General features: G+C 72.4%; 203 protein-coding genes and 2 tRNA genes (2 of these 205 only partly in view). 78 read left to right on the top strand and 127 right to left on the bottom strand.

From position 1 onward, the window contains the following. From atpA to prmC, 12 genes are all read right to left on the bottom strand, one after another. Positions 1-17 carry the 5' portion of a F0F1 ATP synthase subunit alpha gene (gene atpA, locus ACSMXO_RS36965; protein ID WP_346260857.1) on the bottom strand. 1,636 nt of this gene lie to the left of the window's left edge, so only the first 17 of its 1,653 coding nucleotides appear in the window; its start codon is at positions 15-17; the stop codon falls past the left edge of the window. An 82-nt stretch (positions 18-99) separates the two neighbouring features. Continuing rightward, positions 100-921, bottom strand: coding sequence for a F0F1 ATP synthase subunit delta (locus ACSMXO_RS36970; RefSeq protein ID WP_455415564.1), 822 nt, complete (start codon positions 919-921; stop codon positions 100-102). Further along, positions 921-1,496: a F0F1 ATP synthase subunit B gene (locus ACSMXO_RS36975; protein WP_346260859.1), complete on the bottom strand. Its 576-nt coding sequence runs from the start codon at positions 1,494-1,496 to the stop codon at positions 921-923. The genes ACSMXO_RS36970 and ACSMXO_RS36975 overlap by 1 nt, the downstream gene beginning before the upstream one ends. 26 nt (positions 1,497-1,522) lie before the next feature. After that, positions 1,523-1,762 (bottom strand): ATP synthase subunit c family protein, encoded by a 240-nt coding sequence (locus tag ACSMXO_RS36980; protein WP_346260860.1) that lies wholly within the window; start codon positions 1,760-1,762, stop codon positions 1,523-1,525. Positions 1,763-1,852: 90 nt separating this feature from the next. Next, positions 1,853-2,656, bottom strand: a complete 804-nt coding sequence (gene atpB, locus ACSMXO_RS36985) for a F0F1 ATP synthase subunit A (protein ID WP_455415565.1) — start codon at positions 2,654-2,656, stop codon at positions 1,853-1,855. 12 nt (positions 2,657-2,668) lie between these two features. Continuing rightward, on the bottom strand, positions 2,669-2,899 hold the full coding sequence (locus ACSMXO_RS36990; RefSeq protein WP_346260862.1) for an AtpZ/AtpI family protein: 231 nt from the start codon (positions 2,897-2,899) through the stop codon (positions 2,669-2,671). 205 nt (positions 2,900-3,104) lie between these two features. Beyond that, positions 3,105-3,566, bottom strand: a complete 462-nt coding sequence (locus ACSMXO_RS36995) for a hypothetical protein (RefSeq protein WP_455419401.1) — start codon at positions 3,564-3,566, stop codon at positions 3,105-3,107. Between the two features lie 46 nt (positions 3,567-3,612). After that, positions 3,613-4,932 carry a serine hydroxymethyltransferase gene (locus tag ACSMXO_RS37000; RefSeq protein WP_455415566.1) on the bottom strand — a complete coding sequence of 440 codons (1,320 nt, stop codon included), beginning with the start codon at positions 4,930-4,932 and terminating at the stop codon, positions 3,613-3,615. A 142-nt stretch (positions 4,933-5,074) separates the two neighbouring features. Then, positions 5,075-7,375, bottom strand: coding sequence for a transglycosylase domain-containing protein (locus tag ACSMXO_RS37005; protein WP_455415567.1), 2,301 nt, complete (start codon positions 7,373-7,375; stop codon positions 5,075-5,077). A 210-nt stretch (positions 7,376-7,585) separates the two neighbouring features. Continuing rightward, positions 7,586-8,200, bottom strand: a complete 615-nt coding sequence (locus ACSMXO_RS37010; RefSeq protein ID WP_432877694.1) for an arsenate reductase/protein-tyrosine-phosphatase family protein — start codon at positions 8,198-8,200, stop codon at positions 7,586-7,588. Continuing rightward, positions 8,201-8,845, bottom strand: a complete 645-nt coding sequence (locus ACSMXO_RS37015) for an L-threonylcarbamoyladenylate synthase (protein ID WP_346260911.1) — start codon at positions 8,843-8,845, stop codon at positions 8,201-8,203. It abuts the gene before it with no gap. A 59-nt stretch (positions 8,846-8,904) separates the two neighbouring features. Next, a complete protein-coding gene (gene prmC / locus ACSMXO_RS37020) occupies positions 8,905-9,846 on the bottom strand; it encodes a peptide chain release factor N(5)-glutamine methyltransferase (protein ID WP_455415568.1) in 942 nt (313 codons plus the stop codon). A 170-nt stretch (positions 9,847-10,016) separates the two neighbouring features. Here prmC and ACSMXO_RS37025 point away from each other — a divergent pair, with 170 nt between their 5' ends. Then, positions 10,017-11,570: a GGDEF domain-containing protein gene (locus ACSMXO_RS37025; RefSeq protein WP_346260867.1), complete on the top strand. Its 1,554-nt coding sequence runs from the start codon at positions 10,017-10,019 to the stop codon at positions 11,568-11,570. 31 nt (positions 11,571-11,601) lie between these two features. Here ACSMXO_RS37025 and prfA read toward each other — a convergent pair whose 3' ends face one another. Both prfA and rpmE read right to left on the bottom strand, forming a co-directional pair. Next, complete coding sequence (gene prfA / locus ACSMXO_RS37030; protein ID WP_346260868.1) at positions 11,602-12,690, bottom strand: peptide chain release factor 1; 1,089 nt, start codon at positions 12,688-12,690, stop codon at positions 11,602-11,604. A gap of 115 nt (positions 12,691-12,805) precedes the next feature. Next, positions 12,806-13,030, bottom strand: coding sequence for a 50S ribosomal protein L31 (gene rpmE, locus ACSMXO_RS37035; RefSeq protein WP_203867866.1), 225 nt, complete (start codon positions 13,028-13,030; stop codon positions 12,806-12,808). Positions 13,031-13,261: 231 nt separating this feature from the next. Between rpmE and ACSMXO_RS37040 the strand changes: the two genes are divergently transcribed. Beyond that, positions 13,262-14,368 (top strand): RNA ligase, encoded by a 1,107-nt coding sequence (locus tag ACSMXO_RS37040; protein ID WP_455415569.1) that lies wholly within the window; start codon positions 13,262-13,264, stop codon positions 14,366-14,368. 73 nt (positions 14,369-14,441) lie between these two features. After that, complete coding sequence (locus ACSMXO_RS37045; protein ID WP_346260870.1) at positions 14,442-15,341, top strand: phosphatase domain-containing protein; 900 nt, start codon at positions 14,442-14,444, stop codon at positions 15,339-15,341. A 162-nt stretch (positions 15,342-15,503) separates the two neighbouring features. Here ACSMXO_RS37045 and ACSMXO_RS37050 read toward each other — a convergent pair whose 3' ends face one another. Both ACSMXO_RS37050 and ACSMXO_RS37055 read right to left on the bottom strand, forming a co-directional pair. Continuing rightward, positions 15,504-18,968, bottom strand: a complete 3,465-nt coding sequence (locus ACSMXO_RS37050; protein ID WP_455415570.1) for a phosphodiester glycosidase family protein — start codon at positions 18,966-18,968, stop codon at positions 15,504-15,506. A gap of 68 nt (positions 18,969-19,036) precedes the next feature. Further along, entirely contained in the window at positions 19,037-19,453 is a 417-nt protein-coding gene (locus tag ACSMXO_RS37055; protein ID WP_455415571.1) for a winged helix-turn-helix transcriptional regulator, read from the bottom strand. Positions 19,454-19,525: 72 nt separating this feature from the next. Between ACSMXO_RS37055 and ACSMXO_RS37060 the strand changes: the two genes are divergently transcribed. Beyond that, positions 19,526-20,407 (top strand): NAD(P)-dependent oxidoreductase, encoded by an 882-nt coding sequence (locus tag ACSMXO_RS37060; RefSeq protein ID WP_455415572.1) that lies wholly within the window; start codon positions 19,526-19,528, stop codon positions 20,405-20,407. A 79-nt stretch (positions 20,408-20,486) separates the two neighbouring features. On the opposite strand, the gene rho is transcribed toward ACSMXO_RS37060, so the two are convergent. From rho to ACSMXO_RS37095, 7 genes are all read right to left on the bottom strand, one after another. Further along, the gene (gene rho, locus ACSMXO_RS37065; RefSeq protein ID WP_455415573.1) at positions 20,487-22,466 is read right to left on the bottom strand and encodes a transcription termination factor Rho; all 1,980 of its coding nucleotides are present in this window, start codon (positions 22,464-22,466) and stop codon (positions 20,487-20,489) included. 298 nt (positions 22,467-22,764) lie between these two features. Beyond that, positions 22,765-23,712 (bottom strand): homoserine kinase, encoded by a 948-nt coding sequence (thrB, locus tag ACSMXO_RS37070; protein ID WP_346260874.1) that lies wholly within the window; start codon positions 23,710-23,712, stop codon positions 22,765-22,767. A gap of 91 nt (positions 23,713-23,803) precedes the next feature. Further along, positions 23,804-24,124, bottom strand: a complete 321-nt coding sequence (locus ACSMXO_RS37075; RefSeq protein ID WP_455415574.1) for a hypothetical protein — start codon at positions 24,122-24,124, stop codon at positions 23,804-23,806. Between the two features lie 12 nt (positions 24,125-24,136). Beyond that, positions 24,137-25,003: an SPFH domain-containing protein gene (locus ACSMXO_RS37080; RefSeq protein ID WP_346260876.1), complete on the bottom strand. Its 867-nt coding sequence runs from the start codon at positions 25,001-25,003 to the stop codon at positions 24,137-24,139. 112 nt (positions 25,004-25,115) lie between these two features. Then, a complete protein-coding gene (locus ACSMXO_RS37085) occupies positions 25,116-25,784 on the bottom strand; it encodes a phosphodiesterase (RefSeq protein WP_455415575.1) in 669 nt (222 codons plus the stop codon). A 189-nt stretch (positions 25,785-25,973) separates the two neighbouring features. Beyond that, complete coding sequence (locus ACSMXO_RS37090; RefSeq protein WP_455415576.1) at positions 25,974-27,245, bottom strand: MFS transporter; 1,272 nt, start codon at positions 27,243-27,245, stop codon at positions 25,974-25,976. A 173-nt stretch (positions 27,246-27,418) separates the two neighbouring features. After that, positions 27,419-30,688 (bottom strand): efflux RND transporter permease subunit, encoded by a 3,270-nt coding sequence (locus tag ACSMXO_RS37095; protein ID WP_455415577.1) that lies wholly within the window; start codon positions 30,686-30,688, stop codon positions 27,419-27,421. 336 nt (positions 30,689-31,024) lie between these two features. On the opposite strand from ACSMXO_RS37095, the gene ACSMXO_RS37100 reads away from it, so the two are divergent. After that, entirely contained in the window at positions 31,025-31,615 is a 591-nt protein-coding gene (locus tag ACSMXO_RS37100; RefSeq protein ID WP_455415578.1) for a hypothetical protein, read from the top strand. 95 nt (positions 31,616-31,710) lie between these two features. Here the strand turns inward: ACSMXO_RS37100 and thrC are convergent, their stop codons facing one another. The 4 genes from thrC to argS all read right to left on the bottom strand — a co-directional run bounded on the left by thrC (position 31,711) and on the right by argS (position 37,369). Further along, on the bottom strand, positions 31,711-32,760 hold the full coding sequence (thrC, locus tag ACSMXO_RS37105; protein WP_346260881.1) for a threonine synthase: 1,050 nt from the start codon (positions 32,758-32,760) through the stop codon (positions 31,711-31,713). 143 nt (positions 32,761-32,903) lie between these two features. Continuing rightward, a complete protein-coding gene (locus ACSMXO_RS37110; RefSeq protein ID WP_346260882.1) occupies positions 32,904-34,253 on the bottom strand; it encodes a homoserine dehydrogenase in 1,350 nt (449 codons plus the stop codon). 2 nt (positions 34,254-34,255) lie between these two features. Next, positions 34,256-35,641 (bottom strand): diaminopimelate decarboxylase, encoded by a 1,386-nt coding sequence (lysA, locus tag ACSMXO_RS37115; protein WP_455415579.1) that lies wholly within the window; start codon positions 35,639-35,641, stop codon positions 34,256-34,258. Positions 35,642-35,707: 66 nt separating this feature from the next. Continuing rightward, positions 35,708-37,369 (bottom strand): arginine--tRNA ligase, encoded by a 1,662-nt coding sequence (argS, locus tag ACSMXO_RS37120; protein ID WP_455415580.1) that lies wholly within the window; start codon positions 37,367-37,369, stop codon positions 35,708-35,710. 95 nt (positions 37,370-37,464) lie between these two features. Here argS and ACSMXO_RS37125 point away from each other — a divergent pair, with 95 nt between their 5' ends. From ACSMXO_RS37125 to ACSMXO_RS37145, 5 genes are all read left to right on the top strand, one after another. After that, complete coding sequence (locus ACSMXO_RS37125) at positions 37,465-38,370, top strand: DUF3105 domain-containing protein (RefSeq protein ID WP_455415581.1); 906 nt, start codon at positions 37,465-37,467, stop codon at positions 38,368-38,370. 5 nt (positions 38,371-38,375) lie between these two features. Next, complete coding sequence (locus ACSMXO_RS37130) at positions 38,376-39,050, top strand: DUF305 domain-containing protein (protein WP_455415582.1); 675 nt, start codon at positions 38,376-38,378, stop codon at positions 39,048-39,050. Positions 39,051-39,228: 178 nt separating this feature from the next. Then, positions 39,229-39,909 (top strand): winged helix-turn-helix domain-containing protein, encoded by a 681-nt coding sequence (locus ACSMXO_RS37135; RefSeq protein ID WP_455415583.1) that lies wholly within the window; start codon positions 39,229-39,231, stop codon positions 39,907-39,909. A gap of 93 nt (positions 39,910-40,002) precedes the next feature. After that, a tRNA-Arg gene (locus tag ACSMXO_RS37140) sits at positions 40,003-40,074 on the top strand. A gap of 516 nt (positions 40,075-40,590) precedes the next feature. Then, entirely contained in the window at positions 40,591-43,608 is a 3,018-nt protein-coding gene (locus ACSMXO_RS37145; RefSeq protein ID WP_455415584.1) for a BTAD domain-containing putative transcriptional regulator, read from the top strand. Positions 43,609-43,742: 134 nt separating this feature from the next. Here the strand turns inward: ACSMXO_RS37145 and ACSMXO_RS37150 are convergent, their stop codons facing one another. From ACSMXO_RS37150 to ACSMXO_RS37170, 5 genes are all read right to left on the bottom strand, one after another. Then, positions 43,743-44,888 carry a phospholipase D-like domain-containing protein gene (locus ACSMXO_RS37150; RefSeq protein ID WP_455415585.1) on the bottom strand — a complete coding sequence of 382 codons (1,146 nt, stop codon included), beginning with the start codon at positions 44,886-44,888 and terminating at the stop codon, positions 43,743-43,745. Between the two features lie 51 nt (positions 44,889-44,939). Further along, positions 44,940-45,995, bottom strand: coding sequence for a hypothetical protein (locus ACSMXO_RS37155; RefSeq protein WP_455415586.1), 1,056 nt, complete (start codon positions 45,993-45,995; stop codon positions 44,940-44,942). A 181-nt stretch (positions 45,996-46,176) separates the two neighbouring features. After that, positions 46,177-46,722 carry a hypothetical protein gene (locus tag ACSMXO_RS37160; protein ID WP_455415587.1) on the bottom strand — a complete coding sequence of 182 codons (546 nt, stop codon included), beginning with the start codon at positions 46,720-46,722 and terminating at the stop codon, positions 46,177-46,179. A 231-nt stretch (positions 46,723-46,953) separates the two neighbouring features. Beyond that, positions 46,954-47,925, bottom strand: coding sequence for an ABC transporter permease subunit (locus tag ACSMXO_RS37165; RefSeq protein ID WP_455415588.1), 972 nt, complete (start codon positions 47,923-47,925; stop codon positions 46,954-46,956). Further along, complete coding sequence (locus ACSMXO_RS37170) at positions 47,922-48,809, bottom strand: ABC transporter ATP-binding protein (protein WP_455415589.1); 888 nt, start codon at positions 48,807-48,809, stop codon at positions 47,922-47,924. Before ACSMXO_RS37170 ends, ACSMXO_RS37165 begins: the two co-directional genes overlap by 4 nt. Positions 48,810-48,952: 143 nt before the next feature. Here ACSMXO_RS37170 and ACSMXO_RS37175 point away from each other — a divergent pair, with 143 nt between their 5' ends. The 6 genes from ACSMXO_RS37175 to ACSMXO_RS37200 all read left to right on the top strand — a co-directional run bounded on the left by ACSMXO_RS37175 (position 48,953) and on the right by ACSMXO_RS37200 (position 55,336). Then, positions 48,953-49,417 (top strand): hypothetical protein, encoded by a 465-nt coding sequence (locus ACSMXO_RS37175; RefSeq protein ID WP_455415590.1) that lies wholly within the window; start codon positions 48,953-48,955, stop codon positions 49,415-49,417. A 10-nt stretch (positions 49,418-49,427) separates the two neighbouring features. Further along, complete coding sequence (locus ACSMXO_RS37180) at positions 49,428-50,573, top strand: histidine kinase (protein WP_455415591.1); 1,146 nt, start codon at positions 49,428-49,430, stop codon at positions 50,571-50,573. Beyond that, the gene (locus tag ACSMXO_RS37185; RefSeq protein ID WP_346260896.1) at positions 50,570-51,223 is read left to right on the top strand and encodes a response regulator transcription factor; all 654 of its coding nucleotides are present in this window, start codon (positions 50,570-50,572) and stop codon (positions 51,221-51,223) included. Before ACSMXO_RS37180 ends, ACSMXO_RS37185 begins: the two co-directional genes overlap by 4 nt. A gap of 204 nt (positions 51,224-51,427) precedes the next feature. Next, the gene (locus tag ACSMXO_RS37190; RefSeq protein ID WP_455415592.1) at positions 51,428-52,090 is read left to right on the top strand and encodes a permease prefix domain 1-containing protein; all 663 of its coding nucleotides are present in this window, start codon (positions 51,428-51,430) and stop codon (positions 52,088-52,090) included. 211 nt (positions 52,091-52,301) lie between these two features. Beyond that, positions 52,302-54,530, top strand: a complete 2,229-nt coding sequence (locus tag ACSMXO_RS37195) for an MMPL family transporter (RefSeq protein ID WP_455415593.1) — start codon at positions 52,302-52,304, stop codon at positions 54,528-54,530. A gap of 101 nt (positions 54,531-54,631) precedes the next feature. Next, the gene (locus ACSMXO_RS37200; RefSeq protein WP_455415594.1) at positions 54,632-55,336 is read left to right on the top strand and encodes a carbon-nitrogen hydrolase family protein; all 705 of its coding nucleotides are present in this window, start codon (positions 54,632-54,634) and stop codon (positions 55,334-55,336) included. Between the two features lie 70 nt (positions 55,337-55,406). On the opposite strand, the gene ACSMXO_RS37205 is transcribed toward ACSMXO_RS37200, so the two are convergent. Beyond that, on the bottom strand, positions 55,407-56,036 hold the full coding sequence (locus ACSMXO_RS37205; protein ID WP_346260900.1) for a TetR/AcrR family transcriptional regulator: 630 nt from the start codon (positions 56,034-56,036) through the stop codon (positions 55,407-55,409). 71 nt (positions 56,037-56,107) lie between these two features. Here ACSMXO_RS37205 and ACSMXO_RS37210 point away from each other — a divergent pair, with 71 nt between their 5' ends. Together ACSMXO_RS37210 and ACSMXO_RS37215 are read left to right on the top strand one after the other, a co-directional pair. Continuing rightward, on the top strand, positions 56,108-56,698 hold the full coding sequence (locus ACSMXO_RS37210) for a peroxiredoxin-like family protein (RefSeq protein ID WP_455415595.1): 591 nt from the start codon (positions 56,108-56,110) through the stop codon (positions 56,696-56,698). After that, on the top strand, positions 56,632-57,030 hold the full coding sequence (locus tag ACSMXO_RS37215; RefSeq protein ID WP_455415596.1) for an aldo/keto reductase: 399 nt from the start codon (positions 56,632-56,634) through the stop codon (positions 57,028-57,030). Before ACSMXO_RS37210 ends, ACSMXO_RS37215 begins: the two co-directional genes overlap by 67 nt. 148 nt (positions 57,031-57,178) lie before the next feature. Here ACSMXO_RS37215 and ACSMXO_RS37220 read toward each other — a convergent pair whose 3' ends face one another. After that, on the bottom strand, positions 57,179-58,288 hold the full coding sequence (locus ACSMXO_RS37220; protein WP_455415597.1) for a winged helix DNA-binding domain-containing protein: 1,110 nt from the start codon (positions 58,286-58,288) through the stop codon (positions 57,179-57,181). Between the two features lie 252 nt (positions 58,289-58,540). Between ACSMXO_RS37220 and ACSMXO_RS37225 the strand changes: the two genes are divergently transcribed. From ACSMXO_RS37225 to ACSMXO_RS37235, 3 genes are all read left to right on the top strand, one after another. Then, positions 58,541-59,431 carry an oxidoreductase gene (locus ACSMXO_RS37225; protein WP_455415598.1) on the top strand — a complete coding sequence of 297 codons (891 nt, stop codon included), beginning with the start codon at positions 58,541-58,543 and terminating at the stop codon, positions 59,429-59,431. A 184-nt stretch (positions 59,432-59,615) separates the two neighbouring features. Beyond that, a complete protein-coding gene (locus tag ACSMXO_RS37230; RefSeq protein ID WP_455415599.1) occupies positions 59,616-61,550 on the top strand; it encodes a hypothetical protein in 1,935 nt (644 codons plus the stop codon). Positions 61,551-61,667: 117 nt separating this feature from the next. Next, a complete protein-coding gene (locus tag ACSMXO_RS37235) occupies positions 61,668-62,465 on the top strand; it encodes a TIGR02452 family protein (RefSeq protein WP_455415600.1) in 798 nt (265 codons plus the stop codon). A 391-nt stretch (positions 62,466-62,856) separates the two neighbouring features. On the opposite strand, the gene ACSMXO_RS37240 is transcribed toward ACSMXO_RS37235, so the two are convergent. Both ACSMXO_RS37240 and ACSMXO_RS37245 read right to left on the bottom strand, forming a co-directional pair. Further along, complete coding sequence (locus tag ACSMXO_RS37240) at positions 62,857-63,123, bottom strand: DUF6406 domain-containing protein (RefSeq protein ID WP_432877601.1); 267 nt, start codon at positions 63,121-63,123, stop codon at positions 62,857-62,859. Between the two features lie 8 nt (positions 63,124-63,131). Next, complete coding sequence (locus ACSMXO_RS37245; RefSeq protein ID WP_455415601.1) at positions 63,132-64,421, bottom strand: C2 family cysteine protease; 1,290 nt, start codon at positions 64,419-64,421, stop codon at positions 63,132-63,134. 382 nt (positions 64,422-64,803) lie between these two features. On the opposite strand from ACSMXO_RS37245, the gene ACSMXO_RS37250 reads away from it, so the two are divergent. Next, positions 64,804-65,007 carry a hypothetical protein gene (locus ACSMXO_RS37250; protein ID WP_455415602.1) on the top strand — a complete coding sequence of 68 codons (204 nt, stop codon included), beginning with the start codon at positions 64,804-64,806 and terminating at the stop codon, positions 65,005-65,007. Beyond that, on the top strand, positions 65,004-66,593 hold the full coding sequence (locus ACSMXO_RS37255; protein ID WP_455415603.1) for a PrsW family intramembrane metalloprotease: 1,590 nt from the start codon (positions 65,004-65,006) through the stop codon (positions 66,591-66,593). The genes ACSMXO_RS37250 and ACSMXO_RS37255 overlap by 4 nt, the downstream gene beginning before the upstream one ends. A gap of 145 nt (positions 66,594-66,738) precedes the next feature. Here ACSMXO_RS37255 and ACSMXO_RS37260 read toward each other — a convergent pair whose 3' ends face one another. Then, positions 66,739-67,500, bottom strand: a complete 762-nt coding sequence (locus ACSMXO_RS37260; RefSeq protein WP_455415604.1) for an LppU/SCO3897 family protein — start codon at positions 67,498-67,500, stop codon at positions 66,739-66,741. Positions 67,501-67,622: 122 nt separating this feature from the next. On the opposite strand from ACSMXO_RS37260, the gene ACSMXO_RS37265 reads away from it, so the two are divergent. After that, positions 67,623-67,982: an immunity 51 family protein gene (locus ACSMXO_RS37265; RefSeq protein ID WP_455415605.1), complete on the top strand. Its 360-nt coding sequence runs from the start codon at positions 67,623-67,625 to the stop codon at positions 67,980-67,982. Positions 67,983-68,020: 38 nt separating this feature from the next. Here the strand turns inward: ACSMXO_RS37265 and ACSMXO_RS37270 are convergent, their stop codons facing one another. Beyond that, positions 68,021-68,704 (bottom strand): epimerase, encoded by a 684-nt coding sequence (locus ACSMXO_RS37270; protein WP_455415606.1) that lies wholly within the window; start codon positions 68,702-68,704, stop codon positions 68,021-68,023. 154 nt (positions 68,705-68,858) lie between these two features. On the opposite strand from ACSMXO_RS37270, the gene ACSMXO_RS37275 reads away from it, so the two are divergent. Continuing rightward, positions 68,859-69,770: a GNAT family N-acetyltransferase gene (locus ACSMXO_RS37275; protein ID WP_346259330.1), complete on the top strand. Its 912-nt coding sequence runs from the start codon at positions 68,859-68,861 to the stop codon at positions 69,768-69,770. Positions 69,771-69,845: 75 nt separating this feature from the next. Here the strand turns inward: ACSMXO_RS37275 and ACSMXO_RS37280 are convergent, their stop codons facing one another. From ACSMXO_RS37280 to ACSMXO_RS37300, 5 genes are read right to left on the bottom strand one after another with little or no spacing between them, the layout of a single operon-like run. Then, positions 69,846-70,886 (bottom strand): aldo/keto reductase family protein, encoded by a 1,041-nt coding sequence (locus tag ACSMXO_RS37280; protein ID WP_455415607.1) that lies wholly within the window; start codon positions 70,884-70,886, stop codon positions 69,846-69,848. 11 nt (positions 70,887-70,897) lie between these two features. Then, positions 70,898-71,701, bottom strand: a complete 804-nt coding sequence (locus ACSMXO_RS37285) for an ABC transporter permease (protein ID WP_455415608.1) — start codon at positions 71,699-71,701, stop codon at positions 70,898-70,900. A 2-nt stretch (positions 71,702-71,703) separates the two neighbouring features. Next, positions 71,704-72,561, bottom strand: a complete 858-nt coding sequence (locus tag ACSMXO_RS37290) for an ABC transporter permease (RefSeq protein WP_455415609.1) — start codon at positions 72,559-72,561, stop codon at positions 71,704-71,706. Continuing rightward, the gene (locus ACSMXO_RS37295; protein ID WP_455415610.1) at positions 72,558-73,688 is read right to left on the bottom strand and encodes an ABC transporter ATP-binding protein; all 1,131 of its coding nucleotides are present in this window, start codon (positions 73,686-73,688) and stop codon (positions 72,558-72,560) included. Before ACSMXO_RS37295 ends, ACSMXO_RS37290 begins: the two co-directional genes overlap by 4 nt. A 5-nt stretch (positions 73,689-73,693) precedes the next feature. Continuing rightward, positions 73,694-74,887 (bottom strand): polyamine ABC transporter substrate-binding protein, encoded by a 1,194-nt coding sequence (locus ACSMXO_RS37300; RefSeq protein WP_455415611.1) that lies wholly within the window; start codon positions 74,885-74,887, stop codon positions 73,694-73,696. A 153-nt stretch (positions 74,888-75,040) separates the two neighbouring features. Here ACSMXO_RS37300 and ACSMXO_RS37305 point away from each other — a divergent pair, with 153 nt between their 5' ends. Further along, positions 75,041-76,276, top strand: a complete 1,236-nt coding sequence (locus tag ACSMXO_RS37305; RefSeq protein WP_455415612.1) for a discoidin domain-containing protein — start codon at positions 75,041-75,043, stop codon at positions 76,274-76,276. A 72-nt stretch (positions 76,277-76,348) separates the two neighbouring features. Here ACSMXO_RS37305 and ACSMXO_RS37310 read toward each other — a convergent pair whose 3' ends face one another. Beyond that, positions 76,349-76,537 carry a DUF397 domain-containing protein gene (locus tag ACSMXO_RS37310; RefSeq protein ID WP_455415613.1) on the bottom strand — a complete coding sequence of 63 codons (189 nt, stop codon included), beginning with the start codon at positions 76,535-76,537 and terminating at the stop codon, positions 76,349-76,351. Next, positions 76,528-77,295 (bottom strand): Scr1 family TA system antitoxin-like transcriptional regulator, encoded by a 768-nt coding sequence (locus tag ACSMXO_RS37315; protein ID WP_455415614.1) that lies wholly within the window; start codon positions 77,293-77,295, stop codon positions 76,528-76,530. The genes ACSMXO_RS37310 and ACSMXO_RS37315 overlap by 10 nt, the downstream gene beginning before the upstream one ends. A 508-nt stretch (positions 77,296-77,803) precedes the next feature. On the opposite strand from ACSMXO_RS37315, the gene ACSMXO_RS37320 reads away from it, so the two are divergent. Next, positions 77,804-78,451, top strand: coding sequence for a CatB-related O-acetyltransferase (locus ACSMXO_RS37320; RefSeq protein ID WP_346259321.1), 648 nt, complete (start codon positions 77,804-77,806; stop codon positions 78,449-78,451). A 9-nt stretch (positions 78,452-78,460) separates the two neighbouring features. On the opposite strand, the gene ACSMXO_RS37325 is transcribed toward ACSMXO_RS37320, so the two are convergent. Then, positions 78,461-78,829 (bottom strand): DUF3499 domain-containing protein, encoded by a 369-nt coding sequence (locus tag ACSMXO_RS37325; RefSeq protein WP_346259320.1) that lies wholly within the window; start codon positions 78,827-78,829, stop codon positions 78,461-78,463. 182 nt (positions 78,830-79,011) lie between these two features. Between ACSMXO_RS37325 and ACSMXO_RS37330 the strand changes: the two genes are divergently transcribed. After that, positions 79,012-79,461 (top strand): metallopeptidase family protein, encoded by a 450-nt coding sequence (locus tag ACSMXO_RS37330; protein ID WP_101367925.1) that lies wholly within the window; start codon positions 79,012-79,014, stop codon positions 79,459-79,461. 85 nt (positions 79,462-79,546) lie between these two features. On the opposite strand, the gene ACSMXO_RS37335 is transcribed toward ACSMXO_RS37330, so the two are convergent. The 3 genes from ACSMXO_RS37335 to ACSMXO_RS37345 all read right to left on the bottom strand — a co-directional run bounded on the left by ACSMXO_RS37335 (position 79,547) and on the right by ACSMXO_RS37345 (position 83,904). Next, a complete protein-coding gene (locus ACSMXO_RS37335) occupies positions 79,547-79,804 on the bottom strand; it encodes a WhiB family transcriptional regulator (protein WP_101367926.1) in 258 nt (85 codons plus the stop codon). A gap of 348 nt (positions 79,805-80,152) precedes the next feature. Next, positions 80,153-82,660, bottom strand: a complete 2,508-nt coding sequence (locus tag ACSMXO_RS37340; protein ID WP_455415615.1) for a bifunctional FO biosynthesis protein CofGH — start codon at positions 82,658-82,660, stop codon at positions 80,153-80,155. Positions 82,661-82,818: 158 nt separating this feature from the next. Continuing rightward, the gene (locus ACSMXO_RS37345) at positions 82,819-83,904 is read right to left on the bottom strand and encodes a hypothetical protein (protein ID WP_455415616.1); all 1,086 of its coding nucleotides are present in this window, start codon (positions 83,902-83,904) and stop codon (positions 82,819-82,821) included. A gap of 99 nt (positions 83,905-84,003) precedes the next feature. Between ACSMXO_RS37345 and cofD the strand changes: the two genes are divergently transcribed. Then, positions 84,004-84,966, top strand: coding sequence for a 2-phospho-L-lactate transferase (gene cofD / locus ACSMXO_RS37350; protein WP_455415617.1), 963 nt, complete (start codon positions 84,004-84,006; stop codon positions 84,964-84,966). After that, positions 84,963-86,132 carry a coenzyme F420-0:L-glutamate ligase gene (locus tag ACSMXO_RS37355; protein WP_455415618.1) on the top strand — a complete coding sequence of 390 codons (1,170 nt, stop codon included), beginning with the start codon at positions 84,963-84,965 and terminating at the stop codon, positions 86,130-86,132. Before cofD ends, ACSMXO_RS37355 begins: the two co-directional genes overlap by 4 nt. Positions 86,133-86,149: 17 nt before the next feature. On the opposite strand, the gene ACSMXO_RS37360 is transcribed toward ACSMXO_RS37355, so the two are convergent. Next, on the bottom strand, positions 86,150-87,169 hold the full coding sequence (locus ACSMXO_RS37360; RefSeq protein WP_346259315.1) for an ArsR/SmtB family transcription factor: 1,020 nt from the start codon (positions 87,167-87,169) through the stop codon (positions 86,150-86,152). Between the two features lie 367 nt (positions 87,170-87,536). Continuing rightward, a complete protein-coding gene (locus ACSMXO_RS37365) occupies positions 87,537-88,595 on the bottom strand; it encodes a hypothetical protein (protein WP_455415619.1) in 1,059 nt (352 codons plus the stop codon). A gap of 37 nt (positions 88,596-88,632) precedes the next feature. On the opposite strand from ACSMXO_RS37365, the gene ACSMXO_RS37370 reads away from it, so the two are divergent. Further along, positions 88,633-89,256, top strand: a complete 624-nt coding sequence (locus ACSMXO_RS37370; protein ID WP_346259313.1) for an NUDIX hydrolase — start codon at positions 88,633-88,635, stop codon at positions 89,254-89,256. Here ACSMXO_RS37370 and ACSMXO_RS37375 read toward each other — a convergent pair. Continuing rightward, positions 89,253-90,359 (bottom strand): mannose-1-phosphate guanylyltransferase, encoded by a 1,107-nt coding sequence (locus tag ACSMXO_RS37375; protein ID WP_455415620.1) that lies wholly within the window; start codon positions 90,357-90,359, stop codon positions 89,253-89,255. The two genes, ACSMXO_RS37370 and ACSMXO_RS37375, sit on opposite strands and share 4 nt — an antisense overlap. Positions 90,360-90,435: 76 nt before the next feature. Next, positions 90,436-91,581, bottom strand: coding sequence for a glycosyltransferase family 4 protein (locus tag ACSMXO_RS37380; RefSeq protein WP_346259311.1), 1,146 nt, complete (start codon positions 91,579-91,581; stop codon positions 90,436-90,438). Positions 91,582-91,823: 242 nt separating this feature from the next. Here ACSMXO_RS37380 and ACSMXO_RS37385 point away from each other — a divergent pair, with 242 nt between their 5' ends. Next, entirely contained in the window at positions 91,824-92,531 is a 708-nt protein-coding gene (locus ACSMXO_RS37385; protein ID WP_455415621.1) for a TIGR03089 family protein, read from the top strand. 22 nt (positions 92,532-92,553) lie between these two features. Here the strand turns inward: ACSMXO_RS37385 and ACSMXO_RS37390 are convergent, their stop codons facing one another. After that, the gene (locus ACSMXO_RS37390) at positions 92,554-94,557 is read right to left on the bottom strand and encodes an acetoacetate--CoA ligase (RefSeq protein ID WP_455419402.1); all 2,004 of its coding nucleotides are present in this window, start codon (positions 94,555-94,557) and stop codon (positions 92,554-92,556) included. Positions 94,558-94,732: 175 nt separating this feature from the next. Continuing rightward, positions 94,733-95,272 (bottom strand): hotdog domain-containing protein, encoded by a 540-nt coding sequence (locus tag ACSMXO_RS37395; RefSeq protein ID WP_432877534.1) that lies wholly within the window; start codon positions 95,270-95,272, stop codon positions 94,733-94,735. Between the two features lie 156 nt (positions 95,273-95,428). On the opposite strand from ACSMXO_RS37395, the gene ACSMXO_RS37400 reads away from it, so the two are divergent. Beyond that, on the top strand, positions 95,429-96,091 hold the full coding sequence (locus ACSMXO_RS37400; RefSeq protein ID WP_455415622.1) for a hypothetical protein: 663 nt from the start codon (positions 95,429-95,431) through the stop codon (positions 96,089-96,091). Positions 96,092-96,199: 108 nt separating this feature from the next. Beyond that, the gene (locus tag ACSMXO_RS37405) at positions 96,200-97,210 is read left to right on the top strand and encodes a hypothetical protein (RefSeq protein ID WP_455415623.1); all 1,011 of its coding nucleotides are present in this window, start codon (positions 96,200-96,202) and stop codon (positions 97,208-97,210) included. An 82-nt stretch (positions 97,211-97,292) separates the two neighbouring features. On the opposite strand, the gene ACSMXO_RS37410 is transcribed toward ACSMXO_RS37405, so the two are convergent. The 5 genes from ACSMXO_RS37410 to ACSMXO_RS37430 all read right to left on the bottom strand — a co-directional run bounded on the left by ACSMXO_RS37410 (position 97,293) and on the right by ACSMXO_RS37430 (position 102,582). Further along, positions 97,293-98,456 (bottom strand): acyl-CoA dehydrogenase family protein, encoded by a 1,164-nt coding sequence (locus ACSMXO_RS37410; protein ID WP_455415624.1) that lies wholly within the window; start codon positions 98,454-98,456, stop codon positions 97,293-97,295. A gap of 206 nt (positions 98,457-98,662) precedes the next feature. Continuing rightward, positions 98,663-100,081, bottom strand: a complete 1,419-nt coding sequence (locus tag ACSMXO_RS37415) for a hypothetical protein (RefSeq protein ID WP_455415625.1) — start codon at positions 100,079-100,081, stop codon at positions 98,663-98,665. Beyond that, complete coding sequence (locus tag ACSMXO_RS37420; RefSeq protein WP_346259304.1) at positions 100,074-100,607, bottom strand: SigE family RNA polymerase sigma factor; 534 nt, start codon at positions 100,605-100,607, stop codon at positions 100,074-100,076. Before ACSMXO_RS37420 ends, ACSMXO_RS37415 begins: the two co-directional genes overlap by 8 nt. 186 nt (positions 100,608-100,793) lie before the next feature. Beyond that, a complete protein-coding gene (locus ACSMXO_RS37425) occupies positions 100,794-101,990 on the bottom strand; it encodes a lipase (RefSeq protein ID WP_455415626.1) in 1,197 nt (398 codons plus the stop codon). Positions 101,991-102,147: 157 nt separating this feature from the next. Then, complete coding sequence (locus ACSMXO_RS37430) at positions 102,148-102,582, bottom strand: NUDIX domain-containing protein (RefSeq protein ID WP_455415627.1); 435 nt, start codon at positions 102,580-102,582, stop codon at positions 102,148-102,150. A gap of 77 nt (positions 102,583-102,659) precedes the next feature. Between ACSMXO_RS37430 and ACSMXO_RS37435 the strand changes: the two genes are divergently transcribed. After that, a complete protein-coding gene (locus tag ACSMXO_RS37435) occupies positions 102,660-103,265 on the top strand; it encodes a hypothetical protein (protein WP_455415628.1) in 606 nt (201 codons plus the stop codon). 71 nt (positions 103,266-103,336) lie between these two features. On the opposite strand, the gene ACSMXO_RS37440 is transcribed toward ACSMXO_RS37435, so the two are convergent. From ACSMXO_RS37440 to ACSMXO_RS37460, 5 genes are all read right to left on the bottom strand, one after another. Then, positions 103,337-103,843, bottom strand: coding sequence for an NUDIX domain-containing protein (locus ACSMXO_RS37440; RefSeq protein ID WP_455415629.1), 507 nt, complete (start codon positions 103,841-103,843; stop codon positions 103,337-103,339). Further along, complete coding sequence (locus tag ACSMXO_RS37445; RefSeq protein ID WP_455415630.1) at positions 103,840-104,043, bottom strand: hypothetical protein; 204 nt, start codon at positions 104,041-104,043, stop codon at positions 103,840-103,842. The genes ACSMXO_RS37440 and ACSMXO_RS37445 overlap by 4 nt, the downstream gene beginning before the upstream one ends. Before the next feature lie 371 nt (positions 104,044-104,414). Further along, positions 104,415-105,374 carry a hypothetical protein gene (locus ACSMXO_RS37450; RefSeq protein WP_455415631.1) on the bottom strand — a complete coding sequence of 320 codons (960 nt, stop codon included), beginning with the start codon at positions 105,372-105,374 and terminating at the stop codon, positions 104,415-104,417. Beyond that, a complete protein-coding gene (locus tag ACSMXO_RS37455; protein ID WP_455415632.1) occupies positions 105,371-105,727 on the bottom strand; it encodes a PadR family transcriptional regulator in 357 nt (118 codons plus the stop codon). Before ACSMXO_RS37455 ends, ACSMXO_RS37450 begins: the two co-directional genes overlap by 4 nt. A gap of 247 nt (positions 105,728-105,974) precedes the next feature. After that, positions 105,975-108,770, bottom strand: a complete 2,796-nt coding sequence (locus tag ACSMXO_RS37460) for a M14 family zinc carboxypeptidase (RefSeq protein WP_455415633.1) — start codon at positions 108,768-108,770, stop codon at positions 105,975-105,977. 486 nt (positions 108,771-109,256) lie between these two features. Between ACSMXO_RS37460 and ACSMXO_RS37465 the strand changes: the two genes are divergently transcribed. Next, complete coding sequence (locus tag ACSMXO_RS37465; RefSeq protein ID WP_346259296.1) at positions 109,257-110,684, top strand: UDP-glucose dehydrogenase family protein; 1,428 nt, start codon at positions 109,257-109,259, stop codon at positions 110,682-110,684. 253 nt (positions 110,685-110,937) lie between these two features. After that, positions 110,938-115,998: an SCO7613 C-terminal domain-containing membrane protein gene (locus ACSMXO_RS37470; protein ID WP_455415634.1), complete on the top strand. Its 5,061-nt coding sequence runs from the start codon at positions 110,938-110,940 to the stop codon at positions 115,996-115,998. 422 nt (positions 115,999-116,420) lie between these two features. Here ACSMXO_RS37470 and purE read toward each other — a convergent pair whose 3' ends face one another. The 7 genes from purE to mca form a co-directional block, all read right to left on the bottom strand. Continuing rightward, positions 116,421-116,894: a 5-(carboxyamino)imidazole ribonucleotide mutase gene (gene purE, locus ACSMXO_RS37475; RefSeq protein WP_346259346.1), complete on the bottom strand. Its 474-nt coding sequence runs from the start codon at positions 116,892-116,894 to the stop codon at positions 116,421-116,423. 55 nt (positions 116,895-116,949) lie between these two features. After that, positions 116,950-118,125: a 5-(carboxyamino)imidazole ribonucleotide synthase gene (locus tag ACSMXO_RS37480; protein WP_455415635.1), complete on the bottom strand. Its 1,176-nt coding sequence runs from the start codon at positions 118,123-118,125 to the stop codon at positions 116,950-116,952. A 13-nt stretch (positions 118,126-118,138) separates the two neighbouring features. Further along, positions 118,139-120,139 carry a thioredoxin domain-containing protein gene (locus tag ACSMXO_RS37485; RefSeq protein WP_455415636.1) on the bottom strand — a complete coding sequence of 667 codons (2,001 nt, stop codon included), beginning with the start codon at positions 120,137-120,139 and terminating at the stop codon, positions 118,139-118,141. Positions 120,140-120,226: 87 nt separating this feature from the next. Then, on the bottom strand, positions 120,227-120,988 hold the full coding sequence (locus ACSMXO_RS37490; protein WP_346259292.1) for a MerR family transcriptional regulator: 762 nt from the start codon (positions 120,986-120,988) through the stop codon (positions 120,227-120,229). A gap of 108 nt (positions 120,989-121,096) precedes the next feature. Continuing rightward, positions 121,097-123,865, bottom strand: coding sequence for an EAL domain-containing protein (locus tag ACSMXO_RS37495; RefSeq protein ID WP_455415637.1), 2,769 nt, complete (start codon positions 123,863-123,865; stop codon positions 121,097-121,099). Positions 123,866-124,050: 185 nt separating this feature from the next. Continuing rightward, positions 124,051-124,356 carry a hypothetical protein gene (locus tag ACSMXO_RS37500; RefSeq protein ID WP_346259290.1) on the bottom strand — a complete coding sequence of 102 codons (306 nt, stop codon included), beginning with the start codon at positions 124,354-124,356 and terminating at the stop codon, positions 124,051-124,053. A gap of 55 nt (positions 124,357-124,411) precedes the next feature. Then, positions 124,412-125,293: a mycothiol conjugate amidase Mca gene (mca, locus tag ACSMXO_RS37505; RefSeq protein WP_346259289.1), complete on the bottom strand. Its 882-nt coding sequence runs from the start codon at positions 125,291-125,293 to the stop codon at positions 124,412-124,414. A gap of 209 nt (positions 125,294-125,502) precedes the next feature. Between mca and ACSMXO_RS37510 the strand changes: the two genes are divergently transcribed. Then, on the top strand, positions 125,503-125,937 hold the full coding sequence (locus ACSMXO_RS37510; protein WP_455415638.1) for a DUF4307 domain-containing protein: 435 nt from the start codon (positions 125,503-125,505) through the stop codon (positions 125,935-125,937). A 179-nt stretch (positions 125,938-126,116) separates the two neighbouring features. After that, positions 126,117-126,614, top strand: a complete 498-nt coding sequence (gene greA / locus ACSMXO_RS37515) for a transcription elongation factor GreA (RefSeq protein ID WP_346259287.1) — start codon at positions 126,117-126,119, stop codon at positions 126,612-126,614. 37 nt (positions 126,615-126,651) lie between these two features. Here greA and ilvA read toward each other — a convergent pair whose 3' ends face one another. The 3 genes from ilvA to ACSMXO_RS37530 all read right to left on the bottom strand — a co-directional run bounded on the left by ilvA (position 126,652) and on the right by ACSMXO_RS37530 (position 130,611). Then, positions 126,652-127,872, bottom strand: a complete 1,221-nt coding sequence (gene ilvA, locus ACSMXO_RS37520) for a threonine ammonia-lyase (RefSeq protein ID WP_346259286.1) — start codon at positions 127,870-127,872, stop codon at positions 126,652-126,654. A gap of 148 nt (positions 127,873-128,020) precedes the next feature. Next, the gene (locus tag ACSMXO_RS37525; protein ID WP_346259285.1) at positions 128,021-129,421 is read right to left on the bottom strand and encodes an amidase; all 1,401 of its coding nucleotides are present in this window, start codon (positions 129,419-129,421) and stop codon (positions 128,021-128,023) included. A 47-nt stretch (positions 129,422-129,468) separates the two neighbouring features. Then, a complete protein-coding gene (locus ACSMXO_RS37530) occupies positions 129,469-130,611 on the bottom strand; it encodes a cystathionine gamma-synthase (RefSeq protein ID WP_455415639.1) in 1,143 nt (380 codons plus the stop codon). Between the two features lie 23 nt (positions 130,612-130,634). On the opposite strand from ACSMXO_RS37530, the gene ACSMXO_RS37535 reads away from it, so the two are divergent. The 3 genes from ACSMXO_RS37535 to ACSMXO_RS37545 all read left to right on the top strand — a co-directional run bounded on the left by ACSMXO_RS37535 (position 130,635) and on the right by ACSMXO_RS37545 (position 133,267). Beyond that, positions 130,635-131,057, top strand: coding sequence for an HIT family protein (locus tag ACSMXO_RS37535; protein ID WP_455415640.1), 423 nt, complete (start codon positions 130,635-130,637; stop codon positions 131,055-131,057). 186 nt (positions 131,058-131,243) lie between these two features. Next, positions 131,244-131,906 carry a peptide-methionine (S)-S-oxide reductase MsrA gene (gene msrA / locus ACSMXO_RS37540; protein WP_455415641.1) on the top strand — a complete coding sequence of 221 codons (663 nt, stop codon included), beginning with the start codon at positions 131,244-131,246 and terminating at the stop codon, positions 131,904-131,906. Between the two features lie 377 nt (positions 131,907-132,283). Beyond that, positions 132,284-133,267: a ribonuclease Z gene (locus tag ACSMXO_RS37545; protein ID WP_455415642.1), complete on the top strand. Its 984-nt coding sequence runs from the start codon at positions 132,284-132,286 to the stop codon at positions 133,265-133,267. Here the strand turns inward: ACSMXO_RS37545 and ACSMXO_RS37550 are convergent. Next, the gene (locus tag ACSMXO_RS37550; protein WP_432891408.1) at positions 133,227-133,556 is read right to left on the bottom strand and encodes an MmcQ/YjbR family DNA-binding protein; all 330 of its coding nucleotides are present in this window, start codon (positions 133,554-133,556) and stop codon (positions 133,227-133,229) included. The genes ACSMXO_RS37545 and ACSMXO_RS37550 overlap by 41 nt on opposite strands. A 26-nt stretch (positions 133,557-133,582) precedes the next feature. Between ACSMXO_RS37550 and ACSMXO_RS37555 the strand changes: the two genes are divergently transcribed. Next, positions 133,583-134,110, top strand: a complete 528-nt coding sequence (locus tag ACSMXO_RS37555; protein ID WP_346259280.1) for a GNAT family N-acetyltransferase — start codon at positions 133,583-133,585, stop codon at positions 134,108-134,110. 87 nt (positions 134,111-134,197) lie between these two features. Beyond that, positions 134,198-135,154 (top strand): S1C family serine protease, encoded by a 957-nt coding sequence (locus ACSMXO_RS37560; protein WP_346259279.1) that lies wholly within the window; start codon positions 134,198-134,200, stop codon positions 135,152-135,154. 47 nt (positions 135,155-135,201) lie between these two features. Here the strand turns inward: ACSMXO_RS37560 and ACSMXO_RS37565 are convergent, their stop codons facing one another. After that, on the bottom strand, positions 135,202-136,578 hold the full coding sequence (locus ACSMXO_RS37565; protein WP_346259277.1) for a cystathionine beta-synthase: 1,377 nt from the start codon (positions 136,576-136,578) through the stop codon (positions 135,202-135,204). A 243-nt stretch (positions 136,579-136,821) separates the two neighbouring features. After that, entirely contained in the window at positions 136,822-137,205 is a 384-nt protein-coding gene (locus tag ACSMXO_RS37570; RefSeq protein WP_455415643.1) for a YkvA family protein, read from the bottom strand. Between the two features lie 201 nt (positions 137,206-137,406). Between ACSMXO_RS37570 and ACSMXO_RS37575 the strand changes: the two genes are divergently transcribed. Both ACSMXO_RS37575 and ACSMXO_RS37580 read left to right on the top strand, forming a co-directional pair. Beyond that, a complete protein-coding gene (locus tag ACSMXO_RS37575; RefSeq protein WP_455415644.1) occupies positions 137,407-138,585 on the top strand; it encodes an SGNH/GDSL hydrolase family protein in 1,179 nt (392 codons plus the stop codon). A 38-nt stretch (positions 138,586-138,623) separates the two neighbouring features. Next, complete coding sequence (locus tag ACSMXO_RS37580; RefSeq protein ID WP_346259344.1) at positions 138,624-139,415, top strand: SGNH/GDSL hydrolase family protein; 792 nt, start codon at positions 138,624-138,626, stop codon at positions 139,413-139,415. A 22-nt stretch (positions 139,416-139,437) separates the two neighbouring features. Here the strand turns inward: ACSMXO_RS37580 and ACSMXO_RS37585 are convergent, their stop codons facing one another. Beyond that, entirely contained in the window at positions 139,438-140,109 is a 672-nt protein-coding gene (locus tag ACSMXO_RS37585) for an NAD(P)-dependent oxidoreductase (protein WP_346259273.1), read from the bottom strand. A 169-nt stretch (positions 140,110-140,278) separates the two neighbouring features. Between ACSMXO_RS37585 and ACSMXO_RS37590 the strand changes: the two genes are divergently transcribed. Together ACSMXO_RS37590 and ACSMXO_RS37595 are read left to right on the top strand one after the other, a co-directional pair. After that, entirely contained in the window at positions 140,279-141,001 is a 723-nt protein-coding gene (locus tag ACSMXO_RS37590) for a TetR/AcrR family transcriptional regulator (RefSeq protein ID WP_455415645.1), read from the top strand. A gap of 9 nt (positions 141,002-141,010) precedes the next feature. Next, positions 141,011-142,273 carry an acetyl-CoA C-acetyltransferase gene (locus tag ACSMXO_RS37595; RefSeq protein ID WP_455415646.1) on the top strand — a complete coding sequence of 421 codons (1,263 nt, stop codon included), beginning with the start codon at positions 141,011-141,013 and terminating at the stop codon, positions 142,271-142,273. Between the two features lie 108 nt (positions 142,274-142,381). Here ACSMXO_RS37595 and ACSMXO_RS37600 read toward each other — a convergent pair whose 3' ends face one another. From ACSMXO_RS37600 to ACSMXO_RS37615, 4 genes are all read right to left on the bottom strand, one after another. After that, a complete protein-coding gene (locus ACSMXO_RS37600) occupies positions 142,382-142,723 on the bottom strand; it encodes a hypothetical protein (RefSeq protein ID WP_455415647.1) in 342 nt (113 codons plus the stop codon). 341 nt (positions 142,724-143,064) lie between these two features. After that, positions 143,065-143,820: a Bax inhibitor-1/YccA family protein gene (locus tag ACSMXO_RS37605; RefSeq protein ID WP_346259269.1), complete on the bottom strand. Its 756-nt coding sequence runs from the start codon at positions 143,818-143,820 to the stop codon at positions 143,065-143,067. Between the two features lie 138 nt (positions 143,821-143,958). Beyond that, on the bottom strand, positions 143,959-144,780 hold the full coding sequence (locus ACSMXO_RS37610; protein WP_346259268.1) for a Bax inhibitor-1/YccA family protein: 822 nt from the start codon (positions 144,778-144,780) through the stop codon (positions 143,959-143,961). A gap of 156 nt (positions 144,781-144,936) precedes the next feature. Then, a tRNA-Leu gene (locus ACSMXO_RS37615) sits at positions 144,937-145,017 on the bottom strand. A 96-nt stretch (positions 145,018-145,113) separates the two neighbouring features. On the opposite strand from ACSMXO_RS37615, the gene ACSMXO_RS37620 reads away from it, so the two are divergent. Next, complete coding sequence (locus ACSMXO_RS37620; protein ID WP_455415648.1) at positions 145,114-146,952, top strand: hypothetical protein; 1,839 nt, start codon at positions 145,114-145,116, stop codon at positions 146,950-146,952. Positions 146,953-147,010: 58 nt separating this feature from the next. On the opposite strand, the gene ACSMXO_RS37625 is transcribed toward ACSMXO_RS37620, so the two are convergent. From ACSMXO_RS37625 to ACSMXO_RS37675, 11 genes are all read right to left on the bottom strand, one after another. Then, positions 147,011-147,751: a class I SAM-dependent methyltransferase gene (locus ACSMXO_RS37625; protein WP_346259266.1), complete on the bottom strand. Its 741-nt coding sequence runs from the start codon at positions 147,749-147,751 to the stop codon at positions 147,011-147,013. 201 nt (positions 147,752-147,952) lie between these two features. Next, positions 147,953-149,323, bottom strand: a complete 1,371-nt coding sequence (locus tag ACSMXO_RS37630; RefSeq protein ID WP_346259265.1) for an NAD(P)/FAD-dependent oxidoreductase — start codon at positions 149,321-149,323, stop codon at positions 147,953-147,955. Between the two features lie 139 nt (positions 149,324-149,462). Further along, the gene (locus ACSMXO_RS37635; RefSeq protein WP_346259343.1) at positions 149,463-149,993 is read right to left on the bottom strand and encodes a hypothetical protein; all 531 of its coding nucleotides are present in this window, start codon (positions 149,991-149,993) and stop codon (positions 149,463-149,465) included. A gap of 49 nt (positions 149,994-150,042) precedes the next feature. Beyond that, positions 150,043-151,431, bottom strand: coding sequence for a DUF58 domain-containing protein (locus tag ACSMXO_RS37640; protein WP_346259342.1), 1,389 nt, complete (start codon positions 151,429-151,431; stop codon positions 150,043-150,045). A gap of 86 nt (positions 151,432-151,517) precedes the next feature. Next, positions 151,518-152,531: an AAA family ATPase gene (locus tag ACSMXO_RS37645; protein WP_346259264.1), complete on the bottom strand. Its 1,014-nt coding sequence runs from the start codon at positions 152,529-152,531 to the stop codon at positions 151,518-151,520. Then, positions 152,528-153,121 (bottom strand): hypothetical protein, encoded by a 594-nt coding sequence (locus ACSMXO_RS37650; protein WP_346259263.1) that lies wholly within the window; start codon positions 153,119-153,121, stop codon positions 152,528-152,530. Before ACSMXO_RS37650 ends, ACSMXO_RS37645 begins: the two co-directional genes overlap by 4 nt. Continuing rightward, positions 153,118-153,924: a DUF4129 domain-containing protein gene (locus tag ACSMXO_RS37655; protein ID WP_455415649.1), complete on the bottom strand. Its 807-nt coding sequence runs from the start codon at positions 153,922-153,924 to the stop codon at positions 153,118-153,120. Before ACSMXO_RS37655 ends, ACSMXO_RS37650 begins: the two co-directional genes overlap by 4 nt. Positions 153,925-153,945: 21 nt before the next feature. Next, positions 153,946-154,671, bottom strand: a complete 726-nt coding sequence (locus ACSMXO_RS37660) for a uracil-DNA glycosylase (protein WP_455415650.1) — start codon at positions 154,669-154,671, stop codon at positions 153,946-153,948. A 49-nt stretch (positions 154,672-154,720) separates the two neighbouring features. Further along, positions 154,721-155,410, bottom strand: coding sequence for a dienelactone hydrolase family protein (locus ACSMXO_RS37665; RefSeq protein WP_346259260.1), 690 nt, complete (start codon positions 155,408-155,410; stop codon positions 154,721-154,723). A gap of 208 nt (positions 155,411-155,618) precedes the next feature. Continuing rightward, positions 155,619-156,584 (bottom strand): HAAS signaling domain-containing protein, encoded by a 966-nt coding sequence (locus ACSMXO_RS37670; RefSeq protein WP_455415651.1) that lies wholly within the window; start codon positions 156,582-156,584, stop codon positions 155,619-155,621. After that, on the bottom strand, positions 156,581-156,913 hold the full coding sequence (locus ACSMXO_RS37675) for a PadR family transcriptional regulator (RefSeq protein WP_318394651.1): 333 nt from the start codon (positions 156,911-156,913) through the stop codon (positions 156,581-156,583). Before ACSMXO_RS37675 ends, ACSMXO_RS37670 begins: the two co-directional genes overlap by 4 nt. Before the next feature lie 88 nt (positions 156,914-157,001). Between ACSMXO_RS37675 and ACSMXO_RS37680 the strand changes: the two genes are divergently transcribed. Then, positions 157,002-157,433: a hypothetical protein gene (locus tag ACSMXO_RS37680; RefSeq protein WP_346259258.1), complete on the top strand. Its 432-nt coding sequence runs from the start codon at positions 157,002-157,004 to the stop codon at positions 157,431-157,433. Between the two features lie 92 nt (positions 157,434-157,525). On the opposite strand, the gene ACSMXO_RS37685 is transcribed toward ACSMXO_RS37680, so the two are convergent. Further along, the gene (locus ACSMXO_RS37685; RefSeq protein ID WP_455415652.1) at positions 157,526-159,061 is read right to left on the bottom strand and encodes a DHA2 family efflux MFS transporter permease subunit; all 1,536 of its coding nucleotides are present in this window, start codon (positions 159,059-159,061) and stop codon (positions 157,526-157,528) included. A 166-nt stretch (positions 159,062-159,227) separates the two neighbouring features. Here ACSMXO_RS37685 and ACSMXO_RS37690 point away from each other — a divergent pair, with 166 nt between their 5' ends. Then, positions 159,228-159,704 (top strand): MarR family winged helix-turn-helix transcriptional regulator, encoded by a 477-nt coding sequence (locus ACSMXO_RS37690; protein WP_455415653.1) that lies wholly within the window; start codon positions 159,228-159,230, stop codon positions 159,702-159,704. A gap of 18 nt (positions 159,705-159,722) precedes the next feature. Here the strand turns inward: ACSMXO_RS37690 and ACSMXO_RS37695 are convergent, their stop codons facing one another. Continuing rightward, positions 159,723-160,286: a class I SAM-dependent methyltransferase gene (locus ACSMXO_RS37695; RefSeq protein WP_455415654.1), complete on the bottom strand. Its 564-nt coding sequence runs from the start codon at positions 160,284-160,286 to the stop codon at positions 159,723-159,725. A gap of 378 nt (positions 160,287-160,664) precedes the next feature. Here ACSMXO_RS37695 and ACSMXO_RS37700 point away from each other — a divergent pair, with 378 nt between their 5' ends. From ACSMXO_RS37700 to ACSMXO_RS37715, 4 genes are all read left to right on the top strand, one after another. Continuing rightward, a complete protein-coding gene (locus ACSMXO_RS37700; RefSeq protein ID WP_455415655.1) occupies positions 160,665-161,543 on the top strand; it encodes a helix-turn-helix domain-containing protein in 879 nt (292 codons plus the stop codon). Beyond that, a complete protein-coding gene (locus ACSMXO_RS37705) occupies positions 161,536-161,727 on the top strand; it encodes a DUF397 domain-containing protein (protein ID WP_346259252.1) in 192 nt (63 codons plus the stop codon). Before ACSMXO_RS37700 ends, ACSMXO_RS37705 begins: the two co-directional genes overlap by 8 nt. 274 nt (positions 161,728-162,001) lie before the next feature. Further along, entirely contained in the window at positions 162,002-162,955 is a 954-nt protein-coding gene (locus ACSMXO_RS37710) for an SDR family oxidoreductase (protein ID WP_455415656.1), read from the top strand. A gap of 415 nt (positions 162,956-163,370) precedes the next feature. Next, positions 163,371-164,513 (top strand): methyltransferase domain-containing protein, encoded by a 1,143-nt coding sequence (locus ACSMXO_RS37715; protein WP_455415657.1) that lies wholly within the window; start codon positions 163,371-163,373, stop codon positions 164,511-164,513. Between the two features lie 26 nt (positions 164,514-164,539). Here ACSMXO_RS37715 and ACSMXO_RS37720 read toward each other — a convergent pair whose 3' ends face one another. The 9 genes from ACSMXO_RS37720 to eno form a co-directional block, all read right to left on the bottom strand. Further along, entirely contained in the window at positions 164,540-165,490 is a 951-nt protein-coding gene (locus ACSMXO_RS37720; RefSeq protein ID WP_346259341.1) for a Ppx/GppA phosphatase family protein, read from the bottom strand. 170 nt (positions 165,491-165,660) lie between these two features. Further along, a complete protein-coding gene (locus tag ACSMXO_RS37725) occupies positions 165,661-166,806 on the bottom strand; it encodes a cellulose binding domain-containing protein (RefSeq protein ID WP_455415658.1) in 1,146 nt (381 codons plus the stop codon). 16 nt (positions 166,807-166,822) lie between these two features. Further along, positions 166,823-168,346 carry a cellulase family glycosylhydrolase gene (locus ACSMXO_RS37730; RefSeq protein ID WP_455415659.1) on the bottom strand — a complete coding sequence of 508 codons (1,524 nt, stop codon included), beginning with the start codon at positions 168,344-168,346 and terminating at the stop codon, positions 166,823-166,825. A 77-nt stretch (positions 168,347-168,423) separates the two neighbouring features. Beyond that, positions 168,424-169,275, bottom strand: a complete 852-nt coding sequence (locus ACSMXO_RS37735; RefSeq protein WP_455415660.1) for a LacI family DNA-binding transcriptional regulator — start codon at positions 169,273-169,275, stop codon at positions 168,424-168,426. Between the two features lie 23 nt (positions 169,276-169,298). Beyond that, a complete protein-coding gene (locus ACSMXO_RS37740; RefSeq protein ID WP_455415661.1) occupies positions 169,299-170,453 on the bottom strand; it encodes an ROK family protein in 1,155 nt (384 codons plus the stop codon). Between the two features lie 147 nt (positions 170,454-170,600). Next, the gene (locus ACSMXO_RS37745) at positions 170,601-171,134 is read right to left on the bottom strand and encodes an amino-acid N-acetyltransferase (RefSeq protein ID WP_346259244.1); all 534 of its coding nucleotides are present in this window, start codon (positions 171,132-171,134) and stop codon (positions 170,601-170,603) included. Beyond that, positions 171,131-171,706 carry a DUF501 domain-containing protein gene (locus ACSMXO_RS37750; protein WP_346259340.1) on the bottom strand — a complete coding sequence of 192 codons (576 nt, stop codon included), beginning with the start codon at positions 171,704-171,706 and terminating at the stop codon, positions 171,131-171,133. The genes ACSMXO_RS37745 and ACSMXO_RS37750 overlap by 4 nt, the downstream gene beginning before the upstream one ends. Before the next feature lie 32 nt (positions 171,707-171,738). After that, a complete protein-coding gene (locus ACSMXO_RS37755; RefSeq protein ID WP_346259243.1) occupies positions 171,739-172,419 on the bottom strand; it encodes an FtsB family cell division protein in 681 nt (226 codons plus the stop codon). A 33-nt stretch (positions 172,420-172,452) separates the two neighbouring features. Next, entirely contained in the window at positions 172,453-173,736 is a 1,284-nt protein-coding gene (gene eno / locus ACSMXO_RS37760) for a phosphopyruvate hydratase (RefSeq protein ID WP_346259242.1), read from the bottom strand. A 235-nt stretch (positions 173,737-173,971) separates the two neighbouring features. Between eno and ACSMXO_RS37765 the strand changes: the two genes are divergently transcribed. Further along, entirely contained in the window at positions 173,972-174,691 is a 720-nt protein-coding gene (locus ACSMXO_RS37765) for a hypothetical protein (RefSeq protein ID WP_455415662.1), read from the top strand. 2 nt (positions 174,692-174,693) lie between these two features. Here the strand turns inward: ACSMXO_RS37765 and ACSMXO_RS37770 are convergent, their stop codons facing one another. After that, complete coding sequence (locus ACSMXO_RS37770) at positions 174,694-176,331, bottom strand: DUF885 domain-containing protein (RefSeq protein ID WP_455415663.1); 1,638 nt, start codon at positions 176,329-176,331, stop codon at positions 174,694-174,696. A 149-nt stretch (positions 176,332-176,480) separates the two neighbouring features. Between ACSMXO_RS37770 and ACSMXO_RS37775 the strand changes: the two genes are divergently transcribed. Further along, positions 176,481-177,413, top strand: a complete 933-nt coding sequence (locus tag ACSMXO_RS37775; RefSeq protein WP_455415664.1) for a DMT family transporter — start codon at positions 176,481-176,483, stop codon at positions 177,411-177,413. Between the two features lie 138 nt (positions 177,414-177,551). Further along, positions 177,552-178,727, top strand: a complete 1,176-nt coding sequence (locus ACSMXO_RS37780; protein WP_455415665.1) for a glycoside hydrolase family 3 N-terminal domain-containing protein — start codon at positions 177,552-177,554, stop codon at positions 178,725-178,727. 33 nt (positions 178,728-178,760) lie between these two features. On the opposite strand, the gene ACSMXO_RS37785 is transcribed toward ACSMXO_RS37780, so the two are convergent. From ACSMXO_RS37785 to mfd, 4 genes are all read right to left on the bottom strand, one after another. Continuing rightward, a complete protein-coding gene (locus ACSMXO_RS37785) occupies positions 178,761-180,125 on the bottom strand; it encodes a glycoside hydrolase family 6 protein (RefSeq protein ID WP_455415666.1) in 1,365 nt (454 codons plus the stop codon). A 245-nt stretch (positions 180,126-180,370) separates the two neighbouring features. After that, positions 180,371-181,375, bottom strand: coding sequence for a nucleoside triphosphate pyrophosphohydrolase (locus ACSMXO_RS37790; RefSeq protein WP_455415667.1), 1,005 nt, complete (start codon positions 181,373-181,375; stop codon positions 180,371-180,373). A 73-nt stretch (positions 181,376-181,448) separates the two neighbouring features. Further along, on the bottom strand, positions 181,449-182,168 hold the full coding sequence (locus ACSMXO_RS37795) for a hypothetical protein (RefSeq protein WP_346259235.1): 720 nt from the start codon (positions 182,166-182,168) through the stop codon (positions 181,449-181,451). 13 nt (positions 182,169-182,181) lie between these two features. Continuing rightward, positions 182,182-185,817 carry a transcription-repair coupling factor gene (gene mfd, locus ACSMXO_RS37800; protein WP_455415668.1) on the bottom strand — a complete coding sequence of 1,212 codons (3,636 nt, stop codon included), beginning with the start codon at positions 185,815-185,817 and terminating at the stop codon, positions 182,182-182,184. A gap of 263 nt (positions 185,818-186,080) precedes the next feature. Here mfd and ACSMXO_RS37805 point away from each other — a divergent pair, with 263 nt between their 5' ends. Continuing rightward, positions 186,081-186,878, top strand: coding sequence for a TetR/AcrR family transcriptional regulator (locus ACSMXO_RS37805; protein ID WP_455415669.1), 798 nt, complete (start codon positions 186,081-186,083; stop codon positions 186,876-186,878). A 417-nt stretch (positions 186,879-187,295) separates the two neighbouring features. On the opposite strand, the gene ACSMXO_RS37810 is transcribed toward ACSMXO_RS37805, so the two are convergent. Next, complete coding sequence (locus tag ACSMXO_RS37810) at positions 187,296-188,351, bottom strand: S66 family peptidase (RefSeq protein ID WP_455415670.1); 1,056 nt, start codon at positions 188,349-188,351, stop codon at positions 187,296-187,298. A gap of 151 nt (positions 188,352-188,502) precedes the next feature. Between ACSMXO_RS37810 and ppc the strand changes: the two genes are divergently transcribed. Together ppc and ACSMXO_RS37820 are read left to right on the top strand one after the other, a co-directional pair. Beyond that, positions 188,503-191,289, top strand: a complete 2,787-nt coding sequence (gene ppc, locus ACSMXO_RS37815; RefSeq protein ID WP_346259232.1) for a phosphoenolpyruvate carboxylase — start codon at positions 188,503-188,505, stop codon at positions 191,287-191,289. 240 nt (positions 191,290-191,529) lie between these two features. Next, the gene (locus ACSMXO_RS37820; protein WP_455415671.1) at positions 191,530-192,171 is read left to right on the top strand and encodes an N-acetylmuramoyl-L-alanine amidase; all 642 of its coding nucleotides are present in this window, start codon (positions 191,530-191,532) and stop codon (positions 192,169-192,171) included. A gap of 156 nt (positions 192,172-192,327) precedes the next feature. Here ACSMXO_RS37820 and ACSMXO_RS37825 read toward each other — a convergent pair whose 3' ends face one another. From ACSMXO_RS37825 to ACSMXO_RS37840, 4 genes are read right to left on the bottom strand one after another with little or no spacing between them, the layout of a single operon-like run. Continuing rightward, the gene (locus ACSMXO_RS37825) at positions 192,328-193,038 is read right to left on the bottom strand and encodes an ABC transporter permease (RefSeq protein WP_455415672.1); all 711 of its coding nucleotides are present in this window, start codon (positions 193,036-193,038) and stop codon (positions 192,328-192,330) included. Between the two features lie 5 nt (positions 193,039-193,043). After that, positions 193,044-193,955 (bottom strand): ABC transporter ATP-binding protein, encoded by a 912-nt coding sequence (locus tag ACSMXO_RS37830; RefSeq protein ID WP_346259229.1) that lies wholly within the window; start codon positions 193,953-193,955, stop codon positions 193,044-193,046. Continuing rightward, positions 193,952-194,836 (bottom strand): ABC transporter permease, encoded by an 885-nt coding sequence (locus ACSMXO_RS37835; protein ID WP_455415673.1) that lies wholly within the window; start codon positions 194,834-194,836, stop codon positions 193,952-193,954. The genes ACSMXO_RS37830 and ACSMXO_RS37835 overlap by 4 nt, the downstream gene beginning before the upstream one ends. Continuing rightward, entirely contained in the window at positions 194,833-195,825 is a 993-nt protein-coding gene (locus ACSMXO_RS37840) for an ABC transporter ATP-binding protein (protein ID WP_346259227.1), read from the bottom strand. The genes ACSMXO_RS37835 and ACSMXO_RS37840 overlap by 4 nt, the downstream gene beginning before the upstream one ends. A gap of 164 nt (positions 195,826-195,989) precedes the next feature. On the opposite strand from ACSMXO_RS37840, the gene ACSMXO_RS37845 reads away from it, so the two are divergent. From ACSMXO_RS37845 to galT, 5 genes are all read left to right on the top strand, one after another. After that, on the top strand, positions 195,990-196,586 hold the full coding sequence (locus tag ACSMXO_RS37845; protein WP_346259226.1) for a DM13 domain-containing protein: 597 nt from the start codon (positions 195,990-195,992) through the stop codon (positions 196,584-196,586). A gap of 126 nt (positions 196,587-196,712) precedes the next feature. Beyond that, entirely contained in the window at positions 196,713-198,242 is a 1,530-nt protein-coding gene (cysC, locus tag ACSMXO_RS37850; RefSeq protein WP_346259225.1) for an adenylyl-sulfate kinase, read from the top strand. Between the two features lie 126 nt (positions 198,243-198,368). Next, positions 198,369-200,402: a beta-galactosidase gene (locus ACSMXO_RS37855; RefSeq protein WP_455415674.1), complete on the top strand. Its 2,034-nt coding sequence runs from the start codon at positions 198,369-198,371 to the stop codon at positions 200,400-200,402. Next, positions 200,402-201,181, top strand: a complete 780-nt coding sequence (locus ACSMXO_RS37860) for a DeoR/GlpR family DNA-binding transcription regulator (RefSeq protein WP_346259223.1) — start codon at positions 200,402-200,404, stop codon at positions 201,179-201,181. The genes ACSMXO_RS37855 and ACSMXO_RS37860 overlap by 1 nt, the downstream gene beginning before the upstream one ends. Before the next feature lie 57 nt (positions 201,182-201,238). Then, the gene (galT, locus tag ACSMXO_RS37865) at positions 201,239-202,309 is read left to right on the top strand and encodes a galactose-1-phosphate uridylyltransferase (RefSeq protein ID WP_455419403.1); all 1,071 of its coding nucleotides are present in this window, start codon (positions 201,239-201,241) and stop codon (positions 202,307-202,309) included. Between the two features lie 188 nt (positions 202,310-202,497). On the opposite strand, the gene ACSMXO_RS37870 is transcribed toward galT, so the two are convergent. The 3 genes from ACSMXO_RS37870 to ACSMXO_RS37880 form a co-directional block, all read right to left on the bottom strand. Then, entirely contained in the window at positions 202,498-203,409 is a 912-nt protein-coding gene (locus tag ACSMXO_RS37870) for a hypothetical protein (protein WP_455415675.1), read from the bottom strand. A 249-nt stretch (positions 203,410-203,658) separates the two neighbouring features. After that, positions 203,659-204,885, bottom strand: a complete 1,227-nt coding sequence (locus ACSMXO_RS37875) for a sensor histidine kinase (RefSeq protein ID WP_455415676.1) — start codon at positions 204,883-204,885, stop codon at positions 203,659-203,661. Further along, positions 204,882-205,538, bottom strand: coding sequence for a response regulator transcription factor (locus ACSMXO_RS37880; RefSeq protein WP_346259216.1), 657 nt, complete (start codon positions 205,536-205,538; stop codon positions 204,882-204,884). The genes ACSMXO_RS37875 and ACSMXO_RS37880 overlap by 4 nt, the downstream gene beginning before the upstream one ends. Positions 205,539-205,663: 125 nt before the next feature. Here ACSMXO_RS37880 and ACSMXO_RS37885 point away from each other — a divergent pair, with 125 nt between their 5' ends. Both ACSMXO_RS37885 and ACSMXO_RS37890 read left to right on the top strand, forming a co-directional pair. Next, on the top strand, positions 205,664-206,227 hold the full coding sequence (locus tag ACSMXO_RS37885) for a hypothetical protein (protein ID WP_455415677.1): 564 nt from the start codon (positions 205,664-205,666) through the stop codon (positions 206,225-206,227). Between the two features lie 100 nt (positions 206,228-206,327). Further along, positions 206,328-206,771 carry a VOC family protein gene (locus ACSMXO_RS37890; protein ID WP_346259214.1) on the top strand — a complete coding sequence of 148 codons (444 nt, stop codon included), beginning with the start codon at positions 206,328-206,330 and terminating at the stop codon, positions 206,769-206,771. Between the two features lie 54 nt (positions 206,772-206,825). Here ACSMXO_RS37890 and ACSMXO_RS37895 read toward each other — a convergent pair whose 3' ends face one another. Beyond that, positions 206,826-208,196, bottom strand: coding sequence for a carbohydrate-binding domain-containing protein (locus ACSMXO_RS37895; protein WP_346259213.1), 1,371 nt, complete (start codon positions 208,194-208,196; stop codon positions 206,826-206,828). 425 nt (positions 208,197-208,621) lie between these two features. Beyond that, positions 208,622-209,839 (bottom strand): NADP-dependent isocitrate dehydrogenase, encoded by a 1,218-nt coding sequence (locus tag ACSMXO_RS37900; RefSeq protein ID WP_346259212.1) that lies wholly within the window; start codon positions 209,837-209,839, stop codon positions 208,622-208,624. 81 nt (positions 209,840-209,920) lie between these two features. Here ACSMXO_RS37900 and ACSMXO_RS37905 point away from each other — a divergent pair, with 81 nt between their 5' ends. Beyond that, complete coding sequence (locus tag ACSMXO_RS37905; RefSeq protein ID WP_455415678.1) at positions 209,921-210,739, top strand: MBL fold metallo-hydrolase; 819 nt, start codon at positions 209,921-209,923, stop codon at positions 210,737-210,739. A gap of 60 nt (positions 210,740-210,799) precedes the next feature. Next, a complete protein-coding gene (locus tag ACSMXO_RS37910; RefSeq protein WP_455415679.1) occupies positions 210,800-212,473 on the top strand; it encodes an alkaline phosphatase D family protein in 1,674 nt (557 codons plus the stop codon). Between the two features lie 84 nt (positions 212,474-212,557). Here ACSMXO_RS37910 and ACSMXO_RS37915 read toward each other — a convergent pair whose 3' ends face one another. Further along, complete coding sequence (locus ACSMXO_RS37915) at positions 212,558-213,508, bottom strand: malate dehydrogenase (RefSeq protein ID WP_455415680.1); 951 nt, start codon at positions 213,506-213,508, stop codon at positions 212,558-212,560. Between the two features lie 280 nt (positions 213,509-213,788). Then, the gene (locus tag ACSMXO_RS37920; RefSeq protein WP_455415681.1) at positions 213,789-214,670 is read right to left on the bottom strand and encodes a bifunctional methylenetetrahydrofolate dehydrogenase/methenyltetrahydrofolate cyclohydrolase; all 882 of its coding nucleotides are present in this window, start codon (positions 214,668-214,670) and stop codon (positions 213,789-213,791) included. A 474-nt stretch (positions 214,671-215,144) separates the two neighbouring features. Between ACSMXO_RS37920 and ACSMXO_RS37925 the strand changes: the two genes are divergently transcribed. The 6 genes from ACSMXO_RS37925 to ACSMXO_RS37950 all read left to right on the top strand — a co-directional run bounded on the left by ACSMXO_RS37925 (position 215,145) and on the right by ACSMXO_RS37950 (position 221,591). Then, positions 215,145-216,776, top strand: a complete 1,632-nt coding sequence (locus ACSMXO_RS37925) for a peptide ABC transporter substrate-binding protein (protein ID WP_346259207.1) — start codon at positions 215,145-215,147, stop codon at positions 216,774-216,776. A gap of 104 nt (positions 216,777-216,880) precedes the next feature. Further along, positions 216,881-217,819, top strand: a complete 939-nt coding sequence (locus tag ACSMXO_RS37930; protein WP_346259206.1) for an ABC transporter permease — start codon at positions 216,881-216,883, stop codon at positions 217,817-217,819. A 10-nt stretch (positions 217,820-217,829) separates the two neighbouring features. Then, complete coding sequence (locus tag ACSMXO_RS37935) at positions 217,830-218,759, top strand: ABC transporter permease (protein WP_346259205.1); 930 nt, start codon at positions 217,830-217,832, stop codon at positions 218,757-218,759. Between the two features lie 4 nt (positions 218,760-218,763). After that, the gene (locus ACSMXO_RS37940; protein ID WP_346259204.1) at positions 218,764-219,810 is read left to right on the top strand and encodes an ABC transporter ATP-binding protein; all 1,047 of its coding nucleotides are present in this window, start codon (positions 218,764-218,766) and stop codon (positions 219,808-219,810) included. Further along, the gene (locus ACSMXO_RS37945; protein WP_455415682.1) at positions 219,797-220,873 is read left to right on the top strand and encodes an ABC transporter ATP-binding protein; all 1,077 of its coding nucleotides are present in this window, start codon (positions 219,797-219,799) and stop codon (positions 220,871-220,873) included. The genes ACSMXO_RS37940 and ACSMXO_RS37945 overlap by 14 nt, the downstream gene beginning before the upstream one ends. 190 nt (positions 220,874-221,063) lie before the next feature. Beyond that, the gene (locus tag ACSMXO_RS37950; protein ID WP_455415683.1) at positions 221,064-221,591 is read left to right on the top strand and encodes a hypothetical protein; all 528 of its coding nucleotides are present in this window, start codon (positions 221,064-221,066) and stop codon (positions 221,589-221,591) included. Between the two features lie 192 nt (positions 221,592-221,783). On the opposite strand, the gene purH is transcribed toward ACSMXO_RS37950, so the two are convergent. Continuing rightward, a complete protein-coding gene (gene purH, locus ACSMXO_RS37955) occupies positions 221,784-223,982 on the bottom strand; it encodes a bifunctional phosphoribosylaminoimidazolecarboxamide formyltransferase/IMP cyclohydrolase (protein ID WP_346258205.1) in 2,199 nt (732 codons plus the stop codon). A 275-nt stretch (positions 223,983-224,257) separates the two neighbouring features. Here purH and ACSMXO_RS37960 point away from each other — a divergent pair, with 275 nt between their 5' ends. Beyond that, on the top strand, positions 224,258-224,500 hold the full coding sequence (locus tag ACSMXO_RS37960) for a CD225/dispanin family protein (protein WP_455415684.1): 243 nt from the start codon (positions 224,258-224,260) through the stop codon (positions 224,498-224,500). Positions 224,501-224,529: 29 nt separating this feature from the next. Then, positions 224,530-225,180, top strand: a complete 651-nt coding sequence (locus ACSMXO_RS37965) for a DUF4190 domain-containing protein (RefSeq protein WP_455415685.1) — start codon at positions 224,530-224,532, stop codon at positions 225,178-225,180. A 99-nt stretch (positions 225,181-225,279) separates the two neighbouring features. Here ACSMXO_RS37965 and ACSMXO_RS37970 read toward each other — a convergent pair whose 3' ends face one another. The 4 genes from ACSMXO_RS37970 to ACSMXO_RS37985 all read right to left on the bottom strand — a co-directional run. Further along, positions 225,280-226,629, bottom strand: coding sequence for a cell division protein PerM (locus ACSMXO_RS37970; RefSeq protein WP_455415686.1), 1,350 nt, complete (start codon positions 226,627-226,629; stop codon positions 225,280-225,282). Between the two features lie 183 nt (positions 226,630-226,812). Continuing rightward, the gene (sucD, locus tag ACSMXO_RS37975; RefSeq protein WP_318395847.1) at positions 226,813-227,700 is read right to left on the bottom strand and encodes a succinate--CoA ligase subunit alpha; all 888 of its coding nucleotides are present in this window, start codon (positions 227,698-227,700) and stop codon (positions 226,813-226,815) included. A 1-nt stretch (position 227,701) separates the two neighbouring features. Next, entirely contained in the window at positions 227,702-228,880 is a 1,179-nt protein-coding gene (gene sucC, locus ACSMXO_RS37980; RefSeq protein ID WP_455415687.1) for an ADP-forming succinate--CoA ligase subunit beta, read from the bottom strand. A gap of 439 nt (positions 228,881-229,319) precedes the next feature. Continuing rightward, on the bottom strand, positions 229,320-229,391 hold the 3' end of the coding sequence (locus ACSMXO_RS37985) for a cobalamin B12-binding domain-containing protein (RefSeq protein WP_346258210.1). It continues 336 nt past the right edge of the window; only the last 72 of its 408 coding nucleotides appear in the window; the start codon falls outside the window, past its right edge; its stop codon occupies positions 229,320-229,322.

Genomic DNA, 229,391 nt, shown 5'->3' on the forward strand with positions numbered 1-229,391 from the left:
ATGGTCAGCTCGGCCATCCTCTTCTTCCTCTATTCAGGGCCCGGTTAACCGGAACGGCGTGGATGTCTTCTCGGCGCTGCGCGGAGGCGTCAGTGGTGGTCAGCCCCGCGCGAGCGCGTTTCTGGTGTCGGTGAGGCGGCGCAGGATCGTGCCGTCGTAGAGATCGGAGCCGATCTGGACGCGCAGCCCGCCCAGCACGGCCGGATCCACCGTCTGCTTGACGCTGACCTCCCGACCGTATAGCTCGGTGAGCTTGCGCCCCAACCGGTGCTCCTCCTCCTCGGCCAGCGGGGCCGCGACGGTGACGTACGCCACCTGACGGTCCCGCCGGTCGGCGGCCAGCTCGACCAGCCGGGTCAGCGCCCCGGAGAAGGAGCGCCCGCCGAACCCGGCGAGCGCGACCTCGACCAGCTTGACCGTCACCGGTTTGGCCTTGCCGGACAGCAGCGCGCCGGTCAGCTCGGCCCGCTGCGCCACCGGCGCGATCGGGTCGGAGAGCGTGTTGCTCAGCTCCGCGTCGGCGGCGACCACCTGACCGAAGCGGAACAGCTCGTCCTCCACCTCACCCAGGTCGCCGGCCCGGTCGGCGCTGGCGAGCAGCGCCTCCACCCCGAGCCGCTCGGTGGCGCTGAGCAGCTCGGACGGCGCCGACCAGCGGCCGGAGACCAGCACCCCGAGCAGCTCCCTGGCGTCCGCGCCGACCTTGTCGCCGACCAGCGACTCCAGCAGCGCGGCCCGGTCCTCGCCGGCCCGTGCCGGGTCGGAGAGCGCCCGGCGCAACCGCGGCTCGCGCCGCAGCAGGCCGGCGACCGACCCGAGTTCGTCACCGGTGGCGACGATCCGGTCCGCATCCGTCTGGCCGGCGTACGCGTCGAGACGCTGCCGTGCGGCGGCGTACGACTCCCGGCTGGCGGCCTGCATCAGCTCGCCCGTACGGCGGAGCCGTTGGCCGAGCCGTTGCCGGCGCCGACGCCTTCCAGGTCGGCCAGGAACCGCTCGACGGTGCCCTTGCGCCGCGCCTCGTCGGCCAGCGACTCACCGACGATCCGGCTGGCCAGGTCGACCGCGATCGTGCCCACCTCGGTACGCAGCTCGCGCACGATGGTGGCCCGCTCGGCGGCGAGCTGCTCCTTGCCGGCCGCGATGATCCGGTCGGACTCCTCCCGAGCCTTGGCCAGGACGTCCTGCCGGATGCCCTCGGCGTCGGCCCGGGCGTCGTCGCGGATCTTCGCCGCGTCGGTCCGCGCCTCGGCGAGCTGTGCGCGGTACTGCTCGAGGAGCTGGTTGGCCTCGGCCTGGGCGGCCTCGGCGCGCTTGATCCCGCCCTCGATCGCGTCCACCCGAGCCTGGAAGGTCTGCTCCATCCGCGGGAAGACGAACTTCATCAGCATGAAGCAGAGGATGGCGAAGGCGATCGAGCCAATGACGATCTCCTGCCAGAGCGGGATGATCGGGTTGTGCTCGGTGCCGCCCTCCGCGGCCAAGTAGACGAACATCGGAACCTCCCGTTTCGAGGGAACGGCTATACGGAGAAGGCGTAGCCGAAGGCGATGCCCAGCAGCGCCAGCAGCTCGATGACGGCGAAGCCGATCCAGACGTACGGCAGCGTCAGCCGGGACGACTCGGGCTGCCGGGCGGTCGACTGGATGTAGGCGCTGAAGACCAGGCCGACACCGATACCCGGGCCGATGGCCGCGAGGCCGTAGCCGATGGCGCTGAGGTTGCCGGTGATTTCAACGGCGGCGAGGGTCGACGACAACATTGGTTGGTTCCTCCTGGAATCACGCGTGACGGCTCACGCGGGACGACAACGGGTGTGCGGTTGTGTTCGGGTCGGTGTTCGTCGGGTGCGTCAGTGTTCCTCGGCGAGCGCGCCCTGCACGTAGCTGGCGGTCAGCACGGTGAAGATGTAGGCCTGCAAGACGATGACCAGCGCCTCCAGGAAGGTGATCGCGATCGACACCGCCCAGGAGAGCACCGAGATCGGCTTCAGGAAGAACGACTCCGAATTCAGCAGGACAAAGCCGCCGAGGGTGAAGACCAGCAGGATGATGTGCCCGGCGAACAGATTGGCGAACAACCGCAGTGCCAGCGACACGGGCCGGGCGATGAACGTCGAGAAGAGTTCGATCGGGATCAGCAGCGGCTGCATGAACCACGGCGCCGGCGGCATAAGTGAATGCTTGAAGAACTTTGCGAAACCGTGGTGCCGGATGCCCACCCAGATGAACATCACGTAGCTGATGATCGCCAGGATCGTCGGGAACGCGATGTGCGCCATCGGCGAGATCTGCACGAACGGAATGATCTGCCACAGGTTGTTGATGAAGATGAAGCAGAACAGCGTCGCGAGGTACGGCGCGAAGGCGACGCCCCGGTGCCCGATCATGTCGACCGCGATGTTGTTCCGGACGAAGCCGTAGATCGACTCGGCGATCCACTGGCTCTTCGTCGGCACCAGCTTCGGGTTCCGGTAGGTGACCAGGAAGAAGATGATGAGCAGGGCGGCGCCCAGCCAGATCAGCGCCGTGAACTTCGTGATCCAGTACGAGTTGTGCGCGCCCCACGGCACGATGCTCGGCAGAAAGAAGTCTTCCACGCTGGGTGGAAACGGAACCTTGCCGTCCTCCGCGAGGACGATCGACTTTCCGATCACCGCGTCCCTTCCCTAGCTAGGGGTGCCGAGTCGGCGGATGACCAGGTAGACGCCCCCGGCCCCGCCGAGCAGGAACCCGATCCCGGTGGCCAGACCACCGGTGTCGAGCCACTGGTCGACCAACCAACCGATGCAGCCCCACACCGCCAGACCTCCGATGAGGTATGCCAGCGCGGTCCAACCCTCACCGGCCTCGGGAGTGCCCGAGCCGCTGGGGGGTTGGGGGGTTTGGTCACCGGTCATGACGGCCGAACGATATCAGCCGGGGATACGAGGCTGTGCCTCACCCCCCGCACAACCTCGTTGTGTGGGCCTCTGGGCGGGCGCGTCGTCTGTGGGCACGCTACTCCGGTTCCGCCACCGGGAAAATGACCGATCACTGACAGTTTCCTGTGCCGTCCCGTCAACGGGACTCGGAGCAGGTCCAACCCGAGACGGGTGACCCGGATCACGCCTCGGGCGGCCGGTGCGTCCGTACGGCGTGCACGGTGGCCACCCACCAGATGTTCGCCCCGGTCCAGGCCACCACCCCGGCGAGGACTCCCCAGCCGAACGGCTCCAGCCCGGCCCAGCCCCGGCCGGCGACCCCGGCCATCACCACGCCGATCACGCTGAACTTGGCGACGTACATCGCCACACCGAACGGCAGCACCAGGGTGGGATGGACGGAGTCGGCCCAGGCGATCACCAACGTGGAGGCCAGATAACTCAGCGTGACCAGGCCGACCCCGGCCGCCGCACCGGCCGCGCCGACCCCGCCGCCCAGCAGGGCACCGAGCACGGTGGCCAGGACCAGCAGGCCCGCCGACGCCCCGAGCACCACCGGCAGATGCGCCAGCCGCCAGTGCCGGTCCGGCGCACCGGTCCCGCCGGCCGGCGGCGACCCGCCGGCTCCGCCCGCGGTGGCCACCTCCGGCTCCGCCGGCCGGTCCGCCACCTCGACCGGCTCCGCGCGCTCAGCCACGGGGGTACGCCGGGAACGCGGCCACCAGGTCGGCGACGTCCGCGCCGATCGCGGCGAGGGCGTCGGCACCGCCGGGCGCGGCTGGGTCGGTCCGGACGGCCCGGGAGATCAGTTCGCCGATCCGGCGCATCTCCGGCTCGCCCATGCCCTGGGTGGTGACGCTCGGGGTGCCGACCCGGATGCCGGAGGCGATCATCGGCTTCTGCGGGTCGTACGGGATGGCGTTCTTGTTCAGGGTGATCGCGGCGGCGTCGCACCGCGCCTCGGCGTCCCGACCGGTGATCCCGGCCTCGCGCAGGTCGATCAGCGCGAGATGGGTGTCGGTGCCACCGGAGACCGGGCGCATCCCCTCTGCCGCGAGGGCGGCGGCCAGTGCCTGCGCGTTCGAAACCACCCGGGCAGCGTACGCCTGGAAGGCCGGAGACGCCGCTTCGCGCAGCGCGACCGCCTTGGCCGCCACCGAATGCATCAACGGCCCGCCCTGGGTGAACGGGAAAACCGCCTTGTCGATCCGCTCGGCGAGTGACTCCCGGCACAGGATCATGCCGCCCCGGGGGCCGCGCAGCACCTTGTGCGTGGTGGCGCAGACCACGTCGGCGTACGGCACCGGGGACGGGATCGCCCGGCCGGCGACCAGCCCGATGAAGTGCGCCGCGTCCACCATGAGATAGGCGTCGACCTCGTCGGCGATCTCCCGGAACCGGGCGAAGTCGATCAGCCGGGGGTACGCGGTGGCGCCGCAAATGATCATCTTGGGCCGGTGCGCCAGGGCCAGCTCGCGTACCTCGTCGTAGTCGATCAGTTCGGTGTCCCGGCGCACCTGGTAGCCGACTGGGGCGAACCACTTGCCGGAGAAGTTGACCCGGCTGCCGTGGGTCAGGTGGCCGCCGTGCGGCAGGTCCATCGCCAGCACCGTGTCGCCGGGCTGCACCAACGCGGCGTACGCGGCCAGGTTGGCGCTCGCTCCGGAGTGCGGCTGGAGGTTGGCGTGCTCGGCTCCGAACAGCGCCTTGGCCCGGTCGATGCCGATCTGCTCGGCCCGGTCCACCTCGGCGCAGCCGCCGTAGTAGCGCCGGCCCGGATAACCCTCGGCGTACTTGTTGGTCAGGGTGGAGCCGAGCGCCGCCAGTACCGCCGGGGAGGTCAGGTTCTCACTGGCGATCAACTGCAACCCGCCGCGCAGCCGGTCGAGCTCGTCCAGCAGCACCTCGGCGATCTCCGGGTCGGTCCCGGCCAACTCGTCGAAGTCCGGCCCCCAGAACGTCGGCTCCCCGGCACCGAGCCGACCCGCCCGCTCGATTAGCTCGCTCACCCCGGCACCTTCTCGTCGCGCTCGGCATTGGGCCGGGTCCGAGTCTATGGGGGTACCCGGGACGCCGCCCGCCGACCTGCCGGAGCGCACCGGCGGGTCGGGCCGGGTCAGCGCGGGACGTGGCCGGGGACGGCCTCGCCGGCTAGGGCACCACCACCGGGCCGGACGGGGTCGGCACCGGGCGTACCGGTCCCGGCACCGTGGCGGTCGGCCGGGGTGGGGCCGGCGGCGGTGGCGTCGGCCGGGGGACGACCGCGGTGGGAGCCGGGACCGGCGGCGTCGGGACGGGCGCCGGGGCGAACGGATCGGGGCCCGGCCCGGCCGGAGTGGGGCCGAGGTCGCCCGGGCCGTCGCCGAAGGCGATCTCCCGACCCGGCGGGGTGAAGTCCTGCCGCGGCTTGCCCTTCAGCGCGGTGGCCAGGGTGGTGGCGACCGCCTCGATGACCTTCCGCTGCACCGGCTGGCCGACCGCGTCGCTCGGGTCGTCCGGGTTGGCGGCGATGGCCGCCGCCGCGAGCTGCGGGGTGAAGCCGACGAAGGTCTCCGTGGCGTACCCCTCCGCACTGCCGGTCTTGCCGGCCACCGGCTGGTCCCCGAGGATCCTCGTCACCTCGGGGGCGCTGCCGCCGTCGCACTGGGCGTACGCCGACTGGGCGCCGACCGGGCACCGGGCCGCGTCGGTCGCCGCCCGGGCCACCTCCGCCCTGAGCATCTTTCCGCAGCTCGGCGCGGCGACAGGCAGCGACCGGCCGGTGGAGTCGACGATCGAGAGCACCGGCAGCGGCTTGCAGTACCTCCCCTCGGCCGCCAGCGTCGCGTACGCGTTCGCCAGGTCCAGCGGGGTGGTGGCGGCCACGCCGAGGGTGAACGCCCCCCAGCCCTCCGCCCCGTACGTGGCCAGCCGGGCGTCGTCATCGGCCCGGAACACGATGCCCAGCCGCTCGGCCATCCGCACCGCCCGGTCCGCGCCGATCCGCTGTTGCAGCGCCACGAAGTAGGTGTTGACCGAGCGCCCGAAGCCGGTCCACATGGTGCGGTAGCCGTCCATCCACCTCGGGTTGGCGTTGGCCGGGCACCAGTAGCCGCCGCAGGCGTTCGGCCCGTCGACCGGATAGCTGGTCAGCAGCCGCGACGGGGCCAGGTAGCCCGAGCTGAGCGGCATCCCCTCCTCCAGCGCGGCGAGCAGGGTGAAAATCTTGAACGTCGAGCCGGCCTGGTAGCCGTCGATGCCGCCGCCACCGGCGATCAACTGGTTGACGGTGTTCGGATAGTTGCGCTGCCCCGGCGGGTTGGGATCGAGCCGGTAGTGCCGGTTCACCGCCATCGCCAGTACCCGGCCGGTGCCGGGCTGCACCACCGCCATCGGCGCGGCCCGGCGGTCGGAGTAGTCGTACACGGTCAGGGTCTGCCGCAGCGCGGTGGCCTGGATCTCCGGGTCGAGCGAGGTGGTGATCCGGTAGCCGCCCCGGCGCAGGGTCTGCTGCCGCTCGTCGACGGTGAGCCCGAACGCGGGGTTCGCGTTCCACCACTGCTGGAAGTAGTCGCAGAAGAAGCCCCAGTCGGAGCGCCCGTCCGGGATGCCGGCGCAGTCGTTCGGCTCGGCACCCGGCCGCAGCCTGATCGGCTCCGACTGGGCCTGGGTGGCGGTCTCGGCGGGGATCACTCCGGTCTCGGCCATCTGGCTCAGCACATAGCCGCGGCGGGTCAGGGCGGCGTCGGCGTTCCCGCCGATCGGGCTGTCCGTCTCCGGCGAGCGGAGCAACCCGGCCAGCAGGGCGGCCTCGGCCAGCGTCAGCTGCCGGGCCGACTTGGAGAAGTACCGCTGGCTGGCGGCGGCGACGCCGTACGCCCCGGCACCGAAGTAGGCGATGTTCAGGTAGCGGCTGAGGATCTCGTCCTTGGAGAGCCTGCGCTCCAGCGCGAGCGCGTACCGCATCTCCTTGATCTTGCGGCCGGCACTGGTCTCGGTCGCCTCGGCCCGCTGCTCGGCGGTGAGCCCGGGATCGCTCTTCAGCACGTTGCGGACGTACTGCATGGTCAGCGTCGAGGCGCCCTGCCGCACTCCCCCGCTCGCCCGGTTCGCCACCACGGCCCGGAGTACGCCCTTGAGGTCGACGCCGCCGTGCGAGTAGAAGCGGGCATCCTCGGCCGCCACCGTCGCCTGCCGCATCACCTCGGCCACCTGGGCCAGCGGCACGTTCGTCCGGTTCTCGTCGTAGAACGAGGTGATCGGGGTACGGCCGTCGTCGGCGAAGAGGTAGGAGCGCTGGGCGGTCGGCGGGGTGCGCAGGTCCTGCGGCAGGTCCTCGTAGCGGGCGCCGATCGACGTCAACCCCACGGCCAGCAGCACCGCGGCCGGCAGCGCGGCGGCGGCCAGGATCGTCCCGGCCAGGATGCCGGCCAGGGTCATGGTCCAGAGCTGGTTCAGCCGCAACCGGAGCATGCCGTACCTCCCGGGGCGGGACAGCAATCGACGCAACCCGGACAATCGGCCGGGTTCGGGAACCCTGTCAGCCTGACGGCTGATTTCGGGCGCCGCACCCGTTTCACGGCAAACTGGACCAGATTCACAAGCCGGAGTGACACCGACCGGAGCGACACCGGCCGAGTACGTCCGGCGGAGATGCCGCCACCTCGCCGGCCGTTCCTCCGGTCAGGGCAGCAGGACGGCGGCGAGCGGCCGGACGGCGTCCTCGATCTCGTCGGCGACCCGGCTGAAACACTGGTCGCCCCGGCCCCACGGGTCGTCGAGGTCGTCGCCGGGCAGCGGGGAGGAGCCGCTCCGGGCCGCCGCCACCGCGGCCACCAGGGCGGTACCCCGGGCGTAGACCGCGTCCGGATCGCTCGGGTCGGCCGGGGGCAGGGCCGCGGCGTCCACGGTGGGCAGCAGCCGGCCGAACTCGCCGAGCACGAAGGTGCGGTCGGCGGCGTCGGGGCGCAGCGCCACGACGTACTCCTGCTGGTCGGCGGTTGCGGTCAGCACCAGGTCGGCCGCGTCGATGTGCTCCGAGCGGAGCTTGCGGGCGCCGAAGTCGGCCACGTCCCCGCCCCGGGAGCGCACCTGCCGGGCGGCCGGCGGGTTCATCTCCTCACCCGCGTGCCAGCCGCCGGTGCCGGCGCTGTGGCTGTGCACCAGGCGGTCGGCGTCGTCCGCGTCGGCCGCCCGCCGGGCCAGCCGTTCCCGTACGGCCAGCGCGAGCAGCCGCTCCGCCATCGGCGACCGGCAGATGTTGCCCAGGCAGACGTGCAGGACCGTGAACGGCGGCACTCAGGACACCTGGCCCTGGATGTCCGGTACGACGTCGCGGAGCTTCTCCAGCGGGATCGCGCCCTGGCGCAGCACCCGGGGTACCTCGCCGGTGACGTCGACGATGGTGCTCGGCACCGGCTCCGGACACGGCCCGGCCTCCAGATAGGCCCGCACCGCGTAGCCGAGGTGCTCCCGGGCCTCCTCGGCGGTCACCGCCGCCGGCTGGCCGGTCTTGTTCGCCGACGAGACGGCCATCGGCCCGGTCTCCCGGAGCACCTCCAGGGCGACCGGGTGCAGCGGCATGCGTACCGCCACGGTGCCGCCGGTGTCGCCGATGTCCCACTGGAGGCTGGGCGAGTGCTCGACCACGATCGTCAGCGCGCCGGGCCAGAACGCGTCGGCCAGGTCCCGGGCGGTGCTCGGCAGCATGAAGACCAGCCCGTCCAGCGTGCGCCGGGAGCCGACCAGCACCGGCGGCGGATGCTGCCGGTCCCGGCCCTTCGCGTTGAGCAGCGCCTTGACCGCGTAAGGGGTGAAGGCGTCCGCGCCGATCCCGTAGACCGTGTCGGTCGGGATCACGACCAGTTCGCCGTTCTTGACCGCCTCGACGGCCGCGGCGACGCCTCGGTCACGGTCCGCCAGTGACCGGCAGTCGTAGAGCATCACGAGGAGCCAGTCTGCCACGCCGGAGCGCCCACCGTGGCACGGGGACTTCCGGCCGGTTACCGGCGGGTGTCGGCCCGGCGGGCGGTGGCGAAGCGAGGGCGCCCGACCAGGTCCGGATGGTCCGCGATGTCGACGAACCGGCCGTGCGCACGCAACAGGTCCGGGACCGCCGTGCCGTGCGTGTCGTCGTGCTCGACGCCGAACGCCCCGCCCGGGCGCAGCAGCCGGGCCGCCCGGTCCAGCACCAGCCGGATGACCGCGAGCCCGTCCGGGCCGCCGAAGACCGCCTCCGCCGGGTCGTGCCCGGCCACGTCCGGCGGTACGGGGGTGCCGTCCGGCACGTACGGCGGGTTGCAGAGCAGCACGTCCACCCGGCCGGCGTACCCGGCCAGCAGCTCCGGGTCGGCCACGTCCCCGGCCACCACCTCGATCGGCCGGTCACCGGCACCGGCCCGCTCGGCGGCGTTGCGGCGCAGCCAGTCCAGCGCCGCCGCCGACCGCTCGACCGCGACCACCCGGGCCTCCGGCACCTCCTCGGCGACCGAGAGCGCGATGGCGCCGCTGCCGCTGCACAGGTCGACCACCAGCGGCCCGCCGCCGGCCGGGTCGGCGCCGCTGCGGGCCGCCCCGACCCGGCGGGCCTGCTCCACACCCCAGCCGGCCAGCAGTTCCGTCTCCGGCCGGGGAACGAAGACCCCCGGGCCGACCGCCAGCTCCAGATACCGGAACGCCGCCGAGCCGAGCAGGTGCTGTAGCGGCTCGTGCCGGGTACGCCGCTCGACCAGCTCCGCCAGCCGGTCCCGCTGCTCGCCGGTGAGCGGGTCGGCCACGGCCAGCGCACCGCGCGACACGCCGAGGACGTACGCCAGCAGAAGTTCCGCCTCGGTCCGGGCCGGCCCGACACCGGCCCGGGCCAGCGCGGACGTCGCGGCCGCGATCGCGACCGACGGTCGGGTCCGTTCTGTCGCTTCGCGGGGATGCCGGGGAATACGCGTCACGACATAATCATGAAACGTCGGCCGGGAATCATTGCGTTGCGGGCGCGTTTCCACCCGGATCGACTGGATGCTCAGACCGGTCGAGCGTCCCGGAGGGCACTGTGCCTCCGGGCGACCGGTCGGCTCCTCGACTCCGCGGGGGCTGACTGGCGAAGCGATGGAGGTTGTGCGTGAGTTGGCTCGACCGGGTCGGTGACCGGGCCGAGGAGTTGAGACACGCCCGTTCGCTCATGGAGAGCAGCCGATCCGCCGAGGCCTGTCTGATCTTCGAGCGGGTGATCAGCACCACTGACGACCCGTACTCCCGGGCCGACGCGTTGCTCCAGCGGCTCTCCGCGATCCTCAACCTGGGCCGTACCGCCGAATACACCCGGGCGGTGGAGCAGGCCTTCGACGCCGCCCGGGACCTGCCCGAGCCGTACCTGCACGGGCACCTGCACGCCCTGGCCGCGCTGGCCGCGCACAACCAGGGCGCGCTGGACCGCTGCGTCACCCACCTGGTCCGGGGTGCCCGGGCGCTCGGCTCGGTGGACGAGCCCGACCAGGAGACCGCCTGGGGCTGGCACGACCTGGCGATGGCCTACTCCTACCTCGGCTTCCACGGCTACGCACTCGGCGCCATCGAGCGGGCCCGCCGGCTGGGGCTGGCCGCCGGCATTCCCGAGGAGACCTTCGCCGCGCCCGGCATCCGGCTGCGCAACGCGGTCGCGCTGGACCACCACGGGGACAGCGATGGCTGCCTGCGGGTGCTCCGGGACGTCGGCTGCGACCTGGAACGGTTCGTCCAGGCCGGCACCGCAGGCCAGTTGCGGCCGAGCAGCCGGGCGGCGTACGGGTACGCGCTCGCCCGGCAGGCCGCCCTCGGCGCCGCGACCGGCGGGTCGGCCGTACCGGAACTCGATCCCGACTGGCTGCTCGGCAACGGCGGGGACAGCGCGCGTACCCGGGACATGCGGCAGCTCGGCGCGGCGTGCCTGGCCATCGCCGCCGGTCGACCGGCCGAGGCGCTGGCCCGGCTGGAGACGGTGCACGTCTCGGCCGAGACGCTGGGCGCGGCCGAGCACGCCCGGCTCTCCAGCCTGGCGTACGCCCGGGTCGGCGACCACGCGGCGGCGCACCGGGCCGACCGGTACGCGTTCCGGCTGGCGACCCAGCGCAACGACCGGCTCCGGGACGTCTACGTCGACGGCATCGCGGCCCGGATCGAGCACGAGGAGATGCGCCGGGAGGCGGCCCGCTACGAGGGCGAGGCGCTGACCGACCCGCTCACCGGGCTGCCGAACCGCCGCCGGTTGGAGCGGTACATCGCCGGGATGGTCAGCCGGGGCGAGCGGGCGGTGATCGGCGTGGTCGACCTCGACGGCTTCAAGACGGTGAACACCTCGCACGGCCACCACTCCGGCGACCTGGTGCTGCAACGGATCGCCGGGGTGATCAACCGGGTGATGCGGCGCGGCGACTTCGTGGCCCGGTACGGCGGGGACGAGTTCGTGGTGGTGCTGCCCGGCGCCGGGATGACCGAGGCGGGTGAGGTGGGCCGGCGGATCAGCGCGGCGGTCACCGCCGAGGACTGGGAGTCGGTCGTCCCGGGCACCCCGGTCGGGGTGAGCGTCGGCTTCGCCGAGGTGCGCGGGCCGGGTACCGGGCTGCGGGACGCGCTGAGCGTCGCCTTCGAGCTGGCCGACCAGGAGATGCTCCGGGCCAGGGCCGCAGCCGTGCGGTGAACTCGCGGCCACCCGGTGAGCCGGGCGTGGCTCAGCGGCGGGACAGTTCCGTCTCGCCGGCCAGCCGGGCCGAGCGGTCCGCCTCGGCCAGCGCGTCGAGCACGCCGTCCAGCTCACCGGCGAGCGCCAGGTCGAGGTTGTACGCCGTGTAGCCGATCCGGTGGTCGGTGATCCGGTTCTGCGGGAAGTTGTACGTCCGGATCCGCTCGGACCGGTCGACGGTACGCACCTGGGAGCGGCGGGCGTCCGAGGCGGCGGCGTCGGCCTGCTCCTGTGCGTTGGCCAGCAGCCGGGCCCGGAGGATCCGCATCGCCTGCTCCCGGTTCTGCAACTGGGACTTCTCGTTCTGGCAGGAGACCACGATCCCGGTCGGCAGGTGGGTGATCCGCACCGCCGAGTCGGTGGTGTTCACCGACTGGCCGCCCGGCCCGGACGACCGGAACACGTCGATCCGCAGCTCGTTCGGGTCGATGGTGACGTCGACGTCCTCGGCCTCCGGCAGCACCAGTACGCCGGCCGCGCTGGTGTGGATCCGTCCCTGGGACTCGGTGACCGGCACCCGCTGCACCCGGTGCACGCCGCCCTCCCACTTGAGCCGGGACCAGACCCCGTTGCCGCCCTCCGGTACGCCCTTCGCCTTGACCGCCAGCGAGACGTCCTTCACCCCGCCCAGGTCGGAGTCCTGCGCGTCCAGCACCTCGGTCGCCCAGCCGTGCCGTTCGGCGTACCGCAGGTACATCCGGAGCAGGTCACCGGCGAAGAGCGCGGACTCCTCCCCGCCCTCGCCGGCCTTGATCTCCAGGATCACGTCCTTGGCGTCGTGCGGGTCGCGCGGGATGAGCAGCTCGGCGAGCCGGGCCTCCAGGGCGGGCAGCGCCGCGGCCAGCGACTCCGCCTCGGCCGCGAACGACGGCTCCTCGGCGGCCAGTTCGCGGGCGGCGGCCAGGTCGGCCCGGGCCTGCTCCAGCTCACCGGCGGCCTTGTGCAGCGGGGTCAACTCGGCGAACCGTCGGCCCACCCGGCGGGCGGTGGCCTGGTCGCCGTGGATCGCCGGGTCGGCGAGCCGTCGTTCCAGCTCCGCGTACTCGGCGAGGAGACCGGCCAGCCGATCGCCGCTCATGCTCGTACTCCTTCTGCCGGAACGTGGGACGCGCGTGCCGAAAGTGGGACGCGTGGTAATGGCACGACGGCGCCCGCCCCCGGCGACGAACCGGAGGCGGGCGCCGTCGACGCGGCTACTTGGCCTTCTTGGCCTGAACCTTGGCGTACTTCTGCTGGAACTTGGCGACCCGGCCGGCGGTGTCGAGCACGCGCTGCTTACCGGTGTAGAACGGGTGGCAGGCGCTGCAGGTCTCGACGTGGATCGAGCCGCCCTTCGCCGTGCTGCGGGTCGTGAAGGTGTTGCCGCACGAGCAGGTGACCTCGGTGGTCACGTACTCGGGGTGGATGTTGGGCTTCATGTCGCCTCGGTCCTTTCGTGAATGGTCGCCGGGTCGCCCTCGGCATCCGTCGACCGCGACTTCGGCGTGTCGCGGGGCGATGACGGACTCGGGCGTGAACCGGAACCGGTGGCCGACTGACCAGTGTGCCATGGCGGGCGGGCCACCCCGAAATCGGGCTGCACACGTGATCCGTGACGGATAACGTCACTCCTCCCTCCCGCATTCCCGCCCCGCCGGAAGGCACACCCCGTGGTCACCTCCGCCTCCGATCCCACCCTGCTCGCCCCGGCCACCCGGCTCGCCGAGATCCTCGATCCGGCGGCGCTGGCCGCCGCGCTCGCCGACGGCCAGGTCCGGGTCCAGCGGCATCCCGAACGCCCGCTGGCGATCTACAACTACACCGAGGCGTGCACCTACGCGGGGAACTGGACGCCGGTGACGTTGGCCTGCCGAGGGCTGATCGTGGACGAGTCGACCGGTACGGTGCTGGCGCGGCCGTACCCGAAGTTCTTCAACCACGACCAGCCCGGGGCACCGGCGCTCCGGCTGGACGCACCGGCGGTGATAACGGACAAGGCCGACGGAAGCCTCGGTGTGCTGTATCCGGACGGCGACGGCTTCGCGGTCGCCACCCGGGGCTCGTTCGCCTCCGACCAGGCCCGGCATGCCACCGCCGTGCTCCGGACCCGCTACCCCGACTTCACCCCGCCGCCGGGACGGACCGTGCTGGTCGAGATCGTCTATCCGGCGAACCGGATCGTGCTCGACTACGGCGGCCTCGACGACCTGGTGCTGCTCGGCACGGTGGAGATCGCCACCGGGCGCAGCTTTGGCCCGGAGACCGTACCGGACTGGCCCGGCCCGGTGGTCGAGCGGCTGCCCTACGGCACGCTGGCCGAGGCGATGGCCGCGCCGGTCCGGGACGGCCGGGAGGGGCTGGTGGTGCACTGGCCGGACACCGACGAGCGAGTCAAGATCAAATATCCGAAGTACGTCCTGCTGCACCGGCTGACCTTCGGGCTCAACGCCCGGGTCGTCTGGGAGTACCTCGTCACCGGGCAGGACCTCTCGGCCCGGGTCGCGCCGCTGCCGGACGAGTTCCACCGCTGGGTCGACTCCGTCGTGGCCGCGCTGACCGCGACCGTCGAGGCCCGGGCCACGAAGATCGAGCAGGCGTACGGTGAGATCGTGGCCGGGCTGCCCGCCGGATGGACCCGGCGCGACTTCGCCGAGCGGGCCGCCCGGCACCCGGAGCGCGCCTTCCTCTTCCTGCGCCTCGACGGCCGCGACTACCACTCGCAACTCTGGCAGCAGGCCCGCCCGTCGGCGGACTGGACGCCGCAGCACGGCGAGTGAGCCGCGGCCCGAGGTCGGCACGGAAGCGCGGCCGACAAGGTCATGATGTCGGCGAGCGGAGCGAGGAGAGACCATGACCCGACTGATCGTCACCCGGGGGCTGCCCGCCTCCGGGAAGACCACCTTCGCCCGGAAGCTGCAACCCGGGGTGGTCCGGGTGAACCGCGACGACCTGCGCCGGATGCTGCACGGGGAACGGCTCTTCACCCAGTGGGCCGAGGGCCAGGTCACCGTCGTGCAGCGGGCCCAGGTCGAGGCGTTGCTGCGGGCCCGGGCGGACGTCTGCGTCGACGACACCAACCTGCGGTCCCGGACCCTGCGGGACTGGGCGCAGCTCGCCGCCCGGTTCGGGGCCGAGTTCGAGGTGCACGACTTCACCGACGTACCGGTGGACGAGTGCGTCCGGCGCGACGCCGAGCGGCCCGAGCAGGACCGGGTCGGCGAGGAAGCGATCCGACGGCTGCACGACCGGTACCTGGCCGGGCGGGCACTGCCGCTGCCGGTACCGACCGTCGAGCCGGGCGGGCCGGCGGCCGTCTACACCCCGCCCTCGGACGAGGCGGCGGAGATCGTACTGGTGGACATCGACGGCACGGTCGCGCTGATCTCCGGGCGCAGCCCGTACGACATGACCCGGGTCGGCGAGGACCGGCCGAACACCGCCGTCATCTCGGCGGTCCGGGCCATGCACGCGGCCGGCTACGGGGTGGTCTTCTGCACCGGGCGGGACGCGTCCTGCCGGGAGCCGACCGAGCGCTGGCTGGCCGAGCACGTCGGGGTGCCGTACCTCGCCCTGCACATGCGGGCGATCGGTGACCAGCGCCGCGACTCGGTGGTGAAGCGGGAGATCTTCGACCGGGAGATCCGCGACCGATACCGGGTGGTCGGGGTCTTCGACGACCGGATGCAGGTGGTCAAGATGTGGCGCGGCCTCGGCCTGACCGTCTTCCAGGTCGCCGAGGGCGACTTCTAGTCCGTTTCTCCTCCGTCGACCGGCCCGTCCACCCGCCGCCACGCACGGACACCCGCCGCTGACCTGGACGCCAGATGCGCTACCGCTGCCGGATAACGCCTCTGGCGTCCAGGTCTAACTCGACGCTGAGCGTGGCGGGGTCACCTGCGTCCGTCCGCCGGGCTACCGGCGGGTGAGCGGGATGGTCGTCCGGGTGATCACCCCGTTCACGGTGACGGCGAGTTGGACGGCACCGCTGGGGCGCAGCCCGGTCAATCGGCCGGTGGCCGGGTCGAACCAGGCGGCGTGCCAGGGCCGCAGGCCACGCGCCGGTCCGATGTGGAGGTCCGGCGAGCCGGACCAGTCGGCCGAGAGCGGGGCGGCGACCGGTACCTGCCGGCCACCGGGCTGGGTCACCGTGGCGGTGACGGCGACTGCCGAACCCACCGGCAGGCTGGACGGGGCGGCCAGGGTCAACCCGTCCACGTGCGCCCGGGTCTGCGCGCTCACCCACTCCGGCCCCTCGGCCAGCGGGTCGCGCCGGGCCGCCGCCGCCTCGGCCGGGCTGACCGGATCGACCCCGAACATCGTCCAGCCGCTGAACCCGCCCAGGTGCGGCGCGGTCGACGGGTTCTTGCCGGCGTTGCCGTTGATCAGATACGGCACCCCGTCGACCCGGTCGGCGGAGAAGCTGCCGACGTGCGCGCCGACGAAGAGCGCGCCCTTGCCGGTCTCGCGCTGGAACTCGGCGAGCCACCGCTCCAGCAGCGCCGCCTCCTTACGGTCGCCGAGCTGGCTCGCCCTGGCCGGCGTCGGGTCCCGGGGCGCGTGGTGCTCCAGTACCACCACCGAGCCGACGGCCGGGTCCCGGGCCGCGCCCTCCAGGGCGGTACGCAGCGCCAGTACCTGCTCGATGCCGCCGCCGCGCAGGCTGCCGGTGGAGGTGTCCAGGGTGACGAACCGGGTCCGGGTGCCGCCCCGGTGCGGGGTGTGGTCGAAGACCCGGTAGGTCTGGCCGAAGACCGATCGGAAGTTCGTGATCGGCGCCCCCATGATCTCGTGGTTGCCCGGCACGTAGTGGTACGGCAGCGCGCCGCCCAACTCCTCGTCCAGGATCCGTTTGGCCAGCGCGAAGTCCTCCGGATAGGCCGTGTCGACGAAGTCCCCGTTGATCACCAGGAAGTCCGGCCGGGCCGCCTTCACCTCGCGCAGCGTACGGCGGGCCTGGGCGACCAGGTCGCTGTCCGGGTTCGCCGCGACGAACTGGGCGTCGGAGAGCACCGCGAACCGCCAGGGCGCCCGGTCGACGCTGCCGTCGGTCAGCACCACCCGGTCGGTGCGGAGCGGCTCGGCCGGCGCGGTCACCTCGGACGGCACCCGGGCGACGATGTCGTCGATCACCACCTCCCCGGTGTACGCCGCCGCGGCGTCGGTCTCGGCCACGTAGAACCGGCGGATCCGGACCGGGTACACCACCCCGGCCGGTACGGCCAGCTCGACGTAGCGCCAGCCGGTCCAGTCCAGGTACGGGCCGCGCAGCACGTGCTGCTGGTCGAGCGCGTCGTGCAGGTGCAGGCTGGGCCACTCGCCGTGCCCGTTGGCGTATATCCACATCCCGAACGACTGCGGCTGCCCGGCCACCGGGATGTACGCGGGCGGATCGGCGTACGCGGCCCGGGTGCCGGTGGACTGGCCGAAGTCGTACGCCAGTTTGAGGCCGGTGCCGGTGCGGCCCGGCACCGGGGTGGCCGAGCCGGTGGCCCGGGCGGCGCTGAACCGCCAGCTCGCCGCGTCGTCGAACATCGCCACCGGTACGTCGGTGAGCCCGACCGTCACCGGCAGCACCGTGCTGACCGCGCCGACCCGTACCGTGACCAGCCCGGCGCCGCTGTCCGCCTTGGCCCGCACCGCGAGGCTGCCGTCGGCGGCCGGGGTGACCTCCAGCAGGTCCCGGTCGTACTCCAGGCGCAGGTCGGCCGGCTCGATCGGCGCGATGTTCCCCTCGGCGTCGTAGCCGACCACGCCGAACGACCCGGTGCCGCCCGTGCCGGCCAGCCCGACCTTGTCGACCGTGCCGTCGATCCGGGCCAGCGGACCGAGCACGGTCATCGGCAGTTCACCTCGCGCCCGGCCCCGGGACGCGCTGACGGTCACCTCGCCGGAGCGCCGGGCCCGGAAGACGCCAGAGGAGTCGACGGTGCCCCGGGACGACGGTTCCGCCCGCCAGCTCGGCGCGCCGGCCGCCGGGCCGTACGTCTCGTCGTAGCCGGCCGCCGACAGCCGCCGGGTCAGCCCGGGAAAGACCCGGTCCGGGCGCCCGCCGCGCACCGGCCCGACGCCCGGCGCGGCCACCGGGTCGAGCACGGTCTTCACCCAGTACGCCCGCAGCCGCCCGCTCCCCTGCGGGGCGAAGAGCGCGAGCCCGTTCGGCACCGGCCGCTCCGAGCCGTCCGACGGGCTGTTCTCGACCCGGACCGCCGGCTGGCCCGGCTCGCGGGCGAGCAGCGTCGACGAGCCGCCGCCGTCGAGGTTGAGCGCGTTGTGCGCGCCGAGTTCGGCCATCATCCGGCCCAGCTCGGTCAGCGTCACGCCCCGGCTGTCCGCCTGGCGTCCGTCCACCGTGAGCAGGAACATCTTCCGACCGTCGGCGGAGAACCCGACCGCGGTCCGGGGTTCGGGGTTGACGTCACCGATCTCCTGCGCGACACCGTCCCGGACCAGTACCCGGTTGCCGCCGATCGCGGCGCGCAGCGTGCTGCCGTCCGACGGCTTCGGCGCGTACCGCAGGTCGACCGGGTCGCCGGGGCGCAGCGCGGCGAGCGCGTCGGCGCCGGCCTCCCGGCCGAGCAGCACCGTCGTACCGGCCGGGATCGGGCCGGTGCCGGCGGCCGGGCTGACCGTGCCGACCCGGCCGCCGACCAGGGTGACCTCGGTGACCCGGCTGGCGCCCTCGACCGCCCGGGTCCGGGAGTACGACCCCCAGAGCGGGGTGAAGACGCCGACGCCGCCGGCCGCGACCATGTTGTTGAACTGGGTGAGCGTGACCGGCCCGGCCGGCAGGGTGGCGGTGCCGTCGAAGTGCACCTGGACCACCCGGCCCACGCCCTCGGCGGTCACCCCGACCGCCTCGTGGTGCCCGGCGACCGGCGACTGGACCAGTTCACCGCTTCGGATGCCGATGCCCTGGGCCGCGCCGGAGTTGTTGATGTCGAAGAAGTCCCCGTTGACCGCGGCCACCGCACCGGCCCGGTCGACGGCCCGGCGCAGCGGTTCGGCCCGGGCGACCTCACCGGAGTTGACGTAGTCGACGGTGAGCCCGCCGGTCAGGTCGGCGGTGAGCGCGTCGGCCCGCAGCCAGCCGTTGGCGTCGTACCGGTCGAAGGAGGTCAGGTCGAGCCCGGGCGCGACCGGCCGGGTCCGGGTGTCGGTCACCAGCCCGTCGGCAGCGGCGGCCGGGACCGGTGCGGACGACGGTGCCGGGTACGACGAGGCGGCCGGAGCCTCCTCCGGCGCGGTTCCAGCGGCCGGCGCGGGCTGCGGTGGGAGGCGCACCGGTTCGGCGTGCGCCGGGACCGGGCCGGCGAGGGTGAGGGACGGCACCAGGAGCAGCAGCCCGGCGAGGCGGGCGGTTCGGCGGCGGGTCACCATGCCCGGTAGTCAACCGGACGGCGTATAGAAGTTTCAATAGTTGACGATTGAACCGAAGGAAAATTCCATCAGCCGCCCCGGGTCCCGTTCCCGGACGACACGTCGGCGCCGGCCGGCCGGTACCCGCCGCCGAGGACGTGCTCCCGGCCCCAGGCGCCGAGCGGCTCCAGCGCCGCGTTGAGCGAGACACCGAGCGGAGTCAGCGAGTACTCGACCCGGGGCACCACCTCGTCGTAGACCTCGCGGTGCACGATGCCGTCCGCCTCCAGCTCCCGCAGGTGCGAGGCGAGCACCTTCTCGGTCACCCCCGGCACCAGCCGGCGCAGCTCGCCGAAGCGGCACACCTGTTCGCCGAGTGCCCAGAGGATCAGCACCTTCCACTTGCCGCCGACCACGGCCATCGCCGCGTCGATCCCGCAGACGTACGCCCCCGGCGCTCCCGGCCGCCGTACCGTCGGCATCGCCACCCCTCCCCACCAGCTCACTTCCCCCGGGGTAACCACCCACTTCACAGTGCGTACTTGAGCGCCCCGGCCGGCGGCGGCAAGTCTACGAGCATGGAACAGGACACCACCGCGAGAACTCCGCTGACCCTGCTCGGGCTCGGTGCCATGGGTACCGCACTCGCCCGCGCCTGGCTCGCCGCCGGGCATCCGCTGACCGTCTGGAACCGCACCGCCGCCCGGACCGAACCGCTGGCCGCCAACGGCGCCACGGTCGCCGGCACCGCTGCCGAGGCGGTGGCCGCGAACGGCCTCGTCGTCACCTGTCTGCTCGACGACGCCTCGGTCCGGCAGGCGCTGGCCGACGCCGACCTGACCGGGCGGGACCTGGTCAACCTCACCACCAGCACACCCGGCCAGGCCCGCGCCCTCGCCGACTGGGCGCAGCAGCGCGGTGCCCGGCTGCTGGACGGCGGGATCATGGCGGTACCACCGATGATCGGCGTCGCCGGCTCCGGCGGCTACGTCTTCTACAGCGGCTCCCGGGACCTCTTCGAGGCGCACCGGCGGGTGCTCGCCGTACCGGCCGACACCCGGTACGTCGGCGCGGACCACGGCTTCGCCGCCCTGCACGACGTGGCGCTGCTCAGCGCGATGACCGGGATGTTCGCCGGAGTCGCGCACGCCTTCGCGCTGATCCGCCGGGAGGAGATCCCGCCGAAGGACTTCGCCCCGCTGCTGGAGGGCTGGCTCACCGGGATGGCCCCGTTCGTGCACCTGGCTGCCGCACAACTGGACAGCGGCGACTACGTCACCGGCACGGAGTCCAACCTGGCGATGATGGTGGCCGCGAACGAGACCCTGCTGACCACGGCCCGGGAGCAGGGGGTCAGCACGGAACTGCTGACGCCGTACCTGGACCTGATGGCGCGCCGGCTCGCCGACGGGCACGGCGCGGAGAGCGACACGGGAGTGATCGACCTGTTGATCCGCTGAACCGGCCCGGAACCGCAGCGTGGGGCCCGGCCGAAACTCGGCCGGGCCCCACGAACGTGCCCTCAGGATGCCGGAGGTGTCACTCCCCCGGCGTCGACTTCGCGATCTGCATCAGGAACTCGATGTTGGTCCGGGACTGCTTGAGCCGGTCCAGCAGCAGATCCAGCGCGGCCTGCGAGTCGAGCGAGTGCAGCACCTTACGCAGCTTGTGCGTGATGGCCAACTCCTCCGGGGCCAGCAGGATCTCCTCCTTGCGGGTACCGGAGGTGTGGATGTCGATGGCCGGGAAGACCCGCTTGTCGGCGATCTTCCGGTCCAGCTTCAGCTCCGCGTTGCCGGTGCCCTTGAACTCCTCGAAGATGACCGTGTCCATCACGGAACCGGTCTCCACCAGCGCGGTGGCGAGGATGGTCAGCGAGCCGCCGTTCTCGATGTTCCGCGCCGCGCCCAGGAACCGCTTCGGCGGGTAGAGCGCGGTGGAGTCGATACCGCCGGACATGATCCGGCCACTGGCCGGCGCGGCCAGGTTGTACGACCGGCCGAGCCGGGTCACCGAGTCGAGCAGTACGACCACGTCGTGGCCCAGCTCGACCAGGCGCTTGGCCCGCTCGATCGCCAGCTCGGCGACCGTGGTGTGGTCCTGCGGCGGACGGTCGAAGGTGGCCGCGACAACCTCGCCCTTGACCGAGCGCTGCATGTCGGTGACCTCTTCGGGCCGCTCGTCGACGAGCACGACCATCAGGTGGCACTCGGGGTTGTTGTGGGTGATCGCGTTGGCGATCGCCTGCAACACCATGGTCTTACCGGCCTTCGGCGGCGACATGATGAGCGCCCGCTGACCCTTGCCGATCGGCGTCACCAGGTCGATGACCCGGGTGGTCAGGATGTGCGGCTCGGTCTCCAACCGGAGCCGCTCCTGCGGGTAGAGCGGGGTCAACTTGTAGAACTCGGGACGCCGCTTCGCCTCGTCCGGGTCCATCCCGTTGATGGTGTCGAGCCGGACCAGCGGGTTGTACTTGTCCCGCCGCTGCTCGCCCTCGCGGGCCGCGCGCACCGCGCCGGTGACCGCGTCACCGCGACGCAGGCCGTACTTCTTGACCTGGGACATCGACACGTAGACGTCGTTCGGGCCGGAGAGGTAGCCGGTGGTCCGGACGAAGGCGTAGTTGTCCAGCACGTCGATGATGCCGGCCACCGGGACGAGCACGTCGTCCTCGTTGACCTGCGGCTCCCGGCCGCCACCGCCCTCGCCGTTCTCCACCCGGTCGCCCCGGCCCCGGCGCCGGTCCCGGAAGCGGCTACGCCGGCTGCGCCGGCCGCCGCCCTCACCGTCGTCGTCGCCGTCGTTGTCCCGGTCCGCCGAACGCTGTCCACGGTCGTTCCGCGACTCGCCGCGCTCGCCCCGGTCGTTCCGCTCGTTGCGGTCCCGGCCGTTGCGCGACTCGCCCCGGTCGGCGCGGTCTCCGCGCTCGCCACCGTCGGTCCGCTCGGCACCCTCGGCCCGCTCCGCGCGGTCGGCCCGCTCCGCGCGGTCGCCACGCTCGGCCCGCTCCGCGCGGTCGCCACGCTCGGCCCGTTCCGGACGGTCGGCCCGCTCCGTCGGCGCCGCCTCGGTCTCCACCTCGGCGGTGGCGGCAGCGGCCCGGCTGGACCGGCGCGACGTCCGGACCCGACCCTCACCGCCAGCGGCGGTGGCGGCGGCCGGCACCTGCTCGGCGGCCCGGCGCTCACCGTCCGGCCGGTCGGCGCTGTCCCGCACCTCGGCCCGGACCTCTTCGCGAGCCGGCGCGGCCGCGGCCGACACCTCGGCGCGCGGGCGCGGCGCACCGCCGCCCGCGGTGTTGGTGGCACCAGCCTGCCGTTCCGAGATGGCGGCGATCAGCTCGCCCTTGCGCATCCGGGCCGTACCGGAGATGCCGAGCGACGCGGCCAGGCTCTGCAACTCTGGCAGCAGCATCGCCGACAGCCCGGTGCCGGTCCGCCGACGACGGGTGGCGCCTGCGGTGGCTTCGCCAGCGACGTTGGAAACATCCGACGTCACGTCGGTGGTGTCGCTCAATGGATTCCTTCCCTCGATAAGGCCGGGGCTGCCCGTGGCCCGAAGTGCTGGCTGGCCGGGCGGCCTCGGTACACCCGTCTCGCTTGACGCGTCACGGGAGTCTGTAACACAGCAGCCGGTTGGTTTCCCGACCCACCAACATCGGTGGGCAGGTCTCGCCGCCTGCGGCGACCTGTGGAAACTGCGGTGCGGCGTAGACCTAGGCAGGGGTGAGACGGGCTGACCGCCGAGAGCTTCGGGGGTGCACCGACCCGCAGGAGTCGCATTGCTTCGCGGCTGTGCTAAGTCTAGAGCGTAATCAACTCTTCCGACCTGCGGCAACAGGGTCCCGCTCGGCGTGTCCCAGTGTACCCCTATCCACCCGGGCCCCGGCTACGTCTATGGGCAACCTTTGCGCAGTCCAACCCATTCCCGCCGGGAAATTCTCATCGCTGCTGGTGAGCGCGAGAATCGACGGGCCCGCCCCACTGACCACAGCCGGCACACCAGCCGCACGCAACTCGGCCAGCCGGGCGGCGGTGCCGGGCATCCCGGCCGCCCGGTAGGGCTGGTGCAGCCGGTCCTCGGTCGCCTCGAAGAGCAACTCCGGATCGGTGGTCAGGGCGTGCACCAGCAGGGCCGCCCGGCCGGCGTTGCGGGCCGCGTCGGCGTGCGGCACCGTCGCCGGCAGCGCCGCACGGGCCGTCGCGGTCAACCCGCGCTCCTCGGGTACGAAGACCGTGGCCCGGAGCTGCGGTGCGACCGGCAGCCGGACCGCCCGGGCCGTACCGCCCGACTCCGTCCAGGCGATGGTGAACCCGCCGAGCAGGCACGGCGCGACATTGTCCGGATGTCCTTCCAACTCGGCCGCCAGCCGCAGCGCCGCCGCGTCGTCGAGCTGCCGCGTCCCGTCCTCGACCAGGGCCCGGGCCAGTTGGATCCCGGCGACGATCGCCGCCGACGAGGAGCCCAGGCCGCGCGCCTGGGGGATCCGGTTGACGCACTCCACGGCCAGCCCCGGCGGCTGACCGCCGAGGGCGTCGAAGCCGGCCCGCATGGCCCGGACGACGAGATGGTCGTCGCCGGTCGGCAGCTCGCCGGCGCCCTCTCCGGTCACCTCGACCCGGCAGCCGCTCGGTGCCGTCCGGGCGCTGACGTCGTCGTAGAGCGCCAGCGCCAGGCCGAGCGCGTCGAAGCCCGGCCCGAGGTTGGCGCTGGTCGCCGGCACCCGGACCCGGACCGGTTCGGAAACGAAGGTCGGCCGCATCGGCTCATGCTAGGCGGCCCGGTGCCGGCGCCGGACTCCACCGTCCGGGCCCTGGGACGACGCCGACCCTCCCCGGGCCCGGGCGTGCCGGTCAGGCCGGCTCGGAATCCTCCGGCCCACCGCTGCCCCGCTCCGTACTGTCCGGCCGTCCACTGCCCGGACCGGTACTGTCCGGCTGCCTGCCGCCGTCCGGACCGGTACTGTCCGGACCAGTACCGTCCGGCTCCGCCGGTGGCCCGGCCGGGCCGCCGGCCCGGGACGGCTTCGCCGCCCGGCCGGCCGAACGCAGGGCCAGCCGCAGGGCGTACTCGATCTGGGCGTTGACGCTGCGGATGTCGTCCGCGGCCCACCTCGCGATCGCCTCGTAGACCTGCGGGTCGAGCCGGAGCAGAAGTTTTTTGCGTTCCGCCATGGGCGCGCGAACCTAGCCGTAGAGGGAACCGGTGTTCACCACCGGCTGGGCGGCCCGGTCACCGCAGAGCACGACCAGCAGGTTCGCCACCATCTGCGCCTTCCGTTCCTCGTCCAGCTCGACCACGTGCTCCTCGCGCAGCCGCTCCAGCGCGTTCGAGACCATACCCACCGCACCTTCGACGATCTTGAACCGGGCACCCACGATCGCACTCGCCTGCTGGCGGGCCAGCATCGCCTGGGCGATCTCCGGGGCGTACGCCAGGTGCGTGATCCGGGACTCCAGCACCTCCACGCCGGCCAACTCCACCCGTTCGCGCAGCTCGGAGGTCAACTCGTCGCTGACCACCGCACTGTCCCGCAGGCTGGCCCGGCCGGAGTCGTGCGCCTCGTACGGGTAGCTGGTGGCCAGGTGCCGGACGGCCGCCTCGGACTGCACGGCGACGTACTCGACGTGGTCGTCGACCGCGAAGGCGGCCCTGGCGGAGTCGACCACCTGCCACACGACGACGGCGGCGATCTCCACCGGGTTGCCGTCGGCGTCGGAGACCTTGAGCCGGGCGGTCTCGAAGTTGCGCACCCGGAGCGTGACCTTCTGCCGTGCGGTGAACGGCCAGGTCCAGTGCAGGCCGGCCTGCCGGATGGTGCCCACGTAGCGGCCGAAGAACTGCACCACCTGAGCCTCGTTCGGGTTGACCACCGTGTATCCGGTGGCGACCACCGCGGCGAGGAGGGCGTAGCCGACCGCGACCACCGTGATCCGGAGGTCGACACCCGGCTCGTCGAGCACCGGCACGATGATCGCCACCCCGGCGGCGGCGAGGAGCAGCATGAGCGCGGTCGGAATGAACCCGGAGATCCGGAAGGCGGCTCGTTCCATGACATCTCCCTGCTAGCTATGTGATATCACGAGGATATCCAACGAGCGCCACCGCGTCGACCCGGCACCGGGCGGGCAGAGTCGACTCCGGCACCGGGCCGGCAGAACGTCGTCAGGGCAGTCGGGTCTGGTCCTCGGCGGCGTCCCGACCCCGTTGCGAGGCCGCGTAACTGACCGCCCGCAGCCGCTGGAGCAGGCCCCTGGGCCGCAGTTCCGAGCCGCGCCGGCCGTCCGGGTCGAAGGCGAGCGCGGCGTCCACCTCGGCGGGCAACCGCGTGTCGAAGACGACCCGGCCGAAAGCGCGCCATGGGGCGCGTACCCCGGCCGCCAGCAACTCCAGCCGGGCCCCCTCGCGGGCGGCGACCTCGGCCACCTCGTCGAGGGAACACCCGAGGGAACGGTCGGCCCGCGCCAGCAGGTACGTCCGACGACCGTCGAACCGGTACGCCAGCAGACTCCCGTACGGCCCGGCGAAGTCCCGGCGCGGCACGGGCAGGTGCCGGAGCAGCGGCGGCCGGCCGGTGCTGGAAAGCAGCAGGTCGAAGGGGCCACCGGCAACGTGCAGCCGGACGGCGAGCCCCAGCAGGTCCGGCCAGCCCTCCGGGGTCGGGGTGGCCCGGGAGAGCCGCACGGTCCCCGGGTACCGGCCGGAGCCGCCGGCCAGGCGGTCGGCGAGCGGCCCCGACAGCTCGACCTCGCCGGTGAACGAGAGCCCGCGCGGATGCAGTACCCGGCCACCGCGCCACCGCGCGAGGCGGCGGCTCGCCCGAGCACCCGTCACCGTATCGATGCCCCGTTCTACCCACCCGCCCCTCGAATACTCACCCGGGGGGTGGCCCGCAAGATCGAGCCCCGATGGTCCGCAAGGTCGCACGCCGTCCCCGAAACAGTCCTCCCCCGGCGACGCGGGGGCACTACTTCCCGGACAGCGACCCCTCCCTGGCGGGAACGGTCCCGCGAGGTGGTGCGGTCAGGAGGCGGCGCGGGGTGGGTCGGCGGGGGTCGCGGGGGTACCGGAGGCGGGGCTCTCGTCCTCGGAGGGGTCGAGGCGGCGGGTGGCGACCCACCAGCCGAGCGCGTAGACCAGGGTGGTCAGGCCGCAACCGGCCAGCACCACCCGCTGGTCGACGTGGTCCACCACCCCGGCCACCACGAGCTGGCTGAGCGCGATGGCCACGGTCGCCAACATCATGTCGGTGGCGAAGACCCGGCCCCGCAACCGGTCCGGCACCTCGGCCTGCAGGGCGTAGTTGGACATCACCCAGTTGCTGCCGCCGGCGAGGTGCGCGACGAAGACCAGGACCAGCACCAGCGGGAACCAGCGGGTCACCGACACGCCGAGGTAGCCGAGCCCGTACAGCGACATCGACAGGGCGAGGCCGGTGAAAAGCCAGGACCGGTGCTTCAGCACCCGGCGCATCAGCAGCGGGCCGACCAGCGCGCCGGCACCGCGTACCGCGAAGAGCAGCCCGGTGCCGATCGGGCCGACCCCGTAGAGGGTCGCCAGCAGCGGAAAGACGGTCAGCACGCCGTTGCCGAGGCCGACCGCGCTCTTCACGGTGACCAGGGCCAGCACCCGGGGGCGGTGCCCGATGTACCGCATCGACTCGCCGAGCGCCGCCCACGGGTTCGGCACCGGCAGGTCGCGGTCGCGCGGCTGCTGCATCGGCCGGCGGATCAGCCAGGTCAGGCCCGCCGCCACCGCCAGGGCGCCCAGGGCCACCCAGAAACAGGCGTACGGGCCGACGGCGGCGGTCAGGACGCCGCCGAGGGACGCCCCGACGATGCTCATCGTGCCCCACGCCGAACCGGCGATCGCGTTCGCTGCGGCCAGGTCCTCCGGGTCCACCACGTTCGGCAGCGCGGCCGAGGCGGCGGGCGAGTAGAACGCCTTGGCCACCGCCACCGCGCCGACCGCCACCAGCGCCAGCCAGGCGGTACCGGGACCGCGTACCCCGGGCAGCAGCACGATCGCGGCCAGCGCGGTGAGGTTCGAGGCGATCAGGATCCGCTTGCGGTCCAGCCGGTCCGCGACCGTGCCGGCGTACGGCAGCAGCAGGGCGAGGATGCCGTTGTCGACGGCGAGCACCAGGGCTCCCCACACCCCGCTGCCGGTCAGCTCCGGCAGGAGCACCAGCAGCGGCACCATCACGAACCAGTCGGCCCCGAAGACCACGAGTTCGGCGGTGAAGAGGCGGCGGAAGTCCCGATTCCGGGTAAGGACTGAAACGGCAGATGACACGTACCAGGACCCTACCCGCCCGGTGCCGTGCCCCCGGGCACGGACGAGGACCGGTCCCGGGTAGCGGTATCCAGCGCCACCCGGGACCGGTCCTCGTCGTGTGCTCTCCGACCGGTCAGCTCAGCCGGTCAGCTCAGCCGGTCGACTCTCCGACCGGTCGACTCTCCGACCGGTCAGCTCTCCGTCGGCGGCAGCGGTGACCTCCGGCTCTTCGGCAGCCGGAGCACCTCGAACTGGTCGGTACCGTCGATCAACGCACCGGACGGCGCGGGATGCGCCGGCACCGGGCCCGGTGAACCACCGGCGCGGGCGCCGGCACCGACCGGCACCGGCTCCCCGGCCGGTACGCCCGCCTCGTCGCCGCCGGCCCCCGCCCCGGACCGGCGCCGCCGGATCCGCTCCTTGGTGTTCTCCACCATCGTGTAGAGGGTCGGCACCAGCACCAGGGTGAGCAGCGTCGAGCTGATCAGGCCGCCGATCACCACGATCGCCAGCGGCTGCGAGATGAACCCGCCCTCACCGGTCAGCCCGAGCGCCATCGGCAGCAGGGCGAAGATGGTCGCGATCGCGGTCATCAGGATCGGCCGCAGCCGGCGGCGGCCACCCTCGACCACCGCCTCGACCACGCCCATCCCCTTGGCCCGGTACTGGTTGATCAGGTCCATCAGCACGATCGCGTTGGTCACCACGATGCCGACCAGCATCAGCACACCGATCAGCGCCGGTACGCCCAGTGGCGTGCCGGTGGCCAGCAGCAGGCCGATCGCGCCGGTCGCCGCGAACGGGATGGAGACCAGCAGGATCAGCGGCTGGATCAGGCTGCCGAAGGTGGCGACCATGATCACGAAGACGATCGCGATCGCGGCCAGTACCGCCAGCCCCAGGTCGGCGAAGGCCTCCTGCTGCTCGGCGCTGACGCCACCGATCTCGAACGTCGCCCCCGGTACCTCGATCCCGTCCAGCTTCTCCCGCAGCGCGGTGGTGGTGGCACCCAGGTTGGAGCCGGTCGACGTACCGCTGACGGTGATGCTGCGCTCGCCGTCGATCCGGGTCACCGCGAGCGGGCCCTGCACCTCGGTCACGTCGGCGATGTCGTCCAGCTTCACCACACCGGCAGGGCCGGGCGGCCCCACCGGCAGGGCCCGGAGCGCGTCGATCCCGGCGGGCGGCTGCCCGGTGCGCAGCACCACGTCCTGCTGCCGGCCGTCCAGCGACACCTGGCCGAGCGGGCTGCCCCGGAACTGCTGTGCGACGAGCTGCCCGACGGCCGCCTCGGAGAGCCCGAGCCGGGCGGCGGCGGCCCGGTCCACCTTGACGTCGATCCGGGGGGCGCTGTCGGCCAGGCTGCTGCGTACGTCGGTGACGTCCGGCGTCTCCGCCATCGCCTTGCTCACCTGCTCGCTCGCCCGGGCCAGTACGTCCTGGTCGGCGGCGCGGACGATCACCTGGATCTCGTTCACCGCACCGCCGCCGGGCCCACCGGCCCCGCCGAAGCTGAGTTCACCGGCGCCGGTCAGCTTGTCGAACTCCGCCCGGAGCGCATCCTCGACCTGCCCGGCGTCGGCCTCCTCGGCCAGCGCGACCGAGAAGCTCGCCTCGTTGGCGCTGCCTCCGCCACCGAACGGGTTGCCGCCGCCCCCGCCCACGGTCACCTGGTACGACTCCACCCCGTCGGTGCCGGAGAGCACCCGCTCGACCTGCTTGGCCGCCGCGTCGGTGGCGGCCAGGCTGCTGCCGACCGGGAGTTCCTGGCTGATGCTCAGGGTGTCCTGCCCGGAGTCGTCCAGGAAGTTCGTCTCCAGCCGGGTGGCCAGGCCGAAGGTGCCGAGCAGCACCACCAGGCCGAGGGCGACGGTGAGCCAGCGCCGCCGGGTCGCGAACCGGATCACCGGCAGGTACCCGCGTTGCAGCGGGCTGCGCAGCTCCTTCTCCTCGGCCGCCCGCCGGACCGCCTCCTCGGTCGCGCCACCGTTCGCCGGCCGGAGGAACCAGTACGCCAGCACCGGGATGATGGTCAGCGACACCAGCAGCGAGGCGAGCAGCGCCACCGTGACGGTGATCGCGAACGGTGCGAAGAGCTGCCCGACGAAGCCACCGACCAGCACGATCGGGGTGAAGACGGCGACCGTGGTGAGCGTGGAGGCGACGACCGCGCCGGCCACCTCGCGTACCCCGCCGAGGATGGCGGTGCGTTTGTGCTCGCCGTATCCGAGATGTCGTTTGATGTTCTCCAGCACCACGATGGAGTCGTCGACCACCCGGCCGACCGCGATGGTCAGCGCGCCGAGGGTGAGCAGGTTGAGCGAGTAGTCGCCGACCCAGAGCGCGATCAGCGCCACCAGCACCGACAGCGGGATGGAGACCGCGGTGACCAGGGTGGACCGGACCGAGAGCAGGAAGACCAGGATCACCAGTACCGCCATGACCAGGCCCAGCAGGCCCTCGGTGGTCAGGCTCTCGATCGACTTCTCGACGAACGGCGCTTGGTCGAAGACCACGGTGAGGGTGGCGCCGGAGGCGGTGCCAAGGTCGGCGAGCCGGTCCCGGATGTCGTGCGAGATCCGCACCGCGTTGCCGTCCGGTGTGGCGGTGACCATGATGCCGAGGCTGTCCACGCCGTCGGTCCGGGTGAACGAGGTCGGCGCGGCGAGCTGCTGCCGCACGGTGGCCACGTCGCCGAGCCGGACCGGCTGGCCGCCGGACCGCCCGGGCAGGAAGATGCCGGCGAGTTCCTCGACCGAGCCGATCCGGCCGCCGATCTGGACCGTCCGGGTCTGGTCGGCCTCGGTCAGCGCCCCGGCCGGGATGGTGACCCCGTTGGCCCGCAGCGCCTCGCCGATCGCCGTCGGCGCGACGCCGGACGCGGCCAGCCGGGCCGGGTTGGGCGTGATCACCACCTGCTCGTCGCGGGCACCGGTCACCTCGACGGTACGGACACCGTCGATCGACTCCAGCTCCGGTACGACCGTCTCGGCGAGCTTGTCGGCCAGGGCCCGCTCGTCGCCGTTGCCGGCCGCCGCCAGCACCACCGCCGGCAGATCGTCGGTGCTGCCGGCGATCACCTGCGGCTCGACGTTCTCCGGGAGCTGCGCCTCGATCCGGTTGAGCGCGGTCTGCATCTTGTTGACCGCGTCGTCCAGGTCGGTGCCGAACTCGTACTCGACCTGGAGGGTGGCGCTGCCCTCCTGTGAGGTCGAGGTGACCTTGGTCAGCCCGGCGATCCCCTGGATGCTGTTCTCGATCGGCTCGGCGACCTGCTCCTCCACCACCTCCGGCCCGGCCCCCGGGTACGGCGCGATGATGAAGGCCGCCGGAAACTCCAGCGAGGGCAGGAGCTGCTGCTTCAGCGACGGTACGGCGTACACGCCGAACGCCGTGATCACGATCGCGATGAGCGCGACAAGCCCCCGGTTGGCGAGACTGAGTCTGGCGAGGAACGACATCGGCGGGCTCACTCCTGGAGATCGAGTTGGCGCGACAGGTGTGATCGCGCACGTTCCGGGTCGGCGGCAGGAGAAAGTCTGCCTGACCCGGAGCACCGCCCCGGTGTCGGGGCGTTGGGCGCAGCCTGCGGGTCGACCGGCCCCGGAGGCAACTCCAGCTCAGCGCCCTCTCAGCTCACCGCACGGCGCCCCCGGACCCGGCCGCTGGCTCGGCCGGACGGAAGGCGGCCGCTGGCTCGGCTGACCGGGAGGGCCGGTGGGAGGGCCGGTGGTCCGAGGGAAAACGTCGGACCGGGCGCATAAGGTGGCCTTCCCAATCCTCTACAAAGGAGTAATGTGAGCCGCCTCCGTCGTACCCTGCTGGTCGCCGGCATCACCGTGGCCGCCTCGACCCTGATCCCACCGGCACCTGCCTCGGCCGACTCGGTCCTCGAACATGCCCACGCCCTGTTCCAGAGCAACGACAGCCACGTGTCGATGGACGTCGACGTGACCAGGCAGGACGGCAGCACCACGATCGACGTCGAATGGAGCGACCACGAGTGCGCGGAGACGGACGGGGCGTACGTCTGCGACCACGTCTTCCGGAACTCCCACGGCGTCCCGGTGCAGGACTTCACCTTCTCGCTGGCCGGGACGACCGTCTCCGCCCAACTGCCGTACCAGGAGATCCGGCGCCACTGCCGGACCGTCGAGGAGCAGGAGACCTGCACCGAGGAGTACGGCAACGGCGAGACCACCATCGAGGTGACCTGGACGCCCAACCACGAGCCCGAGCACTCCGAGCGGGTCGACGAGAGCGGCCGGACCGTGCTGACCGACCGCGTGGTCACCGCACTGTCCGGCACCGCGCACGGCCTCGGTCACGGCGGTCCGTCGAGCGTCGGTTGGCTCACCCGGATCCAGACCGTCGACCCGACCGCCTGACGAAGGCCGGAGTCCGGCGCGGCACCGCCGCCGCGCACGACTCCACAGGCGGCAGCCCGGGAGTCCGCAGCTCGGTGCACCCGGGCGGCCGCCGGTCAGGCCAGGTCGAGGGCGCGGGCGGCGGTCGGCACGTCGTTGCGGATGGTGATCGGCGAGGGAGCGGTGGAGATCGCCCACTCCGGGTCCTTGAGGCCATGCCCGGTGACCGTGCAGACCACGGTGGAGCCGCTCGGCACCCGCCCCTCGGCGGCCTGTTGCAGCAGCCCGGCGACGCTGGCCGCGCTGGCCAGCTCGACGAAGACCCCCACCTCGCGGGCGAGCAGCCGGTACGCCGACAGGATCTCCCGGTCGGTCACCGCCGAGATCAGCCCGCCGGAGGCGTCCCGGGCGTCCACCGCCTTGGTCCAGCTCGCCGGATTGCCGATCCGGATCGCGGTGGCGATGGTGGAGGGTTCGCGTACCGCCTCGCCGGTGACGATCGGGGCGGCCCCGGATGCCTGGAAGCCGTACATCTTCGGGCGGCGGGTGGCGTTGCCGGCCTCGGTCTCCTCCGAGTAGCCCATCCAGTACGCGGTGATGTTGCCGGCGTTGCCGACCGGCAGGCAGTGGATGTCGGGAGCGTCGCCGAGCGCGGAGACGATCTCGAACGCGGCGGTCTTCTGGCCGTGCAGCCGGTCGATGTTGACCGAGTTGACCAGGGCCACCGGGTAGTCCATGGCCAGCTTGGCGGCGAGCGCCAGGCAGTCGTCGAAGTTGCCGTTGATCTGGAGCAGCCGGGCGCCGTGCACCAGCGCCTGGGCCATCTTGCCCAGCGCGATCTTGCCCTGCGGCACCAGCACGGCGCAGGTGAGCCCGGCCCGGGCCGCGTACGCCGCCGCCGAGGCGCTGGTGTTGCCGGTGGAGGCGCAGATGATCGCCTTGTTGCCGGCCTCGACCGCCCGGGAGACCGCCAGCGTCATGCCGCGGTCCTTGAACGAGCCGGTCGGGTTGGCGCCCTCCACCTTGAGATAGACGTCACAGCCGAGCCGCGCGGAGAGCACCGGAGCGGGCAGCAGCGGGGTGTTCCCCTCGTTGAGGGTGATCACCGGCGTGGCCTCGCTGACCGGCAGCCGATCCCGGTACGCCTCGATCAAGCCCCGCCACATGTCGCTCTCCTCGCATCGCGGTCCCGCCCCGGCCGTCGGCGGCGGGCACCTCCTCCACGGTGACCCAGGGTCGCCGATCCGGTGCACCCGCACCACCCGCTAACCATCTGGCGGGACAGTGCCGATCAGGCGGTACGCCCCGGCTAGCGGTCGCCGCCCTCGACCCGGAGCACGCTGGCGATCGACCGGACGATGTCGAGTCGGCGCAGCTCGTCGACGGTGGCGGCGAGCGCGGCGTCCGGTGCGGCGTGCGTGACGATCACCAGGATCGCGTCGCCGCCCCGGCCCACCGGTCCGGCCGCCCCGTCCCCCGGGCCCGCCGGGGCGGGCGCCTGCCGCACGGTGGCGATCGACACGTCGTGCCGGGCGAAGACCCCGGCGACCGCGGCCAGTACGCCCGGCCGGTCGGCCACGTCGAGGCTGATGTGGTAGCGGGTGACCGCCTCACCCATCGGCCGGATCGGCAGCGCGGCGTACGCCGACTCGCTCGGTGCGCGTACCCCGGCCAGGTGGTTGCGGGCCGCCGCGACGACGTCGCCGAGTACGGCGCTGGCGGTCGGCGCGCCGCCGGCACCGCGCCCGTAGAACATCAGCTCACCGGCGGCGTCGGCCTCGACGAAGACCGCGTTGAAGGCGTCGCCGACGCTGGCCAGCGGGTGGCTGACCGGGATCATCGCCGGGTGCACCCGGACGCTGACCGACTCGACGCCGGCCGAGTCCGGCCCCCGGGAGGCGATGCAGAGCAGCTTGATGGTGCAGCCCATCGCCTTGGCGCTGGCCATGTCGGCGGCGGTGACCTCGGTAATGCCCTCCCGGTGCACGTCTGCGGCGGTGACCCGGGTGTGGAACGCCAGCGAGGCCAGGATGGCCGCCTTGGCGGCGGCGTCGAAGCCCTCCACGTCGGCGGTCGGGTCGGCCTCCGCGTAGCCCAGCTCGGTCGCCTCGTCCAGCGCCTCGGTGAAGCCGGCGCCGGTGGCGTCCATCGCGGAGAGGATGAAGTTGGTGGTGCCGTTGACGATGCCGGTGACCCGGGTGATCGAGTCGCCGTGCAGCGACTCGCGCAGCGAGCGGAGCAGCGGGATGGCGCCGGCCACCGCCGCCTCGTAGTAGAGGTCCGACCCGCCCTCGGCGGCCGCGTCGTGCAGCGCCCCGCCGTCCTCGGCCAGCAGCGCCTTGTTGGCGGTCACCACGCTCTTGCCGGCCCGCAACGCCTCGACCAGCCAGCCCCGGGCCGGCTCGATCCCGCCGACGACCTCGATCACCAGGTCGATGTCGTCCCGCTTGACCAGGCCGAGCGCGTCGGTGGTGAACAGCGCCGGGTCGACCGGCAGCTCACCCCGGTCCCGGCCGAGCCGGCGTACGGCGATCCCGGCGAGTTCCAGCGGCGCACCGACCCGGGCCGTCAGGTCGGCGGCCTGCTCGTGCAGCAGGCGTACCACCTCCGCGCCGACGGTGCCGCAACCGAGCAGGGCCAGACGGACAGGCTTCGTCAAGGTCAACCCACATCCAATGCCAGCAGATCGTCTTCGGTCTCCCGCCGGACGATCACCCGCGCGCGGCCGTCCCGGACCGCCACCACCGGCGGCCGGGGAACATGGTTGTAGTTGCTGGCCATGCTCCGGCAATAGGCGCCCGTTCCGGGCACGGCGAGAAGATCTCCGGGCTGCACGTCGGCGGGCAGGAATTCATCCTTCACCACCACATCCCCAGCCTCGCAATGCTTTCCCACCACCCGGGCGAGAATCGGCTCGGCGGTCGACCGCCGGGAGGCGACGGTCGCCGAGTACGACGCCCCGTACAGCGCGGTACGGATGTTGTCGCTCATCCCGCCGTCGACGCTGACGTAGGTGCGGATCCCGTCCACGTCCTTGACCGTGCCGACCTCGTAGAGGGTGAAGACGGCCGGGCCGATGATCGCCCGACCGGGCTCGATCGAGAGCCGGGGCACCGCCAGCCGCAGCCCCTCACACTCGCCGTCGACGATCTTGCCCAGTCGCTTCGCCAGGTCGTGCGGCGGCGACGGATCGTCCTGGGTGGTGTACGCGATGCCGAAGCCGCCGCCGAGGTCCAGCTCCGGCAGCTCGACCCCGCGGGCGTCCCGGATCTGTGCCTGGAGGGCGAGGATCCGCCGAGTGGCCACCTCGAAGCCGCTGGTGTCGAAGATCTGCGAACCGATGTGCGAGTGCAGCCCGCGCAGTTCGAGGACGTCCTCGTCGAGGATCCGGAACGCGGCGGCGGCCGCCGCCCCGCCGGCCAGCGAGAAGCCGAACTTCTGGTCCTCGTGCGCGGTGGCGATGAACTCGTGGGTGTGCGCCTCGACGCCGACGGTGACCCGGATCAGCACCTCCGGGCGGACGCCCCGGTCCCGGGCCAGCGCGGTCAGCCGGTCGATCTCATGGAACGAGTCCACGACGATCCGGCCCACCCCGGCGTCGACGGCCCGGGTCAGCTCGGCCGGGGACTTGTTGTTGCCGTGGAAACCGATCCGCTCGGCCGGCATGCCGGCGGCCAGCGCCACCGCCAGCTCCCCGCCGGAGCAGACGTCCAGGAACAGGCCCTCCTCGGCGATCACCCGCACCACGGCGCGGCAGATGAAGGCCTTGCCGGCGTAGTAGATGTCCTGGTCCGGGAAGGCGGCCCGGAAGTCCCGGCAGCGGGCCCGCAGGTCGTCCTCGTCGAGCACGTAGACCGGGGTGCCGAACTCCGCCGCCAGCTCGCGCACGCCGAGCCCGGCGACCACCAGGGCGCCGTCGGCGTCGCGCGCCACGTTGCGCGGCCACAGTTGCGGCACGAGCGCGTTGACGTCCTCCGGGGTACGCAGCCACGCCGGCCCCCGGACCCCGAGGTCGCCGTGCAGTGCCCCCGCTTCGTGAGCGCGCATCTGTCGTTCTCCTTACGCCACGCGCCTACTTCCGACCGGTCCGCTACGCCGGGAGCCGGAGATGACTCACATCTGCTCCGGCGCGGAGACCCCGAGCAGTCCCAGGCCGTTGGCCAGGACGATCCGGGTCGCCTCGACCAGCCAGAGCCGGGCCTGGGTGAGCTGCGCCGACACCGGCTGGCGGCCGAGCGGCAGCACCTGGCAGGCGTCGTTGAACCGGTGGTACGAGCCGGCCAGCACCTCAAGGTAGCGGGCGATCCGGTGCGGTTCACGCAGTTCGGCCGCGGTGGCCACCACCCCGGGGAACTCGCCCAGCGACTTGAGCAGGTCGTTCTCCTTCTCGTGGCTGAGCAGGCCCGGGTCGAAGTCGTCGCCCCGGCTGATGCCGAGATCGACGGCGCGGCGCAGCAGCGAGGCGATCCGGGCGTGCGCGTAGCGCACGTAGTGCACCGGGTTGTCGTTCGAGTTCTTGGTGATCTCGTCGATGTCCAGGATCAGCGGCGAGTCGGTCGAGGACCGGGCCAGCGAGTAGCGGGCCGCGTCCACGCCGACCGCGTCGACGATCTCGTCCAGCGTGATGATGTTGCCGGCCCGCTTGGAGAGCCGGACCGGTACGCCGTTGCGGACCAGGTTGACGAGCTGGCCGATCAGGATCTCGATGTTGAAGTCCGGGTCGTCCCCGGCGCAGGCGGCGATCGCCCGGAGCCGGTTGACGTAGCCGTGGTGGTCGGCGCCGAGCAGGTAGACGCACGTGTCGAAGCCGCGCTCCCGCTTGTTGATGTAGTACGCCGAGTCGGCGGCGAAGTAGGTCAGCTCGCCGTTGCTCCGGATCAGCACCCGGTCCTTGTCGTCACCGAAGGCCGTGGTGCGCAGCCAGATAGCGCCGTCGGCGTCGTAGACGTGGCCCTGCTCGCGCAGCCGGCCCAGGGCGTGCTCGATCGCACCGCTGGTGTGCAGGGTGCGCTCGGAGAACCAGACGTCGAAGTGCACCCCGAACCGCTCCAGGCTGGCCCGCATCTCGTCCAGCATGAGCTGGTAGCCCCGGTCCCGGAAGACCGGCACCGCCTCCTCGGCCGGCAGGTCGAGCAGCTCGGGGCGCTCCGCGACGATCCGCTCGGCGATCTCGGTGACGTACTCGCCGGCGTAGCCCTCGTCCGGGGTCGGCTCGCCCACCGCCTGCGCGTACAGCGACTGGCTGAACCGGTCGATCTGGGCGCCCGCGTCGTTGACGTAGTGCTCGCTGGTCACCTCGGCACCGGCGGCGGAGAGGATCCGGCGCAGCGAGTCGCCGACCGCCGCCCACCGGGTGTGCCCGAGGTGGATCGGGCCGGTCGGGTTGGCCGAGACGAACTCCAGGTTGACCCGCTGCCCGGTGAGCCGGTCGCTCCGCCCGTACCCCTGACCGGCCTGGACCACCTCGCGGGCGAGCTGGCCGGCGGCGGCCGGGTCGAGCCGGAGGTTGAGGAAGCCCGGCCCGGCGATGTCGACCGACTTGACGCCCGGGGTCCGGGCCAGTTCCTCGGCGAGGGCGGCGGCCAGCTCCCGGGGCGGCAGCCCGACCCGCTTGCTCAGCTGCAACGCGATGGTGGAGGCGTAGTCGCCGTGCTCGGGGTTCCGGGGTCGCTCCAGCGGCACGGACTCGGGCAGTACCGAGTGATCCAGGCCACGCCGGTCGAAGACGGCGTGTGCGGCGGCGAGAACGGCCTCGGCGAGGTTGGCGGGAGTCACCGAACCATGCTAGCGGGGGTAGACTCGGTCACTCGGTGGCGACCCTGCGCATGTGCGGCCCGCCATCCCCTGACCGACCGACCTGACGAGGGACCATGAGCATCAGCACCTCGGGCGGCGAACAACGCCGTCCGTCCGTGGTCAGCACCGGCAAGAAGGCGCCGGCCGGCGGTAAGCCCGCCGAGGGTGAGAAGGGGGCCGGGGCCAAGCCCGCGGGGACGGCCGCCAAGTCCGGCTCCACCGGCAAGTCCGGCTCCGGCACCCGGGTGCCGGCCGGCCGCGGCGGCGGGGGCGGGGGCGGGAAGAAGCCCCAGCAGCGTCGCCCGGTCACGCCGGTCAGGGTCAGCCAGGGCCGCTCATGGGGCTCCATCGGCCTCTTCGTCGCGGTCGGCGTCGTCGCCGCCGCCATCATCGGGTACGGCGCGTACGCGGTGATCCAGAACGGCAAGAAGTGGGAGGACAAGGCGGCCGCGATCGACGGGATCGTGAACTTCCGGGAGAGCGACCCCTCGGCGGTGAACCCGCTGCCCGGCAAGGAGTCCCACGTCGCCGGCCCGCTCACCTACAAGGTCAATCCGCCGGTCGGCAGCTCGCACAACAACGCCTGGCAGAACTGCATGGGCGACGTCTACGACGCGCCGATCGCCAACGAGCACGCGGTGCACAGCCTGGAGCACGGCGCGGTCTGGGTCACCTACAAGTCCGACCTGCCGGCCGAGCAGGTGGAGCAGCTGGCCAGCAAGGTCCGGGGCAACGAGTTCATGTTGATGAGCCCGGTGCAGAACCTCGACCGGCCGATCTCGCTCCAGGCCTGGGGCTACCAGCTCAAGCTCGACAGCCCCACCGACGGCCGGATCGACGACTTCATCGAGGCGCTGCGGCAGAACGCGACGATGGAGCCGGGCGCGGCCTGCTCCGGCGGCATCACCGCCACCGGTACGACCCCGCGGGACAACGTCCCAGGTGACCAGCAGCAGCCGGTGCCCCCGGCGGGCGGTTGATCGGCGTGACCACCGAATCGGGGGCGGTGGCGACCGCCGCCGCTCCGGAGGAGGACGAGGCCGGGGGCCGAGGGTCGGGCAGGTGGAGCGCCGGCACCGGCGCGTTGGCCCTCGCCATCCTGCTGGGCCTGCTGCTCGGGTTCGCGGGCGGCCTGCTCGCCCCGGGCCTGCTCCGGCCCGGGGACAGCTCGCCCGAGGCCGGGTTCGCCCGGGACATGTCGTCGCACCACGCCCAGGCGGTCGAGATGGCGATCCTCGCCCACGAGAAGACCGCCGACCCGGACGTACGGACCCTGGCGGCGGACATCGCACTCACCCAGCAGGCCCAGATCGGCATCATGCAGACCTGGTTGAAGGAGTGGGGCCTGAGCCCGACCGGCCGCCAGCCCCGGATGGCCTGGATGCCGGACGGCGCGGGCGCGGTCAAGAACGGGCTGATGCCCGGCATGGCCACCGACGCCCAACGGGCCGAGTTGCGCGCCGCCACCGGCCGCGACTTCGACGCCCTCTTCCTGAAGCTGATGCTCGACCACCACCTCGGCGGCATCCACATGGCCGAGGGGATCCTGGACCTCTCCGACGACGAGCAGGTGACCGCGATGGCCGAGTCCATGGTCGCCGGGCAGAAGAAGGAGATCGAGTTGGTCCGGACCCTCCAGGGCAGGATCGGCGCCCGCTGACCCGCGCCACCCGTACCGCCTGATCCGGCGGCCGTCCGACGGGACGGCCGCCGGTTCCGTTCCGGCGGCGAGGCGGTGGCAGTGTTCCGTTAAGCCCGTCTTCGGCTACTTGCCCGCTTTGGCGAGCTTTCTCCATACATAACGTGACCAGTCGGGATCTGCGGTCGTTGTCCTAGACATGACGGTTGCTCTCCGGGACGGACGTCGGTCGGTCACCAGCTGGTGCCGTCGACACACCATCGGCGGGGACGGCGCGGTCGCGGCCGTCCGGCGCGGACAGCGGTCCGGCGAGGCGGGAACGCTCAGCCGCGACCAGGAACTGGAACTGATCGAGACGCTGCGCGGGTGCTATCCCGACAAGTTCGGGCTGGACGACGAACTCTGGACCCGGCAGAGCGTCACCAGCCTCGTACACCACCGGTACGGCCTGCCCGTCGACGGCGCCGAGGTCGGCAACTACCTGCGAGCCTGGGGCCTCGGCCCACGCCAGCCCACCGAGCGGGCCTGCGGGCTCTGCGTCGACGCGGTGGCCCTCTGGGTGGAACAGGAGTATCCGGCGATCGTGCGCACCGCTCAGGAGCACCGGGCCGAGCTGTGCTGGATCGGCCGTACCCGTCTGCACGGGGTGGTACCGGCCGCCGACGTCCTCTCCGCCGTCTCCGTGCGCGGCCGGGTGCGGTTCCTCATCACCACCCCGAACGTCGACCCGGCCCTCCCCCGGGACTTTCTGCTCCGGCTCAGTGGGGCGGAGGGGGACGCCGTACACGTCGTGGTCGACGGCTCCTGGACCCGGGCCGAGTGGCCCCGCCGGCTCCCGCCGCGGATCGTGCTGCACGCACTTCCGAGCTGCGGCCGGTAACGGCGTTTTCCCTGGCAGGACAGGCGGGACAGACACGGCGGATACCGATTCGTGCCCGGGCGCCGACGCCTGCTACTCTTCCTTGGTCGCTGAGCCCCCGTAGCTCAGGGGATAGAGCACCGCCCTCCGGAGGCGGGAGCGCAGGTTCGAATCCTGCCGGGGGCACCTCACAGAACTGCAAGAACGCAACGCAATGGGCCGGATGCTGGTCGCGGAAGCTGCGTTCAATATCGTTTAGTCGATCGCTGACAGCGGCAGAGCCGACGTAGCTCTGCCGCTGCCGCTGTGCTCGGGCCCTACGAGCCGCACGTCGGCCGGCCTGGTGGCGGAACCGCCGCACCTGTGCCCCGAGGCGCGCAACGTGCTCGCCCGAGCCATCCACTGGCCGTCCCGCCTCCCGTCGCAAGCCTCAGTCCGAACCGTGCCACCCGGTGAAGATCGCTTGAGCGGCGGGCACGTCCACGCGCTCGGACCGTGCGGATGCCGGCATCGCGCCAGCGCTGCGGCGGGCCACGGAAGACAGGAAACGAGATATGACGACCTCGTCGCCGCTCCCGTAGGAAACCCGTAGTGGCGGCGGCACAGCCGATGAAACCGCCGTTGAACAGGACGGTTGCCCTTGGCCGTCGCCGAGACGAGTGTCGGCGTCTTGTCAGCGTGGCACTCGACCATAGGAGAACAATGGTCGAGCGGGGGGTCGATGTGGAATTCCGGGTACTGGGCCGGCCGGATGTCTCACACGGAGGCGAGCGCCTGGACGTCGGTGCGCCGAAGCAGCGCACCGTGCTGGCCGCACTGCTGCTGTCGACGAACGAGGCGCTGTCGACGGAGCACCTGATGGACTCCGTGTGGTGGAAGCCGCCGGCCGCCGCCGGCGCCAACCTGCGCGTGTACCTGGCCGGCCTGCGCCGGGTGCTTCAGGTCCCGGGTGAGCAGGGCTCGCGGTTGCACACCCTGCGAGCCGGTGGTTACCAGCTCAGTGTGCACCCCGGCGAGCTCGACCTCGATCGGTTCAACGAGCTGGCCGACCAGGGCGAGGAGGCGCTGCGCGTCGGGCAGCTGCCGGCGGCGGCCGACCGCCTGGAACAAGCGCTGCGGCTGTGGCGGGGACGGGCACTGGACGGCATCGCGTACGGGCCCGCGTTGCAGGCGATCGTGCTGCGGGTAGAGGAACGGCGTCTGTCCGTGGCCGAGCAGTGGGCCCAGACCCGACTCGACCTGGGGCAGCCGGAGAACGTGATCACCGAGTTGCGGGCGCTGGTGAAGGAGCACCCGCTGCGGGAGCGGCTCTGGGAGCAGCTGATGCTCGCCCTGTACCGCTCCGGCCGGTTCGGTGAGGCGCTCCGCGCATATGCCGACCTGCGCGTCCTGCTCGCCCGCGAGCTTGGCATCGATCCTGGCCCGAAGCTGCGCCGCCTGCACAAACGCATCCTGTACGACAGCGACAGCCTGCGTGGCGCCGCGAGCGGTGGTCAGGGGCGGCCCGCTGCGGCGCCGGCGCAACTGCCCGCCTGCCCACGCCCGCTCCACGGACGCGATGCCGAGCTGGCCTGGCTGTCCGCCACGCTGAAGGGTGGCGCGCACGGTGGTCCGGTGGTGGTCGCCATAGACGGCATCGCCGGCGTCGGCAAGTCCGCCCTCGCGCTTGCCGCGGCACACGAGTGCGCCAGCACGTTCCCGGATGGACAGCTCTACGTAAACCTGCACGGCGCCACACCTGGCCACGAGCCGCTGCGGCCGATCGAGGTGCTCGGCCGGTTCCTGCGCACGCTCGGCGTCCGGCCGACGGCCGTGCCGGAGGAGGAGGCCGAGGCGGCCGCGCTCTTTCGTTCGCTGGTGGCGCGGCGCCGGATGCTGGTGGTCCTCGACGACGCCGCCTCCCTGGCCCAGGTCCGCCCGCTGCTACCGGGCGGCTCCGGCTGCGCCGCCCTGGTCACCAGTCGGGCCGTGCTCGCTGGCCTGGCGGAGGCGGTGCGGCTTCCGCTCGGCCTACTGTCCCCCGCCGACGCCGTGTCTCTGCTCGAGCACTTCGCCGGCCTGGCCCGCGTCACAGCGGACCCGGCCGGCGCCGCCCGGCTCGCCGCTCTGTGCGGCTATCTGCCGCTCGCCTTGCGCATCGCCTGCGCGCGGCTCGCGGCGCGGTCCGGATGGCCGGTGGCCGAGTTAGCCGACCGGCTGGAGGCGGCCCAGCACCGCCTGGACGAGCTCGCCGTGGCCGACTTCGCCGTGCGGGCCAGCCTCGATCTCACCTTCCGCGGGCTGACCGATGAAGCCAAGACGGCGGTACGCCGGCTGGGTCTGCTACGGGCCCGGGACTTTCCCGCATGGGCGCTGGCCGCGCTGCTGGATGCTCCGCTCGATCACACCGGACGCGTACTGGACGACCTGGTGGCGGTACACGTGGTGGAGCCGGTCGCGGTGGCCGGACAGACCCGGTACCGCTTTCACGACCTCGTCCGGGCGTTCGCCCGGGAGCAGGCGACCGCCGACCAACGGCACACCCGCACCGCCGCGATCCGGCGGCTGGTCGGCGCCGGTCTCGCCCTGGCCGAGCGGGCCGACGCCCGCCTGTCCGCGGACTTCCTCGGCCTGGCCCGGCACCGGCTCGCGCGGTGGAGCCTGGCCCGGGCCGACGTGGAGCGGCTCACGGCCGACCCGCAGGCGTGGTTCGAGCGGGAACACGACTTCCTGCTGTCCATTGTGGATGACGGGCTGGACGCCGGTGCCACCGGCCTGACCGGCTGCCTGGCCGCATCGCTGACCACCTTCTTCCAGGTCGGCACGCACTTCGACGACTGGCGGCGGGTCCAGAGCCGGGTGCTCGCCGCCGCGGTCCGCGCCGGCGACCACCGTACCGCCGTCAAGCTGCACCGCGGGCTGGGTGAGCTGGACACCATCCAGGACCGCTATCCCGAGGCGATCGCGCATTTCGAGGCGGCCCAGGCCGGCAGCATCGACCAGGATCCCGAGTACGAGGCGGCGATCACCGCTGGTCTCGGCTACCTCTACCGGCTACGCGGCCAGTACCCGGCGGCACTGTCCAGCTTCAGCCGGGCCCGCGAGCTGGCTGACCGCACCGGCAACGTCAACGGCCTGGTCTACGCGACCACCGGCATCGGCGTGGTCTACCTGGATTGCGGCCGGCTGATCGAGGCGAGCGGGTACTTCGAGGAGTGCCTGCGGCTGAGCCGGCAGGCAGGTTACCGTCCCGGCGAAGCGACGGCACAACGCTGCCTGGGTCATGTGGCCCGGGCCCGACACCACCACGCCGAGGCCGCAGACCACTTCCAGCGCGCCCAGCACATCAGTGCGAGCCTCGGCGATCGGCTCGCCGCCGCACACGCGGGGTGCTGGCTCGGCGAGATGTGGATCCGGCTGGGCCGGCACGGGCAAGCGCGCCTGCTGCTGGCCCGTTGCCTGCGGGTGCATCGCGACTTCGCCAACGTGTGGGGCCAGGCCGGCACGCTGTGGGTACTCGCGGTGGCCCAGCTCGCCGCTGGCCGGGCCCGTGCCGGGCTGCACCGGGCCCGCCAGTCGGTCACCATCTGGCGCCAGCTCGGATCGCCGTACTGGCTTGCCACCAGCCTGGAGACCCTCGCGCAGGCGCACGCCGCGCTCGGCGACCGCGCCGCGGCCAGCCAAGCCGCGCGGGAGGCGGCTGGCCTGCGGCAGCGACTCCGCGTCGATCTCCGCCCGTGATCACTGAACCTTTTTCCACCTCCCCTTGCGGTCCGTCGGAGCGCGAGGTCGGACGCGGTGTGTGAGCGCCGCGCGGTTCAGGTCGAAAAAGGTTCACTGTGCGGGGGTCGCCAGCGCTGCGGTCTCAAGCCCGGTCAGGTCTGCGGCGTGCCGGCGGCACGGAGCGACCAGAAGTTGGACCGGTACTGGTCGTGGATGGCCGCTGACTGGATCCGCAGCAGCGCCTCGTCGTTCTCCCGAAGCGCGGCGTTGGTGTAGTTGTGGCTGCCGGTCATCACCCACTTGGTGTCCTTCTGGCCGGCGTACGTGCCTTCGATCAACATGTATTTCGAGTGCACGATGTAGTCGCCGCTGATCCGGTAGAGCTTGATCCGGGCGTGTCCGTCCAGGATGCTGCGCACATCGGCATCCATCGTGGTGTAGACGATGTCGACCCAGCACTTTCGGTCGGCCAGCTCGCGTAGCTTGTTAGCGATCGGGTTGCGGCTGAAGTACCACATGCCGATCCGGATGATCGTGCGCCCGGTCTCGGTGCCGGTCGATGTGTTGCCCTCGCAGGTGACGTTCTCGTCGAGCATGTTGTAGATGGTGTCGGTCGACCCCGACGAGCCGGCCCGCGGGAAGAAGTACGACTTGGCGTTGCCGCTGGAAGTGGTGCGGTAGTAGTCGTTGTTCTTCGCTTGGGCGGCCAGGTCGTTGAAGTAGTTCACATAGGCGTTGTAGACCGCCGTGTTGCCGACCAGCGTCACCGCGTTGTTCCAGTAGCTCTGGGCGTTGCCGTTGGTCAGGTTCGAGGAGGTCTGGACCAGCACGTTCGCCGACCCAGAGGTGTTGGAGAAGAGGAAGAACTTGTTGTGCATGATCGGCGTACCGGCGTTGCCGATACAGGCCCGATCGGTCGTGCACACCGTCACCGACGACGGGTTGGCCCGGTTGGTGCCCAGTTCGCCGATCAGGTCGAGCACCGCCGGATAGTCGCGCGACTGGCTGTCGGTCACCAGCCGGACGTTGACCCCACGGTCGTGCGCGGCGATCAGGTCGTTGGACATCCGGGTGAGTGCGAAGTGGTAGATCGCGATCCGGATCGTCGAGCCCGCGGTCGCGCCCCGGATCAGTCCCTGCAGGTGCTCGATGATCGCGTACTGCTCGCCGGCGACCGTGGGGTTGTTGAAGACCGCGCCGCTGGTCACAGCGGCGACGGCTGGCGTGGCCGGGGCCAGAAACGCGGCGGCGGCCACACCTGCCGCAGCGACCAACCCGACGGTACGACGCAAAAGCATGAATTCTCCTTCGAGGTCTTCAGACTCGGGTGACACACATGGCGTCGGCGACTACGCGGCTGGCGCCGGTGGTCCAGCCGGCTGACGGCAACGATGTCCGTGCACGCCCGAGCCAACCGAGATGCTGGCAGCCCTGTCGTATACGTCCTGCACATGGCTGCCGGTCAGATACGTGTCCGCGACCGGTGTGAGCGCCTGCCCCGCCGCCAGCGTGGTCCGCGGGCCGGCGGTGCCGGCGGCCGCAGCGAATCGGGTCTTGAACCGGTTCTGGATCGTCGGGTTGGACGACAGGCTCGGGCAGGACCACTCCGGTTGCGTACCCCAGCTGTAGGCGTCGTCGAACACCGGCGACGGCACGAGGCTGTCCCAGCGCGCGAAGATCTGGTCCAGCTCCGCGCCGGTCGGCATCCGCCACTTGCGATGGTCGGCGGGGATGCTTGCGCAGGTCTGCCCGAACGCCTGGAACACCGGCACGATCGCGCTGGCCGGGGTGCCGTTGGCGATGGTCTGCCGCACCGCCTGGTCGATGAGGGAGTACTCGCACGCCTCGCCGATCCGGCAGGGATACGGGTCCAGCCCGATGAGATCGACGCCGGACCTGGCCGGTGCCAGCTCCGGCGGGGCGGCCTCGCCGTCGCCGCCGCCGGAGGCGACGAAGGACAACTGCCGGCCACCGGTACGCGACCGGATCGCGGCCGCCCGCCGCTTGAGCAGGTCGATCAGGGTCGGGCAGGCGTCCAGATCGGGCTCGTCCCACAGGTACCAGCCGAAGACCTTGTCGCTGCCGGCGAGGTCGTCGACCAGCGCGTTGAACTCGCTGTCGGTGTACTCGGAGGTACACGTCGAGTTGTCGCCGCCGACCCAGACCAGGGCCCTGTGGCCGGCCGGCAGGGCTGCCACGTCCTCGGGGTACGGACCGAGGTCCCAGAGGTTGAAACCTACCCCCTTCGGCCCCGAGCTGTAGCCGACGTTGTTCGTGTAGTGCAGGGTGGTGCCGGCCAGCGGCACGTCCGCGGCGGCGACCGGGGTCGTGTCGGCGGCAGTGGTGGTGGCCGGCGGTACCGCCAGCAGCAGGGCGGCGAGGGCGGCCCTGGCCAGATTTCGCATGGCGCTCCAGAGGTATCGTCCGGACAGGGGGTTCAGGCGCCCATACCGGCGCGGATCTCGTAGACGTAGCTCAGGTAACTGGGTGCCTGATCGCATTCGCGGAACGACGCGCCCGGGCCGCTCCAGCACCGCGCACAGTTTCGGCAGATCCGAAAGCGGCGACGCCCGGTCACCGAGTGGCTCAGCAGGTATCCCAACTGCTCCAGGAGCCGTGGAGGTTGAAGCGGCACCAGCTCCAGTTGTCCGTGCCGATGGTGCGCACGCCGTAGTACCCGGTGTCCGTGACGAAGTAGGCCCCGTTCGGGGTCGCCTTCCTGGCCTTGCCGCCGAGGCTCTTCCAGCCGCCGCTACCGGGCCAGATGTGGAAGACGGCGTAGTTGGTTCCGATGACGAAGTACTCGTTGCTGCCGTTGGAGTGCGTTACGTAGAACCATTCGAACTCGCAGATACGGTAGCCGGTGTAGCCGTACACCGTGGTGGCGCAGCTCGACAGGGTCGTCGCGCCGCCGTCCGGCGAGGCGTCCCGGGCGGCGGACCCGGCGGCGGTGCGCGTCCCGGGCATGACCACGACGCGGACGACATCGGACGTGGGAACGTCGGACGTGGCGACGTCGGCCCGCGAGGGGCCCGCCTGCACGGCCGCCGGCGCCGACGCCAGGCTCGTCGCACCAACCAGCGCACCGATCACGAGCGCGCAGCGGACCTTCCGGCCGAATGCCGGCTCCATTGTTCGCACCTTGATCTCCTCTCGGCGGGAAACAACGCGGTCGCGGCAAAGCCTTGCAGCACGGCGCACAGATTCCGCACATGCGCCGTGCGATCGCCGAGTCCGTTGACACCCGCCAGCACCCTCCGGCCGAACCCCCTGATCTTCCTATCAGCCGGACCCCTGGCGGCGCTCACACCGCGGTCGCTGTGCACGCCGGCAGGGCGGCCGAGAGTCGTGTGCTCGGCACGGCTAGCTGACCCGGCGCTGGACGCGCCACAGACCGAATGCCGCGAGCAGCGCACTGATGCCGAGATACAGCGCTAGCTCGATCCATTGGAATAGCCAGAATCGCTGGTTGGGGTGGTAGGCCAGGTCAACATGGAGGTCAAGCTTGCCGAGGCATACTGCGGTGTCACCGAACGTGCCGCCCGCGCCGGTCTTCGGGGCGTTGTCGAGACAGTCGTTGAAGGCGGCGTCGGAGAGTTGTCGGCCGTCAGCGGTCCGGAGCTTGCTGGTGTTTGTGACCCAGGCGTCAGGTATCGCTATCCCTCCGATGGCCGGCCCGCCGGTGATGCTGCCCAGCGACCGGGCCTGGTTGATGGCGTCGGCGCTCATCGCTACGCTGCCCCGTTCGGCGGGCAGATAGTGCGGTCGTAGCAGGTTGGGTACGGCGAACTGCACCGCGATCACGGTCAGGAAGACCATCGCCATCGCCGGTAGGGTACGACGCACCAGCAGCCCGGCGACGGCGCCGAACGTGAAACCGAAGACGGCGTACCCGATGGGCGCGATACCGCGCGCTCCGAACAGGAGCCCGCTGAACCGGTCATTGGTGACCTGGTCGACCGGGCCCGCCGCCCACGTCAACAGCGCGCTGAGCGTACCGGCGACGACCATGCTGGCGAGGCCGAGCACCGTCAGCTTGACCACGAGCCAGCGTCGGCGTGGCACGCTTTGGTTCCACACCAGTCGATAGGTGCCAGTCTCCAGTTCCCGGGCGACGAGCGGCGCGCCCCAGAACGCCCCGATGAGGGCGGATACCAGGCCGAAACCGGTGGCCAGGAACAGCATCGTCTGCCCGTACTGGCCCGGAAGCTGGGACGTGTCACGCACGGCGCGGATTCCTCCGCCGAGATTGATCAGGTAGGTGGCGGCCAGGGCCAAGAGGATCGCGCCGACGAGCGCCTGGATACGGAACTGCCGCAGGCTCAACCGGATCATCGGGCCACCGCCGCAGTCGCACCGGACGCGACAACCGTCGAGGCGGCTCGCGACATGTAGGCGAGGACCAGCTCCTCCAGCGTCACCGGCTCGGCGTGCCGCACCGGCGCACCGGGCCGTACCGGCGCGTCGCCCCGGACCAGGACGCGGCCGTGCTCCGCCCAGATGACCTCGACCCCGGCGGGCATCGTGGCCGGATCGCCGGTGATCCGGTGGTGCGAGGCGAGCAGATCCGGTACCGGGCCGGCGACCTGGACACGCGAGTCGCAGAGTACGACGAGGTAGTCACAGACTTGCTCGACATCGCTCAACAGGTGCGAGGAGAGCACAGCACTGGCGCCGAGTTCCGCCACGAACTCCACGAGGCTGCGCATGAAGCCCCGGCGCGCCAGGGGATCCAGTGCGGCAGCGGGCTCGTCGAAGATGAGCAACTCGGGTCGCTTCGCGGCGGCGATGGTCATCGCGAGCTGCGCGCGCTGGCCGCCGGAGAGCCGGCCCGCCTTCTGCGCGGGGTCGAGCCCGACCTCCGCGATCCGCCGGTTGGCCAGCGCGGAGTCCCAGGAGGGATTCAGCCATCCGCCCATCTTCAGGTGGTCTGCGACGCTGAACGAGGCGTACACCGGGGTGTCCTGGGCGACGAAGCCGACCCGGGCGAGGTGCGCGGCATTGGCGGCCGGCTCGGACCCGAGGATGGACAACGTGCCCGAGGTCGGCCCGATCAGGCCGCAGGCCAGTTGCAGGAGGGTGGACTTGCCGGCACCGTTCGGGCCGACGAGTCCGACGACATGCCCACGCGGGATCCTCAGCTCGCAGTCGGCCAACGCTGTTCGGCGGCCGTACCGCTTGGTCAGCCGCTCGGCGTGCAGGACGAGTGGTGTTTGCATGCGGCCAATCCTGCGAACGGCGGGCGCGGCCGCCATCGGTCGAAAGCAGGGGCCGCCCGCGCCGACGACCCTACTTTTGGCCGGTTCGCTCTTGCCGGCGCTTTCCTAGCGTCCTCGGCATGGACACGACACACCGAACGGCGATGAACGCCATACTGGGGCTGGTCTTCGTTACCGGGCTCGGGCTCACGGCGTATCTGATCGCGGTCAGTTGGGGCGGGCTCTACTGGCTGTTCGACTGCGTGGCCGGGGTGTTGGCCGGGACACTGGCGCTGCTGCGCGGGCCGCAGCGGAGCTGGCCGGTGGCGTGCGGAATCGCGGTCGCGGCGGTGGCCACCGTGGTGGCCCGGGTCGCCGACCTGCCGCAGGAGCCGGGACCGGTCACCGCGCTCGCCCTGGCTGTCCTGGTCGGCTCGGGGATCCGGACGCTGCCGGGGCGCCGGGCCGCGGCCGTCGCGGCGGGCGGGTTCGCGGTGGTGGTGGGTACCTGGCTGACCGCACTTCCGGACGCTGCCGGCTGCACTGCGGTAACCAGCGTGAACATCGCCGCCTGGTTGGTCGCCGTGCTGCTCGGGATCGGTCTTCGGGTAGCCGCGCGGGCCTCGTAACGTGGCTCGGATGCGCATCTGGAACCGGCTGTCCGGGGTCGCGGCCACGGCGGGACTCGCCGTGGTCTTCCTCGCCCTGATCGGCATTGAGGCCGTGGCGATCGCCCAGACCTGGGGCGCCCGGTACTGGCTCGCGGGCGGGGCGGCCGCCGTCGTGGTCTGTGCGCTGGCGGTGGTACGGCGACGGCAGCGGGTCTGGACGGCTGTCGCCGGTCTCGGGATCGCCGGTCTGGCCATCGTGGCGGCCCGAGTGTTCCACCTCCCGACCGAGCCGGGACCGGCAATGGCGCTGGCTCTCGCCGTACTCGTCGGGTCGGCGGTGCGCGCGCTGCCTCCCGTACCGGCTGGTGTGCTCGCTGCCGGCGGGCTCGCGGTGGTCGGCGGCGCCTACCTCGCCGCCCGGCCCCAGTCCTCGGGCGCCTCGGGAGTCGTGGCGCAGAACGCCGCAACCTGGCTCTGCGCGGTCGCGGTCGGGCTAGCGCTGCGCCTGCTGGACAACCGGGCGGCGGCCACCGCCGAGAAGGTACGCCGAGAGGAGCGGCTGGAGCTGGCCCGGGAACTGCACGACGTGGTGGCCCACCACATCACCGGCATGCTGATCCAGGCGCAGGCCGCCCACCTCGTCGTGCGTAAGAACCCGGGACAGGTGGCCGAGTCGTTGACCGGGATCGAGACCGCCGGCGCCGAGGCGCTGCGCGCGATGCGCCGCGTGGTCGGGCTGCTACGCGATGCCGAGGACGCGCCGCCCGCCTCGGCCGGGCCGGAACAGCTCGGCATCCTCGTCGAGCGCTTCAGCCGGCAGGGCCCGCCGGTGTGCCTACAGGTACCCGAGGAGCACGCGGCATGGCCGCCGGAGGTGAGCAGCACGGTGTACCGGATCGTGCGGGAGGCGCTGACGAACGTGGCCCGGCACGCCCCGCACGCCACCGGCGTCACCGTCACGGTCGCCGTCGACCAGAACACCTCCAGCGTCACGGTTGAGGTGGTCGACGACGCACCACCGGGCCCCGCCCGCGCCACCCACCGCGGCGGGTACGGCCTCATCGGCATGCGCGAACGCGTCGAAACCCTCGGCGGCACGCTCCACGCCGGTCCCCGCCCCGACGCCGGCTGGTCGGTCCGCGCCACGCTACCCATCCAGAACGGACGGTTATGACGATCCGGGTACTGCTCGCCGACGACCAGGCGATGATCCGTAGTGGCCTGAAGCTCATCCTTGAGGACCAGCCGGACATCACGGTCATCGCCGAGGCGTCAGACGGTGTCGACGCCACCGCCCAGGCCCGCCGGCTGCGCCCCGACGTCTGCCTGGTGGACATCCGGATGCCCCGGCTCGACGGCATCCAGGTGACCCGGGCACTCGCCGGACCCGGCGTACCCAACCCGATGCGGGTCATCGTGGTCACCACGTTCGACCTCGACGAGTACGTGTACGGGGCACTGCGCGGCGGCGCGGTCGGCTTCATCCTCAAGGACGCCGGCCCGGCCCTGCTCGTCGAGGCGGTACGCGCGGCCCACAACGGTGACGCGCTGGTCTCCCCGTCGGTCACCGTACGGCTGCTGCGCCACCTGACCAGGCCGGCACGGGAACCCGACAAGTCACTGCCGGCGTTGTCGGAACGCGAAATCGAGGTGGTACGGGAGATCGCACGCGGCCGTACGAACCTGGAGATCGGAGCCGAGCTGTTCATCTCGCTGAGTACGGTCAAGAGTCACGTCTCGACCATCCAGGCCAAGCTCGGCCTCCGCAACCGCACCGAGATCGCCGTCTGGGCCTGGGAGCATCGAATCGTCGAAACCGCTTGAACGGCAGCCAGCGCAGCGGTCCGGCGGCGGATGGAACTCGTGACCGGACATCCGGCCCGGAAGAGTGCTTTCAGTGCCCCCGGCGCACTTTCGGGCGTCCGGCAGTCAGGTGGCGGGTTCAGGGGAATCTCGGGGTCGCGTGCGTTCCGTCCGGCGGGCCGGGCCCGGCATACTGGGGCACCGGTGTCCCAGAGAAAGTGAGCCGTGGCCGCTGCGATAGACGGATACCTCGCCGAACTCGACCGTGCCCTGCGAGGGCCACGGCGGGTCAAGGCCGGGCTGCTCCGGGAGGCCCGGGACAGCCTGGTCGACGCGACCGAGGCGTACGCGGATCTCGGCCTGGCCCCCGAGGGCGCCGCGCGGCGCGCGGTCGACGACTTCGGTGAGGTTTCCCGGATCGCCCCCGGATACCAGGCCGAACTCGCGCTGGCCCAGGGCCGGCGGACGGCGCTGCTGGCCTTCGCCAGCCTCGTCGCGCAGCCGCCGATCTGGCACCTGGTCGCCTGGCAGGCGGCCGAGCCGGACCCGCTGCCCGGGCTGGCCGGGTTCCTCGACACACTGGTGAGCTGGCTGGGGACGCTGGCCGTGGTCGTCGCGCTGCTCGCCGTCTGGGCCTCCGGCACCGGGGTACGCCGACTCGGCACCAACCCCCGGCGCATCCGGCTCACCGGGATCTTCGCCTTCACCGTGGCGGCAACGTTCAGCACGACCGGCCTGCTGCTCGCGGCGTGCAGCCCGATCACCGGCCCGATGGCCCTGGCCCGGTTGCCGATCGCGGTGGTCGTGCTGTTCCTGCCGATGCTTCTCGTGGCGCTGAACGGGGCACGCTGCCTCGCGACGGCACGCGCGGCAACGACCTGCCGCTGACCCACGCTCCCGCCGAGAATTCGCACCCCCGGGTAGATCCGTTTCGTCCAGGTCGGACGGGACGAACGGATTGGGCCGCCAGTCCCGTTCCGCGCCTCCGGTCGAGCCGTCGCCGCTTACGTAGTTATGCTACATGTAGATTGCTAACTCATCGACGAGCGGGACGCGCGGCGACCGGCCGGGCGGACCCGAGAACGCGAGGAGATCGACGATGCCGACCGAACCACCTCCTGCCGACCGGCCCGACGGCGGGCTGCCGGACCGCCCGGGCCGAGCCGCACCGCCCGGCCCCGGCATTTTCGCCCGGGTGGCCGGCTGGGCGTATCGGCGGCGGTGGGCCGCCCTGCTGAGCTGGGTCGTCGTGCTGGTCGGCCTCGCCGTGGCCGCCCAGGCGGTCGGGACGGACTACCACAACGACCACTCGCTGCCCGGCACCGAATCCCAGGCCGCCACCGACACGCTCCGGGAACACGGCTCCCGGCAGACGGCGGGCAGCTTCCAGATCGTCCTGCACGAGCCGGGCGGCATCGGCGCCGCCGAGGTCCGGCAGCGCGTCGAGCCGATGCTCGGCCAGGTACGCGGAATGGCCTCGGTGGCCGAGCTGACCAGCCCGTACGACGACCCGCGCGCCGTCTCCGCCGACGGCACCATCGGGTACGCCACCGTCACCCTGGACAAGCCCGCCGAGGAGGTGCCGGCCGAGGACGTACGGGCCGTCATCGAAACCGCCCAGGCAGCGGCCGGGGACGGGCTGCGGGTGGAGTTGGCCGGTGACCCGGTCCGGGCCGCCGAGGAGAGCGAGGGTGGCGCCGCCGAGGGCGCGGGCCTGCTGGCCGCACTGGTCATCCTGGTGATCCTCTTCGGTTCCCTGCTCGCCGCCGCACTGCCGATCGGGATCGCGATCTTCGCGGTGGGCAGTACGCTCAGCCTGGTCGTACTCGCCTCGCACGTCGCGACGGTCGCCGACTACACCGCCCCGCTGATGGCGCTGGTCGGGCTCGGCGTCGGCATCGACTACGCGCTGCTGGTCTTCTCCCGCTTCCGGTCGGAGCTGCTGCACGGCGCCGACCGGGCCACCGCCACCCGAATCGCGTTGGACAGCGCCGGCCGTACCGTCTTCTTCGCCGCCTGCACGGTGGTGATCGCCCTGCTCGGCCTCGTCGTCCTCGGCCTCGGCTCGCTCCAGGGCGTGGCCGTGGCGGTGGCGCTGACGGTGCTGGTCACGATGCTCGCCTCGCTGACCCTGCTCCCGGCGCTGCTGGCCATCGTCGGCGGTCGCGTCGAACGTGCCGTCCGGCGCCGCGCACAGCGGGCGAAGCGGGCCGAGGGCGCGGTGTGGCGGCGCTGGTCCGGGTTCGTGCAGCGCCGGCCCTGGCTGGCCCTGCTGCTGCCCACCGCGCTGCTGGTGCTGCTCGCGGTGCCGGCTCTGGACATGCGGCTGGGCTTCGCCGACGCCGGCAGCGACGCGCCGACCTCGACCAGCCGGCAGGCGTACGACCTGATCTCGACCGGGTTCGGCCCGGGACAGAACGGACCACTGGTGGTGGTCGTCGAGGGCGGCCAGCCGGCCGCGACCGAGGTGAGCGGCGCACTCGCCGGAGTCGACGGGGTCGCCTCGGTGACCCCGCCGTTCCCGGCACCCGACGGGCAACTGCACACCCTGCTGCTCTTCCCCACCTCCGCCCCGCAGGACGCGGCGACGATGGATCTGGTGGAGCGGCTGCGAACCGAGGTGTTGCCACCGGTGGAGCGGAGCACCGGGGTGCGGGTCTCGATCGGCGGCGGTACGGCGGCGGCGGTCGACTTCGCCGACGCGATCTCCGACCGGCTGCCGCTCTTCGTGGTCGTGGTGGTGGGCCTCTCCGCACTGCTGCTGGTACTCGTCTTCCGTTCCCTGCTCATCCCGGTCAAGGCGGCGGTACTCAACCTGCTCAGTGTGGCCGCCGCCCTCGGCGTGATCACCTACGTCTTCCAGTACGGCAACCTGGGCGTCCAGCCCGGTCCCGTCGAGGCGTTCGTGCCCGTACTGATCTTCGCCATCGTCTTCGGGCTCTCGATGGACTACGAGGTCTTCCTGGTCTCCCGGATGCACGAGCACTGGGAACGGCACCGGGACGCCCCGGGCGCGATCCGGGAGGGCCTGGCCACCACCGGGCGGGTGGTGACGGCCGCCGCCGCCATCATGATCGTGGTCTTCAGTGCCTTCCTGTTCGACCCGGGCCGGATGCTGCAACAGTTCGGACTCGGCCTGGCGGTCGCGATCTTCGTAGACGGCTTCGTCATCCGCTGCCTGATCCTGCCCGCCGTGATGCAGCTCTTCGGCGCCCGCGCCTGGTGGCTGCCGTCCTGGCTGGGCCGCTGGCTGCCTCGGGTCGCCCTCGAACGCCCCGAGTCGCCCGTCCCGGTCACCGCCGGAGCCGAGAGGTCCACTCTGGTCTGACGGTGGGTGGGTAGCGGCCGGGCGGCGGTCCGACCGCGGATAGCGGCTGGGCGGCGGTTTGACCGCAGGGAGCGGCTGGGCGGCGGGGCTACGATCAGCGCGTGCGAGACCCGCTGACCATCGCCGTCGCCCAGCCGCGCTGCCTGGCGTACGACGTGCTGGCGAACGCCCGGAGCCACGCCGAGGCGGTCCGGGCGGCCCGGGTCCGGGTGGTGGTCTTTCCGGAGATGTCGCTCACCGGGTACGAGTTCGACGCACCCCCGGTCGACGCCGACGATCCACGGCTCGCCCCGATCGTGGCGGCCTGCGCGGAGACCGGTTCGCTGGCGCTGGTCGGCGCACCGGTTGCCGGCGACGCGGGACGGCGGCACATCGGCGTCCTCGCGGTGGACGGCGGCGGGGCCCGGGTGGCGTACCGGAAGATGTGGCTGGGCGGGGCCGAGCCGGAGCACTTCGTCCCGGGCGACGCCCCGGCGGTGGTCGAGGTCGCCGGCTGGCGGCTGGGGATCGCGGTCTGCAAGGACACCGGGGTACCCCGGCACGCGGCCGACACCGCCGCGCTCGGCATCGACGGGTACGTCGCGGGTGCGCTGGACTCGGCGGCGGAGTGGGGTGTGCAGGACGAGCGGGCCCGCCGGATCGCCGCCGAGCACGGGGTCTGGGTGGCGACCGCCAGCTTCGCCGGCCGCACCGGTGGCGGTTACACCGACGCCGCCGGACGGTCCAGGATCTGGGCTCGGGACGGCAGCGTGATCGCCGAGGCGGGGCCCGAGCCGGGTGCACTGGTCCGGGCGACCCTGACCTGACCGCAGCGGCTCACTCCGGGTCCGCCGGCCCTGCCGGCTCCACCGGGCCACGTAGCCTGACCGCGACGGCTCACACCGGGTCCGCCGGCTCCACCAGGCCACGCAGCACTATGTCGAGCCCGCCGTCGAACTCCTCGGTGGGCCCGATCCGCCGGGCGTACCGGGCGGTCTCGGTCAGGTGCGGGAACTCGTCGGGGGACAGTTCGGCGATGGCCCCGGTGCCCGCTCCGGCAAGCGCGCCCAGATGTTCGAGCTGGATCGCGCCGACGACATAGCTGAGCAGGCCGCGCAGCGCCACCACCCGGCGCCCGCCGTCGAGACCGGCCTCGGTCAGGATGCCCAGCACCGTCTCCGACCAGCGCAGCAGGCTCACCGAGGTGTGCCGGTGCGCGACGGTCAGCGGCACCACCGCCGGATGGGCCTCGACCGCCTTCCGGACCCGCTCGACCATGGTCCGGATCCGGTCCCGCCAGTCGGCCGGGCCGGGTGGCGGGGTGGGGTCGACGCCGCCGAACACCAACTCGACGACGAGGGCCTCCAGCTCGGCCCGGTCGGTCACGTACCGGTAGAGGCCCATGGTGCTCATCCGGAGCTCGGTCGCCACCGCCCGCATGGTGAGACCGGCGAGACCGGCGCGGTCGAGGACGGCGAGGGCGGCCGAGGCGAGCTGGTCGGGCGTGAGCGAGCGGGGACGGGGCATGGCACTTGACAGCGTACGGCATACGCCTACGATTTTACGAGTACGTTGTACGCCTACGAGGGGAGCTCCCGATGCGTACGCTCCGGCCGGTCGGAACCGACTCCGTCGTCCCCGCCCGCGAACTCACCCCGGTCACCGGTGCGCCGCTCCCGGTCCCCGATCCCGACCGTCTGGTGCACCTCCAGTTCCGCCGGTTCGCCGGCTGCCCGGTCTGCAACCTGCACCTGCGCTCGATCGTGGTCCGGCACGGCGAGATCGAGGCGGCCGGGGTACGCGAGGTGGTGGTCTTCCACTCCCCCGCCGACGAGCTGGCCGAACACGTCGCCGACCTGCCGTTCCCGGTGATCGCCGACCCGGACAAGCGGCTGTACGCGGAGTTCGGCGTCTCCTCGGCCCGCCGTGCCCTGTTCGACCCGCGCGCCTGGCTGCCGATCCTCCGGGCGGTGCTGCGCAGTTCCTGGGCGATCGTCCGGCGCCGTGAACGGCCTCCGGCGACCGTTCCGCATGGCGGGCGGTTCGGCCTGCCGGCCGACTTCCTGATCGGCCCCGACGGCCGGGTGCTGGCATCCCGGCACGGCGAACACGTCTACGACCAGTGGTCCGTCGACGAACTGCTGGACCTGGCCGCCCGGGCTCCCCGCCCCGCACCCGGCACCCGGTAGGACCCGCTACGGCCGCTCGGGCGGCGGCGTTCCGGCCCCACCGCCGAGTTGCTCCCCCAGCCCGGTACGTGGAGCCGCACCGGGCGGCCGTGACCGGCTACGAGAAGCTCTGCGCCGAGCTGGGTGAGGAGCCGACCACCGTCGCGCTGGCCTGGCTGCTGTCCCGCCCCGGTGTCACCGCGCCGATCGTCGGGCCGAGATCGGCCGGCCAGCTCGACCTGGCGCTGCGGGCGGTGCGGACCACGCTCGACCCCGGCACCCTGGACCGGCTGGACGAACTGTTTCCGCCGGTCGGCTCCGGCGGACCGGGCCCGGAGGCGTGGGCCTGGTGAACCCGGGTCGACCGGCGTGTGCGGTCTGGCCGAGCGGCGACCCGCGCACCCCCGGCCGAGCGGCGACGCGGGGCGCCGGTCGACCGGGGCCGGCCGGGTCAGGCCCGCCGCGTTCCGCCAGCGGGTCGGCTCGGTTGGGTCGGCGGGCTCAGTCGGGCGGGAGCAGGCGTACCTGGCGGGTGGTGGCGGCCGGGTCGGTGAAGCCGAGCAGCCGGTCGGCCTCGGCCGCCACCTCGGCACACTCGGCCGGGGTGAGCCGGCGCAGCGGGCGTACGGTCAGCACGGCGGCACCGTCGGCCCGGGACACCGACCACATCGCCGCCACCGTGCCGTCGACCAGCACGGTGGGCGCCACCGCCGCACCGACGCAGACCTGCCGGCGCACCGGGTCGGTCATCATCCGGCTCCGGTCGGCGTACGCCAGCAGCGGCGCGTCGAACTCCGGCAGCAGCCGTACCGGGGCGGGCAGCTCGGCCGGGGGCAGCGGCGCGTCCGGCAGGTCGAACAGCTCCCGGCCGGACTCGTCGGCGTACACCCGCAGTTCGGGGCGCAGCCCGGCGAACACCTCGCGGAGCCCGGCCACCCCGGACCAGGCCCGGGCGTCGGCCACCGTCGCCGGCCCGAACGCCGCCAGGTACCGCCGGACCAGCTCGCGCAGGCCCTCGGCCGTCGGCTCCGCCGCCACCCCGGTCCAGTCGGCCCGGGCGAACGGGGTGGCGCCGTAGGTGTTCCACGTGCCGCTCGGGGCCGGGTGCAGCAGGGGTTCCAGATACTGCACGGTCCAGCCGAGGGCGTTCGGCTCGAACTCCGGCCAGTGCCGGGCAAGCCGCCGGCCCAGTTCCGGCCGGGTCATGACCTGCCCGTCGGCGAGCAGCCGCCGCGCCTGCGCGGCAAGCGCGTCGAGGTCGAGGCCGGCGGTACGGCTCCCGAAGGCGTTGCGCTGCACCCGGCGGAGCAGGGCCGCCAGGGCCGGTCGGACCAGCCGGAAGTCCGGCACCGACAGCAGGTGCTGGGTGGCCCGCATCAGGGTCGAGCGGACCAGGGTACGGTCCTCGATCGCCCGGGTCAGCTCGGCGACGGTGAAGCCGCGCAACCTGCTCCACAACGCGAGGTACGGCGGGTTCGGGCTCTGCGCGTTGAGCCCGAGCAGCCGTTCGACGGCCGGGACGACCGGCAGCTCCACCCGGCGCAGCAGCAGTTGCCGGTGCAGCGTCGCCCGGCCCAGGGCTCGCGGGCCGAGTACCCGGATATTCGCCATGCCGGAACGCTAGCCGGCATTCCGGCCAGTTCCTGTCCTGATGTTGCCGCGGCCGGCGGTACCGCGCACGCCCGAGGTGCTGCCGTGCCGAGCGGGGTGCTCAGCTCGCCGGCCGAACGGACCGGCGGATCAGCCGGACGGGTGGCGACGAGCCGCTTTCCGGCGCCCGTGGCGGTGGGCGTAGCAGAGTCGAGCACGGGAAGCCGTCGACGGCATCACCTGCGACGACCCGTGCCGAAGGGAAGCGACAGCATGGCCAAGACATGGCTGATCACCGGAAGTTCCCGGGGTCTGGGCCGGGCGCTCAGCCAGGAGGTGCTGGACCGGGGCGACAACCTGCTCGCCACCGCCCGGCAGCCCGACCAGCTCGCCGACTTCGTCACCCGGTACGGCGACCAGGTGCGGCCGTACGCCCTCGACGTCACCGACCCGGCCGCCGCGCGGGCGGCGGTGCAGGCCGCGGTGGAGACCTTCGGCGGGCTGGACGTGGTGGCCAACAACGCCGGCTACGCCAACAGCGCGCCGATCGAGGAGATGCCGGAGGAGGACTTCCGGGCGCAGGTCGAGACGAACCTGTTCGGGGTCGTCAACGTCACCCGGGCGGCCCTGCCGATCCTGCGGGAGCGCCGCTCCGGGCACTTCCTCCAGTTCTCCTCGATCGGTGGCCGGGTCGGCGGCACGCCGGGGCTGGGCGCGTACCAGACCGCGAAGTTCGCCGTGGAGGGCTTCTCCGAGGTGCTGTACAACGAGGTCAAGCCGTTCGGCATCCGGGTCACCATCATCGAGCCCGGCGCCTTCCGGACCGACTGGGGCGGCTCGTCGATGCGGATGGCCGAGGTGGGCGAGGACTACCAGCAGACCGTCGGGCGGCTGCACGCGCTGCGCCGCGACATGGACGGCCAGCAGGCCGGTGACCCGGAACGGGCCGCCCGGGTGATCGCCGATCTCGTCGGGCTCGCCGTACCGCCGCTGCGGCTGCTACTCGGCTCCGACGCGCTGCGTCTCGCCGAGGAGTCGGCGCTGGCCCGCTCCCGGGAGGCGACCGCCTGGGCCGACGTCAGCCGGAGCACCGACTACGACAGCAGCACCGACTTCGCGAAGACGCCGGTGGCGGCGATGCTCGCACCGCGCAGCCCGAACTGACCGCCGCGGGACCCGCCGGGCCCGGAGAAAACCGACGCCGACGGATGGCTTGCCATCCACAGGGGACGTACGCTCGGGCGACGCAAGTTCCACGACGAGCCCATCGGGCTCGGGGACGGGCCTACCATCCGCCGCCCGGGTCCGGCGCGGGCCGTCGACCCCTTTCGACGGCGGAAGGTCAGGAATGAGAACGAGACGCACCATCGCCGTGGCGTCCGCCACGGCGGTGCTCACCGTGCTGTCGCTGTCGCTGGCACCGGCGAGCCAGGCCGCGAACGCGCGCTATCCGCACCTCAACCCCGGGGGCCAGCCACGGCTGACCGAGCGGGTACCGGTCAACGTGGTGTTCCTCGGCTACGAGCCGAACCAGGTGTCCCGGTCGGCCTACCAGGCCGAGCTGCCGCGCGGCTACGAACCGGTGGTCCGGTCCCGGCTCCTCTACGACGTCCGGGAGAAGCTGGGCCTGCACTACACGTACGACTACCGGATCAGCTACGCCGACCGGCGGTACGAGGACCGGTTCTTCGGCGAACTCACCCGGCTGTCCCGGCCCGCCCCGTTGACCACGCTCCAGGCGGATTACAACGCGCAGCAGCGCAACGTCCTCGACATCACCGCGAACCACCATATCGACGCGCCGAGCGTCGAGCGGTGGCTGGCGAAGAACCCGCCGGCCGGGGTGGACACCCGGCGGAACACCGTCTTCTTCATCAACTGGTACGGGCGGTCCGACTTCCGGTTCCACGTCTACACCAAGACCGACGAGCCGGACCCGGACACCGGATACAACTTCGGCGTCGAGCGGGACAGCCGCAAGATCATCGCCTGGGGCGGCACCACCGCGCGGGACGAGGAGAACGGGCTCGGCTCCACCCACCGGATCTGGTTCCACGACCTCTCGGCCGGCCCGGAGTCCTGGACCTCCAACTGGAACGTGGACGAGCCGGACCTCGACGGCAACGGCGTCGAGGACTACCGGATGCCGCCGACCTGGGAATACACCGCCGGTGGCTACCGGGCGCCGGGCAAGCTCGCCGGCGACCTCGGCCTGATCACCCGGTACGTCGCGGTGAACCTGCTCTTCACCAGCTCGCCGCTCTATCCGGCGGAGCTGCCCACGGCCGCGCCCCCGCGCTCGATCAACCTGGACAGCAACGTCTACGAGGGCTGGCCGGGTGTGGACGCCTCGAAGACCTACGTCAAGCCGGACCTGCTCCTGGCCGAGCTGCGCGAACTGCGCTGGCGCAACAAGCTCGACTACGACAGCCAGGACCTGCCGTGGCGCGGTGAGGCCGAGCGCTGCTACCGGCTGGCGGTGGAGGAGGACGTCTCCTGCTATCCGGAGACCGGCTTCCCCGGCTTCGCCAACTTCTATCTGCAGAACCGCAAGGAGCTGGCGCGTACCCAGGACGACCAGGGCCGGGTCGACTACGAGTTGCCGATGTTCAGCTACGCGGTCCCGGAGGGCACCATCACGCCGGCCCTCGGCTTCGCCGACGACAACTACGTCGACGGCACCCAGACGTACGTCTTCGGGTTCATCTCGCCGGAGATCGTCGAAGCCGGGTACGGGCTGACCACGACGCTGATCCACGAGGTGGGGCACCACATCGGGATGAGCCACCCGCACGACGGCTACGACAGCACGTCCGGAGTGGACTACGGGCCAGCCGACGAGTTCTACTTCGTGAACGCCGGTGACCAGACCAACTCGATGATGAGCTACATCGACCTGAACTGGGACTTCAGCCAGTTCGACCACGACAACAGCGACCGGTTCCTGACGGCCGCGTACAACGAGGCGGCCAACCGGCTCGCCGCGGAGGTGCTCGGCTCGCCCCGGTCGTACCGGGCCCGGGACGAGTTGGCGGCGGCGGACCGGCTGCTCGGCCGGGCCAAGGCGGCCCTGGCCAGCCACCAGTACGCCGCCGCGCACGCCTACGCCGACCAGGCGTACGCCGAGGTGGTCGACGGCGCCCGCCAGGCGGGTGTGCCGACCGATCGGGTCGCCGCGCAGATGACGGCGGAGGCGAAGGCCGCCCGGACCAGTGTCGAGGCGGACCACCCGCACGAGTTCATCGACAGTCTCGACCCGGAGGGGCCGCGCAGCCAGCCCTGACGACCGAAGGGTGACGGCGGGCGGGCAGACCCGCCCGCCGTCCACCGACGCCCCGGCCGGCTGCCTGGTGCACGAAACCGAGTCGAGATGGCGACCCGGATCACGCAGGATGGCGGGGTGAGCAGGCGGCTGAGGGCGATCGCCCAGGAGACGGTGGCGGTGCTGGACCGGGGAACCTACCGGACCGAGCAGGGCGGGCAGGTGGCCATCGGCGACGAGGTGGCCCGGGCGGTGGCGGGCACCCGGCTGCACCTGCCCGACGAACTCCTGCCCGCGCCGGAGCCGCTGGCCGGCCCGCCCCGCATCGAGGTGACCGACGAATCCAGCCTGGCGGCGTGCCGGCGGCTCGACGGGGACCGGGCCTGCCTGGTCTTCGCCTCGGCCCGCAACCCCGGCGGTGGTTTTCTCAACGGCGCTCAGGCCCAGGAGGAGAGCATCGCCCGCGCCTCGGCGCTCTATCCGTGTCTCCGGGCCGCCTGGGACTTCTACCTCGCGCACCGGGCCGACCCGGATCTCGGCTACAGCGACCGGGTCGTCTACTCCCCGGGCGTACCCGTATTCCGGGACGACCACGGCACTCCGCTGGCGGCGCCGTACCCGATCTCGTTCCTGACCTCGGCGGCGCCCAACCTCTCCGCGATGCGGCGCAACCAGCCCGACCGGGTCGCGGACGCCCCGGCCATCCTGCGTCGGCGGGCCGCCCGGGTGCTGGCGGTCGCCGCCGGGTACGGGCACCGGCAGCTCGTGCTCGGCGCCTGGGGCTGCGGCGTCTTCGGCAACGACCCGTCGACCGTCGCGGCGGCGTTCGCCGAGGCGCTTCGGGAGAGTCCGTGGTTCGAGCGGGTGGTCTTCGCCGTACTGGACCGGGAGCGCGGCACGCCGACCCTCGCGGCGTTCCAGAAGGTCTTCCGCTGACCGGGTGTCGGTGACTCCACCTAGACGAGTAGTTCCGAATGGATCAGTGGTCGTAGGCGATCAGCGACCGGGTGACGGGGGCGCCGGTCTTGTTGTGTGCCAGATGGCCGAACTTGCCTGCGCGGAAGTGGGCCCGAAGGCGGTCGGAGACCGCCGAGCAGCCTGTGGTTCTCGCCTTGAGAGGTGGGCGCTCGGCGCCCTGCGTGCGGTAGGTGATCCGCGCCACTGTCGGCCCCGGGCTAATCTGATCCTTCACCGGATTCCAACCAGACGGCGCGCTGATACCGGCAGATATCCCGATCCTGATCTGGGTCAGCCCCGGCGACTTCGATCTGGACCGGCTGCGCGCCGAATAGCGACGGCGAGCACTCCGCCTTGGGGTGCGCGAGTTCTAGCCGGCGGCGCGGGCTATCCGGACCACGTAGTCGTACGTCCCGGCGTTCTCGACCCCTTCCAAGATCCATGCTGTCTCACCTACGGTGAATTGCTCGCCCTCACGCAAGGTCAACGTCTGCTCGACGCCGTTGCGCGGCACGACCACCAGGTCCACCCGCACCGGCTCACCGTCCAGCGCCGGGTTGCTGAGGAAGTGCACCGCAACGCGACCGACGCCGAGGTTGCACACGCGACCGTGCCGGAGTACGGCTGACTCAATCATCTTCGCTCCTACTCCAAAGTCGTGTAAACGTCGCGCACGTTGTCCAGAAACTCGCGCATCGTCATCGGCGTCGGGTGCTTGAAGCCCCATGGATTACGCATCTTTACAATTCCATTCTCTACCGACGTTACCTCATAGGCGTGGCCACCGACGAGATCGTGCGGGAGACGACCAACGCCCGGTGGTGGTGACGGGACGCCGATGATCACCGGCTTCTGATTGTCGAGACACGCTCGTAGTTCGGCGGCAGCGGCGGCTTCATTGCCCGGGGTCTTATTCAACGATCGAACGACCGCCGGCTGGCCGGTGAGCTGGGTCAGCAGTTCCGCCCGATTCCCTGCGTTGGTTCCTTCGTCGAGGCGCTCATATCCGCGCGCCGGCGAACTCTGAGCCGCCCGCCGCGCATTCCACGTTTGATCCACTCCCGCCATCGCCTTTTCCATAATGGAGGCCCATGCGACGCCAGTCTCAGTCTGATCGGCATATGCCGACAGGGTCTGGTCGCTCGAGTAGACCGGAACGTCCGGCGTAACCGTCAGCTCCAGTGTCTGTCCCGTGGGCACGGTGCGATCCGGCGCGAGGAACGAGGCCTTGTGCAATGTCACCGTGTACGTCCCGTCAGGATTCTGCTGGATCGCCGACGTGATGTCCCTGGGCCGATGCCCGGCTACCCCGCCGATCGTTGCCAGCGTTCCGCAGTCGCCAAGGTCGCCCTGGATTACCTGATCGCGGGTTACCGGGCCGTCGAAAAGGGGCGGCTGCTTGCCTGATACCGCGCCGAGCGGCTGACCGAACTGCACCGGACGCTGCCCCGGATCGGGCTGCGGCAGGTCTGGCTTGTCGATGTGCGCGTCCGGGCTCCGGTCGAGATCCCCTTCGGGTTGGGACTGCGAGAGCTCTGGTGCAGATGGGGCAAGCTGGCCCGCGGCCGGCGTCGTGCGGGGCGGGTGCTCCGGTTGGTTGGGCTGTGCCACCGGGTCGAACTCTGTCGAGCCCTTCTGCGCCACGTCGGTGCTCGGCGGTGCGCTCTCCGCTGTTTCGGCGGTCAGTGTCTGGGCGACGGCCTGGGTGGCTGGCGCGTGCGGTGTTTCCGGTGGGTGGACCGGAACGCCCGCGATGGCGTTGAGGAGTTGCGGAAGGAACACGGCGAGCACGGCGGGACCGACGACGGCGGCGCCGGCCATCACAGCGGCCGCGGCGATGCCAATCGCGGGAAGCTTCCCATAGCAGCCGGTCAGGCCGTCCGCCATCCCGCCGCAGTCGATGGGTACACCGTCGGCCAGCACGTCGAGAAGCACAGCTGCCCCCGGTTCCGGATATCGATATTGACCTGACATACATGTGCATCAGTCGTCATCGGACTGGGCTAGGGTAACCCACCGGAGTGAGGGGAAAGATGTTATGCCAGACCGACCTGAGCCAGCGGAGGCCGGCCCGCCAGTCCGCGTGATGACGATCCTCGGCCTGGTCGCGGCCGTCGTCCTCATCGCCGCGACCGTCGTCCTCGCCGTATCCTGGCCGACCGCGCCGCAACGCTCCTCTCACCTGCCGATCCGGTTCTACGCATACGACCCGGCGAACGCCCGCCTCTCGCAAGTCTCACGGACGGTATTCCAGAAAGGTCAGATTCCGGTTGCCACGGTGGACGGGAATGCGGTCGACACCGGTCCTCGGAAAGCCGTGCGAGCCACCTGGTACGACGCGCTCGGCCACCAGACCAACAGCGTCGACCTGCCGGATCTCGGCAAGCTCCGCAGCGGTCCGGTGCCGTTGAGCACCACCTCTGCGGTGCCCGCCGGCGACTACCAGTTCGTGCTGGCCACCGTCGAGGACGACCGGGTGGTCGAGGTGCTCGCCTGGGTGCATGTGGAGATCGAGCGATGACCGCAGTTGGTCCGCGGCCGTCGGTGCCCCCGGCAGCGCCCGGGCCGGCCGGCCCGGGCGCTTCAGCCGAGCCCGCCGCGCAGCCGGCCGAGCCCGCCGCGCAGCCGGCCGAGTCGACCGAGCCCGCCGCGCCGGCCCATGGGGACGCGCCACCTTCACCCTCGGTGCACGCGCGGCCGCCCGCCACCTCGCTGCTGTCCGCACCACACGCGCCCGCCCAACCCACACCGCCCGCGCCGGCGCCGACGCCGACGCCGCAGGATCCGACGGCGTACCGGCTCGACCGCCTCGGAGCCGCCGTCGCGATCGGCGGGGGCCTGCTGGCGCTCATCGCCACCGCAGCACTCATCGCCGTCGTCCGGGACGACGACAACTCGCTGCGAACCCTCGGCGCGATCAACCTCGTGGTGATCGGCATCGCCCTGCTCGCCGCGAGCGCCGTCGCGGTCGCCGTCGCCGTCGTCTTCGCGTCAAGCAGCTCCCGGCGTACCCGCTTCCTTGCGTGCGTGCTCGGCAGCGGGGTGGTGTTCGGCGTGCCCGCGATCCTCATGGTCCTCACCGTTGTCCTGGAGATCGGAATCGCCTGGCGGGGCGCGTTGCTGAGCATTCCCACGACCTTCTTTGGACTGTGGACGTTCCGTCGCTTGCAGCGCAACCGAAAGCCACCGTGGTGGCTGGTCCTCGTCGCCTTCGCCTGGGGACTCTTCGTTGCCTCGTACTTCACCCAGATGGTCGAGGTCATGCTGCACATCGCTATCACGGCGGAGGTGCTGCCCGGCACCGCGACGATCATCGGCCACTCGGCAGCCGCCGCAATCCCGGAAGAACTCGTCAAGGGCGCCGGCGTCGCCGCGATCGTGCTGCTCGCCTGGCGGCGGATCGACGGCATGCTCGGCGGCATTGTCGTCGGCGCCTGCGTCGGCCTCGGATTCCAGTTCGCCGAGTCGGTGCTCTACATGGCACAGGGCTTCGACACCGTCCTCTACCAGCACTGGTACCGGCAGGTCACCGGGCTGCTGGTCAGCCACGCCACGTACACGGGGATCATCGGCGCCGGCGTGGGACTGGCCACGCAGCTCACCGGCTGGCGACGGCGAGCCATCTGCGTCGCTAGCGGCTTCGCCTTCGCCGTCGCCGTCCACCTGGTCTGGGACATCTGCGCGATGGGCCACTTCTACTGGGAGTCGGACCATCCGACGCTCCAACTGTTCGTCGTGCAGCCGGTGAATCTGATCGTCCTCAAGGGCCCGGCCTTCGCCGTCCTGCTCTTCCTCGTCATCATGGCACTACGCCACGAAACCCGGTCGCTGCACCGGCAACTGCTGGCTGAAGCGGCCAACCCGCTGGGCGCCATCACTCCGGCCGAAGTCTCCGTGCTGGTGGACGCCCCGCGACGGTTCCGGATGCGGCTGGACACCCTACTGTGGACCAGCCCTGCGGCGTACACGCGGATGAAACGCCTACACGCCGCACAGCTGGACCTGGCGTTCGCCCGATGGCGCCGCGAGCGAGGCGACCTACAGCCCCCGTCGGCCGAAGAGACGCTGCGGCAACGGATCCACCGACTCAAGGCAGACACGCCCTGATCCCGCACCGCCCGGCGTCGGAGCGGGCGAGCATCACATCCCAGCCACCGCGGGGATCGGGTTCCTGCTCGTCGGCTATGGGCGCCATTCCCGCAATGCCCTACTGAGGCGAGAACGGACGACGCCGTTTCGGCGCCGAGGTTCCTCAGACGACCCGGGCGCACAGCTTGCCACCGCGGAAGTCGTCCCAGTAACGGGAGTTTCTTGGGCAGTCGCCGTTGGTGAGCGCGGTGACCTGGAGTATGTAGTCGAAATCCCTGGGGACGGTGCCCTTGCCGCATTGCCACGAGGTCATCAGGCCGTGGCGGCTGATGGCGACGCGTTTCGCATCCTCTTCGCTCACCTCGGCCAGGAAGCATTCGCCTACGCGGAGTTGACGCTCCAAGCAAAGGTAGATCGCATTCCCTCCGGCGGAGTATTTCCACCACGTTTCCGCGTCCAGGGCATCGGAGTTGCAGTCACTGGCGCTCTCCTCCACGCTGGTCACCCGCACGTAGGCGTCCGTGCGGTCGCAGTCGACGGCGTTCGGCACGTCCTCGCTCCACTCGCTGGCGTCGTACGGGTCCATGTATGCGTCCAGACAGTCGCCGGCCGAGATGTCCTCGAACGCTTCGCGGGTGGGATCTGGGGTCGGCGTGGGGCGAGTGGTTGTCCTCGATGGTGACGCCTCTATTGGCGTGGCCGAGTAGGGGAAAGTGCCCGCCTCGGGAGTACCCGCGCGACTGGAGATTGTCACGGCGCCCACCACGACCAGGCATCCTCCGCAGAGGCACAGCATCAGCACCGCGGCGATCACGCCGACGATGATTGCGGTTTTGCGCTTCGGTGTCGGTGGCGCCTCGACCTCAGCGTCCTGCGGAACCTCATCAGAAGGTTCAGGCGCAGCCGGCCGGGGTGGCAGTGTCATTCGGCGATTGTGTCAAAGATCGCTGGCCGCTGTCATCGGCGTCGGGTGCGGCATCCGGGCGTTCATCGGCCAGTCGGGTCATCAGCCAGGTCCCCACGGAACTACTCGTCTAGGATCCTGGCGTGACCGATGCCGACAACTCCTTCAGCCCGCTCAAGTTCTTCGAGTACGACCACAACCCCGGCAACTACTGCCTGATGCTCAGCGACTCCAGCATGGTCGACGTTTCCGACGTCTTCGAGGCCGACGGGCAGGTCGGCAACGGCTACGACTGGACGGCGGTGGCCAGGTCGGTGGTGCGCAGCGACGCCCCCGAGCTCGCCGACCGGCTGCGCTACGACCCGGAGGCGGGCACCTTCGTCGCCTACGGCACCGACCCGGATGCCCTGCGGCAACTGGGCGGGCTGCTCCAGGCCGCCTTCCACGACCGGGCGAAGCTGGCCACGCTGATCCGGGCGGCCGACCCCGACTGGTTCGACTGAGCCGTCCCGTCGGCCCAGGCCCGATAGCCCCGTGCCCGTTACGCCCGTGCGCCGCCCGGCCGGTCGCCGAAGGTGGTCAGGTCCCGGTTTTCCAGCACGCGCCGGGGATAGCCGTGTTCGGCGACGCCGAGCATCGCCAGCCCGATCTGCTCGGTGGTGGTGACGGCACGCGGAAACGCCCGCCGCAGTGCCGGCGCGAGCGGCGCGACCATCGCGTAGAGGGCCCGGTACAACCGCGTCTTGGACCGGATGCCGTGCAGCGGCTGGATGAAGCCGGGCCGGAAGGCGTAGGCGTTCGGCAGCAGCCGGAGCAGCTCGTTCTCGGTCCGGCCCTTGACCCGGGCCCACATGATGCGGCCCCGCTCGGTGCTGTCGGCGCCCTGCCCGGAGACGTAGCCGAAGGTCAGCCCGGGGCTGGCGTCCGCCAGCGCTCGGGCGGCGGCCATCGTCACGTCGTAGGTGACCCGGGTGTAGTCGGCCTCGCTCATCCGGAACGAGGAAACCCCGAGGCAGAAGAAGCAGGCGTCGGCCCCGGCGAATTCCTCCGCCGCACCGGTGAAGTCGAGGAAGTCGGTCCAGACCAGCTCACGCAGCTTCGGGTCCCGCTGTCCGGTCGGGGTGCGGACGACCGCGAGCACGCTGCCGACCCGGGGGTCGCGCAGACACTCGCGGAGCACGCCCTGTCCCACCATGCCGGTCGCGCCGAACAGGATGACCTTCATGCCGTGCCTCTCCGGGCCGTCGGGTGCTGCGCCGGGCCGCCGAGCGCCGCCCACGGATCGAGGGTACGGCCCGCCGTGCTTGATATCCTGGTCGGCGTACCGCACCGGTGGCGGGTTCTCCCAGTTCGCGTCGTGTCCACGCGTGGAGGTCCGCATGTCGTCCATTTCGGTACGCCGGTTCGTCCGCTCCGACCGGGAGCAGGTCACCGCCCTGGTCAACGCGCACATCGGTGCCGTACTCCCCAACGTCTCCGTGTCGGTGCAGGGCTTGCTCAGCCAACTCGAACGGGAGCCCGGCGAGTTCGTCGTCGACCCGTGGGTGGCTGAGCGGGTGGCCCTGGTCGCCGAGCAGCGCGGCCGGATCGTGGCGGCGGCACTGCTGCTGCGTTACCGGCGCGACGAGGACGTGGCGGAGCGGTACCGGGGTGCCGGTGAGATCCGCTGGCTGGTCTGCTGGCCGGAGGCGCCGTACTGGCCGGACGCGTCGGAGGCCGGTGACCTGCTCGCCGCCGCCTGCCTCGCCCAGTTCGCCCGCTGGAACGCCAACCCCCGGTACGCCGACGGCGCCCTGCCGGCCCCCGGCGTGTACGGCGTACCCGAGCAGTGGCCGCACGTCGCCGCGATCTACCGGCGGGCCGGGTTCCGCGCCGAGGGGCGTACCGAAGTCGTGCTGGTGGCCGACGTCGCCGACCTGCTGCGGTCCGGCCCGCCACCCCTGGCCGGGCTGGCCCCGGTCCGGACCGTCGGCGGCAACGGAACCCGGATCTCGGCGGTACGGGACGAGGCCGTGCTCGGCTTCGTGGAGGTGGACACCAACCTGGACACCGGAACCCGGATGTCCCGGCTCGGCGGCTGGGCGGACGTCGGGGAGTTATGGGTCGCCGAGGCGCACCGGCGGCAGGGAATCGGCGGCTGGCTGCTCGGCCAGGCCGCCGCCTGGCTCCGGCTGGGTGAGGTGACCCGGCTGCTCGACTACGCCGACGCCGACCACGCCGACTACCTCGCCTTCCTCGCCGCCACCGGGTTCAGCACGGTGACCCGGACGGTCCGCGAACTCGTCGCCTGACGTCGGGGCGGCACCGGGCTGTCCGGCATCGCTGTCCGGCGGCGGGCCTGTCCGGTGCCGCAGTCCGGCGGCGGGTTATCCGGCGGGCGCCGGTGCCGGGGCGGCCCAGTCGGGTTTGACCGCCATCATCTGCGCGGTCTTGCCAGCGTCGGTCTCGACCAGGTCGCCCAGCGTCTCGTCGACCCGGCGCATCAGCGCGTCGTCGAGGCGTACCCCGGCCGCCGCCGCGTTCTCGGTGACCTGTTCCGGGCGGGACGCCCCGATCAGTGCGGTACTGACGGCGGGCCGCCGCAGCGTCCAGGCGATCGCGAGCTGGGCCATCGAGAGGCCGGCCTCGTCGGCGATCGGGCGCAGCTCCTGGACCTGCTGGAGCAGCCGGTCACCGAGTACCCGCCGGATGAACGTCGGCGCCCGGCCGCCGCTGGCCGCCCGGGAACCCTCCGGCGGAGCCTGGCCGGGCCGGTACTTGCCGGTCAGCACCCCCTGGGCGAGCGGCTGGAAGGCGATCTGGCCGATCCCCTCCGCTTCGCACAGCGGCACCACCTCGGGCTCGATCACCCGCCAGAGCATGTTGTATTGCGGCTGGTTGGCGACGATCCGGTTACGCAGCCCGAGTTCGGCGGCGACGTCCAGCGCGGCCCGGATCTGCGCCGCCGTCCACTCCGAGACGCCGACGTAGAGCACCTTGCCCTGCCGGACCAACTCCTCGAAGGCGGGCAAGGTCTCCGCCAGTGGTGTCCGGTCGTCGAAGCGGTGCGCCTGGTAGAGGTCGACGTAGTCGGTGCCGAGCCGGCGCAGCGAGGCGTGGCAGGACTCCCGCACGTGCTTGCGGGACAGGCCCCGGTCGTTGGGGGCGTCGCCGACCGGCAGGCAGACCTTTGTGGCGATCTCCACCGACTCCCGGCGTACTCCGCGCAGCGCCTCGCCGAGCAGTTCCTCGGCGGCGCCCCGGGCGTAGACGTCGGCGGTGTCGAAGGTGGTGATCCCGGCATCCAGCGCGGCCCGTACGCAGCTCAGCGCCGCCTCTCTCGCCACCAGTTCGCCGTGGGTGAGCCAGTTCCCGTAGGTGATCTCGCTGACCAGCAGGCCGCTGCGGCCGAGATGACGGTGCTCCATGGCGGCCCAGCCTAACCAGAGCGGCGGGTGCTCCGCCGGCCGAGGCGGCTGGCGGCCAACATCAGCAGCGCGACCGCGAACATCGCGGTGCCGACCACGTTCACCTGGGGCGGGATGCCACGCTGGCTGGCTCCCCAGACGTACATCGGGAAGGTGACGGTGGTGCCGGAGTTGAAGTTGGTCACGACGAAGTCGTCGAAGGAGAGCGAGAAGGCGAGCAGTGCGGCGGCCACGATGCCGGGCAGCACCAGCGGCAGGGTGACCCGGCGGAACGCCTGCCACTCGGTGGCGTACAGGTCCATCGCCGCCTCCTCCAGCCGGGTGTCCATTCCGGACAAACGGGCCCGGACGGTGACCACCACGAACGAGACGCAGAACATCACGTGCGCGATCACCACGGTCCAGAAGCCCTGCGGTATCCCGGCGGCGACGAGCAGGGCGAGCAGCGAGGTGCCGAGTACCACCTCCGGGGTGGCGACCGGGGCCAGCACCAGCACGTTGACCGCGGCCCGCCCCCGGAACCGGTGTCGGACCAGCGCGAACGCCATCAGCGTGCCGAGCACGGTGGAGATCGCCGTGGCCACGAACCCGATCTGTACGCTGCGCAGCACCGCCGCGCACATCCCCGGGCCGGCGCACGGGTCCCGCCAGTTGTCCAGGGTGAACTCGGCGAAGTCGTACGACAGCCGGCTGGACGGCTGGTTGAACGACAGCCCGGCCACCACCGCGACCGGCAACAGCAGATAGCCGAGCACCAGCGCGGCGACCGCCAGCACCCAGTGGTCGGCGACGAACCGCCCGAACCTGCCCCCCACCGCTACCGCACCTCCGCAGCCCCGGCCCGGCGCAGCCAGCCGACCACCAGCACCAGGATCGCCGCCATCAGCAGCACCGACAGGGCGGCGCCCTGCGGATAGTCCAGCCGGACCAGGAAGGCCGCGTCGATCACGTTGCCGATCATGTATTCGTTGGGCGTGCCGAGCAGTTCGGCGCTGATGTAGTCGCCGGTGGCCGGGATGAAGGTGAGCAGCGTGCCGGCCACCACCCCGGGCATCGACAGCGGCAGGGTGACCCGCCGGAACACCTGGGCCGGCCGGGCGAAGAGGTCACCGGCCGCCTCCAGCAGTCGGGGGTCGAGCCGCTGGAGGCTGGCGTAGAGCGGCAGCACCATGAACGGCAGGTAGCAGTAGGTCAGGCTGGTGACCACCGCGACCGGCGTGGCGAGCAGCCGGCCGTCCGGGGCGAGCAGGTGCGCCGCGCGCAGCAGCCCGACCACGGCGCCGCCGTCGGCGAGGATGGTCTTCCAGGCCAGCGTCCGGACCAGGAAGCTGGTGAACATCGGCGCCACCACGCAGACCAGCAGCAGGTGCTGCCAGCGCCCGGCGCGCAGCGCGATCACGTACGCGAGCGGATAGCCGAGCAGCAGCGCCAGCAGGGTCGCCAGCCCGGCGTACCCGAAGGAGCGGCCGAGCTGCCCGCCGTACGCCGCCAGCGCGTCCGGGTAGTTGCGCCACGACCAGGTCATCGCGTACCCGGTGGTCAGCGAGCCGGCCGGGTCGTAGAGGCTGGTCGCGCCGAGCTGCACCGCCGGGGCCAGGAAGAAGAGCACCAGCCAGAGCAGCCCGGGCAGCACCAGCAGGTACGGCACCGCCCGGCCGCGCCCGGACCGGCTCACTCCCGCCCCGCCCGCACCGCCGGGACCGTGGCCGTCCCGCCGTCGAGCAGGAAGGCGTGCCGGGGATGCCAGTGCGCCACCACCGGCGCGCCGACCGGGATCCGGGCCGACTCCCCGTCGGCGGCGGCGAAGACCGACAGCTCGACCCCGGCAGCGCTCCGCACCGAGTACTCGGTGCCGACCCCGAGGTAGCCGACATCGCCGACCGTCCCGTCCAGCCACTGGTGCCCGGCCGGCACCTGCTCCGGCGTGCCGGCCAGCCGCACCTTCTCCGGCCGTACCCCGAGCAGCGCCGCACCGGAGTCGACCCTGGCCCGGGCCGACGGCACCGAGAAGCGCCGCCCGTACGCCTCGACCAGCAGGTCGTCACCACTGCGCCCGGTCACCGTGCCGGCGAGCAGGTTGGACCGGCCCAGGAAGGTGGCCACGAAGGCGGTGGCCGGGAACTCGTACAGCTCGGCCGGGGTGCCGAGCTGCTCGACCCGGCCGGCGTTCAGCACCGCCACCGTGTCGGCCAGGGTCATCGCCTCCTCCTGGTCGTGTGTGACGTGCACGAAGGTGCCGCCGACCTCGGCGCGCAGCCGCCGCAGCTCGCCCTGCATCCGGCGGCGCAGCGCCAGGTCGAGCGCGCCGAGCGGCTCGTCCAGCAGCAGTACCCGGGGCCGGTTGACCAGGGCCCGGGCCAGCGCCACCCGCTGCTGCTGCCCACCGGAGAGCTGGTCCGGCCGATGCCGCTCGTACCCGTCGAGCTGCACCAGCGACAGCATCCGGCGCACCTGCCCGGCCACGTCCGGTACGCGTCGCCGCCGCAACCCGAACGCGACGTTGGAGAACACGTCCAGGTGCGGAAAGAGCGCGTAGCTCTGGAACACCGTGTTCACCGGCCGCCGGTACGGCCGCAGCCGGGTGATCTCCTCGTCGCCGAGCAGGATCCGGCCGCCGGTCGGCTCGGTCAGCCCGGCCACCATCCGCAGCGTGGTGGTCTTGCCGCAGCCGGAGGGCCCGAGCAGGGCGAAGTACGAGCCGGCCGGTACGGTCAGGTCGAGCCGGTCCACGGCGGTGACGTCGCCGAATCGCTTGCTGAGCCCGACCAGCCGCAGCGCCCCGGACGGCTCCTCGACGACCATCGGCGTCAACCCCCGATGACCTGCTGGAACTTCGACTCGTACCCGCGTTCCCGGGCCTCGTCCAGCGACATGAACACCTTCGATCGGGCCTGTAGTGCCGCGTCGGGGAAGATCAGCGGATTGGTCGCCAACTCCGGGTCGATCTTCTCCATCTCGGCCTGCGCACCCTGCACCGGGCAGATGTAGTTCACGTACGCGGCGAGCTGGGCGGCCACGGCCGGCTCGTAGTAGTAGTCCATCAGCGCCTCGGCGTTGGCCCGGTGGGTGGCCCGGTTCGGCACCAGCATGTTGTCGGAGTAGAGCATCACCCCGGAGTCGGGGGCGACGAAGCGTACCCGGGCGTCCTCGGCGGCGAGCTGGATGACGTCGCCGGACCAGGCGACGCAGGCCGCGATGTCGCCCCGTGCCAGCTCGGCAGCGTAGTCGTTGCCGGTGAACCGGCGGATCTGCCCGCTCTCGACGGCCCGGCGCAGCTTCTCCAGTGCCTCGTCGAACTGGGCCGGGGTGAAGTTCGCCGGGTCGTGCCCGCCGGCGGCCAACAGCAGCCCCATGGTGTCCCGCATCTCGGCCAGCGCGGTCACCCGACCCTTCAGGTCCGGCCGGGTCAGCAGCTCGTCCACGGTACGCACCTCGCCGGTGACCCGGCCGTTGTAGGCCAGCCCGGCCAGCCCGGACTGCCACGGGATGGCGAGCACGTTGTCGGGGTCGTAGGAGCGGTTTCGCAGCGAGGTCAGCAGGTTGCGGCCGACGTGCGGCAGCCGGCCCGCGTCGAGCCGCTGCACCCAGCCGAGGTTGATCACCCGGGCCGCCATCCAGTCGCTGAGCACGATGATGTCCCGGCCGATCGGCTGGCAGGCGGCGAGCTGGTTACGGATCTTGCCGAAGAACTCGTTGTTGTCGTTGATGTCCTCGGTGTAGCTGACCTGGATGCCGGACCGCCGCTGGAACGCCTCCAGGGTCGGCCGCTTCGACTCGTCGTCCTCGGCCACGTCCAGATACTGCGGCCAGTTCGAGAAGACCAGCGTCTTCTCGGTGCCGGAGAGGTCCTCGCTGGCGCAGCTCGACTCGGTCTGCCGGGCCCCCCTGGTGCCGCAGCCGGCCAGCGCGGTCGTCGCCAGCAGCGCCGCCGAGCCGGCCACGCCGCGCAGCAGCGTCCGCCGGGGCAGCCGCGGCGGCAGGGGATGCGGGCGATCACGCATGTGCGGCTCCTCCGGGTTCGTGTGCCGAGGGGCGGGGGCCTACGGGTCGACCCGCTGGCCGGAGGCGTCGCGGGAGATCCACTCAGACGCAGATCCTGACATGCGACCGTACGACGCCCCACGCGGGTGTGTGCTGGTATATACGATCCCGCCATGCACCCCTGCCGCCCCGCCCGTCTCCGCCGCCGGTCGTTCACCGTTGCCACCCTGGTCGCCCTGCTCGTCGCGGGTTGCACCACCACCACCAGCAGCGTTCCGGACGACGCCGAGGTGACCATCTCCGGGCGGCTGACCCGAGCCGACGGCACACCCGCGGCCGGGGTGAACGTCATGTTGCTCAAGGAAGCCGACGCGGGAGAGGTCATCGGCGGCATCCTGGCCACCGTCACGAGTCTTGGGCTCCTCTGCCTCACCGAGGCCGTGGAGCTGTGCAAGGACGCCCGGAAGGTGAAGACCGACGATACCGGCACCTACACGTTCCGGCTCACCGGCCGGGATACCCGGGGAACGTTCAACACCGCGTCGACGATGGCGATCAGCGCCCGGCTTCCGGGCGAGGGCGAGACCGCCAGCGGGCCGGCCGTCCAGGCCCGGTTCAAGGTCCGTCGCACTGCCATCACCGTTCCCCCGCTCACCTTCTGGGAGCCGGCGGACCTGGTCGTCCGGCCAGACTCCAGCAGGGTCAGCTTCGACTGGTCGGACCGTCCGGGTCCGAAGAACCGGAAACCCCCGAGGTACACGGTCACCGCGACCTCCGGCACCGAAGGCAACGACGTGGTGTGGGTCGCCGACGGCGTCAAGCCGGGCGGATCGTTGGACGCACGGGCGATCGGGGATCTACGCGGCCACCTCCACGTCACCGCCACCCTCAAGGTCACGGACGACGGCACGGAGTTCACCACGCAGTACGACAGTCAGCGCGTCGGCCTGGTCGGAGCCCTCGAACCGCCTCAGTCCCGCGGCGCGGGATGCGCGGTCGCCGGCCGCCGCGGCGAGCCGGAACCCCTCGTACCGTGCTCCCTGACCGACGGCAGGTACGGGCGGCCCTATCGGCTCCGGTCGTGCCTGGAAAGGAACAGCTCCGGCGCCTCGCCGAGCCCTCGGGCGACCGAATCGGCGGAACCCTGCCGTGCCAACACCTTCGTGCAGATCGACCTTGGCGTCCGCCGTCCGATCGCGGCGGTGTTCGCGCATCGCTTGTCGGTTTCGAGCCCGGTCGTGATCGAGACGAGTGACGACGGAATCACCTGGTCGCGGCGGGCCGAGGCCGGCGAGCCGCGTTTCCTGGCGGTCACCCTGCCGCCCGGAATCGACGCCAGGTACCTCCGGCTGTCCCAAGCGGACGGCAGAGGGGTGACCCAACTGTACGAACTCGCGGTCTGGCCGTAGCCGGCGCGGCGGACGGCCCGGAGGCAGCCCGGCGCCCCGGCGCCCGGCCGGACTTCGATCCCCGGGTACGGATCAGCGGTGCTTGGCCAGCCCGACGAAGGCGCGCCACGCGGCCGGGCCGAAGCTCAGCGTGGCACCGTCGCGGTCCTTGCTGTCCCGCACCAGCACCCGGCCGGGCAGGTTGTCCGCCACCTCGACACAGTCGCCGCCGTTGTTGCTGCTCCGGCTGGAGGTGCGCCACCGGGCGCCGGTCATGTCCATGTCTTCGCCACTTCCCTGATCAGGTCGATCGACGGTCGGCGGGGCAGCGCCTCACCGGTGAGGCTCTCCCACCGCTTTCCCAGGCTAGCAATGTCGGATCGATCGTGGAGGATCTGGCCACGTAGCTGGTTGTCCAGATAGGCCAGCTCGGTCCCGTCGTCCAGCCGGGCCAGCACGAACGGCCCGGCCAGCCCGGTGTGCCACGGCACATCCGACGGGATCACCCGGACCTGCACGTGCGGCTCCTCGGCCACCGCCGCCAGGTGGGTCAACTGCTCCCGCATCACCGCCCGGTCGCCGAGCAGCCGGCGCAGCACCACCTCGTCCAGCACCGCGACGAGCTGCGGCGGCTTGTCGCCGGTCAGGATCTCCTGCCGCTTCAGCCGGCTGGCCACGATCTGCTCCACCTGGTCGGCCGGGAGCAGCCCGCCGACCCGCAGCATCGCCCGGGCGTACCCCTCGGTCTGGAGCAGCCCCGGCACGATCAGCGGCTGGTACGACCGCAGCGCGATGGCTTCCTTCTCGACCTCGGCCCACGGCCGGAACCACGGCATGTCCCGGCGCCGGAACGGGTCGGGCCATAGCTCGGCGGGCTCCCGACCGAGGATGGCGGCCACCGCCACCCGGGTCCGGGGATGCGGGACGCGGCCGGGCGAGAGCCACCGCCCGGCGGTCTTCGGGTCCACACCCACCCGTTCGGCCAGGGACTCGGCGGTCTCCCCCGCCGTCGCCATCGCCAGCCGAAGCACCTCGTTCATAGCCGGGCCGCCTTTCGAGAGGTCGGATCGTCCGGGCCAACATATCGACGATGCACATCTATGTCCGCCCGACACGGCCAACTGCCCAGAAAAGGCTTGGAACTGCTCAAACTCGGCACACACGCACCGCATCATCTCGGCGATTCGGGATCTGTAGCTCCCATCGAAAAGGTCACCAGGACGTCCCGAAGTGTCCACACGTGGCCGACACCGACCCGGCTCCCCAGGGCCGCCCGCCGATCGGCGTCGGGCCGCCACCTGCCGATCCGACGTCGGGCCGCTCCGCCGACCCGACACAGGGCCGCCGGCCGGCATATATGCCGGACGAGCGTGATACCACCGAGTCATCATGATGACTCGGTGGTATCACCGCCGAGAGAGAGAGAGAGAGATGCCTGCCAGCCGGGCAGCCGACGGCGGCCCGCCACCCGACTCCGCCGCCACCCGACTCCGCCGCCACCCGACCCGCCCTCGCCCTACCCGCCTTCGCCGTAGGAGCTGATCCGTCATGCCGGGGATTCCCGCCGACCCGACCGTGCTGCACCCGGTGCCCGGGCAGCCTCGGGTAGTGCTGCTGAAACCGCTGGTCACCTCCCCGTTGATCGAGGTCGGGGAGTTCACCTACTACGACGACCCGGACGATCCGACCGCGTTCGAGACCCGCAACGTGCTCTACCACTACGGGCCGGAGCGGCTGGTCATCGGGAAGTTCTGCGCGCTGGGCGAGGGCACCCGGTTCGTCATGAACGGCGCCAACCACCGGATGGACGGGCCGTCGACCTTCCCGTTCCCGATCATGGGCGGCTCCTGGGCTGAGCACTTCGACCTGATCACGGGCCTGCCCGGCCGGGGCGACACGGTGGTCGGCCACGACGTCTGGTTCGGCTACCAGGCGATGGTGATGCCCGGGGTCCGGATCGGCAGCGGGGCGATCGTCGCCTCCGGTTCGGTGGTGGTCGACGACGTACCCGACTACGGCATCGTCGGCGGCAACCCGGCGCGACTGATCCGCCGCCGGTACGGCCACGAGGACGTCGCCCGGCTGCTGGCGCTGGCCTGGTGGGACTGGCCGCTGGAGCAAATAACCGCACACGTACGCACGATCATGGCCGGCAGCGTGGCCGAGCTGGCGGCCGTGGCACCCGGAACCCGGTAACCGATTCGGTCAGTAGCTGGGCGGGATGACCCGGAGGTGCCCCCGCCGTCCGGTCTGCTGACCGGGATGCTGGTCGCTCTCGATCTCGTCCGGGCGCGGCGGCGCCGGGCGGGCCGCCTCGCGTACCGCCTCGGCGAGCGCCACCAGGTCGTCGGTGGTCGGCGGGGGCGGCTCGAACTCGCCCTCGTGCCGGACCACGTCCCAGCCCCGGGGTGCGGTCAGGCTCCTGGCGTGCGGCTCGCAGAGGTCGTAGGTGTGCGGCTCGGCAAAGGCCGCCAGCGGACCCACCACGGCTGTGGACTCGTTGTAGACATAGGTCAGCGTGGCTACGGCCTGTCGGGGGCAGCCGTTGCGGGAGCAACGCCGTGGTGACCTCACGGCGGCACGGTATCTCCATTACCGGCTCCGCCACCACGCTTGGGCATGCGACACGCCGGTAGCGGTGATCACATTCCGGGCGGCCCGCTCCGACACGACCGAATCCCCGAGCCGATCTTGATCGGACCAGGTCTACCCTGTCGTCGTGGGCGGTCGTCCACGACGAGTGAAGCGGGGTGCAGATGACCAGTCCGGAGAACCGCCGGCCGGGATCCGGGCGCCGGTCGCACCGGGACCGGCACGGGCGCGGGCTGCGAGGTCGGCTCGTTCCGGCCACCGTCCCGCTGGCCCGTACCAAATCGGAGATCTTCGACGACCTGGTCCTGGACACCGTGGAGACCCTGGAGCGGCGGTTCGCCAAGGAACTGGCCGGAGTCGAGTTCGCGGTCGAGGACGTACCGCCGGACCTGAACGTCTACGACTCGGACGTACTCGAGGACGGTGAGGTCCCGCTGGCCCGGCTGCTGCCCGGGCGCCCCGGACGCCAAGAGGTGCCGCCCCGGATCGTGCTCTACCGCCGCCCCCTGGAGTTCCGCGCGATAGACCGCGAGGATCTCGCCGACCTGGTGCACGACGTGATCATCGAGCAGGTCGCGAACCTGCTCGGCGTCGATCCCGACGAACTGGCCTGAGACCCGTCCCCCGACAGGCGGCCACACGTCGATCCCGACGAGGCTGGCCTGACCCGGGCGGCCCCCACCACCCGGGCGCGGCCGCTCAGGCGACGCGACGCTTCAACTTGCGCCGTTCGCGTTCGGACAACCCGCCCCAGATCCCGAACCGTTCGTCGTGCCCGAGTGCGTATTCCAGACACTCGGCCTTGACCTCGCACCGGGAGCAGATCCGCTTCGCCTCGCGGGTCGAGCCGCCCTTCTCGGGAAAGAACGCCTCCGGATCGGTCTGCGAGCAGAGCGCTCGCTCTTGCCACTCCGGAGCATTTCCGAGCAGGTCGGCCACCTCGAGTCGGCCGTCCATCCAGTTGCCTCCTTATCGCGCACCGGCGCGGCAGCCGGCGCAACCCCCCACGCGGAAGGCGTGTTTGTCCGTCCGGTAGCGATTTGATGCGCTCCGTACGAACGACCCCACTGAAATTACACGTGTGTTATACGTGCGTCGTCAAGCCGAACCTGCTAAGTGGAGTCACCCCTACCGCGTGCCCGGACGACTCTGGGAGCCATCGGGTCTCGCAACACCTGCCCTATCGATTCAGACCCGGTGCGGGTAACGCCCGCACGGCGAGTTGCGTCGGATATCCGGCGTGGCGCGCCCGGCGCGCCCATGACGAACCGTCCCGGCGAGCCTGCGGCGGGACGGACGGAAGGGTCAGCCGGCGTACCCGTAGACGGTCGTCCGGGGCCGGGCCCGCCGGCCGGCGGTGGCCGCGATCCGTTCGAGCTGGGCCACCGTACGCGCCGAGCCGTGGTCGGAACCAGCCATCCGGGAGATCGTCTCCTCCATCAGCGTGCCACCGAGGTCGTTACAGCCGCTCCGGAGCAGCTCAGCGGTACCGGAATCGCCGAGCTTGACCCAGGAGCACTGGATGTTGTCGATCCGGCCGTGCAGCAGCAGCCGGGCCATGGCGTGCACCACGCGATTTTCCCGCCAGGTGGGACCGGGGCGGGCGATGCCGGCGAGATAGATCGGTGCGTTGGTGTGCACGAACGGCAGCGCCACGAACTCGGTGAAGCCACCGGTCCGGTCCTGCAACCCGGCCAGTACCCGGAAATGGCCGAGCCACTGCCGGGGGTGGTCGACGTGGCCGTACATCATCGTGGAGCTGGACCGGATGCCCAGCTCGTGCGCGGTGCCGACCACCTCGACCCAGGTGGCGGCCGGCAGTTTGCCCTTGGTGAGCACCCAGCGCACCTCGTCGTCGAGGATCTCGGCGGCGGTGCCCGGGATGGTGTCCAGCCCCGCGTCGCGCAGCTCGGTCAGCCAGTCCCGGATCGACACACCCGCCTTGGCCGCCCCGGTGACGATCTCCATCGGCGAGTACGCGTGCACGTGCATGCCCGGCACCCGGGCCTTGATCGCCCGCACCAGGTCGGCGTACGCGGTGACCGGCAGCTTGGGGTCGATGCCGCCCTGCATGCAGACCTCGGTGGCGCCGGCCGCCCACGCCTGCTCGGCCCGGTCGGCGACCTGCTCCACCGAGAGCCGGTAGGCGTCGGCGTCCCGCTCCCGCTGGGCGAACGCGCAGAACCGGCAGCCCACGTAGCAGACGTTGGAGAAGTTGATGTTGCGGTTGACCACGTACGTCACGTCGTCGCCGACGGCGTCCCGGCGTACGTCGTCGGCGATCCGGCACAGCTCGTCCAGGGCCGCCCCGTCGGCGGCGAAGAGGGCCAGCGCCGCCGCCTCGTGCCGGGGCTCCAGCAGCGCGGCGGGATCCTCGGCGGCCAGCCGCAGCCCGGCCCGCAACTCGGTGCCGGAGGCGGCGGGGGCGGCGGTCGGGAGCTTCGCGCCGACCTCCGCCCAGTCGCCGTAGACGGAGTCGAAGTCGCCGCGCCGGTCGGCGCTCCGGCCGGTGGTGTCGATCGTGGTGTGCAGGTCGGTACGGCCACCCGGCACGAAGGCGGCGTCCGGCTCCTGCCATACGCGGCCGACCGGCCGGGCCGACTCGACCGCCAGCCCGGTCGCCGGGTCGGCGAGCGCGGCGACGTGCGCGGCGAGCCGGGGATCCAGCCACGGGTCGGCCCGCCGGACGTACTCGGGGTAGACGGTCAACCGCTCCCGCAGGGTGAACCCGGCGGCGGCGGTACGCGCGGCCAGCTCGTCCAGGTGCGGCCAGGGGCGCTCCGGGTTGACGTGGTCCGGGGTCACCGGCGACACCCCGCCCCAGTCGTCGATGCCGGCCCGCAGCAGCAGGTCGTACTCCCCCTCGATCAGGTTCGGCGGTGCCTGGATGCGGGCACCTGGCCCGAGCAGGATCCGGGCCACCGCCACGGTGGCGGCCAGCTCGTGCAGCTCGGCGTCGGGCATGCCGCGCATCGCGGTGTCCGGCTTGGCCCGGAAGTTCTGCACGATCACTTCCTGGATGTGGCCGTACTCCCGGGCGCTGCGCCGGATGGCGAAGATCGAGTCGACCCGCTCGGCGGGCGTCTCACCGATCCCGATCAGGATGCCGGTGGTGAACGGCACGCCGACCCGACCGGCGTCGGCCAGCACCCGCAGCCGGACCGCCGGCTCCTTGTCCGGCGAGCCGTAGTGCGGCCCACCTGGCTCGGCCCAGAGCCGGGTGGCAGTGGTCTCCAGCATCATCCCCATGCTCGGCGCCACCGGCTTGAGCCGTTGCAGCTCGGCCCAGGAGAGCACACCGGGGTTGAGGTGCGGCAGCAGGCCGGTCTCCTCCAGCACCGCGATCGCGCACGCCCGGACGTAGTCCAGTGTCGAGTCGAAGCCCCGCTCGGTCAGCCACTGCCGGGCCTGCGGCCAGCGCTCCTCCGGCCGGTCCCCGAGGGTGAACAGGGCCTCCTTGCAGCCCTGCGCGGCACCGGCCGCCGCGATCGCGAGTACCTCGTCCCGCTCCAGGTAGGCGGCGGGCAGCCGGTGCGGCACGGTGGCAAAGGTGCAGTAGTGGCAGCGGTCCCGGCAGAGCCGGGTCAGCGGGACGAAGACCTTCTTGGAGAAGGTGACCACGCCCGGCCGGCCGGCGTCGGCCAGCCCGGCGTCCCGGATCCGGCCGGCGACCGCCAGCAGTTCGTCGAGGAACTCGCCGCGCGCGGCGAGCAGCGCGGCCGCCTCGTCCGGGTCGAGGGCCCGGCCGTCGGCCGCCCGGCGCAGCGCCCGGCGCAGACTCGCGACAGTCGGTTGGTCAGTCCCATCAGCCACTCGTGCAGCCTAGGCGCAACGCCGGCCGGACCGCGCCTGCCGGACCCACCGCCGACGCCGGAACCCGCGTGGCACCTGTCACAGCCCCGGTAGGGCCGGCCTGGGCAGCCCCGGTCGAGCCGGCGCCGCCCGGCACCGGGTCGCCGTCGCGGTCGGCCTCAGCGCGGCTGGGTCGGGTCGTCGTCCCGGTCCGCCGGCGGTGGCTGGGCGCCGGCCGACGGCTGCTGGCTGGCCGGGTTGATCCGCTGGGTACGGTCGGCGACCGGCGGCCGCTGCGGGATCACCTGGGTCCGCCCGGTCTCCTCCTCGTCCGCCGCCGGCGATGCCGCGTCCGACGGGGTGGCGCCGACCGACGGCGCCGACCCGACCGACGGGACCGCACCGACCGACGGGGCGGACGGCGACTCGGCGCGCGGCGCCGCCGGGGGCGCGGAGGCGGGTGCCGGCGGAGCGGACGACGGCGCGGGCGGGGCCGACGCCGGTGGCGCGGAGGACGGCACCGGCGGGGCGTACCCGGGCTGGCCGTAGCCGGCGGGCGGGGCGTAGTCGGTCGGCTGGCCGTAGACCACGGGCTGGCCGTAGACGTGCGGCTCGGCCTGGCCGGCGGGCGGGTGGCCCTGGTACGGAGCACCCGGCTGGCCGTACGCACCCGGCTGGCCGTAGGCGCTCGGCTGGCCGTAGGCACCCGGCTGGCCATAGGCGCCGGGCTGGGCGTACGGCTGGGGCTGGCCGTAGAGGCCGGGCTGGGGCTTGGGCTTGGACACGTGGAAGAGCGCCCGCCACACCCGGAAGACCAGGAAGGCCACCGCCAGCAGGATCACGTACGCCCCGACGAAGACCAGGGTCCGGGTGAACGCCTGCCGGAACTGTGTCTCGGCCAGCAGCCCGAAGATCCCGGCGAGCAGGGTGATCCCGCCGAACAGCACCGAGACGGCGTACTCGACGAGCGCCACCAGGGTGATCACCCGGGCCAGCCCGACCACCGGTTGGAGATGGGTGGCGAGCAGTACCGCGAGCACCGGCAGCGCCACCTGCTCCAGGCCGACGAAGGCGTAGAAGGAGCTCAGCGAGCGGTCGCCGAAGTCGGAGCCCTCCCAACCGCCGAAGAACAGCTCGATCAGACCGCTGAACAGGAAGAGGGCGTTCGCCCCGAGGAGCACCAGCGCGATCAGCTCGCGCAGCGGCTTGGTTATCGAACTGGCCTGCGGCGCGTCGCTCGGCGCGGGCCCGGGCTGGCTGGTCAACTCTCCCCCTCAGACGGTGACGGGACTCCTGCGTCGCCTGAGCCTAGTCGGCCGGCCCGCCCGCCGCCTGTCCGGAGCGGATGGGCGAGGATGGAAGCCATGCGCATCGTGGTATTGACCGGGGGCATCGGCGGTGCCCGCTTCCTGACCGGCGTCCGCGGGTACGCCCGTCAGGTCGGCGCCGAGGTGACCGCGGTGGTCAACGTCGGCGACGACGTCGTCCTGCACGGCCTGAAGATCTGCCCGGACCTGGACAGCGTCATGTACACCCTCGGCGGCGGGGCGGACCGGGAACGGGGCTGGGGCCGGGCCGACGAGACCTGGACCGTCAAGGAGGAACTCGCCGCGTACGGCGCGGAGCCGACCTGGTTCGGGCTCGGCGACCGGGACGTCGCGACCCACCTGGTCCGGACCACCATGCTGAACGCCGGCTACCCCCTCTCGGCGGTCACCGAGGCGCTCTGCGCCCGCTGGCAGCCCGGGGTACGCCTGCTGCCCGCCACCGACGACCGGCTGGAGACCCACGTCGTGGTGCGCGACCCCGACGGGGACACCCCGGACGCCCAGCGGGCGATCCACTTCCAGGAGTGGTGGGTACGCCACCGGGGCGAGCTGCCCACCTCCCGCTTCGTCTTCGTGGGCGCGGAGGCGGCCAAGCCGGCGGCCGGGGTACTCGACGCGCTGGCCGGCGCGGACCTGGTGCTGCTCGCCCCGAGCAACCCCGTGGTGAGCATCGCGCCGGTGCTCGCCGTGCCGGAACTGCGGGACGCGCTGGTCGCCGGCTCCGCGCCGGTGGTCGGGGTGTCGCCGATCATCGGCGGCGCCCCGGTACGCGGGATGGCCGACCGCTGCCTGGCGGTGCTCGGGGTGCCCTGCACCGCGGCTGGGGTGGGTGGGCTCTACGGCGCCCGGTCGGCCGGTGGCATCCTGGACGCCTGGCTGGTGGACAGCACCGACGCCGGGACCGAGGTCGAGGGGGTGACCGTGCGGGCGGCCCCGCTGTGGATGACCGACGAGGCGGCGACCGCGACCATGGTCCGGACCGCCGTGGAGCTGGGATGAGACTTGAGGTGCTGCCGGTGCTCGGCATCGGCGACGTCACCGAGGGCGACGACCTGTCGGCGCTGATCGCGACCGCCGCGCCCTGGCTGCGGGACGGCGACGTGCTGGTGGTGACCAGCAAGATTGTCTCCAAGGCGGAGGGCCGGCTGGTCGACGTACCGGTCGACGGGCCGGAGCGGGAGGCGGCCCGGGCCGAGGTGCTGGCCGGCGAGACCGCCCGCCCGGTGGCCCGGCGCGGCTCGACCCGGATCGTCCAGACCCACCACGGCTTCGTGATGGCCTCCGCCGGGATCGACGCCTCCAACGTGGACCGTTCCCGGCTGGTGCTGCTGCCGAAGGATCCGGACGCCTCCGCCCGGGCGCTGCGGGCCGCGATCCGGGAGCGGCACGGCGCCGACGTGGCGGTGATCATCTCGGACACCATGGGCCGGCCGTGGCGCAACGGCCTCACCGACGTGGCGCTGGGCGTCGCCGGGATGCCGGCGGTCCGCGACCACCGGGGCGAGGTCGACCCGTACGGCAACAAGCTCAACATCACCCAGATGGCCGTGGTCGACGAGTTGGCCGGCGCGGGCGAGCTGGTCAAGGGCAAGTGTGACCAGGTGCCGGTCGCGGTGGTCCGGGGCTATCTCGGTGCCGCCGATCCGGACGACGGGCGCGGCGCGGCGGCGCTGGTCCGGGACGCCGAGCACGACCTGTTCGCCCTCGGCACCGCCGAGGCACGGGCCGACGGGCTGCGCGCCGCCGCCACCCTGGCCGAGTCGACGGCCGGCGGGCCGGTCCCGTCCGTGGTGCCGGCGGTGCTGGACGGCGCCGACGCCGGGCTGGTCCGGGCGGCGGTGGACCGGGCCCTGCGCACCGTCGCCGGGGTCGTCGCGCCCGGCACGGTCTGGACGCTGGTCACCGACGAGCGACGGGTACGCGACCGGCTCGGCGAGTCGGCACCGCCCCAGGCGTACCGGAGCGGCGTCCTGCTCGACTGCGCGCCACCCGGTCCGCCCGGCACCGACCCCGGTGTGCTGATCCGGTTCGGCGCCGACCTGCACCGGCTGCGGGCCGCGCTGGCCGCCGAGGGCCTCGGCTCCGCCGTACTGCCGGCGTCCTCCGGTGCGATCGGGTCGACCCTGCTGGTCGGCACCCCGCCGGGTCCCACCACCGGGCTCTGACCGCCCCGGCCGGCTGTTCAGCCGGTCAGCATCGCCCGGCCCAGCGGGGTCAGGCTGTGCAGCACGGTGTTGCGGTCGCGGTGGCTGACCAGCAGTCCGGCGTTGCGCAGCACGGTGGTGTGCTGGCTCGCGGCCGCCGCCGAGATGTTCAGCCGACGGGCCACCTCGCCGGTCGAGCAGCCGTCACCGACCACCTCCAGCACCCGGGCCCGGGTCTTCCCGATCAGCGCGGCCAGCGCCACCCGGCTCTCCTCCCCACCGGCCGCCGGTGCCGGACCGGCGCCCTCACCCGGTGCCGGCGTCAGCCCACCCAACCGGTCTACCGGGTAGACCAGGACCGGGGGCAGCTCGGGGTCGAGCAGGGTCACGGGCATCCGGGCGCAGAAGAACGACGGCACCAGCAGCAGCCCACGCCCGTCGAGGTGCAGCTCCCGGTCGGCCGGATAGTCCGGTACCTCCAGCACCCCGGAATCCCAGCGCATCGCCGGACGGAGACTGGCCAGCAGCCCCTCCGTCCCGCCGTCGAGCAGGGCCCGGGCCCGCCGTGCCCGGTCCGCCTCCACCGCCGCCTGGATCCGGTCCCAGTACGGCTCGATCGCGGTCGCCTGGTAGATCCGCATCGAGTCGGTGAGGTGCTCCAGCACCTCGACTTCGCCCCGGGCCAGCGCGCTGGCGGTACTGGGTAGCGGCAGCGGGCTCTCCCCGGCCAGTACGTTCAGGTCGCGCTCCAGCGCGTTGACCGGCGTGGAGCGTACGGCGTCCAGCCCGGCCGCCAGGCCGTACATGCTGTGGTAGGGGGTCAGGAAGTCGGGGAAGTAGCCGCGGGGCGGGTTGAGGGCGAGCAGCAGCCGCAACTGCCCCGGTGCGGTGTCCCGGCGGAGCCCGCCGAAGACGCCCCGCCGCCAGCCCGCCATCATCGGATCCCGGCTGCGCCCCTGCAACAGGTGCAGGCTGAGGACCAGCTCCCAGACCTGGTCCGCGGCGGGGGCGACCCGGGTCCGGGCGATGTCCTCGCTGGAGAAGACGATCCGCAGCATGGCACGCACTCCCCGAATCGCCGGATGGGGTATGCCCGGCAACCAGTCGCACTCTACCGGGTGCCATCTATCAGCGTCTTTCAGCGTGGGCTGAAAGACCTCGACGGCCGGCGGAGCCAGCGGGCATGCTCACTAGGCCGATACCGGGGTCACCGGCGTTCTGGACGCCGGGTGACCCTGCGGCATGCCGGGGGCAGGGGAGGAACGCGACACCCGGACGGTCGCCACGAGGGTTCGCGGACGGTTGTCCGCGGAGGGTGCTGTCCGGGTTGTCGCTTCCATGCCGCCCGCCCCGAGCGAGCCGAGACGAGACGCCGAGCGGGCCGCGAGGCCGAGCGAGCCGCAGCGCCGTCGCATACCGCCGGGCTCAGCCGTCCCGGCCCGACGCGATCAGCAACGCGACCCGGTGGTCCTCGTCGGTCACGTAGTAGCGGGCACCGTCCAGTTCGGTCAGCCCCTCCACGTTGTGCAGCGGGGCGAGGTCCGCCATCAGCTCACCGGCGACAGTGGACCCGGACGGGTCGGCCGGCCAGCGGAACCGCACGTGCCGGCTGGTCACGTCACCGCCGGTCGGGTGGTCGTCGAGCAGCACCGACCGCTTGCCCAGGGCGTCGATCGAGCCGACCACCGCGTCGTACCCGCCGTCGTCCCGGGCCGACAGCGCCCGGAAGCCGGTCAGCTCGCCGGGCCGGGTCACCCCGGTCAACGCGTACGCCCCGACGACCCGGGGCCAACTCCGCCGGTCGAACATCCCGGCCACGTCCGCCAGCTCGACGAGGATCGGCTCGCCCCGCCCGGTCACCGGAAACCGCAGCCCGAGCAGCACGGTGCCGGTCGGGGTGAAGGCCGCCGCCTCCACGTTGACCGGCAGGTCGTCGTCGGTGAGCCGGTCGACCCAGCTCTTCGCCCGGGCGGTGCCCCGGGCCCGGGTCGCCGCGATGAACAGATGCCGCACCTGCTCCCCCGCCGGCAGTACCCCGATCCCGGCGGTCAGCAGGGCGTCGTTCACCGCCCGGTGCAGCCGGAACTGGTTGCGTACCACGTGCAGCCGGGGCAGCGGGGCGGCCGCCTCGGCCTCCCGGAACCGGGCCACGAAGGCGCGGCGGGGGCGCAACGGCCCACGCTTGGAGCCGAAGTGCGAGCCGAAGACGTAGATCCAGCCGTCGTGCCGGGCCAGCGCCTCGCCGTCCTCGGTCCGGCCGTTCTCGGCACCGGCGTCCATCGGCACGTGCGCGGTCAACCAACTGCCGTCGTACCGCTCGACCAGCAGGGCCAGGCATCCCTCGACCGGCCCCTCGTCGAGTACGGTCCAGAACGCCCGCCGGGCGCCGTACGCGGCGAGCACCTCGGGCGCGCGTACCGGCAGCAGGTCGCTCGCCTCGTTGCCGGCGACCGCCAGTTCGACGGTGTGCGAAAGGCAGGTCATACCGATGATGCTACGAGCCCCGCACTAGGGTGGCGCTGTGCCCGATGCCCTGTACGCCGACACGTTGGCCCTGCTCACCGCCTGGCAGCCGCCCACCGCCGAGGCGGCGGACGCGCTGGACCGGACGCTGCGACTGCTCGACGAGGGCGGTCCGGCGGCGCTGACCCGGGCACACCGGGCCGGCCACGTCACCGCCAGCGCGCTGGTGCTGGACGCCACCGGCAGCCGGGTGCTGCTCTGCCTGCACGGCCGGTTCCGCCGCTGGGTGCAGCTCGGCGGGCACTGCGAGCCCGGCGACCGTACCCTGGCCGGGGCGGCGCTGCGGGAGGCGACCGAGGAGTCCGGGATCGCCGGGCTGTGGCTCGACCCCACCCCGATCGACCTGGACATCCACCAGGTTTCCTGCCAGGGCGGCTCGCTGCACCACGACGTACGCTTCGCCGCGGTCGCCCCGGCCGGCGCGGTCGAGCGGGTCAGCGCCGAGTCGGTGGAGCTCGGCTGGTTTCCGCCGGACACCCTCCCCGAGCCACTGGCCGGCGCCACCGCCCAACTGGTGGCACCGGCGCTCGCGGTGTACGCGCGGAACCGCCCGCGCCCCGCACCTGACGTCTGGCGAGGTCAGCCGGACCCGGTGAGCGCTAGAGGTAGCGGTGCACGCTAGAGGTAGGGGTGCGCCTCCTCCGCCTCCAGTGCGGCGACGATCTCCTTGACCTCCTGGGCCCGGGACCGGGCACAGACGAAGAGCGCGTCCGGCATGTCGACCACCACGGTGTCCTGGACCCCGAGGGTCACCACCAGCCGGTCGGACTGGGTCACCACCACCGTCCGCTCGGTGTCCCGGAGCACCACCCGGCCGGCCGGGGGCGTGCCGTCGGGTCCCTCCCGGAGCACCACGTTGCTCGCGTCGTCGCCGGTCAGCGCCTCGCCCAGGGTGTGGAAGTCGCCGACGTCGTTCCAGCGGAAGTCGGCCGGCACGGTCGCGACCAGGCCGCGTTCCGCCGCCCCCTCCATCACCGCGAAGTCCACCGAGATCTTGGTCAGTTCCGGCCAGACCCGGTCCAGTACCGCTGCCTGGTCCGGGGTGCCCCAGGCCGCGGCGATCTCGGTCAGCCCGGCGTACAGCTCCGGCTGCTGCCGGGCCAGCTCGCCGAGGAAGACGTCGACCCGCCAGACGAACATCGAGGCGTTCCAGTAGAAGCGGCCGGACTCGACGTACTTGACCGCGAGGTCGTACTCCGGCTTCTCCTTGAACCGGACGACCTGCCGGGCCGGGCCGGCACCGATCGGCTCGCCCGACTCCAGATAGCCGTAGCCGGTCTCCGGGTGGGTCGGGGTGATGCCGACCGCGACCATCAGCCCGTCCCGCGCGGTCGAGATCGCCGCGCCGAGCACCTCCAGGAAGCGGGTCTGGTCGCCGACCACGTGGTCGGCGGAGAAGGCGCCCATCACCGCGTCCGGATCCCGCCGCGCGATGACCGCCGCCGCCAGCCCGATCGCCGCACAGGAGTCCCGGCGGGAGGGTTCGACCAGGACGTTCTCCTCCGGTACGTCGGGCAGCTGCCGGGCCACCGCGACCGCGTGCGCGGCACCGGTGACCACGTACGTGCTCTCCGGGGCGGACAGTGGGCGCACCCGGCGTACGGTCGCCTGGAGCAGCGACTCGTCGGAGCCGGTCAGCGGGAGGAGGAATTTGGGGCGGCCGGCGCGCGAGAGTGGCCACAGACGGGTGCCACTGCCGCCGGCCGGAATCACGGCGTAGAACATCGCCACATCATGCCCGAGACGTCAGGGGCGGGACGCACACACCGTCTGATAACACCCGAATTCCGCCCGGGACCCCTCACGCCCGGGCCCGGCCCCATGCCGCGAGGTGCACCTCGGCGCTGGACTCCCAGGTGAACTCCTTGGCCCGGTCGAAGCCCGCCTTCGCCAGCGAGAGCCGCCGCGCCTCGTCGTCCAGCAGCGCACCGAGATCGGTCGCGATCTGCTGCGGATCCTCGCTGGTGTACGCCACCGCGTCACCGCCGACCTCCGGCAGCGACAGCCGCGGGGTGGTGAGCACCGGGGCGGCGCAGGCCATCGCCTCCAGGATCGGCAGCCCGAAACCCTCGCCGTACGACGGATAGGCGGCGACCAGCGCACCGCCGAGGAAGCCCGGCAGGTCGGCGTAGCGCAGGTAGCCGGGGCGGAGCAGCCGCAGGTGCGCCGGTACGTCGGCGACGGCCTGGTCGATGTCGTCGTCGTGCCCCTGACCACCGGCGATCACCAGGGCGGGCGGCTCCGGCCGGTCCTTGACCGCCAGCACCCAGCCCCGGATCAGGTTCGGCACGTTCTTGCGCGGCTCCTTGGAGCCGAGGAACGCCACGTAACTGTGCCCGCCCAGGCCGAGCCGGGCGCGTACCCGGGCCTTCTCCTCGTCGCTCGGCGCGTGGAACGCCGCCTGGTCCACCCCGTGGTAGGCCACGTCGATCCGGGTCGGGTCGGCGTCCAGCAGCCGGATCAGCTCGTCCCGGGTCGCCTTGCTCGGCACGATCACCCGGTCGGCCCGGCGCAACGAGGTCTTGATCGCGCTGCGGAAGAAGGTCCGGCGCGACTTGTCGTAGTGCTCCGGCTCGGTGAAGAAGGTCGCGTCGTGCACGGTGACCGTCACCGGACAGCCGGCCCGGAGCGGACAGGTGTAGAACGGCGAGTGCAGCACCTGCGCGCCGACCTGCTGGGCCAGCAGCGGAAGCCCGGTCTGCTCCCAGGCCAGCCGGGCCGGCCGGTGCGCCACCGCCGCCGGCGCCGGGATCACCTCGGCCGCCGGCAGCATCCGCGAGTATCGCTCGGCGTCGGTGCGCAGCCCGACCACGGCCAGCTCCAGGCCCGGCCCGATCACCTTGCCCAGGGCGCCGAGCAGGCCGTCGACGTATCTGCCAACGCCGCCCCGGTCGGCGGGGACGCTGGTGGCGTCAATGAGCACGCGGGGCGGGCGACCGGCGGTCACTGGGCAACTCCTCGGCTGAGTGTGATGTAGGGAACAACACTGACTCCAAGCCTACGCCGCGCCGCCCCGGGCGCGTCGACTGCGACCCGTCGGGCAACTGTCTTTCCGGTGACTCAGACAGGTACGCGACGAAGGCGTCACGATGGGTGCCGGCGTCGCCGCGACCGCCCGCTCGGAGATCATCACCGGCCCGGGGCGGAGCTCACCGCCGCTGGCCGGCCGGGTCGGTATCGTCACGGGCGATGACCGAGAACATCTCCGGGCTGTTCGCCGCCGCGATCGCCGCCGACCCGACCCGACCGCTGCTGACCTGGTACGACGACGCGACCGGAGACCGCACCGAACTCTCCGGGGCGACCCTGGCCAACTGGGTGGCCAAGACCGCGAACCTGCTGGTCGACTCGGCCGGGCTGGCCCCGGGCGATCCCGTCGGGGTGCTGCTGCCGCCGCACTGGCAGACCGCCGCCGTGCTGCTCGGCTGCTGGTCGACCGGGTCGGCCGTCTCCGGTGCCCGGCCCGGCGAGTCGGCCCCGCAGCCGGTCGACGTGCTCTTCGCCTCGGTCGACCGGGTCGGCGAGGCCGCGGCCTGGCCAGCCGGTGACCGGTACGCCCTCGCGCTCGCCCCGCTCGCCGCCCCGGTACGGGAGCTCCCGCCCGGCTGGGCCGACTACGTGCTCGAGGTACGCGGGCACGGCGACCACTTCACGCCGTATCCGGCCGCCGGCCCGCAGGACCCGGTGCTGGCCGACCTGGCCGCCCAGCGCGCCACGGAGCTGGGCATCGGGGCCGGCGATCGGGTGCTGGTCGACGCGGCCCGCCACCCGGACCCGGTGGACTGGCTGCTCGCCCCGCTGGCCGCCGGGGCCAGCACGGTGCTCTGCGGCAACCTCGACCCAGCCCGGTTGGCCGACCGGGCGGCGGCGGAGAAGGTAACGGTTCGGCTGACGTAACCGACGTCACACCGGAGGCCGGCTACCTCCGCTCGGCGGTCCGCTGTCGGGCGAAGCGCGCGAAGGCGAGCAGCGACTCCGGGTTGGCCAGCGCGCCGGTGGCGGCGGCCGAGTCCACCGGCGCGCCGGTGAGGATCTTCTTCACCGGCACCTCCAGCTTCTTCGCCGACAGCGTCCTCGGCACCGCACCCACCTGGTGGATCTCGTCCGGCACGTGCCGGGGCGACAGCCCGGTACGCAGTTCCCGGTTGATCCGCGCGGTCAGCTCCGGACCCAGCTCCAGCCCGGGCGCGAGTACGACGAAGAGCAGCAGTTCGCCCGCGCCGCCCTCGTCGTCCTCCAGGTGCACCACCAGCGAGTCGGTCACCTCGGGCAGCCCCTCGACCACGGAGTAGAACTCGGCGGTGCCGAGGCGTACCCCGCCCCGGTTCAGGGTCGCGTCGGAGCGGCCGGTGATCACACAACTGCCCCGCTCGGTGACGGTGATCCAGTCCCCGTGCCGCCACACCCCGGGATAGACGTCGAAGTACGCCTCCCGGTAGCGGCGGCCGTCCGGGTCGTTCCAGAACCCGACCGGCATGCTCGGCATCGGTGCGGTGATCACCAACTCGCCGAGCTGGTCGACCACCGGGTCACCGTCGGCCGACCGCGCCTCCACCCGGGCACCCAGGCAGCGGCAGGTGATCTCACCGGCGACGACCGGCAGCAGCGGCACGCCGCCGACGAAACCGGTGCAGACGTCGGTGCCACCAGAGATCGAGTCGAGCCGCAGGTCGGCGCCGACGGAGTCGTACACCCAGCGGAAGCCCTCGGCCGGCAGCGGCGCACCGGTCGAACCGACCCCGCGCACGGCGGAGAGGTCGACCAGCTCGGCCGGGCGCAGCCCGGCCTTGCGGCAGGCCAGCAGGAACGGCGCGGAGGTGCCGAAGTAGGTGGTGCCGGTGGCGGCGGCCAGCCGCCACAGCGTGCCCAGGTCCGGCTCGGCCGGGCGGCCCGGCTCGGCCCGGACCGCCGGGTTGCCGTCGAAGAGCACGATCGCGGCACCCACCGCCGGGCCGGAGACCAGGAAGTTCCACATCATCCAGCCGGTGGTGGTGAACCAGAAGAAGCGGTCCCCCGGGCCGAGGTCGTGGTGCAGCGCCAGCATCTTCAGGTGTTCGAGCAGGATGCCGCCGTGCCCGTGCACGATCGGCTTCGGCAGCCCGGTGGTGCCCGACGAATAGAGCACGTAGAGCGGGTGGTCGAAGGGCACCGCCGCGAAGTCCAGCGGCTCGTCGGTCCCGGCCGCCAGCTCCGCCCAGCGAAGCGCCCCGTCCGGCGGCGCGGCGTCCGGCTCCAGATAGGGCAGCACCACCGTGTGTACGACCGACGGCAGCTCGGCCCGGATCGTCGCCAGCTCGGTGCGGCGGTCGACGAGCTTGTCCCCGTACCGGTAGCCGTCGACGGCCACCAGCACGGTCGGGGCGATCTGCCGCCAGCGGTCGAGCACGCTGCGGGTGCCGAACTCGGGGGCGCAGGAGGAGAAGACCGCCCCGAGGCTGGCCGTGGCGAGCATCAGCACGAAGGTCTCGGGAATGTTCGGGGCGTACGCCGCCACCCGGTCACCGGGGCCGACGCCCAGCCGGACCAGTCCGGCCCGGACCCGGCGTACCTGCTCGCGCAGCTCGGCGGCGGTCAGGGTGACCGGGGGGCGGGTCTGGCTCTGCGCGATCACCACCGGCTCGTCGTCGGCCATCCCGGGCATCCGGAGTACGTGCTCGGCGTAGTTGAGGGTGGCGCCGGGAAACCAGCGGGTGCCGGGCATGGAGGTGTCGACCAGGGTCGCGGTCGGCTCGGTGTGGGCCCGGACCTCGAAGTAGTCCCAGATCGAGCGCCAGAAGCCGTCGAGATCGGTGACCGACCAGCGCCACAGCGCAGCGTAGTCGTCGAAGTCGAGGCCCCGGTGCCGGCTCAGCCAGCGCAGGTAGTCGCCGATCCGGGACCGGTCGTCACCGGCCGGCGGCGGCGTCCAGAGCACCTCGCCCACCATGGTCCTGCTCCTCCCTACGGCCCGCACGCCGGTGTGCCGGGCCTGGTCGCCATACTGCCGTACCCCGGCCCGCCATTCTCCGCCCGGAAGCCGGCACCGGTACGCGTGCCCGGCCCACATCTCCGGCCCCCGGGTCATGTGGGCCGGCCCGGGGAGGTCGGTGCCGGGCGGCTCAGCCGGCGACGGAGGAGTCGGCGGCGCCCCGGTGCGCCTGGATCGCCTTGCGCTTGGCCAGCCGGTGGGCCCGGCGGATCTCCGCCTCGCGGAACCGGCGCTCGTCCTCCGGGGTCTCCGGCAGCACCGGGCGGACCGGGCGGGGGTTGCCGGCCACGTCCACCCCGACGAAGACCAGGTAGGCGGTGGCCACCACGATCGGGGCGTCCTCGGCGCTGTCCCAGCGCTCGGCGACCACCCGGACCCCGACCTCCATCGAGGTCTGCCCGGTCCAGTTGACCTGCGCGTGGGCGTGCACCAGGTCACCGACCCGGACCGGCTCGGCGAAGACGATCTCGTCGATCGCGGCGGTCACCGCGGTACCGCCGGAGTGCCGTGCCGCCGACGCCCCGGCCACGTCATCGACGAACTTCATCAGCACGCCGCCGTGCACGGTGCCGTAGAGGTTGACATCGACCGCCGTCATGATCCGGCTCAGCGTGACCCGCGAGTACGAGGTCGGCTTGCCGGCCGGCGGTGGCGAGAGCTGCTCGGTCATGCGGCAACGGTACGGCGACCCGGCGTGCCGCCGCCCCCGCCGGTGACGGCGGTTACCCGGGTCACCCCGGTCACCCCCCGGTGACAGTCGGCAAGATCGATACTGGACGCGCCCGTGCAGGCTGCCGGGCGGCGTCCGAGGCGGTACGGTGCGCGGATGCGACATCTCTGGAGCTTCCTCGCCGGAGTGGTGGCGGCGCCACTGACCTGGGCCTTGATCGCGCTCGGTCAGGACGGGTCCGGCCGCACCGTCACCCGCTGGGTGGAAGTCGGTACCTTCAACACGGCCAACCTGATCCAGGGGGCCGTCTACCTCGGAGTCGCGGGCATCCTGCTCGGCCTGCTCGGCACGCTGCGGCTCTCCCCGGCCGGCCCACTCGCCGCCGGCCTGCTGCTGGTCGCCCCGTACGTCGGGCTGTTCGTCGACCCCTTCACCGTGCGCGACGCGGTGCCGGCGAACTGGAAGGTGTTCGGCGACCCGCTGCCGTTGGTGCAGGTGCTGGAGAACGGCACGACGTTCCTGCTCGGCGTGCTGCTGCTGATGGCCACCTTCAGCATCCAGCGCTGGCGTCGCTGGCCCAGCCCGGTAGCCCCCGCACCCGCGCCGACGTCGTCCGATGTGGAGGAGCCGACCCCGACCGACTGGTCCCTGCTGAACAACCCGCCGGAAAGCGACATCAAGCCGCCGACCCTGGGCTACCCGGAGCCGGACACCGAACCGCTGCCGCCGCTGCCGCGCCGCGATGCCGGATCGCCGTGGTCGGCACCGCCCCGGAGCGCGACGAAGCGCGACGACGCGGCCGACAGTACGACAAGCTGACTGTGCCGGGGCGGGTCGTTCGGTCGGCCCGCCCCGGACCGACACGCCGTGGCCGGCATTGCCCTATCCGGGTACGGTGCCCTGAGACACCCGGTTGGGGAGGTTGCAGTGCGACACCTTGGATCGCTGGTATTCGGGCTGGTCAGTGTGCCGATCATCTGGGTGTTGGCCGGGATCGGATTGATAAAGCTCAACGGCGGGATCACCCGGGACGAGACCGGGGACGCGCTCGTCGGGTTCATCGTGATCGCGGTCGTCGCCGGGCTGCTCGCCGCGCTGCTGCTGCCCCGGTGGTCCCCGGTCGGTACTGCGGTCGCCGGCCTGCTCTTCCTGGTCATGGCGGTGTGGTCCATGATCGATCTCGGCTCGATGGGCGACCTGCTGCCGCGTTCCTTCCTCGGCGTCGACTTCGCGCTCACCGCGCCGTCCGGGGCCTTCGCCACCCTGCTCGCCGTGCTGCTCTTCGCCACCGTGCTCGTACCCCAGCGCTGGCGCTCGCCGCGTCCGGCCGGAGCCGGCTTCCCCGGCGCCGCCGGCCAGCCCGGCTTTCCGTCCTACCCGCCCCCCGGGCAGGTGCCGCCCGGCGGACAGTTCCCGCCCGGCACCCAGACGCCGCCCGGCGGACAGCTTCCGGCGGGTCAGTTCCCGCCGCCCGGTGGACCGGGCATCCCCGGCCTCCCCGGCACCCCGCACCCGCCGAACTACGGCCCCTCGGTCGCCCCGAGCTACCCGCAGTCCGCGCCGCCGAACTTCGGCCCGGCCGTCCCGCCGAACTACGGACCCGGCGCGCCGCAGCACCAGACGCCCTCGGCACCGCCGTACAACGCCCCGACCGGCGCACCGCACTACGGCCCGCCGAGCGTGCCGGGCAACCTGGGACGGCCGCCTGGGCCGCAGGCGCCGGGGTCACCGATCTCCGGCCCGCCGGTGCCGAGCGCGCCGCCGCAGCCGCCCACCTTCAGCCCGCTCACGCCACCGGCCCCGGCGCCCCGGTCCGGCCAGCCGGGCAGCGACGAGACCACCCAGTTCGGTGGGCGCTCGGACGAGACCACCCAGTTCACCGGAGGTCCGGACGACGACGGGATGGACGGGGTGACCCGCCGCCTCGGCGACCGCTGACGGGGCCAGCCCGACGGATCAGCCGCCGATCTGGTGGTCGGCCGGGTCGGTCCGCAACAGCAAGGCGTACCCGGAGCGGGCATCAGTCCCTGAGGAGCTGCCGGGCCATCACGATCCGCTGGACCTGGTTGGTGCCCTCGTAGATCTGAGTGATCTTGGCGTCCCGCATCATCCGCTCGACCGGGTAGTCCCGGGTGTAGCCGTACCCGCCGAGGAGCTGCACCGCGTCGGTGGTGATCTCCATCGCGGCGTCCGAGGCGAAGCACTTCGCGGCGGCGCCGAAGTAGGTCAGGTCGGCGTCGCCGCGCTCCGACTTCCCAGCGGCCGCGTACGTCAACTGCCGGGCCGCCTCCAGCTTCATGCCCATGTCGGCGAGCATGAACTGGATGCCCTGGAACTCGGCGACCGCCTTGCCGAACTGCCGCCGCTGGCGCACGTACGCCTTGGCGTAGTCCAGCGCGCCCTGGGCGATCCCGACCGCCTGGGCGGCGATGGTGACCCGGGTGTGGTCCAGGGTCCGCATGGCGGTGCCGAAGCCGGTGCCCGGTTCGCCGATCATGCGGTCCGCCGGGATCCGCACGTTGTCGAGGTAGACCTCGCGGGTCGGCGAGCCCTTGATGCCGAGCTTCTTCTCCGGCGCCCCGAAGCTGACCCCCGGATCCGACTTCTCCACCACGAAGGCGGAGATGCCGCGCGAACGGGCCGCCGGATCGGTCACCGCGAAGACGGTGTAGTACTCCGAGACCCCGGCGTTGGTGATCCACCGCTTGACGCCGTTGAGCACGTAGGAGTCGCCGTCCCGGACCGCCCGGGTGAGCATCGAGGCGGCGTCGCTGCCCGCCTCCGGCTCGGAGAGGCAGTACGAGAACATCGCCTCGCCCCGGGCCACCGGCGGCAGGTAGCGCCGCTTCAGCTCCTCGGAGGCGGCCAGCAGCAGCGGCATGGTGCCGAGCTTGTTCACCGCCGGGATCAGCGAGGAGGCGGCACAGGCCCGGGCCACCTCCTCGATCACGATCGCGGTGGCGAGCGCGTCGGCGCCGGCTCCGCCGTACTCCTCGGGGATGTGCGGGGCGTGGAAGTCGGCGGCCTTCAGCGCCTCGTACGACGCCTTCGGGAACTCGCCGGTCTCGTCGGCCTCGGCGGCGTTCGGCGCGACCTTGGCGTCGCAGACCTCCCGGACGGCCTCCCGGACCGCCTCGTGCTCCTCCGGCACCTGGTACGCCTCGAACACCGATCCGCTGCTCATCGCGACCCTCCCGTCTCGCTCCGGCCACTGAGACCATACCGGCCGGTAACCAAGCACGGAAGCCGAGGCCGCCGGGTCCGGAGCGGGCGGAACCGTCCTCCCCGACCGCGCCCGGTGACCGGGACCCGGCGAGCCGCCCCCCGAGGAAGGACCGGGCTCGCCGGGTCGCGGTCGACCGTCAGTCGGCCGTTACCGGTGGTTTGCCGTCACTGGACGACACGGGTCTCCGGAGTGTCTCCGGGCGGCTGCCCGAAGTTGCTCTCCCTCCCCAGCGGGATCGGCGTACTACCCAACACCGCCCCGTCCGCCGCGTACGCCGTAACAGTCCCCGGCTGGTCCACCGGCACGGTGGCGATGCCGGACCCCGAGGCGTCGAGGTCGACCGGGACCGGCGTACCGGCAGCGACAGTGACCGTGGCGGACGCGGCGCCGGCCGGCGCGACCACCCGCACCTGGTCGGTCCGGGCGGCGGCACCCTCGACACGCAGCCGCCAGGCGATCGGTCGCCGGTCGGCGCCCTCGGCCGGCATCAGCAACCGCAGATCCGTCCACCCGCGCCGTTCGGTGCCGCGCATGGCGTACGCGATGACGCCGCCCCTCGCGGGCTGCACGGTGAGCAGCGCCGCGGGCTGACCGTGCACCGTGCCGGTCCAGGGCACCCGCACCGTCGTCCCGGTCGCCCGCAGCTGGCTGTCCAACAGCGCCGCGTCGACGAAGTCCGCCAGCACCGCCCGGTCCAGCGCCGGTCCCCGGGTATCCCGGGTGGCCGCGGCGAGCAGCGCGTCGGAGATCGGGCCGGGTCCGGCGTACGGGCCGCCGGGCAGACCCGTCTCGTCGATCACCTCGTCGCCCCGGCTGACCCGGACGACGGGCTGGAATCCGAGCGGGGCGGGGGGCAGGACCGCCACCCCGACCCCGGCACTGTCCCGGGTGGCGAGTTGCCGGTACTCCAGCCGGCCGGCGGCGGTGTACACCGGCTCGCCGCTGATCGTCACCGTCGAGTCGACCGGTCCGACCACCACCGCGAGACCGCTGCCCTGCTTGGGCGCCTGCATCAGGGTCATCACCGGTGGGAGGTCGCCGCCGACGGCGTGGCCGGCGTACCGCATCTGCCCCGCCGCGGCGCCGGCCGGGCCGACGTACCAGACGAGAGCCGACGTGCTGAGGACGCCGAACCGGAGCGGGACGACGACCAGCGCGACCCGGTAACGGGGGAGGTCGCTGCCGTAGAGCAACCGGATCTTCCGCCGGTCCCCGATCTCCCAGATGCCCTTTGGTTCGTCCAGCTTCTCCAGTTCCCTGTCGGTACCGATCCGCGCGCGCAGGTCGTCCAACCAGGCCCGGTCACCGGCGAGCGCCCCCCGCGGCGGCGCGTCGGCCAGCGCCGACGGCGGCGCGGCGATCGCGATCCCGGGCGTACCGCCCGGCAGCGGGACCACGTTGGTCTGCACCCCGACCAACAGCGCCAGGACCCCGGCGCCGACCGCTCGCCGGACCTGCCGGCTCCGGCGCCGCCGTCCCGCGCGGTGGTCGAAGCCTGGCCACGGATCATCCGGTACGCCCACCACGCCCGCTGTCCGGGTCAGCGTGTCCCGCAACGTCGACTCGATCATGGTGTCAGACATGCGTTTCCTCCTGTAGTCCTGCCATCGCGGGTTCGGGTGCCACCCTGAACTGGATCCGCAGCCGGGCCAGCCCCCTGGATGCCTGGCTCTTCACCGAACCGACCGAGCAGCCGAGAACGCGGGCTGTGTCCGCCTCGCTCAGGTCCTCGAAGTAGCGCAGCACGAGGACCGCCTGCGTCCGGCGGGGCAGTTGCCGCAACGCCACGACGAGCTGCTGCCGCTGTTCCACCTGGGCGTACGCGTCCGGTGTGGGTGTGGTGTCGGAGCCCAGCAGCGGCACCTCGAGCGGCCGCCGTCGGCGGCGCCAGCTGATCGCGGTGTTGACCATGACCCGGCGTACGTAGATCTGGGGCGCGTCCTTGCGCTGGATCCGCGCCCAGTGCCGGTGGGTCTTCTCCAACGCCGCCTGGACCAGGTCCTCGGCGGTGCCCCGGTCACCGGTCAGCAGGTAGGCCGTCCGGGCCAACGGCCCCCACTGATCTCGGACGAACAGCCGGAACTCTTCGTCGGGTTCGCGCCTCGTCACGCCACCTCCAGGTCATCCGGAACGGGTTGTGCTCGGACGTGAGGTAGACGCCGGCCACACCCGGCACGGTTGAGTAAGACTCCGGATCCGGGCGGCTGGGATCACCCGGCGTGCGGTGAACGCCGAGCGAACGTCGTCCGCCCCACCGGCCGGGGACCGGTAGGGCGGCGGTTCGGGTGACGGCGGCTATCTCAGCGTCGCGAACCAGGTGGCGACCTGCGGGACGGAGAGCACCAGCGAGGTGATGTGGTCGACGTCGCCGACGTCGGTCAGGGTCACGTCGGCACCGACACCACGCAGCTCCCGCTGGCACCGCTCGCTGTTGGCGTAGACGGCCTCCGGGTCGCCGTGCGCGGCGTACATCCGGACCGGCACCGCCGGCCGCCACCCCAGGCAGGCGTCGTCGTTGGCCCGCGCCGCCCCGGCCAGCCGGCCGGTCGGCTGGAGCAGCAGTTCGGCGTACTCGGGTCGCAGCAGCTCCGACGGCTTCGCCGGCAGTCCTGCCATGGACTCCTCGATGGTGTGCTCCCCGTCGAACAGGTCCGCGACGTTTCCCGCGTACGGCTCCTGGAAGACCTCCGACTCGGCACCGTAGAGGTGGTAGATCCGGTTCCACGCCACCGTGAGGTACGCCAGGTAGTAGGTCGCCGCCTTCGGGTCCACGTCCCCGCCGATCGCCGCAGGCCACTCGACGTCGAAGAGGTGGTACGCGCCGCTGATCGGCGCCAGCGCGCCGAGGGAGAAGTTGCGGTCAGCACCCCGTTGCAGCGCTCTGGCCAGCAGGAACGAGTTGTTGGCGCCCTGCGAGAACCCGGCGACCGCCACTGGCCCGCCGACGGTGCGCCCGTACCGGACCGCGAAGTGCCGGGTGGCCCGCAACGCGTCGACCGACGCGCTCACCGCCGTCTCCGCATGGAAGTAGGGGTGGGTGCCGGGGCCGGCACCGAGCCCGAGGTAGTCGGGCGCGGTGGCCGCGTAGCCCAGCGAGGCGAAGAGCACCGCCGCCGCCCTGTCGCAGCACTCGCTCACCGAGGGCGCGTCGAGCCGGTACGACTGCGTCCCGTGCAGCCAGACCGCCGGCCGCAGCCGCCGGTCGCCGGTACGCGGCAGCGCGACGAGCGAGCTGGCCGTCGTCGACCGGCCGCGCACGTCGACCGTACGGTAGACGACCTGGTACGCGTCCACGCCGTGCCGCGCCTGTGGCACGTACACCCCGAGCGGTTCGAGGAACTCCTTGACCTGCTGCGGCTCCAGGCCCAGCACCTGTCTGCCCGACACCACCCTGCCGCCCCGGTTGGCGGCGGCGCTCGCGGTCGTCGACGCCAGCACGGCCATCGCGGTGAGCACCGCGACGCCGCCCAGCGTGAACAGTGTTTTCTTCATGTCCACAAGCGTCGTTTCGGCGGCCCCGCCACACACGCCTGCCACCTGCCCGACTGCCCGTAGGGCTGAACCCAACAGCAGGGTCAGGCTGACCCCAACAAGCCATGCCATGATCAGGGAGCGTCCGGCCGAGCTGGGCGAGCCGGACGCTACGAGATCACGGGAAAGGCGGACTGCCGTTTTCGAGGTAGGACGTGGCGGTGGCGGTGAGCGCCTGGGTGGCGGCGCGGACCCGACGGGCCAGCAGTGGCGAGAGCCTGGCGTCCGCCTCGGCGGGCGTGCACCAGGCCCAGCCGTGCAGCTCGGCCAGCGCCAGCCGGATGCCGGCCTGCTGATCGGGCGCCAACCGGCCGCCGTCGAAAACAAGCATGACCCCTTCGGTACGCCCCGGGCGCGGCGGAACCCAGTCGACCACCAGCAGCCGCCCCGGCATCACGACGAGTCCCAACTCCTCGGCAACCTCCCGCCGGGCGGCGGTGTACGGCGACTCGCCCGCCTCGACACAGCCACCGGGGATCTCCCAGTGCTCCTTGTAGGTCGGCTCGTTGTGGCCGGGGTTTGGAGCTGACCACTGACCACGCGCACGTACCACACGAACACTGATGACCAGTCATCTGCCGTGACGGTAATGCCTCGATCCTGAAATCCGAAACGGTTAGCCTTGCCGACGTGACAGGCACGCTGCTTTTCATCATCGGGCCACCGGCCGTCGGCAAGATGACCGTGGGGGAACAGATCGCCGCTCGGACCGGTCTGCGGCTGTTCCACAACCACCTGGCGATCGAGCCGGTGCTGCGCTTCTTCCCGTTCGGTAGCCCGCCGTTCGGGCGTCTGGTCGATCGGTTCCGTCGCGACCTCATCGAAGAGGTGGCGGCCAGCGATCTCCCCGGACTGATCTTCACATATGTCTGGGCGTTCGACCTTCCGGAGGATGAGCGGGCGGTAGACCAGTTCGCGGAGCCGTTCAGGCGACGCGGCGGCCGTGTGCTCTTCCTCGAGTTGGAGGCAGCCCAAGAGGAACGGCTTCAGCGGAATCAAGGCGCATCACGTCTGGCTGAAAAACCGTCCAAACGAGATGTCGTTTTCTCGCAGCAAAATTTGCTCGAACTAGACCGGCGGTACCGCCTCAGCTCGGAGGGCCGGTTCGACGACCGCGCCGACTACCTTCGTGTCAATAACACCCACTTGGAGCCGGCTCTTGTAGCAGCCACGGCAATTTCCTATTTCAGCATCCCGCTGCAGTCCGGTCAGGAAGGCTGCGTTCCGCAAGCCTGAGCCCAGATTGCAACCGCGTCCGTTTAGGCCGGCCAGGGTGGGTCGTGGTCGTAAGAGATGGGGCCGACGAGTCACGACGCGGCGTGGCCATTCTCGAGATACGCGGTCTGGCCTTCCGCTCGCGCCCGGCTACTGGCGGCGGCTCGGCGGGCGAGCAACGGTGAAAGTCGTTGTTCCTGCTCGTGCGGAGTCGACCAGGCCCAACCGCGCAGTTCATCGGGTGGTAGCTGGATGGCCGCGACCTGCTCGTGGGACAGCTGGCCACCGTCGAACACGATCATAAGGCCCTCGGTGCGGCCGGGGCGTGGTGGCACCCAGTCGATGGTGAGTAGCCGGCCGGGCTCGACGGTTAGCCCGAGTTCCTCCTGGATCTCGCGGACGGCGGCCGCTCGGGGTGACTCGTTGGCTTCGACGCAGCCGCCGGGCAGTTCCCAATAGGTCTTGGTGTAGGCGGGTTCGACGAGTAGGAGCCGGTCGGTATCGTCGAAGAACAGGACTGCTGCGGCCATGCGCTTGGTGGGCAGGCTGGCTGTGTAGTCGGCGACGGCCTGGTCCGCTTCGGTGGGGTCTGCGGTCATGATTGCCCTCCGGGTCGGTTGGAGTGAGCGGGGCGTCGCGTCGCGGTAGCGATGTGGGTGACCTTCGTGGCCGCTTCCAGCGCGGCACGTAGTTCATGGTTGTCTAGGGCGAGACGGTGGATGCTGGCGATGGCGATCTCCAGCTGCGTCTTCAGGTCGGTGTTCTCGCGTCGCAGGCGTGCCATCGCTTCAGCGGCCATCGGCGGTGTCGTCGAGGGTTCGCCTTGCGGGTTCGCCTGCTGGTGCCGCCGCGTGCTGATTTGCCGGGCGATGTCGGGAAAGTGCCGGCGCAGGGTGGTGTTGCTGAGGCCAAGGCGGCGGGCCAGGGGCAGGACGCTAGGGCGTCTGGCAGATGCGTCGGCCTCGGCGATGACGGCGTCCTTGGCCCGCGCAACAATGCCACCTTGTCGATCACATACGTCGCCAACGGCGGGCGCGGGCCGTTCACTGGCGGATCAGTCGGGTGAGAGACCGGCGAGAGGTGCGCCGGAGTGAGAGTCGACTGACGGGATTCCGGCAGGGGCGGTCGCCGCAGAATGCCGTTGACGGCATTCTGCGGCGACCGCGCTGCCTACAAGGCGACTTGCCGGCGAGTAGCCACCCCGCTGACCGTGAGCGTGACCGCGAGCATTCCAATCATCGCCGCGAGAAGTAGGGTCTGGTTGCCGACTCCCCAGGCGTCCTGCTTCCAGCCCATCAGTTCGCGGGCCAGGACACCGAGGATCGGCACCGGAAGTAGCCCGCTCGCGACGACGGATAGCCGCACATCAAACGCCGCCCCCATGATGGCTGCCGTGAGCCAGGCGACCACGATGACCGCCTGCCCAAACCCGCTGTCCCATCCATTGAGCGGATTAGGTGCCACGATCGCCACCACCACCGCTGCCACGACAAGCCAGATCCAGGGTCGCCTGACCTGTGCTTGACGCGTACTGAGCAACGGAAGCATCGTCAGTACGGCCAACACGCACGCCCACGTCGAGAAGTCCAAGGCCAGGTGGAGAACCGCCTCGGGCCTCGACCCGCCGCTCACCTCAGCGCCCGTCCATTGCTCTACGTACAACTGGTTGTGCGCTACGGGGTACCAGTGGTCAGCAATGAAAGCGCTGACGGTTACGGCGAGTGCGAAACGGTAGCGAGCCCATGCCGCAGCGGCCAGGGCGAGCAGCAATAGCGCGGGCGTAACCAGGCTGCCGGTAACCACGGCAGTGGAGGAAGTGCCAGGCAGCAGCAGCCACAGGCGCCACATGACCGGCATGGCCGTGAGGACGATGCCGCACACGAGGAGGGACAGCGCGGTCAATCGCAGCGCGGAGTATCGCAATGCCGGCCGGGAACCGAGTCGGTCCACGCCGGTGCGGGCGCGCAGACCTCCGGTCAGGAGCGCCAGGGACTCCCGAAGGTTCGGGTGTCCGCGGTCCGTCTCGCCCGCAGCCAGCAGCGTTTCTAGCATCTCATCGGCCCGGTACTGCCGATAGGCCCGCGGGTACGCGCGCAGCAGCCACCGGTAGCGGCGTTCCAGGCCGGTCATGCCGGCGCCGTCCGCACCGTCGCGACCGTCGATCCGACGGAACGGTCTCGAACGACCCGAGCCGCGGCGGCCATCCGCGCCGCCTCCTCACGCAGTGCGGACAACCCATGCCCGGTCAGCTCATACGCGCGGCGGGCACGACCGTTGACCACCCTCTCCTCGGTCACTCGCACCATCTCCTCGCCGGTGAGCCGGTCCAACGCGGCGTACAGGGTGCCAGTCGTCAACCGCACCCGCCCGCCGGACAGCTCCTGCGCCCGCTTGACGATGGCGTAGCCGTGCAGCGGTTCATCCTGCAACGCAGCGAGGATGAAGTACGTGGGTTCGCGCATCGCCGCGAAAGACCTAGTCATGTTATCAACATAAGCAGATGATCGACGTATTGGTCAAGGACCGGGCTGGCCATCACGGGTATCCGCGGCATCCTGATCTGTCACCCGATCGGGCGACACGACGCGTGACGGGCGTGCGGTGGCGACAACGCGCTGGTGGTGCCGTCGACCGTGATCGCGCAGTCCGATACGCAGGCCCGGGTCGGCACCTCGACAAAGCAGTGGAGGGTGGGACTTCCGCCCACCCTCCACCGTGTACCTCTGTCGGCTAGCCGACGACGGAGCGCAGCGGAATGCCCGCCGCGCGGATCTCGCGGACCAGGTCACGCAGGAACGGGTGCTCGTCCGACGACAGACCCTCCGGGTTCGGGATGGTCAGGTACCCCGTGCCGTCCGCGGTGCCGACCCGGGCGTCGCCGGTGTGCCGGGCGACGATCGCCCGGGTCCGGTCCAGGTCGGCGGCGGCGACCCGGAGGGAGATCGGCCGCCACTCTCCGCCCAGGTTCTCCGCTGCCGGCGCCGCCGCTGCGGAGGCCCGAGCCGGCGGTACGGCCGGAGCCGTCGCCCGGGCGCCCGGCGACGCCGACGGAGCCGACGACGGCGCCAGCAGCGCGTTGGCGACCAGGTGCAGCCCGCTCTCGTTGTACGCCCGGAACAGCGGGTTGAACGCGAACAGCACCGCCCGGCCGGCCCCGGTCGGCTCGTCGACCAGCGCGACCGTGCCCTTGAGCGCGTCCGCGTGCTCGGTGAAGCCGTTGAGCCAGAACCGGCCGTCGGCCGGGTACGTCAGCACGTTCTTTCCGGTCGTGCTCGGCGACAGGATCGAGTCGTTGTTGTTGAACTCGAAGTCCTCGGCCGGCCGGCCGAGCCCGACCGGGCTGCTCCGGTCGACGTCGACCCGCAGGTGCGAGCCGATCACCGTATAGCCGGTCGGCTTCGGCAGCTCGACCGTCGAGGTGAGCCCGGCGGAGCGGGCCATCCGGGTGCCCTGGTTGCGCAGCCCGACGTAGGTGCCGCCGGCGGCCACCCAGGCCCGCAGGTTGGCCTGGCCGGCGGCGGTGAGGCCGCCGGTCGGGTTGCTGCCGTCCGGCACCAGCAGCACGGTCCGGCCGGTGAAGGCGGCGGTGTTGTCGTTGATGTCCGCCGTGCCGACCGGCGTGAGGTCCAACCCCCACTGGTCGCCGAGCACGTACCGGGCCTCACCGTGCGAGCCGGCGGTGGTGGAGATGCCGGTGCCGGCGAACAGGCCGACGTCGGGCAGGGCCAGCCTGGTGCCGGCCGGTGCGCTCCGGCGAGCGGTCAGGGTCACCCCGAGGGAGCGGGCGAGCTGGTCGCGCCCGCCGGTCAGGCTGGCCGCCGGCAGCGTCACGACGCCGCTGCGCTGGTCGCGCCGCAGCTCGACGCCCGCGCCGAGCAGCTTGAAGGTCAGCTCGGCCGCCGCCGCCGAGTCCAGCGGGTACGCGTACGAGCCGTGCCTCGGCGCGCCCGCGTCCCGCCCGCCGTCGATGCCCCGGACCCGCTCCGCCCTCGGCGAGAGCTTGTCACCGGTGTAGACCGTCTGCACGCCCATCAGCAGCGGGTTGCTCCAGGACGAGACGTCGTAGAAGTACGGGAACGGGACGTACGGGTCCTCGCCCATGATCGCCTGGATCCAGTGCTTCTGCGGCTGCTCCATCGGGATCCAGTACGCGCCCTCCGGCACCGGGTAGTTCCGGGCCGACCGGCCGCCGAAGATCTTCGCGTTCGGCACCTTCACCGGCTTCGTCAGCCGGTACACCTCGACGTCCATCCGGCGCAGCCGCTCGACGAGCTGCCGTACGTCGCCGAGCTGCCGGTTCGGCAGCAGGAAGTACGACCGGATCGTCACGTCCGGCACCGGGAACTGGACCTCGTTGGTCGGCTGCACGACCTCGTTGGGCTGGAGCTTGCCGGCCCGCCCCTCGGCCAGAGCGTCCTTCCAGATCTGGAAGTAGTCCGACAGGATCTCGCGCCGGTTCTCCGAGGCCCAGCCGACGGTCGCCCACTGGGTGGTGAACTGCTGCTGTACCCGGTCCTGGACCGCCGACGAGCTGCCCTTCTCGTACGTCATCCCGGCGGCCCCGAAGCCGGTGGCCGGCACCGTGTCGCCGTACCCCATGAAGAACATGTCGTAGGTGTCGTAGTTGAAGTAGCACTCGCTGGTGACCGTGTCGGTGCAGGCGCCGTTGTAGCCGAAGGCGGCGGAGTTGGCCGCGCCGATCCGGTTGATCCAGTCGACCGCCTCGTCGGAGATCTCGTGGTGGATCGGGTCCGCGTTCGGCGGGAAGAAGTACTCGTCGCCGCCCATCTCGTGCGCGTCGACGAAGACCTGCGGCGGGTAGCGGCGCAGCATCTCCAGCTTGGCGTCGGTCTCCGGCTGGGTACGCGAGAACCAGTCCCGGTTCAGGTCGAAGCCGTACTCGTTCTGCCGGCGCCCGGCGTCCCGGCCGTCCGGGTTCTGCGTCGGCACGATGATCGTGACGAGGTTGTCGTTGCGCTCGCGTACCTCGCAGGAGAGGCCGGCGGCCAGCTCGTAGAGGGTCTTCAGCGCGGCGTCGCCGCCGGAGAACTCCCCGCCGTGCACGTTGCCGGTCACCCAGACGATCGCCGGGCCCTTCGCGGCGATCTCCGCCGCCTTCCGGTCCGACAGCCTGCGCGGGTCACGCAGGTCGCGGATGTCCTCGGCGATCCTCTCCAGCTCGCCCCGGCGCAGGTGGTCGGGGTCGGAGACGATCGCGTACGGCATCGACTGGCCGAGCACGCTGTTGCCCAGGTTGCCGGTGATCACCCGGTCCGAGGCGGCGTCGACGGCGCCGAGGTACGAGCGGATCTCATCGTCGGTGACCACCCGCTGCTGGCCGAGGCCGAGCGGGAAGCCAAGATGCTGCTCCGGGCTCGGCACCCCGGTCAGCCGGGCGGACGGGTCCTGAGTGCACCCGGCCGGGGTCGGCGGCTTGCCGGGGTGGGCCCCGGCCGGGGTGCCGGGCAGCAGCGGCAGTGGGGCGAGCAGCAGCGCGATCGCGGCCCCGCCGATTCGCCGGGACATCGATCTGAGAGGCTTCGGATGGGTCGTCGGGGGGAACTTTGAAACCGTCATCTGACGTTCAGATTCCCTTCTCCGGGATGGGGGTGAGGTCTGGAGGAGATCGCCCTGAAGGTGGCTCGGAGCCTATGAGCAGCCATTTCCGTCGGTCAAGATCTTCTAGGAACGGCGTTCGCCCACCCGCTACGAAACACGCCTACCAGCAGAAATCAGGGGAATAGGCCCGAGAAGGGGCGGCCCGGACGGCCCGGAGGCGGTGCACCGGACCGGCCGGCACGCTGTGAAGATGCCGACCGAAGGTGCACCGGGAAGCGCGGTCCGCGTAGGCTCAGCGCTTGTCGTCCCGGCGCGGATGGCCGACTCGCCGGCCGCGCACCCTCGACACCAGGTGAACAAGGCCCACAATGTCCGACATCGGCGCTCTCCTCCGGCGCCGACCTCCCACCGCGACGCAATGAAGCGCCGCCACTGCGAGCGGAGAACACAGGCGTGACGATCCCGTACCCGAGCACTCAGCCCATGCCGACGATCCCGGCGGTGACCCCGCCGTCCGGCGCCGCCCGCCCGCGTCTGACCTTCCTCGGCACCGGCTACCTGGGCGCGACGTACGCCATCTGCTTCGCCGAACTCGGCTACGAGGTGATCGGCTTCGACGTCGACGCCGAGAAGATCGCCAAGCTCGCCGGCGGCGACGTGCCGTTCCACGAGCCCGGCCTGGACGAGCTGCTCAAGCGCAACCTGGCGGCCGGCCGGCTCCGGTTCTCGACCGACATCGCCGAGACCGCCGTCTTCGGCGACGTGCACTTCATCTGCGTCGGCACCCCGCAGCGGGCCGACGGCATGGGCGCCGACCTGTCGTACGTCGAGGCCGCCGTCACCGGGCTCTCCCAGCACCTGACCCGCAAGGCCCTGATCGTCGGCAAGTCCACCGTCCCGGTCGGCACCGCCGAGTGGATCGAGCAGCTCGTCGGCAAGCACGCCGAGGCCGACCTCGGGGTCGAGGTCGCCTGGAGCCCCGAGTTCCTCCAGGAGGGCTTCGCGGTCGAGGACGTGCTCCGGCCCAACCGGATCGTGGTCGGCGTCAAGAGCGAGTGGGCCAACGGCATGCTCTACTCCGCGCACAAGGGCGTCTTCGACCTGGCTGCCACCGAGGACCGGGAGGTTCCGCTGGTGGTGACCGATTTCGCCACCGCCGAACTGGTCAAGGTGGCCGCGAACGCCTTCCTGGCCACCAAGATCTCGTTCATCAACGCGATGGCCGAGGTCTGCGAGGTGGCCGGCGGCGACGTCACCCAGCTCGCCCGGGCGATCGGCTACGACCCCCGGATCGGCAACCGCTTCCTCCAGGCCGGCGTCGGCTTCGGCGGCGGCTGCCTGCCCAAGGACATCCGGGCGTTCCAGGCCCGGGCCCAGGAGCTGGGTGCCGGCGAGGCACTGCGCTTCCTGCACGAGGTCGACCTGATCAACCTCCGGCGCCGCAGCCGGGTGCTCCAACTCGCCGCCGAGCTGCTCGGCCGCCGGTACGGGCCGGCCGGGCCCGACCTCTCCGGCACCCGGGTCGCGGTGCTCGGCGCCACCTTCAAGCCGAACTCCGACGACGTCCGGGACGCCCCGTCGCTGGCGGTCGCCGCCGCGCTGCAGAAGGCCGGCGCCGACGTGCACGTCTACGACCCGCAGGGGATGGAGAACGCCCGCCGGGAGCGGCCCGAGCTGGCGTACGAGCCCAGCATGAACGACGCCGTACGCGGGGCCGACCTGGTCTGCGTACTCACCGAGTGGGCCGACTTCCGCAACGCCGACCCGGTGGCGCTGGGCGAACTCGCCGCCGGACGGCGGGTCGTGGACGGTCGCAACTGCCTCGACTCCGGACTGTGGACCCAGGCCGGCTGGGAATACCGGGGCATGGGCCGGCCGTAGCGCCGGAATCGCCGCCGCACCCACAGTCGCCGCGAGGCGGGCGCCCGCTCGATAGCGGACCGACCGGACGGCGACAATCGTGAATTCGACGCCGACTTGCCGGCCGTGGACCCATCGAGGTCCACGGCCGGCCTTTTAGGATCTCCTCAGCCGGGGTTCGCACGCGATCGGGGACTGTTCAGGGTCGCCCGGCATGGGCATGCTTCGGTGGGAAGCCCGTGATGCGGCGTCAGCGCCGGCTGGAGGGGGTGCCGTGAGTACGACGTACCAGTGCTCCTCGTGCGGCCGGAGGATCGAGCCGGCACCGCACTGCCCGCACTGCGGGACCGAGCAGCTCCAGTGGGCCGACGACGTCGCCCGGATCGAGCGTTCGATCGCCGAGATGAAGATCCGCGAGGCGGCGCTCGCCAAGGAGCAGAAGACGATCGCCTCGCAGATGCAGGCGGCGCTCTTCCAGCGGGACATCCTGTCGCACGCGGCGGACCAGCGCCGCAAGCAGAGCACCAAGCCGCGCCGGGTGCTCCGGCGCAAGGCCAACCGGCGCCCACCGACCGCCGCGCCCGGCACGTCCCCCGGCGGGCCGCCGCCCCGGGTACCCCGGCAGCCGAGAGGTGGCGGCCCCGACCGGATGGCGCCCCCCGCACCGCCGCCGCCCCCACCGCCACCTCCCGGCGCCGAACCGGCCTGGGACGACGGGAAGGCCCGCCCGGAGGCCTCCACCCGAGAGGTGCAGAACATCCTGCTCGGGCTCGGGGCGCTGCTGCTCGGCATCGCGGCGGTGGTCTTCGTCGCGGTCGCGCTCAGCTCGCTCGACGACTTCAGCCGGGTGGCGATCCTGGTGCTGGCCACCGCGCTGATGCTGGCCGTACCGCCCCGGGTGGCCCGGCGCGGGCTGATCGCCACCGCCGAGACCATCGCCGCGGTCGGGCTGCTGCTGGTACCGCTGACCGGCTACTCGCTCTGGACCGTCGACCGGTTCGGCGACAGCGGCCTGCCCGGGTCGCTCTTCGCGGGGCTGACCTTCCTGGTCACCGCCGCCGTGGCGGCCGGCTACGCCGGGGCGACCGGGCTGAACGCGCCCCGCTACGCCGCCGTACTCGCCGTGCAGCCGATCCTGCCGCTGCTCGCGTACGCCTTCGTCACCGGGCCGGGCGGCTGGGCCCTGGTGCTGGTGGTGGTGTCGCTCGGCAACCTCTATCTCGGCCGGCTCTTCGGCGACGACGGGCGGCTGACCGGCTGGCCGGCCCGGTTCCGATCCGGGCCCGAGGTGCCGGTCGACGTTCCGCCCGCTGCACCGACGAGCCGCCCCGACGACCGGCCGGCACGGGTGGGCGACGACGACCCGACCGACCCCGACCGGGACACCCACGACGGGACCGGCCCGGACCGGCCGGAGACCTTCCCCGAGGAGGCGGACGCGGTCGTCCAGGCCGACCCGGCCCAGGGCGGGTCGGCGAAGCGGGTCCGTACCCCCGGCGTCCGGCGAACGGCCAGCACTCCGTGGGTACGGGAGCTGGCCTGGACGCTGCACGGGGTGGCCTTCGCCGTCGCCGTGATCTGCGCGGTCCTCTCGCTGGTGAACGCCGACACCGTACCCGGTGCGACCCGGGCCGGCCTGGCGCTGCTGCTCGCCGCCGGGGTCGGCATGGTCGGCGCGCTGGCGTTGCGCCGGCCACCCCTGCCGGACATCGCCGCCGGGATCCTGACCCTGGCCGTGATCGGTGCCGCCGGTCGGGTCGCCGCGGTGGCCCTGCCGGGGCGGGCACTGGTGGTGATCGCCGCCGTCATCGCGCTGACCGGGCTCGGCGTACGCGCGGTGCCCGAGGCTGCCCGGCGCGGGCCGCAACTGGCGTCCGCCGCCGCCCTGATCGTCATCGGCATCGTGGTGGCCGGCGGCGCGCTGCGGGCCGCCCTGGCCCCGATCCGGGCTGCCCTGCCGGTCTGGGAGGCCGACCTCTCCGCATACCCCGGAAAACTCGCCGCCGGGGTCGGCGACACCTCCTGGCAGCTCGCCACCACCGCGCTGCTGCTCACCATCGCCGCCGTGCTCTCCTCGCCACCCGAGGTACGCCGCGAGTTCGCCGTGGTCGGCGCGGCGCTGACCGCACTGGCCATGCCCGCCTCCTTCGGGTTCGGCTGGGTCGCCGCCCCGTGGCCTCCGGTGCTGGTCGCCGTCGGCATCGGACTCGTCGGGCTGACCGCCGAGACCCGGCGGGCCGCCCTGACCCACGCCGTCGCCGCCGCCGTGGTGGGACTCGCCGGGGCCGCCGCCTCGGTGGCCCGGCCCGGCCTGACCGCCGCCGTCCTGTTCGCGCTCGCCGTCGGCGGGGCGCTGGTCGCGCTCGCCCCGCTCGCCCGTACGGTACCGCTGGGCCGGTGGTCCGGAGTGCTCGGCGACTGGGCGGCCGGCGGGGCGGCGTTCGCCTTCCCCGGTGCGGTGGCGGCCTTCGTCGCCTCGGCGGTACCCGTCGACCCCACCCCGACCGTCCTGTCGGTACGGGAGGCCAGCCAACCGGTCCTCGCCGCCAGCTTCCTGGCCGTCTGCGCGGTCCTCTGCTACGCGGCGGTCACCCAGGTGGCCCAGCGGCAGATCGGCGTGCCGCTGGCCGTCGGCACCGGCCTCGGTGCGCTCGCGGTCACCGCGGCGGCCTTCGGTGCGCCCGGCGCCACCCTGCCCGACGCCCTGGTCGGCGGGCTGCTGCTGGTCAGCGCGATCCTGCTGGTGCTGGCGCCGTCGATCGACGCCGGCCGGCGGGCGGACCGGCTGCTCGACGGCTCGGACATTGCCGCCGCGGCGGTCACCGCTGCACTGGTGGGCACCCTCGCCCGGATCGCCGGGATCCTCGGGGACGGCGCCGAGCTGGCCGCCGCCGCCTTCCTCATCCTGGTGGTGGCCGCCGGGATCCGGGCCATGCCGGCCGACTGGCGGCGCGGGCCGATCCTCGGCATCGCACTGACCGGCGGCCTCGTCGCGCTGCTCGCCGGCTGGACGGCGGCCAGCGGTGGGCTCCAGGTGCTGGCCACGCCCGGCCGGCTCTGGGCGGCCGACCTCGCCCAGTGGCACGTCAGCGAGGCCGGCACCGGCTGGCAGGCCCCGGTCGCCCTGCTCCTGCTCGCCGGAGCCGCCGCGATCGCCCTGCCCCGACCGTGGGCGTACGACGTCGCTGCGGTCTGCGTCGGACTCGCCACCATCGGCATCCCGGCGGCCTTCGGGCTGCCCTGGTGGTCCCCGATCGTGGTTGGCGGGGCCGTCGCCACCGTCTACGGGGTGAGTTCCGTGGTCGCCGCCGATCCCCGGGCCGGGCTGGCCCGGGCCACCGTCGCCGGTGCGGTCGCCTTACACGCGGTCGGGGCGAGCCTGGTCCGGCCGTGGACGACCGCCGCCGCGCTCGGCATCGTCGCGCTGATCGGCGCCGTCGTCGCCACCCTCGCCCGGGCCGTCGGCACCCTCTCCGGCCCGGCGGAGGAGGCCGACTCCTGGTCGATGCCGCCGCAGACCGCCCAGATCGGCGGGCTCGCCGCCGGTGGGGCGCTGTTCGCGCTCAGCGGCGCACTCGCCTCGCTCGCCGCCGCGCTGCACTCGCCGGCCGAGGTGGTGGTGCTGGCCACCCTCGCCGGGGCGAGCCTCGGCGTGGCGGTGGTCGGACTGGTCCGCCGCCAGGTCCCGCAGTACCTCCCGTACGCCACCATGGGCATCGTCGGCGGGGCGACCGCGACCTCGGTGGCGGCCCTGCTCACCGGCCTGCCCTGGGGCGTCTACGCCGCCGCGGCCGTACTGCTCGGGGTGCTCGCCGAGCTGGTCCGGGCGGTCACCCCGGCCCCGACCCCGCTCCGGGAGCCGATCCGGCGCTGGTCGGTGATGCTCGGTGGCGCGCTCCGCCGGCTGCCCGAGCCGGCCCGGGGCGGTCGCTGGTCGGTCAGCCCGGCTGTCGGGGCAATGCTCGCGGCCGCCCTGCCGACCGCGCTGGCCGTGGCGGCGCTGGCTCCCGCCCTGGTGGTGGCGCTGGTCGAGCCGTACCAGACGCTCGCCCAGATCTGGGACGGGCCACCGGCGGCGCTGACCGATCCGGAGCCCCAGGCCGTCGATCCCGGCAACGTGCTGGCGGCCCTGCTGCTGACCATCGCGGCTGGGCTCGCCGCCACCGGGTTCAGCGGCGGCCGGCCGGCCCGGGCGGTGCCGGTGGTGCTGCCCGGGGCCGCGATCACCCTGCTGATCACCCCGATCTCGCTCGACCTGGGCTGGCCGAACAGCACCCTGGCCGCGCTCGCGGTCTTCACGATCGCGATGCTCGGACTGGCCCTGACCCCGCCGCCGCCGGACGCCGAGGTCGCTCGCTCGCTGCGGCTGACCCGAATCCTGGTCTTCGGCATCGGGTTGGCCGCCGGCGGTGCCGGGCTGGCCGGAGCGCTGGCCACCCGGGAGCTGACCCTGTTCACCCTGGGCGCGGCGGTGGGAGTCGGCGCGGTCGCCGCGCTGGGCGGCCGGACCCAGAACGCCCGCATCCTCGGCTGGCTCTTCGCCTCGGTGATGGCCCAGACCTTCGTCTTCACCGGCGGGCTGGTGCTCGGGCTCGACCCGGCCTGGTCCGCGTTCGGGGTGCTGGCGGTGGGTGCGGTGCTGTTGCTGGTCGCCGCGATGCTGCCCCGGCTGCGCCGCCCGGAGTCGATGCGCGAGGCGACCACCGTGGAGTGGAGCGGGTACGCCGCGGCGCTCATCGCCGCCGCGCTCGCCTACGACTCGCCCCGACACATCGCCGCGCTGCTCGCCGCCTGGGGCGCCGTACTCGGGATGGCCGCCGTACGGCCGTACCGCAGTCCGGTCGAGCGGCGCACGCTCTTCTGGTCGGCGGTCGGCTGTGAGGTCGTCGCCTGGTGGCTGCTGATGGCGCTCGCCGACGTCGCGCTGCCGGAGGCGTACACGCTGGCGTTCGCCGCCCTGGCCCTGCTGGTCGGCTTGCTGGAACTGCGGCACCGCACCGACCTGAGCAGTTGGGCGGCGTACGGGCCGGCGCTGGTGGCGGCGTTCCTGCCGACCCTGGTGATCGTGATGGCCGGCAACGACAGCGCGGTGCGGCAGGTGTTGCTGCTGCTCGGCGGGGTGGCCACGCTGATCTGGGGATCCAACCGGCGGCAGCAGGCTCCGGTGATCATCGGTGCGATCGTCACCGCGCTGGCCGCGCTACGCGCGCTGTTCAGCTTCGGGCCGTGGCTGGTGCTGATCCCGGTCGGCCTGCTGTTGCTGGCGTTCGGGGCCAGCAACGAGAACCGGCGCCGCACCCAGGAGCGCTTCCGGGCGGTCCGCGGCATGCGCTGACCGCCCCCGCCGCGGCGCCGCGAAGCTGCGGCGGGGTGCGGTGCGGCGGGGTGCGGTGCGGTGCGGTGCGCGAAGCTGCGGCACGGGACGCCTCCAGCGGCCCGGCGGCAGGAGTGCCGCGCGCAGACTGTCGAGCTGGGTGCACAGATGGGGCAGACGCCGAAGGAGCCACGGCGGGCGGCACGGGACAAGCTCCATCGGGCGGGCGACAGGGCCTTCGACCTCTTCGACCCGGAACAGGTCCGAGGCAAGAAGCGGGTGGGCGCACCGACGGGGCAGCTCCGACCCGGAGCAGGTCCGAGGTCAAGAAGCGGGTGGGCGCACCGACGGGGCAGCTCGACAGTCTGCGCGGCAGGTAATCTCCGGCAGCGACGGAGCCGCGTCCAGCTAGTCCACCCGGCGGCCGGGGTCGGGACCCTGAGCTATGCGCCGAGGCTGGCCCGCAGCGTGGCTTCCTTCTGGGCGACCAGCACCTCCAGCTCGGCCTGGTACGCCACCATCCGGTCCCGGAGCGTCCCGTCCGAGGCGGCCAGGATGCGTACGGCCAGCAGGCCCGCGTTGCGGCCGTTGCCGATCGAGACGGTCGCCACCGGGATGCCGGCCGGCATCTGCACGATGGAGAGCAGCGAGTCAAGCCCGTCGAGGTGCTTGAGCGGCACCGGCACCCCGATCACCGGCAGCGGGGTGGCCGAGGCCACCATGCCGGGGAGCGCGGCGGCCCCGCCCGCACCCGCGATGATCACCCGGATGCCCCGGCCGGCGGCGGCCTGCGCATAGTCGATCATCTTGACCGGGGTACGGTGCGCCGACACCACCCCGACCTCGTAGCCGACGCCGAACTCGGCCAGCGCCTCGGCCGCCGCGCCCATCACGGGCCAGTCCGAGTCGCTGCCCATGATCAAGCCGACCGGCGGCGCCGACTCCGTCACGCCGACACCTCGCGGCACTCGCTCACTCGTGTCCCTCCCGTAGCCACCAGGCGGCCCGGGCGGCCCGGGCGCGTACCTTCTCCAGATCGTCACCGAGCACCGTGACATGCCCGATCTTGCGGCCGGGCCGGACCTGCTTGCCGTAGAGGTGCACCTTGGCGCCCGGGTCCTCGGCGAAGAGGTGGTGCAGCCGCTCGTCGATCGACATGCCGCCATCCGGGCCGCCGAGCACGTTCGCCATCACCACCACCGGGGCGGTCAGCGCGGTGTCCCCCATCGGGTAGTCGAGCACCGCCCGCAGGTGCTGCTCGAACTGCGAGGTCCGGGAGCCCTCGATCGTCCAGTGCCCGGAGTTGTGCGGCCGCATCGCCAGCTCGTTGACGACCAGCGCCGGTTCGCCGTCCGCGCCGGTCACCTCGAAGAGCTCCACCGCCAGCAGGCCGACCACACCGAGCGCGGTGGCCAGGTCGATCGCGAGCTGCTGGGCCCGCAGCGCCACCTCCTCCGGCAGCCGGGGCGCCGGCGCCAGCACCTCGACGCAGATGCCGTCCCGCTGCACGGTCTCCACCACCGGGTACGCCGCCACCTGGCCGAACGGCGAGCGGGCGACCTGCACCGCCAACTCCCGGCGCAGCGCGACCCGCTCCTCGGCGATCAGCTCCGTACCGGCGGTGCGCAGCGTGCCGACCAGCTCGGCGGCCTCGGTCGGGTCGGAGACGACCCAGACGCCCCGGCCGTCGTAGCCGCCCCGGGCCGCCTTGAGGATCACCGGCCAGCCCAGCTCGTCGCCGAAATCCACCAGGTCGTCCGGTTCGACGACCGGCCGCCAGCGCGGCACCGGCGCTGTCAGCTCGGTCAGCCGCTCCCGCATGGCCCGCTTGTCCTGCGCGTAGCGCAGCGCGTCGGCGGGCGGGTAGACGGCCACCCCGGCCTCGGCCAGCGCCCGGACGTGCTCGTTCGGCACGTGTTCGTGGTCGAAGGTGACCACGTCGGCGCCGTCGGCGAACTCGCGCAGCGCGGCGAGGTCGGTGTGCTGGCCGTACCGGACGTCGGCGGCGACCAGTGCGGCGCCGTCGGAGGGACTGAGCGCGAGGACGCGGAGCGACTGGCCGAGGGCGATCGCGGCCTGGTGGGTCATCCGGGCCAGTTGGCCGCCACCCACCATGCCGACAACGGGCAGACCCGTGCGGGAATCCATAGCGGGCGCAAGCCTAACTCCCGGTGACCCCGAGCTGCGCCAGCAGGGCGTCAGGGGTGGTCACCGGGCGGTCGCAGACGAAGCCCCGGCAGACGTAGACGGCCGGGGCGCCGTCGATCATGGGTCGGTCGGCGAGCAGCGGTACGCCAGGCCGGTCCGGCTCGCCGGCCACCACCACCGCCCCGGGCGGGGCGTGCCGGTGCGCCAGCGCCAGCAGCGGATCGCCGGCCGGCTCGGGTGTGACCACCGCGATCTCGTACGGGCCGGAGAGCAGCGCCTCGCCGACCGTGGCCGCGTACCCGGTGAACCGGGCGTGCCGGGCGACGATCGGCGCGACGGTCTCCAACGCCGCCACCGCCGCCTCCCGGTAGCGCACCTGGCCGCCCAGCGCCGAGTACGCCACCAGTGCCGCCGCCACCGCCGACAGCCCGGACGGGCTGGCGTTGTCGGTCGGGTCGGCCGGCCGGCTCACCAACTGCTCGGCGTCGTCGGCGGTGTCGTAGAAGCCGCCCTGGCCGGTGCCGAACCGCTCCAGGGCGACGTCCAGCAGCAGCCCGGCCAGCTCCAGCCAGCGGCCGTCGCCGGTGAACTGGTGCACCGCGCAGAACGCCTCGGCGACGCAGCCGTAGTCCTCCAGCACCCCGGCCGGCTCGCCGACCCGGCCGTCCCGGGAGACCCGACGCAGCCGCCCGTCGACGATGTGCCGCTCCGCCAGCACCTCGGCGATCCGCACCGCCGCCGCCCCGGCCACCGGGTCGGCGGTGAGGGTGGCGTACTCGACCAGGGCGGTGACGGCCAGCCCGTTCCAGGCCGCCACCACCTTGTCGTCCCGGGCCGGCTGAGGCCGGCGGTCGCGTACCTCCCGGAGTGCGCCCCGGACCCGCTGCCAGCGCTCCTGGATCTCCGGGTCGGCGTCGTCGATGTCCCGGGCCAGCCGCAGCACGCTGGTGCCGTGTTCAAAACTGCCGGCGTCGGTGACCGCGAAGAGGTCGGCGGCCCACCGGCCGTCGTCGGGGCCGAGCGCCTCGACGAGCTGGGCCGGGGTCCAGGCGTAGGTGGCACCCTCCACGCCCTCGGTGTCGGCGTCCAGGGCCGAGGCCAGGCCGCCGGCCGGGGTGTCCAGGTCGGCCAGCAGGAACGCGGCGGTCTCGGCGGCGATCCGGGCGGCGAGCGGGTCCCCGGTGAGCCGCCAGAGCTGGGTGTAGACCCGGAGCAGCAGTGCGTTGTCGTAGAGCATCTTCTCGAAGTGCGGCACCGTCCAGTGCCCGTCCACGGAATACCGGGCGAAGCCGCCGGCGAGCTGGTCGTAGATGCCGCCCCGGGCCATCGCCTCGCAGGTGTGCCGGACGATCTCCAGGTCGCGGGTCGCGCCGGTGCGCTGGTGGTGCCGGAGCAGGAAGAGCAGGTTCATCTGCGGCGGGAACTTGGGCGCCCCGCCGAAGCCGCCATTGGTCTCGTCGTACTCCCGGGCGAGCTGCTCGGCGGCGGCGTCGAGCGTCTCGGCGGTGAGCGGGGCGGTCGGCCCGCCCACGGCCTGGGCGCCGGCCAGTGCCTCGACCACGGCGGCGCCCTGGCGCAGCACCGCCTCGCGCTGCCCGGTCCAGGCCTCGGTCACCGACTGGAGCAGCCGGACGAAGTTGGCCTTAGGGAAGTAGGTGCCGCAGAAGAACGGGGTACCGTCCGGGGCGGCGAAGACGGTCATCGGCCAGCCGCCCTGCCCGGTCATCGCCTGGGTGGCGGTCATGTAGACCGCGTCGACGTCCGGCCGCTCCTCCCGGTCCACCTTGATCGGGACGAAGTTCTCGTTCATCAGCTTGCCGACGGCCTGGTCCTCGAACGACTCGTGGGCCATCACGTGGCACCAGTGGCAGGCCGCGTAGCCGACCGAGATCAGCACCGGTACGTCCCGGCGGCGCGCCTCGGCGAACGCCTCGGCCGTCCAGGGCCACCAGTCGACCGGGTTGTCCTTGTGCTGGAGCAGGTACGGGCTGGTCGCGCCGGCCAGTCGATTCACCCGACGACCATAACCGCTGCGACGGTACGGCGCTCGGTTGTCGGGCGGGTCTGCAGCCCCGCCCGCCACGCCGACCGCTCAGTGCGGTCAGCCGGTCAGCCGGCGCTCGGCGTAGACCTTCATCGCGTCGGCGATGAAGGCCGCCGTACCGGCGCCGTGCCGGTCGTAGTTAGCCGTGAACCGGGGATCCGCGACGTACATCTCGGCCAGTGCGAGGAAGTACTCCCGGTTCACCGGGTTACCGGTCCCCGACAGCCACTCGTGGTGCCGCCGGGTGATCGCCTGCACCTCCTCACCGTCGGGCGCCGCCCCGGCGGCGTGCGCCCGGCCGAAATCGGCGGCTATGTCGAGTTGCCGCTGCCCGAACGCCTTCTTCTCGTCCTCGCTCAGCGACCGCCACCACCGGTCACCCCGCTGGTACGCCTCCTTGCCCCAGCGCTGGGTGACCTCCTCCTCGTACCGGGTGTGGTCGAAGCCGTCGAACACGTCCTCCGCCATCAGTTGTTCACCTCCCTCCACCTTGCGCAGGGTGGTCCGGACCGACTCGATCTGCCGGCCGATCCGGTCCCGCTCCTGTTCGAGGATCCGCAGGTGGGTACGGAGCGCGGCAGCACTGTCCCGCTGCCCGTCCAGCACCTCGGCGATGGCCGGCAGGCTCAGGCCCAACTCGCGGAGCAGCAGGATCCGCTGCAACCGGAGCAGGCACTCCTGGTCGTAGTAGCGGTAGCCGTTCCGGCCGATCCGGCTCGGTGCCAGCAGTCCGATCTGCCCGTAGTGCCGCAGCGTCCGGCTGGTCGTACCGGCCGACCGGGCGATCTCCTGGATCGACCACTCCACCGTGCTCCCCACCCCTGTGGTTCCGTCGTACCCCACCAACGGTAGAAGTTGACGTAGCGGCAGAGTCAAGCCGCCGGAACGGTCGGCACGGTCTGGGCTCGGATGATCGGGAAGGAGCCGCTAGGAGGCGCCGTCGGCGCGCAGCGGCAGGATCCGCGCCTGCGCGGAGTCGAGCAGCGACCGCAGTACCGCGACGATCTTGTCCGACGGCATCGGCCGGAAGAAGTGATAGCCCTGGGCGGCCGTACAGCCCAGCTCGGCGAGCGCGGCCCGCTGGTCGGCGGTCTCCACCCCCTCGGCCACCACCCGCAGTCCCAACTCGCGGCCAAGATCCACCGTGGTCCGGACGATGGCCGCCGCCTCCGGCGACTCGGCCATCTTCATCACGAACGACCGGTCGACCTTCAGCTCGTCCACGGAGATCCGGGTCAGGAAGGTCAGCGAGGAGAACCCGGTGCCGAAGTCGTCGACGGCCAACTGCACGCCCATCGCGCGCAGCGCGGAGAGCACCTCGTCGATGACCTCCAGCTCGCTCATCACCACCGTCTCGGTGATCTCCAGGACCAGCCGGTGCGCCGGCACCTGGTGCCGGCGCAGCGACTCGGCCACCTCGGCCGGCAGCCGCGGGTCGAGCAGGCTGCGCGCCGACAGGTTGATCGAGATCGGTACGTCCAGACCGTGCCGGGCCCAGTCGGCGGCGACACCGAGCGCCTTGTCCACGACGTACCGGGTGAACGCGCCGAGCAGTTCGCTGCCCTCGATGGTCCGGACGAAGTCCGCCGGGGTGAGCCGGCCCCGCCGCGGGTGCCGCCAGCGGATCAGCGCCTCCACCCCGGTCGGCTCCCCGGTGCAGAGGTCGACCGCCGGCTGGAGCGCCAGTTCGAGCTGGTCGTCGACGTCCAGCGCCTCCCGCAGCTCGGCGAGCAGGGCGAGCTTGTCGGTGCTGGCCGCGTCCCGGGCGCTGTCGTACGACGCGACGCTGCCGCCACCCTGCTTCGCCTGGTACATCGCGATGTCGGCGCGACGCAGCAGCTCGGTCATGTCGGCCGTACCCGCACCGGCCACCACCACCCCGACGGAGACCTCGACCGACATCCGTACCCCGGCCACCTCGATCGGGGTGGCGAGCAGCTCGACGATCTCCCGGGCCCGGCGCAGCACGTTCGGCATCGGCGACCGGTCGGTGGCCGGCTCGGCCAGTACCGCCGGGGAGGGGATCAGCAGCGCGAACTCGTCGCCGCCGAGCCGACCCAGCAGCTCGCCGGGGCGGACCAGCGCGTCCAGCCGGTCCGCCGTCACCTGGAGCAGCTCGTCGCCGGCCGCGTGCCCGAGCGTGTCGTTGACCTCCTTGAAGTGGTCGATGTCGAGCAGCAGCAGGGCCACCGGATGATCGTGGCCGAGCTGGTGCAGCGCCACGTCGCCCTTGCTCAGCAGCGCCGCCCGGTTGATCAGGTTGGTCAGCGCGTCATGCACCGCCTCGTACGACGACCGGGCCGTCACCAGCCGGAGCTGGCGGTGCGTCGCCGCGTCGTGCAGCGCCGCCGCCAGCGCGTCGCCGAACGCCGAGAGCGCGTCCTGCTCCCGCTGGCCGGGCGGGGCGGAGTGGGGGAACCGGACCCGCAGCTCGCCGACCGGGGAGGTACCGACCACCAGCGGTCGGGTCAGCTCCTGCACGGTCCGCCCGATGGCCGTCGAGCCCTGCCCGGCGCCGGCACGACCGCCGGCCGCACCGGCATCTCGGCCCGCCGTCAGGTCGCCGCCGACCTGGCTGGCGACCAGGTCCAGGCCGAGCCGGCTGGCCAGCGGCAGCCGGCCGTTCCCGTCGCCCGACGACCCCGACGACCCCGATGACCCGCCCGGCTCGCCGGAGTCGGCCCGCTCGGCCGTACTCAGGTCGCGGTGCACCACCGGCCGGCCCGGCTCGCCCCGGTAGCGCCGCCACCGGCCGTCGCCGCGCCGCACGTCCACCTCGACCCACTCCGCACCGAACAGGGCCAGCGGGCCGGTCACCCCGGCTGTTGCGACACCGTGCTCGTCGAGCTGGTTGAGCGCGCCGGTGGCCTCGGCAAGGGCCCGCCAGGCGCGGCGCTCGTCGTCGGCCCGGAGCCGGTGACTGTACGTCTGCTGGAGCAGCCACAGCACCGGCGGCAGGAAGAGCAGCCAGCGCGGGTCGTACTCGACCACGGCCACCACGGCCAGCCCGACGAAGACGTTGCCGACGAACATCAGCAGCTTGCCCTGGAGGGCACGGAGCAGCGCCGGCCAGGGCCGTTCGCCGTGCCGCAGTGCCAGGGTGAGCCCGGCCAGGCCGGCGCTGGCCAGCAGGTAGGTCATCGAGCCGACGGCGAGAGCGGCGATCAGCGGAGGCGTCAGGCCGGTGACGAGGACCGTGCCCAGCAGGTCCGGGAGCGGCCTGCCGAACGCTCCGGCGACGGTCAACGCGACCGCGACGGCCAGCGCGACGGAGACGGCCAGCGAGGCGGCGGCGTGTACGACGTCCAGCGCGGAGCGCCGGTCCACGAAGATCGTCAGCAGCGTCCAGGCCAGCACCGCACCGAGCAGGGCGGCGGCCGGCAGCCAGCCGGGTGGTACCAGGGAGAGGCCGATGATGAACGACGCCTCGCCCCAGGTGACACTGACCCGGCCCGAACCGACCCGGAACCGCAACCGGAAGAGCTGCGCCGTCGCCATCACGGCGGTGGCGATGCCGAGCCGGGCCACCACCGGCAGCGGGCCGTCGGCGGGCAGGTCGGTGGGGATGAGCAGGCCGGCCACGGTGAGGGTCACCGCGACGGACAGGGCGATGGAGGTGAGCACCCGCACCCCACGGGGTGCCGACGCGATGCCGACCAGAGCGAGGAAGCGCCCGGACCGACGGCCGGACGTCACGGATCGCCGCCGTTCGCTGGCGACCGCTTCGCGACCCGGCCGTGCCGCAACCGGCGCTGGGCGTCGGGTCTGGTTCTCATCGGCGCCCCCTCCCGCGCACGGTGCGGGGACTTTTGGTCCCCCGGCGGAAGGCTAAGCCAATCCGATTGAGCGCAACAGGGGGCGCCTGGCCGGATTAGCGTGAATCATGGCGCGGACTGGCTGTTCCGGCCCTGCTGGGAGGTATTGGGAGCGCTTCCACCAGATTCCTCCGCCGCAGACCCGTCGGCAGACGGCTCCGCGGCACCCGGCTCGGTCTCCGGCGGCTCGTCGTCCCGTTGCTGGGGGAAGCGGTCCGGTAGCCGACGCAACCGGGCGTTCATGTTACGGATGAGCAGAACGGTGGCGATGGCCAGTACGGTGATCAGGAAGAGACCCATCGGTCCGGCCAGGCCACCGGTCCGGGTGTCACCGAAGTTGTTCTCCGCGAGCACCTGCGCAGCGGTAAGCATGACTGGGAATCCTCCGATGTGGTGGCCTACCCCCTTACGGTACGCCTGCCTCCGCTCACCGGACCTGCGCGGTCTCCCGTACCCCGGCGAAGAGGTCCGACTCGGGCAGCGGGCTGTCGACCACCGAGCGGACCAGTTCGAAGTCCTCCGTCGGCCAGGCCTGCTGCTGCAACTCCATCGGCACGTGGAACCAGAACCCGTCCGGGTCGACCTGGGTGGCGTGGGCGCGCAGCGCGTCGTCGCGGACCGGGAAGTAGTCGGCGCACTCGACCCGGGTGGTGATCCTCGGGCCCTTGTCCGGCCGGTCCTCCCAGCGCTCCAGCCACTCCGCGTACGGCGACTCCGCGCCACGGGCGAGCATCGCCTCGTGCAGCGCCATGATCTTGGCCTTGGAGAAGCCGATGTCGTAGTAGAGCTTCAACGGCTGCCAGGGCTCGCCCAGCTCCGGGAAGCGCTCCGGGTCGCCGGCCGCGTCGAACGCCGCCACGCTGACCTTGTGGCACATGATGTGGTCGGGGTGCGGGTAGCCGCCGTCCTCGTCGTAGGTGGTGACGACGTGCGGGCGGAACTCGCGCATCAACCGCACCAGCGGCGCGGCCGCGACCTCGACGTCCTGGAGCGCGAAGCAGCCCTCGGGCAGCGGGGGCAGCGGATCGCCCTCCGGCAGCCCCGAGTCGACGAAGCCGAGCCACGCCTGCTCGACGCCGAGGATCGCCCGGGCGGCGTCCATCTCGGCCCGGCGGATCTCGGCGATGTTGGCCCAGACGTCCGGCCGGTCCAGCTTCGGATTGAGCACGCTGCCCCGCTCGCCGCCCGTACACGTGACGACGAGGACCTGCACGCCTTCGGCGACGTATTTCGCCATGGTCGCGGCGCCCTTGCTCGACTCGTCGTCGGGATGGGCGTGCACGGCCATCAGACGTAGCTGCTCTGCCAACTCAGGTGCTCCCTCGTGATGCCCGGGCCGGGCTCGGCCCCCGTCCCCCTGAAACGCCCGCCCTCCGCCGACCCGGGAGCCGCCCCCGAGGGCGGCCCGCGATCCGGCCGGTCGTGGACCTGCCAGACCCGGCCCGGTTGTCGACTGAGATGATGGGCGTACCCATTCTTGCCGATGCCACCGACAACCGTCCCAGGAGATACCCGCCGGTGCCCGAGACGCCCGCCACACCCGTACCGGCCGCCCCGGTCTTCCCACCCGGCCGGTACGGCCACCGCCGCGCGCACCGGCGCCGCCACCCCTGGGTCTCGGCGCTGCTGGCGGTCGCCCTGCTGGCGGTGCTGGGGGCGGTCTCCTACCGCCTCTACCGGCAGTACGGCGACCCGAACTACGACGCCCAGGTGATCACCTACACCGAGATCACCGACAGTCAGCTGGTGCTCGACTTCCGGGTGACCGTGCCGGCCGGCGGCTCGGCGACCTGCGTGCTCCGGGCCCGTTCCAAGGACGGTGCCGAGGTCGCCCGCGAGGAGGTGCGGGTGGCCGCCGAGCCGGGGCAGCGGCACGTCACGGCCCGGCACCGGCTGGCCACCACGGCCCGGCCGATCCTCGGCGAGGTGCTCCGCTGCCGCCCGGCCGGCTGAGCGCCCCGGCCCGCGCCGCGCTGACCACCCCGGCCGGCGGACACCGCTGCGGGCCTGTCCGGAACCGTCCCGGCGCCCCGGCCAGCACCGTGCAGCGATAAATGACGTGGCGTCCGGTGTGTAGCGCACTGGTAACTTGGTAATTCGTCCCTGTCCACGACTACCCGAGGAGATCGTCTGTGTCCACGACCGACCGCGAGGCAGCCACCTGGCTGTCGCAGGAGGCCTACGACCGGCTGCAGGCGGAGCTCAACGAGCTGATCGCCGGGCGGCCGGCGATCGCCGCGGAGATCAACGCCCGGCGCGAAGAGGGTGACCTCAGGGAGAACGGCGGTTACCACGCCGCCCGGGAGGAACAGGGCAAGCAGGAGGCGCGGATCCGCCAACTGCAGGAACTGCTCCGTACCGCCCAGGTGGGCGAGGCGCCGACCGCGGACGTGGTGGCGCCGGGCTGCGTCGTCACGATCCACTTCGACGATGACACCGACGACACCGAGACCTTCCTGCTCGGTTCCCGGGAGATCGCGGCGACCACCGACCTGACCGTCTACAGCCCGGAGTCGGCACTCGGCAAGTCCATCCTCGGCGCCCGGCCCGGCCAGACCGTCACCTACACGGCGCCCAGCGGCGCGGAGATCAAGGTGACCGTGGTCCGGTTCGAGGCGTACGGCGCCTGACGGCGGCGACCAATGACGACGTCCAGGCCCGGCCGGCTCAGCCCGGCTGGGCGACGTCGACCTGGTAACCGCAGCCGCGCAGCGCGCTGATCAGCCGGTCGGAGTGCTCGGCGCCCCGGGTCTCCACCGAGAGCGCCACCTCCACCTCACCGAGCCGCAGGTGCGGGTTCTGCCGCTGGTGCACCACGTCCACCACGTTGCCCCGGTGCTCGGCGATCAGGCCCAGCAACGAGGCAAGCTGGCCGGGCCGGTCCGCGCAGCGCACGGTGATCCGCAGGAAACGGCCGGCCGAGGCGAGCCCGTGCTCGATCACCCGCAGCATCAGCAGCGGGTCGATGTTGCCGCCGGAGAGCACCGCCACCACCGGCGGGTCCACGGCGACCGCTCCGGACAGCAGCGCCGCCACTCCGGCCGCCCCGGCCGGCTCCACCACCTGCTTGCCCCGTTCCAGCAGCATCAGCAGGGCCCGGGAGATGTCCTCGTCCGGCACCGTGACGATCTCGTCGACCAGCTTGCTGACATGGGCGAAGGTGACCTCACCGGGCCGGCCGACCGCGATGCCGTCGGCGATGGTGGCGAAGGCCGGCAGGCGTACCGGCTCGCCGGCCCGCAGCGACGCGGGGAAGGCGGCGGCACCGGCGGCCTGCACCCCGATCACCCGTACGTCCGGGCGGAGCGCCTTGGCGGCCACCGCGATCCCGGAGATCAGTCCCCCGCCGCCGACCCCGGCGACGATGGTCCGCACCTCCGGGCACTGCTCCAGGATCTCCAGCGCCACCGTGCCCTGCCCGGCGATCACGTCCGGGTGGTCGAACGGATGGATGAAGACCGCCCCGGTACGGTTCGCGAAGTCCTCCGCCGCGACCAGTGACTCGTCGACGGTGTTGCCGACCAGCTCCACCCGGGCGCCGTACCCCTTGGTGGCCGCCACCTTCGGCAGCGGCGCCCCCACCGGCATGAAGACCGTGGCGGCGGCGCCGAGCAGCCCGGCGGCGAGCGCGACCCCCTGGGCGTGGTTGCCGGCGCTGGCCGCCACCACCCCCCGGTCGCGCTCCGCCGCCGAGAGCCGGGCGATCCGCACGTACGCGCCCCGGACCTTGTACGACCCGGCCCGTTGCACGTGCTCGCACTTCAACCAGACCGGTCCGCCCAGCGCGGCCGAAAGCGGCCGGGACGGCTCCAGCGGAGTGGCCCGGACGACTCCGGCGAGCAGTTCGCGGGCGGCGGTGACCTCGGCGAGTCCGACCAGCTCCGTCATGCCCCAGATCGTCGCATCCCGGCTCCGGAGCGCTCCGGTCGGCGGTGCCGGCGTGCCGGGGGTCACCCTGCGGGCCCGACCCCGGCCGGCCGACCTGCGCCGGGCGGGACCCGATCCCGGCCCGACGGTCCGGGCCGATCCGGCCAGCTCAGCCGGCCGGGGTCGGCACCCGGGGCCAGTCCGGCGCGTGCCGGCGCCAGGGGCCGGTCAGCTCGAACTGCCCGGCCACGCCGAGCAGCAGCAGCTCCGATCCGGGCGGGCCGACCAGTTGCACCGCGACCGGCAGCCCGTCCGGGCGCAGCCCGACCGGTACGACCAGCGAGGGCAGCCCGGCGAAGTTCCACGGCCCGGCGTACGGCGCGTAGCGGATGCAGGTCAGCAGGTTGGACCGCCACGAGCGGGTGGCCCAACCGAGCGCCGGCGGCGGGGCGCTGGCCAGCGCCGGGGTGAGCAGCAGGTCGACCGAGTGGTCGCCGAAGAAGTTGACGCTGCGCTCCCGCCACCGCGTGCGGTCCTGCTCGCGTACCAGGCCGCGGCGCTGGGCCCAGACGCCGAGGGCGGCGTGCCGGCGGCTGCGCCGTTGCAGGGTGCTCGGATCCAGGCCGGCCGCCTCGACCTCGCCCGCTGCCGCCGCCAGCCAGGTGGCGATGCCGCGCAGCCCCAGCGAGGTGGGATAGACCGGGTCGACCGAGACGGTGTCGTGTCCGGCCACCGCCAGCAGCTTGGCGGCGGCGGCCACCGCGTCCCGGTTGGGCTGGTCCGGGCGTACCCCGGAGACCGGCGAGCGGACCGACACGGCGACCCGCAGCCGCTCTGGAGGTATCAGCTTGTCCGGACGCCGCCCGGCGAGCACCGCGAAGCCGACCGCGGCATCCGCCACGGTGGTGGCCAGGATGCCCTGCTCGGCGAGGCCGTACCAGTCGTTGGCGCCGAGCTGGCACGGCACGACGCCCCGGCCGGGCTTGAGCCCGACCAGCCCGCAGCAGGCGGCCGGGATCCGGATCGAGCCGAGCCCGTCGTTGCCGTGCGCGATCGGCACCATCCCGGAGGCCACCGCCGCCGCCGAGCCGCCGGAGGAGCCGCCCGGGGTGCGGTCGGTCGCCCACGGGTTACGGGTCACCGCCGTCTCGTCGTCGGTGAACCCGAAGAGCCCGAGCTCGGGCATCCGGGTCACCCCGACGATCACCGCTCCGGCGCCGCGCAGCCGGCGGACCACCTCGTGGTCGTCCTCGGCGACCGGGGTACGCGCGGCCGCCGACCCGTTCCAGATCGGCAGCCCCGCGACGGCGGTGTTCTCCTTGACCGCGACCGGCACCCCGGCCAGCGGCAGGTTCGCCAGGTCGTCCTGCTCGTCGACCTTCTCCGCCTCGACGATCGCCTCGCCGCCCCGCACCACCCGGAACGCGGACAGCTCGCGGTCCGTCCGGTCGATGTGGTCGAGGTGGTCCGCCACCACCTGGGTGGCGGAGGCGTCCCCGCGACGGACGGCCCGGGCGATCTGTTTCGCGGTCGCGCCCACCCAGTTCGGCGTGATGTCCTGCACGGCCACCTCCCCATCGGCTTGTCCGCAGCGCCGTCCGGGCGGCCGGACGGCGGTCAGCCGAGCGCCTGCTCCAGGTCTGCGAGTAGGTCGTCGGCGGTCTCGATGCCGACAGACAGTCGCACGAGATCGGCGGGAACTTCAAGCGGCGAGCCGGCGGCACTTGCGTGTGTCATCCGGCCCGGATGTTCGATCAGCGACTCGACCCCGCCCAGCGACTCGGCGAGTACGAAGAGTTTCGCCCGGTCACAGATCTGTACGGCGTGCTCCTCGCCGCCGGCCGCCCGGAAGGAGATCATGCCGCCGAACCGGCGCATCTGCTTCGCCGCGACCTCGTGCCCAGGGTGCTCCGGCAGGCCCGGGTAGAGCACCTGGGCCACCGACCGGTGCCCGTGCAGATAGTCGGCGATCCGCTCGGCGTTGTCGCAGTGCCGGTCCATCCGTACGCCGAGGGTCTTGACCCCGCGCAGGGTCAGCCAGGCGTCGAACGGCCCGTTCACCGCGCCCATCGCGTTCTGGTGGTAGCGCAACTCCTCGCCGAGCGCGGCGCTGGCCGCGACGAGGGCGCCACCGACCACGTCGGAGTGCCCGCCGACGTACTTGGTGGTCGAGTGCACCACCACGTCCGCGCCGAGCGCGATCGGCTGCTGGAGGTACGGCGAGGCGAACGTGTTGTCGACCACCAGCAGCGCGTCGACGTCGCTGGCCAGCGAGGCGAGCCCGGCGATGTCGGCGATCCCGAGCAGCGGGTTGGTGGGCGTCTCCACCCAGATCACCTTCGTCTGGCCGGGGCGGACCGCCGTCCGGACGGCGTCGACGTCGGAGATCCGGGCCGCCGTCCAGGTCAGCCCCCAGCGCTCGGCGACCCGGGCGAAGAGCCGGAACGTGCCGCCGTACGCGTCGTCCGGAATCACCACGTGGTCTCCAGGCCGGCAGACGGTCCGCAGCAGGGTGTCCTCGGCGGCCAGCCCGCTGGCGAAGGTCAGCCCGACCGGACCACCCTCCAGCGCGGCCAGGCAGTCCTGCAACGCGTCCCGGGTCGGGTTGGCCGACCTGCTGTACTCGTAGCCGAGCCGGGGCGCGCCGACGGCGTCCTGGGCGTACGTGCTGGTCTGGTATATCGGCGGCACCACCGCCCCGGTGCGGGGCTCCGGCTCCTGGCCGGCGTGGATGGCGAGTGTCTCGAAGCCGTGACTCATTTGCATGAGGCTAGCCTGCACTGGTGGCCGACTGCGTGTTCTGCGGGATCGTGGCGGGTGCGGCGGCGTTCCGGGTGGTGGACTCCCCCGACGGGGTGGCCTTCCTCGACGTCCGCCCGGTGTTCAAGGGGCACCTGCTGGTGGTGCCGCGCACGCACGTCGAAACGCTGGGCGAACTGCCGGACGAGGCCCTGCCCGGCTACTTCCGGCTGGTCCAGCGGCTGGCCCTGGCCGTCGAGGCGGGGCTGGGCGCGGGTGGGACGTTCGTGGCGATGAACAACCGGGTGTCCCAGTCCGTGCCGCATCTGCACACCCACGTGGTCCCGAGGACCAAGGGCGACGGGCTGCGCGGTTTCTTCTGGCCCCGCACGAAGTACGCCTCGGACACCGAGGCCGGGTCGTACGCCGACCGGATCGCCGCCGCGCTCAAGGACCAGCCGGCGTAGGAGTAGCCCACTCCGGCCCGCTACCGCTCGGCGCGGGGTCCGGCGTCGGTGGTACGCGACGGCGACCGCCGGCAGCAGCGGCCTCCGGCCACCAGTGGCGGAGGCGGGGGTGGTGGAGGCTGGGGCGGGTAAGGATCCTGGTGCGTGCCGTGTTGCACCCGGCAGAGGTACGAAAGGAGTTCCATCGTGTTCCTACGGCGTATCAATGCCGAGCTGCCCACCCCCGACCAGGCCCTGCCCGGCCGGCTGATCGCGATGCCGATCTCCGACCGGCACGAGGTGCTCGGTACCCCGCTGCGGGGGCCGTGGCCCGAGGGCGCCGAGGTCGCCGTCTTCGGGATGGGCTGTTTCTGGGGAGCCGAGCGGCTGTTCTGGACGCTGCCCGGGGTGATTTCCACCTCCGCGGGCTATGCGGGCGGTTACACCCAGAACCCGACGTACGAGGAGGTCTGCTCGGGCCGGACCGCGCACGCCGAGGTGGTCCAGGTGGTCTACGACCCCTCGAAGATCGGCTACGAGGACCTGCTCAAGGTCTTCTGGGAGAACCACGACCCGACCCAGGGGATGCGGCAGGGCAACGACGTCGGCACGCAGTACCGCTCAGCGATCTACACCACCACCGACGAGCAGTCGGCGATCGCCCAGTCCTCCCGGGACGCGTTCGCGCCGATCGTGGCGCGGGCCGGGCACGGCGAGATCACCACGGAGATCGCCACGTTGGGGAACTACTACTACGCCGAGGACTACCACCAGCAGTACCTGGCGCCGACCAAGAACCCGAACGGCTACTGCAACCACGGGCCGAACGGGATGACCTGCCCGGTCGGCGTGGCCCGCACCGGGGCGTAGCAACCGGGCGAGGACCGACCCGTAACCGCGAGAGTGTGGCCAAAAACCGTTGCCGGGGCCGACCGGGGATGGATAGCGTGGCCGTACACGGGAAGGGAGGTGGTCCGAGCTTTGTATAGCAATAGGACTCGTGAGGTGGCTGTCCGCTAGCCGCTGTCCTTGACAGTTTCGGTGTCCGCCGCAGGCGGGCAGTTGCAAGTCGTCGAGACCGTGTGGCAGCGGTGCGGCGAATCCACGACAGCCACCCGACCCCCGGGGCGCGCCGGCCCAAGTCCAGCCGGCCTCCGCGTGACCAGTGTCACGCGGAAACCCCGGGGGTCGACCATTTCTCCCGTCGACCGCCACCCGCCGTCGACTGGTACCCCGGAAGGCCCGCCGTGTCCGTACGTGAGCTGGCGGTGCTGGGCACGGCCAGCCAGGTGCCGACCCGGCACCGCAACCACAACGGGTACGTGCTGCGCTGGGACCGTGAGGTGATCCTCTTCGATCCCGGCGAGGGCACCCAGCGGCAGATGATGCTCGCCGGCATCCCGGCCGGCGACCTGACCCGGATCTGCGTCACGCACTTCCACGGCGACCACTGCCTCGGCCTGCCCGGCGTGGTCCAGCGGCTCTCGCTGGACCGGGTGCCGCATCCGGTCGACGCGCACTATCCGGGCGGCGACGCGCACTTCTTCGCCCGGCTGCGGCACGCCAGCTCCTTCTACGAGACCGCCGAGCTGCGCGAACTGCCGGTGCTCCGGGACGGCCAGACCTTCGAGACCTCCGCCGGCACATTGCTCGCCCGCCGGCTCCGGCACCCGGTCGAGACGTACGGCTACCGGCTGGTCGAACCGGACGAGCGCCGGATGCTGCCGGACCGGCTGGCCGGGTACGGGATCCGGGGGCCGGCGATCGGCGAACTGATCCGGGCCGGTCACGTCCACGTGGCCGGGCGGCGGGTGACGCTCGCCGAGGTGAGTGCACCGCGTCCCGGCCAGCGGTTCGGTTTCGTGATGGACACCGGGCTCTGCGACGGGGTCTTCGAGCTGGCCGACCGGGCCGACCTGCTGGTGATCGAGTCGACGTTCCTGACCGAGGACGCCGCGCTCGCCGCCGAGGTCGGCCACCTGACCGCGGCCCAGGCCGCGCGGGTGGCGGCCGAGTCCGGGGTACGCCGGCTCGTGCTGACCCACTTCTCCCAGCGCTACGGCCCGACGTCCCGGGCCGGGGTGCCGCCGGCCGCCGAGCGCTTCGCGGCCGAGGCCCGGGAGCACTTCGACGGTGACCTGGTGGTCGCCGAGGACCTGACCCGGGTGGCGGTGCCGCCCCGGGCGCCGGTCAGCGCGGCAGCGTCGCCGCCAACCGCTTCGGCGCCCTGATCCGCCACGACTCGGTGAGCAGTTCGCTCAGCTCGACCGGATCGGCGGTGTCGAGCGCGACCACCACCATCGGATAGTTGGTGTAGTGCGCCGGCACGGTGTAGGTCTGCGGCGCCGCCGCGAGCAGCGCCTCCCGTTCGTGCGTGAAGATCGCGATCCGCTCGCCGTCCTCCAGCAGCCGGACGAAGAGCTTGCCCCGGATCTTGCAGGCCGGTGTCCCGTATGAGATGCCCTGTTCCACCTCGGGTAGCACCGACACCAGATCACACACTCTGTCCCAGGTGACCATGTCGGTCACGTTACTACGATCAACGGATGACCCTCACGTTGCGCCCGGCGGTCGCCGCCGACCTGATGGCCGTCGGAGACCTCCAGAACCGCTCGCGTGCGGTGGCCTACCGGGACATCGTCCCGGCGGACGCGCTGGCCGCGGAGACCGGCGAGATGATGGGTCGGTACTGGACGGAGCGCTGGGCGTACGAGCGGGACACCCACCTGATGACGGTGGCGGAACGGGACGGCCGGCTGGTCGGCTTCACCTATCTCGGGCCGCACGATCCGGCCGAACCTGACTCGGCCGGCCCGGACGTCGGCGAGCTGTACGCGATCCACCTGGACCCGGCCGAGCAGGGCCGCGGGGCGGGCCGGACCCTGATGGTCGACGCGCTGGCCAAGCTGCGCGCCCGGGGCTGGCGCCGGGCGGTGCTCTGGGTGCTCGTCGACAACGCGCACGCCCGGGACTTCTACGTCCGGGGCGGCTGGCTGCCGGACGGCGCCGAGCGGGAGGGCAGCATCGGCCCCGTGCTGACCCCGCAGCTCCGCTACGCCCGGGACCTGCACTGAGCCGGGTCGCCTCACGCCGGCGGAGATTTCGCTCTGGGCGCAGCGGTGCCGGGGATTGACCGGGGTCGTGCCGGCGTTGACCGGCACATGAGCACCGAAAGACTCGAACCGGAGCGCGCCGAGCGGGCCGCTCTGGACGCGTACTCGCAGGTGGTGACCGGGGTGGCGGCCCGGGTGCTGCCGAGCGTGGCCGCGCTGGCCGTACGCGGGCCGCGCGGCGCCGGAGCCGGTTCGGCGGTGACCTTCACCGACGACGGGTTCCTGCTCACCAGCGCACACGTGGTGGACGGAGCGACCGGCGGGCTGGCCACCTTCGGCGACGGCGCCGAGGCCCGGTTCGACGTGGTCGGCACCGACTCCCTCTCCGACCTGGCCGTACTCCGGGTCCGGGCCACCACCGCCCCGCCCGCCGAACTCGGCGACGCCGACCCGCTGCGGATCGGGCAGCTCGTGGTGGCGGTCGGCAACCCGATGGGGCTGGCCGGCTCGGTCACCGCCGGAGTGGTCTCCGGGCTGGGCCGGTCGCTGCCGGCCCGGGACGGCCGGGTCGTCCGGCTGATCGAGGACGTCATCCAGACCGACGCCGCGCTCAACCCTGGCAACTCCGGTGGGGCGCTGGCCGACGCGGCCGGCCGGGTGGTCGGGATCAACACCGCCGTCGCCGGGTACGGCCTCGGCCTGGCGGTGCCGATCAACTCCACCACCCGGCAGATCATCGGCGACCTGGTGAACTCCGGACGGGTCCGCCGGGCCTGGCTGGGTGTTGCCGGGGTGCCCGTACCGCTGCCGCCGGCCGTGGCCGAACGCACCGGCCAGCAGCGCGGGCTGCGGGTGGTGGAGGTGGTCCCGGAGAGCCCGGCCGGGGTCGCCGGGATCTACCTCGGTGACGTCATCATCTCCGCCGGCGGCCGTCCGGTGGCGAACGGGCAGAGCCTGCAACGGCTCATGCTCGGCCCGGCCATCGGCAGCCGACTGCCGATGACCCTGCTGCGCCGGGGCGCCTTCGTCGACGTGATCGCGGTGCCGGCCGAGCTGAGCCGGTGACAACCGACGTGATCGCGATGCCGGGCGACGCGCCGGCCCGGTGACGGTCAGCGCGGAGCTGCGCCCAGGTGGGCCAGCAGGTCCTGCCGGGTGAGTACACCCTTCGGCTTGCCGTCCACCAGCACCAGCGCGGCGTCGGACTTCTCCAGCAGCCCGACCGCCTCGCTCACCGGCTGCCCGCCGCCGATCATCGGCAGCGGCGGCCCCATGTGCCGCTCGATGGTGTCGTGCAGCTTCGCCTGGCCGGTGAAGAGCGCGTCCAGCAGGTCCCGTTCGGCGATCGAGCCGGCGACCTCGCCGGTCACCACCGGCGGCTCCGCCTTGAGTACCGGAAGCTGGGAGACCGCGTATTCCCGCATGTAGTCGACGGCGTCCCGGACCGTCTCGGTCGGGTGCACGTGCACCAGCTCCGGGATGCCGTTCGGCTTGCTGTTCAGCGCGTCGGCCACGGTCGGCTCGGTGGCGCTGGTGTCCATGAAGCCGTACCGGGCCATCCACTCGTCGTCGAAGATCTTGGACAGGTAGCCCCGGCCGCCGTCCGGCAGCAGCACCACCACCACGTCGTCCGGGCCGGCCTGCCGGGCCACCTCCAGGGCGGCGGCCACCGCCATCCCGCAGGAGCCGCCAACCAGCAGCCCCTCCTCGCGGGCGAGTCGCCGGGTCAGCTCGAAGGAGGTCTTGTCGGAGACCTTCACGATCTCGTCGCAGATGCCCCGGTCGTACGTCTCCGGCCAGAAGTCCTCGCCGACCCCCTCGACCAGGTACGGCCGGCCGGTGCCGCCGGAGTAGACCGAGCCCTCCGGGTCGGCGCCGATGATCCGTACCGCCCCGCCGGAGACCTCCTTGAGGTAGCGGCCGGTGCCGGAGATGGTGCCGCCGGTGCCGACTCCGGCCACGAAGTGCGTGATCCGGCCGCCGGTCTGCTCCCACAGCTCCGGACCGGTGGTCTCGTAGTGCGAGCGCGGGTTCGCCGGGTTGGCGTACTGGTTGGGCTTCCAGGCGCCCGGGATCTCCCGGGTCAGCCGGTCGGAGACGTTGTAGTAGGAGCGGGGGTCCTCCGGGGCGACCGCCGTCGGGCAGACCACCACCTCGGCCCCGTACGCCCGCAGCACGTTCTGCTTGTCCTCGCTGACCTTGTCCGGGCAGACGAAGACGCACTTGTAGCCCCGCATCTGGGCCACCAGGGCCAGCCCGACGCCGGTGTTTCCGCTGGTCGGCTCGACGATGGTACCGCCCGGCCCCAGCAGCCCGGCCTGCTCCGCCTCCTCGACCATCCGCAGTGCGATGCGGTCCTTGACCGAGCCGCCCGGGTTGAAGTACTCGACCTTGGCGAGCACGGTCGCCGAGATGCCGTCGGTCACCTGCCGGAGTCGGACCAGCGGGGTGTCACCGATCAGCTCGATGACGTTGTCGTAGTAGCGCACGACGTTGTGCCCTTCTCGGTGCTCGCCGGCCGGACGGCACTGGCCGGGCACAGGGTCGGTGCTGGTGGCGTGCGGTCGGGGCGAAGGATGGTGGGTTCTCCCGCCAGCGTACGTGCCGCCGGCCCGACCTGTGGCCGGGGTTCCCCGGCCACGGGCGGCGGGATGGTCGGCGGCCAGCCGAAGCCGGTCCGGCCGGCGGCCGGCAGCGTCGCCGGCCCGACGGGCCGGCCAGGCGGGAAGGGGTCAGCGCACCACCCGGCCGGGGATCACGGAGTCCCGACGGGCCTCCCATTCGAGGAAGCGTTCGGTCTCGGCGAGTACCGCACCGGCCAGCCAGGTCGCCATGACCGCGTCGTCGGCCAGACCGAAGATCAGCAGGGTCAGCTCGGGCAGCACGTCGACCGGGGACAGCACGTACGCGGTCGCGGCGGTCATCAGGGCGAGCCGCAGCCCGCCGTCGTACTCGCCCCGGGCGGTCGCCGCGATCATGCGGGGCAGGGCGGCGATCCGCTTGCCCAGCGAGGGCCCGCCCCGGGAGCCGGCGGTCAGTGCCCGGAACAACGCCCTGAAGGCGGCAGTTCGTCGAAGTGTCTTGGTGGCCATGTCCGCGCCCTCCTCTGGATTCATGATGCATCCGAACGCAACCGACCGCTCGTCGAGAAATTCGGTCGGAGACGGAGAAACGCCGGAAAGTCGGCGGTAAAGCCGCGCTGGCCGGGTACCCGACCGCCACCCTCGGCGCTGGCGGGACGCTGACAGCGCGGGGTGGGCGACCCGGGTTAATCTCGAAGGTCGCGAGGGGTACGGCGTGACAGGCGGGGGGCCTTGATGAGTCCGGCCGGATCGATGCGGCGACAGCAGTCGCGGCGGCGGAACCTGGCGTCGCGGTGGCAGCCGCGGCGTTCGGGGTGGCAGCACCAGGCGGCGTGGCGCGCGGAGTCGGCCCAGCGGGAGCGGTCGGTATGGCCGGTCGCCCGGCAGGTAGCGAAGGCGACGGCCCTGGGTGTGGGGCTGACCGCGCTCACCACCGCCGCCGGTTACGGGCTGCTGCTCGGGCAGGCCCGGCAGGCCCGCCGGGTGATCCCGCTGGCCGAGGCGCCGCCGCCGCGCGGTGACGGCGTCTACGGCGCCAAGTTCCCGGGCGAGCCGATCACGATGGTCATCCTGGGTGACTCGTCCGCCGCCGGCTACGGGGTGCACCGGCCCCGGGAGACACCGGGGGCGCTGCTCGCCACCGGCACCTCCCGCCGGCTGCGCCGGCCGGTCCGGCTGTACCGGTTCGCCGTGGTCGGCTGCCTCTCGGCCGGGCTGCGCCCGCAGGTCGACGCGGCGCTGGAGCGCGAACCGGACCTGGCGGTGATCCTGATCGGCGGCAACGACGTGACGAACCGCACCCCGCACACGGTGGCGGTCCGTTACCTCGTCGAGGCGGTACGCGACCTGCGGGCCGCCGGCGCCCAGGTGGTGGTCGGCACCTGCCCCGACCTCGGTGCGATCCAGCCGATCAAGCCGCCGCTACGCTGGCTGGCCCGGCGGTGGAGCCGACAACTGGCCGCCGCGCAGACCGTGGCGGTGGTCGAGGCCGGTGGGTTGACGGTCTCCCTGGGCGACCTGCTCGGTCCCCGGTTCGCCGCCGAACCCACCCGGATGTTCGCCTGGGACCACTTCCACCCGTCCGCCGAGGGGTACGCGATCGCGGCGGCCGCGCTGCTGCCGACCGTACTGGCCGCGCTCGGTGCCGGCCCCGAACGGCGCCCGTCGCTCGCCGGCGACCAGGGCGTACGGTCGCTGCCCGCGGCGGCCCACGAGGCGGCCCGGCATGCCGGTACCGAGGTCCGGGGTGTCCGGGTGGATGGCCGCGAGCACGGCCCCGGCGGGCGGTGGGCACAGCTCCGCCGCCGTGGGGCCTGGTTCGGCCACCCCCGGACGGGAGAGACTGGAGGCCCACCGGAGACACCGGCACCGCTGGACGAGGCGACGACCTCCACAGTAGAGGAACGGGCATGACGGGACTCGACACGACGAGCGGCACGGCGACGTACGGGATGGCGAGCCGGATCGCCCGGGGTGCCGCGGTCACGCTGCTCGCCGGTACGGTCGGCGGGATCGCGCTACTGGCCGGCGAGGCGTTCGTGGCCCGCAACCGCCGGTACGCCCGCCCGGAGCTGGGCCTGGCCCTGCGCTCCACGGTCGGCCGGGCCGGCGCGCCGCCGCTGCGGCTGGTCCTGCTCGGCGACTCGGCCGCACTCGGGGTCGGGGTGGACCGGGCCGACGACACGGTCGGCGGGCAGCTCGCCCGGCTGCTCTCCGAGGGGGCCGGGCCGACCGGTGGCGGTGAGCGCCAGGTCCGGCTCTCCAGCGTCGGCGTCTCCGGCTCCCGCTCCACCGACCTGGCGACGCAGGTGGCCCGGGCGCTGCTCGGCGAGCACCCGGACGTCGCGGTGATCCTGGTCGGCGCGAACGACGTGATGGGGCTGCGCCGGCCGGGTGAGGCGGCGGCGTACCTCGGCGCTGCCGTGCGCCGGCTGCGTGGCGCCCAGGTCCGGGTGGTGGTCGGCACCTGTCCCGACCTCGGCGCGGTCCGGGCCATCGCACCGCCGCTGCGGCAGATCGCCGGCTGGCTGGGCCGGCAGACCGCCCGGGCGCAGGCCGTCGCCGTGATCGAGGCCGGCGGCACGGTGGTGGACCTCGCCGCCGAGACCGGCGCGGTGTTCCGGGCCGACGCCGGCACGCTCTGCCACGACGGCTACCACCCGTCGGCCGACGGCTACCGGGTCTGGGCGCACGCCCTGCTCCCCGCGGTGGCCCGGGCCGCCGCCGGGACCCGACAGCGCTAGCACCCGCCGCCCCGACCGCGGGTCAGGTGGCGACGGCGACCGCCTGCCGGATCGTCTCGGGCTGTTCGAGCGCCCGCAGCATGCAGTGCGCGACGTCGGCGCGCGGCACGACCAGCCCGCCCCGCACACTCCGCCCGTACGCCGTCCGGTAGACGCCGGTCAGCGGCTTGTCGGTCAGCCGGGGTGGGCGTACGACGGTCCAGTCCAGGTCGCTGTCCCGGAGCAGTTCCTCCATCACCGCCAGGTCGAGGTAGTGCTTCCGGAGCACGGTCTTGATGATCGGACCCAGCAGGTATCGCAGCAGCGGCCCCTCGCCCGGGTCGGGGGGCGGTTTCGGACGGCCCGGAGCGGCGATGGTGGAGAGCGGGGCGGCGCTGACCACCACGATCCGGCGTACGCCCCGGGCCCGCATCGCGGTGACGATCTCGCGGGTGCCCCGGGAGGCGACCCCGCTGTCCGCCATCGACCGGGGGCCGAGACCGGACAGCACCCCGTCGGCGTTGTCGACGGCGTCGGCCAGCACCGCCGGATCGGGGTTGGACAGGTCGGCCGTGACCACGCGGATGCCGTCGGGCTCGCCGGCCAGGCTCGCCGGACTGCGTACCACCGCTGTCACGTCGTGACCGGCGGCCACGGCCTGCCGGAGCAGGTGCCGGCCGATCCCGCCACTGGCCGCGAAGACTGTGAGTTTCATGTCGCTTCCAGCTCCCAAGGGGTTAGTGAGTGATCACTTACCTTTAGAGTAGTGAGCACTCACCACCTGTCAAGCGAGCCGACCGACCCACCGGTTCAGAGCGAACCGACGGACCAACTGTCGAGCGAACCGACGGACCATCTGTGCAGCAGTCGACGGAACGAGGGCGATGACCACAAGAAGTCGAGGCGAGACGACCCGGGAGCGCATCCTGGCCGCCGCCTCCACGGTGATCCGGGAGCAGGGCCTGGCGCACACCACGACGAAGCAGATCGCCCGGGTCGCCGGCTATTCCGAGGCCACCCTCTACAAGCACTTCACCGGCAAGGAAGAGCTCTTCCTGGCCGTGATGCGGATCAGGCTCGCCCCGTTCATCGAGCTGATGATCCGGCTGCCGGACCAGGCGGGCAGCGGCACCGTACCGGGACGGTTGACCGCACTCGGCCACGAGATGCTCCAGGTCTATTCCGACTCCGGCCAGCTCGCGATGGCGCTGTTCGCCGAACCGGTACTGCTCGACCGGCAGCGCGAGCTGTTCAGCCGGACCGGCACCGGCCCGCAGCACGCCAACGCCCAACTCGCCGAGTACCTCCGGCGGGAGCGGGAACTCGGCCGGATCGCCGCGACGGCCAACCCGATGGCACTGGCCAACCTCTTCCTCGGGGCCTGCTTCTACCGGGCCTTCCTGGTCGCCTTCCTCGGTCCGGCCGGCGACCAGCTCCTCGACCACGCCCCGGACCGGTTCGTCGGGGAACTGGTCTCCGCCATCCCGTACGGCCCCGGACCGGCCGGCGCGGTCGCCAGCCCGGCCCCGGCCCCCGGACCGGGCCGTGCACCGAACGGATCGACAGCGGGTGTGCCCGCTGGTGACCACGGGGCCGAAGCGGGTTAACGTTGGTTCATGCCGACCGCGTCCCCCCGCGAAGCCGTTATCGTCGCGACCGCCCGCTCCCCGATCGGCCGGGCCCACAAGGGCTCCCTGCGCGAACTGCGCGCGGACGACCTGGCCGCGACCATCGTGCAGGCCGCACTCGACAAGATCCCGCAGCTCGACCCGGCCCAGATCGACGATCTCTACCTCGGCTGCGGGCTGCCCGGCGGCGAGCAGGGCTTCAACATGGCCCGGGTGGTGGCCACGCTGCTCGGCCTGGACACGGTGCCCGGGGCCACCCTCACCCGGTACTGCGCCTCCTCGTTGCAGACCACCCGGATGGCGTTCCACGCGATCCGGGCCGGTGAGGGTGACGTCTTCGTCTCGGCCGGCGTGGAGTGCGTCTCCCGGTACGCCCGGGGCAACTCCGACACGCTCCCGCCGGAGGCGCAGGAACTCGTCGGCGGCGGTTGGCAGAACCCGAGGTTCGACGCGGCCCGGGCCCGCTCGGCGGCCCGCACCGAGGCCGGCGCGCCGGTCTGGACCGACCCCCGGCTCGACGGCGGGCTACCGGACATCTATCTGGCGATGGGGCAGACCGCCGAGAACCTCGCCCAGGCGTACGGCGTGACCCGGGCCGACATGGACGAGTTCGGCGTACGCAGCCAGAACCTCGCGGAGAAGGCCATCGCCGACGGCTTCTGGGCCCGGGAAATCACCCCGGTCACCCTCCCCTCCGGCGAGTGGGTGGACTCCGACGACGGGCCACGCCCGGGGGTGACCCTGGAGGGGGTGGCCGGGCTGAAGCCGGTCTTCCGCCCCGACGGCCGGATCACCGCCGGCAACTGCTGCCCGCTCAACGACGGCGCGGCCGCGGTGGTCATCATGAGCGCGGAACGGGCCCGCGAATTGGAGATCACTCCGCTGGCCCGAATCGTCTCCACCGGAGTGACCGCGCTCTCCCCGGAGATCATGGGACTCGGTCCGGTCGAGGCGTCCCGGCAGGCGTTGCGGCGCGCCGGGATGACCATCGACGACGTCGACCTGGTCGAGATCAACGAGGCGTTCGCCGCCCAGGTGATCCCGTCGTACCGGCAGCTCGACATCCCGCTGGAGAAGCTCAACGTGATGGGCGGGGCGATCGCGGTCGGACACCCGTTCGGGATGACCGGCGCCCGGATCACCGGCACCCTGCTCAACGCCCTGGACTGGCACGACCGGACCATCGGGCTGGAGACCATGTGCGTGGGCGGCGGCCAGGGCATGGCGATGGTGCTGGAGCGGCTGAGCTGAGCTGAGCCGACCGGCCGGGGCCGGCCCGAGGTCGAGCGGCCCGCCGAGGCGCCTCGGCCCCCGGTGGGCCACGGTCCGCACCCGGCGACCCCGAGCGGCGGCGAACGGTCAGAACGCCTGCCGGACGGTCGCCACCTCGTCGGCCGCGCCGGCCAGCACCGGCGCCGGTGGGTCCGCGGCAACCAGGTCCGCCACCACCACCCGGAGCTGATCGGGCAGGGCCAGATCGTTCTCCAACCGGGGTACCGGCCGCCGTGGCTCCCCGGCCGCGTCCGCGCCCAGGTCGGCCAGGAGCTGGACGAGCCGGTGCACCAGGTCGGCCCGGGCCGGCCCCCCGGACGGCCCCGGTGCCGCCCAGCGCGGCGGAGTCCAGTGCCCCACGTGGCGGACGAGCAGGTCGAGCTGGCGGACCAGCGACTCGGCCGGGCGGGCGGGTTCGGGCGCGTTCATCGGAAGCCGCCCGAGAAGGCCCTGGCTTTAGCTATGGGGAGGAAAGGGCGGTCAGCCGCGGTGTTGGGTTTCGGCATGGTGTCCACTCCTCCCGAGGCGAAACTGTCGGATGCGGCTGGGATGCTTCGAGGTGTGGCCGACGGTGCGGTACACCTACCGCGTGCCGGGACCGGAACGCCGCGAGGACGATCCTCGCCACGGCAGAACGTGACCGTGCTGGCGCCGACAACGTGAGACATGCGATCACCTCCTTCCAGGAGGACGGTCGGGTGCGGTCTGAGCCAGAAATCCCCCGGCTTCCAGCCATGGGGAAGCGTTAACGCGGCGAGTCTACGGTCGGCTCAGCGGCGTACGTAGCTGAGCAAACGGAGGATCTGCCAGTAGAGGAAGACCAGGCCGGCAAGTAGTCCGAACGCACAGAACCAGGCGTACCGGGCCGGCAGTCCGTCCCGGACCCCCCGCTCCACCAGGTCGAAGTCGAGGATGAAGGTCAGCGCGCCGACGGTGATGCAGACCAGCGCGAAGACGTACGGCAGCCAGCCGACCTCGCTGCCGGTGCTGTAGACCACCAGGGCCTCCCGGCCGGCGATCAGGTAGACGGCGAAGTTGACCAGGCTCAGCACCACCACCCCGATCAGCGCCCCGACCACCAGTCGGGTGAACCGGGGGCTGGCGCGGAGCACCCGCAGCCCGTAGAGCAGCGCCATCCCGACGAAGACCCCGAAGGTGCCGACGACGGCCTGCACCACGATGCCGGGGTAGACCGCCTCGAAGCCCCGGCTGGCGACGCCGAGCAGCACTCCCTGGAGCACCGCGTACCCGCCGATCAGGATCGGGTTGGTGATCCGCCGGAACGAGATCACCAGGGCCAGCACCAGCCCGGCCAGTGCCGAGCCGAGCGCGGCCGGGGCGGCCCAGCCGTCGGTCACGTACGTCCAGGCGACCGCCCCGGTGGCACCGGTCAGCAGCAGCAGGCCGACGGTCCGCACCACCACGTCGTCGATCGTCATCGGCCGGGCGGCCCCGGTGCCGAGGACCTGGCGCTGCACCCGGGCGGTGTCGTCCAGCCGGGTCAGTACCGGGTTCGCACTCCGCACGCCCGATGCTAACAAAGCAGACATTTCCGCCGTCGCCGACCCGCGCTCGTAACGGCGGACGCCCGCCCCCCGGAAGTCGGGGAACGGGCGTCGCGGGTCGGCCGGCGCGCGGGCCGCGCCGGTCCACGGGACGAGGGCTCAGTCGTCGCCCTGGAAGTAACTCAGCAACCGCAGGATCTCGATGTAGAGCCAGACCAGGCTGACCAGGATGCCGAAGGCGGCGGTCCAGGAGTAGCGGCGCGGCAGGCCCATCCGGACGCCCTCTTCGACCTCGTGGAAGCTGAGGATGAAGCTGAGCGAGGCGATCACGATGCAGATCAGGCTGAACCCGATGGCGATCGGGCCACCGCTGCGCAGCCCGGTGTCGACGCCGAAGAGCGCCAGCACGAAGTTGATCAGGATGACCGCGAAGATGCCGACGGTCGCCGCGATCACGCCGCGGATGAATTTCGGCGTCGCCCGGATGGCCTTGGCCTTGTAGAGCCCGGCCATCAGGAAGAAGACCCCGAAGGTGGCGATGACCGCCTGGAGGACGATGCCCTCGTATCCGGCGATGACCTCGAAGAACTTGCTGACCATGCCGACGAAGACGCCCTCGACGACGGCGTAGGTGACGACCAGTGCCGGGTTGGCGATCCGCATGAACGAGATCACCAGGCCGAGCACCAGCCCGACGAGGGCCGCGCCGATCCAGGCCGCGCCGACGAGCGCGTCCGGAACCAGCACCCAGGCCAGCGCGGCGGAGAGCCCGGTGATGCCGAGCAGGGTGACCGTCTTGACGACGACGTCGTCGATGGACATCGGCGTTACGGTGGGCGGCGCGGCCGGGTAGCCCGCGTCCGTCGGGTACGGCTGCCCGTAGCCGGGCTGTCCGTATGCGCCGGCCGGGGCGTAACCCGCGGCCCGCTCCCGCTCGGCCGCCTGGCCGAGTCGGGCCAGCACCGGATTGGACGTCTTCACTTTGTCAAGCCTCCTGGAAAGGTCGGTGCACAGTGCCCGTGCCCTATCCAGGGTAATGCTCCCCGGCGAGGTTGTGGAGATCCACGTCACTCGACCACCCGGCGAAGGGGTTCGGCCGGTCGGCAGCGGGCCTCGGCCGGTCGCCAGCACGGATCGTGCCCGGGGCGGGGGTCGAACCCGCACGCCTTGCGGCAGCCGCTTTTAAGGCGGCCGTGTCTGCCTTTCCACCACCCGGGCAGGCGCCGAATTTCATCGGTCCTGGTGCCTGCCACGGTAGCGGGTGGAGCCCCGCCGGGCGCACCCCGTTCCCGGATCGGCACTAGAGTCAGGGCCGTGACTAGCACAGCCCGTGCGGCGCAGAACGCCGACTCCGGCCGGGCCACTCCCGCGGACGGGGCCGACCGGCCGCCGCCCCGGGCCGCCCGGTTGCGGGGTGCCCTCCGTCGCAGCTGCCCGGATCTGGCCGTCAGTCTGTGCTTCGTGCTCGCGGCGGGCTGGCTCAGCTACGGGCTCTGGTTGGACCCGGCCACCCGAACCCTCGCTCTCAATCCCGAGGACCAGATCCTCATCGAGTGGTTCATGGCGAACGACACCCGCATCCTGCTGGGCGATTTCAGCCTGGTCAGCGACCGGCTCAACGCGCCGGACGGCTTCAACATGATGGCCAACGCCACGATGATCGTGCCGGGTCTGCTGCTGATGCCGGTCACCCTGGTGTTCGGTGCGGCCACCACGTTCGCCGTACTCATCGCCGGTAACCTGGCGGCCACCTCGATCGGCTGGTACTTCCTCTACACCCGGACACTTCGGGCTCGCCGCGTCCCGGCAGCGGTCGGCGCCGCGTTCTGCGGATTCGCCCCGGGGATGGTCTCCCAGTCCAACAGTCATCCGCACATCACGGCGCAGTGGCTGGTGCCGGCACTGGTCTGGTGCGTGGTGCGAATGGCCCAACTGGCCGACCCGGCCCGGCCGGAGGGTGGGGCGCGGGCCAACCGCCGGCTGCTCGGCCTGGCGGTGCTGCTCGCCGCGCTGGTCTGCACCCAGGTCTTCGTCGGCGAGGAGGTGCTGTTCCTGACCGCTGGGGCACTCGCGCTGACGGCCGTCGGGTACATCGTCGCGAGACCCCGTTACGCACGGCGGGCGCTACCCCGGTTCGGCGGGGCTCTCCTGGTCAGCGCGGTTCTGTCGATCGCCGTGCTGGCCTACCCGCTCTGGGTGCAGTTCTACGGTCCGCAGAGCATCCCGAACGGCATCTTCAGCCCCGACTACTTCTCGGCCGACCTGGCCAGCTACCCTGCGATCTCTCCGCTCTCCCTGTTCGGCTCTTCCGACGCGACCCGGTTGAGCACCGGGGCGGCCGAGTACAACACCTTCCTCGGGCTACCCCTTCTGTTGCTCACCGTGGGGCTCGCCTGGTGGCTGCGTCAGCGTCCGCTGGTCATCCCTATGACGATCACCGGTCTGCTCTGTGCCTGGCTCTCCCTCGGCCCGCGGGTGGTGGTGAACGGCAGCCGTACGGAAACCTGGGCGCCGTACTCGCTGCTGCGGGACAAGCCGGTCATCGAGGGCGCGCTGCCGATGCGGTTCGCCCTGGTGCTGATACCGGTGATCGCCACCCTGCTGGTGCTGGCGCTGGACCGGGCCAGCACCGCCCCGCTCGGGGCAACCCGGATCGCCGTACCGGCGGCGGTAGCCGCCGCACTGATCCCGATCGTGCCCGCCCCGCTACCCACCGCCGATCGCGAGCCGGTGCCGACCTTCATCAGCGCCGGGCACTGGCGCGACTGCGTACCGGCCGACGGCGTGCTGGTGCCGGTGCCGCTGCCCACGCCGCAGGAGCCGGAGAAGATGCGCTGGGCCGCCGCCGCGAACGCGGAGTTCCGGCTGCCGGAGGGGTTCTTCATCGCGCCGTATGCGGCCGGCGGGAAGGCGTCGATGGGCACGTTCAAGCAGCCCACCTCGGCACTGCTCAGCCAGGTCGCCACATCCGGCCAGGTACCCGCGGTCACCGACGCCGAGCGCGGGCAGGCATTCAGGGATGTGGCATTCTGGGGCGCGTCCTGCGTGGTGCTGGCGCAGGCAGAGCCGAACGCACCAGCGCTGCGCCAGACCTTGGAAGCGCTCTACGGCCCGGCCACCTCGGCCGTCGACGTGTGGCTCTGGCGGTTCTGACCGGACCTGCCGGCTCGTCCGCCCGGCGGTCGCCAGCCGGAGGAGCACAAGCCGGTGGTCACTCCTGCGGAGTCTCGGCGACGGCGAAGACGGACTGCCCGAAGGGCACCCGGATCCGCTCCTCCACCCGGCGTAGCACCGGCACGCACAACCGGTCGTAAATCTTCAGCGGCATGCCCTCCCGTGGCTCCCCGTCCAGCGCCTTGACCAGCAGCATCCAGCCGAGCAGCCCGATCGAGTTGACGTACTGCACCCTGACCGGCCGCAGCCCGGCCCGACGCAGCGTCGCGGTCATCGTGGGAACGCGGTACCGCCGGAAATGGCCGATCCGCCGGTCGAAGTTGCTCATCGCCTGTTCGAAGGCCGGCACGATCAGGACGATGCGTCCGCCCGGCCGGACCAGCCGGGCGAAGTCACGCAGGGCCGCCACGTCGTCCTCGATGTGCTCCAGCACGTTGAGGGCAACCACGGCGGAGTGGTCCGCGCTCTCCCGGATCGGTACGGCGAGTTCCCGGACCCGCACCGTGGGATGGTTGTCGAACCGCTCCCTCAACCGCGCCAGCCGCCCCGGGTCCGCCTCGGAGGCGGTCATCTTACGGCCGTCGGCCGCCCAGATCGCGGCAGCCTCACCGAGGCCGGAACCGATCTCGAGGGGATCGTCGCCGAGCCACGGCTCCGACAGCGAGAGAAGCCACCGGTTGTGGTTGACCGCCGACCGGAGGTCTTCCAGTACCGCCGACTGCAGGACCGTCGACTCCGCCAGCGTCGCGGGTGCCCGCAGGCCGCCTCGGACGCTCACCGCGCTGGACCGGCAGTCGGCCCGGTCACGACCACCGTGGCGATTGTTCCCTCCTGGGCGCTGACGAATCGCTTGGGGGGCACTTTCGACTCCTCGTCCTCACGCATCAAGGAGGGACAGGATATCCGCGCCCCCGCACATCCGACCACCCAAGGCGGCCGGCCGCCGGTAACCGTCCCAGCGGACGGGAGGTGTGGGCACTCAGACCCGGGGATCGACGCCGGCCAAATTCTCGTTTCTCGGCCGGGTATCCCGGGCGACCGGCGTGCTCGCCTCGACGAACTCCTCCCGGGGGTCGTGCAACTGGCCCAGCGCGACCACCTCGCGGCGGAGGAAGAAGGCGAGGGTCCAGTCCACGATCACCCGTACCTTGCGGTTCAGCGACGGGATCCGGCTCATGTGGTACGTCCGGTGCATGAACCAGGCCGGCAGCCCCTTGAGCTTGATCCCGTAAACCTGGGCGACGCCCTTGTGCAGGCCGAGGCTGGCCACGCTGCCGGCGTGCTTGTGCTTGTAGTCCACCGGCTGCCGCCCCCGGATCACCGCCCGGATGTTGTCGGCCATCCGGGCCGCCTGCCGCACCGCGTGCTGGGCACTGGGCGAGCAATACGCCCCGGGCGGTCCGGTCAGGTCCGGCACCGCCGCGCAGTCACCGGCGCTCCACGCCCCCTCGACGACCCGGTCACCGTCGACCACCTGGAGGGTCGGCAGGCAGGTGACCCGGCCCCGCTCGTCCCGGGGCAGGTCGGTCTGGGCCAGCATCGGCGACGGCTTCACCCCGGCCGTCCAGACGATGGTGTCGGCCCGGAAGCTGTCCCCGTCGGAGAGCCGGACCAGGCCATCCACACAGGACTCCAGCCGGGTCTCCAGCCGGATGTCCATCTTCCGCTTCAGCAACTGCGCGACCGTGTACGCGCCCATGTCCCGGTCGACCTCGGGCAGCACCCGCAGGGTCGCCTCGACCAGCACCCAGCGCATGTCGTCGGGCTTCAGCTCCGGGTAGTACTTCAGGGCGTCCCGGGCCATGTCCTCCATCTCGGCCAGCGCCTCGATGCCGGCGTAGCCGCCGCCGACGAAGACGAAGGTCAGCGCGGAGCGCCGGGTGTCCGGGTCGGTGGTGGCGGCGGCCACGTCCAGCCGGTCCAGCACGTGGTTGCGCAGGAAGATCGCCTCACCGATGGTCTTGAACCCGATGCCCTGCTCGGCCAGCCCGGGGATGGGCAGGGTACGGGAGACGGAGCCGGGCGCCACCACGATGTGGTCGTACTGGATCTCCCGGGCCGGTCCGATGATCGGCTGCACGGTCGCGGTCTTCCGGTCGTGCTCGACCCGGGTGACCGTGCCGGAGACGATGGTGCAGCGGCGCAGCTCGCGCCGGAGCGGCACCACGGAGTGCCGGGGGGAGATGTTGCCGGCCGCCGCCTCGGGCAGGAAGGGTTGGTACGTCATGTGGGGCTGAGGGTCGACGACGATGACCTCGGCCTCCCACGACCGGAGCTTCTTCGACAGGCGCAGGGCCGCGTACAGGCCGACGTGACCGGCGCCCACCACAAGGATCCGCTGCGGATTCACGCCTCTATCCTTCCCCCACCCGGCGCCGGATGCTGGCCAGATGCCCCTTCTGTGATTGACGACGCCAGGTGACCCGCGTTACCCCAGTTTGCGCCGATCTTGCCGCCGGGGTGGGCAGACCGCCGGGAAAACCCGGCCGCTACCTGCGGCGGAACAGCCAGCCGAGCAGCGCGGCCGCGCCGACGGCCACGGCGAGCCCGCCGAGCAGCGCGGCGACGAAGCTCCGGTCGCCGAACTGCCCGTCCATCGCCAGCAGCGGCACCGAGAGCACCGCCGAGGCGAGCCCGACCCCCAGGGCTCGGGTGACCCACCGGGCCAGCACCTCGGGGGCGACCACCGCGTCGTACGACAGCAGGGCGGCGAGCGCCGCCAGGGTGTGGGTCAGGTAGAGGAAGGTGGCCAGGGCGAGCAGCCGCCACAGCTCCACCGGCTGGTCGTACCAGCCGGTGGCCACCACCCAGGCGCCGGCCGCGGCCAGCAGCACCAGGGTGGGCCAGTTCCGCCGGGGCGCCACCGCGGGCGCCAGCGCCGCCACCACCAGCAGGCCGAGCAGCCGGGAATCGGACGGCCCGGACGGGTACGCCAGCAGCAGCGCGAGCAGCGCGCAGATGAAGACACCGGCCCGGACCAGCAGCGGCACCAGGGTGATCCGGCCGATCGCGGCGTACATCTCCTTGATCCGGTTCACCACGACGGCTCTCCGTTCGGCACGCCGGCGCTCACCGCAGCGCCGGCCGGGGTGCGGAGGCGAGCCGGGCGACGTCCCGGAGCACCAGGTCGAGGCTGCCCGCCCCGGCCCAGGTGACCACCGGCACACCGTGCTCGCGGAGCTGCCCGATCGTGGTGTCCCGGTCCAGCCGCCAGAGCCGGTGCGCCACCTCGGTCCACTGCCCCCGCTTCGGTGGCACCGCCGACGGCGGCAGGGTGTCCACCGCCACCACGAACCGGCCGGACCGGGCCAGCCGGGCCAGCATCGCGGCCGACCGGGCGTCCACCAGCGGGGTGAGTACCACCACCAGGGCGTTGGAGGAGAGCAGTTGCGGGCCGAAGACCTGGTCGTACGGCTCGTGCGGGGACTGTTCGACCCGGACGTCGAGCAGCCACTCCAGCAGGGTCAGGTACTGCCGCCGCCCGGTCGCCGGGCGGAGTCGACGGGCCGACGGGCCGTACTCCAGCAGCGAGACCCGGTCGCCCCGGTGCAGGTAGTGCTCGGCGATCGCGGCGGCGGCCCGGACGCAGGTGTCCAGCACCGACGCGCTGCCCCGGATCCCGCCGGACCGGCCCGCCTCGGCCAGCACGTCGAGCAGCAGCACCACCTCGGCGTCCCGGTCGGAGAGCATCGCCGCCACGTGCAGTTGCCGGGCCCGCAGCGAGACCCGCCAGTCGATCCGGCGCAGCCGGTCACCGGGCCCGAAGATGCGTACCCCGGCCAGCTCGCCGCCCTCGCCGGGGCGCCGGGACCGGTGCCCGCCGACCAGGCCGGCGGCCCGGGGCATCGCCTCGTCCGCGTCGAACGGCTCGGTGACCGGATAGACCGGCACCGGACGGGCATCGCTCCGCACCGTCTGGCTGGCCAGCAGCCCGTCGCAGGCGACCGCCCGGACCGCCGCCGGCCCGAGCGAGTGCCGGCCCCAGCGCAGCGTCCCGCCGCGCAGCTCCAGGTCGGCTATGGTGCCGGCCGGCACGGCAAAGCCGTAGGGGCGGTCGGTGGCGTCCCGGCGGCCGGTCGGGGCCGGGCGGTCGGAGCCGTCCGCCGGGGCGGAGCCGTCCGACCCGGCGCCGCCGGGCGCGAACCGGACCTCGTCGATCCGCAGCCAGGACGAGACCACGGTACGGACCAGCACCAGGTCGTAGCCGACGTCGTCGCGGTTGCCGACGCTGATCCCGGCGACCAGCGCGCCCCCCTCGACCAGGTTGGTGTCGTCGGCCCCGATCCCGATCTCCGGCGGCCGCGCCGGTCGGCGGCGCAGCGCGTACGCGGTGCCGAGCGCGAACGGGGCGGCCAGCACCACCAGGTCGATCCGGCCGAGCAGCGCACCGGCCACCAGGAAGAGCCCGGTGAGCAGCACCGCCCGGCCGAGTGCCCGGGTGGAGACCCAGTCCGGCACCGAGGCGTCCCCGGACGACTCCGTCCCGGCAGGGGCGGCCGCCCGCTGCCCGGGTACGGCGGGTCGCAGGGTCGGTCCGGTGGAACTCACGTCGCGCGTGCCCCGGCCGGCCCGGCCGCGTAGCTGGGCAGCGCACCGCTGGCCGGCGCGGGGGTGGTCTCCAGCACCTCGTTGACCACGAACGACGGGTCGACCCGGCGCAGCCACATCTCCGGCCGCAGGGTGATCCGGTGCGCCAGCACCGGCACCGCCACCGCCTTGACGTCCTCCGGGATCACGTAGTCGCGGCCGGCGAACGCGGCGATCGCCCGGGCCAGCAGCAGCAGTGCGAGCGAGCCGCGCGGCGAGGCACCGACGAGTACCGAGGCGTGCTCCCGGGTGGCGGCGGTCAGCGACACGATGTAGCGGCCGATCGAGTCCTCCACCACCACGTTCTCCAGGGCGGCCTGCATCGCCCGGAGCACCTCGGCGTTCACCACCGGTTTCAGCTCCGCCTCCTCCTGGCGGCGGGCCATCCGGCGGCGGAGCACGTCCCACTCCTCCTCGGCGCCCGGATAGCCGAACGAGACCCGGAGCAGGAACCGGTCGAGCTGTGCCTCCGGCAGCGGATAGGTGCCCTCGTACTCGATCGGGTTGGCGGTGGCGATCACGTGGAACGGCGGGTCCAGCCGGTAGGTGACACCCTCGACCGAGACCTGCTTCTCCTGCATCGCCTCCAGCAGCGCCGCCTGGGTCTTCGGCGGCGTACGGTTGATCTCGTCGGCGAGCAGCAGGTTGGTGAAGACCGGCCCGGCCCGGAAGCTGAAGTCGGCGGTGCGCTGGTCGTAGAGGAACGAACCGGTGACGTCGGCGGGGAGCAGGTCGGGGGTGAACTGCAACCGCCGGAAGTCGAGCCCGAGCGCCTGGGCGAAGGAGCGGGCGGTCAGCGTCTTGCCGAGCCCCGGCAGGTCCTCCAGCAGCACGTGCCCGCCGGCCAGGATGCCGGCGAGCACCAGCTCCAGGGCGTCCCGCTTGCCCACCACCACCGTGCCGACCTGGTCCAGCACGGCCTGCGCCAGCCGACCCACGTCGAAGGTGCTGACCTGGTCCGCGTCTGTCATAGCTTCTCCAATTGGGCGACGATCGCCGCGAGGTCGCGCGGCGCCGGAGTGCGCTTGGGAGGCGTGTCGAGAAAGTTCCACAGTGGCTCGCCGAGCAGTGCCCGGGCCCGGGCCGGGTCGCTGACCCGGGTGACGCCGTGCCGCTGCCGGAGCAGCTCGTCGACGAGTTCGCACAACACCGGCAGCACCGCCCGGGAGAACCGCTCCGGCTCCCCCTGCGACCAGGTGAGTTTGGTCTCCCAGCGGTTGACCGAGCTGCCCAGGGCGTCCCCGACGGTCCAGTTGTAGCTGCCGTCGGATTCGCCGTCGCCGGCGGGGCGGCGGAGCCGGACCGGCACCGGTGGTGGCGGGGCGAGGGTCCGGGTGAGTCGGCGCAGCAGCAGCAGGGCGAGGAAGCCGGCGAAGACGGCGGCGGCGGAGACGCCGACCCCGACCATGCGCAGCCCGAGTACGACCGCCGCGGTGAGCCCGGCCGCGGCCAGTCCGATCCGCAGCCAGCCGCGTACGCCGCCGCGCCGGCGGGTGGCCGTCGGCTGCTGCTCCTCCTCGTCCTGGAGCAGATCGAAGATGCTGGTGCTGGACCCGCTCACCGCTGCCCGCCCCCGGCCGCCGCCCGCTCGCCGTCCCCGTCCAGCCGGTCGACCCGTGAGGTGAGTTCGGTGCGCAGCCGGCGCAGCGCAGCCAGGGCCTGGGCCCGCATCCGCTCGTCGACGGTGTGCGTGGCGTACCGGGCCTCCCGGTAGACGTCGGCGAACGCGGCCAGCACGTCGGCGCTGACCGGCCGGCCGCCGCCGAGCAGCCGGGTCACCAGGTCGGTCGGGGTGTCCCCGGGCCGGCGTTCGACACCGGCCGCGGCGGCGGCCTGCTCCAGGCGTACCCAGCAGGCGATCACCGCCTTGCGCGGGTCGGCGTCGGTGTCGGAGAGATCGACCAGGCCGGCGTCGAGCGCGGCGACGACCTCCTCCGCCGTCTGCTCGGCGGAGCGGAGTTTCCGGGCACCGGGGCGGGCCAGCCCCCGGCGGCGGCGCAGCAGGTCCCGGGCCAGCGCCCAGAGCAGCGCGACCAGCACCGCCACCACCACCGCACCGCAGAGCACGGTGCCGACCAGCGGAACCCAGCCCGGCAGGTAGTTGCCGGGCTGGCCGGGTGCGGGGGTGTCGGTCGGCTGGTCCAGCCCGGCGGGCGGGGCCTGCTGCTCGAAGGTCGGCACGATGTCGGCCGGCGGCTCGACCCGGGTGAACCCGATCGACGAGTGCGCGGCGGCGAGCGCCGCCAGCGCCAGCAACCCGGCGACCGCTGCCAGCGGCCAGAGCGTCCGGAACAGGCCGGCGGTGAGGCTGGACCGGGGCGGGTGCGGCGCCGGGCGGGCACGGCCGGAGTGCCCGTCGGTCATCGCACCGCCTCCCTGAGCCGTCTAGCCGTCCTCGTCCAGCCCGGCCAGGTGCCGGGCCCGGGCGAACACCTCGTCCAGCATTGTCGGTGTGAGCCGCCCGGTAAAGGTGTTCTGCTGGCTGACGTGGTAACAGCCGAGCACCTGCGGGACGGCCTCGTCTCCGCACCAGTGTGCCCCATGCCCGAACGCGGGTCGCGGGGTGGGCGGTCGCACGCCGTACACCTGGCGGAGCAGCGGCCACCACGCCGCCCAGGCGAACGCGCCCAGCGTGACCACGACGCGCAGGGTGGGTCTGATCAGCTCGATCTCCCGGTGCAGCCACGGCGCGCAGGTGTCCCGCTCCGCCGGGCTGGGCTTGTTGTCCGGCGGAGCGCAGCGGACGGCGGCGGCGATCCGGGTGTGTCGCAGCGCGAGGCCGTCGTCGGCGGCGACGCTGGTCGGCTGGTTGGCCAGGCCAGCCCGGTGCAGCGCGGCGAAGAGCACGTCACCGGAGCGGTCACCGGTGAAGATCCGCCCGGTCCGGTTGCCGCCGTGCGCGGCCGGGGCCAGCCCGAGGATGGCGATCCAGGCGTCGGGGACGCCGAAGCCGGGGACCGGGCGGCCCCAGTATTCCTGGTCGCGGAAGGCGGCCCGACGGACGGCGGCGACCTCCTCCCGCCAGGCGACCAGCCGGGGGCAGGCGAAGCAGTCGGCGACGGCGCCGTCCAACTCGGCCAGGTCGCCCGCCCGCGTTGCGCGGGCGAGCACGTCCCCGGGGGTACGCGACCGCCGGTCCCCTCCGGCGGGTCGGAGCGGTTCAGCCAAGTCGGGCCCGGAAGAGTTCCAGGGTACGGGCCCAGGCGCTGGCCGCCGCCCGCTGGTCGAAGACCTCCGGCCGGTCGTCGTTGAAGAAGGCGTGCCGGGTGCCGGGGTAGTCGTGGGTGGTGCAGTCACCACCGGCCGCCTCGATCGCCTGCCGGGCCGCCTTGACCCCGTCGGCCGCCGAGGTGCCGTCCTCCTCCGAGCAGTGGATCACGGCGGCCTTGCCCGCGTAGTTGGACCACTCGGGACGCATCCGCTCCCAGGGCAGCACCGGATAGAAGCCCACGGTCGCGACGATCCGGTCGGAGAGGGTCGCCGACCAGAGCGCGAGGCTGCCGCCGGCGCAGAAGCCGACGCAGCCGACCCGGTCGCCGTCGACCTCGGGCCGCTCCGCGAGGTAGTCGGCGGCACCGGCGATGTCCCGGGCGGCCTGGTCCATGGCCAGGCCCATCAGCAGCTTGCCGGCCTGGTCGGGCTCGGTGGTGGAGGCGCCGTGGTAGAGGTCGGGGGCGAGCGCCACGAAGCCGGCCTCGGCGAACCGGTCGGCAACCGATGTGATGTGCGGCACCAGTCCCCACCACTCCTGGATGACGATGACGGCCGGACCGGTCGCGCCGCCGGCCGGCAGCGCCAGGTAGCCCTCGCTGGTCCCCCCGTTACTCCGGTAACTCACCATCTCGCCCATCGGTGGCCCTCCTGTCGGTCAGTCATCGTTGGCTGGTCGCACAGTTCTACCCACCCAAAGTCCGGAGGTCCGGGTCTTGCGTGCCGGGTGTTCGGGTAGCCTGCCACGCCCGACGGGGGGACGGAAGCCAACAGCGACGTGGCGTACACCTCCTGTTGCACAGGTGTACGCCACGTCGTCGACCGCCCCGGGGGAGCGGGTTTGCGGTCTAGTCGGTCGGGGTAGGACTCGCCGTCGGCGCGGTACCGCTCGGGGTGGCCGACGGTTCGGCCGGAGCGGTCGGCTCGGGAGCCGGCGGGGAGGTCGGTCCGAACCGGAACGGCGCCCCCTGCGGGCAGTACGGGTACGGCTGGCGGGTCAGGTCGGCGAACGCCTCGTCGAGCGAGTACGGCCGCTGCGCCTCCGCGCACCACGGGTGGCCCAACCGGATCGGCTGGCCGTTCTGGTCGAAGAGTCGTACCCCCTCCAGCAGCCGCCCCTGGCTGTCGTAGACGTAGACGTCCTGCACCCCGGAGTACTGGTCGGTGTAGACCTGCTCGTACTGCACCGGGCTGCCGCCGGCCCGGCTGTCGAGTTCGACGAAGCCGGCCAGGCCGAAGAGAACCAGCAGGGCCGCACCCAGGTTGAGGACGAGCCTCGGGCGCCGGCCCATCCGGTCGGTACGCCGGCCGAGCCAGATCGACCCGGTGATGGTCGCGGCGAGCAGCAGCAGCGCGGCCAGGCCACTGCCGCCGAGCCGGGGCAGCAGCCCGAACGAGGTTCCGGCCAGCAGCACGGTGATCAGCATCGCGGCGAGGTAGCCGCGCAGAATCCACCAGGCGGGGCGGAGCAGCCGGAGGAAGTCGCTGAGCCGGGTGTAGCCGAGGACGGGGCCGAGCCGGGTGTCGGCGGCGCGGATCCGGTCCCGGCCCTTGCGGACCGCCGCACCGATCCGCTGGTCGAGGTTGACGGCACCGGCCGGCGGGGGGACTCCGGCGGCGGTACGCAGCTCCATCGCGTACGCCTGCGGCGGGCCGAGCCGCTCGTAGAGCGACCCCTCCCCCTCGGCGGCCACCTCGGCCAGGTGCTCGGGCAGGTCTTCGAGCAGTTCGTCGCGGACCGGCGGCGGCAGGTCGGCCAGCGCCTCGCGGACCTGCCCGACGTACCGGGCGATCTCCTGCTCGGTCACGGTCATGCCGCCATCCCCTTGTCGTCGAGCAGCCTGTCCATGGTGGTGGCGAAGGAACGCCAGACCTTGCCGGACCGGAGGAGCTGGTCCCGCCCCGCCGGGTTGAGCGCGTAGTACTTCCGATGGGGGCCCGACTCGCTGGGCACCACGTAGGTGGTGAGCAGGCCGGCCTGGAAGAGCCGGCGCAGCGTGCCGTAGACGGAGGCGTCGCCGATCTCTTCGAGGCCGGCCGCGCGGAGCCGGCGCATGATGTCGTAGCCGTAGCCGTCCTCGTCCTTCAGCACGGCCAGGACCGCGAGATCCAGCACGCCTTTGAGCAACTGGGTCGTGTCCACGTCGGCGATACTACTATTCAATGCACAGTACCGTCAACGCGGCAGTAGCGTTGCGACCGGCGTGGCGCACGGGCGCTACGGTGTCGCCGTGCCCGCCGAGACCGACGTACTACGCCGCCTCACCGCCGCCACCGGGGTGTACCGGGGCCGGGGCGACGGCCCGGAAAGTGGGCCGTTCGTGGCGCGGATGGTGGTCAGCGCCGCCCTCGACGGACGTGCCGCCATTCTCGACTACGAGGCGACCACCGACAGCGACGGCCTGCGGCACGTCGAGCACAGCGTGCTGGTCCTCGGTGCCGGCGGACGACTCGAACTGCACGTCGCCAGCCTCGAACTGCCCGGCATGGTCTGCTTCACCCAGCGCTCCCCCGGGCACTTCACCGCGTACGAGGGACCGCTGGTGGCCCGGATCGTGCTGAGCACGCCGCGCCCCGGGGCGATCAGCTACGCCTGGTGGTGGTCGCGGGACGAGCGCGAGCCGCGCGAGCAGTCCCGGGCCGACCTGTTCCGCACCGGCTGAGACGCCAACCGTCGCCGCCCTCCCACCGGAATGGCGGAAGGGCGGCGACGGACATGGGGTCGTGCTCCGGTGCCCCGAACTGCGGGACCGGCTCAGTGCATGGCGACCGGGACCGGCATCTCGGCGCCCTGCTCCGGCGAGGCGGGCTCGATCCGCTTGCGCGGCAGCAGCAGTGCCGGGACGACACAGAGGACGATCAGCACCAGCGCGACGATGTAGGTCTGGCCGAAGGCGTCGGCCAGCGACGCCTGCCCCTGGGTCAGCACCTCCGGCGGCACCTGCTCACGCGGCACCTGCCCCCGGGTGACCGCACTGTACGCGGTGGCCGCCTGGCTCTCCAGCACCTGGTTGGTGAGGATCACGGACATCACGGCGGTGCCGATCGAGCCGGCGGTCTGCTGGACGATGTTCATCATCGTGGAGCCCCGGGCGACCTGCTGGTGGGTGAGGCTGGCCATCGCCGCCGACATCATCGGCATCATGGTCATGCCCATCCCCATGCCCATCACGAACAGGCCGCCGAGGAGCAGCCCGTACGAGCTGTCGGCGGTGATCTGGGTGAACGGGGAGAGCCCCAGGGCGATCAGCACGATGCCGCCGAGCACCAGCTTGCCGGGGCCGATCCGGTCGGTCAGCCGGCCGGCGATCGGCATGGTGAGCATCGCGCCGATGCCCTGCGGGGCCAGCAGCAGGCCGGCGTCGAGGGTGCCCTCGCCGCGCACCTGGAGGAAGTAGCTGGGCAGCAGCAGCATCGCGCCCATGAACGCCACGGTGAACAGCGTCATCGTGACGACCGAGATGGTGAGGTTGCGGTTCTTGAACAGCCCCAGGTCGATCAGCGGGTGGTCCTTGCGCAGCGCGTGGAACACGAACGCGAGGATCAGCACCAGGCCGGTGATCGCCGGGAACAGCACCTTGGCGGCGGCCACGGTGCCGGCCTCCGGGATCGAGGAGACGCCGTAGAGGAAGAGCGCCAGACCCGGCGAGAGCAGCAGCATGCCGACGAAGTCGAACGACTCGGAGGGGTGCGGCTCGTCCTTGGGCAGCACCCGCAGCGCCAGGACGAAGGCGACGATGCCGATCGGCACGTTGATCAGGAAGATCCAGTGCCAGGAGGCCGCCTCGATCAGCCAGCCGCCGAGGATCGGGCCGCCGATCGGGCCGAGCAGCATCGGTACGCCGAGCACCGCCATCACCCGGCCGACCCGGTGCGGGCCAGCGGCGCGGGTCATGATCGTCATGCCGAGCGGCATCAGCATGCCGCCGCCGAGACCCTGGAGCGCCCGGAAGACGATCAGTGGGCCGATGTCCCAGGCCACGCTGCACAGCGCCGAACCACCGAGGAACAGCACCAGGGACAGCAGGTAGAGGCGCTTGGTGCCGAACCGGTCGGCCGCCCAGCCGGTGATCGGGATCACGGTGGCCAGCGCCAGCGTGTACGCCGTCATCGTCCAGGCGACGGTGGCGTAGCTCGCGTCGAACTTGCTCTGGAAGGTCGGCAGCGCGACGCTGACGACGGTGACGTCGAGGATGGACATGATGGCGCCGAGCACCACCACACCGGCGACTCTCAGGACGCCGGGATCGAGCTTGTCGCTCCCGGCGTCAGGTTGGACGGCCACGGACATGCGGCTCGCTCCTTTTCCCCGTGGATGTAAAGTTAGGCCGACACTAACAGTTCGCCCGCAGCGAAGTATTCTGGGGCTGGCGCTTCCCTGGTAACCTCCGCTGACCGCGGAGGGCAAGGCCGCGTTGCGGCCGACCGTTGCCGCCGTCTGGTGCTCTGGAGGATCGATGGGTGACCGGGACGATCTCATCGCCCAGATCATGGAAACGCAACGAGAGATACAGCACCTTTTCGCCAACGACCCGGCGAACCCGCTGTTCTCGCTGCACCTGACGTTGCCGCAGTTGAAGGTCCTGCTGGTGCTCTCGGCCCACGGCAGCATCGCCGGCCAGGAACTCAGCGGCGCGCTGGGTGTGAGCCTAGCCACCATGACCGGGATGGTGGACCGGCTGGTCGCGCAGGGCCTGGTCACCCGCCGCGAAGACCCGCACGACCGCCGGGTACGCCGGATCGAGCTGAGCAGGTCCGGGCACGACCTGGTCGACCGGTTCGCGACGGCCGGCACGGAGAAGATGCGCCGGATCCTCGACCGGCTCACCGACGACGAGCTGCGTACCGTCGCCCAGTGCAGCGCGCTGCTGGTGAACGCCGTCGCCCAGGGCCCGGAGCCGCCACCGGGATGTGTCGCCGGCTTCGCGGGCTGACCCCGGCCGCCCGCTGTCCTAGCGCCCCTCCGGCATCGCCAGACGTCCGGAGACACAGAGCAGGGACATGGAACGCGTGGTCGCCGACGTGACCGCGGTGGCGGCGAACCCGTGCGTCGCCAGCGTCACCGGCAGCCGCTTGACCAGTTCCGCCACCCGGGTCGCCTCCGGCGGCTCGTAGCACAGGTAGAGCCCGCCAGCCGGACGCAGCAGCCGTTTGAGCAGGGTCAGTTCGGCGGCCGGTGACCGGGTCCAGAACAGGTTGACGTTGACGGCAAAGATCTTGTCGAACCGCTCACCGTCCAGATCGGACTGCTCCAGCACGCCGAGTTCCTCGAGCGCGCCGAGCCGGATGACCGCCCTCCCCGCCGAGATGTGGTCGCGGTTGCGCCGTTCCGCCTGCCGGATCGCCGCCGCCGAGCGGTCGATCGCGGTGATCCGCCCGTCGACCAGCCGGTCGCAGACCAGCGACACCGCGACCCCGTTACCGCAGCCGATCTCCAACAGGCGATCGTCCGGGGCCACCTTCAGCAGGTCGACCGCCCACCGCAGCCGCTCCGGCACCGCCGCCGCCCGCACCATCAACGGACTGTACGTCGCTGCCAGCCGCAGCCAGGTTGGCGCGGGCCAGCGGGCAGGGCCACGGCCGGACACAGGCCCGGCAGAGCCAGATCGGCCGCTGCGGCAGGTGCGGGCGTACGGCGGACGGCATCGTTACCTCCCGGTCCTGGAAGGGGGTCGCCGGTCTCCGCCGACCGGCGACCCCGCAGGCCACGCCCGGGACCTACACCCCTGTATCGACCGAGCGCGACCGCCTGCGGAGGAGTCTGGACATCGATTTCCGCGGTCAGCAGTATGGCGCGAGATTTGCCGAGAAATATTGACATCGGACCGTGCCGGCCGGTATCGCTGTCTCGTTCCAGCCGTTCGAGACTGTCCAGCAGAGAATGGAGCGGAATCGTGGGGGACCGCGCGTCATCCGTACCGCAACGTCAACTCGGCCGTCATTTGACGATCGCCCGAGAGGAAGCCGGGATCAATCTCGAACCGGCGGCCAAGATCCTGGAATGGTCCCGGGCCCGGATGTACCGGATCGAGCGCGGCGAAACCACGGTACGGACGCACGACGTCGAGGCGATGTGCCGGCTCTACGGCGTCACCCCGAAGATGACCAGCGTGCTGCTCAGCCTCGCCAAGGAGTCCAAGGCCAAGGGCTGGTGGCACGCCTACGGCGAGGTGATCCCCTCCTGGTTCCAGTTGTACGTCGGCATGGAAGCGGCCGCCTGCCGGATCCGCAACTTCGAGTCATCGCTGATTCCCGGCCTGTTGCAAACTCCCGAGTACGCCACCGAGGTCTTCCGGACCAAGCCGGGGGTCACCGAGCAGGACATCGCGACCAAGGTGGCGCTGCGGTTGGAACGCCAACGGATTTTGACGCGCCGCCACCCCAAGGCTCCTGATCTAGAGGTGATCCTGGACGAGGCCGTGCTGCGTCGGCCGATCTCGGATCATGACGCATGGTTGGCTCAACTCGCCTACCTGGCAAACGCCAACCGATTGCCTTCGGTCACCGTGCGGGTATTGCCATCGGCGGCGGGTCCGCACCGGGCATCGATGACGAATGCCTTCTACATCCTCGATTTCCCGGCGCTCGGCACCCGTCCGCCCGAGCCAACCACCGTCTACAGCGAGAACCTGACCGGCGCCCTCTATCTGGACAAACCCGCCGAGGTGACGTTCTACGATGACGTCTGGCGGACTCTCGGCGAACTGGCGCTCAGCCAGGAGGCCTCCGAAGACCTGATCGCCGACATCATCAAGGAGGCAGTGGATGACTGAGCCGACCGTTCCGAACTGGCGGAAGAGCACCCATAGTGGCAACGAGGGGGCCTGCGTCGAGGTGGCCGTCAATCCGCCTGGCCGGGTGCTGGTGCGTGACACCAAGGATCGCGACGGTGGCACGTTGAGTTTCCACCCCACCGCGTGGCGGTCCTTCCTCACCGATCTGGCCGTACGGCCTTGAGCGCTGGGTAACCGCCGCCGGAGCAGACACCTCCGGTCCGCGAGACTGTCGAGCTGCCCCGCTTGGGCGCCCGCGGTGCCCGCGCCGCCCCGTGCCCCGTCCGTGCACCCAGCTCGACAGTCTGCGCGGCAGGTGTGGCTGCCGAGCGCCGATGGGCGGCCACCGCCGCCGCACGCCGGCCGGCCAGCGTGTGGGCCGGCCAGCGTGGATCATCCTCCAGGGCGATCCGGCACGCCGTCCCCACGGCGGACGCGTCGGCGTCGATACTGATCAGATGCCGCACCGCACGCCCGACATCGACGTACCGGACCTGACCGGCAAGCTCGCGGTCGTCACCGGGGCCAACAGCGGGATCGGGTTCGGCGTCAGCCACCGGCTCGCCCGGGCCGGCGCCGAGGTGATCCTCGCGGTACGCGACGAGGCCAAGGGCAACCGGGCCATCGCCGAGATCCGCGCCGAGGTGCCCGCCGCGAAGCTCACCCTCCAGCACCTGGACCTGACGTCGCTGGCCAGTGTCGCCGCGTTCGGCACGGCCCTGACCGAGCAGGGCCGCCCGGTCGACATCCTGGTCAACAACGCCGGGATCATGGCGCCCCGCCGCCGGGCGCTCACCGAGGACGGGTACGAACTCCAGTTCGCCACCAACTATCTCGGGCACTTCGCGCTGACCGGGCACCTGCTTCCGCTGCTGCGCGCCGCCGGTGCCGCCCGGGTGGTGTCGATCAGCAGCATGCTGAGCCGCGTCGGGCGGTTCGACTTCGACAACCTCCAGGGTGAGCGCCACTACCAGCCGGTGCGCGCGTACGGGCTCTCCAAGCTCGCGATGCTGGTCTTCGCCCGGGAGCTTCAGCGGCGCAGCACGCTCGGCGGGTGGGGGATCCGCAGCAACGCCGCCCATCCGGGCGCGACGATCACCAACCTCCAGGTGACCGGGCCAACCCATGGCGGGCGCTCGGTGCGGCTCAACCGGATCCGGAACCGGCTGCTCTACCTCGTACCGTGGGTCTGGCAGGAAATCCCGGGCGGCGCCCTGCCCGCCGTCTACGCCGCGACCAGCCCGGCAGCCGAGGGTGCCGGATACTACGGGCCGGACGGCTTCGCCGAACTCCACGGTGGACCCACCCCGGCGAAGGTCCCCGCCCGAGCCTTGGACGAGGCGGCGGCGGCCCAGCTCTGGGAGGTGTCGGAGCAGCTCAGCCGGGTGAGCTATCCGCACCCGTCCGGCTGAGCCGTCGCAGATGCGGCAGGAACAGGAGGAGACGGTGGCGCCATCGGTACGGCTGCGCCCGGTCCGCGACGCCGACCGGAAGGCGTGATGCGGTCGGTCGAGTTCCGGGCCGGCCACTGGCGGGACGGCTGGCTCTACAGCCGGCTCCGCAGCGATCCGGCGCCGGAGTGACCACCCCGGCGGCTCGGCAGAAACCCGGCCGCGCCGCGACCGCCCTGTTGCTAAGCTCCGCCCATGAATTTCTTCTTCCTCGGCTGACGCGACCGCTGGCGGGTTGCGGATAACCCCTCGCCAGCGATGCGGGGCGGCGGCGCGTCGCCCCGAGTCGCGACGTGGGAGAAGATCGGATGATCTTTCGGTTGCCGGCGCGTACCCGCGCCGGGGCCACACCGCGTCCTGGCACCGTCGTCACGTCGTGACGGCCGCGCGCCTGGTGGCGCGGACGGTGCGGGGCATCGAGCCGGTGGTGGCCGACGAGATAGCAACACTGGGAGTGGGCCGGGTCAGCGCGGTCGCACACCGTGAGGTGTGGTTCGACTGCCTCGATCCCGGTCCTGAGGTACTGGAGCTACGCTGCGCCGACGACGTCTTCCTGGTCGGCGCGGTGGTGTACGGGATCGGCCGGAGCCGGGCAGACCTGCGGATGCTGGGCAAGGCCGCGACGGCGCTGCCGCTGCGGGAGTTACTGGCCGGGTGGCGCCGCTGCGGTGGCGACCGCCGGTTGCCCGGTACGGGTGTGCCGGCAGCGTTGCCCGGGACGGGCGTGCCGGCAGCGTTGCCCGGGACGGGCGTGCCGGCAGCCTTGTCCGCGATCGACGTCTCCGCGTCGTTCCTGGGGCGGCGTAACTTCACCCGGTTCGATCTGGAGGACGCGGTCGGCGAGCCGATCGCCGCCGCGCTCGGGATGCCGTACCACAGCCGGCGGGGTGGGCTCGCGCCACCGCCGGGTGGACTGTCCTGGCGGGTCACGCTCGTCGACGACCGGGCCCTGGTGGCGCTGCGGATCGCCGACCGGCCGCTGCACCGCCGCGCGTACCGTCGGATGTCCCGGCCGGGCAGCCTGCACCCACCGGTCGCCGCCGCACTGGTCCGGCTCGCCGGGCCGCGCGACGGCGACCTGCTCCTCGACCCCTGCTGCGGGGCGGGGACGATACCGGTCGAGGCGACCCGCTCCGACCGAGCCCTGTCCATTGTGGGTGGTGACATCGACCCGGCCGTGGTCGCGATCGCCGCCGGCAACGGCGGAGACACACCGGTCGGCTGGGTGGTGGCGGATGCCGGCCGGATCCCGCTGCCCGACGGGGTGGTCGACCTGGTGGTCACCAACCCGCCGTGGAACCGGCAGGTGCCGTTCGCCGGCATCCTGGTCCGCCGGCAGCGGCGGTTCTGGACGGAGCTACGCCGGGTGCTGCGCCCGGCCGGCCGCGCGGTGCTGCTGGTCTCCGACGTGGACGGCCAGTTGCCCGACGCGGAGGCGGCCGGGCTGGCCGTGCGGCAGCGGCACCCGATCAGCCTCTCCGGCACCCACCCGGAGATCGTCACCCTGCGGGCAGGGTAGTACGGCCTGCCGGCGTGGCGGACGGGCTACGCCGGCAGCAGGCTGTATGCGATGCCGTCGAGGATGTCCCGCTCGCTGGCGATCACCGAGCTCATCCCGGCCCGCTCCATGACGATCCTGAGCACCAGCGCACCGGCACCGATCACGTCGGCCCGGCCGGGGTGCATCACCGGGATGGTCAGCCGCTCCACCGACGACCGGGCCAGCAGGTCGCTGGTCACCTTCACCACGTCGGCGTACGGGACGCGGGCGTGGTGGATCCGGTCGGGGCGGTACTCCGGCAGGCCCAACGCCATCCCGGCGACCGTGGTCACCGAGCCGGCCAGCCCGATCAGGGTGGCCGCCTCCCGCCCCGGCACCACCGACAGCGCCCGGTCCACCGCCGCCGTGATGTCGGCCTCGGCCGCCGCCAGCTGCTCCGGCGTCGGCGGGTCGCCGTGCAGGTGCCGCTCGGTCATCCGGACGCAGCCGATGTCCACCGACACCGCCGCGTCCACCGCCGCCGCGCCGCCACCGGCTGGCCGCCCGCCGACCACGAACTCGGTCGAGCCGCCCCCGATGTCGACCACCAGGTACGGCGCCCGGACGTCGTCGCCCAGCCCGCGTACGGCACCGGTGAAGGAGAGCCGGGCCTCCTCGTCCCCGGTCACCACCTCCGGCTCGACGCCGAGGGTGTCGACCACCATGGTCTGGAACTCGCCCGCGTTGGAGGCGTCCCGGGAGGCGGAGGTGGCGCACATGCGTACCCGGGACACGCCGAGCGACTCGATCGAGGTGGCGTAGCCGACCAGCGCCTGCCGGGTCCGTTCCAGCGCCTCCGGTGCCAGCCGCCCGGTCCGGTCGAGATCCTGGCCCAGCCGGACGATCTCCATCCGCCGGACCACCTCGGCCAGCTCGGCCTCCGGCCCGGCGGACGGGTCCGGCAGGTCGGCCACGAGCAGCCGGATCGAGTTCGTGCCGCAGTCGATCGCGGCCACGCGGTTCTTCACGATCTTCACTCTACGTCCTCGGGGTCGCGGCGACGCGCTGTCGTCGCGGCAACAGCTCGCAGGGTCGGCACGGAGTCCCTAGCGGGCGGGTGGCGGGGTGATCACGAGTGGGACTGGTGGTGGTACGGGCCGTCGGAGGCCCGTACCACCACCGCGTCTCAGCTCACCGTGCAGGTGACGGCCGGCGCGGAGCCGCCGGTACCCGAGGCCAGGAAGCCGAAGGTCGTCGATCCGCCGGCCGGCAGGCCGCCGTTCCAGCTCACGTTCCGGGCCGTCACCGTCGCTCCCGTCTGCGTGACGGTGGCGTTCCAGGCCTGACTGACCTGCTGGCCGCCGCCGAAGGTGAACGTCGCGGTCCACGCCGTGGTCGCCGTCGACCTGCCGTTGCGCACGCTCACCTCGGCCTGGAACCCGCCGGTCCACTGGTTCGTCACCCGGTAGGTGGCCGTGCAGCCGCCGCCCGCCGGCGGGGTGGTCGGCGTTCCGGGCGGGGTGGTCGGCGTGCCCGGCGGGGTGGTCGTCCCGGGAGTGGGGACGACGCCGCCGAGAAGTTGGGCGAGCGCCGGGTAGAAGCGGTTGGCCATCTTGCGGAAGCCGGACTCGACCGGGTGCACCCCGTCGTTGGTGTCCGTGGCGGCGTTGAAGCCGGTCCACTGGTCCACCACGACGATGGGCGAGCGGGCCGTGGTCAGCCCGGCGGCCCAGCCGGGGATCCGGTTGTTGAACGTCACCGCGTCGGCCGGGCAGGTCTCACAGCCGTGGTGCGGGATGATCTGCGCCACAACGATCTTCATGTCGGGGTTGTTCGCCCGCATCTGGCCGACCAGCTTGGTGAACGCGGCCATGATGGTGTCCATAGACTGCCAGCCGCCCCACAGGTCGTTCGTGCCCAGGTGCATGACGACGATGTCCGGGTCTGCCGCGTTCAACCACGGTGGCAGCTGGTTGTTGTCGGCGATGCCGACGGCCGAGAAGCCGCCGTGGCCCTCGTGGTCGGCGTCGTACGAGAACCCGTAGTTGCAACTGCCTCCGTCGGAGGCGCTGCCGACGAAGTCGATGTTCGAGTAACCAGCCGTCCGGAGCTGGTTCCAGAGCAGGGCGCGCCAGCAGCCGGGGCCGGCGGTGATCGAGTCACCAAGCGGCATGATCCTGACCGGGGCAGCCGCCGACAGGGCGGGGGCGGTGGGCGAGACCACCGTGAAGGCGAAGGCCAGGACTGCTGCGAGCCCGGTGATCAGGGCGTACCAGAGGGGTTTGCGCGGCATCCTCGTCCGGTCCCGCACGGAGTCCGTCTGTTCGTTCATGGCGTCACTCCTTCCCTCACGGAGTTACGGTCAGCAGGTGGGCCTTGTAGCCCTCGCCGTAGGTGCTGGTCGGGGTGCCGTCGTAGTCCTGGATGAGCACGTTGCCGCCGCTGCATCCCCACGGGTTCCAGGTCCAGGCGGTGTATCCGATCCGCTGCGAGTCCAGCCAGGTCGTCACCCGGTCGATGTAGTCGTGCGCGCAGGTGTCCTGGCCGATCTCACCGGCGTGCACCGGGACCTGGGCCGCGACCGCCGCGATCTGGCTGTCCCAGCAGGACTCGGTGACGCAGGCGTTGAAGTTGTACGAGTGCCACGACGCCACGATGTTGCCGCGCGGATCGGTCGGCTTGTAGGTCAGCCACTGGGTCAGGTCGTTGGTCCAGGTCAGCCCGGCGACCAGCAGCACGTTGCCGGCGCCGGTGGCGCGTACGGCGTCGACCAGGTCCTGCATGCCGGCCACCTCGTACTCGATGCCGGTGCAGGTGCCGCCGTCGCGCAGGCACCGCCACGCGGCGGGCATGTCCGACCAGTTGTTGGAGGCGTCCGGGTAGGGCTCGTTGAACAGGTCGAATACCACCGCGTCGTTGCCCTTGAAGGCGTTCGCCACCCCGGTCCAGAACCGCGGGGTGTACTGCATGCTCGGCATCGGCTTCTGGCAGGTGGCGTTGACGTCGGCGCAGGCCGAGATGTTGCCGGTGTAGCTGCCGTGCGTCCAGTGCAGGTCGAGGATCGGGTTGATCCCGTTGGCGACCAGCAGGTTCACGTAGTCCTTGACCGCCTGCTGGTAGGCGGCGCCACTGGGCGTGCCGGAGAGCCCCAGCCAGCAGTCCTCGTTCAACGGGATCCGGACGGCACGGATGTTCCAGGTCTTCATGGCGTCGACCGAGGCCTGGTCCACCGGGCCGCTGTCCCACATCCCCTTGCCCTGCACGCAGGCGAACTCGCCGCTGGCCCGGTTGACCCCGAGCAACCGGTAGGTCGCCCCGGCCGCCGTCACCAACCGATTGCCGGAGACCCGCAGGGCGGGCGCCACACCACCGGGCGGTGGCGTGGTGGTCGGTGGGGTGGTGACCGGTGGGGTGGTGGGCGGCGCCGTGGTCGGCGGGTTGGCCGACGGCGAGGTGACCGCGCCGGTGCAGGTCGTGCCGTTCAGCGCGAACGAGGCGGGAACCGGGTTGCTGCCGTTCCACGACCCGACGAAGCCGATCGCGGTCGAACCGCCGGTGCCCAGCGAACCGTTCCAGCTGAGACTGGCGGCCGAGACGCGGGTGCCGGACTGCGACCAGGTGGCGCTCCAGCCCTGGCTGACGCGCTGGCTGGCGTTCGGGAAGTCGAACGTCAACGTCCAACTCGTGACCGGCGAGCCGAGGTTGGTGATGGAGACGTTGCCCGAGAACCCACCGGTCCACTGGTTCTGCACGGTGTAGGTCACCGAGCAGCCGGTAGTCGCGGCGGACACGGGGAACGTGCCCGCCACCAGACTGGCGGCGGCGAGTGTGCACACCGCGCCGGCGGCGAGCAGGGCATGCCGACTTTTCATGAGGATCTCCTCTGGACAGGAAGAGGTGACCATCAATGGGAGCGCGTGAAGGAGCTTTCTTTATTAAGCTCACTAAGTCAAGCGACCTGGTGGCGGGGACCGGGTGCCGCGGTCGTCCCCCGGGCGACGACGGTCTCGGTCTCGCACCACCGCTGCGGGACCGGCTGCCCGTCGATCAGCCGCAGTACGGACTCGGCCACCAGGTCGCCGAACAGGTGCACGTCGAGACTCATCGTGGTGAGCGGCGGTGACGCCAGCCGGCACAGGCTGGAGTCGTCCCAGGCGATCAGGCTGAGGTCGCGGGGAATCTCCAGACCCAGTTCCTTGGCGGTGTTCAGGCCGGCGAGCGCCATCAGGTCGTTGTCGTAGACGATCGCGCTGGGCGGCTCGGAACCGCCCAGCAGCGCGGCGGTGAGCTTCGCGCCCGACTCCTCCGAGTAGTCGCCCGCCACCATCTCTGCGGTGACGCCGGCCGAGCGTGCCGCCTCCAGCAGGGCGGCGGTGCGGGTCCGGGTGTGTCGCAGGGTCTCGGGGCCGCTGACCCGGGCGATCCGGCGATGCCCCAGGTCGAGCAGGTGCGCCAGCGCCGCCCGCACCGAGCCGACGTCGTCCCGGCGTACGGCCGGGAGGTCGCCGGCGACCTCTCCCGCGACGACCACGGGTAGACCGAGTTCGCGCAGCACCGCCGGCCGGGTGTCGTCGACGACCGGATTCACCAGTACCACGGCGTCGACGAGTTGCTGCCCCGCCCACCGCCGGTACGCCGCGATCTCCGCAGTGTGGTTGGCAACGATGTGCAACAGCACCGACCGCCCCTGCTCCGCGAGCCGTTCCTCGATGCCGGCGATGAACTCCATGAAGAAGGGCTCGGCACCGAGCAGCCGGGGTGGCCGGGCGAGCACCAGGCCGACCGCGCTCGTGGCTCTCATCCGCTCTCCCGCCTGGTGTGGGTTCAGCCGGCCGACTCGGTGCGCGGCACGGGCTCGGAGTCGAGCGGTCCGGGCAACCGAAGGCCCTGCCGCAGCGGAACCAACTCGGACTCCAGGACGAGTGTGGCGGCACCGATGGCGCAGGCCGTCGCGGCGGACCGCGACAACCGCACGTCCACGGTGGGCGCCGAACGGGCGAGGTGGCCGTGCAGTTCCTGGCGTACGACCGGAAGGTAGACCGAGCCGGCGACGGCAAAACTCGGCCCGGTCAACACGACGACTTCGAGGTCCATGATGGTGACCAGGGTGCGGGTGGCCGTCGCGACATACCGGGCGGATCTCTCCAGCAACGCCAGCGCCCGCGGCTCGCCCCGCCGGGCGGCCCGGCTGATCGTGGCGAAGTCCGTCGCCACCGAGGTCTGCTCCGCGCCACCCCGCAGGCCCAGCGCGCCGGCCAGTGCCGCGTCCGCACGCCCGGCGGCGACCACGGCCGCCGGACCGGCGACCGCCTCCACGCAGCCACGGCCACCACACCAGCAGCGCGGGCCGTCCGCGTGTACGCACACGTGCCCCAACTCGCCGGCGCTGCCGCTCGGACCCCGGTAGGTGATGCCGTTGAGGACCAGCCCGGCGCCGATCCCGGTTCCCATGTAGAGCGCGGCCGCCGCCGTCGCGGCCCCGAACCCGCCGGCCCAGTGCTCGCCCAGCGCCGCCGCGGTCGCGTCGTTGTCGAGCACCACGGGCAACGTCGTCGCCTGCTCCAGCGCCGGGCCCAGCGGGAATCCCTCCCACTGCCGGATGGAGGGGCCGGGGAGGACCAGGCCGAGGCCGAGTACCCGGGCACGCTCCAGGCCGACGCTGTCGATCAGCGTCGCTATCTCGGCCGCGATCCGGGCCACCACGGCCGGCGGTTCCTCGGCACCGGCGCCGGCGCCGGGCCGGGCGATCCGGGCCACCGCGACCCCGGCGAGGTTGGTCAGGACGTACGTCAGCACGTCGTTGTCCAGGTGCACACCCACCGCGTACCGGGAGGCGTGGTTGAGCTGGAGCAGGACCCTGCGCTTGCCACCGGTCGACTCGGCGTGGCCGGTCTCGACGACCAGACCCTCGTTGATGAGTTTGCGGACGAGGTTGGAGATCGTGGGTGCGGTGAAGCCGGTGGCGTTGATCAGGCCCACCCGGCTGATCGTGCCGGCCGCCCGGATAGCGTCGAGGACCGCTGCCCTACTGCTCGCATGCGGTTTGCTCGCTACTCGTCCGCTCACTGCTCCTCTGCCACGAGCCGGGTAGATGACCCAGCAAAGTATACAAGGACCGGCTGGCTCTCAGAGCCGCAGCAGCATCCGGACGTTGCCGAGGGTGTTCGGCTTGACCCGTTCCAGGCCGAGGAACTCGGCGACGCCCTCGTCGTAGGAGCGGAGCAGTTGCTCGAAGACCGCCTGCGGCACCGGCGCCCCGTCGATCTCGACGAAACCGAAGGCGGCGAAGAACCGGGTCTCGAAGGTGAGCACGAAGACCCGGGCGACGCCCAGCTCGCGGGCGGTGGTCAGCAGCTCCGCCACGATCCGCTGGCCGATCTTGCGGCCCCGGTGCGCCGGGTGCACCGCCACCGTCCGGATCTCGGCCAGGTCCTCCCACATCACGTGCAGGGCACCGCAACCGACCACCGTGCCGTCGGCCGGATCCACCGCGACCCAGAACTCCTGGACGTCCTCGTAGAGCGTGACGGTGGCCTTGCTGAGCAGCCGCCGCTCCGGACTGTAGGTGTCGATCAGATCCCGGATCCCGCGTACGTCGGCGGTCCGGGCCCGCCGGATGACCAGCTCGGCCGGGACCGGCGCCGGCTCGCCGCCGGTCATCCGGTCGGCTCCGCCGACCGGGCCGAGGGCACCGGCTCGACGCACGGACCGTCGGCCCACCACTGTTCGAGCAGCTCCAGCACCTCGTCGCCGAACGGGTTGACGCCGGGGCCGGCGGCCAGCGCGTGCCCGAGGTGCACGTGCAGGCACTTCACCCGGCCCGGCATGCCGCCGGCCGAGATCCCGTCGATCTCCGGCACGGTGCCGATCGCCTCCCGCCGGGTCAGGTAGTCCCGGTGCGCCGCCAGGTAGCGCTCGGCCAGCTCGGGATCGGTGCCCAGCCGCTCCTGCATCTCGCGCATCAGCCCGGCGGACTCCAGCCGGCTGCACCCGGCCACCGCTCGCGGGCAGGTCAGGTAGAAGAGGGTGGGGAAGGGTGTGCCGTCGGCGAGCCGGGGGGTGGTCTCCACCACGTCGGGCTGGCCGCACGGGCAGCGGTGCGCCACCGCGCGGGTGCCGCGCGGGGTCCGGCCGAGCTGGGCGGCGACCGCCGCCAGGTCCGCGTCGGTGGCCGGCTCCCGCACCGGTGCCGGCACGCCGGCCGCCGCCGGCTCCGCGCCGGGACGACCCACTCCACCGGGTACGCCGACCGGGTCGGGACGGCTCACCGGCCGGTCCGGTCCGGCTGCTCGTTGGCGGCCTGCACGCTGGACCAGAGGGTGTCGTACCAGGGCTCCGGGGCCCGTTCGGCCGCCGACGGATCGACTCCGGCGTCCCGGGCGGCACCCTTGTGATCGGTGAGCACCACCAGCGGCACCTCGCCGGGCAGCACCATGTAGAACCGCTCCCTCGCCTGGATCTTCACGTATTCCGGGTCGTCCCAGAGCGCCGCCTCCTCGGTCAGGTCACCGATGACTTCGCGCTGCGCCTGCTGGGCCGCCTCGATCCGGGCGATGTCGGACTGCTGGTCGAGATAGACCCGCACCGGATAGGTGTACGCGAGGGCGAGCGCCACCAGCACCCCGGCGAGTACGGTCGCCCGGCCGGTGTAGCGCCGGGGGTGCTGGGCGTACGTCCGCTTCACGGCGCGGGCGGCGACGGTCCGGCGGGCGGCCGCGGGCCGGCTGCCCGAGCGGGAGCCGTCCGCGCCCCGGCCGGTGCCGGCGGCCCGGGTCGTACCGGTGGCCCGGGTGGCTCCGGAGGAGCGGGCCTGGCCCTGTCGCGGCTCGGCCCGGGACCCGGAATCCCGACCCGAGGCACGGCCGGTCCGGGACGTCCCGGACCGGCCACCGCGATCCGGCCGTCGAGCCGGGCCCTGCCCGCTCGGCGTACGGCGTTGCGTCATCGCCGTCGCACCCCTCCCCCAAAGGCTGACCAGTCAGTTCGAACGGTAACGCGGAAACGCTCCGGTGCCGGCGTACCGCGCCGCGTCGGCCAGCTCCTCCTCGATCCGCAGTAGCTGGTTGTATTTCGCCACCCGGTCGGAGCGGGCCGGCGCACCGGTCTTGATCTGGCCGCAGCCGGTGGCCACCGCCAGGTCGGCGATGGTGGTGTCCTCGGTCTCGCCGGAGCGGTGGCTCATCATGCACTTGAAGCCGGCCCGGTGCGCCATGTCGACCGCCTCGAAGGTTTCGGTCAACGAACCGATCTGGTTCACCTTGACCAGTACGGCGTTGGCGGTCCGCTCCGCGATGCCCCGGGCGATCCGCTGCGGGTTGGTGACGAAGAGGTCGTCGCCGACGATCTGCACCCGCTCGCCGAGCGAGGCGGTCAGCCCGGCCCAGCCGGACCAGTCGTCCTCGGAGAGCGGGTCCTCGATGGAGACGATCGGGTAGTCGTCGGCCAGCTTCTGGTAGTAGGCGGTCATCTCGTCCGCCGTCTTGGTGCCGCCCTCGAAGGTGTAGACCCCGTCGTTGAAGAACTCGGTGGCGGCCACGTCGAGCGCGAAGACGATGTCGGTGCCGAGCCGGTAGCCGGCCTTCTCGACCGCCTCGGCGATCAGGTCGAGCGCGGTGGAGTTGGTCGGCAGGTCGGGGGCGAAGCCGCCCTCGTCGCCGAGGCCGGTGGCCAGGCCCTTCTTCTTCAGCACCGACTTGAGCGCGTGGTAGACCTCGGCGCCCGAGCGCAGCGCCTCGCGGAACGAGGGCGCGCCGATCGGGGCGATCATGAATTCCTGCACGTCGACGTTGGAGTCGGCGTGCGCGCCACCGTTGAGGATGTTCATCATCGGCACCGGCAGCAGGTGCGCGTGCGGGCCGCCCAGGTAGCGGAAGAGGCTCAGCTCGGCGCTGTTCGCCGCCGCCTTCGCCACCGCCAGCGAGACCCCGAGGATGGCGTTGGCACCCAGCTCCGACTTGTCGTCGGTGCCGTCGATGTCGAGCATCTTCTGGTCGATCAGCCGCTGCTCGCTGGCCTCGTAGCCGACGAGCTGGTCGACGATCCGGTCCTCGATGTTGGCGACCGCCTTCTCCACGCCCTTGCCGTTGTAGCGGTCCTTGTCGCCGTCGCGCAGCTCGATCGCCTCGAAGGCTCCGGTGGACGCGCCGGACGGCACCGCAGCGCGGGCGACCGTACCGTCGTCCAGCCCGATCTCGACCTCGACGGTCGGGTTGCCGCGCGAGTCGAGAATCTCCCGGGCGACGATTCCCTCGATGGTGGCCACTGTCCTGCTCCTCAAAAATTGAAGTCTGTCCATCGACAACCGATGGTGGTCCGTCCCCGTCGCGGCGGTGCGGCGCAGGCTCCCGCAGGCAGCCTATCGGTCGGGCCCGGGGCTCCGGGCGCTGCCTCCGGGCCCGGCCGCCCGACCGTGGGGCCACCCGACATTTGTGGATTTCTTTCACAGTACGTGGGAACCGGTTTGCGCGCGCTTGACCCGATCGTGAAGGCTGTGGGCCATGCCGGTTGTGTCGATCTCACTCCGGGTACTCGCGGGGGCGATCATTTCCGTACTGACGGTCTCCGGGTGCCAGACCCTGGACGACGCCGGTCGGGTGATCGGGCGGGCAGACCTGGTCAACGAGCTGGCCGCCCGACTGGACCGGTCCAACGAGCTGACCTACTCCGCCGACTACCAGCTCCCCGGCGGCCAGAACGCCTCGATCTCGCAGTCGCAGGACCCGCTACGCGCGGCGTACACCTATCCGGGCGGCAAGCTGACGGTCACCACGGACGCGACCACGGCCTGCGACACCAGCACCCGGAAACCGACCTGCACGCTGACCGCGCCCCCGCCGGCCAACGCCAAGCCGTCGGTCACCATTTTCGCCGACATGAACAAACGCGGCCTGGTCACCCCACCGGTGGTGGTCGGCCTGCTCACCGCCGCCGCGCTCGACCCGGACGCGACGATCCGGCAGTACGACACCACCGTCGCCGGGCGGCACGCCACCTGTGTGGAGGTCGACCAGCTCAGCGACGCCCCGGCGGCCGGCTTCGACGCCTGCATCACCAGCGAGGGTGCGCTGGGCAGCTTCACCGGTACGGTCGACGGCACCGAACTCGAGGTGGCGCTCCGCCGTTACCGCGACGCGGTGGAGAGCAGCGCCTTCGAGCTGCCCGCCGGTGCCGGACTGATCGACCGGCGCGCCGGGGCGGGCCAGCAGACACCCGCCTGAGCTCACGCCAGGTCGTACTCGTCCAGGCCGAGCAGCGCGGGCAGGTGGCGCGGCGACGGGGAGCCGTGCGCCAGCATCGCGTCGTGCCACTGCCGGACCGGCACCCCGTCCGGGCGGCGCGCGGCGATCCCGGCGACCTGGTGGTAGCCGACGAAATAGGTGGAGAGCTGGGTCGAGGTGAGCAGGGCCCGACGCCACTTGCCGGCCGCCTCGCCCTCCTCCTGGAAGCCCCGCCCGGTCATCAACGCCAGCCCGTCGGACTCGGACAGCTCCTCGCAGTGCGTCAACTGGTCGAGGATCGCGTTGATGGTCATCCGGAGCTGCATCTTGAGCTGCTGCAACCGCACCGCCAGGCCGCCGAACCCGCGCGCGACCATCGCCTCCTCGGCGTAGACCGCCCAGCCCTCGATGAACGGACCCGAGTGGCCGAGCGCGCGGGCCCGGCTGCTGCCCCGGTAGCGCCGGGCGTGCGCCAGTTGGAGGAAGTGCCCCGGCACCGCCTCGTGCACCGTCAGGTTGCGGATCATGTGGTCGTTGTACTCCCGGAAGAACGACTCCACCCGGGTCGCGGGCCAGTCCGCCGGGGTCGGCGCGATGCAGTAGTAGGTCGGCACCGCGGCGGATTCCAGCGGCCCCGGCGCGTCGCAGTAGGCGACCGCGACCCCCCGGTCGTGCTCGGGCATCTCCTTGATCACGCAGGTGTCGTCGACCAGCGACACCAGGTCGGCGTCGACGACGAAGTCGAGTACCTCGTCCAGGGCGGTCCGGGCCAGCGGCACCACCGAGGAGTTGTCCGGGTGCTCGTCGGCGAGCAGCGCCAGCGCCTGGCGTACCGTCTCGTCCGAGGCCGGGCCACCGACCAGCTCGACCGCCGCCGCCCGGATCTCCTCGGTGACCCGCTCCAGGTTCGCCCAGGCGGAGTCGAGCACCTGCCGGGCGCCGAGTTCGGTGTCCAGGGTGTGCCAGAGCCGCCCCTCCCAGAGCCGCCGCCCCAGCCGGGGGTCCCGCCCCGGCCCGGCGTCGTCGCGCAGCCCGGCACGGAGCCATTCGACGAACCCGGTCAGCTCGCGGACCGCCATCCGGGCGACCGGCCCGACCGTGTCGCGCAGGCCGGGCGCCTCGGCCAGCAGGGCCGGCACCTGCCCCCGGACCAGCGCCGCCGCGCCCTCGAACTGCCCGACGGCGGTCTCGGCGTGGATCCGGGGTACGTCGCGGAGCACGGCCCGCGCCGTCGCCAGCGCGTCGGGTACGGCGGCCAGCCGCCCGGCCAGGCTGGTCAGCCGTACGTCGACCGGGGCGAACGGCCGGGCGACCAGCGCGTGCAGCAGCGGCCCCGGGTTGTGCACCAGCGGGTTCCACTCGTGCGACCGCACCTCGGTCAGCTCGAAGATCCCCCGGTCGACCAGGGCGGTGAGTACGGCGTGGTCGACCCGCTCCGGGACGTCCAACTCCTCGGCGTCCACCTCGGAGAGCGCGTGCGCGGCGTCCCGCAGCATCGCCACCCGCCCGGCCACCGCGTCGGCGGACCGGTCCGGCAACTGGTCGTCGAGACCGTGCTCGCCGACCGACGAGGCCAGCTCGGGGTCGCTCGCCAGGAGCGCGTCGACGATCCGTTCGGCGAGCGGGACGAATGGTGGCATGGGGAAAACCTAGACGATCAGCCGCTCCCCGTCGGCCGGCGCATCGGCCCGATCCGCCGGTTGACCCGCGGTACGGGACCCAATGGTCCTGTCATGATGCCTTGGTTTGGCCCTGTCCCATGGACCAATCGCGCCCTAGCGTCGGTCCGGTGAAGCTCTCGAACCCGGTCGCGGTGCTGCTCTGCGTCAGCGGGATGGTGCTGGTCGGCAGCTCCGTCTCGATCAGTCAACTCGTCCTCGACTATCCACACCTGACCGGCCAGGCGGCCCGCTACGCGCTGGCCGCCGCCGTACTGTTCGCCCTGGTCCGGCGCTTTCCCGGCCTGCTGGCCGGCGGCACGCCCCCGCCCGGCCGGCCCAACCGGCGGGAGCTGGTGCTGCTGACCACGCTCGCACTGACCGGGATGGCCGGGTTCAACGCCTGCATCCTGGTCGCGCTGCCGCACGCCGACCCGGCCGTGGTGGGCACCTTCATCGGCGCCGCGCCGCTCGGGCTCGCCCTGCTCGGCCCGCTCACCGGTGGCCGCCGCCCGGCGCTGCGGCTGGTCGCGGCGGCCGGGATCGTCGTCGCCGGTACCGCACTGGTGCAGGGCAGCGGTCGGGCGGACGCGGTCGGGATCGTCGCCTCGCTCGGGGCGTTCGGCGGCGAGATCGCGTTCTCGCTGCTGGCCGCGGCCGTACTGCCCCGGCTCGGGCCGGTACGCGTCGCGGCGTACAGCTGCGCGCTGGCCGTACCGCTGTTGCTGCTGGCGGCGGTCCCGGCGGGTGAGCTGGCCCGGTGGCGGCTGCCCACCCCCACCGAGGCCGCCGCGTTCGGTTACCTGGCGGCGATGATGACCGTGATCGCCTTCCTCGCCTGGTTCACCGGGCTGCGCAGGCTCGGGGTGGAACGGGCCGGGGTACTGGTCGGGGTGATGCCGATCGCCACCCTGCTCACCGCGGCGGTCCAGGCCGGTCGGCCGCCGCACCTGGGGCAGACCGCCGGCGTGCTGGTGGCGGCGGTCGGCATCGCCGTCGGGCTGAGCGCGGGCCGCCGCCGCGCCCGGACCCCGGCGGAGACCGCCGCCGTCCGGACCGGCTAGCCGGGGGCTGTTGGAACGTCGGCGCGCCGGCGCCGGAGCGCGGACAGCCGAGACTCCCCTGCGCCGACCGGCCCGGAACTCGCCCCGCTGCCCGCATTGTGCCGCGCGGCCCTGGTCACCGACCGTAGCGTGGATCAGGTGAAGGATGCCCGCCTCAGCCGCCGGCTGCTGCTCGCCGGCCTCGGCTCGGCCGCGCTGGCGGCGGGTACCTCCGGATGCGGCTCGGGCCCGAGCCCGGCGCGGCTCGCGCCCACCCCGTCCCGGCCGCGCGGTCCGGCCCGGCGCGACGAGGCGGCGTTACGCCGCAAGATCGCGAGCCTGCTGGTGGTCGGCTTCCGGGGCCAGCAGGCGTCCGAGGCCGAGTGGATCGTCACGGCGATCCGGGAGGGGCTCGGCGGCGTCATCCTCTTCGACCGTGACCTGACGACCGACGCCGTACGCAACGTCAGCTCACCCGGTCAGGTGACCGCGCTGGTGAAGGCCCTGAAACAGGCGTCACCCGGCCGGCTGCTCGTCTCGATCGACCAGGAGGGCGGCCGGGTCGCCCGGCTCAACCCCGGCAACGGCTTCCCGGCCACCCGGTCACAGGCCGAGATCGGCCGGGCGGACTCGATCCCGACCACCCGGGCCTGGGCGGAAGGGCTCGTACACAGCCTCACCTCGATCGGCGTCAACCTCAACTACGCGCCGGTGGTCGACCTGAACGTACGCCCGGACAGTCCCGCCGTCGGCGCGCTCGAACGCAGCTTCTCCGCCAACCCGGACGTGGTGGTCCGGAACGCGGCCGAGGAGGTCCGGGTGCACCGGGCCGCCGGGGTACGCACGTCGCTCAAGCACTTTCCCGGGCTGGGCAGCGCGACCGGGAACACCGACTTCGCCGTCGTCGACGTCACCGACTCCTGGCGGGAGACCGAACTCGAACCGTTCCAGAAGCTGATCGCCAAGGGCGCCGCCGACTCGGTACTGGTCGGGCACGTACTCAACCGGAAGCTCGACCCGGACCGGCCGGCCTCGCTGTCCCGGGCGGTCGTCACCGACCTGCTGCGCGGCCGGCTCGGCTGGCGCGGCCCGGTGGTCAGCGACGACATGCAGGCCGTGGCGATCACCAGCCGGTTCGGCCGGGACGAGGCGGTCGCGCTGGCCCTGGAGGCCGGCGTCGACCTGCTGGTCTTCGGCAACCAGCAGGAGTACGACCCGAACGTCGTCGGCCAGACCCTCGACACCGTCGTCCGGCTGGTCCGCTCCGGGCGCCTCACCGAGCAGCGGATCGACCAGTCGGTGGCCCGGGTCGACACGCTGCGCCCGAAACGCTGACCCCGGTCGCCGGGCTATCTCGGTAACCGCCGGTCACAGCGGCGGCCAGGCATTGGCCAGCAACTGCCGGAAGTGCGCCGGGAACCACTGCCGGAACGGCGGAGCGTCCGGCAGCGCCCCGGTGCTGCGGACGGAGCCGCCCGGCCACGGGTTGTAGGTGGGATCGCACATCGGCTCGTACGGCTGGCCCCACGCCCGGTCGACATCGGCACCGTCGGACTCACCGGGCGGTTTGACCCACACGTACGCGTCGATGCCGGGCTCCGGGGCGACGGCCGGCCGCTCGCCGAGGCCGGAGCCCGCCTGGTTGCACCAGTTCGAGATGAACGCCCGCCGGTCGATCCGGCTTCGGTCGACGTACTCGTTCAGGTCGCCGGTGGTCGCCGCCGGTCCGGTGGGCCGGGCCGGGCCGCCCCAGCCGTTGCGCGAGGTGTCGACCAGCAGACTCGCCTGCGCGGCGAAGCCCTCCCCGGCCAGCAGATCCCGCATGTGACGCGCGTACGGCACCTCGTCGACGAACGGGTTCCAGTCGACCCACCTCGACTGGTGCACCGGCTGGCCGTTGACGACGGTGTCGGCGCGGAAGTACTCCTCGTGCAGCACGGAGTAGTTCGCGGTGTTGGCGACGAAGCCGTGCACGTTCGCCAGCGTGCTGCCCGCGGTGGTCGCGGCCTGGCGCAGCAGTGCCGCCACCGGGCCGGAGTTGTCCGGCCAGCCGAGTTCGCCGTGGTGGCTGATGTCCAGGTACGGGTAGACGTGGGGCAGGGCGCCGAGCCGGGCCAGGGCGTACCCGATCCCGTCCAGGTAGGTGCCCCGGTCCCGCACCCTGTCGCAGGCCAAGGTGGCGGTGTGCCGAGGGCTCGTGTTGACGACCAGGTTGGGCAGCGAGTTCGGCTCGACGATGGCGACGATCCGCAGGCCGGCGTAGCGGGTGTCGGCGAGGATCTCGACGATCGGATCGATGAACTCCGTCCGGTACCGGTCGAGTTGGTCGATCGAGAGTTCGCCCTGCGGGGTCGGCCGGCCGCAGTCGCGGGACGGCAGGTTGTAGAGGGTCACCTGTACGAGCTCGGCCTGCTGCGCCACGGCGGCGTCCAGATGGTCGCGCAGGCCCATCGCCCCGTCCCGTCCCTCGATCGCGGCGATCCGGTCCAGCCAGACGGCGGTCGGCTGGTCGGCGATCGCGTCGCCACCGGGCTCGGCGGCGGCCCGGGCGGACCACTCGGGATTCACGTACACCCGGGCTCCGGCGTACGGGTTGGCCACCCGGTGCGGCGGATCGGCCGCGCCGGCCGGACCGGCGCTGCCGAGCGCCCCCGCGAGGAGGACGGGTACGGCGAGGGCGGCGAGGGCCGTGCGGCCCCGGGCGGGTACGCGTCCGGAACGGGGCATGGTCATGACGCTGGCTCCTCAGCAACGGGTCGGCGCCGGGGTACGGCCCGGACCGGTTCCGGCCGGCGGCACGGTAACCGGCAGGGGTCGCCAACCATCTACATGTTTCGATTCATCATGCCATCCCTCGCACCGTCCGCGCAGCTCCACGAAGGTGCCGAATCACTGCCCGGCGGACTGGTTCTCCGAGCTGGCGTCTCGGCGGTGCGGCGCTCGGTCGCTCCCGGGACGCTGACCGGGATGACCCGGCGTCAGGACGGCGGGACGGAATCCCGTTCGGCCGCGCGGACCGTGGCCGCGTAGTCCAGGGTCGCCTGGCGCAGCGCCGCCTCGGCGTCCAGCCCCGCCGCCCGGGCCCGGGCCACCGTCTCCAGCAGGCTCGCGCCCAGCCGGACCGTCTCGTCCGCCTCGGCGGCGGGCTTCGGCGGCGGCAGGTCGAGCCCGGCCCGGTCGACCCGGTGCAGCACCTTCGCCGCCAGCGCCAGCGCCGGCTGGGAGAGCGCGACCCCGTCCAGCACCGAGGCCCGGGGCTTCTCGGCCCGCTTGATCCGCTCCCAGTTCTCGATGATCTCATCGATGCCGCCGACCTCGGTGTCGGCGAAGACGTGCGGGTTGCGCCGGACCATCTTCGCCACCAGGCCACCGGCCACGTCGTCGATCGACCAGCGCTCGTCCTCGGGCAGGTTCTCCGCCAGCCGGGCGTGCAGCACCACCTGCAACAGCACGTCCCCCAGCTCCTCGCGGAGCGCGACGAGATCGTTCGCCGCGATGGCGTCGTACGCCTCGTAGCACTCTTCGAGCAGATACTGCGCCAGGGAGGCGTGGGTCTGCGCCCGCTTCCACGGGTCGCCGCCGGGCGAGGCGAGCCGGTCCATCACCGCGACCGCGTCGAGCAGCCGGGCACCGGGCGGGTCCCAGGAGCCGTACATCAGCTCCAGCTCGGCCAGCCCGGGTTGGCGGGCCAGCCGCAGCCCCAGCTCCCGAGCCAGGTCCTCGTCGCCGGCCGGGCCGGCCAGCCAGACCGCCGTACCGTGCGCGGCGACTGTGGCCAGCAGGTCCGGCACCGGAGTCCCGGTGACGGTCACCTCGGCCCCGGCCGCGCGTACCGCCGTGGCCAGTTCGCTCTCCGCGCCGGCCAGCACCGGGAAACCGCGTACGACGTCCCAGGCGGGCGCGGTCAGCAGCCCGGCCGGCAGCCGGGGCGAGGTGACCAGCAGCACGATCCGACCGGCCGGGCCGGGCGGTGCGGCGGTCATCGGCCGGTAAGACTGGTCGACGGCGGAGTCATCGCGGCAGGGCCGGTGGCGTGGGCGGTGGGTCGGGCGCCGCTCAGCGGGCGTCGACCACGGTGTCGGCGCCGGACTGGCCGATCGGCACGACCAGCGCCGGGCTGCTGTCCGAGAAGGTCAGTACCGGGTATTCCAGCGGCCGGTAGCGCGGGTTGACCGTGACGTCGGAGCTGTTCAGCGCCTCGGTCAGGGTGTTGCGCATCGCCAGCGCGCGCCGCAGCACGTCACCGTCGAGCTGCTGCCCGGCCTCGCCGTCCTTGGCGTCCGGCGGGATCACCCCGGCGGCCCGGCCCCGGGCCACCACGTCCATCAGCTCATCCTGGGTCGGGGCGACCGGCTGGCTCACCGGAATGCCGGCCCGGCAGGCGTCCAGCTCGGAGAAGAGCCGCGCGTAGCGCGAGTCCGCCGGCAGGCCGGTCGCCCGGGCGACCTCCTCGATCGGGGCCTGCTCCGACGGCTTGAAGCCCTTGTCGGCGGCGAGCTTGAGGCAGACCTCCCGCATCACCAGGGTGCCGACCACCTGGGCCCGGGTCGGCGCCTTCAGCTCGGGGGCGTCCGGCGCGGGCGTGGCGCCCGGCTCGTGCCCACCCGGCGGCACCTTGCTCCGGACGTCGTCGAGCACCGAGGTCACCTCGTCCTCGGTGATCTTCTTGTCCCCGAGGTAGACGGCGACGCTGGAGTCGGACCGGCAGGCGGACAGGACGGTGGTGCCGAGAACGGCAATGACCGCGATCGAAGCCAGACGACGGGCACGCTGCATGCTCGACACTCTCTCACGCAGCGCTCGGCGACGCGGGCACGGGGTCACCCAGCACGTCGCGGAGGAGTTGGGCGCACCAGTCCAGCAGCGCCTGGTCACGCAGCGGCTCGCCGCCGATCCGCCGGGTCGTCGGGCGCGGCACGCTCACCTGGTCGGTCGCCGACTTGTAGACCGCGTCCGGGTGGTAGCGCTTGAGCCGGAGCTGCTTCGAGTCCGGCAACGGCAGTGGGGAGAACCGCAGGTGCCGGCCCTGGGCCGAGACGTCGGTGAGCCCGTACGCCCGGGCCAGCAGCCGGAACCGGGCCACCGCCACCAGGTTGGCGACCTGCTCGGGCGGCTCGCCGTACCGGTCGGTCATCTCGGCCACCACCTCGGTCAGCCGGTCGGCGTCCCGGGCCTGCGCGAGCTTGCGGTACATCTCCAGGCGGAGCCGCTCCACCCCGATGTAGTCGTGCGGCAGGTGCGCGTCGACCGGAAGGTCGATCTTGATGTCGACCTCCTCCTCCGGCGCCTCACCCTTGAACGCCTGCACCGCCTCGCCGACCATCCGGACATAGAGGTCGAACCCGACCCCCTCGATGTGCCCGGACTGCTCGCCGCCGAGCAGGTTGCCGGCGCCCCGGATCTCCAGGTCCTTCATTGCCACGTACATCCCGGCGCCCAGCTCGGTGTGCTGGGCGATGGTGGCCAGCCGCTCGTGCGCGTGCTCGGTCAGCGGCTTCTCCGGCGGGTAGAGGAAATAGGCGTACGCCCGCTCCCGGCCCCGGCCCACCCGGCCCCGGATCTGGTGCAACTGGGCCAGCCCGAGCAGGTCTGCCCGCTCCACGATCAGGGTGTTGGCGTTCGGGATGTCGATGCCGGACTCCACGATCGTGGTGCAGACCAGGACGTCGTATTCCTTTTCCCAGAAGCCGACCATGACCTTCTCCAGGGCGTCCTCGCCCATCTGGCCGTGCGCCACCGCGACCCGGGCCTCCGGCACCAGCTCCCGGATCCGCCGGGCCGCCCGGTCGATCGACTCGACCCGGTTGTGCAGGTAGAAGACCTGCCCGTCGCGGAGCAGCTCGCGGTGGATCGCCGCGGCGACCTGCTTGTCGTCGTACCCCCCGACGAAGGTCAGCACCGGGTGCCGCTCCTCCGGCGGGGTGGCGATGGTCGACATCTCCCGGATGCCGGTGATCGCCATCTCCAGTGTCCGCGGGATCGGCGTCGCCGACATGGTCAACACGTCCACGGCGGTACGCAGCGTCTTCAGGTGCTCCTTGTGCTCCACCCCGAACCGCTGCTCCTCGTCCACCACCACCATGCCGAGAGACTTGAACCGGGTGGCCGACTGGAGCAGCCGGTGGGTGCCGATCACGATGTCCGCGCTGCCGTCGGCGGCGGCGGCCAGGGTCGCCTCGGCCTCCTTCGGGGTCTGGAACCGGGAGAGCTGCCGGATCTGCACCGGGAACTGCCCCATCCGCTCGGCGAAGGTGTTGTAGTGCTGCTGGGCCAGCAGCGTGGTCGGGACCAGCACCGCCACCTGCTTGCCGTCCTGCACCGCCTTGAACGCGGCCCGGACCGCGATCTCGGTCTTGCCGTACCCGACGTCGCCGCAGATCAGCCGGTCCATCGGGATCGACTGCTCCATGTCCCGCTTGACCTCCTCGATCGCCGCGAGCTGGTCCGGCGTCTCGGTGTACGGGAAGGCGTCCTCCAGCTCCCGCTGCCACGGGCTGTCCGGGGCGAAGGCGTGCCCCTTGGACGCCTTACGGGCGGCATAGAGCTGGACGAGCTGGGCGGCGATCTCCCGGACCGCCTTGCGGGCCCGCGCCTTGGCCTTCTGCCACTCGGCGCCGCCCATCTTGTGCAGGGTGGGCGCCTCGCCGCCGACGTACCGGGAGAGCTGGTCGAGCTGGTCGGTGGGGACGAAGAGCCGGTCACCGGGCTGGCCGCGCTTGCTGGCCGCGTACTCGATGACCAGGTATTCCCGGTCGGCGCCGTTGACGGTGCGCTGGACCAGCTCGACGTACCGGCCGATGCCGTGCTGCTCGTGCACGACGTAGTCGCCGGCCCGCAGCTCCAGCGGATCGATGGTGTTGCGCCGCCGGCTCGGCATCTTGCGCATGTCCCGGGTCGACGAACCCCGGCCACCGGTGATGTCGTTGCCGGTCACCACCGCGACCCGGGACGCGGTGTCCAGGAAGCCGTGGTTGAGCGAGCCGCAGGTGACGATCAGCTCACCGGCGGCCGGCGGGGTCGGCACGCTCTCGGTCAGCGCGGCGCCGAGCCCGGCGTCCCGAAGCACCTCGACGGCGCGCTGCGCCGGCCCGTGCCCCTCGAAGACCAGTGCCACCCCCCAGCCGTCGCCGACCCAGCGCAACAGATCGTCGACCACCCGGGCCGTCTCGCCGTGGTAGAGCGGCACCGGCTGGGCAGCCAGGGCCAGCGACTCGCCGGTGTCCGGCACCACCGTCACCTCGGGCTCCGGCTCCACCGCCCACGGCTCGGCCGTGGCGCCCGGGCCGGGAGTCGCCTCGACCAGGCCGAACGGCGACGCCGACCACCAGGGCTGGCGCAGGGCGGCGGCGGTGGCGCGTACCTCCGCCAGGGTCTTGAAGGCGGCGGCGCCGAGGTCCACCGGGGCCTGGCCCCCGACGGCGGCCGCGGCCCAGCTCGCCTCCAGGAACTCCGCCGAGGTACGCACCAGGTCGTGCGCCCGGGTCCGGATCCGCTCCGGGTCGCAGAGCAGCACGTGGCTGCCGGCCGGCATGCAGTGCAGGAGAAGTTCGAGCGAGTCGCTGCCGATCAGGGCCGGGGCGAGCGACTCCATCCCCTCGACCGGAATCCCCTCGGCGAGTTTGTCCAGGATCTCGGCCAGCTCCGGGTGCTGTTCGGCCAGCTCGGCGGCCCGCTGCCGGACCGGCTCGGTGAGCAGCAGCTCCCGGCAGGGTGGCGCCCAGAGCGCCGGTACCGCCTCGATGGTCCGCTGGTCGGCGACGGCGAAGGTGCGGATCTCCTCCACCTCGTCGCCCCAAAACTCGACCCGGGACGGGTGCTCGTCGGTGGGCGGGAAGACGTCCAGGATGCCGCCCCGGACGGCGTACTCCCCGCGCTTGGTGACCAGGTCCACCCGGGCGTACGCCAGGTCGGTGAGGCGGCGGGCGGTCTCCTCCAGCCCGGCCTCGGCCCCGGCGGCGAGCCGGACCGGCTCCAGGTCGCCCAGCCCCTTGAGCTGCGGCTGCAACACCGAGCGGACCGGGGCGACGACCACCCGGACCGGGCCGGCGTGCTCGGCCAGATCAGGGTGGGCCAGCCGGCGCAGCACGCCGAGCCGCCGGCCGACGGTGTCGGAGCGGGGCGAGAGCCGCTCGTGCGGCAGGGTCTCCCAGGCCGGGTAGACCACGACCTGCTCCGGCGGCAGCAGACTGCCGAGCGCGCCGGCCAGGTCGTCGGCCTCCCGGGTGGTGGCGGTGACGGCGAGCACCGGGCGCCCGGCGCCGCCCGCCTCCTCGCCCGCGGCCACGGCGGCGACCAGGAAGGGCCGCAGCGCGGGCGGGGCGGTGAGGTCGAGCCCGTCGGCGTCCGCGCCGCCGGTGCGGGCCAACGAGCGGGCCCGGGCCAGCGCGGGATCGCGGAGCGCGGCGGTGAGCAGACCGGTGAGCACGCAGATCACAACCTTGCAAATGGGCACGCGGAAAGTGCCCCACGCCCGATCCGGGCGGGGGGGGTGCGGGGTGAGGCAGGACCCGGGGCGTTGCCGTGCCGGGAGGCCCCTCCTCAACGCCGCCGTCAAGCCTATCCCCTGCGCCCGACAAACCCGGTGCCACGGCCGGTACCCGCGCCGGTCGCCGGCTGGCATGCCGGCTGGCGATTCGCGTATTGGATACGGGAAGTAACATTCGGGCGGTACCCGAGAGGAGGCGGACGATGCCGGTGGAGCGCAGCGGCGGCGGGGATCCCGACCGCACCCTGGCGTTGCTCTGGACCGCCCAGCCGTCGCCCGGCGCTCCGGGAGCCACCGGCAAGCCCGCTCGGGGCCGCCCTCCCCGGTTGACGGTATGGCAGATCCGGCAGGGCGCGATCGCCTTCGCCGACCGGGAGGGCCTGGCCACCATGTCGATGGCCCGGATCGCCGAGGAACTGGGCGTCGGCACGATGTCGCTCTACACGTACGTCCCGGGCAAGGCCGAGTTGATCGACCTGATGGTCGACGGGGTGATGACCGAACGCGACCTGCCGGGCCCGGACGACGTACGCCGGGTGGGCTGGCGGGCCAGGATCGAGCTGTACGCCGAGCGGACCCGGGCGATGTACCAGCGCCACCCGTGGCTCCGGGAGGTCTCCACCGTCCGCCCACCACTCGGGCCGGGACTGCTCGCCCAGCAGGAGTACCTGCTGGCGGCCCTGACCGATCTCGGCCTGCCGGCCCGGCAGACGGTCGCCGCCGGAAACGCGATCGTCACCTTCGTCGACGCCGCCGCCCGGCAGCAGGCCGAGACCGACCAGTTGGAGCGGGCCACCGGGCAGTCGACCGACGAGTGGTGGTCGGACCGGGACTCGTTCTGGGCGGAGCACTTCGACGTCGCGCGCTACCCGGCGATGAACCGCACCTGGGAGGCCGGCGGGTTCGTCGACACCCCCGACGCGATGGCCGACGCCTACCGGTTCGGGCTGCGCCTGCTGCTCGACGGCATCCAGCGCACCGTCGAATCCGGCCGCCGCTGACCGGGCCGCCACTGACCGGGCCGCCGCTGCCGCCGCTGCCGCCGCTGACCGGGCGACTCGGTCGGGTCGACCCGGGCGCGGGCGGCACCGGGGACCCGCCGGGGGTGACGCGGCCGACGAGTACGTGGCCAGCCCGGCCGGCATACTCTCCCGCGCGCACTGTCGAGCTGGGTGCACAGACGGGGCAGTCAGCAGCTCCGCTTCATCCGCCTCCGCTTCATCCAGCTCCGCTTCATCCAGCTCCGCTACACCCGGCGGCGGGAGCACAGGTCTTCATCCGGCGGTGGGAGCGCAAGCGGGGCAGCTCGACAGTCGACGCGCGGAGGTGGTGCCGCCCGGTTCGGCGGTCCGGTTGGTCCGTCCGCACGCCCATCGCGGCGTCCGGCTGCGGCCCGGTAGCCATCGGCCGACAGCCGGTCAGTAGCGGACGCTGATCCGCTTCGCCGCCGCGTCGAGGCGGACCTCGCCGCCGTACGGGACGACGAGCTGCGGGTCGGTGTGCCCGATCTCCAGGTCGAAGACGAGTACGGCATCGGGGGCGTACTCGACGCAGGCCCGGCGCACGGCGGCCCGCTGGGCGTCGGCGTAGGCCCGCTTCTGCTCCGGGGTGTGCCGGCGGGCGAAATCCCAGGCCTTCGCCCGGCCCACCAGTACGGCGGGAAAACCGCCGAGCAGCCCGCGCTCCCCCATGTCCCGCAGGATCCGGTACACCTCGACGTCCGGGGGCAGCTCCTCGGAGGTCTCGATCAGCAGCACGCAGCCGGCGTACGCCCCGTTCGGGCCGACCCGGCCGGCCCGGAGCAGCCAGGAGAGCACCTCCAGGTTGCCGCCCCAGATCCGCCCCTCGACCAGCCGCTCCGGGCCGTACCAGCGCCGACCGGAGGCCGGGAACATCGTCGGGGCCCGGTCCAGCCCGGCCGGATCACGCCAGTCACCGGACTCGTCGGTGTATTCGGCGACCTCGGGAAGCTCGTGCCAGCCGCCGCCGAACAGCGCCGTACGCAGCGATTCCACCGTCACCGGATGCGTCGCGCCGCCCCGGCCGAGGTGCACCATCACCGAGCCGCCGTGGTAGGCGACCACGCCCAGGTCGAAGAGGTGCGCCAGCAGATTGGTGTTGTCCGAGTAGCCGAAGAACGGCTTCGGGTTGGCCCGGAGCACCGCGTCGTGCAGATGCGGGACGACGGTGATCTGGTCCTCGCCGCCGATGGTGGCCAGCACCGCCGTGATCGACGGGTCCGCGAAGGCGGCGGTGAGGTCCCGGGCCCGGTCCCGGGGGTCGGCGTCCAGCACCCGGGTGGTCGGATACTCGACCGGGACCAGGTCGAACTCGGCGCGCAGCCGGCGCAGCCCCAGCTCGTACACCTCGGGGAAGAGCCCCGGCAGGCCGGCGGAGGGCGAGACCACCGCGACCCGGTCCCCCGGTCGGGGCTTCGGCGGGTAGTGCGGCGTCGGACCGGACGGCTCGGACATGCCGACAGGCTAATCGCCAGGCAGCGCGCGGGCGGGGCGTGAGCAAGCTAACGATCACGGCACGAGCCTCGTTAGCGTTCCGGGACCGGCCGCCGATAACATCCACGGTGTCGGACAACGCTGTCCTCCGTACTCGATCAAGGAGCGCACGGTGACCGACCAGCATGATCACGACGGGCCCGACGCCGCGCTGCGGGCCGACATCCGCCGGCTCGGCAAGCTCCTCGGCCAGACCCTGGCCCGCCAGGAGGGCCCGCCCCTGCTCGACCTGGTCGAGGAGGTCCGCGCGCTGGTCCGGCACGACGCGGAGGCCGCCGCCCAGCGGCTCGGCGCGATGGACGTGACCACCGGCACCAAGCTGGCCCGGGCCTTCTCCACCTACTTCCACCTGGCCAACATCACCGAGCAGGTGCACCGGTCCCGGGACCTGCGCCGGCAGCGGGCCGTGCACGGCGGCTGGCTCGACCAGGCCGCCCGGCTGATCCGGGAGCGCGGGGTGCCGCCCGAGGAGATCGCCTCGGTCGCCCGCCGGCTCTCCGTCCGGCCGGTCTTCACCGCCCACCCCACCGAGGCGGCCCGCCGGTCGATCCTCTCCAAGCTGCGCGCCGTCGCCGACGAACTCGACGCCGAGGCCGCCGCCGCGATCCTCTACGGGGCCAGCGACGAGGGCCCGGCCAGCCGGCGCCTCGCCGAACTGCTCGACCTGCTCTGGCAGACCGACGAGCTGCGGCTCGACCGGCCGGACCCGACCGACGAGGCCCGCAACGCCATCTACTACCTGCGCGACCTCTACGCCGAGGCGGCGCCGCAGGTGCTCGACGACCTGGCTGACACGCTGCGCGGACTGGGCGTGGAGACCGCGCCGACCGCCCGGCCGCTGACCTTCGGCACCTGGATCGGCGGCGACCGGGACGGCAACCCGTTCGTCACCCCCCAGGTCACCCGGGACGTACTGCTGATCCAGTACGAGCACGGCATCCAGGCGACCGAGGCGGCGATGGAGGCGCTGATCAACGAGATCTCGGTCTCCCGCCGGCTGCGCGGAGTCAGCCTCGACCTCTCGGCCAGCCTCGCCAAGGACCTGGACGCGCTCCCCGAGGTGGCCCCCCGGTTCCGCCGGGTCAACGCCGAGGAGCCGTACCGGCTCAAGGCCCGGTGCGTCCGGGCCAAGCTGGCCAACACCCGGCGCCGGCTCAACCAGGGCACCCCGCACGTGCCGGGGCGGGACTACCGGGGCTCCGCCGACCTGCTCGCCGACCTGGAGCTGATGCGCGCCTCGCTGGCCCGCAACTCCGGCCAGCTCACCGCCGTCGGCCGGCTCGCCTCGGCGATCCGCACCGTCGCCGCCTTCGGGCCGCACCTGGCGACGATGGACATCCGGGAGCACGCCGAGGCGCACCACGTGGTGCTCTCCCAGTTCTACACCCAGGTCGGCGAGGTGCCGGACTACGCATCGCTGAGCCGGACCGAGCGGACCAAGCTGCTCGCCGAGGAACTGACCGGCCGCCGCCCGCTCTCCACCATGGACACCCCGTTGACCGAGCCGGCCCGGAAGACCTTCGACGTCTTCGGCACCATCCGCGAGGTGCAGGAACGGTTCGGCGTCGAGGTGATCGAGTCGTACATCATCTCGATGACGCTCGGCGTGGACGACGTACTCGCCGCCGTGGTGCTGGCCCGGGAGGCCGGGCTGGTCGACGTGCACACCGGCCGGGCCCGGGTCGGCTTCGTGCCGCTACTGGAGACCCCGGCCGAGCTGGACGCCGGTGGCGAACTCCTCGACGAGATGCTGTCGCTGCCGGCGTACCGGGCGATCGTGGCGGCCCGGGGCGACGTGCAGGAGGTGATGCTCGGCTACTCCGACTCCAACAAGGAGGCCGGGATCACCACCTCGCAGTGGTCCATCCACCGGGCCCAGCGCGCGCTGCGGGACGTGGCCGCCCGGCACAACGTACGGCTGCGGCTCTTCCACGGCCGGGGCGGTACGGTCGGCCGGGGCGGCGGCCCCACCCACGAGGCGATCCTCGCCCAGCCGTACGGCACGCTGGACGGCGAGATCAAGGTGACCGAGCAGGGTGAGGTCATCTCCGACAAGTACACCCTGCCCTCGCTGGCCCGGGAGAACCTGGAGCTGACCCTGGCGGCGGTGTTGCAGAGCACGCTGCTGCACACCACTCCCCGGCAGCCCGCCGAGGCGCTGGACCGCTGGGACGCCACCATGGACGTGGTCTCCGGTGCCGCCTACCGGCGCTACCGGTCACTGGTGGAGAATCCGGACCTGCCGGCGTACTTCTGGGCCTCCACCCCGACCGAGCTGCTCGGCGCGCTCAACATCGGCTCCCGGCCGGCGAAGCGGCCGAACACCGGTGCGGGGCTGGCCGGCCTGCGCGCCATCCCGTGGGTCTTCGGCTGGACCCAGACCCGGCAGATCGTCCCCGGCTGGTTCGGCGTCGGGTCAGGGCTGGCCGCCGCCCGCGAGGCCGGGATGGCCGACATCCTGGCCGAGATGCACCGGGCCTGGCACTTCTTCGGCACGTTCCTGTCGAACGTCGAGATGATGCTGAGCAAGACCGACCTGAACATCGCCCGCCGGTACGTCGAGACCCTGGTCCCGGAGCCGCTGCACCCGATCTTCCACATGATCGAGGCGGAGTACGAGCTGACCAAGCAGGAGGTGCTGGCCATCACCGCCTCCCCCGCGCTGCTGGAGAACTCCCCGGTGCTGCAACGCACCCTGGCCGTCCGGGACACCTACCTGGAGCCGCTGCACCACCTCCAGGTGGCGCTGCTGCGGCAGTACCGCGACTCGGGCGCCGCCGGGCGGGCCGTGGCCACCGCTCCGGGCGGCCGGCGTGCTCCGGGCGACGGTACGGCGCTGGAACGGGCCCTGCTCACCACCGTGAACGGCATCGCCGCCGGCATGCGCAACACCGGCTGAGCCGCTGGTAGGGCCGTCGGAGCCGACCCGGGCGAAAATCGAGGAACGGGTCTTGACATCGACGCGACTTGATGTCGAAAATTTACGCCATCGCGTCGGCCAGTGAAAATTATCGGCCCCTCGCCCATCGGTGACGGGGCCGTGGCGTTTCTCCCCGGACGCGCGACCAGACGGCAACCCCACCCGTCTCCACCACCCGTGGTTCGGCATCGTCCACCCCCTCACCCCCGGGAGGAACCCATGTCCGGCACACCCCTCATGCGCAGACGCACCCTGTTGGCCGCGGTCGCCGGGATCGCGGCCGCGCCGCTGCTCGCCAGCCCCGCCCAGGCCGCACCGCCGAAGATCTACCTCGACCCGGGACACGGCGGCACCGACCCCGGCGCGGTGGGCAACGGCCTCCAGGAGAAGGCCCTGACCCTCGACATCGCGCTGCGCACCCGCACAGTCCTACAGAGCAACTGGGACGTCTCGATCCGGATGTCCCGTACCACGGACATCACCCGCAGCCTGAGCTACCGCAGCAGCGACGCCAACTCCTGGGGCGCCAACATCTTCGTGAGCATCCACATCAACGCCGGTGGCGGCACCGGCTTCGAAAGCTACGTCTATCCCAGTGCCGGCGCCGCGACCCTGCGCCTGCAGGACGAGGTGCACGCGGCCGTGCTGAGCAACGCCCGCACCGTCGGCTCGGTTACGGATCGCGGCCAGAAGACGGCCAACTTCCAGGTTCTCCGGGAAACCGCGATGTCGGCGGTACTCACCGAGAACCTCTTCATCGACCGGGCCGCCGACGCCGCCCTCCTCGCCCGCGCGGACTTCCGGCAGGCGCTCGCTGTCGGGCACGCCCGGGGAATCGCCCGGTACTTCGGCCTCGCCTGATCAGGTAGCCGTGGGGCGTCGGTCGGGCGCCGCCGGACACCGGTCTCGCCGAGGCGAGGCGGCGGGAACCCGCGCACGTCGCGGCGCACCCACCTGCCGACGCACTCCCGCGACCGGTGCCGGCGGGCCCGAACCGGCCCCACGGCTCCTCGTCGGTCAGCTCGTCTCGCCGGCCACGCTGAACCTGCGTAGCCGGCGGATCGCCAGCAGGGTGAAGCCGACCGTGAAGACCGCGCTCATCACGATCGCCACCGGCAGCGACACCGACCCGTCCAGCAGCGCCGTCGGCGCGATCCGGTCGGTCAGGGTCACCACGTAGTGCTGCACCGACAGCACCCGGGTACCGCTGACGATGTTGGTGAGCAGGCCCTCCCAGATCAGCACGTAGACCAGGCCGAGCAGCACCGGACGCCGGGTCAGCAGGCTCAGGGCCAGGAAGAACGCCGAGTACACCAGTGCGCCGACCGCGCTCGCGGCGGCCAGCCCGAGCCCGAAGCGTACGGACTCGACCAGCACCCCGGCGACGTAGAGCGGTACGGCGACGGTCAGCGCGCTGACCCCGGCCGCCACGGCCAGCTTCGGCAGCACGATCTGCCACCGGGGCAGCGGCTTGGTCAGGATGTGCAGCAGCGTGCCGTCGTCGATCTCGGAGCCGAGCACCGCCGTGCCGACGATCAGCGCGGTGACCGGCAGGACCACACCGAGCCCGAGCCCGTAGACGACCGGCTGACCCCACTCGGTCGGGGCGATGCCGGTCGCCCGGGCCAGCACGGCGAGCCCGACCAGCAGCACCGGCAGCGGGAAGAGCAGCAGGAACCGGCGCCGGCCGAGCAGCCCGCGTGCGGTGATCCAGGTAACAGTCGTCATGGGCGTCACGCCTCCACCAGGTAGGAGAACACGCTCTCCAGGGATTCGTCCGAGGGCAGCAGCCGGCGTACCCGGATGCCGGAGGCCAGCGCGATCTTCGGCAGGGCCCGGGTGAAACTGCCGTAGTCGCCGGCCCGGACGGTCAGCCCGTCCCGGGTCACGTCCACCCCGTTCACCGAGGGCTGGCCGATCAGCTCCACCGCCAGCCGCCGGTCGTCGCTGGACTGCACCGCGAAGACGTGCGGCCGGTTGGTCATCAGCCGCCGGATGGTCCGGAAGTCGCCGGAGGCGGCCAGCCGGCCAGAGACGATCACCTGGACGGTGCCGGAGACCTGCTCGACCTCCTCCAGGATGTGCGAGCTGAACAGGATCGTCCGGCCCTGCTCACCGAGCGAGTGCAGCAGCTCCATCATGTGCAGCCGCTGCCTCGGGTCCATCCCGTTGAACGGCTCGTCCAGCAGCAGCACCTGCGGGTCGTGCACCAGCGCGGCGGCGACCCGGGCCCGCTGGCGCATGCCCTTGGAGTACGTGCCGATCCGGCGGTCCTGCGCGTCGGTCAGCTCGACCAGCTCGATCGCCCGCCGGGCCGCCGCCTCCGGCTCGGCCAGCCGGTGCAACCGGGCACTGGCCACCGCGAACTCGTACGCGCTGAGGAAGTCGTAGACCGACTCGCGCTCGGTGACCAGGCCGAGTTGCCGGTAGACCGCCGGATTGCCCCAGGTGGGTTCGCCGTCCAGGGTCACCGTGCCCTTCGAGGGGGCCAGGAAGCCGGCCATCATGTGCAGCACGGTGGTCTTGCCGGCGCCGTTCGGCCCGAGCAGGCCGGTCACCCCGGCACCGAGGCTCATCGACACGTCGTTGACGGCCACCACGTTGCCGTACCAGCGGGAGACTCCGGCCAGTTCCACGTTACTCATCGGGCGGCGACCTTCCGGTAGCGGGCGAGCAGCAGCAGGATTCCGGCGACGACGAACCCGACGGCGACCAGGCCGTAGAGCGGGCCGTACGAGCCGACGCCGAGGTCACCAGTCGCCTCGAACGCCCAGTCCCCGATCCCGCCGACCAGGGTGACCGGACTGGCCAGCCCGGCGAGCTGGTTCGCCGCCTCGTACGGCATCACCGACAGCACCCCGACCACGGGAGTGGTCAGCAGGAACGCGCCGACGATCGCCCCGGCGGCGACGGCCCGGCGCCGGACCAGGGAGGCGACCAGCAGCGCCAGCACGGAGTAGATGATCGCGTGTACGGCGACGTAGCCGAGCGCCGGCAGGAAATCCCCGAGCTCGTCCCAGACCGCCCCGATGCCGTCGACCATGAACGCGGCACCGGCGAACATCACCGTCAGCGGTACCCCGATGGTCAGGAACGTCGCCGAGACCAGCGCGGCCAGCTTGACCACCGCGTAGTCCGAGCGGTGCAGCGGGCGGGCGAAGTAGAGCGGCAGCACCCCGCTGTGCAGGTCCCGGGAGGCGAGTTCCGGCGCGACGATGGCGCAGAAGAAGATGATCAGCACGCTGAGCACCTCGGGGAACTCGGCGTAACTCAGCGCCGCCGTGCCGGTCTGGGCCCGGACCGCGACCAGCACCGCGGCGACCACCCCGACCACCCCGACGATCAGCCAGGGGAAGATCTTGGCCTTGATGGTGCGGCCGAGCCCGAAGGCGGTACGCAGGCTGTGCAGGTAGAGCGCGCCGACCAGGTGCCGCCGGCCGAGCCGGGGACCGTCGTACCGCTGGTAGCCGATGTCGTGGATGACCCCGGCCGGTCGCTCGGTCTGCGGGGTGTCGAGGGTGGTCATCTGGTGCCCTCCAGGGCCGTGCCGGCACCGATCGGCTCGGAAACCCGGGCCGGATCGGTGGCGAAGAGTTCGACGACCCGGTGCCGCCGCTGGTCGAGCCGGTGCAGCGGCAGGTCCAGCTCGGCCACCGCGGTCAGGATCAGGTCGTACGTGCTGTCGAGTGCCGAGTCCCGCGCCTGCGCGCCGGCCGGCTCCGCCTCGACCAGCGGTACGAGCAGCATTCGGCCGTCCCGCCGGACCGGCAGGCCGGCGGCGGCCAGCCGGGCGGCCAGCTCGTCGGTGCCCTCGCTCACCTCGACCGAGAGCACCTCGGTCACCGCGGTCATGTCGGAGAGCTGTGCCGACCGGAGCAGCCGGCCGCCCTCGATCGCGACCAGCGCGTCGCAGATCCGTTCGACCTCGCCGAGCAGGTGCGAGCAGACCAGGACAGAGATGCCGAACTCGGTGCCGATCCGCTCGATCAGGGCCAGCATGGCGTCCCGGCCGGCCGGGTCCAGCCCGTTGGTCGGCTCGTCGAGCAGCAGCAGGTCCGGGTCGTGCACCAGCGCCTGGGCCAGCTTGACCCGCTGTTTCATCCCGGTGGAGTAGCCCCCGACCTGGCGGTAGCGCTCCTCGTAGAGGCCGACGTGCCGCAGCGTCTCGGAGGCCCGCTCCCGGGCGGTCGTCTTGGGCAGCCCGCTCATCCGTCCCATGTGCGTGACGAACTCCGCGGCCGACAGGTCCGGCGGCAGGCAGTCGTGCTCCGGCATGTAGCCGACCCGGGCCCGGACCTGGTGCCCGTCCACCATCGGATCGAGGCCGAGCACCCGGGCCTGTCCGCCGGTCGGCTCCAGCAGGCCGAGCATGATCTTGATGAAGGTCGATTTGCCCGCACCGTTGGCTCCGACCAGACCGACGATGCCCGGCTCGACGGTGACCGTCAGGTCGGACAACGCGGTCACCCGATTGCCGTACGTCTTGGTCAGCGACTGGGTCGCGATCACTGTCACGCTGCCAGGGTAGGGCCGACGGCACGTCCCGGAGGTCAGGAAACCACCCTGGAAGTACCCCCGAATCGGCGGGCGCCGGCGACCGCCTCCCCTAGGGGCCGGGGTAAGACTTTCGTAACCGGTGCGGGGGCGCCGGTCCGCCCGCGACCGGGTTGACTGGCGTCATGTCACGTCGCCTGCTCCGCTCCCCGCTGGCCTGGGCGGTCGCCGCCGTACTCGTCGCCGTCGCGGTCTTCGGCGGCTACTGGTTCCAGCCGTGGAAGATCGTCGTCGACCGGGACGTCGCCGAGCGGCTCACCGAGCCGGCGCCGGGACCGCCGGCCGGCACCCCGGCACCCGGAACCGGCTCCACCGGCCCGTCGACCCCGCCCCCGCCGGCCGCGACCGCTGCCGATGCCGCCCGGCCGGTGCTGGTCAGCAGCGGCGGGTTCGTCACCCACGAGCACCGGACCAGCGGAACGGCCCGGATCGTCCGGGACCCGGCCGGCGGTCACCGGCTGGAACTCGTGGACCTCGACACCTCCAACGGCCCCGACCTGCGGGTCTGGCTCACCGACCAGCCCGTGCGGGAGGGTACGGCCGGCTGGCACGTCTTCGACGACGGCCGCTGGGTCGAACTGGGCCGGCTGAAGGGAAACCGGGGCGACCAGGCGTACGCCATCCCGGCCGGCGCCGACCTCGACCGGCTGCGTAGCGTCTCGATCTGGTGCCGGCGCTTCGCGGTCTCCTTCGGCGCCGCCGAACTCCGCCCGGTTGGGTAACCTCCTGGTGGCCACCGACCGAACACGGCGCTACCGATCCAGGCGTCCAAACGGGAGTGGCGGTCTCGACCGATCGGCGGCCGGCTGAGAAACTGTGTGCCGGCCGGCCGGGTAGTTGGGGGTGCGATGAGCAACGGGTGGGTGCTGCCCGATGAGTTGCTGCGTGACGCTCCGGCGTACACGCCGCGCCCGTATGAACTGGCCGACCTGGAGTTGCTGCTCTCCGGAGCGTACGCACCGCTCACCGGCTTCATGGGCCGGGCCGACCTGGCCTCGGTGGCCCGGCGCGGCCGGCTCGCCGACGGCTCCTCCTGGCCGGTACCGGTGACCCTCCAGGTCCCGGCGGACCTGGTCAGCGGCATCGACCTGAACAATCCGGTCGAGCGCGGCCTGGTCCTGACCGACCCGGAGGGGGCACCGACCGCGCTGCTGGAGGTCGCCGACCTCTGGCCCACCACCCAGGGCTGGTGCGGCGTCGGCGGCCCGGTACGCCGGATCGGCGACGGCGGCCACGGCCCGTTCCAGCGGCTCCGCCGGAGCCCGGCCGAGGTCCGGGAGCTGCTGCCACCGGGCCGGGTGCTCGGGGTGATCGCCGACCGGCCGCTGCACCGGCCGCAGCTCGCGCAGATCGCCCACGCGGTCCGGACGCTCGCCGCCCACCTGCTCATCCTGATCCCGGTCGCCAACACCGGCCCGGACGGGCTGCCGCCGGAGGTGCTGGTCCGGAGCATCTTCGGGGCCCGGGACCGGATGCCCCCGGCCACCATCGTCGCGGTGCCGGTCGCCCGGCGCGGCGACGACATCTGGGACGCGCTGCTCCGGGCCCGGGTGGCCCGGGCCTACGGGGTGACCCACGTCCTCTCCACCACCGAGATGCTCACCGGCGGCGGGCTGCGCATGCTGGTCCCCCGCGAGCTGGCCTACGACAACCGGGACGGCCAGTGGCGGTGGCGGGACGACATCCCGCCGCGCAACCGGCGGCTGCCGCTCGGCCAGGAGGAGATCGAGGACCTGCTCGACCGGGGCTTCCCGCTGCCGGAGTGGCACACCCCGCCGACGGTCGCCAAGGAGCTGACCCGGGCCCGGCCGCCCCGCCGGCACCGGGGTCTGGTGGTCTTCTTCACCGGGCTCTCCGGCTCGGGCAAGTCGACCATCGCCCGGGGGCTGGCCGACGCGCTGCGGGAGAGCGGGGACCGCACGATCACCCTGCTCGACGGTGACGTGGTCCGCCGGGAACTCTCCGCCGGGCTGGGCTTCAGCCGGGCCGACCGGGACCTGAACGTACGCCGGATCGGCTGGGTCGCCGCCGAGGTCGCCCGGCACCGGGGTCTCGCCATCTGCTGCCCGATCGCCCCGTACGCCCGGGCCCGGGCGATCGCCCGGGAGATGGCCCGGTCGGCCGGGGCCGGATTCGTGCTGGTGCACGTCGCCACCCCGCTGGCGGTCTGCGAGCAGCGGGACCGCAAGGGCCTGTACGCCCGCGCCCGGGCCGGCCAGCTCACCGGGATGACCGGCGTCGACGACCCGTACGAGGAGCCGACCGATGCCGACCTGGTACTCGACACCACCGACCTCACGGTGGAGGAGTGCGTGCACCTGCTGCTCGCGCACCTGACCGAGACCGGCTGGGTCGAGTCCCGCCTGCAACCCGCCTGAGCCGCCTGAGCCCCGGTTCCGCCGAACCGGGGAGGGCCCGTCGCCGCATCGCACCCTTACCCTGACCGCCGGCTGGGCGCTAGTGTTCGTATCTGTTGGATTACGTGCGAGCGCGTTGGAGGCGGTGTGAGCGGTCTGGTGCGAGGCGTCGAGGGCCTGAGCTACGGCGGGGACTACAACCCGGAGCAGTGGCCCGAGGAGGTCTGGCCGCAGGACGTGGCACTGATGCGGCAGGCCGGGGTCACCCTGGTTACCGTCGGTGTCTTCGCCTGGGCCTGGCTCGAACCGGCTCCCGGGCGGTACGACTTCGACCGGCTGGACCGGATCATGGACATGCTGCACGCCGGGGGGATCAAGGTCTGCCTGGCCACCGCCACCGCCTCGCCACCGCCCTGGTTCTCCCACGCCCACCCCGACACCCTGCCGGTGGACGCGGACGGGCGGCGGCTGACGTACGGCAGCCGGCAGGCGATCTGCGCCAGTTCACCGGTCTACCGCCAGGCCGCCGTGGCGCTGACCGAGCAGCTCGGCCGGCGCTACGCGAACCACCCGGCGCTGGCCGTCTGGCACGTGCACAACGAGTACGCCTGCCACAACGCGCACTGCTACTGCGACACCTCGGCCGAGGCGTTCCGCGGCTGGCTGCGGCACCGGTACGGCGACCTCGACGGCCTCAACGCGGCCTGGGGTACGGCGTTCTGGTCGCAGACCTACACCGACTGGGCGCAGGTACAGCCGCCCCGGGCCACCCCGACCTCGTCCAACCCCGCCCAGGTGCTGGACTTCAAGCGGTTCAGCTCGGACGAGCACCTGGCCTGCTTCACCGCCGAACGCGACGCACTGCACCGGCTCTCCCCCGGAATCCCGGTGACCACCAACCTGATGACGGCGAGCTGCGTCAACCTGGACTACTGGGCCTGGGGGCGGGAGCTGACCGGCCCGGACCGGCTGCTCTCCAACGACCACTACCTGCTCGGCGAGCATCCGCTCGAACCGCCGGCCCAGATCGCCTTCGCCGCCGACCTGAGCCGGTCGCTGGCCGGCGGCCCGTGGCTGCTGATGGAGCACTCCACCAGCGCGGTCAACTGGCAGCCGCGCAACCTGGCCAAGCCGGCCGGGCAGTTGATCCAGGACGCGCTGGCGCACGTCGCCCGGGGCTCCGAGGGTGCGCTCTTCTTCCAGTGGCGGGCCAGCCGGGCCGGCTCGGAGAAGTGGCACTCGGCGATGCTGCCGCACGCCGGCACCGACTCCAAGATCTGGCGCGAGGTGGTCCAGCTCGGCCGGCACCTGCGGGCGCTGGCCGAGATCGAGGGCTCCCGCACCGAGGCCGAGGTCGCGGTACTGCTGGACTACTCATCCGTCTGGGCCCAGGAGGCGGCCAACCAGCCGAGCACCGACATGGCGGCCTTCGACGAGATCCGCCGCTGGCACAGCGCACTATGGCGGGCCGGGATCACCGCCGACCTGGCCCCGCCCGGCGCCGACCTGACCGGCTACAAGCTGGTGCTCGCCCCCGCGCTCTACCTGGTCGACGACGCCGCGATCGGCAACCTGACCGGGTACGTCCGCTCCGGCGGCACCCTGGTGGTCGGCCCGTACAGCGGACTGGTGGACGAGTGCGACCGGGTCCGCCCGGCCCCGCTGCCGGGCGCCTTCGCCGAGCTGCTCGGCATCCGGGTCGAGGAGTTCTACCCGCTCCCCGCCGCCGGCACGGTACGCCTGGACGACGGCACCTCGGCGGCGGTCTGGACCGAGGCGCTGGCCGCACCGGACGCCGAGGTGCTGGTCAGCTACGACAACGGGCCGGTCGCCGGCGGTCCGGCGGTCACCCGGCGGGCCGGGGACGGCGGGGCGGCCTGGTATCTCGGCACCCGGCTGGAGCAGGCCGCGCTGGGCCGGCTGCTGGCCCGGGTCGCCGGCGAGGCCGGTGCCGCTCCGGCCGGGCCGGCCGTACCCGGGGTGGAGCAGATCCGGCGACGGCACCCGGACGGGCGGTCGTACCTCTTCCTGCTCAACCGCTCCGACCGGCCGGCGGAGGTCGACGCGGCCGGGACCGACCTGCTGACCGGCACCCGGTGGGCCGGGCCGACCCGGGTCGAGCCGCACGGCGTCGCGGTGCTGGCGCAGCGGCCGGAGCCGGAACTGAACGGGACAGCCTGATGCTGGCCCAGCAGCGCCAGGAGGCGATCCTCGACCGGGTCCGCACCGCCGGCGGGGTCCGGGTGACCGAGCTGGCCGGCGAGTTCGGCGTCTCCGACATGACGATCCGGCGCGACCTGGAGGCGCTGGCCGAACGCGGCCTGCTGGCCAAGGTGCACGGCGGGGCGACCACCGCCGGGCCCGGCTCGACCGACGAGCCGGGCTTCGCGGCCAAGTCGGTGCGGCAGCGCGCCGAGAAGGCCGCCATCGCGGCCGAGGCCGCCCGACTGGTCGCCCCCGGGATGGCGGTCGCGCTCTCCGCGGGTACGACCACCGCCGAACTCGCCCGCCGGCTGGCCGGGGTACCGGCGCTGACCGTGGTCACCAACTCGATCCCGGTCGCCGAGATCCTGCACCGGTCCGGCCGGCCGGACCAGACGGTGGTGCTCACCGGCGGGGTACGCACCCCGTCCGACGCGCTGGTCGGGCCGGTGGCGGTGGCCACCATCCGCTCGCTCCACCTGGACCTGGTCTTCCTCGGGGTGCACGGGATGAGCGAGCGGGCCGGGTTCACCACCCCGAACCTGCTGGAGGCGGAGACCAACCGGGCGCTGCTGGCCGCGGCGGACCGGCTGGTGGTGCTCGCCGACTCCACCAAGTGGGCGACGGTCGGCATCTCGTCCTTCGCCGAACTGGCCGAGGCGCACACCGTGGTCTCCGACACCGGCCTGCCCGAACCGGCCCGGGAGGTCCTCGGGACGCACGTACCGGATCTACTGCTCTGTGAGGTAACACCGTGAGGCTGTTCTGTGAGGTAACACCGTGAGGCTGTTCTGTGAGGTGGCGCCGTGAGGCGGATGGCGGTCAAACTGGCCGACGGGCGTGAGTTGATCTACTTCGACGAGCACCCGGACGCGGTGCGGGAGGGACCGGACCGGCGTGACCTGCCGCTGCCACCGCCCGCCTCGCAGCTCCGGTACGACCCGCTGATCGACGAGTGGGTCGCGGTCGCCGCGCACCGGCAGGGCCGGATCTTCCTGCCGCCGAGCGACCAGTGCCCACTGTGTCCGTCCACACCGGAACGCTCCAGCGAGATCCCGGCCTACGACTACGACGTGGTGGTCTTCGAGAACCGCTTCCCGTCCTTCAGCGACCGGCCCGGTGACCCGCCCGGCCAGATCACCCCGTACACGGCGGTGCGGCCGGGGACGGGGCGGTGCGAGGTGGTCTGCTTCACCGCCGACCACTCGGCGTCGTTCGGCACCCTGCCGCCGAGCCGGGTGCGTACCGTGCTGGAGGCGCTCGCCGACCGTACCGCCGCGCTCTCCGGGCTGCCCGGGGTGGAGCAGGTCTTCTGCTTCGAGAATCGGGGGGTGGAGATCGGGGTGACCCTGCACCACCCGCACGGCCAGATCTACGCGTACCCGTTCCTGCCGCCGCGCAGCCGGGCGATGCTGGCCGCCGCGCGGCGGCACGCGGAACGCACCGGCGGGCGCAACCTGTACGCCGACGTACTCGCCGCCGAGCGGGCCGCCGGGGAGCGGGTGGTACTGGCCAACGAGCACTGGACGGCGTACGTGCCGGCCGCCGCCCGCTGGCCGTTCGAGGTACACGTCGCGCCGCACCGGCCGGTACCGGACATCCCGGCGCTGGACGACGCCGAGCGGGACGCCTTCGGCCCGCTCTACCTGGACCTGCTGCGTCGGCTCGACCGGCTCTTCGACCGGCCGCTGCCGTACATCTCGGCCTGGCACCAGGCGCCGGTGCACGCCGACCCGGCGCTGGCACACCTGCACCTGTCGGTGTTCAGCATCCGGCGGGCGGCGGACAAGCTGAAATACCTGGCCGGCTCGGAGTCGGCGATGGGGGTCTTCATCAACGACATCCCGCCGGAACGGGCCGCCCAACTGCTCCGCGACGCCGGCTGAGCCCGCCGAGCGACCCGTTCTGTCGGTGCCCGGCCGTAGGCTGCCCGCCATGACCGGCTCGGCCGGGCGGGACCGGCTGCACCTGGCGATGGTGGCCTGGGCCGACACGAGGGCCGGGCGGTGGCGTGCGGGACGCCACCGCCCGGCCCTCATGCCCCGCCGCCGGCTTCCCGATGTCGGGCCGGCGGTCAGTTCGGGCCGAGGTAGCTGTGCAACACCGTCGGCCGGTAACCGAGCGCCCAGAACTCCGCGTTCTTCGCGGCGAAGCCGGCGGCGTTCCAGCCGGCGATGACCGGCCGCCCGTCGGTGCCCGGCTCCCAGATCGCGTCGTAGCGCACCAGGCCGGTGTTGGTCAGATAGCTGCTCAGGTACTTCATCCGGTAGCCGCTGACCCAGTGGTTGCCGTTCGCCTGCGAGATCTCGTCCCAGGTGCCGCCGAGCAGGGTCGGCCGGCTGTCGGTGCCCGGCATCCAGATCCCGACGTACCGGATGTCGGTGCTGATCGGGTTGTTCTGCGCCACCCCGGTCGCCTGGATCAACCGGTAGCCCTGGGCGCGCATCTTGGCGTCCTCGGCCAACAGGTCCGCCCGGGTCCAGTCCACGACCCACCGCCGGCCGTCGGTGCCCGGCTTGAAGATGGCGTCGTAGCGGATGCTCCCGGCGTGCCGGTAGCGGTTGATCCGCCACGGCCGCAGGCCCTGGCTCCAGTACGTCGAGACCTGCGCGAAGAACTGCTGCTCGGTCCAGCCGATCACGACCGGGCTCAGACCGCTGCCCGGCTTCCAGATCGCGTTGTACCGCATCTCCCCGTTGATGTCCTTGACCGCGGTCAGCGAGTCGATCCGCCAGCCCTGGTTGAACAGCTCGCTGTTGCGGGCGAGCAGGTCCTGGGCGGTCCAGGTGTGCACCCAGGCGCGGTTGTCGGTGCCCGGTTCCCAGATCGCGTCGAACCGGAGCGTCGGGGCCTGGATCGTTGCCCGGTCCGCCGACCCGGCCGCCGCCGGTGCCGCCGCCCCGGCGACCAGCGCCGTCAGGGTCAGCAGTACGCCGAGCGACGCCGCAAGCAGACGCCGTCTCCGCCGGACGAGATTTCTGATCATGGTGGAATTCCTCCCGCTGCTGGTGCGGGGCCCGTCGTCGGACCCGCTGCCCCGATGTCTAATCGGCTGCGGGTTGTCCGGCTTCGGCTCGGCACAGCGGACAATCAACCCCGGACAATGGCGCCAGCAGCCCGGGTGGCCCGGGGTTACGCGGTGACCGACAGCAGCGACCGGGCGCTCGGCGGCCAGCGGCGATGCACGGCGGCGCTGACCGACGCGGGCGATGACCCGGCAGCGGCGGCGAATCGGTCAGCGCGCCGTGCGGAGAGTCACCGTGACCACCAGGCCGCCGCCGGGTCGGGGTTCGGCCTCGACGGTGCCGCCGTGTGCCCGGGCGACCGCCCGGACGATCGACAGCCCGAGCCCGGCACCGGGCGGGTTGCTGGCGAGCCGGTCGCCGCCGAGCCGCCGGAACGGTTCGAAGAGGCTCGGTATCTCGTACCGCGCCACCACCGGCCCGGTGTTCTCCACCCGGACCCAGACCGTGCCGTCCGGGCCGGTACCGCTGCCGGCCCGTACCCAGCCGTGCTCGGGGACGTTGTGCCGGACGCCGTTCTCGACCAGGTTCTGCACCAGTCGTTCCAGCAGCACCGAACTGCCGGTGGTGGGCGCCTCGGCCGCCTCGGCGCGTACGGTCACCGGGCCGGGCGGCACCTGCGCGACGACGTGTTCCAGCACGTCCGCCAGATCTACATAGGAGCGTTCGGCCACCTCGTGCTCCGATCGGGCCAGCAGCAGGAGCCCGTCGATCAGCCGTTCGTGCCGGGCGTTGACCGCCAGCAACGTATCGCCGAGCTGGCGCAACTCGGGCGAGGCCGACTCGGGGACGACCATCACCTCCAGCAGGGTCCGGTTCAGCGTCAGCGGGGTACGCAGTTCGTGCGACGCGTTGCCGATGAACCGCCGCTGGCTGTCGAACGCCTGGTCCAGCCGGGCCAGCATCAGGTCGAAGGTGTCGGCGAGTTCCCTGATCTCGTCCGGTGGACCGGTCAGCGCGATCCGTTCGTGCAGGCCATGGTCGGCGTCCGGCGCGCTGGCGATCCGCCGGGCCGTCTCGGTGACCCGGTGCAGCGGCTGGAGCAGCCGGCCGGCGATCAGCCAGCCGAAGGCGGTCGCGGCGGCACCGACCACGACCAGCGCGATCCCGCCCTGGGTGAGCAGCGCCTCCAGGGCGTCCTGCCGGGCCTGGTCGGCCACCTGGGTCACCTGCTTCATCTCGTCCGACGACGGCGGCTCGACGGCACCGCCGGGCACCGAGGCGACGCCGCCGTCGTTCCCCACCTCCGGTGGTCGCGTCGTCTCCCCGGGAGCCGGCCCGACCCGGTTGACCGTGAAGGTGGCGTTCTGGGGCAGCCGTTGCGACATCAGGGCGTACGTCACGCCGAGCAGCAGCACGCCGGCGAGCAGGAACAGCCCGCCGTAGACCAGGGTGAGCCGGGCCCGGATGGTCAGCCTGGCCGGCGAGAGCCGTCTCACGGGATCCGGTACCCCACTCCGGGCTCGGTCAGCACGATCGGCGGGTCGCCGAGCTTGCGGCGCAGCTTGAGGACCGCCATCCGTACCGCGTGGGTGAACGGGTCGGCGTGCTCGTCCCAGGCCTTCTCCAGCAACCGTTCGGCGGAGACCGCGGCACCGTCGGCGCGGAGCAGCTCGGCGAGGACCGCGAACTCCTTGCGGGACAGCGGGACGTACCGGCCGTCCCGGTAGACCTCGCGGCGGTGCGGGTCAAGGCGTACCCCGGCACGTTCCAGCACCGGTGGGGCGGCCGACCGGGACCGGCGGCCGAGCGCCGCCACCCGGGCGGCCAGTTCCCGGAACGCGAACGGCTTCGGCAGGTAGTCGTCCGCGCCCAGGGCCAGCCCGGTGACCCGGTCGTCGATTCCGGCAGCGGCGGTCAGCATCAGCACCCGGACCGGGGACTCGTGCCGGACGATCGCCCGGCAGACCTCGTCGCCGTGCACCACCGGCAGGTCACGGTCGAGCACCACCACGTCGTAGTCGTGTACGCCGACCCGCTCCAGCGCGGCACCGCCGTCGTGCACCACGTCGACCGCGTGGGCGTCCCGGCGCAGCCCCTGGGCCACCGTGTCGGCGAGCAGCCGTTCGTCCTCCACCACCAGGATCCGCATCGGCCCATGGTGCCCCGGACCGGGTAACCGGGGTGTCAACGCTTTCCGTGACGCCCGGGAAAGGTGCCGCCGGCTCTACTCGATGCGGCCGGCGACCGTCCGGCCGGAACGGAGGTGGTACGACGATGCGCACCAGGACCGGTCTGCTGCTCGGTCTGCTGCTGCTGGTCGGCGTGGCCGGATGCGGCGGGGCCGATCGGGACCCGGGGATCGCCACGGCCGGCGGGCCCACCGCCAGCGCCAGCGGTGGCGCCGGACCGGCACCGGTGGACGAGGCGGACCGGGCCCGCCGGTTCGGCCAGTGCATGCGGGAGAACGGGGTGCCGGACTTCCCCGATCCGGAGATCGAGGGCGGGGCGATCCGGATGCGGGCGCCGGAGGGTACCGACCGGGCGAAGATGGACGCGGCGCAGCAGAAGTGCCAGAAGTACCTGCCGAACGGGGGCGAGCCGCCGAAACTCGACCCGCAGGCGCAGCAGCGGATCCGGGAGTACGCCCAGTGCATGCGGGAGAACGGCGTACCGAAGTTCCCGGACCCGCAGCCGGACGGCGGGATCCGGATCGAGGGCGGGCCCGACCTCGATCCGCAGTCGGAGACCTTCAAGTCCGCCGAACGGGCCTGCGCGGGGCACCGCCCGAAGCCGCCGGGCGGCTCGGCGGAGGGCCCGCAAACCGACAGCAGCAGCTGACCGCGGGCCACCGGGCCGGGTCCGGGTTCGTCAGGCTCGCCTCGGGCAACTCGACGAACCCGGCACCGCCGGCCCCGGACGGGTCGGACAATGACTGGTCATGGAGCAACGCGTGCACTTCATCACGGTGGCCACCCGGGACCTGGACCGGGCCCGGGACTTCTACGTGGACGGGCTGGGCTGGACGCCGACCCTGGACGTACCGGACGAGATCCTCTTCTTCCAGCTGGCTCCCGGGGTGGTGCTCGGACTCTTCGAGGCGGAGGCGTTCGCGGCCGACCTCGGTGCCGGGACGCCGCTGCTGCCCGCCCCGACCGGCTTCACCCTGTCGCACAACGTCGAAAGTCCGGCGGAGGTCGACCGGGTAATCGCGCAGGCGGCCGCCGCCGGGGCGACGGTGGTCAAGTCCGGCCAGCACGCCGCCTTCGGCGGCTACCACGGCCACTTCGCGGACCCGAACGACCTGCTCTGGGAGGTCGCGCACAACCCGGGCTGGCAGGTGGCCGAGGACGGGCGGGTGACGTTCGGCCCGGTCGAGGAGTGAACGGTTCCGGGGCCCGGCTGTCGCCGGGCCCCGCGTTGCCTTCCGCCGGATCGGCTACCGGACCAGCCCGATCCCCGTGAACGTACGGTCGTACTCCGGGAACGACTGGTTGGTGTACGGCGCGTGGATCCAGGTACGTAGCGAGTCCGCCGCCGCGTCGATCTCGACCAGCCGTACCGGGTTGGTGGTGTTGGAGTGGAACGTCTGCAGGAACGAGTAGATCCGGTTCCCGTGCACCCCGGTGTCCACCCGGTTGCCCGCCACCCCGGTGTGGCCGGAGAAGACGAACTTCACGTTGGCGTACTGCTTGACCAGGTTGTCGTAGAGGTACTGCGGGCTGGTGGCGCCGTAGCCGGCGGACTGCTCGATGTTGCCGTTGCCGTCGATGTAGTCGTGCGTGACCACCACGACGTTGTGCCGCGGGTTGGCCGCCACCACGCCCCTGGCCCAGGTGACCGCCTCCGGGCGGGGCCAGAGTTCGAGGACCAGCACCAGCCACTGCACCCCGCCGGCGGAGTACGTCGAGTACGAGTTGTCGACCTTGCCGGCCTCGAACTGCCCCCGCACCGCGCCGTACTGCCCGGCCGTGAAGTACCGGTTGAACACGGTGGTGTCCCGGACCAGTTCCCGGGTACGGGCGGGGTCCCGGGCCGAGCCGCCCGGACCGGTCGCCTGGGTGTCGTGGTTGCCGATCGCCAGCGAGTACGGGATGCCCGCCGTCTCCAGCGGGCGCAGCGCGTTGCGGGCTATCTCGTACTGCGCGTGGTCCGGGGTGTCCCAGTTGACCACGTCGCCGGAGTGCGTGACGAACCGCAGGTCGAGGGCGGAACGGTTGGCGACGAGCCAGTCGGTGCGCTGCCGGAAGCGGGTGTCGCTCGCGTTCAGCACCTCCTGCTGGGTGTCCGGCAGCACGGCGAAGCTGAACCTCGGGTCCGTGGTCGTGCCGGGGGTCTCCATCCGGGCGTACCCGATGTGCACGTTGCGGTCGCAGGCGGCCGTGCTGCGGTCGTTGACCAGCTGGATCCGGACGCTGTGCTGCCCCGCGCCCCGCGCCGCCCCGACCGGATAGCTGCCGTACTGGCTGGCGCTGACGATGGTGGTCTCGCCGGCCACCACCCCGTCCACCGTCACCCGGATGGTGGGCCAGCCCTCGCAGTTGTCCCCGATGGCGCCGACCACTACCCGGCCGGAGCCGGAGATCGTGGTGGTCGCGTAGCTGGAGTTGCTCCACAGCGAGGCGTGGCTGCCCGAGGCCGGCTCCGGGGTGCCGGTCGCCGGTCGGATGGCGCCGTTGACCACGCTGAACTGCGAGGGTTCGGCGGCGGCCGCGACACCGCCGAGGCTGACTCCGGACAGCACCACCGCCGTGCCGGCGAGCACCGCCAGCGCGGTTCTGGTCCTGCTGATACGCGCCCTGATACCCACGGTGTCCCTCCGTGTCCGTCCTGCCCGATCTGGACATCCGGAGGTTAGCCAGGATCAGCGGCCGATCTGGCGCGCTGCGGCGGAACAGCGGGCGAACACTTCGGATACCGGAGCCGTCCGGAAACGAGGGCGCGGGGGGCCCGGGACAGGGCCCCCCGCAGGGAAGGGACGGCCGGCTGTGCGCAACAGCCGGGAAGACCGTTCCATCCGGCACGGACCTCTCGCGGCGGCCTCGACCGGGCCGGTCTTCCTGGACGCGACTGGCATCACGTCCACCCTGTCCAACGAGGGCACCCCCGGGCGGTAACGGCACAAATCGGGCGATCTTGGACGCCCGCCCAGGCCGCCGGCTTTCTCAGCTCGATGGTGACGACGTGTCGTCGCGGGTACGACGACACGTCGTCACCATCCGTGAACCGCGCCGGTCAGGCGGCGAGCTTGCGCGCCAGGTTGTTGTCCAGGGCGGCCATGAACTCGTCGGTGGTCAGCCACGGGGCGTCCCGGGAGATCAGCAGTGCCAGGTCCTTGGTCATCTGGCCACCTTCGACGGTCTCCACGCAGACCTGCTCCAGGGTCTCGGCGAACCGGGTCACCTCGGGGGTGCTGTCCAGCTTGCCCCGGTGCGCCAGGCCACGGGTCCAGGCGAAGATCGACGCGATCGGGTTGGTCGAGGTCTTCTCGCCCTTCTGCCACTGCCGGTAGTGCCGGGTCACCGTGCCGTGCGCCGCCTCGGCCTCGACGGTACGGCCGTCCGGGGTCATCAGCACCGAGGTCATCAGGCCCAGCGAGCCGAAGCCCTGCGCCACGGTGTCGGACTGCACGTCACCGTCGTAGTTCTTGCAGGCCCAGACGAAGCCGCCCTCCCACTTCAGCGCGGCGGCGACCATGTCGTCGATCAGCCGGTGCTCGTAGCTGATCCCCGCGGCGTCGAATTCCGACTTGAACTCCGCCTCGAAGACCTCGGCGAAGATGTCCTTGAACCGGCCGTCGTACGCCTTGAGGATGGTGTTCTTGGTGGAGAGGTAGACCGGGTAGCCACGGTCCAGGCCGTACCGGAAGGAGGCCCGGGCGAAGTCCCGGATCGAGTCGTCGAAGTTGTACATCCCCATCGTGACGCCACCACCGGGGAAGTTCGCCACCTCCATCTCGACCGGGGCACCGCCGTCGGTCGGGGTGTAGGTGATGGTGACCGTGCCCGGCCCCGGCACCACGAAGTCGGTCGCCTTGTACTGGTCGCCGTGCGCGTGCCGGCCGATGATGATCGGCTTGGTCCAGCCCGGCACCAGCCGGGGCACGTTGGACATGATGATCGGCTCGCGGAAGACCACGCCGCCGAGGATGTTCCGGATGGTGCCGTTCGGCGAGCGCCACATCTTCTTGAGGCCGAACTCCTCCACCCGGGCCTCGTCCGGGGTGATGGTGGCGCACTTCACGCCGACGCCATGCTGCTTGATCGCGTTCGCCGCGTCGACCGTCACCTGGTCGTCGGTCTCGTCGCGGTACTGGATCGACAGGTCGTAGTAGTGCAGGTCGACGTCGAGGTACGGCAGGATCAACTGATCGCGGATCTGCTTCCAGATGATCCGGGTCATCTCGTCGCCGTCGAGTTCAACCACCGGATTCGTAACCTTGATCTTCGCCATCGGGCGGCGCTCCTCTCCGGGACATCTGCTCTAGCAGTACGAGCGTACTGGAGAGCGTCGGGGGGCCATACACTGCCTGCCATGCTCAGCCGTTCCGTGGGTCCGATCACCGTCGTGGCGCTGCCGGACGCCGAGGGGATGTTCTTCCAGCCCCGCACCGAGGCGTTCCCGACCGCGACCGCCGCACACTGGCGGCTGGCCGACGAGCGCGACCCGGGCGCGGTCGCCGCCGACGGGCAGTGGCGGCTGTCGTTCCGCTGCTTCGCGCTCCGCTTCGACGACGGCCCGGCCGCCGGCCGGGTGGTGCTGGTCGACGCCGGCATCGGCCCCGCCGGCGCCCCCGCCCGGAGCTGGGCCCCGGTGCCCGGCCGGCTGCCGGCCGCACTCGCCGCCGCCGGCATCGCGCCCGAACAGGTCGACACGGTGGTACTCACCCACCTGCACACCGACCACATCGGCTGGGCGGTCACCGGCGAGCCGGGCACGCCGTACTTCGGCAACGCCCGCTACCTGCTGCAACGGGCCGAGGTCGCCGCCTTCCGCCGGCACGACCCGTCCGGAGTGGCCGGCTACCTGCTCGATCCGCTGACCGCCGCCGGCCAGCTCGACGCGCTCGACGGCGACGCACGACTCGCCCCCGGGGTACGGGTGCTGGCCACCCCCGGCCACACCCCCGGGCACCAGTCGGTGCTGGTCGAGTACGCCGACCATTCCCTGCTGCTCACCGGTGACCTGCTGGTGCACGCGGTGCAACTGGTCGCCCCGGAGCTGCCGTACGCGCACGAGGACGACCCGGTCACCGCCCGCGGCTCGCGGGAACGGCTGCTCACCGAGCTGGCCGCCCGGCCGGCCGCCACGCTCGGCACCCCGCACCTGAGTACACCCTTTGTTCCGCTGTAGTACTGCTTCAGGTCGATTGTCGGGGGCAGCTGCTTCGCCCCAGCTCCCGAGCATCGGGGCATGACTTCTCCGTACCCGTTCAACCGCCGACGCTTCGTCTCGGCGGCCGGTGCCGCGACCGCCGGCCTCGTGGTCGGACCGATGCTGTTCACCTCCGACGGCGCGGCCGCGCACATCCCGTCCAGCGCGGGCGGCCCGCTGCCGACCGGGCTCTTCACCCTCGGCGTCGCCTCCGGCGACCCGCTGCCGGACGGCGTGGTGCTCTGGACCCGCCTCGCCCCGCAGCCGCTGCTCGGCGGTGGCATGCCGGACCGGCCGGTGCCGGTGCACTGGGAGCTCGCCGAGGACGAGCGGTTCCGCCGGATCCGTTGCCGGGGCACCACGCTGGCCTCCCCCGACCTGGCCCACTCGGTGCACGTCGAGGTCTCCGGGCTGCGCGCCGACACCGAATACCACTACCGGTTCCGGGCCGGTGGAGAGATCTCCCCGGTCGGCCGTACCCGGACCGCCCCGAGCGGGCACGCCCGGCCCCGTCGGCTGCGGTTCGCGTTCGCGAGCTGCCAGGACTACCAGGCCGGGGCGTACACCGCGCACCAGCACCTGGCCGAGGAGGACCTGGCCTTCGTCGCGTTCCTCGGCGACTACATCTACGAGAACCGGCCGAACCCGGCGGCGTACCGGGTGCACCAGGGCACCGACGAGCCGTACTCGCTGACCGACTACCGCAACCGGCACGCGCAGTACAAGACCGACCCGGACCTGCAGCGGGCGCACGGGGCGTTTCCGTGGATCGTCACCTTCGACGACCACGAACTGGACAACAACTGGGCCGACGAGATCCCGCAGGATCCGGCCCAGCAGACCCCGGAGGCGTTCCGGGAACGGCGCAAGGCGGCCTTCCAGGCGTACTACGAGCACATGCCGCTACGCCGGTCGGCCCTGCCGCACAACCTCGACCTGCGGCTCTACCGGCGGCTGCGCTTCGGCGACCTGGCCAGCGTGCACGTGCTGGACACCCGGCAGTACCGCAGCGACCAGCCGGCGACACTGGCCGACGCGCAGAACCCCGAGCTGTCGATGACCGGGCCGGAGCAGGAACGCTGGCTGGTGCACGGGCTGCGCTCGGCCGGCAGCCGGTGGAACCTGCTGGCCAACCAGGTGATGTGGGCGTCCAACGACCGGCAGGCCGGTCCCGGGCAGACCTTCGACCTGGACAACTGGGACGGCTACCGGGCACAGCGCCGCCGGCTGCTGGAGTTCTTCGGCTCCGGCCAGGTGGACAACCCGGTGGTGCTGACCGGGGACCGGCACTGCACCTGGGTCTGCGACCTGAAGCCGGACTTCGACGACCCGGCCGCACCTGTGGTCGGCGCCGAGATCACCGGTACGTCGATCACCTCGGGCGGCAACTCCGACACCGCGGCCTTCCACCGCAGCTACGACCCGATCATGGCGGAGAGCCCGCACTGGAAGTACATCGACAACCAGCGCGGCTACGTGGTCTGCGACGTGACCCCGGAGCGGATGCTCAGCTCGCTGCGGCTGGTCGACACCGTCTGGGCGCCCACCGCCACGGTGCGGACCGCCGCCGAGTTCGTCGTGGTCGCCGGTGAGCCGGGCATCTCGGTACTCAGCCAGGAGGCCCCGGCCGCCACGGCCGCCGCGCGCAGCCGGGCGACCGCCGGCCCGACCTACCAGGTGACCGAGCACCAGGACTCCTTCCCGCTGCGCTGAGCGGCGCGGACGGCCGGAGTGCGGAAAGCGGGGGCCCGGCGTGTGGTTGTGGTACGCCGGGCCCCCGCTACGCCGAGGAAGAGGTCACATGTTGGCGACGTCGGCCTGCTTGGCCCGGACCGCCTCGGCGGCGGCCTTCAGGCTCTCGATCTCGTCGGCGTCCAGCGGGGTCTCCACGACCCGGCGTACGCCCTCCCGGCCGATCTCCGCCTCGACGCCCAGGTAGACCCCGGAGATGCCGAACTCGCCGTCGACCCAGGCGCAGACCGGCATGACCTCGCCGGAGTCGGTCGCCACGGCCCGGGCCATCCGGGCGGCGGCGGCCGACGGCGCGTAGTACGCCGACCCGGTCTTGAGCAGCGCGACCACCTCGGCCCCACCATTGCGGGTGCGTACCACCAGTTCCTCGATCTGCTCCGCCGGCATCACGTCGCGCAGCGGCTTGCCGTCGACGGTGCTGCGGGACGGCACCGGCACCATCGTGTCGCCGTGCGAGCCGAGGGTGAGGGTGCGGACCGAGCCGACCTTCACCCCGAGCGCCTCGGCGACGAAGTTGGTGAACCGGGCGGTGTCGAGCATGCCGGCCTGGCCGAGTACCCGGTTGCGCGGGAACTGGGTGGCGATCTGGGCCAGCGCGGTCATCTCGTCGAGCGGGTTGGAGACGACGATGACCACGGCGTTCGGGGCGTACTTGGCGACGTTCTCGGCGACCTGGCGGACGATCCGGGCGTTGGTCTCCAGCAGGTCCATCCGGCTCATGCCGGGCTTGCGGGGCAGCCCGGCGGTGATCACGACGACGTCGGAGCCTTCGAGCTGCTCGTAGCCCTCGCCGTTCTTGCCGGTCGTCACGCCGACGACCTTGGTCTCGAAGCCCTCGACCGGGCGCGACTGGTTGAGGTCCAGCGCGATGCCCTCGGGCTTGCCCTCGATGATGTCGGTGATCACGACCGTGTCGAAGACGTCGTACTCCGCCAGGCGCTGCGCGGTCGTCGAGCCGTAGAAGCCGGCACCGACTACGGTGACCTTTTTGCCCATGGTCGTCCCACTCCCTGATACCCGTCTGGTTATTTCCGGACGGTATCAGCCAGGAGTGTTCCGTTCCGGCCAGGGGCGGAATTGGCTGCGGTCGCTCACACCGCATCGATCGCAGCGCCGGGGTCCGCATCCCGGCCCCGGGCGGCGGTCCGAACGCCGGCACGGCCGGTGCCGCCGAATCGGCCGGTGCCGCCGGATCGGCCGGGTCAGCCCTGCTCGGCCGGTGCCGCCGGATCGGCCGGGTCAGCCCTGCTCGGCCGGTGCCGCCGGATCGGCCGGGTCAGCCCTGCTCGGCCGGCTCCAGCCCGGCCTCGGCCCGCTCCACCACGTTGGCCAGCAGCATCGCCCGGGTCATCGGGCCGACTCCGCCCGGCATCGGCACCAGCTTGCCGGCCACCTCGGCGACCTCGGGCCCGACGTCGCCGGTGTAGCGGCCCTTGCCGTCCGCACCGATCACCCGGGTGATCCCGACGTCGACCACCACCGCGCCCGGCCGGACCATGTCGGCGGTGAGCAGACCCGGCACGCCGGCCGCCACGATCACGATGTCGGCGGCCCGGGTGTGCGCGGCCAGGTCGAGGGTGCCGGTGTGGCAGAGCGTCACGGTGGCGTTCTCGCTGCGCCGGGTCAGCAGCAGCCCGAGCGGCCGGCCGACCGTGTTGCCCCGGCCGACCACCGCCACCTCGGCGCCGCGCAGCGGCACGTCGTGCCGGCGCAGCAGCTCGACGATGCCGCGCGGGGTGCAGGGCAGCGGGCCGGGATAACCGAGTACGAGCCGGCCGAGGTTGACCGGGTGCAGCCCGTCGGCGTCCTTGTCCGGGTCGATCATCTCCAGCACCCGCTGGGTGTCCAGGTGGGCCGGGAGCGGGAGCTGCACGATGTAGCCGTGGCAGGCCGGGTCGGCGTTGAGTTCGGCGACCGTGGCGTCGACCTGTTCCTGGGTGGCGTCGGCCGGCAACTCGCGGCGGATCGAGGCGATGCCCACCTCGGCGCAGTCCCGGTGCTTGCCGTTGACGTACGCCTGGGAGCCCGGGTCCTCGCCGACCAGCACGGTGCCCAGCCCCGGCACGACGCCCCGTTCGGCCAACGCCTTGACCCGGTCGCGCAGTTCGTCCTTGATGAGTGCCGCGGTCGCTTTGCCGTCGAGAAGGGTGGCCGTCACAGCCAGATCGTCTCACGCGGTACGCCCGGCCGAGCCGGCACCCGGCTGGTCGGTACCGGGATCGGCCACTCGGCCAACTCCCGGTCCGCCGGGCGACCGGCGCTGAATGCTAACTATACGTAGCCGTGTTCTTAGTCACGCTCAGTGAGATCTTGTGGAGTTGTCCACAATCTGGAAGACCCGATCAGGGCGAATGCGGATTAATCTCCGACCACACGTTGCCCAGCTCACGGCGTCCATACCGCACCGTTCATACCCATAAATTCTGTATGATCGAATCTGCACATCACCTGGGCCAGCGCCGCGATAGCAGCTCAGAGCGGATATGCGCAAGTCCTGCCCGCCCCCTGTGTTACTGACTCGTAATCATCCAGTTTGGCCAGGCGTCCTGCTACGACCTACCTTTGCCGAGCGTTGCACAGCGTTACCTCTGTGTGGGGGCGACTGCTCAGCGTAAGGAGACGAGGAGGCTCAATGCAGGTTCGTAGGCTCGCTGCCTGGACCGCCCTCCCCCTCGCCGCGACCCTCGGCCTCGCGGCCTGTGGCAGTGGCGGCGACTCGGGGGAGAGCGACCCGAATGCGACGGTTTCCGTCCAGATCGCGGAACCGCAGCACCTGATTTCCACCAACACCAACGACTCGAGCGGTAACCAGGTGCTGTCCGCCCTGTTCAGCCCGCTGGTCGACTACGACGAGCAGAACAAGCCGTTCGAGGTCGCCGCGGAGTCCGTGAACTCGACCGACAACCTGACCTGGACGATCAAGCTGAAGGACGGCTACACCTTCCACAACGGCGAGAAGGTGACCGCGGACAGCTACATCAACGCCTGGAACTACGGCGCCTACGGGCCGAACGGCCAGGGCAACAGCTACTTCTTCGAGAAGATCGCCGGCTACGAGGACCTGCAGTCGAAGGACCCCGACGGCGACGGCCCGCAGAAGGCGCCGGAGCCGAAGGCCAAGACCATGACCGGGCTGAAGAAGGTCGACGACCTGACCTTCACGGTGACGCTGGCCAAGCCGTACACCGAGTTCAAGACCGTGCTCGGCTACACCGCGTTCTACCCGCTGCCGGCGGCCGCCTTCTCGGCGCCCGGCGTGATCAAGGACGGCTACGAGGACGCGCCGATCGGCAACGGCCCCTTCAAGATGAAGGGCACCTGGCAGCACGACGCCAAGGTCGAGGTCGAGCGCTACGACGCGTTCCCGGGCGAGAAGCCGAAGATCGCCGGTGCCGAGTTCCGGATCTACCAGCAGCTCACCGCGGCGTACGCGGACGTGCTGTCGGACAACCTCGACGTGGACGTGACCGTCCCGACCGAGAACCTGAGCACCGCGGCGACGGACCTGGGCGACCGGTTCCAGCAGAGCCAGAACTCCTCCTTCCAGTTCGTGGCCTTCCCCACGTTCCAGAAGGAGTTCAGCAAGCCGGACGTGCGCAAGGCGATCTCCATGGCGATCGACCGGGACGAGATCACCAAGTCGATCTTCAAGGAGTCGCAGATCTCGGCGCGCTCGTTCGTCTCCCCGGTGGTCGCCGGCTACCGCGACGACACCTGCGGCGAGGCCTGCGAGTTCAACCCGGCCAAGGCCAAGGAGCTGTACCAGGCCGCCGGCGGCCCCGCCGAGCTGAAGATCACCTACAACGGTGACGGTGGGCACAAGGACTGGGTCGACGCGACCTGCAACCAGCTCAAGGCCAACCTGGGCGTGGAGTGCGTCGGTGCGGCCGAGCCGAAGTTCTCGGACCTGCTGACCAAGGTCGAGGGCAAGCAGCCGGTCGGCCTGATCCGGATGGGCTGGCTGATGGACTACCCGTCGATGGAGAACTACCTCGGCCCGCTGTACACCACGAACGGCTCGTCGAACTACTACGGGTACAGCAACCCGGAGTTCGACCGCCTGGTGCAGGAGGGGACCACCGCCGCGACCCCGGACGAGGCGGTCAAGAAGTACCAGCAGGCCGAGGACATCCTGGCCGCCGAGATGCCGGTGATCCCGCTCCGGTTCGGCCAGAACGTCTACGCGCACTCGACCCGGGTCAAGAACGTCGAGGTCGACCTCTTCCAGGTCGTCGACATGACCAAGATCGAGGTTGTCAGCTGAGCTGACCGAAAGGCCGGTCCGGGCCACCCGGTAAATCCTCGGGTGGCCCGGACCGTTTCCCGCACAGACCGCGCTCCAGCAATCCCCACGGAGAGTAAGCAAGCATGTTCCGCTACATCGTGCGGCGCCTGCTTCAGATGGTCCTGGCCTTCTTCGGGACCACTCTGATCGTCTACGCGCTGATGTTCGCCGGACAGGGTGATCCCATCCAGGCGCTCGCGGGCGAGCGCCCGGTCAGCGAGGCGCAGCGGGCGTACCTGACCGAGAAGTTCCACCTCGACCAGACCGGCGTCGGCGGCTTCTTCTACCGCTACTTCGACTACGTCGGCAACCTGCTCCGTGGCGACCTCGGCGACTCGCTCACCGGCCGGAAGATCAGCGACATGCTGGCCCAGGCCTGGCCGGTCACCGTGAAGCTCGCGATCATCGGGCTGCTGGTGGCGATCCTGGTCGGCGTCACCGCCGGGGTCATCGCCGGGCTCCGCCGGGGCGGCATCTTCGACAACGCCACCCTGGCGCTGACCCTGCTGGTGCTCGGCATCCCCACCATCGTGCTGGCGCCGCTCGCCCAGTACTTCCTCGGCGTCAAGCTGCCGCTCTTCCCGCCGACCGCCGGTTCCGATCCCAGCATCTACGCCCTACTGCTGCCCGGCATCGTGCTCGGCTCCCTGTCGCTGGCCACCGCACTGCGGCTGACCCGGACCTCGGTCGCCGAGAACCTGCGCTCCGACTACGTACGGACCGCGAAGGCCAAGGGCCTGCCGATCCGCCGCATCGTCAGCGTGCACGTACTGCGGAACTCGCTGATCCCGGTGATCACCTTCCTCGGCGTCGAACTCGGCAACCTGATGAGCGGCGCGATCATCACCGAGGGCGTCTTCAACATCCCGGGCGTCGGGTTCAACCTCTTCCGCGGCATCAAGACCGAGGACGGCCCGCTGGTGGTCGGCCTGGTCAGCGTGCTGGTCGTGGTCTATCTGGTGTCGAACCTCGTGGTGGACGTCCTCTACGCCGTCCTCGACCCCCGCATCCGGTACGAGTGAGGGATCACGCATGAGTGAGCTGGAAACTGTCACCGCGGCCGAGATGGCCGGCGGCAAGGCCGGGTCCGGCGACCCGGCCGCGCGGCCGCGGAGCCTGGCCGGCGACGCCTGGCGCGACCTGCGCCGCAACCCGATCTTCTGGATCTCGCTGGTACTGGTCCTGGCGGTCACCGCGATGGCGGCCTTCCCCGGCCTGTTCACCTCGAACGACCCGCACGACTGCACGCTGGCCCGGCAGCACGCCGGGCCCGGCGGCGGCGCTCCGTTCGGGTACGACTTCCAGGGCTGCGACATCTACGCCCGCGCCGTCTTCGGTGCCCGGGCGTCGCTGCTGGTCGGCGCGTTCTCCGCGCTGGTCACCGGGCTGATCGCGATCACCGTCGGCATGCTCGCCGGCTACTTCGGCCGGTGGGTCGACGCGGCGCTGTCCCGGGTGATCGACGTGGTGCTCGGCATCCCGCTGCTGCTCGCCGCGATCGTCATGCTGAAGCGGATCAGCAGCGACAGCCCGAACGTCCGGATCATCGCGGTGATCTTCGTACTCGCGATCCTCGGCTGGACCACCGCCGCCCGGGTGATCCGGTCCTCGGTGATCAGCGCCAAGCAGCAGGACTACGTGGCGGCGGCCCGGATGCTCGGCGCCGGCAACGGCCGGACCATGTGGCGGCACATCCTGCCCAACTCACTGGCCCCGGTGATCGTGGTGCTGACCATCGCGCTCGGCTCGTTCATCGCCGCCGAGGCGACGCTCTCCTTCCTCGGCATCGGCCTGAAGGCCCCGACCATCTCCTGGGGCATCGACATCGACGCCGGCCGTACGCACATGCGGGAGTCGGCGATTCCGCTGGTGGTGCCGTCGACCTTCCTGGCGCTGACCGTACTGGCCTTCATCATGCTCGGCGACGCGATCCGCGACGCCTTCGACCCGAAGCTGCGGTGATCAGATGACCGTGAACGTGAACGAGCGGAGCGGGTCGCCCGGGCCGCAGGGTGCCGGCGCCGACGGCGGGCACCTGTTGGAGGTACGGGACCTCTTCGTCGAGTTCCGCACCCGGGACGGCGTGGCCAAGGTGATCAACGGCGTCTCGTACCACCTGGACGCCGGGGAGACCCTGGCGGTGCTCGGCGAGTCGGGCTCCGGCAAGTCGGTGACCGCCCAGGCGATCATGGGCATCCTGGACATGCCGCCGGCGGTCATCCCGTCCGGGCAGATCCTCTACCGCGGTACCGACCTGCTGAAGCTCTCCGAGGAGGAGCGCCGGAAGGTACGCGGCAAGCAGATCTCGATGATCTTCCAGGACGCGCTCTCCGCGCTGAACCCGGTCTTCCCGGTCGGCTGGCAGATCGGCGAGATGCTGCGGCTGCGCGAGGGGCTGTCCCGGGCCCAGGCCAAGCGCCGGGCGATCGAGCTGATGGAACTGGTCAAGATCCCAGCGGCCCGGCAGCGGATCGGCGACTACCCGCACCAGTTCTCCGGCGGTATGCGGCAACGGGTCATGATCGCGATGTCGCTGGCGTTGGACCCGGCGGTGCTGATCGCCGACGAGCCCACCACCGCGCTGGACGTCACCGTGCAGGCCCAGATCATGGACCTGCTCGGCGAACTGCGCCGGGACCTGAACATGGCGATGATCCTGATCACCCACGACCTCGGGGTCGTCGCCGACGTGGCCGACCGGATCGCCGTGATGTACGCCGGCCGGATCGTCGAGCACGCCGACGTGCACTCGCTGTACGAGGCACCGGCACACCCGTACACCAAGGGGTTGCTGGAGTCGATTCCCCGGCTCGACCTCAAGGGTCAGCGGCTGACCACCATCAAGGGGCTGCCGCCCAACCTGATGCGCATCCCCAGCGGATGCCCATTCCACCCGCGCTGCCCGTACGCCCGGCAGGAGTGCGTCGACGTCGTACCGGCCGTCCGGTCGTTCGGCAACGGCCGGACCAGCACCTGCCACTTCGCCCAGGAGGTCCTCGATGGCCGCGTCTGAGCCGAGGAACCCGCAGTCCGGCGCCCGCGGCGCCGGTCCGGCCACACGGGTCAAGCCGCGCGGCGAGACCGTGCTGCGGGTCGAGAACGTCGTCAAGCACTTCCCGATCAGCCAGGGCATCGTCTTCAAGCGGCAGATCGGCGCCGTGAAGGCGGTCGACGGGGTCAGCTTCGAACTGAACCGGGGCGAGACCCTCGGCATCGTCGGCGAGTCCGGCTGCGGCAAGTCGACCCTGGCCAAGCTGCTGATGCGGCTGGAGACGCCGACCTCGGGCCGGGCGATGCTGGAGGGGCGGGACATGTTCACGCTCTCCGGCGCGGAGCTGCGCCGGATGCGCCGGAACGTGCAGATGGTCATGCAGGACCCGTACACCTCGTTGAACCCGCGGATGACGGTCGGCGACATCATCGGGGAGCCGTTCGACATCCACCCGGACGCGGCGCCGCGCGGCGCCCGCCGGCAGCGGGTGCAGGAGCTGCTCGACCTGGTCGGGCTGAACCCGGAGCACGTCAACCGCTATCCGCACCAGTTCTCGGGTGGTCAGCGGCAGCGGATCGGCATCGCCCGGGCGCTCGCGCTCAAGCCGGAGATCATCGTCTGTGACGAGCCGGTGTCGGCGCTGGACGTGTCGATCCAGGCGCAGGTGATCAACCTGCTGGAGAGCCTCCAGGACGAATTGGGCCTCTCCTACATCTTCATCGCGCACGACCTGTCGGTGGTCCGGCACATCGCCGACCGGGTCGCGGTGATGTACCTGGGCAAGATCGTGGAGATCGGTACCGAGGACGAGATCTACGAGCGGCCGACCCACCCGTACACCCAGGCGCTGCTCTCGGCGGTGCCGGTGCCGGACCCGAAGGCCCGGGCGCACCGCGAGGTCATCCGGCTCGACGGTGACGTACCGTCGCCGGCGAACCCGCCGTCGGGCTGCCGGTTCCGGACCCGCTGCTGGAAGGCGCAGGAGATCTGCGCCACCCAGGAGCCGCAGCTCGTGCTCCGGGCCGTCGAGCCGCACCCGTCGGCCTGCCACTTCGCCGAACTCAAGCAGCACGTCGTCTCCTGACCCGGACCCGGCCGGCCGAATCACCCCTGGCGGGCGGCGGTCGGCGGGATTGACAGGGCAGGAGCGCAAGGACCGACCGGGCGGCAGGACCGCTCCGGAAGGGATGGACGCCGAGCGCGAGGCAGGACCGAGCGGACGGCGGGGGTGGAGAGCCCGGGAACCACACAATGGTTTCCGGGCTCTCGTCTACATGCTGCGAAGACTGCTCGTGACGCTGGCCCTGGTGGCCTCGACGGTGCCGCTGCTCGGCTGTGCCGAGGAGGGCCCGGGCACCGCCGGCCCGACCGTCGCGCCGCCGTCGCCCGGGACCGGCGCGGGATCGGTGCCCGCGACCGGAGCCGCCGCCGAGCCGGCCGCCACCTGCACGGACGGGGCGGGCTCGCCGGACGACCCGCTCGAGGTGCGGGGCGTGGCGGACGCCGGGAACTCGTTCTGGGGGCTGCTCTTCCCGCGCGGCGGCCCGGGCCTGCGCACCGGACGGGACGAGAAGATCGTCTGGCGGATGACCGGATCCGGCACCTTCAGCATCCAGGCCACCGGCCCGGGCGGGGCCACCATCGAACCGGTCTGGGGACCCACCGGGCACAGCGGAAGCACCTGGACCAGACCCGGTGACGAGTGGGGTACCGGCTGGAACTTCCCGGTCGCCGGCTGCTGGACCGTACGGGCCAGCCGGTCCGGCGGCGCGACCGGCAGCGCGCTGCTCCGGGTCGGCTGACCGGCGCGACGAACGGCACCCTCGCCGCCGGGCTGACCGGCGCGACGAACCGGTGCGGGAGTTTCCGGCGCTCCCCGGCACGGCTCGGTTGGCGCGAACCGGCGCGGGTCCCTGGCGGTCCGGGGTGCCGAGGGGGCACCGCCGGTCGCCTGGGAGTCCCGCACCGGCCGCATGGCGGATCGGTGACGTGGATCAGTGGAAGAAGTGCCGGGTGCCGGTGAAGTACATGGTGATCCCGGCCGCCGAGGCCGCCGCGACGACCTCCTCGTCGCGTACCGAGCCGCCGGGCTGGACGACCGCCCGGACCCCGGCGTCGATCAGCACCTGGAGCCCGTCCGGGAACGGGAAGAACGCGTCCGAGGCGGCGACCGCGCCCCGGGCCCGTTCGGCACCGGCCCGGGAGACCGCCAGGTGCGCCGAGTCGACCCGGTTGACCTGTCCCATCCCCACCCCGACGGTCGCGCCCTCGGTGGCGAGCAGGATCGCGTTGCTCTTCACCGCCCGGACGGCCCGCCAGGCGAAGGCGAGGTCGGCCAGGGTCGCCGGGTCGGCGGGCTCGCCGGTGACCAGCCGCCAGCCGGCCGGATCGTCGCCGGGCGCGTCCACCCGGTCGGCCATCTGCACCAGCGCGCCGCCGCTGACCGGGCGCCACTCCGCCGGGTACGGCGCCCAGGCGGGCGCCCGCAGCAGCCGGATGTTCTTCTTGCCGGAGAGTACGTCCACCGCACCCGGCTCGAAGTCGGGTGCCACCAGCACCTCGGTGAAGACCTCGGCGACCTGCTGCGCCATCTCGACCGAGACCGGCCGGTTGACCGCGATCACCCCGCCGAACGCGGAGACCGGGTCGCAGGCGTGCGCCCGGCGGTGTGCCTGCGCCACGTCGGCGCCGACCGCGATGCCGCACGGGTTGGCGTGCTTGATGATCGCCACCGCCGGCCGGTCGGCGAAGTCGTTCGCCGCCCGCCAGGCCGCGTCCGCGTCGACGTAGTTGTTGTAGGACATCTCCTTGCCGTGCAGCTGCTCGGCCTGGGCCAGCCCGGGCGGGGCCGCCGGGTCGACGTAGAGCACCGCCGCCTGGTGCGGGTTCTCGCCGTACCGCAGCGGCGTGGGCGCGGTCAGCACCTGACCGGCGAAGGCCGGCCACTCCTGCTCCGCCGGCCCGGTACGCACCGCGAACCAGTTCGCCACCGCCACGTCGTACTCGGCGATGTCGGCGAAGGCGCGGGCCGCGAGCTGCTGGCGCTGCCCGGCGCTGAAACCGCCGTCGGCCAGGGCGGCCAGCACCGACGGGTACGCCGACACCGACGTCACCACCGCCACCGAGGCGTGGTTCTTGGCGGCCGCCCGGACCATCGCCGGCCCACCGATGTCGATCTGCTCGACGCACTCGTCGAAGTCCGCACCGGAGGCGACCGTCTCGGTGAACGGGTAGAGGTTCGACACCAGCAGGTCGAACGGGGCGATGCCCAGCTCGCCGAGCTGCGCCGCGTGCCGCTGGCGCCGCAGGTCGGCCAGGAGCCCGGCGTGCACCTTCGGGTGCAGCGTCTTGACCCGGCCGTCGAGCACCTCGGGGAACCCGGTCAGCGACTCGACCGGGGTGACCGGTATCCCGGCCCCCTCGATGGTCGCCGCCGTGCTGCCGGTGGAGACGATCTCGACTCCGGCGCCGTGCAGCGCCCGGGCCAGCTCCACCAGGCCGGTCTTGTCGTAGACGCTGACCAGCGCGCGCCTGATCGGCCGCCGGCCGTCCGGGCCGGAACTCGTGTCGCTCACTCCGATCGTGACCTTCCTTCCAGTGATCGTCCAACCCTCCCGGAGCAGCCGGCCGACCTGCGTGACGAGCTGCCGGCGCTCGGCCACCTTGATCCGCTCGGTGAGGGTCTCCTCGTCGTCGTCGTCGAGTACCGGCACCGCCACCTGGGCGACGATCGGCCCGGTGTCGACACCGGCGTCGACGAAGAACAGGGTGGCCCCGGCGAGTTTGACTCCGTAGCCAAGGGCGTCGCGCGGGCCGTGCATGCCGGGAAAGGCGGGCAGCAGCGAGTTGTGCGTGTTGACGTACCGGTCGCCGAAGGCCGCCAGGAAGTGCGGGCCGACCAGCTTGAGGAAGCCGGCCGAGACGACCAGGTCGGGCTCGTACCCGGCGACGTGCGCGGTGAGCGCGCGGTCCCAGTCCTCCCGCGTCGGGTACGCCTTGACCGGGGCGACGAAGGTGGGTACTCCGGCCGCGGCGGCCCGGTCGAGCCCGGTGATGCCGTCCCGGTCGGCGCCGACGGCGACCACCCGGGCGCCGTAGGCCGGGTCGGCACCGGCGTCGAGCAGGGCCTGGAGGTTGCTCCCGGAGCCGGAGACGAGGACGACGATGCGGGCTGCCGACGCGGGCTCAGTCACCCCAGCACCCTATCGGGCAGGTCAGGTCGGCTTCCCGGCGGCGCGACCCGAGCACGTCGCCGAGGGAGCGGCGTCGATCACGATCGGCATGTCGGGCGGCGAGCGGGCCACCAAAGTGGCGCTGATTAGGTACGCTGCCGGACGCTCGGGGCAATGACCTGCCCCAGAAGGTACCCCCTCGGTAATTCCATACATGCGCTGAGTGCAGGCCAAGGAGCCCAACACACATGCAACCCGGTTACCCCTCACACCCGCCGCAAGAGATCAACAACAACATGACGATGTCCATCGTCGCGATCTTCCTGTTCTGGCCGCTGGCCATCCCGGCCATCATCAACGCCTCCAAGGTGAACCCGCTGCTCCAGCAGGGCAACTACCCGGCGGCCCAGGCCGCCGCGGCGGAGTCCCGCAAGTGGTCGAAGCTGGCCCTGATCATCGGCATCTGCATCTGGGCGGTCTCGCTGATCTGCTGCGTCATCAGCTTCGTCATCAGCGCCAACTCGGCGTCGAACATCTAGTCTGAGAGACCTGTCAAAGGAGTCTTGTCATGCAGCCCGGCTACCCAGGCCAGGACCCGTACGGGCAGCAGCCGTCGGATCCGAACGCACCACAGCACCAGGATCCGTACGCGCAGCCGCCGCAGCCCACGTCGGGCCAGCCGTACGGGCAACCGACCCCGGGCCAGCCGTACGGGGGGCAGCCGACGTCGGGCCAGCCGTACGGGCAGCCCACGTCGGGCCAGCCGTACGGGCAGCCCACGTCGGGCCAGCCGTACGGGCAGCCGACTCCGGGGCAGCCGTACGGGCAGCCGCAGTACCAGGACGCGCAGCAGCCATACCAGGACCCGTACGGTCAGCAGCAGCCGATGCCGGGCCAGCCCTACGGTGCGGCACCCGGTTACCAGACCGGTGGGTACGCACCGGCCGGCGGGCAGAACAACACCCTCGGCCTGGTCGCGATGATCGTCGGCATCGTCTCGATTCCGGCGGCCTGCTGTGCCGCGCTCGGCATCATCGCGGGCATCGCCGGCATCGTGCTCGGCTTCCTCGGCCGGGGCAAGGCCAGCCGGGGTGAGGCCAGCAACGGGGGTCAGGCCCTGGCCGGTCTGATCTGCGGTGCCGTCGGCCTGCTCCTCGGGGTGCTCAACGTGATCCTCGCGGTCGTGCTGAACGTCAACGGGTTCGGCTACGCCCCGTGACGACCGGCCGGGCGGCGTACGGCCGTCCGGAGTCGTGACAGCCGCGTTGGGGCGCCCCGGAGTTTCCGGGGCGCCCCAAGCACGTTCGGGACTGCCCGGTCAGCCTCGGGCCACGGCCCGGGTCGCGGCGGCGCCGATCAGGGTGCCGACCAGCACCACCACGGTCGCCCCGGCGGCGACCTGCCAGTAGGCCGGTCCCACCTCGGCGAGCCGGCCGCCGCCGAGCGGGCCACCGGAGAGCAGGGCCGCCGCGCCGAGTACCACCCCGGCGACCGGGCCGCCGACCGCGGCCGCGCCGAGCAGCGCGGCCCAGCCGGGCGGTGGCGCGTTCCGCTCGGCCGCGGAACGAGTCCGGCGGCGCGCGAGCAGCCAGCCCGCGGCCATGCCGGCCAGCACCGGCACGGCGAGCACGGCGCCACCGATCCCGCCGAGCGGCCCCTGCGGCAGCCCGGCCAGCAGGGGTACGGCCGGCAGCGCTCCAATGGAGACCTCGGAGGTCCGGACCACCGTGTCGGTGCCGACCGCGAAACCCGGCCCGAGGAGATAGCTGGCGGCCCAGACTGCGGCGTTCGGCGCGTAGCCGAGGCTGATCAGGGTGATGCCCGCCTGGCCCAGCACACCGGTGCGATAGGCCCCGATCATGTCACCGGCCTCGCCGCCACCGGTGGCCACCGCCAGCCCGGCCGCCCCGGCCCCGGCCCCGAGCAGCAGCAGCGCGGCGACCACCCCGGTGCGCAGCCCGTCCCGGAGCACCAGCGGAGTACGCCGGGCCACCGCCACCAGCACACCGCTGGCCCGGGCCGCACCGAACAGCGCGGCGAGGGTGCCGAAGCCGGTCAGCGTCACCCCGGCCCGTACCGGGTCGGCGGTCGGCCCGGCACCGCCGAGCAGCAGCGCGGCCAGAGCGCCGAGTACCCCGTACCCGACGCCGACCGCCAGCGCGACGGCGAGTGCGCGGCCGGCTGTCGGCCGTTCCCGGACCCGGACCGCCCGGCTGACGTGCACGCCGGCCCGGTTCAGCCGCCAGGCCGCCAGCATGGCGAGGGCGAGCGGCGGCAGGCCGAACGGCCCGGCATCGGTGTGCAGCGGTACGCCGTGCCCGAGCAGCCATCCGGCCAGGCCCAGCCGGGCGGCGCCGACCACCTCGCCGCTGCCCTCGGCGAACCGGGCCGCCCCCAGCACCACGGCGACCGGCAGATAACCGACCAGGGCCGCCCAGCCGGCGGCGACCGCCGCCGCGACCGCCAGCGGAGCCCGGCCAGGACGTCCCGCCCTGCCCGGCCTCGGCCGGGGCACCCGGCGCTCCCCGGCCGGCCTGCTCCGGCGCGGCTCCCGGCCGTCCGCCGGCCCGGGCCGTCCGGTCGGTTGCGCGGCACCGACCGGCTCGACCGGCGCGCTCTCCGGCGGCGTCGGCCGGCGCGGCCGGTCAGGAACGGTGGGTGGTGGCATCAGCGCCTACTCTGGCACGGCAGCGGGTCGGCCGGTTCACGGCACCACCGTACGGATGACCGGAGCCCCCGCGATACCCGATTCGTCCGGCCCGGGTCCGGTCTCCGGCCGACCTCCCGGGACCGGAGACGGAACCGGGGTGGCCGGCGCACGCCGACCACCCCGGAACAACACGTCGACGGCTCAGTTGCCGGACATCAGCTCCCGCATCAGCCGCGCGGTCTCGCTCGGCGTCTTGCCGACCTTGACTCCGACCGCCTCCAGGGCGGCCTTCTTCGCGTCGGCGGTGCCGGCCGAACCGGAGATGATGGCCCCGGCGTGCCCCATGGTCTTGCCGGGCGGGGCGGTGAAGCCGGCGATGTAGCCCACCACCGGCTTGGTGACGTTGGCCTTGATGAACTCGGCCGCCCGCTCCTCGGCGTCACCGCCGATCTCGCCGATCATCACGATGGCGTCGGTCTCCGGGTCTGCCTGGAACGCCGCGAGCGCGTCGATGTGGGTGGTGCCGATGATCGGGTCACCGCCGATGCCGACGCAGGTGGAGAAGCCGATGTCGCGCAGCTCGTACATCATCTGGTAGGTCAGCGTCCCGCTCTTGCTGACCAGGCCGATCCGGCCCGTGCCGGTGATGTCGGCCGGGATGATGCCGGCGTTGGCGGCGCCCGGCGAGGCGATGCCGGGGCAGTTCGGCCCGATGATCCGGGTCCGCTCCCCCTGCGCCAGGTTGTAGGCCCAGAACGCGGCGGTGTCGTGCACCGGTACGCCCTCGGTGATCACCACGGCGAGCGGGATGCCGGCGTCGATCGCCTCGACCACGGCGCCCCGGGTGAACTGCGGCGGTACGAAGATGACGCTCACGTCCGCACCGGTGGCCGCCATCGCCTCGGCGACGTTCGCGAAGACCGGCAGCTCGACCGTGTCGAAGGCGACCTTCTGGCCGGCCTTGCGCGGGTTGACCCCACCCACCACGTTGGTGCCGGCGGCCAGCATCCGCCGGGTGTGCTTCATCCCCTCGGAGCCGGTCATCCCCTGTACGACGACCTTGGACTCCTTGGTCAGCCAGATTGCCATCTCAGACCCCCGCAGCCGCGAGCTCGGCGGCCCGCTGGGCCGCGCCATCCATAGTGTCCACCCGCTGCACCAGCGGGTTGGCGGCGCCGTCGAGGATGGCCCGCCCGGCCTCCGCGTTGTTGCCGTCGAGGCGTACCACGAGGGGCTTGTCGACCGTCTCGCCGCGCTCGGCGAGCAGGGCCAGCGCCTGGATGATGCCGTTGGCGACCTCGTCGCAGGCGGTGATGCCGCCGAAGACGTTGACGAAGACGCTGCGCACCGACGGGTCGGAGAGTACGATCTCCAGCCCGTTCGCCATCACCGCGGCGCTGGCGCCACCGCCGATGTCGAGGAAGTTCGCCGGCTTGACCCCGCCGTACGACTCGCCCGCGTACGCCACCACGTCGAGGGTGGACATGACCAGGCCGGCGCCGTTGCCGATGATGCCGACCTCGCCGTCCAGCTTGACGTAGTTGAGATCCTTCTCCTTGGCCCGCTGCTCCAGCGGGTCCACGGCGGCCTGGTCGACCAGCGCCTCGTGGTCAGGGTGCCGGAAGCCGGCGTTCTCGTCGAGCGAGACCTTCGCGTCGAGGCAGAGCACCGTGCCGTCGGCCGTCCGGGCCAGCGGGTTCACCTCGACCAGGGTGGCGTCCTCGGCCACGAACGCCTGCCAGAGGCGTACGGCGATCGGCACGATCTGGTCGGTCAGCTCGGCCGGGAAGCCGGCCGCCTCCACGATTTCCCGCGCCTTGGTCTCGTCCACCCCGACGTTCGCGTCGATCGCCACCTTCGCGACCCGCTCCGGCGTCTCGGCGGCCACCTGCTCGATGTCCATCCCGCCGGCCACGCTGGCGATGCAGAGGAAGGTGCGGTTCGCGCGGTCGAGCAGGTAGGAGAAGTAGTACTCCTCGGCGATGTCCGCGGTCACCGTCAGCATGACCTTGTTGACCGTGTGGCCCTTGATGTCCATGCCGAGGATGTCGGTGGCCCGGGCCACCGCCTCGTCCGGCCCCTCGGCGAGCTTGACGCCGCCCGCCTTGCCCCGGCCGCCGACCTTCACCTGAGCCTTGACGACCACCCGGCCGCCGAGGCGCTCGGCGATCGCGCGGGCCTCCTCAGGGGTCGTCGCGACACCGCCGGCCAGCACGGGCAGCCCGTGCCGCTCGAACAGCTCACGCCCCTGGTATTCGTACAGGTCCACGATTGCGCGTCCCGTCCCGTCTCCGCGGCGCGCCGTCGCACCGCCGCCAGCGTGTGAATGAGTTGGGCCTGCTGTACGCACGAACAGGCCATCGGCCGCAGCCTAGCGAGGTGAGCACGCCGGGCATCCACGTGGGTGCTCGGTGTGCGGTAACGCACAGCAGGCCGGCCGCTGTCGCGCTCGCCGGCCGGCGGTGGCCGGGGAAAAGATTCCGGGGGCGGCGTAACCCGGCGTAAGGGACGTCGTTGAGTCTGATGTCGGAGCGCTGGGGGAAGCGCGATGACGAAGACGGCCGATGCCCTGTCGGTCGAGGGGTGGCGGCGGGGCATCGCGCATAGAGGGGCCGGACGTGTGAGGGGTGCGTCCGGCCTCTCCCCCATTTCCGTGCAGGGTACGCTCCGGAGCCGTCCGACCGCCTGGCTACGGCGGGTCGTGGCGGTCAGCCGACGACCGGTTGGCCCACGTTGTTCCGGACCCACTCCACGATCGAGCCGGTGGTGGCACCCGGGGT

This window comes from Plantactinospora sp. DSM 117369 (genome assembly GCF_053764795.1).

Bases quoted from the DNA above. Each gene is read 5' to 3' on its own strand.
- ACSMXO_RS37600 (WP_455415647.1), bottom strand. From the start codon at position 142,723: ATGAACGCGCCCGAACCCGCCCGCCCGGCCGAGTCGCTGGTCCGCCAG.
- ACSMXO_RS37555 (WP_346259280.1), top strand. From the start codon at position 133,583: ATGACCCTCACGTTGCGCCCGGCGGTCGCCGCCGACCTGATGGCCGTC.
- ACSMXO_RS37170 (WP_455415589.1), bottom strand. From the start codon at position 48,809: ATGCAAACACCACTCGTCCTGCACGCCGAGCGGCTGACCAAGCGGTAC.
- thrB (WP_346260874.1), bottom strand. From the start codon at position 23,712: ATGCGGCCGACCTTCGTTTCCGAACCGGTCCGGGTCCGGGTGCCGGCG.
- ACSMXO_RS37075 (WP_455415574.1), bottom strand. From the start codon at position 24,124: ATGGCGGAACGCAAAAAACTTCTGCTCCGGCTCGACCCGCAGGTCTAC.
- ACSMXO_RS36975 (WP_346260859.1), bottom strand. From the start codon at position 1,496: ATGTTCGTCTACTTGGCCGCGGAGGGCGGCACCGAGCACAACCCGATC.
- ACSMXO_RS37685 (WP_455415652.1), bottom strand. From the start codon at position 159,061: ATGTCCGTGGCCGTCCAACCTGACGCCGGGAGCGACAAGCTCGATCCC.
- ACSMXO_RS37570 (WP_455415643.1), bottom strand. From the start codon at position 137,205: ATGAATCCAGAGGAGGGCGCGGACATGGCCACCAAGACACTTCGACGA.
- ACSMXO_RS37335 (WP_101367926.1), bottom strand. From the start codon at position 79,804: ATGGACGGCCGACTCGAGGTGGCCGACCTGCTCGGAAATGCTCCGGAG.
- ACSMXO_RS36980 (WP_346260860.1), bottom strand. From the start codon at position 1,762: ATGTTGTCGTCGACCCTCGCCGCCGTTGAAATCACCGGCAACCTCAGC.
- ACSMXO_RS37415 (WP_455415625.1), bottom strand. From the start codon at position 100,081: ATGTCTGACACCATGATCGAGTCGACGTTGCGGGACACGCTGACCCGG.
- ACSMXO_RS37270 (WP_455415606.1), bottom strand. From the start codon at position 68,704: ATGAAGGTCATCCTGTTCGGCGCGACCGGCATGGTGGGACAGGGCGTG.
- ACSMXO_RS37320 (WP_346259321.1), top strand. From the start codon at position 77,804: ATGCCGGGGATTCCCGCCGACCCGACCGTGCTGCACCCGGTGCCCGGG.
- ACSMXO_RS37305 (WP_455415612.1), top strand. From the start codon at position 75,041: ATGCACCCCTGCCGCCCCGCCCGTCTCCGCCGCCGGTCGTTCACCGTT.
- ACSMXO_RS37205 (WP_346260900.1), bottom strand. From the start codon at position 56,036: ATGCCCCGTCCCCGCTCGCTCACGCCCGACCAGCTCGCCTCGGCCGCC.
- thrC (WP_346260881.1), bottom strand. From the start codon at position 32,760: ATGTGGCGGGGCTTGATCGAGGCGTACCGGGATCGGCTGCCGGTCAGC.
- ACSMXO_RS37275 (WP_346259330.1), top strand. From the start codon at position 68,859: ATGTCGTCCATTTCGGTACGCCGGTTCGTCCGCTCCGACCGGGAGCAG.
- ACSMXO_RS37705 (WP_346259252.1), top strand. From the start codon at position 161,536: ATGACTGAGCCGACCGTTCCGAACTGGCGGAAGAGCACCCATAGTGGC.
- ACSMXO_RS37185 (WP_346260896.1), top strand. From the start codon at position 50,570: ATGACGATCCGGGTACTGCTCGCCGACGACCAGGCGATGATCCGTAGT.
- ACSMXO_RS37655 (WP_455415649.1), bottom strand. From the start codon at position 153,924: ATGACCGACGGGCACTCCGGCCGTGCCCGCCCGGCGCCGCACCCGCCC.
- lysA (WP_455415579.1), bottom strand. From the start codon at position 35,641: ATGCGCGCTCACGAAGCGGGGGCACTGCACGGCGACCTCGGGGTCCGG.
- ACSMXO_RS37095 (WP_455415577.1), bottom strand. From the start codon at position 30,688: ATGTCGTTCCTCGCCAGACTCAGTCTCGCCAACCGGGGGCTTGTCGCG.
- ACSMXO_RS37050 (WP_455415570.1), bottom strand. From the start codon at position 18,968: ATGGTGACCCGCCGCCGAACCGCCCGCCTCGCCGGGCTGCTGCTCCTG.
- ACSMXO_RS36990 (WP_346260862.1), bottom strand. From the start codon at position 2,899: ATGACCGGTGACCAAACCCCCCAACCCCCCAGCGGCTCGGGCACTCCC.
- ACSMXO_RS37360 (WP_346259315.1), bottom strand. From the start codon at position 87,169: ATGCTGCGGATCGTCTTCTCCAGCGAGGACATCGCCCGGACCCGGGTC.
- ACSMXO_RS37960 (WP_455415684.1), top strand. From the start codon at position 224,258: ATGACGATGTCCATCGTCGCGATCTTCCTGTTCTGGCCGCTGGCCATC.
- ACSMXO_RS37575 (WP_455415644.1), top strand. From the start codon at position 137,407: ATGAGTCCGGCCGGATCGATGCGGCGACAGCAGTCGCGGCGGCGGAAC.
- ACSMXO_RS37060 (WP_455415572.1), top strand. From the start codon at position 19,526: ATGGAACAGGACACCACCGCGAGAACTCCGCTGACCCTGCTCGGGCTC.
- ACSMXO_RS37300 (WP_455415611.1), bottom strand. From the start codon at position 74,887: ATGCGTGATCGCCCGCATCCCCTGCCGCCGCGGCTGCCCCGGCGGACG.
- sucD (WP_318395847.1), bottom strand. From the start codon at position 227,700: ATGGCAATCTGGCTGACCAAGGAGTCCAAGGTCGTCGTACAGGGGATG.
- rpmE (WP_203867866.1), bottom strand. From the start codon at position 13,030: ATGAAGCCCAACATCCACCCCGAGTACGTGACCACCGAGGTCACCTGC.
- ACSMXO_RS37160 (WP_455415587.1), bottom strand. From the start codon at position 46,722: ATGGAGCCGGCATTCGGCCGGAAGGTCCGCTGCGCGCTCGTGATCGGT.
- ACSMXO_RS37365 (WP_455415619.1), bottom strand. From the start codon at position 88,595: ATGACCTGCCTTTCGCACACCGTCGAACTGGCGGTCGCCGGCAACGAG.
- ACSMXO_RS37195 (WP_455415593.1), top strand. From the start codon at position 52,302: ATGCCGACCGAACCACCTCCTGCCGACCGGCCCGACGGCGGGCTGCCG.
- ACSMXO_RS37155 (WP_455415586.1), bottom strand. From the start codon at position 45,995: ATGCGAAATCTGGCCAGGGCCGCCCTCGCCGCCCTGCTGCTGGCGGTA.
- ACSMXO_RS37805 (WP_455415669.1), top strand. From the start codon at position 186,081: ATGCCGGTGGAGCGCAGCGGCGGCGGGGATCCCGACCGCACCCTGGCG.
- ACSMXO_RS37900 (WP_346259212.1), bottom strand. From the start codon at position 209,839: ATGGCGAAGATCAAGGTTACGAATCCGGTGGTTGAACTCGACGGCGAC.
- ACSMXO_RS37225 (WP_455415598.1), top strand. From the start codon at position 58,541: ATGGCCAAGACATGGCTGATCACCGGAAGTTCCCGGGGTCTGGGCCGG.
- ACSMXO_RS37665 (WP_346259260.1), bottom strand. From the start codon at position 155,410: ATGGGCGAGATGGTGAGTTACCGGAGTAACGGGGGGACCAGCGAGGGC.
- ACSMXO_RS37165 (WP_455415588.1), bottom strand. From the start codon at position 47,925: ATGATCCGGTTGAGCCTGCGGCAGTTCCGTATCCAGGCGCTCGTCGGC.
- ACSMXO_RS37410 (WP_455415624.1), bottom strand. From the start codon at position 98,456: ATGAGCAGCGGATCGGTGTTCGAGGCGTACCAGGTGCCGGAGGAGCAC.
- ACSMXO_RS37330 (WP_101367925.1), top strand. From the start codon at position 79,012: ATGACCAGTCCGGAGAACCGCCGGCCGGGATCCGGGCGCCGGTCGCAC.
- ACSMXO_RS37965 (WP_455415685.1), top strand. From the start codon at position 224,530: ATGCAGCCCGGCTACCCAGGCCAGGACCCGTACGGGCAGCAGCCGTCG.
- ACSMXO_RS37315 (WP_455415614.1), bottom strand. From the start codon at position 77,295: ATGAACGAGGTGCTTCGGCTGGCGATGGCGACGGCGGGGGAGACCGCC.
- ACSMXO_RS37045 (WP_346260870.1), top strand. From the start codon at position 14,442: ATGACCCGACTGATCGTCACCCGGGGGCTGCCCGCCTCCGGGAAGACC.
- ACSMXO_RS37695 (WP_455415654.1), bottom strand. From the start codon at position 160,286: ATGGTGCGGGCGGCGGCGGTGCCGGAGCGGCTGCGGTGGGCGGTCGAC.
- ACSMXO_RS37240 (WP_432877601.1), bottom strand. From the start codon at position 63,123: ATGATTGAGTCAGCCGTACTCCGGCACGGTCGCGTGTGCAACCTCGGC.
- ACSMXO_RS37770 (WP_455415663.1), bottom strand. From the start codon at position 176,331: ATGCCACCATTCGTCCCGCTCGCCGAACGGATCGTCGACGCGCTCCTG.
- ACSMXO_RS37880 (WP_346259216.1), bottom strand. From the start codon at position 205,538: ATGCGGATCCTGGTGGTGGAGGACGAACGGCTGCTCGCCGACACGGTG.
- ilvA (WP_346259286.1), bottom strand. From the start codon at position 127,872: ATGACGGAGCTGGTCGGACTCGCCGAGGTCACCGCCGCCCGCGAACTG.
- ACSMXO_RS37670 (WP_455415651.1), bottom strand. From the start codon at position 156,584: ATGACCGTGACCGAGCAGGAGATCGCCCGGTACGTCGGGCAGGTCCGC.
- ACSMXO_RS37375 (WP_455415620.1), bottom strand. From the start codon at position 90,359: ATGTTCTACGCCGTGATTCCGGCCGGCGGCAGTGGCACCCGTCTGTGG.
- ACSMXO_RS37935 (WP_346259205.1), top strand. From the start codon at position 217,830: ATGAGTGAGCTGGAAACTGTCACCGCGGCCGAGATGGCCGGCGGCAAG.
- ACSMXO_RS37480 (WP_455415635.1), bottom strand. From the start codon at position 118,125: ATGGATTCCCGCACGGGTCTGCCCGTTGTCGGCATGGTGGGTGGCGGC.
- ACSMXO_RS37005 (WP_455415567.1), bottom strand. From the start codon at position 7,375: ATGCTCCGGTTGCGGCTGAACCAGCTCTGGACCATGACCCTGGCCGGC.
- ACSMXO_RS37860 (WP_346259223.1), top strand. From the start codon at position 200,402: ATGCTGGCCCAGCAGCGCCAGGAGGCGATCCTCGACCGGGTCCGCACC.
- ACSMXO_RS37260 (WP_455415604.1), bottom strand. From the start codon at position 67,500: ATGACACTGCCACCCCGGCCGGCTGCGCCTGAACCTTCTGATGAGGTT.
- ACSMXO_RS37255 (WP_455415603.1), top strand. From the start codon at position 65,004: ATGACCGCAGTTGGTCCGCGGCCGTCGGTGCCCCCGGCAGCGCCCGGG.
- ACSMXO_RS37445 (WP_455415630.1), bottom strand. From the start codon at position 104,043: ATGGCCGCTGAAGCGATGGCACGCCTGCGACGCGAGAACACCGACCTG.
- ACSMXO_RS37915 (WP_455415680.1), bottom strand. From the start codon at position 213,508: ATGGGCAAAAAGGTCACCGTAGTCGGTGCCGGCTTCTACGGCTCGACG.
- ACSMXO_RS37945 (WP_455415682.1), top strand. From the start codon at position 219,797: ATGGCCGCGTCTGAGCCGAGGAACCCGCAGTCCGGCGCCCGCGGCGCC.
- cysC (WP_346259225.1), top strand. From the start codon at position 196,713: ATGAGCAACGGGTGGGTGCTGCCCGATGAGTTGCTGCGTGACGCTCCG.
- ACSMXO_RS37590 (WP_455415645.1), top strand. From the start codon at position 140,279: ATGACCACAAGAAGTCGAGGCGAGACGACCCGGGAGCGCATCCTGGCC.
- ACSMXO_RS37550 (WP_432891408.1), bottom strand. From the start codon at position 133,556: ATGGTCACCTGGGACAGAGTGTGTGATCTGGTGTCGGTGCTACCCGAG.
- ACSMXO_RS36970 (WP_455415564.1), bottom strand. From the start codon at position 921: ATGCAGGCCGCCAGCCGGGAGTCGTACGCCGCCGCACGGCAGCGTCTC.
- ACSMXO_RS37825 (WP_455415672.1), bottom strand. From the start codon at position 193,038: ATGACGACTGTTACCTGGATCACCGCACGCGGGCTGCTCGGCCGGCGC.
- ACSMXO_RS37500 (WP_346259290.1), bottom strand. From the start codon at position 124,356: ATGCTTACCGCTGCGCAGGTGCTCGCGGAGAACAACTTCGGTGACACC.
- ACSMXO_RS37015 (WP_346260911.1), bottom strand. From the start codon at position 8,845: ATGCTCTACGACTGCCGGTCACTGGCGGACCGTGACCGAGGCGTCGCC.
- ACSMXO_RS37810 (WP_455415670.1), bottom strand. From the start codon at position 188,351: ATGTCCGAGCCGTCCGGTCCGACGCCGCACTACCCGCCGAAGCCCCGA.
- ACSMXO_RS37870 (WP_455415675.1), bottom strand. From the start codon at position 203,409: ATGATCAGAAATCTCGTCCGGCGGAGACGGCGTCTGCTTGCGGCGTCG.
- ACSMXO_RS37820 (WP_455415671.1), top strand. From the start codon at position 191,530: ATGTCCGGCACACCCCTCATGCGCAGACGCACCCTGTTGGCCGCGGTC.
- ACSMXO_RS37135 (WP_455415583.1), top strand. From the start codon at position 39,229: ATGACGGTTGCTCTCCGGGACGGACGTCGGTCGGTCACCAGCTGGTGC.
- ACSMXO_RS37585 (WP_346259273.1), bottom strand. From the start codon at position 140,109: ATGAAACTCACAGTCTTCGCGGCCAGTGGCGGGATCGGCCGGCACCTG.
- ACSMXO_RS37125 (WP_455415581.1), top strand. From the start codon at position 37,465: ATGAGCATCAGCACCTCGGGCGGCGAACAACGCCGTCCGTCCGTGGTC.
- prfA (WP_346260868.1), bottom strand. From the start codon at position 12,690: ATGAGCGGCGATCGGCTGGCCGGTCTCCTCGCCGAGTACGCGGAGCTG.
- ACSMXO_RS37230 (WP_455415599.1), top strand. From the start codon at position 59,616: ATGAGAACGAGACGCACCATCGCCGTGGCGTCCGCCACGGCGGTGCTC.
- ACSMXO_RS37395 (WP_432877534.1), bottom strand. From the start codon at position 95,272: ATGACCGAGCAGCTCTCGCCACCGCCGGCCGGCAAGCCGACCTCGTAC.
- ACSMXO_RS37530 (WP_455415639.1), bottom strand. From the start codon at position 130,611: ATGAGTCACGGCTTCGAGACACTCGCCATCCACGCCGGCCAGGAGCCG.
- ACSMXO_RS37175 (WP_455415590.1), top strand. From the start codon at position 48,953: ATGAACGCCATACTGGGGCTGGTCTTCGTTACCGGGCTCGGGCTCACG.
- ACSMXO_RS37220 (WP_455415597.1), bottom strand. From the start codon at position 58,288: ATGGCGAATATCCGGGTACTCGGCCCGCGAGCCCTGGGCCGGGCGACG.
- ACSMXO_RS37710 (WP_455415656.1), top strand. From the start codon at position 162,002: ATGCCGCACCGCACGCCCGACATCGACGTACCGGACCTGACCGGCAAG.
- ACSMXO_RS37145 (WP_455415584.1), top strand. From the start codon at position 40,591: ATGGTCGAGCGGGGGGTCGATGTGGAATTCCGGGTACTGGGCCGGCCG.
- galT (WP_455419403.1), top strand. From the start codon at position 201,239: ATGGCGGTCAAACTGGCCGACGGGCGTGAGTTGATCTACTTCGACGAG.
- ACSMXO_RS37725 (WP_455415658.1), bottom strand. From the start codon at position 166,806: ATGAACGAACAGACGGACTCCGTGCGGGACCGGACGAGGATGCCGCGC.
- ACSMXO_RS37885 (WP_455415677.1), top strand. From the start codon at position 205,664: ATGCGCACCAGGACCGGTCTGCTGCTCGGTCTGCTGCTGCTGGTCGGC.
- ACSMXO_RS37790 (WP_455415667.1), bottom strand. From the start codon at position 181,375: ATGACCGCCGCACCGCCCGGCCCGGCCGGTCGGATCGTGCTGCTGGTC.
- ACSMXO_RS37635 (WP_346259343.1), bottom strand. From the start codon at position 149,993: ATGTACGCCGCGATCGGCCGGATCACCCTGGTGCCGCTGCTGGTCCGG.
- ACSMXO_RS37745 (WP_346259244.1), bottom strand. From the start codon at position 171,134: ATGACCGGCGGCGAGCCGGCGCCGGTCCCGGCCGAGCTGGTCATCCGG.
- ACSMXO_RS37925 (WP_346259207.1), top strand. From the start codon at position 215,145: ATGCAGGTTCGTAGGCTCGCTGCCTGGACCGCCCTCCCCCTCGCCGCG.
- ACSMXO_RS37765 (WP_455415662.1), top strand. From the start codon at position 173,972: ATGCCGGTTGTGTCGATCTCACTCCGGGTACTCGCGGGGGCGATCATT.
- ACSMXO_RS37150 (WP_455415585.1), bottom strand. From the start codon at position 44,888: ATGCTTTTGCGTCGTACCGTCGGGTTGGTCGCTGCGGCAGGTGTGGCC.
- ACSMXO_RS37560 (WP_346259279.1), top strand. From the start codon at position 134,198: ATGAGCACCGAAAGACTCGAACCGGAGCGCGCCGAGCGGGCCGCTCTG.
- ACSMXO_RS37355 (WP_455415618.1), top strand. From the start codon at position 84,963: ATGAGACTTGAGGTGCTGCCGGTGCTCGGCATCGGCGACGTCACCGAG.
- ACSMXO_RS37835 (WP_455415673.1), bottom strand. From the start codon at position 194,836: ATGACCACCCTCGACACCCCGCAGACCGAGCGACCGGCCGGGGTCATC.
- ACSMXO_RS37845 (WP_346259226.1), top strand. From the start codon at position 195,990: ATGTCACGTCGCCTGCTCCGCTCCCCGCTGGCCTGGGCGGTCGCCGCC.
- ACSMXO_RS37755 (WP_346259243.1), bottom strand. From the start codon at position 172,419: ATGACGCAACGCCGTACGCCGAGCGGGCAGGGCCCGGCTCGACGGCCG.
- ACSMXO_RS37890 (WP_346259214.1), top strand. From the start codon at position 206,328: ATGGAGCAACGCGTGCACTTCATCACGGTGGCCACCCGGGACCTGGAC.
- ACSMXO_RS37940 (WP_346259204.1), top strand. From the start codon at position 218,764: ATGACCGTGAACGTGAACGAGCGGAGCGGGTCGCCCGGGCCGCAGGGT.
- ACSMXO_RS37180 (WP_455415591.1), top strand. From the start codon at position 49,428: ATGCGCATCTGGAACCGGCTGTCCGGGGTCGCGGCCACGGCGGGACTC.
- ACSMXO_RS37905 (WP_455415678.1), top strand. From the start codon at position 209,921: ATGCTCAGCCGTTCCGTGGGTCCGATCACCGTCGTGGCGCTGCCGGAC.
- ACSMXO_RS37440 (WP_455415629.1), bottom strand. From the start codon at position 103,843: ATGACCGCAGACCCCACCGAAGCGGACCAGGCCGTCGCCGACTACACA.
- ACSMXO_RS37400 (WP_455415622.1), top strand. From the start codon at position 95,429: ATGCGACATCTCTGGAGCTTCCTCGCCGGAGTGGTGGCGGCGCCACTG.
- ACSMXO_RS37645 (WP_346259264.1), bottom strand. From the start codon at position 152,531: ATGACAGACGCGGACCAGGTCAGCACCTTCGACGTGGGTCGGCTGGCG.
- ACSMXO_RS37595 (WP_455415646.1), top strand. From the start codon at position 141,011: ATGCCGACCGCGTCCCCCCGCGAAGCCGTTATCGTCGCGACCGCCCGC.
- ACSMXO_RS37830 (WP_346259229.1), bottom strand. From the start codon at position 193,955: ATGAGTAACGTGGAACTGGCCGGAGTCTCCCGCTGGTACGGCAACGTG.
- ACSMXO_RS37080 (WP_346260876.1), bottom strand. From the start codon at position 25,003: ATGGAACGAGCCGCCTTCCGGATCTCCGGGTTCATTCCGACCGCGCTC.
- ACSMXO_RS37425 (WP_455415626.1), bottom strand. From the start codon at position 101,990: ATGAAGAAAACACTGTTCACGCTGGGCGGCGTCGCGGTGCTCACCGCG.
- ACSMXO_RS37730 (WP_455415659.1), bottom strand. From the start codon at position 168,346: ATGAAAAGTCGGCATGCCCTGCTCGCCGCCGGCGCGGTGTGCACACTC.
- ACSMXO_RS37910 (WP_455415679.1), top strand. From the start codon at position 210,800: ATGACTTCTCCGTACCCGTTCAACCGCCGACGCTTCGTCTCGGCGGCC.
- ACSMXO_RS37295 (WP_455415610.1), bottom strand. From the start codon at position 73,688: ATGGTCGTCGAGGAGCCGTCCGGGGCGCTGCGGCTGGTCGGGCTCAGC.
- ACSMXO_RS37795 (WP_346259235.1), bottom strand. From the start codon at position 182,168: ATGCAGCGTGCCCGTCGTCTGGCTTCGATCGCGGTCATTGCCGTTCTC.
- ACSMXO_RS37580 (WP_346259344.1), top strand. From the start codon at position 138,624: ATGGCGAGCCGGATCGCCCGGGGTGCCGCGGTCACGCTGCTCGCCGGT.
- ACSMXO_RS37735 (WP_455415660.1), bottom strand. From the start codon at position 169,275: ATGAGAGCCACGAGCGCGGTCGGCCTGGTGCTCGCCCGGCCACCCCGG.
- ACSMXO_RS37950 (WP_455415683.1), top strand. From the start codon at position 221,064: ATGCTGCGAAGACTGCTCGTGACGCTGGCCCTGGTGGCCTCGACGGTG.
- ACSMXO_RS37385 (WP_455415621.1), top strand. From the start codon at position 91,824: ATGACCGAGAACATCTCCGGGCTGTTCGCCGCCGCGATCGCCGCCGAC.
- ACSMXO_RS37280 (WP_455415607.1), bottom strand. From the start codon at position 70,886: ATGGAGCACCGTCATCTCGGCCGCAGCGGCCTGCTGGTCAGCGAGATC.
- ACSMXO_RS37455 (WP_455415632.1), bottom strand. From the start codon at position 105,727: ATGACTAGGTCTTTCGCGGCGATGCGCGAACCCACGTACTTCATCCTC.
- ACSMXO_RS37785 (WP_455415666.1), bottom strand. From the start codon at position 180,125: ATGACCATGCCCCGTTCCGGACGCGTACCCGCCCGGGGCCGCACGGCC.
- ACSMXO_RS37450 (WP_455415631.1), bottom strand. From the start codon at position 105,374: ATGACCGGCCTGGAACGCCGCTACCGGTGGCTGCTGCGCGCGTACCCG.
- ACSMXO_RS37460 (WP_455415633.1), bottom strand. From the start codon at position 108,770: ATGTCCCGGCGAATCGGCGGGGCCGCGATCGCGCTGCTGCTCGCCCCA.
- ACSMXO_RS37310 (WP_455415613.1), bottom strand. From the start codon at position 76,537: ATGGACATGACCGGCGCCCGGTGGCGCACCTCCAGCCGGAGCAGCAAC.
- ACSMXO_RS37930 (WP_346259206.1), top strand. From the start codon at position 216,881: ATGTTCCGCTACATCGTGCGGCGCCTGCTTCAGATGGTCCTGGCCTTC.
- cofD (WP_455415617.1), top strand. From the start codon at position 84,004: ATGCGCATCGTGGTATTGACCGGGGGCATCGGCGGTGCCCGCTTCCTG.
- ACSMXO_RS37970 (WP_455415686.1), bottom strand. From the start codon at position 226,629: ATGCCACCACCCACCGTTCCTGACCGGCCGCGCCGGCCGACGCCGCCG.
- ACSMXO_RS37210 (WP_455415595.1), top strand. From the start codon at position 56,108: ATGCGTACGCTCCGGCCGGTCGGAACCGACTCCGTCGTCCCCGCCCGC.
- ACSMXO_RS37690 (WP_455415653.1), top strand. From the start codon at position 159,228: ATGGGTGACCGGGACGATCTCATCGCCCAGATCATGGAAACGCAACGA.
- purE (WP_346259346.1), bottom strand. From the start codon at position 116,894: ATGGGCAGCGACTCGGACTGGCCCGTGATGGGCGCGGCGGCCGAGGCG.